We start from the raw sequence: 229884 nt of genomic DNA on the forward strand, positions 1-229884 counted from the left end.
CACGGGGCCCGGGGTGATCGAGCGCTTCCCGCCCTGCACGGGGATGAGGGCGCCCGAGGCGTCCACCATCGAGACCATGACGCCCTGCTCGTGGCGGGAGTCCTCGTCCTTGTCGGGCTGGATGGAGGAGACGTAGGAGTCGGCCGAGACGATGATGTCGGCCTCGTTCTCGATCCGCTCGCCGATGTTCGCGACCCGGCCGCGATTGCCCACGCCCGAGGGGTTCGCCGAGCTGGCGAAGGTGAGGGTGCGGTCGCGCTCCCACAGGGTGGCGACCAGCTGCTCGGCGGGGCGGCCGAAGCGGATCACGAAGCAGCTCGTGCCGCGTCCGTCGCGGACCAGCTCGCGGGCGTCCTCGTCGATCAGCTCGACCGCCTCGGCCTTCCACGGGAGGATGCAGCCGAGCAGGACGTCCTGGTCCCAGTGCTTCTGATAGAAGGCGAGGACCTCGTCGTTGAGCTCCGCGAGCTCGGCGAGCTGCTCGATGCTGGAGCAGAGCACGACGCCGGGCTTGTTTCGGTTGCGCTGCTTGGCCGAGAACTTGCGCTCGAGGCCCGCACCGTCGGTCGTCATCAGGATGTAGCCGACCTTGGTCGCGCAGACGACCAGTCCACCGGGAGCGGCGAGCGCGTCCACTGCCTCGGCAGGAGCCTGCTCACGCCATTCGATCACCGTCGTGCTGGTCATTCTTTCCCTTTCGTGGTGTCCAGAGACGCCATGGGCGGGGCCCCGGCCGAGCGGAAGCCTAGCGGATGGCCCCCCGGCGGCAGGTCCGGCGGACCCGCGTCCCGCGGCGGGACCGGCACGGCCCGAGGGCGTTCCGCCGGGTGCTCGCACGGGTCGTCAGGACCCCGCGGCGGGCTCCGCCCCCGGGCCCCAGGAGGTCACGCTCGCGAGGTCGGCGCCGAACTCGACGCGGAGGCGGACGGGCGGGCCGCCGCGCAGCACGTCCGGCAGCCACAGGCGCGCGTCATCCCACATCCGCTCGAACGGCACCTCGTCGACCGGGACGAACGCGGCCGCGAGCTCGCTGGACGCGGCGACGTCGCCCGACGTCCGGCGGCAGAGGAAGACGTGCGAGCGCTGGCTCCACGCCGGCCGGTGGGGGAAGGAGTAGTCGAGCACGCCGCGCGCCTCCAGGTCGGCGGGCAGGGCGACGAGCCCCGCCTCCTCCTGCAGCTCGCGGACGGCCGCGTCGACGGGCGACTCCCCGGGCTCGAGCTTGCCGCCGGGGGCGACCACGCGGCCCTCGCCGAGTCCCCGGCGCTTCCGGCCGAGGAGCACCTCCGCACCCCGCGGGCCGTCGCGGAGGACGTAGACGACGCAGACCTCGGGCAGCCCCACGGCGCACCTCCGATCCTGCGGGCCGGGGGCCCGGCACCGCCGTCGTAGGCTAGCCCGGTGACGACGACCGCGCTCGAGCGCTTCCAGGCCCTGCTGCGCGTCGACACCGTGTCCCACTCGGACGAGTCGGCGACGGACTGGAGCCGCTTCCACGCGTTCCGCGAGCTCGTCGCCGAGCTCTACCCGGCGCTGCACGCGGCGCTGGAGTTCGAGACCGTCGCCGGGCACTCCCTCCTCTGGCGCTGGCGCGGCGAGGAGCCGGGCGAGCCGGCCGTGCTGATGGCCCACTACGACGTGGTCAGCGTGACGGCGGCGGAGTGGTCGCACGACCCGTTCGCGGCCGAGACGGTCATCGCCGCGGACGGCCGCACCTCCGTCGTGGCGCGCGGCGCCCTCGACGACAAGGGCTCCCTCGTCGCCCTCCTCGAGGCGGTCGAGGCCGCCGTCCTGCGGGGCGAGCGGCCCCGGAACGACGTGTACCTCCTCTCCACGCACAACGAGGAGACGGCCGGCGACGGAGCCCCGTCGGTCGTCGCCCTGCTCGGCGCGCGCGGGGTCCGCCCCCGCCTCGTGCTCGACGAGGGCGGGAACGTGCGGCGCGGCATCCTGCCCGGCGTCACCACCCCGATCGCCGTGATCGGCGTCACCGAGCGCGGGATCATGAACCTCGAGCTGACCTGCCGCGACGTCGGCGGCCACGCCTCCGCTCCGCCGCCCCCGCCCGGGCTGCTCGCCACCCAGCGGCTCGCGAGGGCGATCCACCGCCTGACCGAGAACCCGTTCCCCTCGACCCTCCCGGAGCCGATCGCCCAGCTGGTGCGCGCGGCGGCCGACCACGCGGACGCGGCCCACGCCGTGTGGTACGCCCGCCCGCACGAGCACCCGGACTCCGTCATCGGCGCGCTCGCCGCCCACTCCAACCGCTCGGCGGCGATGCTGCGGACCACGGTCGCGATCACCGAGCTGCGCGGCAGCACCGGAGCGAACGTCCTCGCCTCCAGCGCCAGCGCCACCGCGAACGTACGGATCAATCCCGGCGGCACCGTCGCGGGCGTGGTCGAGCGCATCCGCGCCGTCATCGACGACCCCGAGGTCGAGGTCGAGGTGAAGGTCGCCCACGAGCCCTCCCCCGTCTCCCCCACCGGCGAGCCCGGGGACGGCGGGCCGTACGACCTGCTGCGCCGGGTCGTCCAGGAGTCGTTCCCGGACGCCGTCGTCGCCCCCTACGTGCAGACCGGCGGCAGCGACGCGCGGCACTTCCACGCCATCAGCGACCACGTCTACCGCTTCATCCCGTTCGAGATCAGCCCGCGGCAGCAGCTCGGGATCCACGGGGTCGACGAGTCGGTCGAGGCCGACCAGTTCGAGCGCGCGATCGGCTTCTACGCGCGACTGCTCGCCCGGCTCTGATCCGGGTCGGTCGTCCGGGATCCGGGAGGACCCGCGCACGGACCGGCAACCTGGGAGAACCGTTCGATGACGCGCCGACCGGTGTTGGCCGGGAGTTCACCCCGCGATGATGGACTGGTTCCAGCGGGGTCGCCTCCGCTGAGACAGACCGCAAGTGCCGACGCCGGGTCGCGTGATCCGGCTCCCGCCGATCGTGGAACCCGAGGATCATGTCCCTCCGCCAGGCCGAGTACCCCCGGCCCAACCACTTCATCCTTCACCTGAGCGACACCCACTTCATCGCCGGAGACGGCGGCCTGTACGGCTCCGACGTCGACAGCGAGGCCCAGCTGCGGCTCCTGTTCGACGAGCTGGAGGCGTCCGGCGGCCGCCCGGAGGCGATCGTCATCACCGGCGATCTCGCCGACAAGGGCGAGCCGCAGGCGTACGCGAAGCTGCGCACCGTCGTCGAGCCCGCGGCCGCACGCCTCGGCGCCGAGGTGATCTGGGTGATGGGCAACCACGACGACCGCGGTGCGTTCCGCTCGGAGCTCCTCGACCAGCTCCCGACAACGCAGCCGGTCGACCGCGTGCACGACGTGAACGGACTCCGGATCATCGCGCTGGACTCCACCGTCCCCGGCGCCCACTACGGCGAGATCTCGGACGCGCAGCTCGACTGGCTGGCGGAGGAGCTCTCCAGCCCGGCCCCGCACGGCACGATCCTCGCGCTGCACCACCCTCCGGTGCCGAGCGTGCTCGACCTCTCGGTCCTCGTGGAGCTGCGCGATCAGCCCGCCCTCGCGGAGGTGCTCGAGGGCTCCGACGTCCGCAGCATCATCGCGGGCCACCTGCACTACTCGTCGACGGCGATGTTCGCCGGCATCCCCGTCTCGGTCGCGTCGGCCACCTGCTACACGCAGGACCTCAACGTGCCGGTGGGTGCGACCCGCGCCCGCAACGGCGCCCAGGCGTTCAACCTGATCCACGTCTACGACGGCACGGTGCTGCACTCGGTGGTGCCGATAGGCGCCTCGACCGAGGTGTCCTACGTCTCGGCGGACGAGACGCAGCGGATCCTCGCGGACCACGGCGTCGAGATCGCCGCGGCGACGGCGGCACCGGTCGCCCGGGACGAGGAGCTGTACCCGCCGCTCGTGGAGCGGGTGGAGGTCAGCGCCTAGGGCCTGCCGGGCTCGAGCCTGGTCGGCCGTGCGATCTGCAGGGGGAGCGCGCGATCGGCGGGCCCGGCTTCTGCGGCGTGCGATCTGCAGGCGATCGCGTGATCTGCAGGCTGTCCGGCCCGGAGAAAATGTGCGGTCTGCAGGAGATCCGGCTCGGAGAGCGTGCGATCTGCAGGAGATCCGGCTCGGAGAGCGTGCGATCTGCAGGAGATCCTGTCCGGAGAACGTTCTCCTCCGCTTGCGGAAGCCGCGATGCTCGAGATCCCCTGCGAATCGCACGAACCCCTGCAGATCGCATCGGCTCCTGCAGATCGCGCGAGCTCCTGCAGATCGCACAAGCTCCTGCGCGGCGCACGTCTCCTGCCGGGAGCCGCGGACGGGTCAGCGCCCGCCGGCGCGGTCCCGCGAGAACAGCCATCCGGCGAACGCCAGCGCCGCGGCCAGCGCGATGCCTACGCCGACGCCCGCGCCGACTCCGATACCCGGGAACACGAGCGAGCTCGCCAGGCCGAGCAGCAGCCCGGCCACCGCTCCCCCGACAGCCCAGCCCACGGTCAGTCCTCGCGCTCCCACGGAGCCGGGATCGGGTAGTACTCCTCGAGGAACCCGATGACGGCCTTGGTGCGCGCCTCCGCCGAGATCTCGGGGAAGCTGCCGTCGTTGAGGCAGAAGAAGTCGACTCCGCGGTTCTTGAGGAGCTTGCGCATGTCCTTCAGGCCCTGGTGCATCGTCGTGTCGACGTACTTCACCGAGGCGTTCTCCTGCACGACGGCGCGGCCGGTCATCAGGGCGTAGTAGTGGTAGAGCGAGTTGGTGACGGAGACGTCGCTCGCGGAGCGGAAGCGGCTCGCTGCGGTCGCGGTGAACTCCGGCTCGAACTCCGCTTCGAGCTCGGACATCACGCTCTTGCGCAGCGGTGTGGCGGCGTGCTCGAGGTGACGGGTCGTCATCGCGCCGAAGCGCTCGCGGAGCAGGCGCCGGTTGACGCGAGCCGCGTTCTCGAAGCCGCTGCGGGAGGCGTTGGAGTCGCCCATGCCGATGCGCGTCGTCGCCTCGATGAACTTCGTGATGCCTCCGGGCGAGAAGAAGATCGACGGGTCGACGGGCCGCCCGAAGAACATGTCGTCGTTGGAGTAGAGGAAGTGCTCTGCCAGCCCCGGGATGCGGTGCAGCTGGCTCTCGACGGCGTGCGAGTTGTGGGTCGGCAGCACCGAGAGGTCGCGGAAGTGGTCCTCGCTGCGCACGAGCGTCACGTCCGGGTGCTCGTCCAGCCAGCGCGGGCGAGGGGAGTCGGTGACGATGTAGATGTGCCGGATCCACGGCGCGTACATGTAGACGCTGCGCAGGGCGTACTTGAGCTCGTCGATCTGGCGGAAGCGCGCCGGAGCGTCGTCGCCCTCGCCCACCACGTAGCTGGCCATGCGGGCCGCACGGGCGCGCTGGAACTCCAGGTCGGTGCCGTCGACCCACGAGAAGACGATGTCGACCTCGAAGCGGATGTCGCTGACGAGCGGCTCGAACATGCCCTCGAAGGTCGGCCAGGTGCGGCCGTACGCCTCGACGTGGGCGTCGATGGCCTCGGCGACGGGGAGGCTGTTGCGCATGAGCGCGTTCTCGGCGGGGGTGATGATCTCCTCCTCGCCCACCTTCCACAGCTCGAGGCGGACGCCGCTGCGGGCGCCGTAGCGCAGCGATCCCGTGGAGGAGACGCGCGGACGGAAGAGCTTGAAGACGGAGGCGCGCGGGTACGGCGCGAGCACGCCCTCGGCCAGGAGCTGCGGCGGGGTGCCCCGCTTGTCGACAGTCTTCGCGTAGAAGGGCTCGGTCGCGAAGGCGCGCGCCAGCAGCGTCGCCAGCTCGGCGCCGAGCACGCGGTCCACCGCGAGGAAGGGCGAGCCGTCGGTGCCGCGGATGAGGCGGTAGGGGAACTCGGCGGCGTCCAGGACCTCGCCGATCGCGATCAGATCCTCGGTCCAGGCTGCGCGCGGCGTCGTACTCGAGTTCACCAGCGAGAACAGGCCGGCATGGACCACGACGTCGTCGCGGTCGAAGTGGCGCGGGCGCAGGAGCGGTGACGGAAGAGCACGGACGGAAGGCATGATTCACATTATCCGCCGTGGATTTCGTCTGTGTGACCGGGCCGTCGGCTTGACAGCGACCGCGGGGCCGCACGGTCAGCGCGAGAGCGACCCCAGACGGTCCCTCACCTTCTCCGCGGCCTTCGCGGCCCGCTCGGCGCGGTGCCGCTCCTCGGCGGCGACGACCCCCAGCGCGAAGGCCCCCTCCCCGCTGCGGTCGGCCTCCCCCAGGATCAGCGCGCGGGCGGCGAGCGCGTCGCGCTCCTCCCCCAGGGCGTCGGCGAGGTCCTCGCCCGCCTCGGCGAGCGAGCGGCGACGGGCTCCGACGGCCTCGGGGACGACCGCCCGCCACGCCTCCACGGTGTAGCGGAGCCGCTTCGCCGCCTTCCGCAGGTCGTGCCGGGCCTCGAGCGAGCCGCCGGCCGCCGCGGAGCCCGCCGCGGAGATGCGCACGAGGTCCTTCGCGACGGAGCGGCGCACCAGCGCCTTCGCGCTCGAGCCCGCCCGCGCGGTGCGGGGCGGATCCGCGAGGAGGGCGTCGAGCGAGGCGAGGAGCGCGAGGTAGCGGCCTCCGCGCAGAGTGCGGTCGACGCGGCGCAGCGCTGCCGCGTGCCGGTGCTCGATCCCCTCCAGCAGGGCGGAGGGGATGCTCGGGGCGCCCTCGACGGCCGCCAGGGAGGCGCGGAACCGCTCGGCGAGAACCTCCTGATCGCGGGCCGCGCCGAGGACGCCGCCCAGCCAGCGCAGCTCGTCCCGCACCGGGTCGGTCGCCGCGCGGTCGAGGACGGAGCGGGCGGCGGCGAGGACGCAGCGGAGCCGGCGCGTCAGCACGCGCATCCGGTGCAGGGCGTCGTCGGCCTCGAGGCGCACCCGCGGATCGACGGCGCGCAGCTCGCGCAGGAGCGAGCGGACCGCGGCGAGCGCCGCCTCCCCGCCGTTCCGCGGATCCGGGACCGTCTCCACGACCGGGCCGCCGGTGGCCCGGGCGAGCTTGGACGCGCTGGCGGCCGGACGGGCGCCGGCGGCGAGGAGGCGCTGCTCGATCGCGTCGAGGACCCGCTCGCCCTCGTCCCCCGGGACGTCGACGAGCTCGACCTCCCACTCCCTCCAGCGCCGCTCTCGGCCGGTGCGCTGGTCGCGGGCGGTCACCAGGTCGTCGGCGATCTCGGCGAGCTCCCGCCCGCGGGAGTCGAGGGCGCGGGTGATCGAGCGGACAGTCTCCAGGAGCGCCAGCGGCTCCAGCGGCGCGCGCCCCACCTGGCCGAGCACGGGCTCGCGGACGGCGGACGGGACGGTGCGCGAGGCCGTGAGCTCCGCGTGGATCTCGGTGCGGCCGCTCGAGCCGGGCAGCTTGACGTGCCAGCCCTGGTCGGTTCCGCCCTCGCGGCGGCGCAGCGTGATCCGCGCCCGGGACAGAGCGCGCTCGGCGGTGTCGAAGTACTCGGCGCGGAGGGTCACCGGGTCCTCCGTGCGGACGCTCGCGACGCTCCCGGTGCCGGTCAGATCGGGCAGGCGGGTGCCGGCGTCGACGTCGTACTTGCGCTCGACCTCGGTCTGCACTCTCCGCGCACCGCCCGCCCGGGACGTCGCCGACTCGTTCTCCGCACCGCTGGCCATGCTCCATTGTGATCACGCCCGGCGCCGCTGCGGCACCCCGGGGCGGCACGGCGCGCCCTCGCCCTAGGCTGGAGCGATGACCGCGCCCGTTCCGCCCGTCGCCCGCCGCGTCCCCCTCGAGCGCCGCCACCACGGCGACGTGGTGGTCGACCACTACGAGTGGCTGCGCGAGAAGGAGAGCCCCGAGGTGATCGCGCACCTCGAGGCCGAGAATGCCTACACCGAGGCGGTGCTGGCTCCTCTCGCTCCGCTGCGCGAGCGCCTGTTCGAGGAGATCCGGTCGCGGACGAAGGAGACCGATCTCTCGGTCCCCGTCCGGGAGGGGTCCTGGTGGTACTTCTCGCGCTCCTACGAGGGCCGCCAGTACGCCGTGCACTGCCGGGCGCCGATCAGCGGGCCCGACGACTGGACGCCGCCGTCGATCGCCGAGGGCGGTCCGCTCGAGGGCGAGCAGGTCGTCCTCGACGGCAACGCGGAGGCGGAGGGGCACGACTTCTTCTCGCTCGGCAGCTTCGACGTGTCGGCCGACGGCCATCGGCTGCTCTTCGGCACCGACCTCGAGGGCGACGAGCGGTACACCCTCCGCATCCGCGACCTCGAGACCGGCGAGGACCTGCCGGATGTGATCGAGGGCACCGGCGGCGGAGCGACCTTCGGCGCCGACGCGCGCTTCGTCTTCTACCCGACCGTCGACGAGTCCTGGCGCCCCGACACGATCTGGCGGCACGAGGTCGGCGCCGGGACCCCCGACGAGGTCGTCTTCGCCGAGCCCGACGAGCGGTACTGGATCGGCGTGGGACTCACCCGCAGCCGCCGCTTCCTCGTCATCGAGATCGGCAGCAAGATCACGAGCGAGTGCCTGCTGCTGGACGCGTCCGACCCGACGGGCTCCTTCCGCTCGGTGTGGCCGCGCCGGGAGGGCGTGGAGTACGAGGTCGAGCACGCCGTCGTCGACGGGCGCGACCGCCTGCTGATCGTGCACAACGACGGCGCGCTCGACTTCGAGATCGTCGAGGAGCCGGCCGACCTGTCGCTCGACGCCGACGCCCGCGCCCGCGAGCGCCGCGTGGTGGTGCCGCACCGCGAGGGCCGCCGGATCGAGGGCGTCGACGCCTTCGCCGGGCACGTCGTCGTCTCCTACCGCGCCGACGGCGCCACCCGGCTCGGGCTGCTCCGCGAGGACGACGCCGGAGCGCGGCTCGAGGAGATCGTCTTCGACGAGCCGCTCTACGACGCGGGTCTGGCGGGGAATCCGGAGTGGGAGCAGCCCTCTCTCCGCCTCGCCTACACCTCGTTCGTCACCCCCTCGACCGTGCTCGCGCTCGACGTCGCGACGGGCGAGCGCACCGTGCTCAAGCAGCAGCCGGTGCTCGGCGACTACGACCCCGCGCTCTACGTGCAGCGGAGGGAGTGGGCCGTGGCGGAGGACGGCACGCGGGTGCCGCTCTCGCTCGTCTGGCGCCGGGACGCCGCCGATCCGGACTCGGCCCCCGCGCCGCTCCTCCTCTACGGCTACGGCTCGTACGAGGCGAGCATCGACCCTGGCTTCTCGATCGCGCGCCTCTCGCTGCTCGACCGCGGCGTCGTCTTCGCCGTCGCGCACGTCCGCGGCGGCGGGGAGATGGGCCGCTCCTGGTACGAGAACGGGAAGACGCTCGCGAAGCGGACGACCTTCACCGACTTCGTCTCCGCGGCGCGGCACCTGGTCGACGCGGGCTTCACCACTCCCGACCGCCTGGTCGCGCAGGGCGGGTCGGCCGGCGGCCTGCTGATGGGCGCGGTCGCGAACCTCGCCCCGGAGGCGTTCGCCGGCATCCTCGCGCAGGTGCCGTTCGTCGACGCGCTCACCTCGATCCTCGACCCGTCGCTCCCGCTCACGGTGATCGAGTGGGACGAGTGGGGCGACCCGCTGCACGACGCCGAGGTCTACGCCTACATGAAGTCGTACTCGCCCTACGAGAACGTCCGCGAGGGCGTGCAGTACCCCCGGATCCTCGCGACGACGAGCCTCAACGACACCCGGGTGCTCTACGTGGAGCCGGCGAAGTGGGTGGCCAGGCTCCGCGAGGTCGGCGCCCCCGCGCTGCTGCGCACCGAGATGACCGCGGGTCACGGCGGAGTCAGCGGGCGCTACGAGCGCTGGCGCGAGATCGCGTTCGAGTACGCCTGGACGCTGGACATGCTCGAGCTGTCCTGAGGGCCCCGCCGCAAGCCCCTCCGCCCGTCGTCCGCGGCCAGTAGGGTTCGGGGTGCCGACGGAGGGAAGAGCATGAGCGCAGGCCTGTCGATCGACCGGATCGCCGCATGGGTAGCGGACCAGAGGTGGTACGCGAGCAAGGGGCGGCGCCCCGAGCTGGAGGTCCGCGGCGCGTGGTCGCTGCACCCCGGCGAGGCGGAGGTGGTGGACCACCTCTTCATCGACCGGGCAGGGACGAGCCCGGTGCTGTACCAGGTGCCGGTGACCGTCCACGCAGCTCCGGTCGCCGGGCTCGAGGACGCCCTCGTCTACTCCGACGACGCGCACTGGGTGTACGACGCTCCGCGCGACCCGGTGTTCGCACGCGCCCTGCTCGGGATGATCGCCGACGGCGGCCGCTCCGACGAGGAGGGCGCCCAGGGCGGCGCCCGCGCCGAGGGCCACCGGCAGCCGGGGGCCCTGATCGGAGCGTTCGCGTCCTCGAAGGTGCTCAGCGGCGAGCAGTCGAACACCTCGGTGATCGTCCGCACCACCGCCGACGACGGATCCGACGCGACTCCGGTCATCGTCAAGGTCTTCCGCGCCCTCCACCACGGCGACAACCCGGACGTGACGGTGCAGTCGGCGCTCAACGCCGCGGGGAGCGCCCTCGTCCCGCCCGTGATCGGCAACGTGACCGGCGAGTGGGACGACGAGGGCGAGGAGACGGGCCGCGCCTTCGGGCACCTCGCCTTCGCGCAGGAGTTCCTCCCCGGCGTCCAGGACGCGTGGCGCGTCGCCCTCGAGGCGGTCGCCGCCGACTCCGACTTCACCGGCCCCGCCCGCGAGCTGGGCCGCGCCACCGCCGAGGTGCACGCGACGCTCGCCGAGGTCATGCCGACCGAGGACACCACGTCCGAGGTCGTCGAGCGGATGGTCGCGACCATGCGCCGGCGCCTGCGCATCGCGTCGGCCGAGGTCCCCGTGATCGCGGAGGACTCCGAGGCGATCGAGGCCGTGTTCCGCGCCGCCGAGACCGCGCCCTGGCCGAGGCTGCAGCGCATCCACGGCGACTACCACCTCGGACAGGTCCTGTCCGTGCCCGATCGCGGCTGGGTGCTCCTCGACTTCGAGGGCGAGCCGCTGCGGCCCATGCACGAGCGCCGGCTCCCCGACGTGGCCCTGCGCGACGTGGCCGGGATGCTGCGCTCCTTCGACTACGCGGCGGGAGCGCACGAGCAGGCCGAGCCGGGCGCCTCGAGGGCGGCGTGGGCGGCGGCGAGCCGGGCCGCTTTCCTCGAGGGCTACACCGAGCGGGCGGGCGACGCGGTCACCGCGCACCGGGTGGTGCTCGACGCGTTCGAGCTCGACAAGGCCGTCTACGAGGCGATCTACGAGGCGCGCAACCGGCCGGAGTGGCTGTCGATCCCGGTCGCCGCGGTGCAGCGCCTCGCTGGACGCTCGTAGGGTGTCAGGCATGAGCGACGACACCGATGACAAAAAGCCCCTGGACCCGCTGAGCGACTTCAGCATCCCGGGCGACACCGATCTGCACACGACCGGCGACGCCTCGGGCGCCGACGGCGACGAGGTCGCGGAGCCCGGAGCGGACGAGGACTGAGCCGCCGGCTCCGCGGGGTCGGCGGCGGTCATCGACTCCGCGGGGCCCGCGGCCGTCCTAGCCCAGCGGCGCGAGCGGCTCGACCGCCGGTCCCTCCAGCACCGTCCCGTCGGCGGCGAAGCGCGAGCCGTGCAGCGGGCAGTCCCAGCTGCGCTCCGAGTCGTTCCAGGTGACGATCCCGCCCAGGTGCGGGCACACCGCCGACACGGCGCAGCGCCTCCCCTCGACGGTCGAGACCGCGACCGGCTGCAGGCCGTCGCGCGCGAGCGAGCCCCGGCCCTCCGTCGGCACCACCCCGGCCGAGCGGGGTGCGCGCAGCGCGGAGGACCAGCCGCGGGCGTACCAGGCGCCCACCGCGAGCCCGGCGCCCAGCCCCTCCGCCATCACCCGCGGCAGCGTGGGCCGACGATGCAGCGTCCTCGCCCACGCCGGCGTCTCGCCCTCGAGGTCGGCGACGAGCGTCAGCGCGGCCTGGACCGCGTTGGTCATCCCCCACTTGTCGTAGCCGGTCGCCAGGAAGATCCGTCCGCGGCCCCGCGGCAGCCAGCCCACGAACGGCACGCGGTGGAACGGCTCGTAGTCCTGCGCGCTCCACTGCGCGACCGGCTCGGCCCCCGGGAAGGACCGCCGCGTCCAGGCGACCAGGTCGTCCACGGCCTCCGAGGTGGCGGGTCTGCGCCCCACGGGGTGGCCGTTGCCGCCGATCAGGAGGAGCCGCTCGCCGTCGCGCTCGGCGTCGCGCACGGAGCGGGACGGCTCGTCGACCGAGAGGTACATGCCGTCGGGGATCGGCGCGTCGGTGCGGAACGCGACCGCGTACGAGCGCAGCGCGGCGAGCTTGGCGAAGTACAGGCCTCGGTCGAGGATCGGCGCCCCCGTGAGCAGGTAGGCCCGGTCCCCGGTCACCTGACCCGCGCTGGTGCGGATCCGGACGGGATCGGTCGCGCGCATCCCGAGGGCCCGGACGCCCTGCACCAGGGTGCCCCCGGCGGCGCGGAAGTCGGCGGCGAGCGCCGTGAGGACGTCCATCGGGTCGAACTGGGCCTGGTCGTCGAGGGCGACGGCCGCCGTGCTGGGGAACGGGACGTCGAGCTCACCGACGAGGCGGGTCGCGAGGCCGAAGCGGCGCGCGGTCGCGTGCTCCTTCAGGACGGCGTCCACGCCCGCGGGTGTCTGCGCGTAGCTGTAGGCGGTGCGCCTCTGGACCGGCACGCCCACGCCCTCGCAGTAGTCGAGCAGCCAGCGGAAGCCCGCCAGGTTCGCCGCGACGTAGGCCTCGGTCACCGCGGGGGTGTTGCGCTCCGCGATCCGGGAGAGGTGCGCTCCCTGCAGGAGGCTGAGCTTCGCCGTCGTGTTCCCGGTCGTGACGGCGCCGACCTCCCGCGCCTCCAGCACCAGCACGCGCCGGCCCGTCCGCTGCAGCAGGAGCGCGGTGACCAGCCCGGTGAGCCCGGCGCCGACCACGACGTCGTCGTAGTGCGCGCCCGGGACGAGCTGGTCGGAGGGGATCGGAGCCGCGCCCCCCCGCCAGAGGGAGCGGGGCGGCGGGGCGGTCGTGGTCGTGGCCTCTGGAGTCATCGGGAGTCCCTCCGCTCAGGGGCCGGACGGCCCGCGAGCGACGCTACGCGGAGCCTCCGGGACCGTCACGGTGTTGACACGCCGGGGGCCGCGGGCTCAGAGCCAGCCCCACCGCTTGAAGAGCCGGTGCAGCACCACGCTCGAGGCGAGCATCGCCGCGAGCGCCGCCGGGTAACCCCACGCGACGTGCAGCTCGGGCATCACGTCGAAGTTCATGCCGTAGATGCTCGAGATCATGGTCGGCGCGAAGAAGATGGCCGCCCACGCGGAGATCCGCTTGACCTCGTCGTTCTGCTGGTTGCCCACCTCCGCGAGCTTCTTCATGTCCTCGTTCTGACGCTGGGCGACGAGGGTCGCGTTCACCGCCAGGATCTCCCGCAGCGTGGTGCGGAAGCCGTCGACCCGCTCGGTGACGAGCGCGACGTGGTCGGCGACGTCGCGGATGTAGCGGCGCAGCTCCACATCCGACTGGAACACCTCGAAGTCGGTGACCAGCCGCCCGAGCATGCCGGTCAGCGGAGCGACCGCGCGCTGGAAGTCCAGCACCTCCTGGCTCAGCTCGTAGATGCGGCGGGACACGGCCGGGTCGCCCTCGAAGACCTGCGCCTCGATCTCGTCGATGTCGTTCTCGAGTCCGGCGACGACGGGCGAGTACTGGTCCACGACGGCGTCGAGGATCGCGTACAGCACGGCGACCGGGCCGACGCGCAGCAGTTCCGGATCGGCCTCCATCCGCCGCCGGACCAGCGAGAGGTCGGGCTTCTCGGAGTGGCGGACCGTGACGACGAAGTTCGACCCCACGAACAGGTGGAGCTCGCCGAAGTCGACCTCCTCGCGCTGGTCCGAGTAGCTGGCGGCGCGCAGCACCACGAACATGTCGCTGCCGTACCGCTCGAGCTTGGGCCTCTGGTGCGCGCTGATCGCGTCCTCGAGGGCGAGCGGGTGCATCGAGAACTCGTCCTCGAGCGCGGCGAGCTCGGCCGCGTTCGGCCGGTACAGCCCGATCCAGGCCATCGCGTCCGGCAGCTTCTGCAGGGCGGCGAGCGCCTCCGGGATGCTGCCCGGCGAGACGACCCGGCGGCCGTCCTGGTAGATCGCGTTGTCGACCGTGCTGGTGCGGGCCGGCTCGTCGTCCGGGCGCAGACGCTGGATGGGCGCGGTGTCCTCGGCGGCGGCGCGGGTGCGCGAGCCCAGACCCAGGATCGTCGCGGGGACGCGGGGCAGCTTCACGATCAACTCCTCTGCTCGACCGACGCCCTATTGTGCACCTCCCGGTGAACGGGAGGTGTCCGCTGCGCCGCCGGTGTCGGAGGGCCTCACTAGCCTGGAGTCGCTCCCCCGGACGACGCAGAGGAAGGACGACCGTGAAGCTGCTGCACACCTCGGACTGGCACATCGGCCGCACCTTCCACGGGCACTCCACGACGGCGGCGCTCGCGACCGTGCTCGAGGCCCTGGTCGAGACGGTGCGGGCCGAGCGCGTGGACGCGGTACTGATCGCCGGCGACGTCTTCGACTCCGCCGTGCCCGCTGCAGAGCACTACACCCTCCTCACCCGCACCCTCGAGGCGATCCGCGCGGCCGGTGCCGAGGTCGTCCTCACCAGCGGCAATCACGACTCCCCCGCCCGGCTCGGCTTCCAGGCCGGGCTCCTGCGCGGGGCGGGCGTCCACGTCCTCACCGATCCCGAGGCGTACACCGAGCCGGTCGTGCTGCGCGACGCGTCCGGCCTCGAGGTCGGAGTCCACGGCATCCCCTTCCTCGAGCCCGCCCTCTACCGCCACCGGCACCCGGAGGAGCAGCTGCGCCGCCATGAGGACGTGCTCGCCTTCGCGATGAAGCGCGTGCGCGCCGCCGCCGAGGCGGCGGGCCGTCCCTGGGTCGTGCTCGCGCACTGCTTCGCGGTCGGAGCCCCGGCCGCGGTCCTCGAGCGCGACATCACGGCGGGCGGGCTCGACTACGTCTCGGTCGAGCACTTCGCCGCGGCCGACTACGCGGCGCTCGGGCACATCCACGGGCGCGCCGAGCTGCTGCCGGGCGTGCGCTACTCCGGAGCGCCGCTGCACTACTCCTTCGGCGAGGCGTCGAAGCCGCGCGGCGCCTGGCTGGTGACGATCGGGCCCGAGGGGCTCGAGGGCGTCGAGTGGTCGCCGCTCCCCGTGCCGAGGAGGCTCAGCGTGATCGAGGGCGGGCTCGAGCAGCTGCTGCGCGATCCGTCCCTGGCTGAGGTGGAGGGCGACTGGGTCTCGGCGGTGCTCACCGATCCGGTGCGCCCGCTCGACGCGATGGCGCGCCTGCAGTCGCGCTTCCCCGGCTGCGCGACGCTCGAGCACCGGCCACCGCACGCCGCGGCCGAGCCGCGCGCGTACGCCGAGCGGATCCGCGGGCGGAGCGACGTGGAGGTCGTCGACGACTTCCTCGCCCACGTCCGCGGCGGCCACGGCGCCACGGAGACCGAGCGGGCCCTCACCCTCGACGCGCTCGCGGCCGTCGAGGCCGAGGCTCTGCGGTGAGGATCCGCCGACTCGCCTTCGCCGGACTCGGACCGTTCCGAGCCGAGCAGTGCGTCGACTTCGACCGGCTCGAGGACGTGGGCGTGTACCTCATCGCCGGCCGCACCGGAGCGGGCAAGTCGACGATCCTCGACGCGATCGCGTTCGCGCTCTACGGCTCGGTCCCCCGCTTCGACGGCACCGCCTCGCGCCTCCGGAGCGACCACAGCGGCCCCGAGGACGAGACCTTCGCCGAGCTCGAGTTCGAGGCGGCGGGGCGCGTCTACCGCGTCCGGCGCTCACCCGAGTACGAGCGGCCGAAGCGTCGCGGCACCGGCACGACGACCCAGCCGGCGAAGGTCGAGCTGCTGGAGCAGGTCGACGGCTCCTGGGTCGGGCTCTCGTCGAGCGCGAAGGAGGTGGGCGCCGACCTCGGCCGGATCGTCGGGCTGACGAAGGACCAGTTCCTCCAGGTGATCCTGCTGGCGCAGAACCGCTTCCACGAGTTCCTGCTCGCGAAGAACGACGACCGGCAGCGGCTCCTGCGCACGCTCTTCGCGACCGAGCGCTTCGATCTGCTCCGCCGCCGTCTGCTCGAGCAGCGCGATGCGAGTGCCGTCGGGCTCGAGGAGGAGCGCTCGGCCGTGACGGCGCTCGCGGACGAGGCCGTCCGGCTCCTGGACGACGGAGCCGAGCCACCCCTGCCGGACGCCGCCTGGTTCGCCGGGCTGCCGGCGCGGCTCGCCGCTCCGCTCGAGGCCGCCCGGGCCGGTTCCGCCGCGGCCGACGCGGCGCACGAGGCCGCGGGCACCGCTCTCGACGAGGCCCGGCGCATCGCCCGGGGCCAGGAGCGGCGCCGGCGCGCCCTCATCGAGGCGGAGGAGCTCGCGGTCGCCGAGGCGCACGTCGAGCAGCAGCGGGCGGGGATCGAGCGCGCGCGCCGGGCCGACGGAGTGCTGCCGCTGCTCCGCTCGGCCCGCGCCGCCGCCGAGAAGGAGCGGGCCGCCCTGCAGCAGCGCCACCTCGCCGCCGAGGCGTTCGGTGGCGCGTCCGCAGGTCCGGCCGCCGAGACGGCCGAACGGCTCGCCGCCGTCCTCGGCGCCCTCGCCGAGGCGCTGGCCGAGGAGCGCCGGCTCCCCGACGCGGAGCGCGCCGCCGAGCGGTCCGTGCGCGCCGAGCGGGCGGCGGCGACCGCGCTCGCCGGGATCGAGGCGGAGCTGCGCGAGCTGCCCGCCCGGGTCGACGAGCTGGCCGCCGAGGAGGAGTCCCTGGGCGGGGAGGCCGCCGCCGTCCCCGCGCGCGTCGACGCGCTCGCCGCGCTCGAGCGGAGGATCGCCGCGGCCCTCGAGCGCGATCTCACCGCGGCGAGCCTGCAGCGGCTCCGCACGGAGTACGCCGACGCGGCGCGCGTCCACGGCGAGCGCGCCGCGGAGCAGTCCGCCCTGATCGCGCGCCGCTTCGCCGGGTTCGCCGGGGAGCTCGCCGAGCGGCTGGAGCCGGGCGAGCCCTGCCCGGTCTGCGGCTCGTGCGAGCACCCCCGTCCGGCCGAGCACGACGGCCCGACGACGGTCGGCACCGACGACCTCGACCGGGCCCGCGTCGCCGTGGAGCGCGCCGCCGCCGCCCTCGACGGCGCCCGCGAGCGCGAAGGAGCCACGGCCCGGGCCCTGGCGGCCCTCGAGGAGCGGGTGGGCGGGGACGCGGACCCGGAGTCGCTCCGCCCGGCGCACGAGGAGCGGCTCGCCTCGGCCCGCGCCGCTGCCGCCCGCACGGAGGAGCTGCGGCGCGATCGCACCCGGCTGCGCACCCGGATCGACGCTCTCACGACCGGACGGGACGCCGCTCGCGAGGAGCACCGGGCCCGCGCCGACGAGTCCGGCCTCGCCGCCGAAGCGCTGCGGGTGCTGCGGGAGCGCGTCGAGGCCTCCCGCGACGGCGCGACGAGCGTCGCCTCGCGGGTCAAGCAGCTGAGCGCTCAGCGCCGCCGGGCCGTCGCCCTGGTCGAGGCCGAGGAGGCGGCCGTCTCGCGGTCCGAGGCCGCCGCCGCCACCCGGGAGGAGCTCGCCGAGGTGCTCGCCGAGCGCGGCTTCGCGACCGCCGAGGAGGCCGAGTCGGCCGCGCTGGCGAGCGGGGACCGGGCGCGGGCCGAGGCCGTCGTCGCCGAGCACGAGCGGCGGCGGAGCGCGACGGAGGCGGTGCTCGCCGACCCGGAGCTCCGCGAGCTGCCCGCTGTGGCCGTCGACGTCGCCGGCGCAGAGGAGCGCTCGCGCGAGGCCTCCGCCCGTCGCGACGAGGCGCGGGCCGGCCTCTCCGTGCTCGAGCACCGCTCCGAGCGCCTGGCCGAGCTCGCCGCGACGGCCGCCGGTCGCCTCGCCGTGCTCGACGAGCGCCTCCGCCGCCACGAGGAGCTGCGCGCGCTGGCCGAGACCGTCTCCGGCCGCGGGCAGAACACGCGGCGGATGGACCTCGAGGCCTTCGCCCTCGCCGGTCGCCTGGAGGAGATCGTGACCGCGGCGAACCTCCGCCTCGACGCGATGACCAGCGGCCGCTACGCGCTCGCCCACGACGACTCGCTCGCCTACCGCGGCGCCGCCTCCGGCCTCGGGATCGACGTGCTCGACGCCTTCACCGGCGTCCGTCGCCAGCCCGCCTCGCTCTCCGGCGGCGAGACGTTCCTCGCCTCGCTCGCCCTCGCCCTCGGCCTCGCCGACGTGGTGACGGCGCAGTCCGGCGGCATCTCGCTCGAGACCATGTTCATCGACGAGGGCTTCGGCTCGCTCGACGCCGAGACGCTCGAGACGGCGCTCAGCACGCTCGACGAGCTGCGGTCGGGCGGCCGGACGATCGGCCTGATCAGCCACGTCGACGCGATGCGCGAGCGGCTGCCGATCGGCCTCCGCGTGGCGGTGGGGCCGCGCGGGGACTCGACGATCCTCACCGGCTGAACGATCACGACGGGGCTCCGGGGAGACGAGGCCCCGCGCCCGCTCCCTCCACTCGAACGCGCGGGCGAGTGCGCCCGCGCCCGCTGCTAGGGTCGTGCGCAGTGACACGGGGTGCCCGCCAGGGCTGAGAGAAGACCCGTTGAACCTGATCTAGTTCGTACTAGCGAAGGGATGTCGCGAATGAGCATTCGCACGCCTGTCCACCCGACCCTCCCCTCCGACACGGCGCCCGACCCGGCGTCCGTGGGCCGCGATCTCGCCGAGCTCCGCGCTGCCGGGCCCCTGGTGCAGTGCATCACGAACGCGGTCGTCACCGGCTTCACCGCGAACAGCCTGCTGGCCCTCGGCGCCAGCCCGGCGATGTGCGACCTGCCCGGCGAGGCGGGCGTCTTCGCGGGCCTCGCCTCCGCCGTGCTCGTCAACCTCGGCACCCCCGGAGCGGAGCAGCGCGAGGGTGCTCGCGAGGCGGTCGCCGCGGCCGGACGCGCCGGCACTCCGTGGGTGCTCGATCCGGTCGCCGTCGGCCCGCTGCCCGTGCGCACAGCTCTCGCGGTGGAGCTGCTCGAGGCGCGGCCCGCGATCATCCGCGGCAACGCCTCCGAGATCCTCGCCCTGGCGGGTGCCGGTGCGGGCGGCCGCGGCGTGGACGCCGTCGACACCGCCGAGCAGGCGCTCGACTCCGCCCGCGTCCTCGCCCGCCGCACGGGCGGCGTGGTCGCCGTCTCGGGAGCGGTCGACCTCGTCACCGACGGCGAGCGGGTCGTCCGGGTCACGGGTGGCCACGCGCTGCTGACCCGCGTGACCGGCGGCGGATGCGCACTCGGCGCCGTGATGGCGGCGTTCCTCGGCGCGGGCGCCCGCCCGCTGGACGCGGCCGTCAGCGCCTCCGCGGTCTGGGGACTCGCCGCCGAGCGGGCCGCAGTCGCGAGCAGCGGTCCCGGATCCTTCGCGGTCGGCCTCCTCGACGCCCTCGCTGCCCTCCAGCCGGCCGACGCCGAGTCCGGAGCGCGGATCGCATGAGCCTCGACCTCTCCCTCTACCTCGTCACCGACACCGCCCAGTGCGGCCCGCGCGGCGTGCCCGCCGTGGTCGCCGCAGCTGTCCGAGGCGGAGTCACGACCGTGCAGATCCGCGATCACGACGCCTCGGCCGCCGAGCTCGTCGCTCTGACCCGGGCCGTCGCCGCCGTCCTCGACGAACGCACGACCCTGCTGGTCGACGACCGCGTCGACGTCGCCCTCGCCGCCCGCCTCTCGGGCGCCCGCGTCCACGGCGTCCACCTCGGGCAGTCCGACCTGCCCGTCACCGCCGCCCGCTCGCTGCTCGGGCCCGACGCGGTGATCGGGCTCACCGCGAACACCCCCGAGCACCTCGCCGCCGTCCGGGCCCTGCCCGCGGGGACTGTCGACTACCTCGGCGTCGGCGTCATCCGGCCCACCGCGACCAAGCCCGACCACCCCGCTCCCCTCGGTGTGGACGGGTTCGCCGCCCTCGCCGCGGCCACGGCGCTGCCCTGCGTCGCCATCGGCGGAGTCGGAGCCGCGGACGCCGGCCCGCTCCGCCTGGCCGGCGCGGCCGGACTCGCGGTCGTGTCGGCGATCTGCACGGCCGCCGACCCCGCGGCGGCCGCCCGCCTGATGCGAGCGGAGTGGGACCGGTGACCGCCGGCGCCCGCATCCCCCGGGTCCTCAGCATCGCCGGCACCGATCCGACCGGCGGTGCCGGCGTCCAGGCCGACCTCAAGTCGATCGGCGCGCTCGGCGGCTACGGCATGGCGGTCGTCACCGCGCTCGTCGCGCAGAACACCCGCGGCGTCCGCTCCGTGCACCTGCCGCCTGCCTCGTTCCTCCGCGAGCAGCTCGACGCGGTGAGCGACGACGTCACGATCGACGCGGTGAAGATCGGGATGCTCGCCACGGCCGAGTACGCCGGAGTCGTCGCCGAGTGGCTCGACGAGGCCCGGCCGCCGGTCGTGGTCGTGGATCCGGTGATGGTCGCGACCAGCGGGCACCGGCTGCTCGCTCCCGAGGCCGAGGACGCCGTGCGCGACCTGCTCCGCCGAGCCGACCTGGTGACGCCGAACCTCCCCGAGCTGGGCGTGCTCGCCGGAGAGCCGACCGCCTCCGACTGGCCGGCCGCGCTCGCGCAGGGAGCGGCGCTCGCCCGGGCCCTCGACGCCGCCGTGCTGGTGAAGGGCGGCCACCTCGCCGGCCCCGCCACCCCGGACGCGATCGTCACCCCCGACGGCCTCGTGCGCGAGGTCCCGGGCGAGCGCGTCGCCACCTCGAACACGCACGGCACCGGCTGCTCGCTCTCGTCCGCGATGGCGACGCTCCTGGCCGGCCAAGACGCCTCCTCCGACGCCCTGGTCGAGGCGCTGACAGAGGCCAAGGAGTGGCTGACCGGCGCCCTGCGCGCCGCCGACGCTCTCGAGGTCGGTACCGGCAACGGCCCGATCGACCACTTCCACCGGCTCCGTCCCCCGGCGTTCTGCGCGGACGTGTGGGAGCGGACGCGGACGCTCCGCGACGAGATCGACGCGCTCCCGTTCGTGCGCGCGCTCGGCGACGGCTCCCTCGGGCGCGAGGACTTCGAGTGGTACCTCGAGCAGGACGCTCTCTACCTGACCGAGTACGCCCGCGTCCTGGCCGTGGCGGCGCAGCGTGCGCCGACCACCGCCGAGCAGGTCTTCTGGGCCGAGGGCTCGGCGTCCGCCCTCGCCGCGGAGGCGCAGCTGCACCGCGACCGGCTCGGGACCCGTGAGTCGGCACCCGCACCCGCGACCCGCGGCTACACCGATCATCTGCTCGCGGTCGCGTCGCACGGCGGCTACGGCGAGATCGTCGCCGCCCTGCTGCCCTGCTTCTGGCTCTACGCCGACGTCGGATCGCGCCTCGCCGCCTCGGGGCACCCCGAGCACCCCTACGCGGACTGGCTGCTCACCTACGGCGACCCGGTCTTCGCGACCGCCACCGAGCGGGCGATCGCGATCACGGAGCAGGCCGCGCAGGACGCCTCGCCGAGGGAGCGCGTCGCGATGAGGGACGCGTTCCTGCGGTCCAGCCTGTTCGAGAGGGACTTCTTCGCCGCACCCCTCGCGCGGACCGGCTGAGCGCACTCAGCCGGTCCGGGCGGACGTGCTCAGCCGATCGCCTCGCGCAGGACGTGCATGAGGGCGTCCAGCTGCACCGTGTCGGCCGAGGCCGTCTCGGCGTCCGCGCCGTCGAGCGCGCGGGCGGCGAGGCCGGCCTTGGCGTCGATGAGCTCCGCGATCTTCGCGTCGATCGTGTGCGCCGCGATGATCCGCCACGCCGTCACCGGCTCCTCCTGGCCGATGCGGTGCACGCGGTCGATCGCCTGCGTCTGCTCGGCGGAGGTCCACGACAGCTCCGCGAGCACCACGTTGGAGGAGGCCTGCAGGTTCACGCCGACGCCCGCGGCGGTGAGCGAGCAGACGGCGACCGAGACGTCGGGGTCCTCGTTGAAGGCGTCGATCTGCGTCTGGCGGAACGCCGCGGTCTGGTCGCCGCGGATGGAGACGGACGTCAGCTCCCGCTTCTCGAAGGTGTCCTCCGCCTGGTCCATCACGTCGATGTGCTTGGCGAAGAAGACGACCTTGCCCACCGAGCGGGCCAGCTGCGAGGCGTAGTCGGCGGCCAGCGCCGCCTTGGCCTGGCCGATCCGGCGCACCATGGTGAAGACGTTCTCGCCGGTCTTGGCCGACTTCGACTCCTCGAGCTCGCTCTGCGCCACGATGCGGATGAACCGCTCGCGCTCGTCGTCGGCGAGCTCGTGCGTGATCGAGGCGGTGACCGCCGTGAAGCGCTGCAGCATCCGGGCGCCGAGCTCGCGCTCCGCCTTCTGGATGGAGCGGCCCAGGTCGTCGTCCAGCTCGACGGGCAGGTCGACGATCCGCTTCGAGGGCAGGTCGGCGGCGACGTCGATCTTCTTGCGCCGGACGATGCCGAGGTCGATCACGGCCTCGCGCGCCTCCGGGTAGAAGCCCGTGTCGGCGGGAGTGAGGCCCGTCTCCTCGAGGCGGCCCATCAGCTCCGGCCCCGGCTTGGACTCGTCGATCCAGCCGAGGAAACGCCAGATGGCGCGGAAGTCGTCGACGTCGTTGATCAGCGGGGTACCGGTCAGCGCGATCATCAGCGGATCGTGCCCCGGCGTGGTCTCGCGGATCCTCGACGCGAGCGCGAGCACGCTCTGCGAGCGCTGCGAGCGGAGGTTCTTGATGAAGTGCGCCTCGTCGACGACCATGCCGCGGAAGCCCAGGCTCCCGAGCCAGCCGATGTGCCGGTCGAGGATGTCGTAGTTGACGATGACCACGTCGGCGAACGCGTCGAGCGTGCCGCCGTCTCCGTGGATGACCGTGGCGCGCCGCTGCGGCGTCCAGTGCTCGACCTCGCGCGCCCAGTTCATCTTGACGACGTTCGGCACCACCGCGAGCAGCGGGTACGCCCCGACCACCGAGGCGGCGAGGAGGCTCTGCGCGGTCTTGCCCAGACCCGGCTCGTCGGCGAGCAGGAAGCTGCGGTGGCCCTCGCGGGCGCTCTCGATGAAGCGCGCCTGGTGCGGCATCAGCTCACGGCCGCGCGGCGAGACCCGGTCGAGCTTCGGCGGCTCCGGGAGCTCCATGCTCGCGGCCCGTCCGCCCGCTCCGTACTCGAACGCCTTGAAGAGCGGCCCGAGCAGCTCCCAGTCGTCGAGTCTGCGGCGCGGCGCCGGAGCCGAGGCCTCGGCGATCGAGAAGTCCGGCGGGAGGAAGGGGTTCGCCAGCTGGCGGGCGCGCACCGACTGCGGCACGACCTGGTTGACCGGCACCTCGGGCTTGGGCTCCGGCTCGGTCACGATCAGGAGCTCGTCGGGGCTGAGCTCAGCGCCCGCCTCGAGCAGCCAGTCCCGGCGCAGCTTCTGCGCGGCCGCCGTGACGCCCGCCTCGGACTCGAGCAGCGCGATCAGGCTGGTGTCGCGGGCGGCCGTCTTGGCCAGGATCGTGGCGATGCCGTCGAGGCGCTTCATCTCCTCGGCGCGCTGCGCGTCGCTGAGCGAGGGATCGACCTTGACCCGCTTGCGCTCCTCGCGCATCAGGAGGGCGATCACCAGGAACTTCGTCCGGTTGGTCGGCCCGACCTTGCCGGTCTGGGCCTTCGCCTCCACCTCGCGGACGCGGCGGGCGAGGATCGGGATGATCCCCGCGTTGTCCACGCCGCGCGAGCGCGATCGGGGTCGGCTCCCGGCGGCGTTCGACGCTCGTCGCGTCTGACCGGACTGACGCTGGCCGCTGCGAGCCATGCTCCTCCTCGATGTGTGACGGGGGGCGGAGGAGGGGTTCCCGCGCGCTGCCGTCGCCGTGCATCCGCCGGATCGCCTCCGGGGAGGCGTCGGGCGTCGGTGCATCCGGTGGCCGTCGGGAGCTCCGAGCAACGGGTCTGGGACCCGGTCGCAGCATCCCCGGCGTGCGGATGCACAGCGAGTCTACTCCTCGGCGCGGTCCCGACAGCGCTCCGCCGCGCGGTCGGTCGCGCTCGTCCTCACTCCGGGGTCGGCACGCGGATGACGAGGCCCGCCGCCACGAAGACGCCGACCGCGGCGAGGCTCAGTGAGGACCAGATCGCGTCCGGGAACGCGAACGGCAGAACCGGGTTCCACAGGACGAGCACCGGCACGAGCCCGATGAGCCAGAGGAGCGCGCGCGCCTGGATCGCGAACCAGCCGATGACCGCCGCGAGGATCGCGACCGGGTAGCGGATGAAGTCGTAGGCATCGGAGCCGACGAGGGCGAGCCCGGCCAGCAGCACGATCGCGCCGAGGATCCCGGGCGCGAGCGCCATGCGGGCCCGGTCCCGAGAGGGGTAGCGGGCGGCGGTCGCGCGGGACGGCTTGCGGGTGCTCACCCCTCGATCGTACGGGCGCCGATACCCCGCCCGGGTACCGCCACCGGCGCGTAGGCTGGAGGAGTGATCGAGGACCTCAAGAAGCGCTCGCTGCACCGTGCCCGGATCCTGGGCGGCCAGATGCGCGGCCTCGAGCGGATGATCGAGAACGAGGACTACTGCGTCGACATCGTCACGCAGTCCCTCGCGATCCAGAAGTCGCTCGGCTCGCTCAACAAGCTCATCGTCGAGAACCACCTCCGCACGCACATCACTGCGATGTTCGAGGAGGGCGGAGACGCCCGGGAGGCGGCGATCGCCGAGCTCGTGAAGATCTTCGAGCTCTCCAACAACCGCTCGTGACCGCCGGCCTCGTCGCCGCGGCACAGGAGCGCCCGCTGCTGCTCGACGGGGGCCTGGGCACCGAGCTGGAAGCGCAGGGCGCCGCGGTCGACTCCTCGCTCTGGAGCGCCCGGGTCCTGCTCGAGGAGCCCGGCCGCGTCGTCGCCGCGCACCGCGCCTTCGCCGCGGCGGGCGCCCGGGTCGCGGTGACCGCGAGCTACCAGGTCTCCGCGAGCGGATTCGCGGCCGCGGGCCTGGCTCCGGGCCTCGCCGAGCGCGCCCTCCGGGAGAGCGTCGCCCTGGCCCGGCGCGCGCAGAGCGGCTGGGTCGCCGCCACCGTCGGCCCCTACGGCGCGAGCCTCGGCGACGGCTCCGAGTACCGCGGCGACGACGGCCTCACCGTCGGCGAGCTCGCCGCCTGGCACCGCCCGCGCCTGGAGGCTCTGGCCGCGGCCGGGCCCGATCTGCTCGCCGTCGAGACGATCCCGTCCGTGCGGGAGGTGCAGGGCGTGGTGGAGGCCCTCGCCGGCTCCTCGGTCCCCGCCTGGATCTGCGTGAGCGGCCGTTCGGGCCGCACCGCGGCCGGCGAGCCCCTGGCCGAGGCGTTCACCGTCGCCTCCGCCTGCGAGGAGGTGGTCGGCGTGGGAGTGAACTGCTGCCCGCCCGGCGACGTCGCGGAGGCGGTCCGCATCGCCCGCTCCGTCACCGGCAAGCTGGTCGTCGTGTACCCGAACAGCGGCGAGGAGTGGGACGCCGTCGAGCGCCGCTGGACGGGCGACGCCGCCTTCGATCCCGCACTGGTCGCCTCCTGGCGCGCGGCGGGGGCGGACCTGATCGGCGGGTGCTGCCGCGTGGGCCCGTCGGCGATCGCCGCTCTCGGCCGCAGCCTGGAGGAGGAGGCGTGACCGTTCTGAGAGCCGTGCGCGGCGACCTCACCCTCGAGCACGTCGACGCGATCGTGAACGCCGCGAACTCGTCCCTCCTCGGCGGAGGCGGCGTCGACGGCGCGATCCACCGCGCGGGCGGCCCCGGGATCCTCGCCGCGTGCCGTCGGCTCCGCGAGACCGAGCTGCCCGACGGCCTGCCCGCCGGCTCCGCCGTCGCCACGAGCGCCGGCCGACTCCCCGCCCGCTGGGTCGTGCACACCGTCGGGCCCGTCCACTCGCGCTCGGAGGACCGCAGCGCCGTCCTCGCCTCGGCGTACCGCGAGTCGGTGCGCACGGCCGTCGGTCTCGGCGCGCGGACGCTCGCCTTCCCGGCCGTCTCGGCGGGCGTGTACGGCTGGCCGATCGACGACGCGGCGCGCATCGCCGTGGAGTCGGTCCGCGAGGCGACCGCCGACGGCGCCCTCGACGAGGTCCGCTTCGTCCTCTTCTCCGCCGATGCCCTCGCCGCCTTCGAGGCCGCCCTGGCCGTGGAATGACGGGAGGGGGAGCCGACCCTTCGGTCGACTCCCCCTCCTCCGTTCCGCGCTAGGCCGTCTTCGGCCGCGCGAACTCGTCGTAGGGCAGCGTGATCGGGCGGGTCCGCGGAGGCATCCGCACGACCGCCTCGAGGGCCGGGCCCAGAGCCTCCCGCCACGCGCGGTAGCCGTCCTCGTTGAGGTGCAGGCCGTCGGGCGAGTACTGCTCGAGCAGCCCGCCGTCCTCGCCCGCGAGCACCGGCCACAAGTCGAGGTAGCCCGCGTGCGCCGTGGGCGCGAACTGCCACAGGTGGCGGTTGATCTCGCGGATCTGCGGGGCGAACTCGTGTCCGCGCGGCAGGACCGAGGTCACCAGGATGCGCACGTCCGGCAGATCGCGCCGGAACGTCGCGACGATCGTCTCGATGTTGCGCACGACGTGCTCCGTGGTGCGGTGCCAGGCGAGATCGTTGGTGCCGACCAGCAGCACCACCGTGTCCGGCTCCTGCGCGACCAGCTCCGAGAGCCGCGCGACGACGTCCGCCGTGGTGGCCCCTCCGACTCCCTCGTCGACGACCGTCGACTCCGTCAGCCAGTCGCTCCAGGCTCCCGCCTGGATGATGCTGTCCCCGATGAAGAGGACCTTCCCCAGCTGGAGTTCCCGCCCCGCGTCCGTACTCGACCGTTCGCTCATCGTGCTCCTCTCGTCGGCGTCCCGGGCGGTCTCGCCGCCGTCGGACCCCTCCATTGTCACCGCTGCACCCGGCGCCCGCCAGGGGAGCGCTCGTCGCCGGAGTCCGGCAGGTCGGCCGCGGTGGCCGTGATGCGGTTGGCCATGCCGTTGAAGATGACCCCATGGAAGGGCAGGATCGCGAACCAGTAGAGCCGGCCCGCGAGGCCCTGCGGGAAGAACACCGCGCGCTGCGTGTAGACCGAGCCGCCGTCTCCGGAGGGCTCGGCGCGCATCTCGAGCCAGGCCCCGCCGGGCACCTTCATCTCGGCGCGCAGGCGCAGGAGCTTCGGCCGCTCGATCTCCTCGACGCGCCAGAAGTCGAGGGCGTCGCCGGCGTGCAGGCGGGCGGAGTCGCGGCGCCCGCGCTGCAGGCCCACTCCCCCGACGAGGCGGTCCATCCAGCCGCGGATCACCCACGCGAGCGGGAAGGAGTACCAGCCGTTGGTGCCGCCGATGCCCTCGATGACGCGCCAGAGCTTGGCCGGATCGGCGTGGGTGCGGCGCTCCTTGAGGTCCACGTAGACCGTGTGGCCGGCCCACTCCGGGTCGCTCGGCAGCGGGTCGCTGGGGGCGCCGACGACCTCCGCGTTCTGCCAGCTCGTCTCGATCTCGCCCGCCTGCATCTTGCCCAGCGCGAGCCGCACCGCGCGGCGGTAGGAGGTCAGTCCGCCCTCGGGATCGGGGATGAGCGCGCGGATGTCCTGCTCGTGCACGACGCAGTCGTACTGGAGCGAGGCGATGATGGGCACCGCGAGCGAGCGCGGGATCGGCGTGACCAGGTTGACCCACTGCGAGGCCAGCCACGGGGTGAACACCGGCAGGGACGCGATCGGCCGCTGCGGGAGCCCGGCCTCGACCGCGTAGCCGTTCATCATCTGGCCGTAGCGGAGCACGTCGGGCCCGCCGATGTCGAAGGTGCGGTTGAGCGTGGCGTCCTCGAGCGACGCGGAGCCGATCAGGTAGTGCAGCACGTCGCGTACGGCGATCGGCTGGATGAAGTTGCGCACCCACTGCGGCGCGGGCATGTAGGGCAGCACGTCGGTGAGGTGGCGCACCATCTCGAAGGAGGTCGACCCGGAGCCGATGATCACGCCCGCCTGCAGGGCGATCGTCGGCACTCCCGACTCCATCAGGATCCGGCCCACCTCCGCGCGCGAGCGGAGGTGCTTCGACAGCTCCTGGCCCTCCGGGTGCAGGCCGCCGAGGTAGACGATGCGGCCGACGCCGGCCGACTTCGCGGCCGTGGCGACGTTCTGCGCTGCGCGGCTCTCGACCTCCTCGAAGTGGGCGTGGTCGTTGCCCGAGCCCATCGAGTGGACGAGGTAGTAGAGGACGTCCACGCCCTCGACCGCGGCCTCCAGCGACTCCGGATCGCCGAGATCGCCCTGGGCGACCTCGACCTCCTCCGCCCACGGCACGTCGACCAGCTTGCGCGGGTCGCGCACCAGGACGCGCACCCGGAAGCCCGCCTCGAGGAGGCGCGGCGTCAGCCGGCCGCCGATGTAGCCGGTCGCGCCGGTGACGAGCGCGAGGGGGCGCGCCGAGTCGGAGGGGGTTTCGCTCATGCGGCCACGGTACGCCGATGGCCCCGCGTCCTCTCCCGCTGGTGCGGGCCCGCGGCCCCTGCTAGGCGCCGCCCGGCGACCCGCTCAGGCGATGCCGAGGACCTCGCGGACCCGCACCACGTCGTGGTTCATCTGGCGGATGAGGGGCTCGACGCCCTCGTAGGCGACCTGGCCGCGGATCCGGCCGACGAACGCCACGTCGACCACGCGGTCGTAGAGGTCGAGGGTGTCGAGCGTCTGGTCGAGCACGTACGCCTCGACCTGCTTGGGCGGCACCCCGACGAAGGTGGGGTTGCTGCCGACCGAGATCGCGGCGGGGTGCGTGACACCGTCGGTCGTGAGCCGTCCCGCGTAGACGCCGTCGGCCGGGATCAGGCCCTGCGACTCCGGAGAGAGGTTCGCGGTCGGGAAGCCCAGCTCGCGGCCGCGCTTCGCCCCGTGCACGACCACGCCGCGGACCACGGGCTCGTGACCGAGCAGGCGCGTCGCGTGCTCCACGTCGCCCGCGGCCAGCAGCTCGCGGATCCAGGTGGAGGAGACGCGGCGGCCGTCCTCGGGCCGCACGTCGTCGATCAGCTCCACCTCGAAGCCGTGCCGCCCGCCGAGCACGCGCAGCAGGTCGACGTCGCCCGCTCCCCGGGCGCCGAAGCGGAAGTCGGAGCCGACGAGGACCACGCGGGCCTCGAGCGCCTCCACCAGCACCTGCTCGACGAACTGCTCGGGCGAGAGCGCCCGGAACTCCTCGTCGAAGGTGAGCAGCAGCGTCGCGTCCACGCCGGTCCCCGCCAGCAGCTCGAGCTTCTGCTCGTTGCCGACCAGGACGGGCGGGCACTTCTCCGGCGCGATCACGCTGAGCGGATTGCGGTCGAAGGTGACGACGACGGCGGCGAGCCCCTGCTCGCGGGCCCGCTCGTGCAGCCGGCCGATGACCGCCCGGTGCCCGGAGTGGACGCCGTCGAACTTGCCGATCGTGACGGCGGAGGGTCCGATCCCGGCCAGGTCCCCGGGGCGGGTCTCGACGCGCATCAGGCGGCCGCCCGGGCCGTGCGCCGCCCCTGCACGCGGAGCCACCAGAGGCCGAGCACGGGCAGGACGAGCGGGATGAGCAGGTAGCCGGCGCCGAAGGCCGCCCACACCGTCGACTGGCGCCCGAACGGATCAGCGCTCGCGAGCCCGAGGAGCTGCGGAGCGAGGAGGCTGAGCGCGCCGACCACGAGCACGCCCACCAGCTCGAAGGTGATCGTCACCCACGCGACGCGCTGCCAGCCGCGGCCGGGGACGACCAGGGCGACCGTCGCGACGATGTACACGACGGCAGAGAGCGCGGAGAGCGAGAACGCCAGCGGCGCCTCGTCGAACCGGTCGATGATCTGGAAGACGGAGCGCCCCGTCGCGGCGAGCGCGAGGATCCCGTAGACCACGACGAGGAGGCTGCCGATCCCGCGCGACCGGGCGGAACGGGTTGGCTCTCCGCTCCCGGGGGCCGTGGGGACTGAGGGGTCGTGAGCGGCCCGTCCGGACGCATCGCTGGCTGGTTTCGACATCGCACGTCCATGCTAGGCGCTCGCCGGGCCGCGCCCGGTGGCGGGCGGGATCAGGCGCTCTGGAAGAACCAGATCTGGTGCATCCGGTAGACCATGACCGCGATCGAGAGGCAGGCGACGCCCAGGATCACGGTGCTCCAGCGGCTCCGCTCGATCAGCGCCCAGAAGCCGGCCGCGAGCGGCAGGAGCAGCGCCGAGATCAGGTAGATGTAGTACTCCGGCAGGCTCCCCGACGGGCGGTTGCCGACCAGCGGCGACACGATCGCGACCGCCAGCTGGACGATCAGCAGCAGCTCCACGATCGCCGTCGCGCCGACCGAGACGTCGGAGGGGCGGCGGGCGAGGAGCCCGAGGACGAGGCAGAGCAGGCCGGCCGCGACGGCGATCCCCACCTGGAGGATCGTGAACCACTCGATCACGAGGCGGCCGTCCGCAGGTCCTCGGTCGGGAAGTTGACGACGCTCTTGAGCTGGGTGCCGCGCCGCTCGGCGAGGCCGATCAGCCGCTCCCCCGGGCCGACCGCGGCGAGGAGGCCCTTCGCGCCGGCCACCGCCTCCGGGGCCGGGATGCGCTTGCCGTTCGCGAGATCGCCCGCCTCCTGGGCGTCGAGGCGCAGCAGGGGGAACAGCTCGCCCGCCACGAGCGTCGGCGGCAGAAGGGCGGCGGGGACGTCGAGCTCGTCGATCTCGCCGGCCTGCGCCACGGAGAAGGGGCCGACGGCGGTGCGCCGCAGCGCGGTCAGGTGGCCGCCGACTCCGAGGGCCGCGCCCAGGTCGCGGGCGAGCGCGCGGATGTAGGTGCCGGAGGAGCAGGTGACGCGCACGTCCAGGTCGAGGAACCCCTCGACCGTGCGGCTCGCCAGCACGGTGAACTCCGAGACGGTCACGGGGCGGGAGGCGAGCACGACCTCCTCGCCGTCGCGGGCGCGGGCGTAGGCGCGGCGGCCGTCGACCTTGATCGCGCTGACCGTGCTCGGGACCTGCTCGATCGCTCCGGTGAGGGCCGCGATCGCGTCGGCCACCGGCTCCGGGGCGAGGGCTGCGACGAGGGCGGGATCCGCCGAGGCGAGCAGCTCGCCCTCCTGGTCGTCGGTCTTGGTGGAGGCGCCCAGCCGGATCGTCGCCTCGTACTGCTTGTCGAGGCCGACCAGGTAGGTGAGCAGCCGCGTCGAGGGGCCGAGGCCGAGGATCATCAGCCCGGTCGCCATCGGATCGAGCGTCCCCGCGTGGCCGACCTTCCGGGTCCCGGCGCAGCGGCGGGTCCGCGAGACGAGGTCGTGGCTGGTGATGCCGCCGGGCTTGTCCAGCAGGAGGATCCCGTTCGGAGCCGGGGCGGGGGTCTCGAGCACGGGTGCGAGGATACACGGACGGATCGGGAGTCCCCCCGGGGCGGCACCGGAGCCCGCTCCCGCCCGTCCTAGGCTGTCCGGATGAGGATCGCAGTACTCGGAGCAGGCGCCGTCGGCGGCACCATCGCCGCCCTTCTCGACCGCGCCGGGCACGACGTCGAGGTCACCGCCCGCGGCGACCACCTCACCGCGATCCGCCGCTCGGGGATCCGGCTGGACGGGGCGTGGGGCGAGCACACCGCCTGGGTCCGCTGCGGCGAGTCCCTCGACCTGGTGCCCGATCTCGCCTTCGTCTGCACGAAGGCGCAGGACGCCGAGGACGCGCTGCGCACCAACCGCCGCACGGTCGACGGCACCCTCGTCGTCGTCGTGCAGAACGGACTGGACGGACTCGCCGCGGCGGCCCGGCAGGTGCGCGACGCCCGGCTCGTGGGCGCTCTCGCCCTCTTCGCCGCGAGCCACCTCGAACCCGGCCGCGTCACCGTCACGGCCCCCGCCACGACCACGCTCGGCGTCCCCGGCCGCCCGGCCGACGACGACGTGCGCCGGGCCGCCGCCGTGCTCGGCGAGGCGGTCCCCACCGCCGTCACCGACGACTTCACCGGAGCGCAGTGGACGAAGCTGCTGATCAACGAGGTCAACGCCCTGCCCGCGATCACCGGGCTCTCGGTCCAGGAGACGATCGCCGATGCGGGGCTGCGGCGCGTCCTCGCCCGGGCGATGCGCGAGGCCGCCCGGACGGGCCTCGCGTCGGGCGTCCGCTTCGGCTCGCTGCAGGGACTCTCGAACGCCTCCGTCCGCGCCCTCGCCGCCGCTCCCCTGCCCGTGGTCGAGCTGCTCCCCCGCCGGATGTCCGCGCGGATGGGCGAGGTGCCGAACCCCGGATCGACGCTGCAGAGCGTCCGCCGCGGGGTGCCGAGCGAGATCGACCACCTGGCCGGGGCGGTGGTCCGCACCGCTCACCGCGGCGGGCGCGAGGCGCCGGTCAACCAGCTGCTGGTCGACCTGGTGCACGAGGTCGAGCGGGCGGGCGCCTTCGTGCCGCCAGCCGAGGTCGTGCGCCGCGCCGCCCTGGTCTGAGCCCGCGGTCCGGCCCCATCGGGCGGACACCCGCCCGGCGGTGACGGCCTCCGTGCCGCGGCTCAGCAGGAGTCGGCGAAGAGGCGCCGCGGCTGCTCCGGATCGCGGATGTCGACGAGGATCCCCGCCAGCCGGCGCGGGTCCGTCGTCGCCCGGTACGCCGCGTCCACCGGTGGCTCCTGCGTGTCGAGGCGGATGCTGGTGCTCCACGCACCGCGCAGCTCCGGCCGGAGGGCGAACTCGCCGTCGACGAGCAGCACCGCGTCGCGGCCGGCGGTCCGCCAGCGCGCCTGCCGCGCTTCGTCGCGCACTGCGTCGAAGCCCGCGAGCACGAAACCGGTGCTGCCGCCGAGGGTGAACGGATCGAGCAGCACGCGGCGCAGGAGCTCGTAGTCGTAGCCGGCCGCGTAGGAGCGCTGCTCCTCGGGCACGGCGGGGTCGTCCCGATCGGCGCGGGGACGTCGGAAGTCGGCGAGGTGCGCGACGATCGCGTCCTTGCCGGCCCGGCGGAGCGCCTCCGCGAGGTCGAGCGCGAACGCCGCGCTCACCGCGGGGTCGTCGCCGTCGATCCCGACCTTGACCCGTCCGCGCCCGTAGTTGTGCAGCACCTCCGCCGCGAGAGCGTCGAGCACATCGGCCTTCTGCGGAGCCCACCTGGTCATCCGCCCACGATACGCGCCGCCGCCTAGTGTGGGCTGATGCCCACCGCCCCTCTCGCCGACGCGATCACCGCCTGGTTCCGCACGAGCGCCCGCGACCTGCCGTGGCGCCGCGAGGGCTTCCCCGCCTGGGGCACGCTCGTCAGCGAGTTCATGCTGCAGCAGACCCCGGTGGTCCGCGTCGTCCCGCGTCTGGCGGAGTGGCTGGAGCGCTGGCCGACCCCCTCCGCACTCGCCGCCGTCCCGCCCGGCGAGGCGGTGCGCGCCTGGCAGTCCCTGGGCTATCCGCGGCGCGCCCTGCGCCTGCACGCCTGTGCCGTGGCGATCGCCGAGGAGCACGGCGACGTGGTCCCCGACGACGTCGACACCCTCCTCGCGCTGCCCGGCATCGGCGACTACACCGCGCGCGCCATCGCCGTGTTCGCCTACGGGCGACGGCACCCCGTCGTCGACACCAACGTCCGCCGGGTCCTCGCGCGCGCGGTCGACGGAGCGGCGGAGCCCGGCCCGCCCCGCGCGAAGGCCGACCTCGCTGCGATGTCCGCCCTGCTGCCCGAGGCGCTCCCCGAGGCGGCGGCCTTCAACGCCGGCGCGATGGAGCTCGGGGCGATCGTCTGCACCGCCCGTGCTCCGCGCTGCGACGAGTGCCCGATCCGCGACCTGTGCCGCTGGCGGGCGGAGGGGTACCCCGAGCACACCGGGCCCGTGAAGGCGAAGCAGAAGCGGTTCGAGGGCTCCGACCGTCAGGTCCGCGGTCTCATCCTCGCCGAGCTGCGCGCCGCCCACGGACCGGTCACAGCGGCAGAGGTGGAGTCGCTCTGGCCGGACCCCGACCAGCGCGGTCGCGCTCTCGCCGGGCTTCTCGCCGACGGCCTGGCGACGGGCGGCCCGGAGGACGGCTACCTCCTCCCCGGCTCCTAGACGCCGGTCGACCGCCGTCCGCGTCGGAGGAGGCGGGTAGGGTCGGCGCCGTGACCGGTCGCCGCCTCCGCCTCCCCCGCCCCGACGCCGCCGTCGAGCGCACCCTCGACGCCGACCTCGCCCAGGACGTCCGACGCGCTCTCGCCGCGGTCCGCGTCGAGAACGACCTGCCGGGCCCGTTCCCGCAGGCCGCGCTGGCCGAGGCCGAGCACGCGGACGCCGGAGCGGACGACGAGGACCGCGTCGACCGGACGGACCTCCCCTTCGTGACGATCGACCCGCCCGGCTCGCTCGACCTGGACCAGGCCCTCCACCTGGAGCGCACCTCGGAGGGCGTCGTCCTCCGCTACGCCATCGCGGACGTGCCCGCGGTCGTCCGCACCGGCGGAGCGCTCGACGCCGAGACGCGCCTCCGCGGCCAGACCTACTACCTCCCGGACGGCCGCGTCCCGCTGCACCCCGCGGTCCTCTCCGAGGGGACCGCGTCGCTCCTGCCGGACGAGACCCGTCGCGCGCTGGTCTGGACGCTGACCCTCGACGAGCGGGCGGAGCCGCGCTCGGTGCACCTCGAGCGGGCGCTCGTGCGCAGCGTGGCCCGGCTCGACTACGAGGGGGTGCAGCGCAGCGTCGATGCGGGCGACCCGCACCCCTCCCTCGCCCTGCTCCCCTGGTTCGGGCGCGAGCGCCTGGCGCGCGAGGCCGAGCGCGGAGGAGCGAGCCTGACGCTCCCCGAGGAGGAGATCGTCGCCGTCGACGGCGGCTACCGGGTCGAGCGCCGTGCTCCCCTGGCCGTCGAGGGCTGGAACGCCCAGGTCTCGCTGCTGACAGGGATGGCGGCCGCGACGATGATGCTCGACGCGGGCGTCGGCATCCTCCGGACCATGCCCGAGGCCGACCCGGCGACCGTCGCGGCCTTCCGCTCCCGGGCCGAGGCGCTCGGCGTCCCGTGGCCCGAGGAGGAGTCCTACGGCGCCTACCTGCGCCGCCTCGACACCGAGGACCCCGCACAGCTCGCGATCATGTACGCCGCGGCGAGCCTGTTCCGAGGCGCCGGCTACACCGCGTTCGACGGCGCCCCGCCCGAGCATCCCGAGCAGGCGGCCCTCGCCGCGCCGTACGCTCACGTCACCGCGCCGCTGCGGCGCCTGGTCGACCGGTTCGGTCTCGCCGTCTGCCTCGCGGTGTCCCGCGGAGGAACGATCCCTCCGCAGCTGCGCGCGGCGCTGCCCCTGCTCCCGCCGCTGCTCGCCGCGAGCGACCGCCGGGCCGGAGCCGCCTCCCGCGCGGCGACGGCGATCGTCGAGGCCGCCGTCCTGCACGGCCGCGAAGGAGCCTCCTTCAGCGGGATCGTCGTCTCCTCGGCGCGCACCCGCTCCTCGGTCCAGCTGCTCGACCCCGAGATCACCGTCGACCTCCCGACCCCGCTCACGCCGGGAGCCCGTGTCGTCGTCGTCCTGCAATCGGTCGACGTCGCCACGGGCTCCGCGGTGTTCGGGCTCAGCGCCTAGTCCTCGTCGTCCTCGCGCGGCTTCACGTAGGGGTCGGCCTCTCCTGCGTAGTCCGCCTGGGCGGCGAGCGACTGCACCTGCGAGTCCTGGCTGCGCGCGGCGGCGAGCAGGTCCTCGATGTGCTTCGCGTTCTCGGGCACCGCGTCGAGGATGAACTCGAGCGACGGCGTGAGCCGCGACGTGATGTTCCTGCCCACCTCGGTGCGGAGCATGCCGGTGGCGGCCTTGAGGGCCGCGGCCGAATCGGCGCGCTCCTCATCGGTGCCGTAGACCGTGTAGAACACCGAGGCGTGCTGCAGGTCGCCGGTCACCTGGACATCGGTGATGGTGACGAAGCCGAGGCGCGGGTCGCGGAGACCGCGCTCGAGCCGCTTCGCGACGATCACCTGGATACGTTCGGCGAGCTTCCTCGCCCGGGCCGGATCTGCCATGGCTGGTCCTCACATCTCTCTCGGCGAACCGTTCAGCTCGCCATTCAACCACTCTCCGCCCGGACGACCGGTCGCGTCCGAGGGGGGCCTTGCTTCGTGGGCATGGACTGGGGCACTGCGCGTCTGCGACGGCGCGGGTGGGGTGCCTCCTCGCGGCTCCCTCCCGCGGCCCTGCGGCCCGCCCGGCAGGCCCGGCCAGGAGCCGCGAGGAGGCACCCCACCCGTGCCTGCGATCGGAGGGAGTGGGGGTCCGCCCCCGGATCCTCGGCGACCGAGGTGGGAAGGCTCAGGTGCTGGATCGGGAGTCGGCCGTCGACTCGCCGACTCGCTGCTCGCGAGCCGCTCGCTCAAGGGGCGCACCCACCGGGACGGACTCCTCTCGCCCGACACGGGCACGCCCGTCCCCGGTCGGTTCACCGCACCCGGAGGTGCGGAAGCGCCCGTTGGAGGGTCGCACCTCCGGCACGGAGGAAGCTCCCCGTGTCCTCCCGCAGGGAGGGAGGGGACTCTCGTCCTCTCGCGCCTGGCTCGGGTCTGGCGGGCCGGCCGCAGGCCGGCGGGAGGGCGCGAGAGGACGAGAGTCCCCTCCCGATCCCTCCAGAACCGTGCGGTGAGACGCCGGAAGGCCCGGGCGGACCCGGGCCTTCCAGTCGAGCGGATCAGCCTCGCGGCTTCTCCTTCATCTCGATCGTCTCGATCTCGTCGCCGATCTGGATGTCGTTGTACTTTCCGAGACCGATACCGGCCTCGTAGTCCGTACGGACCTCCGTGACGTCGTCCTTGAAGCGACGCAGCGACTCGATGGCCAGGTTGTCCCCGACCACGACGCCGTCTCGGATGACGCGCGCCTTCGAGTTGCGGGTGATCGTGCCGGAGCGGACGATGACACCCGCGATGTTGCCGAACTTGGAGGAGCGGAACACCTCGCGGATCTCGGCGACACCGGACTGGACCTCCTCGAACTCGGGCTTGAGCATGCCCGTGAGCGAGTTCTCGACCTCTTCGATCGCGTTGTAGATGACCGAGTAGAAGCGGATGTCCACTCCTTCTCGAGCAGCGCGCTCGCGGGCCTTCGGGTCGGGGCGGACGTTGAAGCCCACGATGATCGCGTTGTCGATCGTCGCAAGGTTGACGTCCGACTCCGTGATCGCACCGACACCGCGGTGGATGATGCGCAGCTGCACCGAGTCGTCGACCTCGATCTTGACGAGCGACTCCTCCAGCGCCTCGACGGCACCGGACACGTCGCCCTTGATGATGAGGTTGAGCGACTCGACCTTGCCCTCCTCGAGAGCACGGGTGAAGTCCTCGAGCGAGATGCGCTTGCGGGCCTTGGCCAGCAGGGCGTTGCGCTGAGCGGCTTCGCGCTTCTCGGCGATCTGGCGGGCCGTGCGGTCCTCCTCGGTGACGAGGAAGGTGTCGCCGGCGCGGGGCACGGACGAGAGTCCCTGCACCTGCACCGGACGAGACGGCACGGCTTCGAGGACGGCGTTGCCGTTCTCGTCCGCCATCGCACGGACGCGGCCGTAGGCCGTTCCGGCGACGATCGCGTCTCCGACGCGCAGCGTTCCCGACTGGATGAGCACGGTCGCGACAGCACCGCGTCCCTTGTCGAGCTTCGCCTCGATCGCGACTCCGCGTGCCTCCTTGTTCGGGTTGGCGCGCAGGTCGAGACCGGCGTCCGCGGTGAGCAGCACGGCGTCCAGGAGGTCCTGGATGCCGGTGCCCGCGCGAGCCGACACGTCGACGAACATGACGTCTCCGCCGTACTCCTCGGCGACGAGTCCGAACTCGGTGAGCTGCTGGCGCACCTTCGCCGGGTTGGCGTCGGGCTTGTCCACCTTGTTGACCGCGACCACGATCGGCACGTTGGCCGCCTGGGCGTGGTTCAGCGCCTCGATGGTCTGCGGCATGATGCCGTCGTCCGCCGCGACCACGAGGATCGCGATGTCCGTGACCTGGGCACCGCGGGCTCGCATGGCGGTGAACGCCTCGTGACCCGGGGTGTCGATGAAGGTGATCGGGCGCTCGATGCCCTCGTGCTCCGCGACGACCTGGTACGCACCGATGTGCTGCGTGATCCCGCCCGCCTCGCCAGCGACGACGTTGGCGTTGCGGATCGCGTCGAGCAGGCGCGTCTTTCCGTGGTCGACGTGACCCATGACGGTGACGACGGGGGGACGGATCTCGAGGTCCTCGTCCGTCTCGTCGTCGAGCTCCTGCTCGAGGTCGAGACCGAAGCCCTCGAGGAGCTCCTTGTCCTCGTCCTCGGGCGAGACGACCTGGATCTTGAAGCCGAGCTCGGAGCCGAGCACCTCGAAGGTGGCCTCGTCGAGCGACTCGGTCGCCGTCGCCATCTCGCCGAGGGCGAAGAGGACGGTGACCAGGTTGCCGGGGGGCACCGGCACGCCGGTCATGGCCTCGATCTTGTCGGCGAAGTCCGAGATCGACGCGCCGCGGCGCAGACGGATGACCGTCCTGCCGTCGCCGCGGGGGACGCTGACGCCGCCGAGCGACGGGGCCTCCCTGAGCTCGAACTCCTGACGCTTCGTGCGCTTGGACTTCCGGGCCTTGCTCTTGCCGCCACCGCGACCGAAGGCTCCTGCGGTTCCACCGCCGGGGCCGCGACCGCGACCGCCGCCGCCACCGGGACGCGGGGCGAAGCCGCCACCGGCACCGGGAGCGCCGCCGGGGCGCTGGAAGCCGCCGCCGGCCGGACGACCGGCACCGCCGGGACGTCCTGCTCCGCCGCCGGGTCCGCCGGGACGCTGGCCGAAGCCGGCGGGGCGCTGGCCCATGCCGGGTCCGCCGGGTCGAGGCGCGCCGGGGCGCGGAGCAGCGGGGCGGGGGATGTTGCCCGGGGTCGGACGCGATCCCATGCCCTGCGAGCTGGCGAAGGGGTTGTTGCCGGGGCGCGGGGCGGCGGGACGCTGTCCCATGCCCTGGTTGCTGGCGAACGGGTTGTTGCCCGGGCGCGGGGTGCCGCCGGGGCGGTTGGAGCCGCCCGAGGCGCCGCCGGGGCGCGGGGTGTTGGCGGCGGGCGCCGGACGCGGGGTCACGGGCTTGGGTCCGCCGGGGGTGGGGCCGGACGCCGGCTTCTCGGCGGCGGCGGCCGGGGCCGCGGGGACCTCGGTCGGAGCCGGAGCGGCGACTTCGGCGGGCGCGTCCTTGGCAGCCTGGGCGCGCTGAGCGGCCGCGGCCTCCTGAGCGGCCTGAGCCTGGGCCTGGCGCTCGGCGACCGACATCGGCGGTGCCGGCGCCGGAGCGGGCGGCTTGGCCGGGCCGGGCGTGGGCGCGGACGGACGGGCGCCGGAGGGGCGCGGGGCCCCGGGACGCGCGCCGGCGGCAGGGGCGGCCGGCGTCGCCGACGCTCCCGCGGAGGATCCACCCTGGCCCTGGAGGGCCTGGCGGAGCTTGCGCGCCACCGGGGGTTCGATGCTCGAGGACGGGCCCTTGACGAACTCGCCGAGCTCCTTCAACTTCGCAAGTGCGACCTTGCTATCGACACCGAGTTCGGATGCGATCTCGTGTACGCGTGGTTTTGCCACTTCTCTCCTGTCTTGGGCCTGCACCCAAGACGGGGGCAGGCGTCACGAACGGACGGGTCTCATTTCGAGCCGCTCATCAGTCTTCGCTCATGATCAGTTCACGGGCCGTTCTGCCTGTTCTCTATGGTGTGATCGTGCGCTGCTCCGGGCCCTCCGGTTGAGGGGCCGAGCCGGTCGGATCGTGCGACGTACTGCTCCAGCTCGCTCGCGTCCACGCTCTCGCGCGTCCGGAACGCTCTTCCGAACGCGCGGCGCTTGACCGCGAGCTCGTAGCAGTCGGCTGTGTCGTGGAGCCACGCTCCCCGACCAGGACGGACGGCACGCGGGTCTACCGCGAGGACGTTCGAATGGAGGACCAGCCTCAGAAGAGAGGCCCGGGGGGCGCGCAGACGGCAGCCGACGCACGTTCTGACGGGATCCACTCTACTCCCTCCCCTCCGGGACCGCTCCCCTGCACGGCCGATGCTCGGGGATCACTCCCCGTCCATCACCGAATCGGGCTGGATGTCGATCTTCGCGCCGGTCAGCTTGGCGGCGAGGCGGGCGTTCTGGCCCTCCTTGCCGATGGCGAGCGAGAGCTGGTAGTCGGGGACGAGGGCCCGAACGGCCTTGAGGCTCTGGTCGATCACGAACGCGCTGGTCACCTTGGCGGGCGAGAGCGCGCTGGCGACGAAGGTCGGCAGGTCGGAGGAGTAGTCGACGATGTCGATCTTCTCGTTGTTGAGCTCGGCGGTCACCGCGCGCACGCGCTGGCCGAGCTCGCCGATGCAGGCGCCCTTGGCGTTCACGCCGGGCTCGGTCGCGCGCACCGCGATCTTGGTGCGGTGGCCGGCCTCGCGGGCGAGGGAGACGATCTCCACCACGCCGGACGCGATCTCGGGGACCTCGAGCGCGAACAGCTTGCGCACCAGCGACGGGTGGGTGCGGGACACCTGGACCGACGGGCCCTTGGGTCCGCGGCCGACGCTCGTGACGTAGACGCGGATACGGCGCCCGTGGCTGTAGTCCTCGCCGGGCACCTGCTCCTCGGGCGAGAGGATCGCCTCGATGGAGCCGAGGTCGACGTGGATCATCCGCGGGTTGGGGCCCTGCTGGATGACGCCGGCGACGATGTCGCCCTCGCGGCCCTTGAACTCGCCGAGGACGCGCTCGTCGCCGATGTCGCGCAGGCGCTGGTTGATGACCTGCTTCGCGGCGAAGGCGGCGATGCGGCCGAAGTCGCGCGGGGAGTCCTCGGCCTCGCCCACGACGGCGCCCTCCTCGTCGAGCTCGGGCACGAAGACCGAGACGTGACCGGTCTTGCGGTCGAGGTGCACGCGGGCATCGACGGCGGTGGCCTTGTCGGCGTCGTCGGCCTGGCCGATGTGCTTGAGGTAGGCGGTCAGGATCGCCTGCTCGATGATCTGCACGAGTTCCTCGAAGGGGATCTCGCGCTCGCGCTCCATGAGTCGCAGAACGCTCAGGTCGATGTCCACGGGCGGGCCTTTCTCTCTATTCACTTGGATGCCGCGGTGGTGACCGCGGTCGTTCGCCGGCCGGGCTCTCACCCGGATCAGCCCTCAAGGGTACCCGACGCGGCCCGGGGTTCCACCCGCAGATCCTGCCGACGTGCTGAGGGCCCCGCCCGCCGCGGGAAGCGGTGGCGGGGCCCTCAGCACGTCGGGGCTAGGCGCCCAGCCGGGCGAGCGCCTCGGAGACCGGGAGCTGCTCGCGCTCCCCGGATCGGCGGTCCCACAGCTCGACGACGCCGTCGGCCGCTCCGCGCCCGGCGATGACGATCACGGGCACGCCGATCAGCTCGGCGTCGCCGAACTTCACGCCGGGCGAGACCTTCGGGCGGTCGTCGATGAGCACGTCGCGGCCGGCGGCCTCGAGGGAGGCGCCGACCGACTCGGCCAGCTCGAGAGCCGCCGCGTCCTTGCCGGTCGCGATGACGTGCACGTCGAACGGCGCGACGTTCGCGGGCCAGAGCAGTCCGCGGTCGTCGTGGGTGGCCTCGGCGATGATCGCGAGGATGCGGGTCACGCCGATGCCGTAGGAGCCCATCGTGACGGTGACGAGCTTGCCGTTCTCGTCGAGCACCTTCAGCCCGAGCACGTCGGCGTACTTGCGGCCGAGCTGGAAGACGTGCCCGATCTCCATGCCCCTGGCGGTCTCGATCGGGCCCGATCCGTCGGGCGCCTCGTCGCCGGTGCGGACGTCCGCGACCTCAGCGGTGCCGTCGCCGTGGAAGTCGCGGCCGGCGACCAGGTCGAGGACGTGCTGCCCGGAGACGTTGGCCCCGGTGATCCAGGCCGTGCCGACGACCACGCGCGGGTCGAGCAGGTAGCGGACGCCGGTCGCCGACTCCTCGCCCAGAACGGCGCCCTCCGCCGACCAGGGGCCGATGTAGCCCTTGACCAGTCCGGGGTGCTTCGCGAAGTCCTCCGCCGTGGCGGCCTCGACCTCGGCCGGGGCGAAGGCCACCTCGGCGCGCTTGAGGTCGACGTCGCGGTCGCCGGGCAGGCCGACGATCACGAGCTCGCGGGTGCCGTCGAGCGCGGTGAGCGCGAGGACGACGTTCTTCAGCGTGTCGGCGGCGGTCCAGGCGCGGCCGTCGGGCCGGGGCTGCGTCGCGTTCGCCAGGTCGACCAGGGTCTGGATGGTCGGGGTGTCGGGCGAGTCGAAGACGCGCGCCTCCGGCAGGCCCTCGACGGGCAGTGCCGCGGGGACCGGCGTGCGGTACGCCTCGACGTTCGCCGCGTATCCGCCCGCCGACCGGACGAACGTGTCCTCGCCGACGGGGGTGGGGTGCAGGAACTCCTCGCTGCGGGAGCCGCCCATCGCTCCGGCGTCGGCCTGCACGATCACGTACTCCAGGCCCAGCCGCGCGAAGATCCGCTCGTAGGCGTCGCGCTGGCGCTGGTAGCTCGCGTCGAGGCCGGCGTCGGTGTAGTCGAAGGAGTACGCGTCCTTCATCGTGAACTCGCGCCCGCGCAGGAGGCCCGCGCGGGGCCGCGCCTCGTCCCGGTACTTGTCCTGGATCTGGTAGATCGACAGGGGAAGGTCCTTGTAGGAGGAGTAGAGGTCCTTCACGAGGAGCGTGAAGAACTCCTCGTGCGTGGGAGCCAGCATGTAGTCGGCGTCCTTGCGGTCCTTCAGGCGGAAGACGCCGTCGCCGTACTCGGTCCAGCGTCCCGAGAGCTCGTAGGGCTCGCGGGGCAGGAGCGCGGGGAAGTGCACCTCCTGGGCGCCCGCCGCCTCCATCTCCTCGTGGATGATCCGCTCGATGCGGCGCTTGACCCGCAGGCCCAGCGGTAGCCAGGCGAAGACGCCGGGTGCCTGACGGCGGATGTAGCCCGCGCGGACGAGGAGACGGTGGCCCGCGACCTCGGCGTCGGCGGGATCCTCCCGGAGCGTGCGGACGAACAGATGCGAGAGACGGGTGACCACGAGGGACGATCCTATCCGCTGCGCTCCCCCGGCTCGCGAGGACGCCGAGAGCCTCAGTCGGGGATCCGCGAGAAGACGACGGCTCCGCCTGTGCCGTCCAGCAGCACGTCGTCGGGGGTGCCGCCGATCGTCATCGGGCCGGAGAGGAGCGCCCTGAGCCGGATGGCCTCGGGGCTCGGCGCGTCGGAGCAGGTGTCGGATCCGGTCACCTCGTCGCCGGGAACCAGCACGCCCCCGTCGATCCGGTAGGCCGCGCTGACCACCAGGCAGCCGGTGCCCACGACCAGGGTCGCCGCCCCGCCGACGCTCTCGGAGCGGAGACGGACGCGGGCGTCCTCGACCCAGGCCGTGTACGGGGTCTCCCCCTCGGCCGCGGTCAGCACCCAGCGGTCGCAGCCGAAGGGGTCCTGCGGGGTGCGGCTGTCGATGCACTCGCCGGCCTCGGAGGACGGGCCGCTGCGGAGCGCGGCGGCTCCGGAGGCGAGCAGCGCCGCGGCGACGACCACGAGCGCGAGACGCAGAGCGGGGCGGACCACGTCGATCCGCCCCGCGCCGTCTCAGTTCGAACCGACGGTGACGACCGGGGCCCCGGTCGAGGTGTCGTCGGCCGGCATCTCGGCGGCCAGGCGGTTGGCCTCCTCGATGAGGGTCTGGACGATCTCGGCCTCGGGCACGGTCTTGATGACCTCGCCCTTGACGAAGATCTGGCCCTTGCCGTTGCCGGAGGCGACGCCCAGGTCGGCCTCGCGGGCCTCGCCGGGTCCGTTGACGACGCAGCCCATGACGGCGACGCGCAGCGGGACGCTCATGCCCTCGAGGCCGGCGGTGACGTCGTTGGCGAGCGTATAGACGTCGACCTGCGCGCGGCCGCAGCTGGGGCAGGAGACGATCTCGAGCTTGCGCTCGCGGAGGTTCAGCGACTGCAGGATCTGCAGGCCGACCTTGACCTCCTGCGCGGGCGGGGCCGAGAGGGACACGCGGATGGTGTCGCCGATGCCCTCGCCGAGGAGGATGCCGAAGGCGGTGGCGGACTTGATGGTCCCCTGGAACTCGGGGCCGGCCTCGGTGACGCCGAGGTGGAGGGGCCAGTCGCCGCGCTCGGCGAGCTGACGGTACGCCTTCACCATGACGACGGGGTCGTTGTGCTTGACCGAGATCTTGAAGTCGTGGAAGTCGTGCTCCTCGAAGAGGCTGGCCTCCCACACGGCGCTCTCGACGAGCGCCTCCGCGGTCGCCTTGCCGTACTTCTGCATGAGGCTCGGCTCGAGCGAGCCGGCGTTGACGCCGATGCGGATCGAGACGCCGGCGGCCTTCGCGGCGGCGGCGATCTTGCCGACCTGGTCGTCGAACTTGCGGATGTTGCCCGGGTTCACGCGGACCGCAGCGCAGCCGGCGTCGATCGCGGCGTAGACGTAGTTCGGCTGGAAATGGATGTCGGCGATGACCGGGATCTGGCTCTTCTTGGCGATGATCGGCAGCGCCTCCGCGTCGTCGCGGCTCGGCACCGCGACGCGGACGATGTCGCAGCCGGACGCGGTGAGCTCGGCGATCTGCTGGAGGGTCGCGTTGATGTTCGTCGTCGGCGTGGTGCACATCGACTGGACGCTGACCTGCGCGTCACCGCCCACGAGCACCTTGCCCACCTTGATCTGGCGGGACTTGCGGCGGGGGGCGAGGGTCATGGGGACCTTGGGAAGACCCAGATTCACTGCTGGCACGCGCCCCATCGTACGCGCGCCGCGCGACCCCTCGTCCGCTCGCCGCACCTTCCCAGCCGCCGCCCCTCCACGCCGCTCGCCCACCGGCGCCCGCCCGCCGACCGCAGCAGCCCCCCGGACCCGCCCCCTCTGCGCACGGCTCGGCGTGCTCCGTCGGCGCTCGTCCTCCGCGAGGCGTCACGAGCGGCGGTCATCCCTCCCGGATGACGACCGTTCGTGACGCCTCGTCCGTGACCTCTGCGCAGGACCGCTGGGAGAGCGCTGCGCGTGCACCTGTCCGGAGGCGGCCGGATCGCGTGCCGGCGATCCGCCTGACCGTTGACTCCGCCAAGCCCGCACCTCGACGAGCCGACCGCGCCACGCCGGGCAGGGACCGGCTGCCCCCGAGGCGAACGGGCGAATCGCGTCCCAGCGATTCGCCCCAGCCGACCGCAACACGCTCCACCCGCGCACCACCTCGAAAAGCCGACCGCGCCACGCCGGGCACAGACCGTCCGACCAGCCCCGAGGCGAACGGGCGAATCGCGTCCCAGCGATTCGCCCCAGCCGACCGCAACACGCTCCACCCGCGCACCACCTCGACGAGCCGACCGCGCCACGCCGGGCAGGGACCGGCATGCCACCCCCGAGGCGAACGGGCGAACGGGCGAATCGCGTCCCAGCGATTCGCCCCGCCGACGCCGCCACGCGGGCGAATCGCGTCCCAGCACCACCTCGACGAGCCGACCGCGCCACGCCGGGCAGGGACCGGCATGCCACCCCCGAGGCGAACGGGCGAATCGCGTCCCAGCGATTCGCCCTAACCGACCGCAACACGCCCCACCCGCGCACCACCTCGACGAGCCGACCGCGCCACGCCGGGCAGGGACCGGCATGCCACCCCCGAGGCGAACGGGCGAATCGCGTCCCAGCGATTCGCCCTAACCGACCGCAACACGCCCCACCCGCGCACCACCTCGACGAGCCGACCGCGCCACGCCGGGCAGGGACCGGCGTGGAATCGAACTCAGAACAGCGTGATCGGCTTGACGATGTCGGCGTAGATCAGCAGGGCGCTCATGCCGCCGAGGACGAGTACGACGACGTAGGTGAGCGGGAGCAGGCGGGCGATGTCGACGGGGCCGGGGTCGCGGCGGCCGAAGAGCTTGGCGATCCGGCGGCGCAGGCCCTCCCAGAGGGCGCCGGCGATGTGGCCGCCGTCCATGGGGAGCAGCGGCACCAGGTTGAAGACGAGGAGCGCGATGTTGAGCGAGGCGAGGACGCCGACCATCGTCTGCACCTTCGACACGACGGGGAGCTGGTCGGAGGCGGCGATCTCCCCCGCGATCCGGCCGACTCCGACGACGCTGATCGGGCCGTTGGCGTCTCGCGCCTCCGAGCCGAACGCCGCCTGGGCGACGTCGATGAGGCGCTGCGGCAGGTTGAGGATGACGTGCGCGACGCTCGTGATGTTCGACCAGACCGTCTCGGGCACCGCGGTGATCGGCTGCTGAGCGAGGGCCGACGTGGGCGAGATGCCGATGAAGCCGACCGTCTGCGTCTCGATCGCACCGGAGGCGTCGGTGACGGCGGCACCGTTCGCGTCGGTCACCGCGACTTCGTTCTCGGCGGGGGTGATCGTGAGGGTCAGCGGGGCGCCGTCGCGCTGGACGGACACGGTGAGCGGGACGCCTGCGGAGCGCTGGATGATCGGGGTGAGGTCGTTCCAGGTGCTCACGGGAGTGCCGTCGATCGCCGTGATCGTGTCACCGGGCAGCAGGCCCGCGGCGGCTCCGGGCGCCAGCGGGTCGTCGGCGGTGCAGGTCGCGGTCGCGCGCTGCGACTCCGGGACCACGCACTGCGAGACTGCGGCGAGGGTGCTGGTGCTCTGCGGGATCCCGATGCCGCAGAGGAGGACGGTGAAGAGGACCGTGGCGATCACGAGGTTCATGAAGGGGCCGCCGGCCATGACGATCACGCGCTTCCACACGGGGAGCCGGTAGAACGCGCGGTGGTCCTCGCCCTCGCCGATCGTCTCCGCGCTTGCGGCGCGGGCCTCGTCGATCATCGTGGCGTAGCGGCCGCGCTGGGGCTCCTCGAGCTGGGCCTCGGAGGACGCCAGGCCGTTGAAGAACCCGGTGCTGGACTCCGTGGGCCGATCCCCCGGGTGCTTCGGCGGGTACATGCCGATCATGGCGATGTAGCCGCCCAGCGGGATCGCCTTGACGCCGTACTCGGTCTCGCCGCGGCGCCGGGAGAAGAGCGTCGGTCCGAAGCCGATCATGTACTGCGTGACCTTGACCCCGAACAGCTTGGCGGGGAGCAGGTGCCCGACCTCGTGCAGGGCGATGGAGAGGGCGACGCCGACGGCGATGATGACGACGCCGAGAACGAAGAGCAGCACGGATTCCACCGACACACTGTAGGCCGGGGCCGCCCGTCCACGCTGGGGTGCGCCTGCACGGATCCGATGAACTCCGCGGCCGAGCGGATAGGAGGCGCGACATCGGCCGGGACGGCTACCCGATCGCGACGGAGGAGGAGAAGGAGCCGTCCGGATGACCCGTGGTCAGACTGCGGCGATCCGCTCGTCCGCCGTGCGGCGCGCCCACTCCTCGGCCGCGGCCAGGGACTCGCGGGTCAGCGCGCCGTCGACGCTGTGCGCGTCGACCACCGCCTCCACCGTCTCGAGGATGTCGAGGTAGCCGATCCGCCCGGCGTGGAACGCCTGCACGGCCTGCTCGTTCGCCGCGTTGAACACGGCCGGGTAGGAGGCGCCCGCCTCCCCGACGCGCTTCGCGAGCCGGACCGAGGGGAACGCCTCCTCGTCCAGCGGCTCGAACGTCCAGGAGTGGGAGCGGGTCCAGTCGAGCGGGACGCCGACCCCGGCGACGCGGTGCGGCCAGTCGAGGCCGAGCGAGATCGGGAGCCGCATGTCCGGCGGCGAGGCCTGGGCGATCGTCGAGCCGTCGACGTACTCGACCATCGAGTGGATCACCGACTGCGGGTGCACGGTGACGTCGATCCGGTCGTAGGGGACGTCGAAGAGCAGGTGCGCCTCGATCACCTCGAGCCCCTTGTTGACCAGGGTGGAGGAGTTGGTCGTGACGACCAGGCCCATGTCCCAGGTCGGGTGCGCGAGAGCCTGCGCCGGGGTGACGTCGCGGAGGGAGGCGCGGTCGCGTCCCCGGAACGGGCCGCCGGACGCGGTCAGCACGAGGCGGCGGACCTCCCGGTGCTCGCCCGCGAGGAGGGCCTGGGCGATCGCGGAGTGCTCGGAGTCGACCGGCACGATCTGGCCGGGAGCGGCGAGCGAAGTGACGAGCTCGCCGCCGACGATCAGCGACTCCTTGTTGGCCAGGGCGAGCGTCCGCCCCTCCTCGAGCGCCGCGAGGGTCGGACCGAGTCCCACCGAGCCGGTGATCCCGTTCAGCACGACGTCCGCGTCGACCGAGCGGATCAGCTGCTCGGCCTCCTCCGCGCCGAACGCCGTGTGCTCGACGCCGAACGCGGACGCCTGCTCGGCGACCGCCGCCCGGTTCGAGCCGGCGGCGAGTCCGACGACCTCGAACCGCTCGCGGTTCGCGCCGATGACGTCGAGAGCCTGCGTGCCGATGGACCCGGTCGAGCCGAGGATGATGACCCTGCGCATCCGCCCATCCTGGCACGGAGCGCCGAGCGCCTCCCGGTCAGCTGACGGCGAGGATGTCGACCACGAAGACGAGGGTGTCGGTCCCGCTGATCCCCGCGTTCTGGTTGCCCTGATCGCCGTAGCCCTTCGACGGCGGGATGGTGACGAGCACCTGCGAGCCGACGGTCTGCCCGACCACGGCCTCCTTGAAGCCCTCGATCACGTCGCCGGTGCCGAAGGCGGCGGGAGCGGGCTTGCCCCAGCTCTGGTCGAACACCTCGCCGGTGCCCCAGACCACGCCCTGGTACTGCACGATCAGCTGGTCGCCGTCGGCCACGGTCGCGCCGCTCCCCTTCTTGAGGACGGCGAGCTGCAGGTCGGCGGGCGGGTCCGTCGAGGGGATCGTGACGGTGGGCGCCCCGTCCTCGGCGAGCGCCACCGTCGGCAGGCCGTCGACCGGGGGCTGCGGCTCGCCGTCGGCGGCGGTCGGCACGATCTGCTCGACGTCGATCACCATGACGATCGAGTCGGTCGCGGCGATGCCGAACTGGCTCTGCCCGGCGTCGCCGAACGCGTCGGCCGGGGGAACGACGGCGACGACGCGCGAGCCGACGGTCGCGCAGTTGACGGCCTTCACGAGGCCCGCGAGGTACTGGTCGGTGTCGACCTCGAAGGCCGCGCGACCGCCGGACGCGTAGCTGCTCGCCGAGAACTCGGCACCGCTCGTCCCGTTGTAGAGCGTGTAGTCGACCAGCACGGTGTCGCCCTCGGCGACCTCCTCGCCGGTGCCCTCGATCGCGACGGAGCGCTCGGTGGCGTCCACGCTGACCGGGCTGGGGAACACGGTGACCGGCTTGGTGGCGAAGTCGCCGCTGGTCTGCACCGCGGCGGTCGCATCGCCCTCGGTCGCGCAGCCGAGCGGAGTGGCCGAGGCGGACGGGGCCGCATCCGGCTCCCCGGGGGTGCAGGCCGCCAGGCTCAGGGAGGCGCCGAGGACGGCGAGGATCGCGAGGGTTCTGCGCACAGGGGCACCTTTCGTGACCGGCGGGGCCGGTGGACGTTCGGGGATCGCTCCATCCTGCACGGCGCGCCTCGCAGCGCGCTGGGTGCGGGTCCTCGAACGGTCCAGGCCTACCATCGGGGCATGCGTGAATTCTCGGTCCCCCAGTCCCGAGAGCTCGTCACCGAGCTCCCCGGCCCGCGCTCCGTCGCCCTCCAGGAGCGCCGCGTCGCCAGCGTCTCCCGCGGCGCCGGGACGCTCGCGAACATCTACATGGACCACGCCTCGGGCGCGGTCCTGGTCGACGTCGACGGCAACCGCCTGATCGACCTGGGCTGCGGAATCGGAGTGACCACCATCGGCCACGCGCACCCCGCGGTCGCCGCCGCCGCCGCCGCACAAGCCGAGAAGCTGACGCACACCCTCTTCACCGTGACTCCGTACGAGAACTACGTCCGGGTCGCCGAGAAGCTCGCCGAGATCACCCCCGGCGACTTCGAGAAGCACTCGATCCTGGTCAACTCCGGTGCGGAGGCGGTCGAGAACGCGGTCAAGATCGCGCGGAAGTTCACCGGCAGGCGCGCCATCGCGACGCTCGACCACGCCTTCCACGGCCGCACCAACCTCACCATGGCCATGACCTACCGCCCCTGGCCGGAGCGCGCGGGCATGGGGCCCTTCCCCGGCGAGATCTACAGCCTCCCGATCAGCTACCCGTTCCGCGACCCCGAGGGCATGACGGGCGAGGAGGCGGCCGAGCGCACCATCGACTACATCACCACCCACATCGGCGCGCAGGAGCTGGCCGCGCTCTTCGTCGAGCCGATCCAGGGCGACGGCGGCATCATCATCCCGGCCCCGGGGTACTTCCGCCGTCTGTCCGAGTTCTGCACCGAGAACGGCATCGTGTTCGTCGCGGACGAGATCCAGGCCGGCATCGCCCGCACCGGCACGTGGTACTCGATCGAGCACCACGGCGTGGTCCCCGACCTGATCACGACGGCCAAGGGCATCGCCGGCGGCTTCCCGCTCGCCGCCGTCACGGGCCGCGCCGAGATCATGGACGCCGTGCAGCCCGGCGGCATCGGCGGCACGTTCGGCGGCAACCCCGTCTCCACCGCCGCGGCGCTCGCGACGTTCGAGGCCATCGAGTCCGAGGGCCTGCTGGAGGAGGCGCAGCGCGTCGAGCGCCTGCTGCAGGCGCGGATCGGCGACTGGGCCGAGCGCTTCGCGGTCGTCGGCGAGGTCCGCGGCAAGGGCGCCATGTGGGGCGTCGAGCTGGTCCACCCGGGCACGAAGAAGCAGTACCCGGAGGCGCTCACCGCGATCCTGGAGCACGCCACCACGAACGGCGTGATCGTCCTGGACGCGGGCAGCTGGGACAGCGTGCTGCGGATCATGCCGAGCGTGGTCATCAGCGAGGAGCTCATCGACGACGCCGCGACCGTGATCGAGGAGGCGCTCGCCCAGTTCGGCTGAGCCGCCGCATGACCGGAGCGGCATGGACGCCCCGGTAGCTTCGTCGGAATGCGGATCGACGACGACCTAGAGAGGCCGACTCCCCCGGGGATCGGCCTCTCCGCGCGTCTGGCGCGCCTGTCCATCGGCGGCATCGGCCGACTGGTCTACCGGCCGATCGTGGAGGGGCGCGACAACGTCCCGGCCGAGGGACGCGTGATCCTGGCCGCCAACCACCTCTCGTTCATCGACTCTCCGGTGCTGACGCTGCTCGCCCCGCGGCCGGTGCAGTTCCTGGCCAAGTCGGACTACTTCACGGGGACGGGCGTGCGGGGCGCCCTCTCGCGCGCCTTCTTCACGAGCGTCGGAGCCGTGGCGGTCGAGCGCGGCGCCGGCCAGGCCGCTCAGGAGGCGCTGGACCTCGGCCGGGCGATCCTCGAGCGCGACGAGGCGTTCGCCGTCTACCCCGAGGGCACGCGCTCCCGGGACGGGCGCCTCTACAAGGGCCGCACCGGAGTGGCGTGGCTCGCCCTCACCACCGGCGCACCAGTGGTCCCCGTCGGCATGATCGGCACGCAGGAGCTCCAGCCGGTGGGCACGCGGGTGCCGCGCCTGCACCGGATCACGGTCCGCTTCGGGGCTCCGCTGGACCTCTCGCGGCACGGCTCCGCCGACTCCGGCCGCGCCCGACGCCACGCCACCGACGAGGTGATGGCGGCCATCCACGCGCTCTCGGGGCAGGAGCTCGCCGGTGCGTACAACGAGTCGCCGCCGACGACGACGGTCGAGCGCATCCGCCGCGCGCTCCCGCACGAGCGCCGCTGAGTCTCAGCCCGCGGACGCCTCCGGCTCGTGGGCGACGGGGAAGTTCACGGAGTTCGCGATGAAGCAGAGCCGGGAGGCCTCGGCGTGCAGTGTCTGGGCGACCGCCACCATCGACTCCTCGGCGACCGTCACGCGGGGCCGGAGGGTCACCGAGGTGAAGCGGCCGCTCTCCCCCTCCTGCAGCATCGAGCCCACCGCGTCGTCCGTGTAGCCGGTGACGACGACTCCGTTCTTGACCGCCACGTGCAGGTAGGAGAGGAGGTGGCACTGCGCGAGCGCCGCGAGGAGCAGCTGCTCCGGGTTCCAGCGGTCGGCGTCGCCCCGGAAGGGCGTGTCGGCCGAGGCACGGATGGGCGCCGGGCCCTCCGCTGTGACGGTCAGCTGGCGCCCGTACTCGCGGTAGCCGCTCGTGCCGGTGCCCCGGTCGCCCTCCCAGACGACGGACACCGCGTACTCGTGCTGGGACTTCATCGGACTCCTCCTGGACGGCGGTGGATCAGGCCGGTCGCGCCGGTCTGGACCTCTGGACGCGGGACCCCCGCGGGTAGACTCGGAGGACCATGACAGACACGCTCGCCCCCCAGGTTCCCACGTCCGCAGTCCCCCAGGAGCGGCGCGTCGCGACCGAGATCCCCGGGCCGCGATCCCGGGCCCTGCACGAGCGCCGCCTCGCCGTCGTGCCCACCGGCGTCGGCACCGCGCTCCCCGTCTACATCGACCGCGCGCACGGCGCGATCCTGGTCGACGTCGACGGCAACAGCTTCATCGACCTCGGCGCCGGCATCGGCGTGACGACGATCGGGCACACCGACGACTCCGTCGTCGCGGCCGCCGCAGAGCAGCTCGCGCGCCTCACGCACACCCTCTTCACCGTCACTCCGTACGAGCCCTACATCCGCGTGGCGGAGCTGCTCGCCGAGCACACCCCCGGCGACTTCGCCAAGAAGACCGTCCTCGTCAACTCCGGTGCCGAGGCGGTCGAGAACGCCGTCAAGATCGCGCGCAAGCACACCGGCCGCCCCGGCGTCGCGGTGCTCGACCACGCCTACCACGGCCGCACGAACCTCACGATGGCCATGAACTTCAAGGCTCTGCCGTACGGCCTGGGCTTCGGGCCCTTCGCCAGCGACGTCCACCGCGCGCCGAGCTCGTACCCGTACCACGACGGCCTGTCGGGAGCCGAGGCCGCCCAGCGCGCGATCTCGTACCTCGAGAAGACGGTCGGCGCCTCCGCCCTGGCCTGCCTCGTCGCCGAGCCCATCCAGGGCGAGGGCGGCTTCATGGTCCCCGCCGAGGGCTTCCTCCCGGCGCTGCAGGAGTGGTGCACGGCCAACGGCATCGTCTTCGTCGCCGACGAGATCCAGTCGGGCATGGCTCGCACCGGCGCCTGGTTCGCCAGCGAGCACCTGGGCCTCGTCCCCGACCTCGTCCTGTCGGCCAAGGGCATCGCCGGCGGCCTGCCGCTCGCCGGCGTGACGGGCCGTGCCGAGATCATGGACTCGGCGCAGGCCGGCGGCCTGGGCGGCACCTTCGGCGGGAACCCCGTCGCCGCCGCCGCCGCGGTCGCGGTCTTCGAGCGCATCGAGCGCGAGGGCCTCCTCGCCGAGGCCGACCGGATCGGCGCCCGCCTGGGCGCTGCGCTGCGCGGCCTGCAGGAGCGCTACGACATCATCGGCGACGTCCGCGGCATCGGCGCGATGATGGCGATGGAGCTCGTGCAGCCCGGCACCGCCGGCACCACGAAGGAGCCGAACACTGCCGCGGTCCAGGCGATCATCGACTACGCCGCCCAGCACGGGGTCCTCGTGCTGAGCGCCGGCACCTACGGCAACGTGGTCCGCTTCCTGCCGAGCCTCGCCCTCACCGACGAGCTGCTCGACGACGCCGTGTCGGTCATCGCCGACGCGTTCGCCGCCCTCTAGGCGCGATTCCCCGAAGGCCACCGCGGGCGCCGAGGCGCTCTCCGGTGGCCTTCGGCGTCTGCGGGAGCGCGGGACCGGTCGGCGCATCGGGCAGGATGGGGGGATGCCAGCAGGAATCTTCACCGTCGCCGAGTCCGTCGAGCTGGCCGTCGTCGAACGCTCAGGATTCGTCGAGTCGCGCCACGCCGGCTCCGCCGTGCTCCTCGACTCCGAGGGCCGCGTCGCCCGCAGCCTCGGCACCCCGACGGCCCCCGTCTTCCCCCGCTCCTGCCTCAAGCCCTTCCAGGCCCTCGCGGTGATGACCGCCGGAGTCGAGCTGAACGGCGCGGAGGCGGTCATCGCCACCGCGAGCCACGCGGGCATCCCCCAGCACGTGGCGCTGGTGCAGAACCTGCTCTTCCGCGCCGGCCTCGACCACACCGCCCTGCAGTGCCCGGCCGACTGGCCCGGCGACTCCGGGACCCGCGCTCAGCTGCTGCGGGCGGGCGCGACTCCGGACCCGCTCTACATGAACTGCTCGGGCAAGCACGCGGCGATGCTGCTGGCCTGCGTGCAGAACGGCTGGAGCACCGAGGACTACCTCGAGCGGACGCACCCGCTGCAGCAGCACATCGTCGACACGATCGAGCGCCTCACCGGCGAGCGCGTCGTGGCCACCGGGATCGACGGCTGCGGGGCTCCCGTGCACGCCCTGCCGCTGACCGCGCTGGCGAAGGGCATCTCGCGGATCGTGTCCTCCTCCCCCGCCTCCCCGTTCGGCCTCTACCGCCAGGCCGGCGTCCTCACGGCCGCGATCCTCGAGAACGCCTGGGCGATCGACGGCCCGGGCAGGGACAACACCGTCGTGATCGAGCGCCTGGGCCTCGTCGCCAAGCTCGGCGCCGAGGGCGTGCTCGTGATGGCCTCGCCCGACGGCACCACGGTCGCTCTGAAGATCCTCGACGGGAGCCTGCGCGCGGCGACCGTGGTCGCGCTGAAGCTCCTCGTCGAGGCGGAGGCGGTGGACCGGACCGCGGCGAACGAGGTGCTGGTGCGGCTGAACCCGGTCGTCTCGGGCGGCGGGCGGCCGGTCGGCGCGATCCGCGCCTCCTACGTCTGACCGCTCCTCCCGGCACGCTCCGCGCTACTGCTCGCGCGCGAGGCGCTTCGCCCGGGCGGCCGCGGAGACCTGCGTGATCACCACCACGAGGATCGCCAGGACGAACACCGCCGACGCGATGACGTTCGCCTCCGCCGGGATGCCGCGCGCCGCCGCGATGTAGATGTACTTCGGGAACGTGGTGACCGATCCCGAGTTGAAGTTCGTGATGATGAAGTCGTCGAAGCTCAGCGCGAACGAGAGCAGCGCTGCGGCGAGGATGCCGGGCAGCAGCAGCGGGAAGGTGATCCGCCAGAAGACCTGGCTCGGCGACGCGTAGAGGTCGCGTCCCGCCTCCTCCAGCTTCGGGTCCAGGCTCGCCACCCGCGCCTTCACGGTGACCACGACGAAGCTGATGCAGAACATCGTGTGCGCCAGCACGATCGTGACCAGCCCCTTCTCGGCGCCCACGCTGAGGAACTGGGCGGCGAGGCCGGCTCCGAGCACCACCTCCGGCGTCGCCATGGGGAGGAACAGCAGCAGGCTGATCGCCGAGCGGAACCGGAAGCGGAACCGCACCAGGGCGATGGCGATCATCGTGCCGAGCGCGGTGGCCAGGACGGTCGCGATCACCCCGACCAGCAGGCTGTTCCCGAAGGCGGTCATCACCTCCTCGCTGGTCCAGGCCGACACCCACTTGTCGAGGGTGAAGCCGCGCCAGGCGAGGTTGCTCTTCCCGGAGTCGTTGAAGGAGAAGACGAAGGTGTACCCGATCGGGATGAGCAGGAAGAGCAGCGCCAGCGCCGTGTAGACGCCGAGGCCCAGGCCCCGGAAGCGACGACGGCCCCGGACCGGGGCGGGGGGCGGCGCGCCGAGCGCCTCCTGGGCGCTCGCGAGCGGACGGTCGGCCGTCGCGGTCACAGGAGGTCCTCCGTTCCACTGCGCTTCACGTAGAAGCCGACGATGACCAGGATGACGGCCATCAGCACGATCGAGAGCGCGGCGGCCGCCGGGTAGTTCTCGAGCGTGAGGAAGTTCGCCTCGATCGCGTTGCCCACCATCGAGGTCTGCGACGAGCCGAGGAAGTCCCGGCTCGCGTTGATGTAGTCGCCCGCGGCGGGGATGAACGTCAGCAGCGTGCCCGAGACGATGCCCGGCATCGACAGGGGGACGGTCACGGTCCAGAACACGGAGGCGGGGTGCGCGTAGAGGTCCGACCCCGCCTCCAGGAAGCGCACATCGAGGCGCTCGAGCGTCGTGTACAGCGGCAGCGTCATGAACGGGATGAAGTTGTAGGTGATGCCGAAGATCACGGCGATCGGCGTCCCCGTGAGGTGGCCGTCGCTCGGCAGCACCGCCACGGCCTTGAGCGCCTGCACGAGCGGGCTCTCGTCGGCGAGGATCTGCTTCCACGCGAGCGTCCGGAGCAGGAAGCTGATGAAGAAGGGCGCGATCACCAGTGTGAGGAGCAGGTTCTGCAGCAGCGGCCGGGGTCGCGCCTTCACTCCGATGAAGTAGGCCAGCGGATAGCTGATCACCAGCGCGAGCACCGTCGCGATCAGCGCGTAGCCGAAGGAGCGGAGCACGTGCGGCCAGTAGTCGCCCATCACCACGAGGTAGTTCTGCCAGGCGAGACCGGGCGCGTACTCGCCGATGTCCCCGTCCGGCACCTCTGCCTGGAAGGACGTCAGCACGAGCGAGATCAGCGGCGCGAGGAAGAACAGCAGCATGTAGGCGATGCCCGGCAGCAGCAGGACCAGCGCGATCGTCGACCGCCGGCGGACCGGAGCGTCCTGCGGGTCCGCCTGCCCCGTGGCGAAGGCGGCGAAGGCCATCCCTACGCTCCCCCGCTGCGGCCGGCGAGGAGCCCCCGGCGCTGCACGGCGGTGGCGCTGGTGGAGTCGTCCGCCTCGAAGCGCGGGACCGAGCCCGGCTCGTCCGCGAGTCCGAAGCCGTGCTCGGTGCTGAAGCCGACCCACACCTCCGCTCCCTCGCCGACGACCGGTCCGAAGACCATGTTCTGCGCGAAGACGACCACCGGGCCCAGGCCCGGCATCCGGATCGTGTACTGGGTGCTGACCCCGCTGAAGGAGACGTCGACCACGCGGCCGGGCCCGAGCACGTTCCGGTCGGAGTCCGCCGGAGGCTCCTGCGTCAGCAGCAGGAGCTTCTCGGGGCGGACGCCGACGGTGATCTCCCCGCTCGTGCGGGCGCAGCGGGCGACGGGCACGACGATCCGGTGCCCGCCCGCGTCGACAGTGAGCGCCCGGTCGGTGCTGCCGGCGACCTCGCCGGTGAAGAGGTTGGACTGGCCGAGGAAGTTCGCGACGAACGCGGTGCGCGGGAGCTCGTAGAGCTCCTCCGGCGCACCCATCTGCTCGATCCTGCCCTTGTTCATCACTGCGACGGTGTCGGCCATCGTCATGGCCTCCTCCTGGTCGTGCGTGACGTGGAGGAAGGTGAGGCCCACCTCCTCCTGGATGGACTTGAGCTCGAGCTGCATCTGCCGGCGGAGCTTGAGGTCGAGGGCGCCGAGCGGCTCGTCGAGCAGGAGGAGCGCGGGCCGGTTGACGAGGGCGCGCGCGAGGGCGACCCGCTGCTGCTGGCCACCGGAGAGCTGCGCGGGGCGGCGCTGGGCGAGGTGGTCGAGCTCGACCAGGCGGAGCGCCTCGTGCGCCTTGCCGACAGGGTCGGCGATCCTCCGCCGCTTCAGGCCGAAGGCGACGTTCTCGAGGATCGACATGTGCGGGAACAGCGCGTACGACTGGAACACGGTGTTGACGGGCCGCTGATAGGTCTTCGTCTCGGTGACGTCCCGTCCGCCGATGAGGATCCGGCCGGCGGAGGGCTCCTCGAGTCCGGCGACGAGACGGAGGGTCGTCGTCTTGCCGCAGCCGGAGGGGCCGAGCAGAGCGAAGAACGCGCCCGCCGGAATGGTGAGGTCGAGCGAGTCGATGGCCGTGAAGCCGGGGTACTGCTTGCTGATCCCGACCAGCTCGAGGTCGGCGCCGCTCTCGGCGAAGGTCCCGATCGCCATCAGATGCCCAGGAGCACCTTCTGGAACTCGGCCTGGTACTCCTTCTCCTCCGCGGCGGTCAGGGTCCGGAACACGTGCGCCTGCGCGAGCGTGTCCTCATCGGGGAAGATCAGCTGGTTCTCGGCCAGCTCCGGATCGATGCTCTCCATGACGTCCTTCGCTCCATCCACGGGGGTGATGTAGTTGACCCAGGCGGCCACCTCGGCGGCGACCTCGGGCTCGTAGTAGTAGTTCATCAGGGCCTCGGCGTTGGCCTTGCGCTCGGAGCCCATCGGGACGACGAAGGTGTCGTTCCAGAGCGCGCCGCCCGAGTCGGGGAAGGCGAACTCCCACTTGTCGCCGGCCTCGGCGTTGATCAGGGTGATGTCGCCGGACCAGCAGATCGCCGCGAGGGTGTCCTCGTTCTGCAGGTCGTTGAGGTACGCGTTCCCCTTGATGTTGCGGATCTGCCCGGCGTCGACCTGCTCGCGGAAGACGTCGATCGCGTTCATGTACTCGTCGTCGCCCCAGGAGCCTGCGATGTCCGTCCCCTGCGCGAGCATGATCAGCCCGATCGTGTCGCGCATCTCGCTCAGCACGCCGACGCGGCCTCGGAGCGACGGGTCCCACAGCTCCTCGATGCTCGAGAGGCCGTTCGGCAGCTTCTCCTTGTTCCAGCAGATGCCCGAGAACCCCGCCTGATACGGGAGGGAGAGCCGGCGGCCCGGATCGAAGTCGGGGTTCGCCAGCGAGGGGGTGAGGTTGGCGATGTTCGGGATGTTCGCGTGATCGAGCTCCTGCACGTAGCCGCGGCGGACCAGGCGCGAGACCATCCACTCCGTCAGGCAGACCGTGTCGGCGCCGATGTACTGCCCGAGTGCGAGCTGGTCCTTCACCTTGCCGTAGTAGGAGTTGTTGTCGTCGACGGCGACGTTGTAGGTCACCGCGATGCCCGTCTGCTCCTCGAAGCCCTGGAGCGTGGGGTAGTTCCCGTCGTCGTCCTCGTCCATGTAGGCGGGCCAGTTGTCCCAGACCAGGCGCGGGTCGCCCGCCGATCCGTCTGCGGCGGCGGTCGGAGCGGCGCGGGTCTGCGGGGCGCAGGCGGCCAGGGCGAGGGCACCCGCTCCGAGGCCGATGCCGCCGAGGACCGCCCGACGCGAGAGGACCGCCCGGCGCTCGCGCTCGTGCGAGCGTGCCGCGGCGACGGCCCGGCGGAGGACGGGATCCCTCGGGAGGGGACGGGTCATAGCGGGGGCTCCTGACTGCGTCGGGGCTCGTGCCTCGGGGCCGAACGTGGGGAAATACTGGCACAGCGCTCGTCCGCCTGTCACGGCGAACGGAGGAGAACGCTCATCCGGAAACATGATCGTCACGAAATCCGCACCCGGAGGCCGTGTCGACCGCTGATTCGGTCCCCGGAGGCCGTGCCGTCAGCGGGTGAGAGGCGGCCGTCCCGAGCCGCCGGCGGACCCGTCGACGCGCTCGACCGCCATCTCGACGGAGGAGAGCAGGATCCGGCTGCCGAGCTTCGCGCGGTAGCGGCGGCCGGCCTCGAGCGGGAGCGGCGCCTGGGTCGGCGCGACCAGCACGGACCCGTTGGCCGACCAGCGGTCGCGCACCCAGAGCCCGCCCTCGTCGAAGCCGAACTCGAGGTGGGTCTTCGAGAGGGAGCGCGACGGATCGGGGATCGCGAGGATGTGCCGGAAGGTCTCGTTGGGGTCGGGGAGCGGCTGGCGTCCGATCAGGCCGTTGCCGGTCACGATGGCGTGCTGCCCGGTCGCGAAGCTGAGGCGCACGAGTCCTTGAGAGGGCGGCGCCATCGGAGCGCCGGGGGCGGGGCGCCGGTGCCGGCCGGGGGCCAGGCCCGGCAGCCAGGCGCGACGGGAGGGATCGAGGACCGTCGTGTCGCCGGAGGATGCGGGGCGGGACGCCCCCGTCGTGGCGTGCGCGGCCACCGACGAACCGCACTCGCCGCAGAGGATCGCCCCGGGAGCGAGGTTGGAGCCACACGTGCTGCAGATCACCGAGAACGCCCTTCCTCTCCCCATCGTACCCAGCGCCGGCGCGGGGAGCCTCGAGCCGGCCGAACCCGACGCGAACCGGCAGGCGCCGGAACGGCGTGCGGGCTGTCCGGCGTGGGGGTGAGTCCGGCGTGAGGGCGGGCAGGCGTGCGAGCGGGCGGGTGTGCGGGCGGGTCCGGCGTGATCGCGACCGCAGGACCGCCTCGTGCCCGAGCGCCGCTCGTCAGACCGGGGCGCCGGCCTCCTCGTCGCCGGTGACGGCGAGGACGTCGACGATGATCACGGTGACGTTGTCGCGCCCGCCGTTGTCCAGCGCGGCGTCCACCAGTGCGTCGGCCGCCTCCTGCGCGGAGCCGGTGCCGCTGAGCAGATGGCCGACACCGGCGTCGGTCAGCTCCTTCGTGAGGCCGTCCGAGCAGATCAGCAGACGCGATCCGGCGAGGACGGGTACCAGCCGGTAGTCGGGGACGGGCGCCTCGTGGAAGCCGACCGCGCGGGTGATCACGTTGCTGTGCGGATGCACGTCGGCCTCGTCGCGGGTGATCAGGCCCGCGTCGACCAGCTCCTGGACGATGGAGTGGTCCACGGTCAGCTGCACGAGGGTCCCGGCGACGCTGAGGTACACGCGGGAGTCTCCGATGTTGAAGACGGACCAGTAGGGCTCTCCCCCGACCGCCGTCAGCGCGATGCCGGTGACCGTGGTCCCGGTGCCGACGTCGGCCGTGTGCGACTGCCGGGCGATGTCGCCGACCGCCTCCCGCAGAGCCCGGTCGATCTCCTCCGCTCCGACGGTCGCGCCGAGCGCCGCGGTGGACAGGCGCGAGACGACGGCGTCGCTGGCGACCTCTCCTGCGGCATGCCCGCCCATCCCGTCGGCGACCGCGAAGAGCGGGCTCTTGGCGAGGTAGCTGTCCTCGTTCGCGCTGCGCACGTGGCCGGTCTCGGTGCGTGCGGCCCAGCCGAGGGTCACCTCGGCCGAGGGGGCGTCGGAGGTCCAGGCCGAGACGGGGACGGTGACGGACGCGCGGCTGCGGCCGATCTGCGTCATCGCTGCTCCTCGCATCCCCGTGGCCCGCGCACCGTCCGGTCCGACGACCCGCGGCCGCCGGCTCCAGGGGTGCCCGGCCGCTCCCGATGGTAGTCGCTGACGGCCCTCCGCCGAGCCGCCCTCCCTCCCCGCACCGCCGTGCCCGTCGCACCGAGGGATCGACGCTCCGACCACCGGATCCGGCGCCGGATCGCGCTCCGACGTGCGGATCCACTTGCCCGGGTACCCGCGGACTGCCAGAATCGCCGCATGACCCCTTCCCGACCTCCCTCTCAGCGCCCTGTCCAGCTCGACGAGGTCTCGAAGGCGATCATCGAGCAGCTGCAGGCCGACGGGCGGCGCTCGTACGCCGAGATCGGCAAGGCCGTGGGCCTGAGCGAGGCGGCCGTCCGGCAGCGGGTGCAGAAGCTCACCGAGTCGGGCGTGATGCAGATCGTCGCGGTGACGGATCCGATGCAGCTCGGCTTCTACCGCCAGGCGATGATCGGGGTGCGCGTCACCGGCGACACCCGCGACGTCGCGGACCGGCTCGCCTCCATCCCCGCCGTCGACTACGTCGTGCTGACGGCCGGCTCCTTCGACATTCTCGCCGAGGTCGTGTGCGAGAACGACGACGACCTGATCGCCCTGCTCAATCAGGAGATCCGGTCGCTGCAGGGCGTGCTCTCGACCGAGACCTTCGTCTATCTGAAGCTCCACAAGCAGTTCTACAACTGGGGAACGCGGTAAAAGATGACCACCGAGACAGCCTTCTCGACCTCCGGCCTCGAGTCGGGCGACCCCGTCCGCGGGACCGATGCGCCCGGGGGGATCGACGACGCCTCTCTGCAGAAGAAGGCGAAGGACCACCTCTGGATGCACTTCACCCGCCAGTCGACGATGGACTCCGGCGCGGGCGTGCCGATCATCACGCGCGGAGAGGGCCACCACATCTGGGACAGCACCGGGCGCAAGTACTTCGACGGCCTGTCCGGCCTCTTCGTCGTGAACGCGGGACACGGGCGGCGCCGGCTGGCCGAGGCCGCGGCGAAGCAGGCGTCGGAGCTCTCCTTCTTCCCGCTCTGGTCCTACGCGACGCCCTCGGCGATCGAGCTGGCCGACCGGCTCGCCGACCACGCGCCGGGCGACCTGAACCGGGTCTTCTTCTCGACCGGCGGCGGCGAGGCGGTGGAGACGGCGTTCAAGCTCGCGAAGCACTACTGGAAGCTGCAGGGCAAGCCGGGCAAGCACAAGGTCGTCTCGCGCTCGGTCGCGTACCACGGCACCCCTCAGGGAGCGCTCGCGATCACGGGCATCCCCGGGATGAAGTCGATGTTCGAGCCGCTGGTGCCGGGCGGCTTCCGCGTTCCCAACACCAACTTCTACCGGGCTCCCGAGCACGGCGACGACCTGGAGGCGTTCGGCCTGTGGGCGGCGAACCGCATCGAGGAGATGATCGAGTTCGAGGGTCCGGACACGGTCGCCGCTGTGTTCCTGGAGCCCGTGCAGAACTCGGGCGGCTGCTTCCCGCCCCCGCCCGGGTACTTCCAGAGGGTCCGCGAGATCTGCGACAAGCACGACGTGCTGCTGGTGTCGGACGAGGTCATCTGCGCGTTCGGCCGCATCGGCCACATGTTCGCGTGCGACGAGTACGGCTACGTGCCGGACATGATCACCTGCGCGAAGGGGATGACCAGCGGCTACTCCCCCATCGGCGCGACGATCATCAGCGATCGGATCTACGAGCCGTTCCGCCACGGTCAGGTCGTCTTCCCGCACGGCTACACCTTCGGCGGCCACCCCGTCTCGGCCGCGGTCGCGCTCGAGAACCTCGACATCTTCGAGGAGGAGGGCCTGAACGAGCGCGTGCGCGAGAACTCCCCCGTCTTCCGGTCCACCCTCGAGAAGCTGCTCGACCTGCCGATCGTCGGCGACGTCCGGGGCGACGGCTACTTCTTCGGCATCGAGCTGGTGAAGGACAAGGCGACGAAGGAGACCTTCGACGAGGACGAGTCGGAGCGGCTGCTGCGCGGATTCCTCTCGAAGGGGCTCTTCGACGCGGGGCTGTACTGCCGGGCGGACGACCGCGGCGATCCCGTCGTGCAGCTGGCGCCGCCGCTCACCATCGGCCCGCGCGAGTTCGACGAGATCGAGCAGATCCTCCGGAGCGTGCTCACCGAGGCCTGGTCGCGGCTCTAGCACCCTCACGCGGCGCGCTCCCGCTGATCGGCGGCGAGCGCGGCGGCGACTCGGCGCGCACCGGCGTGGTGCGGATCGCGAGCGACGGCCTCGTCGGCGAGCCGTCCGGCCTCGTCGGCACAGCCCTGGCCGACCAGGAGCCGCGCGTGGAGGACGAGCACTCCGGCTCGCTCGCTCGCGGGTGCGACGGCGGCGGCACGGCGGAGCAGCGGGGCAAGCGCTCCCGCCGCACCGGGGTCACCGCTCCGCGCCGACCTCAGCACGTGGTCCGCACCGCGGCTGCGCTGCACGGCCACGATGAGCGCGGCCAGGCCCGCGGGCCGGACGTCGGGATCGGGACCGGTGAGAGCTCGCCGGACGAGGTCGTCGACGCCGCTCAGGAGCACGTCGGGCAGTTCGGCCCGCGGGTGGCGGTCGAGGAGGCGGTCGACCGCGGCGGCCACCGCTCGCTGGTCGTCACGATCGTCGGACTCGGACCCGTCGTCTCGGCCGGACGACGGGAGCACGGCGACGCGGAGGGCGAGGCCGGGGAGCCGGCGTGCACGCTCCTCGAGGGCGGTGACGAGTCCCTCGCACGACTCCGGACCCTCCTCACCGGGATGCACCAGTGCGAGTGCTTGCTGCACCCGCCCGAACCGGCCGAGCGCGCCGAGGCAGGCCCGCGCGACGAGGGACGGATCAGCTCCCGACAGCTCGAAGCGGAGCGAGCCGCTCGGCGCTCCGGCTCGGAACGGCACGAGCACGAGGCTCGCCTCCGCCGCACCCCGTCGGGACCCGGGAGCGGCATGGAACAGTGCGGCGTCGTCGGGCGACGCCGCGAGACGGGGGGCGGGAGCGAGGTGGAGGAGGAGCGCTGAGGAGGTCATTCCGCGATCCTGCCGACCACCGCACTCGCCGGGATCGCCGCTGCCCCGTGATCATCGGAAGGATCCCGAGATCGGCGCCTGTGGAGGGAGAGGTTCCGCCGACTCCGGATCACCGATGCGCTGCCGACGCCTTTCGACCAGTAGTCCCTGCACAGGGCCCGATCCGCCGAGTTCTGCACCGGTGTCCGATTCCCGCCGGTCGGTCGGGGGTGCCGCGGATACTCTCGACGCATGAGAACGACTCCCCTCCACGTCCGACGGACGACGAGCCCCCTGGGCCGCATCGAGGTGGGCAGTGACGGCGACGCGATCGTCTCGCTGTCCATCGAGCAGGCCGGTCTGCTGCCGCACGAGCACCTCCCGGAATCGGACCTCCCGGTCCTCCTCCGGGCCGTCGAGCAGCTGGACGAGTACTTCGACGGGACCCGCCGCTCCTTCGATCTCCCGGTCGCCCTGCGCGGCACGCCCTTCCAGCTCGAGATCTGGGAGCGGCTCCAGGCTCTGGGCTTCGGGGAGATCACCTCCTACGGCGCGCTGGGCGCGGCCGCGGGTCGCCCCCGTGCGGGCCGGCCGATCGGCGGGGCGGTCGGTGCGAATCCCGTCCCGATCATCGTCGGCTGCCATCGCGTCCTCGCGAGCGACGGACGGATCACCGGCTTCAGCGCGGGCGAGGGCGTCGCCACGAAGGCCTGGCTGCTCGACCACGAGGGGATCCCCCACCGATGAGCACCGCCGACGGACTGGTCGAGGGAGAGGACGGCGTGGTCCGCTGCGCCTGGAGCGGCGCGGATCCGGAGTACCGCCGCTACCACGACGAGGAGTGGGGCACACCGCTACGCGGAGACCGCCCGTTGTTCGAGAAGATCTCCCTCGAGGCGTTTCAGTCCGGCCTGTCCTGGATCACGATCCTCCGGAAGCGGCCGCGGTTCCGCGAGGTCTTCGACGGTTTCGATCCGGCCCTGGTCGCCCGGTACGACGACGCCGATGTCGAGCGGCTGATGGAGGACAGCGGCATCATCCGGAACCGGGCGAAGATCATCGCCACCCGGGACAACGCCCGGGCCGTGCTTGCGCTCCTCGAGCAGGGAGGCGAGGGCGCGCTCGACCGGCTCGTGTGGTCCTTCCACGATTCGGACGGCGAGAGCCGGGTGGTCCGAGCCGCCGACGTCCCGGCGACGACGCCCGGGTCGACGGCGCTCGCGCGAGCACTGAAGTCCGCCGGGCTCCGCTTCGTCGGACCGACCACCGCGTACGCGCTGATGCAGTCGGCCGGAGTCGTCGACGACCACCTCACCGGCTGCTGGCGCCGCAGCTGACTCCTACGCCTCCGGCACGACGAGGTCGAGCTCTCCCGCGTCCCGGTTCTCGGCGAGCAGGAACCCGCGCTCAGCTGCCCACGCCGAGAGCTCGCCGAGCGACTCCGTCGCCACCCGGTCCTCCGCCAGTGCCCTGACGAAGCGGCCCTTGCCCTGCTTGTTGAAGTGGTTCAGCGACCGGAGGACACCGTCGGCCCCGCGCGAGCGGACGCGGACGAAGAACCGTCCCTCGCCCGCGGGAACCGGTCCGAGCGCCGCGTACGCCTCGCTCCGCAGATCCAGGACGAGCCCGTCGAGCGCGGTCAGCACCCGCCCGGCCTCCGCCGCCCACCAGCGTTTGAGCGGCATTCCCGGGACGCGGGAGTCGTGCGAGAGCCGGTACGCGGGGATCGCGTCCAGTGCGCGGATCGGCCCCCAGAGCGCGGACTGCACGATCGCCGTTCGGCCGAGCGCCTCCCGTGCACCGGAGTCGAGGCTGCTCGCGTCGAGAGCATCGAAGAGCACCCCGTCGAAGCGGTCGACCGCAGGGAGGCCGGCCGCCGTCGCGAGAGCCGCATTGCGATCGATCTCGCCGAGCTGGCGCGGACCGAGCTTCAGCGCCCGGGCCGAGAGCTCGCGGTCCTCGGCCAGAGCGATCAGCGCCTCCGCCAGCTCGCGCCGCTTCGCGTGGAGCTCGGCGAAGGCGAGCGACTCGAGTACGAACGGCTGGTCGCCGCCGTCGCGCTTCGTCTCGGACGGTGGCAGCAGGACGTGCACAGGACTCCTTCGGAGAAGAGGGGCGGGCGGCACGACGGAGGGGCCGGACGATCGCGATGATCGTCCGGCCCCTCCGTGCCGCGGTGAGCGGCGGTGTACTAGACCAGCGATGCCTGACGGGCGACCACGGTCACCACGTCGTTCTCGACGGACAGGAAGCCGTCGTCGGCCTGCGCGGTGAGGCGCGTGCCGTCCAGTGCCGTCACCCGCACCTCGCCGGTGGCGAGGATCGCGAGCATCGGCTCGTGGCCGGCGAGGATGCCGATCTCGCCCTCGACGGTGCGAGCGGTGAGCTGCTTCGCCTCACCGGACCACACCTCGGCGTTCGCGGACACGACGCTGACCTTCAGAGTCCCGGCCATGATCAGCCGTTCTCCTTCTGGATCTGGGTCCACTTCTCCTCGACGTCCGAGATCGAGCCGACGTTGAAGAACGCCTGCTCGGCCACGTGGTCGAACTCGCCCTTGGTGATCGCGTCGAACGACTCGATCGTGTCCTTCAGCGGGACGGTCGAGCCCTCGACGCCGGTGAACTTCTTCGCCATGTAGGTGTTCTGCGAGAGGAACTGCTGGATCCGGCGCGCACGCGACACCGTGATCTTGTCCTCCTCCGACAGCTCGTCGACACCGAGGATCGCGATGATCTCCTGCAGCTCCTTGTTCTTCTGCAGGATCTGCTTCACGTTCGTCGCCACGCGGTAGTGGTCGGCGCCCAGGTAGCGGGGGTCGAGGATGCGCGAGGTGGACGTGAGCGGGTCGACGGCCGGGTAGAGGCCCTTCGAGGCGATCTCGCGGGAGAGCTCGGTGGTCGCGTCGAGGTGGGCGAAGGTGGTCGCCGGCGCCGGGTCGGTGTAGTCGTCGGCGGGGACGTAGATCGCCTGCAGCGAGGTGATCGAGTGTCCGCGCGTCGAGGTGATGCGCTCCTGGAGCACACCCATCTCGTCGGCGAGGTTCGGCTGGTAGCCCACCGCGGAGGGCATGCGGCCCAGGAGGGTCGACACCTCCGAGCCGGCCTGCGTGAAGCGGAAGATGTTGTCGATGAAGAGCAGCACGTCCTGCTTCTGCACATCGCGGAAGTACTCCGCCATGGTCAGGGCCGACAGGGCGACGCGCAGACGCGTTCCCGGCGGCTCGTCCATCTGGCCGAAGACGAGCGCGGTCTTGTCGAAGACGCCCGCCTCCTCCATCTCGGCGATGAGGTCGTTGCCCTCACGGGTGCGCTCGCCGACGCCGGCGAACACGGACACTCCACCGTGGTCCTGCGCGACGCGCTGGATCATCTCCTGGATGAGGACGGTCTTGCCGACGCCCGCACCGCCGAACAGGCCGATCTTGCCGCCCTGCACGTACGGGGTCAGCAGGTCGATGACCTTGATGCCGGTCTCGAACAGCTCGGTCTTGGACTCGAGCTGGTCGAACTGCGGGGGCTTGCGGTGGATGGGCCAGCGCTCGGTGATCTCGAACGGCTCGCCGTTGATCTTCCCGTCGGCGTCGGCGTTGAGCACCTCGCCGATCACGTTGAAGACCTTGCCCTTGGTCACGTCGCCGACCGGGACCGAGATCGGCAGGCCGGTGTCGTGGACCTCCTGGCCGCGGACGAGTCCGTCGGTGGGGTTCAGGGAGATGGCGCGGACGAGGTCGTCGCCCAGGTGCTGCGCGACCTCGAAGGTCAGCTTGCTCGAGACGCCCTCGACCTCGACGTGCGTGTAGAGCGCGTTGTAGACCTCGGGGATCGCGTCGTGGGGGAACTCGATGTCAACGACGGGGCCGGTGACGCGGGCGATGCGGCCGATGGCCCCGCCCGACGTCCCGGTCGCCGCCTCAGGTGCGGTCAGTGTCATTGCTACTTCCTTCTGTGGTCTCACCGCTCCCGGAGGGCGGAGTCGAAACTGTGTGGAGCGGAGCCCTCTTACTTGGAGGAGGACAGGGCGTCGGCGCCGCCGACGATCTCGGCGATCTGCTGCGTGATCTCGGTCTGGCGGGCGTTGTTGGCGAGACGCGTGTAGGTCTTGATCAGCGTGTCCGCGTTGTCGCTCGCCGACTTCATGGCCTTCTGGCGCGCCGCGTGCTCCGAGGCCGCCGACTGCAGCATCGCGTTGAAGATGCGGCTCTCGACGTACACGGGCAGGAGGCGGTCGAGGACCGTCTCGGGGTCGGGCTCGAACTCGTAGAGCGGGTACAGCTCGCTGTTCTGCTCCTCGGCGCCCTCGACGACCTCGAGCGGCAGCAGCCGGACGACGGTCGGCTGCTGGGTGACCATGCTGACGAAGCGGTTGTAGACGAGGTGGATCTCGTCCACGCCGCCCTCCTCGTCATCGAGGTTGTACGACTCGACGACCGCGTCCGCGATCTCCTTCGCCGTCTCGAACACGGGCTGGTCGGTGCCGCCCGTCCAGACGCGGACGCTCGCCCGCTTCCGGAACGAGAAGTACGCGTTCGCCTTGCGGCCGACCAGGTAGAAGACGACCTCCTTGCCCTCGCTGCGCAGCAGCGCGGCCAGCTCCTCGGCCTCCTTGAGCACGCTCGAGGAGAATGCGCCGGCGAGGCCGCGGTCGGAGGTGAAGATCACGATCGCGGCCGTGTCCAGCTTCTCTCGCTCGGTCGTGAGCGGGTGCTCCACGTTCGAGTAGGTCGCGACAGCGGACACGGCGCGCGTGATCGCGTTTGAGTACGGCGCCGCGGCAGCGACGCGGTTCTGCGCCTTCTGGATGCGCGAGGCCGAGATCAGCTCCATGGCCCGAGTGATCTTCTTGGTCGTCTGGGCCGAGCGGATCTTCGACCGGTAGACCCGGAGTTGCGCTCCCATGTGTCTCCTGTTGTCCTAAAAGTGGCGAATCGTCGGGGTGCCGCTGGTCAGCGACGGCCCTTGACGATCTTCTCCTGGCCGACCTCGTCGGCCGCGATGGCCTGGTGCTCCTCGCGCCCGACCGAGGCGAGCGGCTTGCCCTCGCCGGTCTGGAACTCGAGCTTGAAGCCGTCGACGGCACGGTTGAGCTCGGCGACGGTGTCGTCGGAGAGCACGTTCGTGTCGCGGAGGGTGTTCAGCACCTGGGTGTTGCGGCCCAGGTAGTCCAGGAGCTCGCGCTCGAAGCGGAGCACATCGGGGACCGGGACCTCGTCGAGCTTGCCGTTCGTTCCGGCCCAGATCGAGACGACCTGCTCCTCGACGGGGTACGGCGAGTACTGCGGCTGCTTGAGCAGCTCGGTGAGGCGGGCACCGCGGGCGAGCTGACGGCGCGAGGCGGCGTCGAGGTCGGAGGCGAACATCGCGAAGGCCTCGAGCGAGCGGTACTGCGCCAGCTCGAGCTTCAGCGTGCCGGAGACCTTCTTGATCGACTTGACCTGCGCGTCGCCGCCGACCCGAGAGACCGAGATCCCCACGTCGACCGCGGGACGCTGGTTGGCGTTGAAGAGGTCGGACTGGAGGAAGATCTGGCCGTCGGTGATCGAGATCACGTTGGTCGGGATGTAGGCCGAGACGTCGTTCGCCTTGGTCTCGATGATCGGGAGACCGGTCATCGAGCCGGCGCCGAGCTCGTCGGACAGCTTCGCGCAGCGCTCCAGCAGACGGGAGTGCAGGTAGAAGACGTCACCCGGGTACGCCTCGCGTCCCGGCGGGCGGCGCAGGAGGAGCGACACGGCGCGGTAGGCCTCGGCCTGCTTCGACAGGTCGTCGAAGATGATCAGGACGTGCTTGCCGCCGTACATCCAGTGCTGGCCGATGGCCGAGCCGGTGTAGGGGGCGAGGTACTTGAAGCCGGCGGGGTCGGAGGCTGGGGACGCGACGATGGTCGTGTACTCCATCGCTCCGGCGTCCTCGAGCGCGCCCTTCACCGAGGCGATGGTCGAGCCCTTCTGGCCGATGGCGACGTAGATGCAGCGGACCTGCTTGTTCGTGTCGCCCGACTCCCAGTTGGCCTTCTGGTTGATGATCGTGTCGATCGCGATGGCCGTCTTGCCGGTCTGGCGGTCGCCGATGATGAGCTGGCGCTGGCCGCGGCCGACCGGGATCATCGCGTCGATGGCCTTGATGCCGGTCTGCAGCGGCTCGTGGACCGACTTGCGCGACATGACGCCGGGGGCCTGGAGCTCGAGGGCGCGGCGGCCCTCGGAGGCGATCTCGCCGAGCCCGTCGATCGGGTTGCCGAGCGGGTCGACGACGCGGCCGAGGTAGCCGTCGCCGACGGGGACCGAGAGGACCTCACCGGTGCGGGTGACCTCCATGCCCTCCTCGATGCCGGAGAACTCGCCGAGGACGACGACGCCGATCTCGTTCTCGTCGAGGTTCTGGGCCAGGCCCAGGACGCCGTTGGAGAAGCGGATCAGCTCGTTGGCCATGACGCCGGGGAGGCCCTCGACGTGGGCGATGCCGTCGGCGGCGTCGATGACGTAGCCGACCTCGGTGGTGGAGGCCTTGCCCGGCTCGTACGACGAGACGAAGTCCTTCAGCGCGTCGCGGATCTCATCCGGGCTGATGGTGATATCTGCCATGGGAATTCCTATTCGTTGGGTCCGTGCGAGCCGAAGAGGTCGTCGGGGCCTGACCTGGATGGTGCGGGGGTCGAGGGCGGTGCCCTCTGAGGATACGTGCGCCCGTCAGGACGCGAGCTGGAGCTTCAGGTCGGACAGCCGCGCGGAGACGGTGCCGTCGACGACCTCGTCGCCGACCTGCAGGCGCATCCCGCCCAGGAGGGAGGGGTCGACCAGCATGTTGACGGAGACGGGACGGTCGTACTGCCGCGACAGCGCCGACCGGAGCCGGTCGAGCTGGTGCGGCGCGAGCGGCGACGCGACGGAGACCGTGGCGATCGTGAAACCGCCCTGATCCGCGACCACGCCGGCGGCGAAGCGGACGAGCTCGGGGATGCGGCGACCGCGCGGGTGCGCGACGAGCTGCCGCAGGATCGCGAGCGTCTCGGCCGATGCCTTGCCCTCGAGGAGGCGCTGCACGAGCGACACCTTCGAGTCGGCTGCTGCCAGCTTGCTGCCGAGGGCCAGCTCCAGGCCGGCGTCGGACGAGACGACCGCTCCGAACATCTGGAGCTCGCGCTCGATCGACACGCCCCCGGGAGCGGAGGACGCGATCGCGCGGACCCCGACCTCCTCGATCCCGGCGACGAGATCGCTCGGGCTCGACCAGCGGTGCTCGGCGACGACGGTCAGCAGTCGCTTCGCGCTGACGTCGAACGGAGCGAACACGCGCGCCACGAGGGCGCGCTTGCTCGCCGCCTCGACGCTCGGATCCGAGAGGGCCGAGCGCAGCTGAGCCTGCGAGTCGATGACACGAGCCGCTTCGAAGAGCTGCTGAGCCGCCTCGAGCGGCACATGGCCGCCGAAGGCGCTCAGCTCGGCCTTCGCGGCGGCGAGTGCCTGCCTGGACGCGCTACCCATCAGTTGTTCGCCTTCTCCGAGGCCTCGAGGTCGGCGAGGAAGCGGTCCACGATCGCGGACGCCTTCGCGTCGTCGTTGAGGCTCTCGCCGATCACGCCGGAGGCGAGATCGATGGCGAGGGTTCCGACTTCGGAGCGGAGCGAGACCACAGCGGCCTGACGGTCCGCCTCGATCTGCGCGTGCGCGTTGTGGAGGATGCGCTCGGCCTCGACCTGCGCCTGCTCCTTCTTCGCGGCCACGATCGCGTTGCCGTCGGCGTTCGCCTTCTCGCGGATCACTCCGGCCTCGGCGCGCGCCTCGGCCAGCTGGGCGGTGTACTTCTCGAGGGCCGCCTCGGCCTGTCGCTGGGCCTCGTCGGCCTTCGCGATGTTCCCCTCGATCGCGGCGGAGCGCGCATCGAGCATCTTCTGCAGGCGCGGCAGGACCAGCCTCCAGAAGAAGAACAGCAGGATGAGGAAGATCACCCCCGACCAGAAGAAGTCGTAGAACTCCGGGATCAGAATGACCGCGGGGACGTCACCTTCTTCCGCAGCGATGTTCACAGCGGTGCTGAACACGACTACGCCGCGAAGATGAAGTAGGTGGCGAGACCGATGAGCGCGAGCACCTCGGTGAACGCGATGCCGAGGAACATCGTGGTCTGGAGGCGGCCGGCCATCTCGGGCTGGCGCGCCATGGCCTCGACGGTCTTGCCCGCGACGATGCCGACACCGATGCCGGGGCCGATCGCTGCGAGGCCGTAACCGACCGTCGCGATGTTGCCGGTGAGTTCGGCGAGAACGGTGACTGAGTCCACGAGTGGGTCCTTTCAGTGGGGTGATCGTGAGAACGGGCGGGAGCCCGTGAGTAGTGGGGTCAGTGCTCCTCGGCGACGGCCAACTGGATGTAGACCGCAGCGAGGAGGGTGAAGATGTAGGCCTGCAGCACGGCGACGAGGAGCTCGAAGAGCGTGAACGCACCGCCGAAGGCGAAGGTCACGACGCCGAAGAGCTTGAAGCCCGGGTCGATCTGGGAGCTGAAGAGGAAGAACTGCGTGGCCGAGAAGCACAGCACCAGCAGGAGGTGGCCGACGATCATGTTCATCACGAGCCGCAGCGCGAGCGAGAGCGGACGGATGATGAACGTCTGCAGCAGCTCGATCGGCGTGAGGATGAAGTAGATCAGGAACGGCGCTCCGGGCGGGAACAGGGCGTTCTTGAAGAAGCCCATCCCCCGGTCCTTGATGCCCGCGTAGATGAACGTCACGTAGGCGACCAGGCCGAGGAAGAGCGGCATGCCGACCACGGAGGTTCCCGCGATGTTCAGGAACGGGACGATGCCGGTCAGGTTCATCGAGATGATCGCGAAGAAGATCGTGACGAGGATCGGGAGGAACCGGCGCGCGTCCTTCTCGCCGAGGATGTCCTTGGCGATGGTGACGCGGACGAAGTCGAACGCGAGCTCGACGACGTTCTGGAAGCGGCCGGGGACGAGGCGCAGCTTGCGCGTCCCGAGCCAGAAGAACAGCATCAGTGCGATGACCGCGATGAAGCGGACCAGCATGACGCGGTTGATCTCGAAAGGGGTTCCCTCGAAGAGGAAACCGGGCGGGAAGAACTCGGAGATCGACGGGGTGTGGAAGTCACTCTCACCGGTCGAGGACGAGACCAACAGGGTCACAGCGTTAGCAAACAGCGCTAGCTCCTGGAATTCGGGGCGTGGCACGTTGCAGCCGACCGAATCGAATCATTCGGACGCAACGCTCTCGCGACGACGAAAGGTGGGGTTTTCCGCTCGGACGGCGCTCGTGCTCGACGACCGCCATCAACGATGAGACGATCTGAGGACACGTTCGCCTGCGGGATTCGTCCCTACTGTAGCAACAGAACGGCCTGAGAGCCGAATCGTGGTCCTCTCAGGAACCGTTCGGCTCGTCCTCATCGAGCGATGTCGCTGACGTTCGGCATGCGCGAGCGCGAGACGACGAGGACGTCGATCACCAGGGACCCCAGGACGGCGACGATGATCGTGACGAACATCGCCGTGCTGTTCAGCCACGGCTGATCGCGCAGCACCAGGGCGGCGATCACGAACAGCACGAACTTGGCGAGCCACGTGCCGAGGACGACGGCGAAGAACCCGCCGATGTCGAGGCGGTTGGCGACGAGAATGCTCGCGGCGGTGAGGAGCACCATCACGCCGCCGACGATCGCGCCGAGGAGGGCGCCGATCGCGCCCTCTCCCCCGGCGGCGATCCCGCCGACGACGGTGCCCAGCACGGCGAGGGCGAGCACGAAGAGGCCGCCCACGACCAGCGCGCGGCGCAGGACGGGGACGGAGGCGGGCTGCGGACGGGGGGTGGCCGGGGAGGCTCCGGTCATGATGCTTCCTTCCGCGCCGTGGTCGGCGCTGTCGTGTCCCGGTCGATCGGGAGTCCGGCCGGCGGACGGAGCAGCTCCGTCGAGGACGCGCGGTCGAGGGGGTCGAGGACGGGTGAGGCCTCCGCGGACTGCGCCGCCGCCTCGAGCCGCTTGCGGCGGCTGAGCGGGGCGAGCGTGACGACGGTGCAGACCAGCAGTCCGACTCCGAGGAAGACGAGCGGGACCCACAGCACGTCGACCACGAACATCAGCAGGCAGCTGACGGCGACGACGGCGGTCCACGCGTAGAAGATCAGCACGGCGTGCAGGTGGGAGTGACCCATGTCGAGCAGGCGGTGGTGCAGGTGCTTCCGGTCGGCGCTGAACGGCGACTTGCCCGCGCGCAGGCGGCGGATCACGGCGAGGCCGAAGTCCATCAGCGGCACCACGAGGATCGCGAACGGCAGGATGATCGGGATGAACGCGGGCAGGAGCTCCTTCGCCGCGAGCTGGGCCGGGTCGATCTGGCCGGTGACCGCGATCGCGGAGGTGGCCATCAGCATCCCGATCAGCAGCGCGCCGCTGTCGCCCATGAACATCCGCGCCGGACGCCAGTTGATGGGGAGGAAGCCGGCGCAGGCGCCGACCAGCAGGACCGCGATGAGCGAGGCCAGGTTGAAGTAGTCGGTGGGCGAGGTCTGCTGCACCAGCAGGTAGCTGTAGAGGAAGAAGACCCCGTTGGCGATCAGGGCGACGCCCGCCACGAGGCCGTCGAGGCCGTCGATGAAGTTCAGGGCGTTGGTGACCAGGACGATCGCGAGCACGGTGATGATCAGCGACATCCACGGCGAGCCGACGGTCAGGCCGCCGATCGGCAGGGAGACGATCTGCACGCCCTTCCAGGCGATCAGGCCCGCGGCGATCAGCTGGCCGGCCAGCTTCGTCGTCCAGTCCAGGTCCCAGATGTCGTCGGCCACGCCGATGAGGACGATGAGCAGGCTCGCGCCGAGGATCGCGAGGATCGGCTCGGGATTGGCGAACACCAGCCGGAAGTAGGGCAGCTGGGAGGCGATGCCGAAGCCGACGAGGATCCCGAGGAACATCGCGATTCCGCCCAGGCGGGGCGTCGGCCGCGTGTGCATGTCCCTGACGCGGATCTTCGGGTAGAGCCGGTACTTCAGGCTCAGCTTCCAGATGACCCACGACAGCGCTCCGGTCACGAGCGCCACCGCGAGCGAGACGAGGGCGAAGGTGATCACCGGTTACTCACCCGGAGCGGAGTCGGTGCGGGAGGCGCCGGTGCCGGGCGTGCCGGGAGCCGACCCGTTCGTGGTCGTGCTCGTGCTCGTGCTCGACGGGTCGGCGTCCAGCGGATCGGCGGGGTTTATGGGCGCGGGATCGGCGGGCGCGGAGTCGTCCTGGAGGCGCGCTCCGGAGGCCCAGTCGGGACGCGCGGACGGGGTCCGCTCGAAGGCGTAGGGGTCGCTGCCGGTCGCAGCCTCGTCCGGCTCCTGCGAGTCACCGGACAGCACCGCTCCGGCCCGACCGGCGTCGGGCTCCGGCGTCTCTTCACGGGGCGCGTCCGGATCCGGGAGCAGGTCGCCGACGACCTCGCGGATCCGCTCGGCCGACACGACTCCCTGACGCAGGATGCGCAGGGTGCCGCCCTCGAAGCTCAGCGCCGTGGCGTCGACGATCGTGGAGGACTCGCTGGCACCCACGGGGCGGTCGGTGTAGCGCGACCCGGCGGCACCGGCGTCGAGGTAGACGTCGACGGAGTCGCCGAGCTGGTCGAACGCCTCCTGCGCGGTCGTGGCCGAGGGCGCTCCGGTGCGGTTGGCGGAGGAGACCGCCAGAGGGCCGGTCTCGGCCAGGAGCTCGATCGTGACCGGGTTGTCGGGCATGCGCAGCGCTACGGTGCCGCGCGTCTCGCCCAGGTCCCAGACCAGGGAGGGCTGGGCGTGCAGGACAATGGTGAGCCCGCCGGGCCAGAACTCGCGCGCGAGGTCGCGCACCGCCTCCGGCACGTTCTCGGCGAGGGCGTCGAGGGCGGCCACGTCCCCGATAAGGACGGGCGGCGGCGACTGCCTCGTCCGACCCTTCGCGTCGAGCAGGCGCTGGACCGCGGCGGCGTCGAACGCGTTGGCCGCGACGCCGTAGACGGTGTCGGTAGGGATCACCACGAGCTCGCCGCGGCCGATGGCCGTCCGCGCGAGACGGGTGCCGGTCAGGAGGTCCGTGTCGACGGAGCAGTCGTAGATGCGTGCCATAACGGGTCGATGATACCGGCGCGGTCCGTGTCCGGACCGGCTGCGGCGCGGCGGTCGCGTCAGCGCCGCCCGGGGCCGGGGCTCGGCGGCCGTCGCAGCGGCGCCCGACCCGCACCGCCCGAGGCCGCCCGAGCGTGTTCGGGAGGGACTCGGTCCGGCGCGGCGGGCGCGTCCGCCGACAGGACGCCCACGAGCGCCACGGAGACGGCGAGGGTCGCGAGCGAGTGCTGATCGCCGAACCAGGTGGTGTTGTCGGCCATCCCGTGCAAGAACGTCCAGAGGATCGCGACGGCGAGCGCCCCGGCGGCGACGGCCTCGCTCCGGGCGACCCGGAGGAGCAGGCGCACGACCGCGATCGTTGCCAGGAGGAGGAACGCGAGGACGGGGAGCGCGATCAGGAGTCCGCCGTTGGTCCACGCGGTGACGAGGAGGTTGTGCGGCGGGCGGGGCTCGCTGTGCTGGGTGAACTGCGACGAGCGCGCCAGCCACAGCTCCTGCCATCCGCCGTACCCCAGCCCCAGCAGCCAGTCGTCGGGGAACGCGCTCGCCGCCAGCCGCAGGAAGTCGCCGCGAGCCCCGAGCGTGAGCAGGCCCGCCTCCGCCAGCTGCGGAAAGGAGACGGCGACGGCGTACACGGCCGTGATCCCGGAGGGGATGGTGATCATCCAGGCGACCGGACCGAGGCTGCGTCCCTTGAGCCCGCGGATCGCGGCGACCAGGAGCGGCAGGACGATCGCGAGGAGGATCGCGGTCTTGGACAGGGTGAAGAGGGCGCCGACCAGCCCGGCGACGGCGACGAGCAGGAGGAGCCTCCCCCGCTGCCGCCTCCAGACGGCGAAGGCCAGCGCTCCGGTCGTGGCCATGTACATCGAGGCGATGTTGCCGTTGAGGAAGAAGCCTCCCGACTTCTCCTGCAGGACGTTGTTGAAGGACGTCGTGAAGATGTCCCGCACGTAGATGTCCGAGAACAGCACCGCGTCCGGCCACCGGAGGTAGGCGGTCTCCTGAACGGGATCGAGCTGGAAGAGGATCGTCAGTGCCACCTGGAGGAGGAACACGGGCGCCGCCCAGCTGAGGGCGCGGCCGACGACGCGCCAGGCGGCGTCTCCGAGCCCGCGGACGGCCAGGTACGGAGTGAGGAAGGACACGATGGAGACCACGTCGCGCAGTGCCGCCGCGCGTGCTCCGGAGTAGGTGAGCGCGAAGAGGGTGCCGCCGATCACGAGGAGCACCAGGACCACGAACCGGTCGATCCGCCCGCCGCGCAGCCGCGCCACGGCGTACGGGAGGAAGAGCAGACTCCAGGCGACCGGAGCGGTGACGGGCCCGAGGGTGTAGAGCTGCACGACGCTCAGCGCGAGGAGCACCGCGAGGAAGACGAGGACGATCCGCTCGTGCCGCCGCTGCGCGGGACCCGCCGGCGCGCGCGACGGCCCCCCGCGGGTCCCCGGGCCGTCGGTGCGGCGGGTCGCGGCGGGGACGGAGGGACGGAGCGCGGGCGGGCGGCGGAGGAGGGCGTCGTCGGCATGGCGGCCCATGTCAGAGCCGTTCCGAGGAGGCGCCGGCGGCTGCCTCCGTGCGGCGGTGGGGCGGAGCGTCGCGCCGATCCCGGGAGGACGGGCCGACGTCTCCTGCCGGGAGGGTCGCCCGCGGACGCCGGTCCCGGGCGGGAGGCGGATCGAGCAGCACGAGAGAGGCGGGGGCGTCGGCGGACGCGGGCGGGAGAAGGGATGCAGGTGGCATGTCGCGCCGACACTAATCGCGCGGCGCGAGCCTCGACGGGCTTGGCGCGGAACGTCGATCCGGATGCGCACCGAGGCCCGGCACCTCAGCCGCGGGGGTGTGTCAGCAGCTCGTCCGCGCGGCGGGCGATGCCCGGCCAGCCGAAGTCCGCCGCTCGGCGCCGCGACGCCGCCGCGACCTCCGCGCGCCGCCGGGGATCGCGCAGCGAGGCGACGAGGGCGGGGAGCTCCGCGAGTACGGCCTCCGCGACCTCCTCCTCCGTGCCCGGCCGGACGAGGACGGACCCGTCGACCACTCCGTCGGAGGTGCGCAGGATCTCGGGGAGGCCTCCGCGCTCGACCGTCACGACGGGGATCCCGCGCGAGAGCGCCTCCACCACGACCATCCCGAACGGCTCGTCCCAGCGGCAGGGGTAGAGCAGGAGCGCCGAGGCGCCGAACAGCTCCAGCAGTTCCTCGTGCCGGAGGAACGGGAGCCGGCGCACCGCGTCGGGCAGGGCGGCGACCGCCTCGTCGAGCGCTCGGACGTACGGGGTGGGCGTCGCGTCGTCCCCGAGGCCCGATGCGCCGGCGATGACCAGGCGCAGATCGGCGCCGTGCTCGGTCCGAAACCGCCTCACGATCTCGACGGCCTCGCGGGCGCCCTTCTCGGCCACCAGCCTCCCGGCGAAGACCGCCTCCGGAGTCCCGCCGAGCGGCGCGGGCGGCGCCTCAGGCGGAGGGACGACCCCGTTGTAGAGGACGGCCGTGGCGATCAGGCCGTACTGGTCGACCGCTCGTTTGCGCAGGAACTCGCTGCAGAAGAACCACTCGTCGACCGCGCCCAGGTAGCGCCGGGCCGCGGCGGGATCGGGCGGCAGGTGATCGAGCAGGTCGTTGTGCAGATGGGCGACGATCCGTCCCCGGTAGCCCAGACGGCGCAGGCGCACGGCGTAGCGGGGGCGGTTGTGGACCCAGACCGTCGGGACACGGCGGAGCGACGGAGCGAGCATCAGCAGCCAGAAGCGTCCGCCGAAGGACAGCCGGCGCAGCTCGGCGCCCGGGTCGCTGTCGCGCCGACGCGCCAGGAGGAGTGCCGTCCGCCGCTGAACCGAGTAGATCCGCCGGTACAGACGATGCGGCCGGACGTCGACGCCCGGCGAGGGGGCCGACCACGGCGCGTGGACGGCGATCCGGAGCGACGACCGGGACACCGTCTCGCGGACCCAGGTCGCCACGGCTCCCCCGCTGCCGTCGAAGCGCTCCTCGGCGGCCAGCACCACGGCGACGTCGACCGGGGCGGCGGAGCCGGGCCGGAACCGGGCGGGCAGTCGCGACAGGACGAGCGATCGCGCCTCGGCGATGTCGCGCCCCGGCGCCAGGAGCACGGTCGCGCCCAGCACGAGGCCCGCGAGTGCCAGCTCCACCGGGAGCAGCCGCAGGGGCGCGCCCTCGGGGAGCAGGCGGAGCAGGAGCAGCACGATCGCCATCGGTGCGGCGAGCAGCGGCCCCGCGGCGCACGCGCGCAGGAACGCGACGAGGCGCACTCCGAGCACCACCCGCAGCACGGCGCAGGTGACGGCGAAGCCGAGAGCGCTCGAGAGCAGCAGCCCGCCGATCAACCCGTCGAGTCCGAACAGCACTCCCCCGCCGACGATCATCGGGATCGTGATCGCCGTCTTCACGATGTTCACGACCAGCCCGAACCGCACCCGGTCCATCGCCATCAGGATGAAGCCGACCGGGTTGCCGATCGCCCGCACCGCGCCCACCACCGTCAGAGCGCTCGTCATGCCCGCGATCCAGCCCCAGCCGGGTCCGTAGAACAGGCGCACGATCTCCTCGGAGCGCAGTGCGACCAGCATCAGCGGCGGGATGCTCGCCATGCTGAGCACCGCGGTGACGCGGAGGTGGTTCCGCGCGACGCGCTCGCGATCGTGCTGGATGGAGGAGAACACCGGGAACATCACCCGCGTCACGATCGGGTTGACCCTCGCGGGGAGGTTCACGGCGAGGTTGTAGCCCAGGGTGTACCCGCCCAGCTGGGCAGGTCCGAGCAGGCGGCCGATCGCGAGCGAGCCGGCGTTCGAGCCGAGGTAGTTCACGATGCCGTCGAGGGTCTGGAAGACGCCGAAGGAGAGGAAGCGGGCGGTCTCGCGGATCCGGAACCGGACCCGCAGCCGGAACCAGCGCCGGGCCTGCACGAGGGCGAGCACGGAGCGCAGAGCCGCGGTCGCGACGAGGCCCCACGCGTAGGAGAGCGCCCCCGCACCCGAGACCGCGAGGCAGACCGTCACGGCGAAGCCGCCGACGAGAGCGGACGTCTCGGACACCGCGACCGCCCGGAACCGGATCCCCTTCTCGAGCACCGCCCTCGGCACCTGACCGGCTGCGCTGCCCACGAACACGAGCGAGGCGACGGTGAGGACCGGTGCCGCGGCGGCGGACCCGAGCAGGGAGGCGATCGGTCCGGCTCCCAGGAGGACGGCGACGGTGACCAGGAGCCCGACGGAGAGGTTCAGCCAGAAGACCGACGAGAGCTCGAAGCTGGTCGCGCGGCGGCGCTGGATGATCGCCTGGGCGACCCCCATGCCGAGGAAGATGTCGACGAACGCGTTGAGCAGGGCGACGATCGCGATGATCCCCATCTCGGAGGGGTCCAGCAGTCTCGCCAGCAACGCGAACTGCCCGAGCTGCACGACGAGCGCGACGGCGAACGAGACCGCCGTCCAGGCGGTCGCGTCGACGGTGCTCCGGCGCAGGCTCACCGCTTCCGCCCGGCGGAGGCCGGATGGAGGCCCGGTCGCGGGTCGTCGGCGCCGTGCTCGGCGCGGCTCATCCGCGACTCCCGTCCGTCGTCGATGACGATCGCCCGGCCGCCCGGTCGTAGAGGTCCTCGAGATCGCGGATCCGCTCGGCGAGGTCGAACGAGGCGAGCACGCGCTCCCGCCCCGCCGCGCCCATCCGCGTCGCGCGCTCCGGATCCCGGAGCAGGGCGGCGAGCGCCCCGGTCAGGCCGGGCACGTCCCCCTCCGGGACGAGCAGCCCGGTGACGCCGTCCTCGACCGCCTCCGGGACGCCGCCGTGGCGGTACGAGACGACGGGGACGCCGGCGAGCGCGGCCTCGAGGAAGACCATGCCGAAGCCCTCGGAGTCGCCCGTCGCCGCGGTCCTCGACGGCGCGCAGAAGACCGCGGCGCCGGCGAGGATGCGGGCGACCTGGGCGGGGGCCCGGGAACCGGCGAAGGTCACCCGCAGGCCCAGGCGCGCCGCCTGCTCGACGAGCGGCTCCCGCAGGTGGCCGTCGCCGACGACGGTCAGTCGGACGTCGCGGAGCGGTCCGGGGAGGGCCGCGACCGCCTCGAGCAGATCCGGGACGCCCTTCTTGTCGGTGAGGCGGCCGACGAAGACGATTCCCGCGCGCTCCTCGACAGGTGCGGCCTCGGGCCGGCACGTCGGGACGCCGATGTAGCCCACTCCGGTGCGCCGCGGGTCCGCGCCCAGGCGCAGGAGCCCGTCGGTGATGAAGCGGGAGACGCCGATCACCGCGTGCGCGGCGCGGAAGACGGCGCGGGCCTCGAGGGCGCGGTGGGCGCGGGCGACGGGTCGGAGCAGGCGCGGCGCTCCGGTCGCGAGCGGCCAGCTGGTGACGTCGTAGCCGTGCCCCGTCACGACGAGAGGGAGGCGCCTCCTCCGTGCGTACCGGGCGATGGAGACGGCATCGATGAGGAAGTGCGCGTGGATGAGGGCGGGCCGGTGCTCGTCGACGATCGCGTCGAGCCGCCGCGAGACTCCGAACCAGCGCAGGAGGAGGGATCGCCTCCCGCGAGGGGTGATCGGATCGTGCAGGACGATGTCGGTGCGGTCGTGGAGGACGCCCGAGCCGGTGCGCTCGAGGCCCACGCCGAGGGCGCGCCAGCGCTCGAGTCCGTGCATCTGGTTGCGGACGAACGTCTCGGAGTCCTGCAGCCACGCGCGCTTCCAGACCAGGACGAGCGGCCTCTCGCCGTCGGCGACTCCCGCGTGCTCAGCGGACGGCACGGCGCACCCGGTGGCGGAGGGCCGCGACCACGCTCGGCAGCACCCTCACGGCGTCGCCCAGATAGCGCCGCCAGAGCCTGCCGGGCTCCCGGCTGAGCCGGTGCGCCCACTCCAGGCCGAGGCGCTGCACCACGAGCGGCGCTCGTGGGATCTCGCCGGCGAGGAAGTCCACGGCGGCGCCGACGCCGAGGCACACCGCTCCCGTGCCGCCGACCGCGAGCAGGCGCTCGCGGACCTCCTCCTGCTTCGGCGAGCCGAGGCAGAGCGCGACGATGCGGACGTCCGCCGCGCGCAGGGTCGAGGAGAGGCGGGCGAGGTAGCCGTCGTCCGCGAGCTCGGCCGGATCCGGCGAGACGATGACCGGCACCTCCAGCCCGGCGAAGCGCTGCTGCAGCTCGGCGGCTGCGCGATCGCCGACTCCGGGGCGTCCGCCGATGAGAGCGACCGGCGCGCCCTCGAGCGCCGCGCGGCGGCAGACCTCGGTGAAGAGGTCGATGCCCGTCACGCGGCTCGCCGTGCGGTGGCCGTACGAGCGGGCCAGCCAGACCAGAGGGGCCCCGTCGAGCACCACGAGGGACGCCCGGCCGTAGTACCGGCGGAACTCGCCGGAGTGCTTCCAGCGCACGAAGTGGTCGGTGTTCGGCGTGACGACCAGCTCGTCGCGGCCGCTCCGGGACAGCTCGAGCACGGCCTCCGCCGCCTCGTCGAGCGTGGTGATGCTGGCCGGCATCCGCTCGATGCGGCCGGTGATGTAGGAGGTCATGCCGGTGCTCCTCGGGGGTCGGTGCGGGAGGGAGGGAAGGGAGCGGAAGGAGTGCGGAGAGGTCCGGACGGTTTGTTCGCGGCGGCTCGAACGGGGACGGTCACGTCGTCCATCGGGTGCTCCTCCGGTCGGAGAGCCGACGGTGCGCGTCGTGCACGGCGTAGAGGATCCGGCTGAGCGCCGTGAAGGCGGCGGGGACGTGCTTGAGCACCAGCCCGAGGACGAGCAGCCGCGGCGTGCGCGCGGACCGGAGCACGCGGACGTCGCGCAGCGCCTCCGATCCGAGCCGGACGCCGCTCTCGACGAGCGCCGGGTCGGAGTTCTGGCGGATCGGGGTGAGCGCCACGGGGACCGCGTAGAACCAGGTCGTGAACCAGTCCGACAGCGGACGCGGCACCTCCTCGAACGTGCGGGCGAGCGCCGCCCGCATCTCCTCGGCGCAGACCAGGAGGTTTCGGAGGTCGGGGTCGCGTCGACGGGTGATCGAGGAGGCCGTGTGCACGTAGGAGTAGAGGACCTCCGGAACGAAGAGCACCCGCTCCGACGCCTGCACCGCCCGCAGCACTCCGACGAAGTCGGACTGGGAGCTCAGCCGCGGGAAGAGCTCCTCCTGCAGGACGGTGCGACGGAAGAGCTTGTTCCAGAGGAAGCCGTGCAGGCGCCCGGAGGCCATCCGCTCGAGAGCGAGCTCGGACGAGACGAGCTCGCGCCGGTCGAGGCCGTCGATCACCCGTCCGGAGGTCGTCTGCCGGGTGCGGTAGAGCGCCCGGCAGACGACGACGTCGGCCGCCGTCCGCTCGGCCTCGGCGGCGAGGGTCCGGAGGATCCCGGTGTCCCACTCGTCGTCGACGTCCACGAACCAGACGAACTCGGAGTCGATGCGGGCGAGGGCGCGATTCCGGGCGGCTGCGACTCCGCCGTTCTCCTCGAGGAGGAGGACCTGCGCGTCCTCGCGTCCCTCGGCCCACCTCTCGAGCATCTCCGCCGAGCCGTCCGAGGACGCGTCGTCGACGAGGACGACCCGCATCCCCGGTCCGAGAGTGAGGGCGAGCCGCGCGAGGAAGCCGTCGAGACGGGCGATCGCGTTGTAGCAGGGAGCGACGACGGTCACCGAGTGCGCGGACCCGCTCATCGTCGACCCCCGAGCTCCCGGTAGGCGGCGACGACGGGGCCGAAGACGGCGTCGGGCGAGGCGGCCTCGTCGACCCAGGCCTTCGCACGGTCGGCCTGCCGCAGGAGTCCGTCAGGTCTCTCCAACGCAGCGGCGAGGAGCTCGGCGATCCGCTCTCCATCGGCGTCGGCGGGGAGCAGGAGCCCCCGGCCGTCGGCGAGCAGCTCGCCCACGCCGCCGACGTCGGTCGCCACGACCGGGCGACGGCGGGCCATAGCCTCCAGCATCACGAGCGGAGTCCCCTCCCACCGCGAGGTCGACAGGAGGAGGTGCGCCGCGTCCAGCGCTCCGGTCACGTCCGCCGACGGACCGGCGAAGTCGACCACTCCGGCTCCCCGGGCGCGCTCGCGCAGCACCGGCAGCATCGGACCGTCGCCCAGCCAGGTGCCGGTGACGGAGCGGATCCGCGCGAGGGCCTCGACGGCCGCGAGGAAGCGGGCCGGGTCCTTCTGCTCCGCGAGCCGCCCGATGCCGAGGACGCGGACGACCGGCTCGGCGATCTCCGGCGCGAGCGCGGGTTCCGCCGTGACGTTCGCCGGGGTGTTGCCGGTGACGACGACGCGCTCCTGCGGGCGACCGTAGCCCTCGACGACCATCCGCCCCACCGAGGCGGAGACGGCGAACACGCGCCGGGAGCGGAAGGAGAGTGCTCGACGGTCGATCCCGGGCAGCTCGGTGTGCGCGTGCTCGACGACGGGCACACCGAGCGCGGCGCCGACGAGGAGGGCCAGCAGAGCCTCGCGGCGCTGGTGGGCGTGCAGGACGTGCGGGCGGAACCGGCGGACGGCGAGAGCGAGGTCGCGCAGATCGGCCGCGAAGCCCCGTCCGGGTCTCGGCACCACGAAGACGGGCGACTCCTGCGCGGCGCGGGTGCTGAGAGGCCCCGGACGCCCCCAGTAGGCGGTCTCGCAGCGGTGGTCGCGGCTCCAGGCGCCCAGGGAGAGGGCCACACGCTGCGCTCCGCCGTCCTCGAAGGAGTCGAGGACGTGCAGGATGCGCAGGGATCGGGAACGGCCGGCCCTCATGAGCGGGCTCCGTCGAGGACCGCGCCCGGGAAGCGGGCGTCGAGTTCAGCGAGGACGGCGTCGACGTCCCGGCGCATCGCCGCCGGGTCGATCCCGTAGTGGTCGGCGAGGAGGCCGACGACCTCGTCCCGCGGCCGGCGCTGCCGGATCACGGCCTCGAAGACCGAGGCGGCACTCAGCGAGAGCACGACCGGGGGCACCGACGGGCGGGACAGGTCGAGCACGTAGACCTGCTGGTCGGTGCGCTCGACGGCGAAGCGCTGGGCCGGCGGAGTGCTGCCACCCGGCGCCTCGGCGGAGGCCTCCACCGGAGGGACGGCCCTCGCCGCGGGGGCGGACGGGGCCGGGGAGGCGCTCCCCGGTGACGTGGCCTCCGCGATCACCACGAACGAGGACACCGGGCCCGGCTCCTCGCTGCGGCCGCTCAGCGCCACCCGGGTGAAACCGGTCAGGGCGGAGGGCAGGCCGCGGAGCGCCCGCAGGGTCCGCTCCCCCCGCAGCCGGAGTCGCGACCGGGCCGTCGTCGCCTCGGGATGGCTCGCCTCGAGATCTGCGCGGGTGGGGAAGGCGGCTCGCAGCAGCAGGCCGCCCTTCAGGCGCCAGGGCGCGGACGCCACGGCGTGCAGCCAGTTGAAGGTGTGCCGGTCGGAGCGGCGGCGCACGTCCCAGAGGGCCCGCGCCTGCCGGTAGCGCTCCTCAGGTGCGGCGGGGACTCCCCAGGAGGCGAGCAGCTCCGTCATCGGCATCTGCGCCCCGAGCTCGGCGGCCGCCTCGCGGATCGCCTCGAGCTCCTCGTGCGGGAGGCCGGCGCCGTGCGCCTCCAGAGCCGCGAGCGCCGCGATCGCCGAGACGGAGCGCGCGCTGCGGAGCTGATGCAGGGCGTGCAGCACGAGGTGGTGCGCGGGCCCGGGGATCCGCACGGTCTCGTCGCTCAGAGGCAGCTCCTCGGCGGCCGCCCAGAGGCGGTCGAAGACGATCCGCTCCTCCTCGAAGGCTCCCGGGAAGGAGCGGTGGACGTCGACGTCGCACGGCCACGAGGGGTGGACGAGCGTGATCGAGTGGTCGACGAAGAGGGTCCAGCTGAGAGCCTCGGCGCGGCGGCGCCAGCCCATCGAGGCGAGCAGCCCGAGAGCCTCGTCGAAGCGCTCGGGGTCGACCCAGAGGTCGACGTCGGCCGATGTCATCGGCGCGCGGATCCCCTGGCGGTGCAGGCCCTCGCCCTTCACCACGAGGCTGCGGACGCCGTGCCTCTGCAGCGTGTACTGCACCAGCACGGCGGCCAGGCGCAGGGCGACGGCGTTCGGCAGCATCGCATCGGCGGAGGCGCCGGGAGCCGAGCGATGTTCAGGCGACACGGGCGCGTCCCTCCGCGAGGGCGAGGATCTCCTTGGCCGCGACGGACCACGGGCGCTCCCGGGCGAACTCGGCGGCGCCCCGCGAGAGGACCGTCCACTCGAGACGGAGCCGGTGGAGGGCGTCCTCGTACTCCTCGCGCGTCGCGTCGTCGGGGAGGACCACGCCCGCCCCCGCCGCGCAGAGGTCGGCCAGGACGCTCGACTCGATCGCGAGGACCGGCAGCCCGCTCGCCAGCGCGTCGAGTCCGGCGGCCGCGCCGGTCGTCGACGGCGTCAGGTGGGCGTACGCGTGGGAGTGGCGGAGCACCTCGACGATGCCGTCGCGATCCTGCTCGCCGACGGAGCGGAGCCCCGACGCGAGATGGTCGGCGATGCCGCCGCCGTCGTCGATCACGGTGACGTACTCGGTGCCGTCCAGCCGGGCGAGGAGATCGAGCCGCTCGGCGCCCCGGTCGAGACCGGAGGCCCCCACGGCGGCGAAGCGGAGCGGCCCGTCCGGGGCGGACGGCGTCGGGAACGACGCGTCCGGCAGGCCCAGGGGCACGACCGTGCCCGCGAGGGCGGACGCGATCCGCTCCGTCGGGGTGACGACGACCGCGCCGCGCCGCTCCTCCTCGAACCGATGGCGCGGGAGGGCGGGGAGGTCGTCGGCGAGGAGGACGGTCGTCGGAGCGAGCCCGGCGAGCTCCACGGCCGTCCCCGCGAGAGCGACCACGAGGTCGGGCCGCTCCGGGGCGAGCAGTCGGCGGGCCCGGCGCGTCACGACAGCGAGCCCGACGGACCCCGCACCCCTCCGACCGGCGGGCTCGAGGAGGCGGGCGAGCACGCTGGGGCGGAGCTCGGCGCCGCTGAACGCCTCCGTGTCACCGGTCACGACGATCACGCGGTGCCCCCGGCGGCGCCAGGCGCGCTCGAGCGGAGCCGCGTGCCAGGCGTCGAGGGCGACGATCCCGATGGTCAGCACGGGCGGACTCCCCCCGTCAGGGGGGATCGGCGGCAGGGACCGGGAGACGGGAGGAGCGCGGCGTCCCGGTGGTCGATGACCTCGTGCACAGGGCGGTACCTCTCTCCGTCGCGGCAGGCGGAGCCGCGGACGTCGGAGAAGTTATCCCCGTGTCCGGCGTCCTCCGAGCGGAAGGCGCGATACGGAGGCGGAGGCGGCGTGCGCGCCGCTCGAGGAGTCGGATCGCGTCGGGCGCGGTCCCTCGACCGTCAGTCCCCGCCACGGGTTCCGCGCGCGCTGCACCGGCGTGCGGAGGCACCGCGGCGCCGCCGATAGAGTCGGCTCCGTGACCCTCTCCTCGCAGATCTTCACGCTCCCCTCGGCGGTGCAGCGGACCCCCGCCGGCGCTCCTCGCCCGGGCCGGCTCCGATGAGGGGCATCGTCCTCGCGGGAGGCTCCGGGTCGAGGTTGTGGCCGATCACCAAGGGCATCTCGAAGCAGCTGATGCCGATCTACGACAAGCCGATGATCTACTACCCGCTGTCGACGCTGATGATGGCCGGGATCGACGAGGTCCTCGTGATCACGACGCCCGAGTACAACGACCAGTTCCGTGCTCTGCTGGGCGACGGGTCGAGCCTGGGCATGCGGATCGAGTACGCGGTGCAGCCCTCCCCCGACGGGCTCGCGCAGGCGTTCCTGATCGGCGAGGAGTTCATCGGAGACGAGTCCGTCGCCCTGGTCCTGGGCGACAACATCTTCCACGGCACCGCCCTGGGCACCGCCCTCGCGGCGAACACCACGATCGAGGGCGCCGTGATCTTCGCCTACCAGGTCGCCGACCCCCGCGCCTACGGAGTCGTCGAGTTCGACGATCACTTCCGAGCCGTCTCCATCGAGGAGAAGCCCGAGCAGCCGCGCAGCAACTACGCCGTGCCCGGCCTCTACTTCTACGACAACTCCGTCGTGGCGATCGCGAAGACGATCACGCCCTCGGCCCGCGGGGAGCTCGAGATCTCGACGATCAACGAGCGCTACCTCGAGGCGGGGCGGCTGAACGTCCAGGTGCTCGACCGGGGAACGGCGTGGCTCGACACCGGGACCTTCGACTCGATGATCGAGGCGACGGAGTTCGTACGGGTGATCGAGCAGCGGCAGGGGTTCAAGATCGGCTGCATCGAGGAGATCGCCTGGCGCAACTCCTGGATCGACGACACCCGCCTCGCCGAGCTCGCCGCACCGCTGGTCAAGAGCGGCTACGGCGCCTACCTCCACCGCCTGCTCCGCCTCGAAGGCGTGAGCGCGGGCCGCTGAGCCCGGCCTCCCCCGACCTTCCCGACCTCCAGGAGAACCCGTGCGGATCCTCGTCACCGGCGGTGCCGGCTTCATCGGCAGCAACTTCGTCCACCTCACCCTGCGCGAGCGCCCCGACGCGCGGATCACCGTGCTCGACAAGCTCACCTACGCGGGCAGCCGCGACTCCCTCGCCCCCGTCGCCGACCGCGTGCGGCTGGTCGAGGGCGACGTCGCCGACGCCGAGCTGGTGGACCGGCTGGTCGCCGACTCGGACCTCGTGGTGCACTTCGCCGCAGAGTCGCACAACGACAACTCGCTGCACGACCCGACGCCCTTCCTCGCGACGAACGTCATCGGCACCTTCGCGCTCCTGCAGGCGGTGCGGGCGCACGACGTGCGGTACCACCACATCTCGACCGACGAGGTCTACGGCGACCTCGAGCTCGACGACCCTGCGCGCTTCACCGAGCGCACCCCCTACAACCCCTCCAGCCCCTACTCCTCGACCAAGGCCGCCAGCGACCTGCTCGTGCGCGCCTGGGTGCGCTCCTTCGGAGTGCGGGCCACGATCTCCAACTGCTCCAACAACTACGGCCCCTACCAGCACGTCGAGAAGTTCATCCCCCGCCAGATCACCAACGCCATCGACGGCATCCGCCCCAAGCTCTACGGCACCGGCGCCAACGTCCGCGACTGGATCCACGTCGACGACCACAACACCGGCGTCTGGGCCATCATCGACCGCGGCGAGATCGGCGAGACCTACCTCATCGGCGCCGACGGCGAGAAGAGCAACCTCGATGTCGTCACCCGCATCCTCACCGCCTTCGGACAGCCCGAGGACGCCTTCGACCACGTCACCGACCGCGCCGGACACGACCTCCGCTACGCCATCGACTCCACCCGCCTGCGCACCGAACTCGACTGGCGCCCCCGCTACACCGACTTCGACGCCGGACTCGCCGCCACCATCGACTGGTACCGCGCCAACGAGGACTGGTGGCGCCCCGCGAAGGCCGCCACCGAGGAGAAGTACTCCGCTCAGGCCTGACGCGGCCCGCCGGCGCGGATCAGTGCGGACCGACTCCGGTCGACACCCGGCCCGAGGGCCGCGGAGAGTCGCACGGGCCGGGGGTCCGCTTCGCGCGGGAACGACCGGACAGGACGATGCGGAGCAGCTGCAGCGGCTCGAGGAGGTAGCGGGCCGCGAGGCGGCGCGGATCGCGCGCCAGACGGAACAGCCACTCCACGCCCAGGGCGCCCATCCACCGCGGGGCGAGCGCCTGGGTGCCGGCGATGTAGTCGAGGCAGCCGCCGACGTTCGCGAACGCCGCTCGCGGGGCGAGCTCCCGGTTCTCCAGGATCCAGCGCTCCTGACGGGGCATGCCCATCCCGACGAGGACGAGGTCGGCGCGGGCGAGCGACTCGGCGAGCGGCCACTCCTCGCCGGTGCCGTGCCACTGCTGGTCGAATCCGTCGTATGCGAGCCAGGTCATCCGGGAGGTGCGCGCGGCGACCGCCTCCGCCGCTGCGGCCGACGACTCGGGGGTGCCGCCCACGGCGACGACCACCAGCGGCTCGTCGTTCTCGATCAGCGGGAACAGCCAGTCGGTGCTGCCGATGCGGTGCTGCGGAGTCAGCGGCGAGTCGACCGCCGTCCCGCGGGCGAGCGCGAGGATCGGCCAGCCGTCGATCAGCACCGTGTCCGCCTGGTCGCAGAACCGGCGGAAGTGCTCGTCGGTCTGCGCCATGTAGAGCCCGTGCAGGTTCAGGTTCCCGATGATGCGGCCCCGGTGCTCGCCGGCGAGGATCTCGGCGATCATCTCCGGAGCGGTCCGGGCGTCCACATGACCGAGGTCGAAGGGGAGCGCGGTGCGCGCAGCGGCTGTCATGCGGTCTCCTTCACGGAGGTGACGATGGTCTCGACGCGGCGGGCCCACGAGTGCTCGGCCCAGACGTCGCGCTGGCGGTCGGCGGCGACCCGGGAGAGCTCCGGCAGCGAGCGGACGCTCTCGGTGAGGACGCTGCGCAGGTCCTCCTCTCCCGCCGAGTCGTAGCAGACGACGGGGTAGCCCTCGCGCTGGAGGCCCGCCGTCACGTCGTGCCGGCTCGCGACCACGGGCTTGCCCGCGGCGAGGTACTCCCAGAGCTTCAGCGGGGAGAAGTAGCTGCCGTTGGCGCTGGAATGGCCGGCGAAGCAGAGGTCGACGCCGGCGAGGAAGGCGGGGACGTCGTCGGGGTGCACCCGTCCGCGGAAGGCGACGCGATCCGCGAGGCCGAGCTCGCGGACCTGCCTCTCCAGGTCGGCGCGGACCGGTCCGTCGCCGGCGATGTCGAGGTGGACCTCGCCCAGGTCCTCCGAGGCGAGCAGCTCGATCAGCGAGGAGACGTTCTGCCACGGGTAGAGCGTGCCGAGGAACCCGATCCGCGGGGTGCGAGTCCCGTCCACCATCTCTGCGGGGCGGTGCACGGTGTGGTCCACGCCGTTGGCGACGACGAGGATGCGCTGCCGGGGGATGCCGTACCGGGCGGTGAGCTGGTCGGCGAGAGCGTCCGTGACGGCGACGATCAGATCGGCGCGGCGGAGCGTGCGCCCCTCCATCCACTCGGCGAGAGCGCGGCTGGTGGTCGCCCGCCGCTCGCTGGTCGCCTCGACGGCGAGGAGGGCGTTGACCTCCAGGACCCAGACGGCCCCGGTGAGGCGACGGGCGAGGGAGCCGAGCTCCTGGAAGAGCGCGTACCGCTCGTAAACGAAGTCGGCGGTCGACCCGGAGACCCGGCGCTTCAGCTGGAAGCGCGAGCGCACCCGGGAGACCAGCCGGAAGACGTCGGTCGCCACGATGGACAGGCGCGAGCCGGACATGCGGCTCTCGGACCCCTGACCGTGCACCGCCTCCGGCATGGTGTCCCCCACGATGAAGCGCTCGACCTCGACGCCGCTCTGCTCCAGGCCGTTGATCACGCCGAGGATGTGCGAGCGCGGGCCCAGACTCTCGGTGGAGGGCTTGGTCGACAGGCGCGGAGCGCCGGATAGATACAGTGCTTTCACGGGGCGATGCTCTCCAGACGGATCACTTGACGGTAACACCGGGCAATTCGGGTCCGAGACCGGTTCGGCTACCCGTTGGGGGGTCATGACGGCGAGAATCGTTCACCTCGCTCGTGAGTCCGATCGATTAGCCTTCACCTCGGTTCGTCGAGTATTACAGACAGTGCGGGACGAGAGCATGACACCCGTTCGTCCGACCGACAATCGTCGGATTCCCGAAGGGGACTTCATATCCTGAACACATCGAAAGGGAATCACGCGTGACCGATCCGGCCCCGAAGAGGAATACCGTCCGAGTCCTCCTCTCCGTCGCTCCGCCGGACGGAACCACACGATTCGTCGACCAGGTGACGCGCTTCGCTCCCGAAGAGATCGACTTCTCCTTCTTCTCCTGGAGAAAAGCGTTGATCGGCAGATGGGACGTGTTCCACGTCCACTGGCCGGAATTCCTGATGAGAGGGAGATCGAAGCCGATAGCCGCGGCGCGGACGGCATTGTTCGCGCTCTTTCTCGCTCGCTTATCGCTTTCCCGGGGAAAGATCGTCCGCACTCTGCACAACCTCGAGCCGCACGCCCCCGGCGGTCGCATCGAGACGGCGCTCCTGTCCGCTCTCGAGCGCCGCACGGACCTCTTCGTGACCCTGACGGGGGTGACGCCGGTGCCGCGCGGTGCACGCTCCGTCCTCATCCCCCACGGCCACTACCGGGATGTGCTCCCGCTCGAGCACAGCGCTCCGGTGCAGCCGGGACGACTGCTGTACTTCGGCCGCATCGAGCCCTACAAGAACGTCGAGCGCTTGGTCGAGGTCTTCCGGGAGCTGGACGATCCGGAGCTCGTCCTCGGCGTCGTCGGCAGGGCGCCCGCGGCCCTCGCCGAGCGGATCGCGCGGGCCGCCGCTCTCGACGCCCGGGTCGCGACGCGCTTCGGCTTCGTGCCGGACGAGGAGATGGTCGCCGAGATGACCTCGTCGCAGCTGGTGATCCTCCCGTACACCGAGATGCACAACTCGGGCATCCTGCTGGTCGCGCTGTCGCTCGGCCGCCCCGTCCTCGTGCCGCGCACCCCGGCGAACGTCCTGCTCGCCGACGAGGTCGGGCAGGAGTGGGTGCGCATGTTCGACGGCGGGATCGACCGCGACGACCTGCTCGCCGCCGTCCGCGCGACCGCCGATCTCCCCGCGTCGGGACCCGTCCTCGCGGGACGCGACTGGAGCGCCGTCGGCGCGTCCTACGCCCGCGCCTACCACCTCGCGGTCGACGCCCCCGTCGCTCGTGCCCGCCGAACAAGAGGGACCTCATGAGCACCCGCATCTTCGTCAATCCGAGCGGCCAGAAGGAGAACCTGGGCGACTCGGTGCTCCGCCGGGCGTACCTCGATGCACTGCGCGACCAGGGACAGCTGCACGTCTACGCCGGCACCCACTCCGCGTACATCTCGGGACTGGGCCTGTCCGCGGAGGACGTCGTCTACCACTCCCGCTCGAGCTGGCTCCGCGCCGCCCTCGCCGTCGGCCCGCGCGGCTCCCGCATGGGCTTCGCGCTGAACGCGGGCGAATGGGTCCTCGATCGCCGCTTCCTCGTCAACTCCGCCTGGCAGACGGCGCTGCTGACCCGCTCGCGCCTCGGCGGCGGCCGCCCCGTCGCCCTCGGCATCGCGCTGCGGCGGGACCAGGGAGCCCTCCCTCGCCGGTGGTTCCGACGCATGCTCTCCCTGACCGGGACGACCAGCTGGCGCGACCCCGACAGCCGCGCCGACCTGGGCATCGGGACCGTCGCTCCGGACTGGGCCTTCGCGCTGGGCAGCGCGCCCGAGCGGTTCCGCCCTGCGGATCAGCGCCGTGCGATCGCCGTCGCGCTGAGGGGAGATCGCCCGGCCCCCACCGGAGTCTGGCTCGGGACGGTGCGCGCACTCGCCCGCTCGCTCGACGCCCGCATCGTCGTCGTCGATCAGATGCAGGAGGACGAGCAGCGCTGCGCCGAGCTCGCCCGCGACCTGGACGGCACCGTCCTGGGCTGGGACGCCTCCGTCTCGCACGCCGACCACGAGCAGCGGGTGCGCGAGCTCTACCGCGACTGCGCCGCGGTCGTCAGCGATCGGATCCACGCCCTCATCCTCGGAATGACCGAGGGCGCCGTCCCGATCGGCTTCACCACGAGCGACCCGGAGAAGGTGCGCCGCACGTTCGCCGCCGTCACGACCCTGCCGGTGGCCTTCGCCGAGAAGGACGTCACCGGTGAGGCGGACGCCGTGGAGCGGGCCCACGCCCTGCTCGGTCAGAGGGACCGGCTCCTGGCCGACCTCGCCGTCGGGCGGGAGCGCCTCGCCGAGCTCCGCGGCTCGCTGATCCTCTGACCGCCGGGGCGCCTCGCCGGCTGTTCTCCGCGACGTCGGCGCCGAGGGCGCCCTCCGCGCCCTCAGCGCCGGCGGATCGCCAGAACGGTCCGCTGGAGGAGCCGCGCGTCCTCCCGGTAGGCGCGGAGCAGGAGGACGGCGAGCCCGGCGATCGCCAGGTCGATCGCGCCCACGATCAGCAGCTGCCCCAGGGCGCCGAGTCCAGCGGTCAGTGCCAGCGCGGGCAGTGAGACGACGACGATCGCGACACCGAGCGCGAGCGGACGGCAGGCCTGCAGGAGGAGCGCCCTCACGTCGATGCCGGCGCGCGGCACGGCGAAGAACGAGAGCACCACCCAGTTCAGGACGAGGCCGGCGGTGCTGCCGATCGCGACGCCGAGAGGCCCCCACACCACTCCGATCGCCATGAAGACGACCATGAGCGAGCGCGAGACGATGCTGAACCGCAGCTGGAGCCCGGTCAGCGCCTTCGCCAGGAACACCCAGTAGTAGACGAACCCGAGCGCCTGGAAGACGCCGCCGATCGCGAGGATCCGGAAGATCGTCTTCGACTCGTCCCACCCGGGGCCGAGCGCGATCTCGATGATCGGGTCGGCGAGCGCGGCTGCCGCGAAGAAGACTCCGCCCATGACGTAGGCGAGCACGAGCTGGGCCCGCTGCACGTACCGCTCGAACTCGGGCCTGTCCTTCATCCGCGAGAGCACGGGGAAGGCGACCCTGGTCATCGGCGCGGCGATCTGCTGGAGCGGCATCCGGAAGATCTGGTACGCACGGTCGTAGACGCCCAGCGCCCCGGCGCCCCAGACCCGTCCGATCAGCACGCTGTCGGCGTTGCCGCTGATGTAGTTCACCAGCTGCACCCCGACCGTGTTCGCGCCGAAGCCGAGGAACGCGCGCATGCCCTGCGTGCGCGAGGGCAGGCCGGGCAGCCAGCCGGCACCGATCACCAGGACGACCAGAGTCGTGACCGCGACCAGCAGCTGCTGAGCGACGAGGGCCCAGTAGCCGGCTCCCGACAGCGCGAGCAGGACCGCGCCCGTGGAGGCGACGAGCTGGGCCAGCACGTCGGAGGCGGCGAGCCAGCGGAACCGGAAGCGGCGGGAGACCTCGGCCTTGAACTGAGCCGTGACGGAGTTGACGACGAACACCGCGGACAGCGCCTGGCAGACCGGGACGAGCTCGTCGCGCCCGTAGAACGCCGCGATCGGCACCGCGAGCAGGAAGACGATCCCGCCCAGCACCAGCCCGAGGAGGACATTGATCCAGAGCAGGTTGTTGCGCTGGGCGTCGGTCACGTCGCTGGACTGGATCGACGCCATGGAGAGCCCGAAGTCGCCCAGCAGCGTCGCGACTCCGGCGATGGCCAGCACCATCGAGACCACTCCGTAGTCGTCCGGGCTCAGGAGGCGCGCGAGGACCGCGAGCGCGCCCAGCTGCAGGACGAAGCGGATCCACTGCCCGCCGAGCGTGGCAGCGGCGCCGCGGGCGGCGTCACCGGCGATCGTCACCGTGCGGCCTCGACGACACTCCCCCAGAGATCGCGCGGGAAGGCCTCGAGCAGCGCGTCCGGACGCCAGTCCAGGGGCGGCTCGCCACCCGCCTGGATCGCCTCGGCGACGGTCGCGGCCGGGGTGAAGCCCGAGCGTCCGGAGCCCTCGTAGTAGTCGCGGTACTTGAAGTCGGGCTCGCTCGCCGAGGCCACCAGCCGGGCCGGGATCCCCAGCGACTCCGCCACGACGATCGCGTGCAGAGACGAGCCGACGACGAGGTCGCTCGCCGCGATCGCGCCCAGCACCTCGAGCACGGGGCGCGTCGGCTCGACGAGGCCGTCCTCCGCCCGCGGGGCGGTCCCGTCGGCGCGCATCCGGCGGAGATCGTTGAGGTTGGGGAGGACGGTCACCCGGCGGTCGGGCATGCTGCGGCGCAGCTCGTCACGACCCCAGAGGGTGCCGACGAGCAGGCCCGGGTCGCCGTAGACCTCGGGCACGGCGATTCCCCGGGCGCGGAGGAAGCCGCGGGTCAGAGGACCGCGGACGGCCCGGACGTCGAGGTCGGTGAAGTCGAACCGTGCGTCCAGCGATTTGCCGTTCGCGCCGATGCCCCAGAGGGTGTCCCCGTCGCGGGCGAGCTTGAGGATCGACCCCACGGCGAGCAGTCGGCGGCGCTCGGGAGCGGAGCCGGGCGAGATCCCCTCGCGCTGCAGGATCCGCTCCACGATCATCGGGCCGAGCAGATCGCCGAAGTTGTCGACTCTCCTGCGGATCGGCACGAACCGGGCCCAGGGGGCGCGACTGATCGGCTGTGCGGGATTCCAGTGGACCACGTCGATCTTCGGCACGGAAGTATGCTCTCCTCGTCCTGCGGCATGCGAGAATCACGACGCCGACCTAGACTAACGGCACTCGGCACATCTGCCTCACCGCGTGATATCCCCGCTAGCGAGCGGCGCCCGCGCTCTCGACGGAAGACGATCCCATCTCGAACAATCGATCAGCTCTTGTCCCCCCCAACGGGCGGCAGACAGTCGCGCGACGCGGAATTCCCTCGAGCGATCCTCGACGGGCGAGACGGCCGCTTCTGGTGGGCCTGCTCCTGGGCTCCGCGGCAGGACTGGTCGGAGTCCAGATCAACGCACTCGGCCCTTTTCAGGGAGTGAGCATGCTGCTCGTGGGGCTGTCCTTCCTCACGGCACTGCTCTGGAAGGACAGGGCTCCTCTCGCCCGAGTGAGACTGACTTCTCTCGACTACTCCTTCCTTCTTCTCCTCATCGTCTGGGGAATGCTCGAACTCGTGAATTCGGGCGAGTTGATGCATTCGCCTTTCATCGGCGTTCTGCTCACTGTCGGTGTCGCTTATGCGGCCACTTTCCCGGTCCGGATGGTCGTCCGCGCTCCGTCGGACCTGGCGCCGTTCCTCCGCGGGTTCAGCGCACCGGGCGTGCTCGTCGCGCTGATCGCCATCTCCCAGCTGCTGCGCGTGCCCGGCGTCAACGACGTGCTGGTGCAGATCACGAGCTCCGGCGGTCTCGCCGAGCGGCTCTCGAGCGGCTGGGACATCCGGGGCACGTCGACGATCGGCCACTGGACCGCTCTCGGCGGGTACCTCGCCTGCGTGATCGCGGCGTCCTGCGTCGACCTGATCATCAGCTCTGCGGGCACGAAGCTCGCCCCCTGGCCGGTCGTCGCCCTCACCGTGCTCTTCGCGGGCGCCGTCACCACGCTGACCTTCGCGACGATCGGCGCCGCAGCGGTCATCCTGGCTCTCACCGCCCTGCGGCTGAAGGCCCGCCCCGTCCTGGTGCTCTCGGGGGTGGCCGTGCTGGCGGCCGGCTGGCTCGTGCTCGGGCAGAGCATCGCGGCGCGGCTGGAGCAGCAGTCCGGGCAGTCGCAGTACGCGATCGCCCAGTACTCCTGGCTGCCGCAGACCATCGGCTACCGGGTCAACATCTGGGTGACCGAGACCCTCCCCGCCATCGCGGAGCGCCCGCTCACCGGCTGGGGCAGCCAGGTCTACTCGGCCGTCGACAAGGGCTGGCCCGTGCGGCCGTCCTCGCTGGTGTGGGTGTCGCCCGAGTCCGAGTGGATGCGCACGCTGATCGCGAGCGGAGTCCTCGGCCTCCTCGCCGAGGTCCTGCTGCTGCTGGTCGCGTTCGCCGTCGTGCTCCGCTCCCGTCGGATGCTCGGAGCCGCGGCCGTGTTCCCGGTGACGATCCTGATGGTCGTGCTCGTGGTGATCTCCACCATCCACAGTCACTTCTCGAACCCCGGCGTGCCCCTCGCGCTCTGGCCGCTGGTCTTCGCCGTGGCCGTCGCGGCTCGTCGAGCGAAGACGCCTCCGGTACCGCCGTCGAAGGCCGCATCGCCGAAGCGTCGCCGGCAGTACCTCCCCCGCTGACGCGGTGCACGGTCGGACGTCGGCCGGCCGTGCAGCCCTGCGGCTAGACCGACTGGCGCCAGGCCCCGCCGTCCCAGAACAGCAGCAGCTGCCCGCCCGGATCGACGGCGACGTCCTGGCCGCCGGTGAGCGCAGTGCCGCCCGCCGCCCCGTGACGCACGGTGACCGGACGCGCCCCGGCGTGCAGCAGGTGCAGCCGCTGACCGAAGACGCTGCCCGAAGGCAGGGCCGCCATCGTGAGCGTGTTCGTGGACACCAGGCGCACCATGATCACCGGGTCGGGTGAGAGCGGCAGGCGCTTCTGGGTCGCTGTGACCTCGTTGTTGCCCCAGACGAAGACGCCGGAGGTGGCGACCTCGGTCGCTCCGTCGGCGGGCACGTCGCAGCGCCACTCGATGGACGACTGCGGCGACAGGTTCTCCCCCGGCATGTAGCGGAACGGGTAGCTGAACCGCACGTTGCGGGCGCGCACCAGGTGGTCCGTCCCGCTGAAGACGCCCCAGGTGCGGGCGACCACGTCGGGCGTGCTGCGCACCTCCAGTCCGTCGATCTCCGTGCGCTGCTGACCCGGGACCGCGCCCGCAGTGCTGCCCGAGCCGATGGGCCGGGGCGTACCGGAGGTGTTGGCCTCGAAGTCGAGGATGGTGTCGCGGATCCGCAGCAGGCTGTTCTCGGAGTAGATGCCGTGGTAGTCGCCGGTGCCGGGGTTGCTCGCGCCCGCGCGGAACACGCCTCCGGCCAGCACGACCGAGGCGTTGTAGCTGACCAGCAGGGCTCCGGTGCGCTCGGCGTAGATGTCCGAGGCCGTGACCGTCGGCGAGGGGTCGAAGACGCCGGCGCTCGGGTGCCCGGTGGGTCGTCGGACGACGCGCACCGCCGCTCCCCGGGCGTCGAACGCGCGGAAGCCGTTGATCTGGTGCGAGCGCGAGTCCCCGCCCTTGGCCTCGTCCTGCACGATCACGCCGTTCTCGACGAAGCGGGCCGTGCAGTCCACGACCCTGTGCCCGATCCCCCGCAGCTGGTAGCCGGACTGCCCCTGGCTGCCCTGGCCGATGCCGGAGGTGGCCGTGCAGCCGATGAAGGTCACTCCCTCCGAGCAGTGGTGGGTGTCGAAGGCGCTCGAGGTGGTCATCAGCGCGTTCACTCCCGAGACGACCGTGCCGTAGGTGCGGCCGTATCCGGAGAGATCGCTGTTGGCCGCGACGCGGTTCGTGTCGTCGGAGTAGGAGTGGCGCACATGCGAGTACACGCCGCGGTCGACCTGGCCGAAGCTGCTCCCGACGTCGGAGACGCCGTATCCGAGGATCGACGAGCCCGCGTCGTCGGTCGCGAAGCGCACGATCGCGTCCTCGACGAGGTATCCGTAGCAGGAGGTGAAGCGGAAGGCCGGCCCGGAGGCGCGGGTGACCGTCACGGAGCGCAGCTGCGGATAGCGCAGGCGGGAGAAGTAGACGAGGGGCTCGTTCGACGCGGTCGCGCGCGCGGCCGCGACCATCAGGGTGCCTCCCTCGATCGAGAAGGTCTGGTCCGAGATCTGCGCGACGCGGATGTTGGTGCTGTAGGTCTCGCGCAGCACTCCGCCGAGCACCACCGTCGATCCGGAGGAGGAGCGCACGACCGCGAACTCGCCCAGGCGCGACTCGACGACGCCGTCTCCCGGCCTGCGCTCGGGGATCGGGTCGTCCGAGACGATCTTCACGATCGTGCCGGGAGCCCAGTCCGGTGTGCCGCCGACGCTCAGCTGCGACACGGCGGAGGCTCCGGCGGGCGCGGCGATCGTCACCGCGGTGACGGGGAGGACGGTGCCGTACGCCCCGGAGACCGAGAAGATCGGCTTCGACGAGGTGGCGACGAGGGTCGCCCCGTGCGCGCTCACCCGCAGGGACTTGGCGAGCCGAGGGTAGAGCGAGGTCCCGACGAGGTAGGTGCCGGTCGGGATCACCAGCAGGCCGCCCTCGGGGACGGCGTTCATCGCCTTCTGCAGGCCGGCGCTCGAGTCCGTCGCGCCGGTCGCGTCGATGCCCGAGAAGCGGGCGGCGGAGGCGACCACGGCGATCCGGTCGAGCTCGCCCTGCGAGATCGTGACCGCGGCCTCGGCGGCGGGGGCTGCGGCGGTGCTCCAGGCGCCGACCGCGCCGATCGCACCGGCGGCGAGGACACCGCGACGCAGGAGGGAGGCGGGACGCCCCGGGTTCTCGTGAATGGTTCGGTCGCCGATCAAGGGGGGCCTCCCGGACGTGCGGTCGTGGGCGCGGGGAGAGCCCCGCGCCCCCATTGTCGGAAGGGGCCGCCGACGGGTGGCGCGAGTGAGCCTTATTCGACGAGACCCCCTCCCACGAGGGGGACATCCGCGCTCAGCGCGCGAGGTGCGCCTCGATCACGGAGCTCTGGGAGCGTGCATCGTCGATCTCGTGATCGTCGCCGCAGTAGGCCATCAGCCAGCCGCAGTCCGACTTCCTGGTGGAGCCGAAGTAGGTGACGTCCAGGCCGTAGGTGTCGGCAGCCGTGTAGAAGGCTTCGCCGACGTCCGTCCAGGAGCCCGCGCCGCCCGCGGCGAGAGAGAGGCTCTGATCGCTCGGCCAGCCGACCTCGCCGACCGAGCAGTGCACCGAGTACTGCCGGCACCACTGTCCGAAGGTCGTGACAGCCGCCACGAAGACCTCCTCGTCGCTGCCGCCCTGCTTGTCCGAGCGCAGGGTCGTGCCCGTGCCGCCGGGGTAGAAGTGCTGGGAGTACACGATCCGGTCCAGCGGATCCTGGATCCACGGCCCGTCCGGCGCGATCGCGGCGACCGTGCCGGTCGTCGCCTCCCGCATCCCCTCGACCCAGATCGTGTGCCGATCGCCGGTTCCCCGGACGGCCGACACCACGGCCTGCGTGTAGGCCTTGTAGGTCTCGACGGGGACCAGCGCCCGCTTCACCTCGTTGAAGAGGTCGTACGCGGCGATGCGTCCGTCGTCCTGGAACTCCGTCGCGAGCAGGGTCCAGATCCGCTGCGCCTGCGCTACGGAGAGCCCCGACCCGAACCAGACGGTCCCCTCGGGCAGATCGCCCTGACTCGCCGGGTAGGTGCCGTTGTTGTGCAGGTCGAGCACGACCCGCATGCCGGCGGCGCCGATGGCGGCGATCTCGGTCCGGAGCAGCGAGACCGCCGCCGGATCGAGCCCCTTCGCCAGCGCGTCGTCGGTGCTCTCCCCCTCGGACTGCGGCTGCAGGAGCGACCAGGGCACCGCGAGCCGGACCACGGTCAGCCCGCGGCCCGCCAGGAACTCGTAGCTCTCGGCCGGATTGCCGGCGGTGCAGTCGACTCCGACGTCGACGCGCGACTGCAGGTCGAACACGTTCACGCCGCGGAGGTAGGACCGGCCGCCCAGGTAGTCGTCGACCGAGCCGATGGCAGTCGTACCCGTGGGCGACGCGGAGGCGGACGACGGCGGGCAGGCGACGGGAGCAGTGCCGTCGCTCCGCTCGAGGAGCCGCACGGCGACCACGACCAGAGCCGCGACCACCACGACGGCCAGGACGATCAGCGGTGTGCGGCGGAGCCGACGGCGCGGCCGGTCGCGTGCAGGGACGATGCGAGCCTCCCGAGCCTGCCTGCCCGGCGCGGCCACCGGATCGCCGCTGAGGTTAGCAGAGCCCCGCGACGCGTCAGCGCACCGCCACCGTCGCACGGTCGCGGCCGGTGAGGTCGCGCTGCGTGGTCGCTCCGCGCCAGCCGTCGGCGGTGAGCAGGACGCGGATCTCGGCGCCCTGCAGCTCGCCGTGCTCCATCACCAGCACTCCCCCGGGGCGGAGCAGGCGGAGGGCGGTCGCCGAGAGCGAGCGGACCACGTCCAGGCCGTCCTCGCCGCCGTAGAGCGCCGAGGGCGGGTCGAACAGGCGCACCTCCGGGTCGCGCGGGACGGCGGCGGCCGGGATGTAGGGCGGGTTCGAGACGACCACGGAGACGGTGCCGTCCAGCTCGGGAAGCGCCCGGGCGAGGTCGTCGAAGACGATGCGGGCGTTCTCGAGCCCGAGCCGCTCGCGGTTGCCGCGGGCCCAGATGAACGCCTCGGGAGCGTTCTCCACGCCGATCACGCGTGCGTGCGGCACCTCGTGCGCGAGCGCGAGCGCCAGGGCTCCGCTGCCCGTGCCGAGGTCGACGGCGATCGGCTCCGGGTCGACGACCGCTCGGAGGGCGTCGATCGCGATCTGCGCGACGCCCTCGGTCTCGGGGCGCGGCACGAACACGCCGGGTCCGACCGCGAGCTCGAGCGAGCGGAACGGCGCGATCCCGGTGATGTGCTGCAGGGGCTCGCGGGCCGAGCGGCGCTCGATCGCGCTCGCGAACGCGGCGACGTGCTCCTCCTCGACGGTCAGCCCCGTGATGAGGCGCGCCTGCAGCCGGCCGCGGCCGAGCCCGAGCAGGTGCCCGAGGAGCAGCTCCGCGTCGACGTCCGGCGTGGGGACGCGGGCGGCGGCGAGGCGGGCGACCGCCTCCGCGAGGAGGGTGCGCGCGTCGACGCCGGTCGTCACGAGGGTCACGCCTCCTCGGAGCCGATGTCGGCCAGGCGGGCCTCCTCGTCGGCCTGGATGGCGCTCTCGACCACCGGGTCGAGCGCGCCGTTCATCACGCCGTCGAGGTTGTACGCCTTGTAGCCGGTGCGGTGGTCGGCGATGCGGTTCTCGGGGAAGTTGTAGGTCCGGATGCGCTCGGAGCGGTCCATCGTGCGGATCTGCGTCTTGCGCGCGTCCGAGGCCGCCGCGGCGATCTCCTCCTGCTGGCGCGCCAGGATGCGGGCCCGCAGCACGCGCATGCCCGCCTCGCGGTTCTGCAGCTGGCTCTTCTCGTTCTGCATCGAGACCACGATGCCGGTCGGGAGGTGGGTGATCCGCACCGCGGAGTCGGTCGTGTTGACGGACTGCCCGCCGGGGCCCGAGGAGCGGTAGACGTCGATCTTGAGGTCGTTCTGGTTGATCGCGACCTCCTCGGGCGCGTCCACCTCGGGGAACACGAGCACACCCGTGGTCGAGGTGTGGATCCGCCCCTGCGACTCCGTCACGGGGACGCGCTGCACCCGGTGCACGCCGCCCTCGTACTTGAGGTGCGCCCACACGCCCTGCGACGGGTCGGTGGCGTTGCTCTTGATGGCGACCTGCACGTTCTTGTAGCCGCCCAGGTCGGACTCGTCGCGGTCGAGGATCTCCGTCTTCCAGCCCTTCGCCTCGGCGTAGTGCAGGTACATCCGGAGGAGGTCGGCCGCGAAGAGCGCGCTCTCGGCTCCGCCCTCGCCGCCCTTGATCTCCATGATGACGTCGCGGCCGTCGTCCGGGTCGCGCGGGATGAGGAGGCGCCGCAGCTTCTCCTGCGCCACCCGCAGCGACTCCTCCAGCTCGGGGACCTCCTCCGCGAAGGCCTCGTCCTCGCGGGCGAGCTCGCGCGCGGCCTCGAGGTCCTCGCCGGCCTGGATCCAGGCGGAGTGCGCCGCCTTGATCTGGCTCAGCTCCGCGTAGCGCCGGTTGACCTTCTTGGCGCGGGCGGCATCGGCGTGGAGGGCCGGGTCGGAGAGCTGCGTCTGCAGGTCCTCGTGCTCGGCGAGGAGGACGCTGACGGATTCGAACATGGGGTCCTGGCTTCCGGAGGTGGTCGGGGTCGGGCTCATCGCCCGGGGACGCGAAAACGTCCGCGGCCGCCCCCGGTGACAGGGGCGACCGCGGACGTCGGGGCGCTAGTGGTGGCCGTTGCCGTGGCCGGCGGTGGCCGGGCCGACGGCCGACTTCGAGACCTGCATGAGGAACTCGACGTTGGACGAGGTCTCCTTCAGGCGCGACAGGATGATCTCGAGCGCCTGCTGCTGGTCGAGCCCGGCGAGGGCGCGGCGCAGCTTCCAGGTGATCTTGACCTCGTCGGCGCTCAGGAGCATCTCCTCGCGGCGCGTGCCGGAGGCGTTCACGTCGACGGCGGGGAAGATCCGCTTGTCGGCGAGGTGGCGGGAGAGGCGGAGCTCCATGTTGCCGGTGCCCTTGAACTCCTCGAAGATCACCTCGTCCATCTTCGAGCCGGTCTCGATGAGCGCGGTCGCGAGGATGGTGAGCGAGCCGCCGTTCTCGATGTTGCGCGCCGCTCCGAAGAACTTCTTCGGCGGGTACAGCGCCGAGGCGTCGACGCCGCCCGAGAGCACGCGGCCCGAGGCGGGCGCGGTCACGTTGTAGGCGCGGCCGAGGCGGGTGATGGAGTCGAGCAGCACGACGACGTCGTGGCCCAGCTCGACCAGGCGCTTGGCGCGCTCGATCGCGAGCTCGGCGACGGTCGTGTGGTCCTCCGCCGGGCGGTCGAACGTGGAGGCGACGACCTCGCCGCGCACGGTGCGCTGCATGTCGGTGACCTCCTCCGGACGCTCGTCGACCAGGACGACCATCAGGTGGACCTCGGGGTTGTTCTGCACGATCGCGTTGGCGATCTGCTGCAGGACGATGGTCTTGCCGGCCTTGGGCGGCGCGACGATCAGGCCGCGCTGTCCCTTGCCGATCGGGGCGACCAGGTCGATGATCCGCTGGGTCAGCTTGCCGGGCTCGGTCTCGAGGCGCAGGCGCTCGGTCGGGTAGAGCGGCGTGAGCTTCTGGAACTCGACACGCGCCGCGGCCTCCTCGACGGTCTGGCCGTTGATCGAGTCGACGCGGACGATCGCGTTGTACTTCTGGCGGCCGCCGCCCTCGCCCTCGCGGGGCTGGCGGATGGCGCCGACGACCGCGTCGCCCTTGCGCAGGTTGTACTTCTTGACCTGGCCGAGGGAGACGTAGACGTCGCTGACGCCGGGCAGGTAGCCGGTGGTGCGCACGAAGGCGTAGTTGTCGAGGACGTCGAGGATGCCGGCGACCGGGATGAGGACGTCGTCCTCGCCGATCTCGGGCTCGAAGTCGTCGCCGATAGCTCCGCCGCGGCGCTTGCGGTCGCGGTAGCGGCTGCGGCGGCCGTCCTCGCCCTCGGCCTGCTGGCCGTTCTGTGGCTGTCCGGAGCCGTTCTGCTGAGGAGCCTGCTGGCCCTCGGACTGCGCTGCGCGCGCGACCTGGCCGTTCTGCGGCTGGGACGGGGCGGCGGGGCTCTGCTGGGCGTCGTTCTGGCGGTCGTCCCCGCGGTTGCGGTTCCGGTTGCGGCGGTTGCGGCCGCGTCCGGTGCCCTGCTGGTCGCCGTTCTGCTGCTGGTCGCCGCCCTGCTGCTCCTGCTGGTCGCCGGAGTCGGAGGAGTCGGCGTCGTTCTCGGCGGGCGCCTGCTCGGCCTGCTCGCTCTGCTCGGAGCCGCCGCCTCGGCTGCGACGGCGTCCACGGCGCTCGCGCTGGCCGCCCTCGCGGGAGGAGTCGTCCGACTCCGGCCCGTTCGGCAGCTCGATGTCGATGACGGGCTTCGCGGCCTGGTCGGCGTCGCGGTCCTGCTCGATCACGGGGAGGTCGGGGATCAGCGACTCGACGCCCGTCCCGCCGGGGATGTTGAGGTGCTCGCCGGCGGCGACGGTGCCGCTGGAGGCGCGGCGCGAGCTGCGACGGCGGGGCGTGCGCTCGGCGGGCTCGGCGACCGGCTCGGCCGCCGCGGGGAGCTCGAGCTCGACGGGGGCCGACTCGGCGGCCGTCGCGGCGGGCTCGTCGACGGTGGGCGCGGCCTGCTCGAGGACGTCGGCCGTGTCGGCCTCGGTGCTCTCGACGGGCGTCGGCAGCTCCGCCGGCGCCTCGGGCTGGGGAGCGGACTGCTCGGCCACATCGGCCGGCTCGGCCTCGACGCCGGTGGCGTCGACGTCCGGGGCGACCGCTGCGTCGTCCGGAGCGACCGCGTCGGCGACCACGGCGGGCGCGTCCTCGGCGGAGGCGGCGCGCAGGTCCGAGATGGCCTGGACCAGCTCGCCCTTGCGGAGCTTGGAGGCGCCGCCGAGGCCGAGCCGCGTCGCGAGAGCCTGGAGCTCGGCGACGCGCAGACCCGAGAGGTCGGCGGTGAGATCCACGGTCGAGCCGTGGGTGTTGACGTCTGTCACTGGAGAGGGTTCCTTCCCCCCGGGAACGAGTGCTCACCGGGAGAGCTCATCGACCGTGCGGTGCCATCGCGTGTTCTGATCCACGCGATGCTCTCGGCCGCCGGGACCGACTGCCGCAGAGAGCGAGGAGAGGGCCCGGAGACCAGGCGCCGGTCTGCAAGAGGAGCAGGGGCGCCCTTCACACGATGTGATGGCCGTGGTTGTCGGGACGATCCGTCGGACAGATTCCGCTCGTTACGCGGTTCCTCGGGATGCGGTCCCCACTGTAGCACCCTTGAAGTCGACAGCCAGCATGTGCGCGCGCCACGGCGTGGGGGCTTCCCGCTCCACGAGATCCGCGGCGGCGAGGCGCTGCGCGGGGTCGCTGCAGAGCACCAGGACGCTCGGTCCGGCACCCGAGACGACGGCCGCGTAGCCGTGCGAGCGCAGCAGCGCGATCAGCGCGGAGGTCTCGGGCATGGCGGCCGCGCGGTAGTTCTGGTGCAGCTTGTCCTCGGTCGCCGCGAACAGCAGCTCGGGGCTCTGGATGAGGGCGGCGATCAGGAGTGAGGAGCGCGAGACGTTGAACACCGCGTCCTCGTGCGGCACGCTCTGCGGCTGCAGCGAGCGGGCCAGCCGCGTCGACATGGTGTGCTCGGGCACGAAGACGACCGGGGACACGCCGCGGTGGACCATGAGCTTCTTCGAGCGCGGGCGCAGCGGCGAGTCGTCCGCGCCGGAGGCGTGCGGCTCGACCCAGGCGATGGTGAGGCCGCCGAACAGCGCGGGCGCCACGTTGTCGGGGTGCCCCTCCATCTCGGTGGCGATGCGGAGGAGGTCGTCCGAGTCGAGCACGACGACGCCCTCGAGCAGGCCCTTCGCGGCCATGATCCCGGAGACGATCGCGGCGCCGGACGAGCCCATCCCGCGGCCGTGCGGGATGATGTTGCGGGCGATCACCTCGATGCCGGGCATCTCCTGCCGCTGGTCGGCGAACGTGTACGCGATGGCCTGGACGACGAGGTTCGTCTCGTCGGTCGCCACCTCGCCCTCGCCGACTCCGTGCACGGTGACCCGCGCACCCGTGGCCGCGACGGCCGTCACGTCGAGCTCGTCGTAGAACGAGAGCGCCAGGCCGAGGGTGTCGAAGCCGGGCCCCAGGTTCGCCGAGGTGGCGGGGACCTTGACGTGGACGGTGCGGCCGACGGGAACCGCCGAGGTCATGCGCCGGCCAGCCCCAGCACGTCCGCGATCGCGGCGGTGTCGACCGGCACGACGGTCGGCGTGATGTCCGCGCCGTCGGCGGTGCGGAGCGCCCACTGCGGGTCCTTGAGCCCGTGGCCGGTGACCGTCAGGACGACGGTGGCGTCCTTCGGGATCGCTCCGGCCTCGGCGCGCTCGAGGAGCCCCGCGACGCTGATCGCCGACGCCGGCTCGACGAAGACGCCGACCTCGCCCGCGAGGATGCGGTACGCCTCGAGGATCTTCTCATCGCTGATCGCGCCGAAGTAGCCGTCGCTGACAGTCCGCGCGTTCAGGGCGAGCTCCCACGAGGCCGGGTTGCCGATCCGGATCGCGCTGGCGATCGTCTCGGGGTGGCGGACCGGGGCGCCGTGCACGATCGGAGCGGAGCCCTCGGCCTGGAAGCCGAACATGCGCGGGAGGCGGGTCGACTCGCCGCGCTCCAGCTCCTCCGAGTAGCCGCGGAAGTAGGCGGTGTAGTTGCCCGCGTTGCCGACCGGGACGATGTGGAAGTCCGGCGCGTCGCCCAGGACCTCGACGACCTCGAAGGCCGCGGTCTTCTGGCCGGCGATGCGGTCCGGATTCACCGAGTTGACCAGGTGGACCGGGTAGTTCTTGGCGAGGTCGCGCGCGATGTCGAGGCAGTCGTCGAAGTTGCCCTGCACCTGCAGCAGCTGCGCGTTGTGCGCGATCGCCTGGCTGAGCTTGCCCAGGGCGATCTTTCCCTCGGGCACCAGGACGGCCGCGGTGATGCCGGCGTGCGTGGCGTAGGCGGCGGCCGAGGCGGAGGTGTTGCCGGTCGAGGCGCAGATGACGGCCTTCGCGCCGTGCTCGACGGCCTTCGAGATCGCCATGGTCATGCCGCGGTCCTTGAAGGAGCCGGTCGGGTTCATGCCCTCGTACTTGACCCACACCTTCGCGCCGGTGCGCGCCGAGAGGGCCGCCGCGGGGATGAGCGGCGTGCCGCCCTCGCCGAGAGTGATGACCGGGGTCGCCTCGGTGACATCGAGGCGGTCCGCGTACTCGTGCAGGACTCCGCGCCACTGCTTGGCCATCTCAGGCTCCTTCAACTCGTAGAACGGACGTCACGGCGCCGACGAAACCATGCGAATGGAGGGCGGTGACGGTGGCCGCCAGATCGGATTCCGCCGCGGCGTGCGTGCCGATGACCAGGGTAGCGGTCGGCTCGCGCCGCTCCGCACCGCCCTGCTCCTCCAGCGGGTCGGCGCCGGGCGGGGTCTGCACCAGGGTCTCGACCGAGACGCCGTGGTCGGCGAAGACGCCCGCGATCTGCGCGAGCACGCCGGGGCGGTCGAGCACCTCGAGGGTGACCTGGTACCGGGTCGTGACGTGGCCGATCGGGAGGACCGCGAGCCCGGAGCTCGCGCTGGTCACCAGGCCGGGGCCGCCGACGACGTGGCGGCGGGCTGCCGAGACGACGTCGCCGAGGACCGCGGAGGCCGTCTCGATCCCGCCGGCGCCTGCGCCGTAGAACATCAGGTCGCCGGCCGCCTCCGCCTCGACGAAGACCGCGTTGTTGGCGCCGTGGACGGCCGCGAGCGGGTGGGAGCGGTGCACGAGCGCGGGATAGACCCGTGCGGAGACGCCCTCCACACCGGTCTTGGCGTCGGTCAGCCGCTCGCAGATCGCGAGCAGCTTGATCACGTAGCCGGAGTCGCGGGCCTGGTCGACCTGCGCCTTCGTGATGCCGGTGATGCCCTCGCGGTGCACCAGGGTGACCGGGACGTCGGTGTGGAACGCGAGGCGGGCGAGGATCGCCGCCTTCTGCGCCGCGTCGTATCCCTCGATGTCGGCGGTCGGGTCGGACTCGGCGTAGCCGAGCTCGGTGGCACGGGCGAGCGCGTCCTCGAGGCTCGCGTGCTCGGTGTCCATCCGGTCGAGGATGTAGTTGGTCGTGCCGTTGACGATGCCGAGGATCCGGTGGACCCGGTCGCCGGCGAGGCTGTCGCGCAGCGGCCGGATGATCGGGATCGCGCCGGCGACGGCCGCCTCGTAGTTGAGCTGGGCGCCCACCTGGTCGGCCGCCTCGAAGAGCTCGTTGCCGTGGGCGGCGAGCAGCGCCTTGTTGGCCGTGATCACGTCCGCGCCCGACGAGATCGCCGTGAGGATGTGGCTGCGGGCGGGCTCGAGCCCGCCGATCAGCTCGACCACGATGTCGGCGCCCAGGATCAGCGACTCCGCGTCGGTGGTGAGCAGGTGCTTCGGGATGTCGGCGGTGCGGGGCGCGTCCACGTCCCTGACGGCCACGCCCACGAGCTCCAGCGGCGCCCCCACGCGCTGGGCGAGCTCGTCGCCGTGGTCGAGCAGGAGGCGCGCCACCTGGGCACCGACGGACCCGGCGCCCAGCAGGGCGACGCGGAGGCTGCGGTACTCGATCATCGGGAGGTGGCCTTTCGTTCGATGCCGGCGTCGCGGCGGAGGAGGTCCTCCTCGGTCTCGCCGCGCACGAGGACGCGCGAGCGCCCGTCGCGGACGGCGACCACCGGGGGGCGCCCGAGGTAGTTGTAGTTGCTGGCGAGAGACCAGCAGTAGGCGCCGGTCGCGGCGACGGCGAGCAGGTCGCCCGGTCGGACGTCGGCGGGCAGGAAGTCGTCGTGGACGACGATGTCGCCCGACTCGCAGTGCTTCCCGGCCACCCGCACGAGAGCGGGCCCGGCCGAGGAGGAGCGGTCGGCGATCCGCGCCGTGTAGTCGGCGCCGTAGAGCGCCGGGCGGGCGTTGTCGCTCATGCCGCCGTCGACGCTGACGTAGCGCCGGACCGCGGTCGACCCCTCGGAGCCGACCGTCACGTCCTTCACGGTGCCCACTTCGTAGAGGGTGACGCCGGCGGGCCCGATCAGCGAGCGGCCGGGCTCGATCGCGATGTGCGGGACCGGGACGCCGCGGGCGGCGCACTGCTCGGCCACCGCGTCGGCGACGGCGGCCGCGATCTCGGCGATCGGGGTCGGGTCGTCGGCGCTGGTGTAGGCGATGCCGAAGCCGCCCCCGAGGTTGAGCTCCGGCACGGGGCCGTCCGCGAGCAGTGCCGCGTGGACGTCGAGCAGGCGCGACGCCGACTCCGCGAACCCGGCGGAGCCGAAGATCTGGGATCCGATGTGGCAGTGCAGCCCGAGGAACCGCAGGGAGGAGGAGGAGCGGATGCGGGCGACCGCGGCCGGGCAGTCGGCGAGCGCGAGGCCGAACTTCTGGTCCTCGTGCGCCGTGGCCAGGAACTCGTGGGTGTGCGCGTGCACTCCGCTGTTGACCCGGAGGCGCACCGCCTGCACGCGGCCGTGCCGCTCGGCCGCGGCCGCGACGCGCTCGATCTCGACGAGGCTGTCGAGCACGATCGTGCCCGCGCCCACCTCGACGGCCCGGTCGATCTCGCGGAGCGACTTGTTGTTGCCGTGGAGCCCGAAGCGCTCGGGCTCGATCCCGGCTGCGAGGGCCACCGCCATCTCCCCGCCGCTGGAGAGGTCGAGGTTCAGCCCCTCGTCGCGCATCCAGCGGGCGACCTCGGTCGAGAGGAACGCCTTGCCCGCGTAGTAGACGGTGACGCCGGTGCCGATGCGGCCGAGCTCGCGGGCGAAGACCTCGCGCATCTCGACGGCCCGGCGGCGGGCGTCGGCTTCGTCCACCACGTAGAGAGGAGTGCCGTGCTCGCGCACCAGCTCGGCGACGGGCACTCCGGCGATCCGGATCGCGCCGTCCTCACCGCGCTCGGCGCTGTCCGGCCACACTCCGTCGGCCAGGGCGTTCGGGTCGGCGGGCGTGAGCAGCCACTCAGGCGCGAGCGGATGCCGGGGGGCGCGGGCGCGGGCGTCGACGGTGTCCACGGGTGAGACCTCACAGGAGAGAGTGGGAGCGTCACTGCGGGGCGAGCGGGTCCGGATTGACCCCTGAAGCCAGCGATGTCAGTGTTCGGCCCGCGGAAGACGCCGGCACAGGGCTCCGATCCTACCGGTCCGGGGCGGCGGCGCCGCGCGGGCTCAGGCGCAGGTACCCGGTTCCTGCTCCGCGGGGTCGCTGAGGAACGTCGGAGAGAGCGCGAAGCTCGTGTTCAGGGACTCCTCGGCGACCTCGACTCCGGTCAGCGTCAGTCCGCGCGGCACCGAGTCCGCGATGCACACGGTGGACGGAGCGAGCAGGTCGCCGGAGACGGCGCCGAAGCGGTCGCGGAAGTCGGTCGCCGAGAAGGTCGCGCCGGCGGCGGAGACCTCGGCCGGGGTCAGCCGGATGGCTCCGTCCACAGCAGCCAGCTCCATGCCGACGCTCGCGCCGAGCCGGAGGCCGAGCACCTCGACGGAGGCGGTCACCCGCACGAGCGGAGCGTCCAGCGTCACCTGGTCGACCGGCACGGCGCTGCGCTCGGTGACGAGCCGCGAGACCGAGGCCGCGTCGATCGCGACCGTCGTGCTGCCGGACTCGACCGCTCCGACGCCGCTCACCGGCACGCCGATCAGGGTCGCGGAGACGTCGCCGTCGAGCTCGCCGAACGTCACGTCCGAGCTGCGCAGGTCGAGCCGGTCCAGACGCCCCGAGACGAGCTGAGGGAGCACGGCCCAGCCGGCGACGTCGACGTCCACCGCCCGGTCCGCGGGCAGCGCGAGCGCCTCCCGGAGACTCGCGGCGGCGCGGTCCGCGACGGCGCGGCGGGCGAGCGAGTCGCCCACCACCGCCGCGACCACGAGCAGCACCAGCACCACGACGACCACCACGGCCGCGCGTCCCCCGCGTCGGCGCCGCGGCGCCGCCCCCGACTCGCTCACATCCGGTCCGGAGCCGTGACGCCCAGGAGCGAGAGCCCGTTGCGGAGCACCTGCCCGGTCGCCTCGTTCAGGCGCAGCCGGGTCGAGTGCACGGCCTCGACCGGGTCCTCGCCCTGCGGCACGACCCGGCAGTTGTCGTACCAGCGGTGGTAGAGGCCGGCGACCTCCTCGAGGTACCGCGCGACGCGATGCGGCTCGCGCAGCTCCGCGGCGTGCGCCACGATGCGCGGGAACTCCTGGAGGCCGCCGAGCAGCGCCGACTCGGTCGGGTGCACCAGCGTCTCGGGCGCGAACGGCTCGACGGGGACACCCGACGCCGCGGCCTTCGCCGCGACCTGGCGGGTGCGCGCGTGGGCGTACTGCACGTAGTACACGGGGTTGTCGTTGCTCCGCTTGGTCAGCAGGTCGAGGTCGATGTCGAGGGTCGAGTCGGCGGAGGACCGCACCAGCGAGTAGCGCGCCGCGTCCACGCCGACGGCCTCCGTGAGGTCCTCCATCGTGACGACGGTCCCCGCCCGCTTGGACATGCGGACGGCCTCGCCGTCGCGGAGCAGGTTGACCAGCTGGCCGATCAGGATCTCGAGGTTCACGCCCGGGGTGTCGCCGAACGCCGCGCACATCGCCATCATCCGGCCGATGTAGCCGTGGTGGTCGGCGCCGAGCATGATGATCGCCCTGTCGAAGCCGCGCTCGCGCTTGTCGAGGTAGTAGGCGAGGTCGCCCGCGATGTAGGCCGCTTCCCCGTCGCTCTTGATGATGACGCGGTCGCGGTCGTCCCCGAAGGCGGTGGTGCGCAGCCAGGTGGCGCCGTCCGCCTCGAAGATGTGCCCGAGCTCGCGGAGCCGCTCGATCGCGCGGTCGACGGCGCGGGACTCGTGCAGGGAGTTCTCGTGGAAGTACACGTCGAAGTCGACGCCGAACTCGTGCAGGCTCTGCTTGATCTCGCCGAACATCAGCTCGACGCCGATCGAGCGGAAGGTCTCGGCGAGCTCCTCCTCGGGCAGGACGGCGAGGTCGCCCGGGTAGGCGGCCGAGACGCGCTCGGCGATGTCGGCGATGTAGGCGCCGCCGTAGCCGTCCTCCGGGGTGGGCTCGCCACGGTGGGCGGCGAGGAGGCTCCGCGTGAAGCGGTCGATCTGCGCGCCGTGGTCGTTGAAGTAGTACTCGCGGGTCACCTCGGCGCCCTGCGAGAGGAGCATCCGGGCCAGGCTGTCGCCGACCGCCGCCCAGCGCGTCCCGCCGATGTGGATGGGCCCGGTGGGGTTGGCGGAGACGAACTCGAGGTTCATCCGCACGCCGGCGTAGGCGGACCCGGTGCCGTAGGCCTCGCCGGCCTCGACGATCGCGCCGGCCAGGGCGCCCGCGGCCGCGGCCTCGAGCCGCACGTTCAGGAAGCCGGGACCGGCGACCTCGACCGAGGCGACGCCCTCGACCGCGCCCAGCCCCTCCGCCAGCTCGGCGGCGAGCTCGCGCGGGTTCGCGCCGACCCGCTTCGCGAGCTTCATCGCGATGTTCGAGGCCCAGTCGCCGTGGTCGCGGTTCTTCGGGCGCTCCAGCACGACGTCCGAGAGCTCGACGCCCGCGTCGCTCCCTCGTCGCTGCACGGCGTCGAGGACGAGGGCGTGCAGGGAGGCGGCGAGCTGTTCGGGAGTCACGGGGAGCGATTCTACCGGCCGCCGCGCCCGCGCCCTCCGTCTCACCTGCACCCCGGGGCCGCTCGGCAGGGCGGCGTTGCTAGGGTGCGACGCATGCGCCGTCCCGCCGCCCTCCTCCTCGTCGCCCTCGCCGCGGCGGCCCTCTCCGGTTGCTCGCCCGCGGCCGACCCGGAGCCGAGCGCGAGCGGCGCCGTCAGCGGCACGCCGATCCCCCTCGCCTGCGAGCAGCTGGTCCCGGCCTCGGCGCTCGCGGGCCTGTGGGGCGGATTCTCCCCGGACGACGGCATCGAGACCACCGCGGTCTCCGACGAGATCACCCAGTACGACGGCCTGGTCTGCGGATGGTCCGACGACTCGGGCGCCGAGCTGCAGCTGGCCGTGGCCCACCTCGATCCCGCGGTGATCGAGGCGCTCAAGAACGAGTTCTTCACCACCAGCAAGGCCGTCCCCACCTACGGCAAGCCGCCGGAGATCGAGGGCTACTACCAGGTGGCCGAGGGGCGGGGCGTCGCGGACGCCTTCGTCGGCGAGTACTGGATCGAGGCGTCCAGCGCCTCCTTCGTCGAGCCCGGGGACCCCGAGCCGCTCGTGCGGTCGGCGATCGGCGTCCTCGCCGGCTGAGCCCCGGCGTCAGCCCAGACGCACCGGCGAGACGTGGTCGTCGACGAGCGCCGCGTCGCAGTCGGCCTCCACGCTCATCCCGGTCAGGCGCAGGTCCGTCAGGTAGCTGCTGAGGAACGCTGTGTCGGCCGTGTCCCGACCGGACGAGATGCGCAGCATCGACCCGCGCGGAGCCAGCCGGGTCGCGTCCACGACGTGCCAGGCGCCGCCGACCCACGCCTCCGTGACCGCGTGGAAGTCCCGCGGCTCGAGGCCCGGCGCGTAGACCGCCGTCACCCGGGCGGGGATGTCGAGAGCGCGGAGGAGCCCGGCGACCGTGTGCGCGAAGTCCCGGCACACGCCCTGGCCGCTCTCGATCACCTGCGCCGCTCCCCCGGTGCCGACCGTCGACCCGTAGACGTACGACAGGTGGCCGTGCACCCACTCCTCGACGGCCGTCAGCGCCTCGAAGCCGCGGGCCCGCCCGAACTCCCGCCGGGCGATCCCGCCGAGCACGTCCGCCTCGGCGTACCGGCTCGGCCGCAGGTACTCGACGAGCTCGAGCTCGCTCGGCTCGTCCGGAACGCCGTGGCCGACGACCCGCGCCCGGTACTCGACCCGCATGTCGCCCTCGTTCCCCGCGACCCGGTGCACGCGAGCGCCGTGGCGCGCCGGGAACTCCCGCACCGGCACGTCCTGCCCGTCGAGCAGGACGGTGAAGGAGTCCTCGAACGAGTCGCCGGTGGACGTCGCCGCCACCAGGAAGATCAGGTCGGTCGGACCGTTCAGACGCAGATCCAGCGAGGCGGAGACAGTGCGCAGCATGCCTCCATCGTGGCACGTGCGAGGACCGCTCCCCGCGTCGGAGCCCGCCCCGCCCGGGTGCTAATGTGGTCAGGCACTCCTGGCCCCCATAGCTCAGGGGATAGAGCACTGCCCTCCGGAGGCAGGGGCGTAGGTTCGAATCCTACTGGGGGCACATCCGCGGCACTCCGCTTCCCTCCCCCGCACTCGGGCGCTCAGCGCCGGAGCTCGACACCCCTCGAGACGCACCCGCTCTCAGCAGGCCGAGCACTCTCTCGCGGTACGCGGCGGAGTCCGATCGTTGCGCAGCTCACAGACGCTCCTTCTGTTCCCGGACAGTACGAAGGCCCGCGATCGACGATCACGGGCCTTCGGGACGTTCACCACCGGCGCTCGGCCGGTCGGGCTCACTCGTAGAGGTGGAAGGTGCCGGCGCAGTCGGCCGAGCAGAAGCCGTCGCGACGACGAGCAGAAGCTCCTCCGCATGCTTCGCAGCGGCGGCGTCCGAGCATCCGCGAGATCAGGCTCTGGGGCGCCGACGCGATCACCGAGACCGGGGTGTCGGGGCGCACGGGGGCTCCCGTGGTCGAATCGAGCTGGATCCCAGCGGTGTCGAGCGTGGCGCGAAGCATCCGTGTTCCTTCCGATCGGTGAACCGTGTGCGAGCACTGTATTGCCAGTCCCTGAGAACTTGCGAAGGGCTTGACGAGGCTCGCGATCGAGAGTAGCCGAGAACGACATCTGTCGGTCAGTCGGGATCGACCCGTGAACGAGGAACAGCCGCGCGCCCTCCTGGCGGAGAGCAGCACGGCTGTTCGAGGTGTCGGGTTCGGCGGGCGGACGATGCCCGCGCTCGTGGGAGCGGGGCGACGGGCCCGGAACGACCGGGAAGTGGGGCTAGTACGCGCCGCTGGTGCTCCGGGTGTCGATCGCCACCGTCGGTGCGGGCACCTGCACCGGTCGCAGGGCGGGGAGCGAGGCGCTCCTGCCCGTGCGGAACGGCAGCAGGACGAGCATGACGGGGAGAAGGACGATCCACAGGAGGACCGACAGCGCGAGACGCGCCCAGATGGAAAGAATATTGAGCATTTTTGTGCCGCCTTCGGGTGACGGTAGAAGTGAACTCCGCGAACAGTATCATCGGGCCGACGGGGGGAGAAGAGTGGAATTGCGCCAGTGATCGCGCCTCTCCCGCCACGCCCCCGAGCGGTCTGCCACCCCTCTCTTCGTCGCCCAGCGCCGATCGGATGGGTCGATCCCGCATCCGATCGACACACGGCCCGCGCAGTGCGTCCTCCTGAGAGCCGGGCCGTAGGGTGAGCGCGTGAAGATCCTTGTCGTCGAAGACGATCCAGCCATGGGTGAGGCCCTCGTCGGCGGCCTCGAAGACGCCGGCTACGAGCCCGTGCTCACCACGAACGGCATCGACGCGCTCGTCGCGTTCAGCAACGCCGAGTTCTCGGCCGCCATCGTGGACGTCATGCTCCCGGCGATGTCGGGCTTCGAGATCTGCCGCCGGATCCGCGAGCTCGGCCGGCCCACGCCGATCATGCTGCTGACCGCGCGCGACGCGATCGAGGACCGCGTCTTCGGGCTCGACGCCGGAGCGGACGACTACCTCACCAAGCCGTTCGCGTTCACCGAGCTCAATGCGCGCCTGCGCGCCCTCCTGCGCCGCAGCCCGTCGCTCATGTCCACCTCGATCGACGTCGGCCGCATCACCGTGGACGGATCGAGCATCCGGCGCACCGCCGACGGCTCGCGCATCCACGTCAGCCCGAAGGAGCTCGAGCTCCTCAAGCTCCTCATCACTCCCGTCGGCTCCGTCGTGACCCGGCAGCGGATCCTCTCGGAGATCTGGGGCGGCGGCGAGATCGTCGACAACAACATCGTCGACCAGTACGTCAGCTACCTGCGCAAGAAGCTCCCGACCGAGGACACGGGCGTCAGCATCGTGACCGTGCGCGGCAAGGGCTACTTCCTCCGTCCGGTCGAGTAGCCCGTGTCGCGGGTGAGCACGGCACGCCGCCGGGTCGGCGCGCTCTCGATCCGCGCGAGGATCACCGTGGGCACGGTCGCGGTGGCGACCGCCCTCTTCGCGCTCGCCGCGCTGCTCTTCTACCAGGTGGTCACCGGCATCGTCGATCGCAGCGAGCGGACGATCCTGATGTCGATCGAGGACGAGGTGCGCCGCGACATCTCGGCGGGCAACGTCCCGCGCACGCAGGGCTCGTCGACGGGCCAGCTGTTCCTGGCCCTCGCGCCCGACGGGAGCGTCAGCACCTCGACCATGCCCTCGCGCCTGAGCGGCGAGGTGCTGAGCGCCCTGGCGGAGGAGCCCGCCGACACCTCGCCCCGGTACGCCGATGTGACGACGGCGAACGGGAGCTACCTGGTCCGCTTCACGGCCATCGAGAGCGACCGCGGCGTCTGGCAGGTCGCCTCCGCCCGCGACCAGGCCGCCTCGCAGCTCGTCCTCGACGACTTCGCCCACGTGCTGGTATACGCCGCGATCTTCCTCGTCGTCACGTTCGGGCTCGCCTCGTGGATCCTCACGGGCGCGGCCCTCGCCCCGGTGCGCCGGATGCGGGCGCGCGCGGATCAGATCGCCGCCGAGCCCGGGCAGGGCGACCAGCTCCCGGTGGTGGGCACGCGGGACGAGATCGACGAGCTCGCCGTGACGCTGAACGCGTTCCTGACCAAGCAGACCGCGTCGCTCGCCCGCGAGAAGCAGATGGTGTCGGATGCGAGCCACGAGCTCCGCACGCCGCTCGCCGCGCTCTCGGCGCAGCTCGAGATCGCCCACCACCGCGTCGACGACCCGGTCGCGGTCGACCGGGTCATCCTCGACGCGCAGAAGAGCGTCGACCGCCTCGTGCGCCTCGCCTCCGCCCTGCTCGACATCTCGCGCATCGAGAGCCGCACCGTCCGCCCGACCGCTCCCTTCGCCGAGCTCGTCGACGAGCTGGTGGGCGCCGTCGACCGCACCCGCCTGCTCGCCTCGGAGTCGGGGGTGGAGATCGACTACGAGATCGACGAGCGCGAGCCCGCGCGGCTCTACGCGGTCGCGTCCCAGGACTTCGGCCGGGTGATCGACAACCTCGTCAGGAACGCGATCCAGGCGATGAACGGCGGCGGCATGATCGTCGTCTCCCTCTCGCAGACGGACGGGCGCCTCCTGCTCAGCGTCTCGGACGACGGACCGGGCATGCCCGACGCCTTCATCCCGGTCGCCTTCGACCGCTTCTCCCGTCCGGACGACTCTCGGACCCTCGCCTCCGGTGGCAGCGGGCTGGGACTCGCCCTGGTCCACACGACCGTTCTCTCGGCCGGCGGGACGGTCGCCCTCGTCAACCGCTCCCCCCGGGGTCTCGCAGTCGACATCGTCCTCCCGCCCGTCGGCTCCGCCTGAGCGGCCCCGCCGGAGAACGACGAAGGCCCCCGGCGGACCGGGGGCCTTCGTGGAGGATCGTCAGCGCGGGTCGTCCTCGGGGCGGACCGGCTGCGGCTGCGGGTCGCCGACCGCGGCGGGCGGCGGAGCCCAGGACGTCTGCGGCGCCTCTGCCGGGGCGGTGCCGCCGTCGAGCAGGTTGCGCGCGCGATTGACCACCTCGGGGTCCACGAGCACGGAGTAGCTGGTCGCGATCACCTGCATGGTCGAGGTGAAGTCGCGACGGCGGCGGTTCACGGCGTAGGAGGCGAGCCCGAAGAGCATTCCGAAGCCGGCGCCCAGCAGCACCGCCGCGATGAGGAAGGAGAACTCCGTCGTCGGCGAGAAGATGATGAGCAGGAGACCCAGGAACACGCCGAGCCAGGCACCGGAGGCCGCTCCCGCCAGGGCGACGCGGCCCCAGGTCAGCTTGCCGGTCACCCGCTCGACGCTCTTGAGCTCGTTGCCGATGATGGCGAGCTGGCGCACCGGGAAGTCGGCGCGAGCGAGCACGTCCACGGCGGCCTGCGCCTCCTGGTACGTGTCGAAGGTGGCGAGGATCTCCCCGCGCGGGATCGTGGGGGAGGCCGGCCCTCGGCCGTTGAACGGCGTCTGCTGAGTCACCCGGGCAGAATCGCACAGGCCACTTGAAGGTCTCTGAACGGATTCGGAGAACGGGCCGAGGGCGGGCCGGGAACCCTCGGCGTCCGCCCGGCCGCACGGGACTAGGTTTGTAGCCGTGAGTTCCGCCAGAGTCTTCGTCGCGCGCTTGGCCGGATGCAGTGTCTTCGACCCGGCCGGCGATCGCGTCGGCAAGGTCCGCGACGTGCTCCTGGTCTACCGGCAGAACGACGCCCCGCGGGTGGTCGGCCTGGTGGTGGAGATCCCCGGGCGCCGACGCGTCTTCGTGTCGATCGGCCGGGTCACCAGCATCGGCAGCGGCCAGATCATCACCACCGGGCTCATCAACGTGCGCCGCTTCGAGCAGCGCGGCGGGGAGGTCCGCGTCATCGCCGAGCTCCTCGGCCGCCGGGTGAGCTTCGTGGACGGATCCGGCGACGCGGTCGTCGAGGACGTCGCGATCGAGGAGGCCGCTCCCGGCGAGTGGGAGCTCGCGCAGCTCTTCGTCCGGCGGCCCAAGACCAGCCCCTCCCCCTTCGCCAAGGGAGCGACCGCGTTCGCCGGCTGGCGCGAGGTCCGCGAGAGCGTCTCGACCGAGGCGCAGTCCGCTGAGCAGTACGTGGCCAGCCTCTCCGAGCTCAAGCCCGCCGACCTCGCCAGCACGCTCCTCGATCTGCCGCAGCAGCGGATGCTCGAGGTCGCCGGCGAGCTCTCGGACGACCGCCTCGCAGACGTGCTCGAGGAGATGCCCGAGAGCGAGCAGGTCGAGATCCTCGGCCGGCTCGACGACGACCGCGCCGCCGACGTGCTCGACCAGATGCAGCCGGACGACGCGGCCGACCTGATCGCGCAGCTCTCGGAGGAGCGCGGCGAGGCGCTCCTGGAGCTGATGGAGCCCGAGGAGGCGGACGACGTCCGCATGCTCCTCACCTACGCTCCGGAGTCCGCCGGCGGTCTGATGACCACGGAGCCGATCATCGTCTCCTCCGAGGCGACCGTCGCCGAGGGTCTCGCCCTCATCCGCCGCCACGAGCTCGCCCCGGCGCTCGGCGCCGCCGTCTGCGTCACGCTGCCGCCCTACGAGCCGCCGACCGGCCGCTTCCTCGGCATGGTGCACTTCCAGCGGATGCTCCGCTACCCGCCGCACGAGCGCCTCGGCACCCTGCTCGACCAGAGCATGGATCCGATCACGCCCGAGACCTCGGCGGCCGAGGTCGCCCGGATCCTGGCCAGCTACAACCTCGTCTCGGTGCCCGTCGTCGATGCGTCCCATCGCCTCGTCGGCGTCGTGACCATCGACGACGTCCTCGACTACCTCCTCCCCGACGACTGGCGCAGCCACGGCGACGACGACGAACCGAGGACGCCGGTGACGACGGCGACGCAGGGCGTCCCGCTCGTGCCGCCGGCACCCGCGGCGACAGGCAGGACACGACGGGGACGGAGGGGCACGCGTGGCTAGGGACAGCAAGCAGGATCGGCGCCTGGACGCCCCCAAGGGGCTGCGCACCCGCGTCCTCTCGCGGAGGAACCGCCCGAGCAGCGACCGCTTCGGCCGCCTGACCGAGTCGTTCGCCCGCGGCATGGGCACGCCGTGGTTCCTGGTCGGGATGACGATCTTCTGCGTCTTCTGGCTGATGTTCAACACCTACGGACCCGCGGACGCGCGCTTCGACTCGCAGGCCCTCGGCTTCACGGTGCTGACGCTGATCCTCTCGCTGCAGGCCTCCTACGCCGCGCCGCTGCTGCTGCTCGCGCAGAACCGCCAGGACGACCGCGACCGCGTGCAGATCGAGCAGGACCGGCAGCGGGCCGAGCGCAACCTCGCGGACACCGAGTACCTCGCGCGCGAGGTCGTGGCGCTGCGCCTGGCCATCCGCGACATGGCGAGCAAGGACTTCATCCGCTCGGAGCTGCGCGGCCTGCTCGAGGAGCTCGAGAAGGATCGGGCACAGGCACCCGAGCGGCGCGATGCCTGACGTCGCCGCGATCGAGACCGCCGTGAGGGCGGCGCTGGCCCGCGTCGTCGATCCGGAGATCCGGAAGCCCATCACCGAGCTCGACATGCTCGAGTCGGTCGAGGCGGCCGTCGACGGAGCGGTCCGCGTCGCGATCCGACTGACCATCGTCGGCTGCCCCGCCGCCTCCGCGATCGAGCGCGACGTCCGCGAGGCCGCGGCCTCGGCTCCCGGAGTCACGGCCGTCGACGTCCTGGTCGGAGTCATGACGCCGGCGCAGCGCACCGCCCTCACCGAGCGCCTCCAGGGCGGCCGTCGGAGCATGCCCTTCGGCCCGGACTCGCTCACCCGCGTCTACGCGGTCACCAGCGGCAAGGGCGGTGTCGGCAAGTCGACCGTCACCGCCAACCTCGCGGTCGCCCTCGCTCAGCGGGGGCTCGCGGTCGGCCTGGTCGACGCCGACGTGCACGGCTTCTCCATCCCCGGCCTGCTCGGGCTGATGCACGACGGGCGCGTCGCGGGGCCCACCCGCGTCGGCGAGCTGATGCTGCCGCCGGTGGCGCACGGCGTGAAGGTCATCTCGATCGGGATGTTCCTCGAGGGCGACACCCGAGGGGCCGCCGTCTCGTGGCGGGGGCCCATGCTGCACCGCACGATCTCCCAGTTCCTCACCGACGTGTACTTCGGCGACCTCGACGTGCTCCTGCTCGACCTGCCTCCCGGCACGGGTGACGTGGCGATCTCCATCGGGCAGCTGCTCCCGCACGCGGAGGTGCTGATCGTCACCACGCCGCAGCCGGCCGCCGCCGACGTGGCCGAGCGCAGTGGAGCGCTCGCCCGCCAGTCGGGTCAGCGCATCGTCGGAGTGGTCGAGAACATGTCCGGACTCCCCCAGCCCGACGGCTCGGTGCTGGAGCTCTTCGGCAGCGGAGGCGGAGCCGAGGTCGCGCGTCGGCTCACCGCGGCGGGCGACGAGGTGCCGCTGCTCGCGTCGCTGCCGATCTCCGTGGCGCTGCGAGCGGGGGGCGACGAGGGCGTGCCCGTCGTCGTCGGCGATCCGGAGGATCCTGCTGCCCGGGCGATCGACGCCCTGGCGGCGACGCTCGCCGCGCGGCCGCGAGGACTGACCGGCCGTCGGCTTCCACTCGCCGTCGGCTGACGCCTCCGAGCGCCTGCGCACTCCTGCGTCCGGGAGGCGTCCGTCGAGACGCCGCAGCCGCGCTCCTCGCGGAGCAGGGCTCAGGTGGCCTCGGAGTCGATCGGCGGCGGCGCGACGCTCGAGAGCGTTCCGGACGAGACGGAGCGCTGCATCGTCGTGTAGTAGCTGTCCTGCGCCGAGCCGGTGCCGCCCGGCACGACCGGAGCGGCGACAGCGGTGGGCGGCTTCACCGTGGGGGCCGGATCGTCCTCGAGCAGGGCGTCGCGGATGATGCGGCGGGGATCGTACTGGCGCGGGTCGAGCTTCTTCCAGTCGACGTCGTTGAACTCGTCGCCCATCTCGTCCTTGACGCGCTCCCTGGCCTGCGTGGCGAATCCGCGCACCTTGCGCACGAGCTGCCCGAGCTGGGCGGCGTAGTGCGGGAGGCGGTCGGGACCCAGCACGAAGACGGCGATGACCCCGATGATGAGGAGCTTGTCGAACGTCAGACCGAACACGAGGACAACACTAACCCGCCGCGCCTCCCCCGCGGAGCCCGCGCGCCACCGTACCCTGACGATGCCCGGGCGCGATCCGCCCGGTGCACCGATCAGAGGAGCGCCCCCGTGTCCGACAAGGATGCCAACTGGAAGTACGCCGAGGACGCGGTCGTCGAGTCGGAGGCCATCGCCTCGGCCCGCCGGCTCTCGGTCGAGCTGGGCATCGACGCCGTCTCCCCCTCCATCGGGGCGCAGGCCGCGCTGGTCGCCGCGGCGGCGCGCGCGACCTCCATCATCGAGATCGGCACCGGCACCGGGGTGAGCGGCCTGTGGCTGCTCGACGGCGCCCCCGAGGCCATGCTCACCTCGATCGACTCCGAGGCGGTGCATCAGCAGCACGCGCGCGCCCAGTTCCACGAGGCGGGCATCTCGCCCAACCGGCTCCGGCTCATCCCGGGCCGCGCCCTCGAGGTGCTGCCGCGGATGAACGAGAACTCCTACGACATCGTCTTCGTCGACGGCGATCCGCTGCAGGTCATCGAGAACGTCGAGCACGCGCTGCGGCTCGTCCGCCCGGGAGGGACGGTCCTCGTCCCCCACGCGCTGTGGCGCGGACGCGTGGCCAACCCCGCTCAACGCGACGAGATCGCGACCGCGTTCCGCACGCTGGTGGCCGAGGTCTGCGCCTCCCCCGCCGTGGTCAGCGTGCTCTCGCCGATCGGCGACGGCCTGCTGCAGGCCAACAAGCGCCGCGCCTGACGAGCGCTGCTCCGCCGGGACAGACGGAACGCCCGCCGCACGGTGTGCGACGGGCGTTCACGACGGTGCGGATCAGGCGGGAGACACCACCGACGCGAGCGCGTCGTGCAGCTCTTTCGCCTCTGCATCGTTGACCGAGACGACGAGGCGTCCGCCTCCTTCGAGCGGAACGCGCACGACGATGAGTCGGCCCTCCTTAACAGCCTCCATCGGTCCGTCTCCGGTCCTCGGCTTCATGGCCGCCATAGAGTTCCCCTTTCGTGACGTATCCCTCTATTATCGTGCATCCGCGGGGGTGATCCGAACCGCGCCCGGAAGTCGGGGGTCAGCCGATCACGGCGGGGACCAGTCGCCCGGGGTGAACACCCAGCACAGGAGCACCCAGACGATCTGCCCGACGATCGATGCGGCCACCACGAACACCCTCAGGAGGGTCGACCGCGGCACCGCGAGCGCCCCGGCCAGCGGGAACATCGGCATCAGGATGCGGAACGTGCTCGACTGCGGGTAGAAGAACGCGAAGAGGTAGATCGCGTAGCCGCCGACCCAGAGCCGCGAGAAGACGTCGAGGCTGCGCGTGGCCCGCGAGAACAGGATCGCCAGGAATCCGAGCACCACCACGACGGTGATGCCCATCCCCGTGATCGGCGAGCCGAACCAGAGGCCTCCCCACCAGCCTCCGCCGGCGAACCAGGAGGTGAACGGGATGAGCTCGCCCTCGCCGATGAAGACGCTGCGCCAGGCGAGCTCGGTGTCGGTGTACGCGGTGAAGGAGCCGGTGACAGCCCAGGCGATGAGCAGCCAGGCGAAGCCGACCGCGAGGGACCAGACCGTGAGGGACACCGTGAAGGCGAACTCCCGGCGGGTGAACGGCTCGGTGCCGCGCACGTGGCGCCAGACGCGGTAGAGGAAGTAGAGGCCCGTCATCGCCGCGATCGCGAGACCGCTCGGGCGCAGGAGCCCCACGACCAGCACGACGGGGAACGTCCAGACCCACTTGCGGCGCACCAGCAGGAGGAGCAGCACGGCCGTCAGGAGGATGCCGCCGGACTCCGCGTAGCCGATCTGCAGGATCGGCGACGTCGGAGCGACGCAGAAGAAGACGATCCCCATCAGCGCCTGGCCCTCGCTGAGCGAGACGCGGAACAGCCGGTAGATCACCAGGCACGCGGCTGCACTGCAGACCAGGGCGACGAGCACGGCCGCGTTCGCCCAGTCGAGCCCGGTGATGTTCATCAGGCCGCGGACGGTGAACGGGTAGACGGGCATGAACGCCCAGGGGTTCTGCTCGACTGCTCCGGACGGCGAGAGCGGCAGGACCGACGGGTACCCCGTCATCCCGATCCGCTCGTACCAGCCGCCGTCCCACGTCGTCGCGAACCGGACGTAGGTGTCGCGGAGTCCCGTCCACTCGACACCCTGACGCACGGCGCCGACCCGGAGCATGATCACGGTCGTGACGACCCGGGACACGGCGAAGACCAGGAGCACCTGGATCCACCACGGGATCCTCCGGAGAAGAGCCCACCGGGAGCGGGACGGGGAGGCGTCCTCCGTCTCCGGCGCGATCGCGGTGGCGCTCACGCGAGCGGCCCGCGGTCCGCCGGGGAGTCGGAGGGGGGAGGAGTCGTCAGCGGGGGGCGGGCGGGAGTCGCCGCGGCTCGCCGGCGTGTCGGCCGGAGGAGGGGCGACGCGTGTCGCGGCTCACCGGCTGGCGTGAGGGGAGACATTCCGACGAGCATACCCGCGCGGGAGTCGGAAGTCCCCGGAGGAGCACCGCGTCGGCCGCACGCGCGGAGCGATCACGGCGGAGTCCAGTCCGATCCGGCGACGGCCCAGCACAGCGAGATCCAGGCGATCTGGCCGCCGATCCCGAGCAGGACCAGCGCGACGCGGAAGACCGGCGAGCGCGGGACCGCCAGCGCTCCGACGAGCGGGAACATCGGGCCCAGCAGACGGAAGGTGCTGGACTGCGGGAAGAAGAAGGCGAGCAGGTAGACGCCGTACCCGGCGACCCAGGCCCGGCTGAAGAGGTCCAGCCTCCGGGTCCACGGTGCGGCGAGGATCCCGACGAGCGCCGCCAGCAGGAGCACCACCAGCACGACGCCGACGGCCGGAGCCCCGAACCACCACGAGCCCCACCAGGCTCCGCCCTGGAACCACGGGGTCAGCGGGAGCAGCTCCTGGTACCCGATGTAGACCGCGCGCCAGGCCAGCTCGGTGTCGGTGTACGCGGTCATCGACCCGGTGACGGCCCACGCCACGGCGGGCCAGAGGAAGCCGACCACGAGCCCCCACGCCGTCAGCCCCAGGGCCGGCAACCACTCCGACCGTGGGAACGGCTCCGTGCGGCGCCGGACGAACCGGTAGACGACGTAGAGGCCGAGCGCGGCGGCGAAGGCGAGCCCGCTCGGCCGCGTCAGACTCAGCAGCAGCACCACGGGCACGACCGCGAGCCAGCGGCGCCGCACCAGGAGGAGGAGCGTGATCGCGGTCAGGAGCATCGCCATCGACTCCGCGTAGGCGAGCTGCATCAGCGGCGAGGTCGGCGCCACGCAGAACAGCAGCACCGCCGTCAGCGACTGCGACTCGCCGAGGGAGTGCCGGAAGAGGCGGTACAGGACGAGGCAGGCTCCGGCTCCGCACAGGACGGAGACGGTGACGGCGGCCGGAGCCCAGGTGAGGCCGGTGACCGCCATCAGCGCCTTCACGACGCCCGGGTAGAGCGGCATGAAGGCCCAGGCGTTCTCTCCCACGTGGCCGTCCTGCGTGATCGGCAGGAAGCCGGGGTACCCGGTGGCCGCGATGATCTCGTACCAGCGGCCGTCCCACATCGACGCGAACGCCGAGTAGGACGGGGAGGGCCCGGTCCACGGGTTCGCGAGCTGGTGCGCAGCGAACTGCAGCAGGATCACGGTCGTGATCACACGGGTCGCGACGTACACCAGGAGGACCCGCGCCCACCACGGGACCAGGCGCAGGCGGAGGCGGACGGGGACGGCCGTGGCGATCGCGCTCACGAGGACGCGGTCAGCCAGCGGCGGAGGCCCTCGGCGCACTCGGTGATCTCGTGCACCGCCACGCGCTCGTCGTCGGCGTGGGCCCGGAGCGGGTCGCCCGGTCCGTAGTTGACGGCGGGGATGCCCAGGGCGGAGAACCGCGCCACGTCGGTCCAGCCGTACTTGGGCTTCGCCTCGGCCCCGACGGCCGCGAGGAAGGCCTGCGCCAGAGGTGCGTCCAGACCCGGGCGGGCCCCCTCGGCCAGATCGTCCACCGTCATCTCGAACCCCTCGAAGAGCTCCTCGAGATGGGCGAGCGCCTCCTCCCCGGACCGGTCGGGGGCGAAGCGGTAGTTCACCTGCACCGTGCAGAGGTCGGGGATCACGTTGCCCGCGACCCCGCCGGTGACGCGCACGGCGTTGACGCCCTCGCGGTACACGAGGCCCTCGACCTCGACCTCGCGCGGAACGTAGGCGGCGAGGCGGTCGAGGATCGGCGCGGCGGCGTGGATCGCGTTCTCGCCGACCCAGCTGCGGGCGGAGTGGGCGCGGACGCCGCGGGCGACCACGTCGACCCGGAGCGTCCCGTTGCAGCCGCCCTCCACAGCTCCGCTCGTCGGCTCGCCGAGCACGGCGAAGTCGGCCGAGAAGAGGTCGGGGCGGTGCCGGGAGAGACGCCCCAGTCCGTTGAGGTCCGCTGCGACCTCCTCGTTGTCGTACCACATCCAGGTGATGTCGACGGCCGGGTCGGAGAGCTCGGCGGCGAGGACGAGCTGCACCGCCACACCCGCCTTCATGTCGACGGTCCCGCGGCCGACCAGGTGCTCGACCCTGTCGATCGTCTCGGTGACGACGGGCAGATTGCCGTTGACCGGCACCGTGTCGAGGTGCCCGGCGATCACGACGCGCTGGGCGAGACCGAGGTTCGTCCGCGCCACGACGGTGTGGCCGTCGCGGATGACCTCGAGGTGGTCGTACTGCTCGAGCGCCCACTGCACCGCGTCCGCGATCTCGAGCTCGTCGCCCGAGACGGACGGGATGTCGCAGAGGATCCGCGTCAGGGCGACCGGATCGGTGCGCAGATCGAGCGGAGGGGCGGTGGTCGCATCGGCCATGCGCCCCAGGGTAGCGGCCGCACGCTCCGCGCTACCCTGATCGGCATGACCCTCGAGCACTCCGCAGACTCCTCCGCGCCCGCCTCCGCCTGGGGATACGGGCTCGCCACCGTGGCCGCCGACGGCACCGTCCTCGACACCTGGTTCCCGGAGCCGCGCCTCGGCACCATCCCGGCGGGCCGCGACCCCTGGATCGTCCCGGCGGAGTTCGAGGAGCAGGCCGGCGAGGATCCGCGCCGCGAGGTCCGGATCGACGTGGTCACGCTGCAGATCGACGTGCAGGCGCCGCCCGCCTCCACGTCCGACGCCTACCTGCGGCTGCACCTGCTCTCGCACCTCCTGGTCCGCCCGAACGAGGTGAACCTGGACGGCGTCTTCGCGCACCTCCCGAACGTGGTCTGGACGAACGCCGGCCCGGTGTCGCCGGAGTCGTTCACCCGTCTGCGCCCCTCGCTCCGGCGCCACGGCATCCAGGCCACCGGGATCGACAAGTTCCCGCGGCTGACCGACTACGTCACCCCGGCGAAGGTGCGCATCGCGGACACCTCCCGCGTCCGCCTCGGCGCGCACCTCGCACCCGGCACGACGGTGATGCACGAGGGCTTCGTCAACTTCAACGCCGGGACCCTCGGCAGCTCGATGGTCGAGGGGCGCATCTCCCAGGGCGTCGTGGTCGGCGACGGCTCGGACATCGGCGGCGGCGCCTCGATCATGGGCACCCTCTCCGGCGGAGGAGTGCAGCGCGTGTCGATCGGCGCGCGGGCTCTGCTGGGTGCGAACTCGGGCATCGGCATCTCCCTCGGCGACGACACCGTCGTCGAAGCCGGCCTCTACGTGACCGCCGGCACCAAGGTCGTCGTGGTCGGCGGAGCGCCGCGCGCGGACGGCGGCCCGCAGACCGTGAAGGCCGTGCAGCTCTCGGGCGTGCCGAACCTGCTCTTCCGCCGCAACTCCCTCACCGGTGCCGTCGAGGTCCTCCCCCGCACCGGCGCCGGCATCGAGCTGAACGCCGCCCTGCACGCCTGACCCGCGGGCGGGCGGCCGGCGCCGCCGACCCTGCACGCGGCGCCCCGGGGCGACCCGTGCTGACCGAGTCACGCCGCCTCCCGACCGGAGCGTGGAGGCGGGCGCGCCGAGAGCCCGCCCCCGACGGGGACGGGCTCTCGGGGACCGGTCAGCGGTCGGTCGGCCAGTGGCGCTCGGGCGAGCCCATGTAGAGCTGCTGCGGGCGGCCGATCTTGGTCTGCTTGTCGGTGTTCATCTCGCGCCAGTGCGCGATCCAGCCGGGCAGGCGGCCGATCGCGAAGAGCACGGTGAACATCCGGGTCGGGAAGCCCATCGCCTTGTAGATGACGCCCGTGTAGAAGTCGACGTTCGGGTAGAGGCGCCGCTCCTTGAAGTAGTCGTCCTCGAGCGCGAGGGCCTCGAGCTCCATCGCGATGTCGAGCAGCGGGTCCTTCACGCCGAGAGCCTGCAGGACCTCGGAGGCGCTCTCCTTGACCAGCTTCGCGCGCGGGTCGTAGTTCTTGTACACCCGGTGGCCGAAGCCCATCAGGCGCACGCCCTCCTCCTTGTTCTTCACCCGCTCGACGAAGGTCGACACGCTCTCGCCCGACTCGCGGATCCGGCCGAGCATGGTGAGCACCGCCTCGTTCGCTCCTCCGTGCAGCGGGCCGAACAGGGCGTTGATGCCGGCCGACACGGAGGCGTAGAGGTTCGCCTCGGTGGAGCCGACGAGGCGGACGGTCGACGTCGACGCGTTCTGCTCGTGGTCCTCGTGGAGGATCAGGAGGCGGTCGAGCGCCTTCGAGAGCACCGGGTCGACCTGGTACTGCTCGGCCATCGTGCCGAAGTTGAGGCGGAGGAAGTTGTCGACGAAGCTCAGCGAGTTGTCCGGGTAGAGGAACGCCTGGCCGATCGCCTTCTTGTGGGCGTACGCCGCCATCACGGGCAGCTTCGCCAGGAGGCGGATGGTGGTGAGCTCCACCGCCTCCGGGTCCTTGGGGTTGGAGCTGTCCTCGTAGTACGTCGACAGGGCCGACACTCCGGCCGAGAGCACCGACATGGGGTGCGCGCTGTGCGGGAGCGCGTCGAAGAAGCGCTTGAGGTCCTCGTGGAGGAGCGTGTGGCGGCGGATCCGCTCGTCGAAGCCCGCGAGCTCGTCGGCGGTCGGCAGCTCGCCGTAGATGAGGAGCCAGGCCACCTCGAGGTAGGTCGCGTTGGTGGCCACCTCCTCGATCGGGTAGCCGCGGTAGCGGAGGATCCCCTGGTCGCCGTCGATGTAGGTGATCTGCGACTTGGTGGCCGCCGTGTTCACGAAGCCGTAGTCGAGCGACATGAAGCCGGTCTGCTTGGACAGGGTCGAGAAGTCGATGCTCGAGGAGCCGTCGACGCTGCGCAGGACCGGGAAGTCCGCGGTGCGGTCGCCGAATGTGAGCGTGACCTTCTCGGGGAGCTCCTGCTCCGCCGGCGCGGGAGGCGGCGTCGTGGCGCTCCCGGTCGCGGACTCCGTGGAGCCCACCGTCGCGGTTCCGTCGCTCTGCGTGCCGGATTCGGTCACAACGCCTCCCAGGTCGTCGCGGTCGCACCCCGGAAGCGCTCGCGCGGAGCGGGCGGCGCCGGGTCTGGATCGTGGTGCAGCCGGGGCCTCGCGAGGCGCCGTCGACCGAACCACATACAGCCTATGGGCAAAGCGGGGGCACTGTGACATCGCCCAGCGCTGGGCCCGGGGCCTTGTCGGAACCCACCAGGATCGGGTGGGTCGAGCGCCTCAGAGGCCGCCGGACAGGCGCTCGACGGCGGCGTCGATCCGCTCGTCGGAGGCCGTCAGCGAGAGGCGCACGTGCTCGGGGAAGCCCTCCCCGTAGAACACGCCGGGCCCCGCGAGCACGCCGAGGCGGGCGAGCCGGTCGATGGACTCCCAGGCAGGGCGCCCCTCGGTCGCCCACAGGTAGAGGCCGGCCTCGCTGCGGTCGATCCGGAAGCCCGCGGACTCGAGGGCGGGCCGGAGGAGGTCGCGGCGGGAGCGGTAGCGCTTCTTCTGCGCGGCGACGTGCTCGTCGTCGGCGAGAGCGACGATCATCGCCTCCTGCAGCGGCCCGGGCACGATCATGCCCGCGTGCTTGCGGACGGTCACCAGACGCGCGATCAGGGTCGCGTCCCCGGCGACGAAGGCGGCGCGGTAGCCGGCGAGGTTCGACTGCTTGCTCAGCGAGTAGACGCCGAGGACCCCGGTGCGATCCTCCCCCACCACCCGCGGGTCGAGGATGCTCGGGATCGGCTCGTCGGCCCAGCGCCCTTCCCAGCCGAGCTCGGCGTAGCACTCGTCCCCCGCGATCACGGCGCCCAGCTCGCGGGCACGGGCGACGGCGCGCCGCAGGGCGGGAACGTCGAGCACGGCCCCGTCGGGGTTGCCGGGCGAGTTGAGCCAGACCAGGCGGGTCGTCACGGGCCACTCGGCGGGGTCATCGGAGGCGAGCGCCACGGCCCCGGCGATCGCCGCGCCCATCGCGTACGTCGGGTAGGCGGCCCGCGGATGCACGACCACGTCCCCCTCCCCGAGTCCGAGGAGGAACGGCAGCCAGGCGACGAGCTCCTTGGAGCCGATCGTGGGCAGGACCTCGTCGACCCCGAGGCCCTCGACTCCGCGGCGCCGCGCGTACCAGGCGGCGATCGCCTCGCGCAGGGCGGGGGTGCCGACGGTCGTGGGGTAGGCGTGCGAGTCCGTCGCGCGGGCGAGCGCGTCACGGATGGGAGCGGGCGTCGGGTCCACCGGCGAGCCGATCGACAGGTCGACGATCCCGCCGGGGTGCTCCGCCGCCGTGCGGGCGAAGGGCGCCATCAGATCCCAGGGGTAGTCGGGCAGCGCGCCGAGGGCCACGGGAGCGGCCTCAGTGGCTCTGCGGAGGCAGCGCCGCGATGACCGGGTGGTCCTTCGCGATCACGCCGACCTTGGCGGCTCCGCCCGGGGAGCCGATCTCGTCGAAGAACTCGACGTTGGCCTTGTAGTAGTCGGACCACTCCTCGGGGAGGTCGTCCTCGTAGTAGATCGCCTCGACGGGGCAGACCGGCTCGCAGGCACCGCAGTCGACGCACTCGTCCGGGTGGATGTAGAGCGAGCGCTCGCCTTCGTAGATGCAGTCGACCGGGCACTCGTCGATGCAGGCGCGGTCTTTGACATCGACGCACGGAAGTGCGATCACGTAGGTCACGGTGCTCCAGGCTCCTTCGAACAGTGTCTCTATCGTACGGGGGCCGACGGGGCGTCGGCGTCCGCGGGCCGCGGGGCAGCGGCGGGAGCGGCCGCCCGCAGCCGCGGCCAGGCGATCACGACCAGGGCGATGAGGGCGGGAAGGAAGGTCCAGGCCACGCCGAGGCCGTTCGCCGGGACGAGGACGGATCCGCCGGTGCTGCGCAGGGCGAGCAGCCCGATCATCCCGAGCAGGCCCATCGCGGTGCAGAACGCGACGAACCGGTCGATCAGGACGAGCCGCAGGCCGAGCAGGAGCAGCAGCACGCCGGCGAGGGAGGCGGCGAGGCCGACCGGGAGGACGACTCCGCCGACCGGCACGGTGCTCTGGTGGGCGACCGTCGTGATCGCTCCGACCACTGCGCCGACCAGGACTCCGGCGACGCCCGACAGTACGCGCGACCCCGGCGTCGGACGCTCCTCCGGCAGCGGCACCGGAAGGCCCGCCTGCGCGACGGGGCGGAAGCGCTCGATCCGGCCGATGGGGAACGGCGGACCGCTCGAGAGGCGGGCCTCGTCGCCCTCGACGACCAGCTGCGTCGCATGCGCCTCGAGGGCGGCGCGCTTGCGGGCGTGGTCCTCAGCGGACAGCTCGATGACGACGTCGCCGGGGAGGGGCGGGGCCGCGTCGGGGAGGACGGCGAGGAAGCGCAGGCCCAGCAGCTCGGCGGCGCGCTCGGCCACCCGTGCGGTGCGGACGTGGTCCGGATGGCCGTAGCCGCCGCCCGCGTCGTAGGACAGCACGACGCCCGCGTCGACCTGCCGGAGGACGGCGACGAGGTCGGCCACCTCCTCGTCCTCGGACGCGGCGGTGAAGGAGGCGGGGTGCACCGGCTCGAGCGGCACCGGGACGCGGCCGGGACCCCACTGCATGCCGGAGTCCCGGTAGACGCGCGGACCGAGCCCGGGTGCGCGGGCGCCCGCCTCGCCGAGGAAGCGGTGGTCGGCGACGCCGAGGGCCGTCAGGGCGACGACGAGCTCGGTCGTCCGGTGCGCGGCCAGCTCTGCCGAGCCCTCGAGCGGAGCGAGGTCCTCGGGGATGACCTCGCCGCACTCGCCCCGCGTGGCGGTGACGACGGTGACGGAGGCGCCCTGCGCCACCAGTCGCGCCAGGGTCCCGCCCATGGTGATCGTCTCGTCGTCGGGGTGGGCGTGCACCGCCACCACCCGCTCCGCTGCTGCGTCCCGGCCCGCGTCCACTCTCCGCCTCTCGTCCTGCGCGGCCTCCGCTGCGGGCGCTTCTGGACAGCGACCGGGCAGCGGACTACAGTCGACCCGGGTTAGGCAAGGCTTACCGAACAACGGGGCCTCGCCGACCGGATCGACTCGGGGCGGGAGTCGCCCCCTCCTCGTCCACCATCGACCAAGAGAACACGCGTGCTCGCAAACTACCTCATCGGCCTCCGCGAAGGCCTCGAAGCCGGCCTCGTCGTCGGCATCCTCGTGGCCTACCTGACCAAGCTCGGCCGGCGCGACGTGCTGCCGCGGCTGTGGACCGGCATCGCCGCGGCGATCGCGATCTCGCTCGTGACCGGTGCGATCCTCACCTGGGGCCCCTCGACCCTGTCGTTCCAGGCCCAGGAGCTCATCGGCGGCGGCCTCTCGATCCTCGCCGTCGGCCTGGTCACGTGGATGATCTTCTGGATGGGCGCGAACGCCCGCAGCCTCAAGGGCGACCTCGAGTCCCGGCTCGACGGCGCCGTCGCAGGGTCGGCTCTGGGCATCGTGGTCCTCGGCTTCATCAGCGTCGGCCGCGAGGGCATCGAGACGGCGCTCTTCGTCTGGGCGAGCGTGTCCTCGAGCAGTGCGGGGTCGGGATCCAGCGCCTGGGTCGGCACGATCGGCGCACTGCTGGGCATCCTCAGCTCGGTGGTCATCGCGTACCTGATCTTCCGGGGCTTCGTCCGGATCGACCTCGGCCGCTTCTTCACCTGGACGGGCGGCTTCCTCATCCTCGTCGCGGCCGGCGTCCTCTCCTACGGCGTCGGCGACCTGCAGGAGGCGTCGCTCCTGCCCGGCTGGGGAACCCCGCTGTTCTCGCTCGGCCCGATCCTCCCGCCGCCCGTGACCGCCGTGATCGGCGGCCTCTTCAACTACACGCCCGAGCCGACCGCTCTGCAGTTCGCCGCCTGGCTGCTCTACCTCGTCGTCGTCGGCGCCCTGTTCGTCCGCCAGGTCCGCCTGCGCGGCCCGAGACGGGGCAGCGCGGCCCCGGTCGCCGCTCCCGCTCCCACCTCCGTCTGACCCGCTCCGGCACCGCCGGCGCACTCGCCCCCGATCCAGGAGAAGCATGTCCTCGCGCGCTCGCCCCACCCTCCCCCGCGTCACCCTCGGCCTCGCCGGAGCCGGCGCCCTGGCGCTGATCCTCACGGGCTGCGTCCCGAACACCCCCGCGTCCTCCTCCTCCGCCGCGCTCGACGTCGCGATCAGCGACGACGCCTGCGACGTGTCGACCGCGACCGCCGAGGCGGGAGCGGTGACCTTCTCGCTGACCAACGGCGGCTCGGACGTCAACGAGTTCGAGATCCTGGCCGAGGACAAGCTGCGGATCGTGGGCGAGAAGGAGAACGTGACCCCGGGCCAGAGCGTCTCCTACGTCGCTCAGCTCGAGCCGGGCACCTACTACACCGCCTGCAAGTTCCAGCAGGTCGGCGCCCCGGTCGGGCTGAGCGAGTTCGTCGTTACCGGTGAGGCGACCGCGCAGTCGGCGGACGAGAAGGCGGCGACGGAGGCGGCGGTCACCAACTACGTGGCGTACGTGAAGTCGCAGGTGGGCGAGCTGCTGCCCGCGGTCGCCGAGTTCGCGCAGGCCTACGAGGCCGGCGACGACGAGTCGGCGCGCTCCCTCTTCGCGTCGACCCGCGTCTTCTACGAGCGCATCGAGCCGACCGCGGAGGCGTTCGGCGACCTCGACCCGCGCATCGACTACCGCGAGGTCGACGCGGTCGCCGAGGGCCTTGACTGGACCGGCTTCCACCGCATCGAGAAGGACCTGTGGGCCCCCGCGGACGGGGCGCTCAACTCCGACGGCACGAGCGCCCTGCTCGACTGGGCGCCCTCCACCCCCGAGCAGCGCGCGCAGTTCGGCCAGGGCCTCGTCGACGACGTACAGAGCCTCGCCGACCTCGTGAACGCACCCGGCTTCACCGTCTCGGTGGGCGACATCTCCAACGGCGCCATCGGCCTGCTCGACGAGGTCGCGGCCGGCAAGATCACGGGCGAGGAGGACTGGTGGTCGAGCACCGACCTCACCGACTTCGCCGCCAACGTCCAGGGCGCGGAGGTGGCGTTCGGCAACGTCGAGCCGATCGCGACCGCCAGCGGCGACGAGGGTGCCGACCTCACCGGGCGGATCACGCAGCGCTTCTCGGCGCTCGACGCCCTGCTGGCCCAGTACGGCTCGATCGACTCCGGCTTCGCCGCGTACTCCACCCTCACCGCCGAGCAGAAGAAGGAGCTCTCGGACGCGGTCAACGCCCTCTCCGAGCCGCTCTCGCAGCTGACCCACACGGTCCTCGGCGTCGAGGAGCCGGCCGCGTAGTGGACGCCGCGCAGCACGAGGGAGCCCTGCCGGCGGACACCGGGCAGTCGGCCGACGAGCCCCGCCGCCTCTCGCGGCGCGGGCTGCTCGGCCTCGTCTCGGCGGGGACCGCCGGACTGGCCGCCGGAGTGGGCGGCACCGTGGCCGTCACCTCGTCCGCGAGCGCGACGGCCTCCTCCACCACGCGCACCGTACCGTTCTTCGGCGCGAACCAGGCGGGGATCACCACCGCCGCGCAGGACCGGCTGCACTTCGCCGCGTTCGACCTCGCCGCGGGCGCTACGCGCGAGGACCTCATCGAGCTCCTGAAGGACTGGACGCTCGCCGCCTCGCGGATGACCCAGGGCCTGGAGGTCGGCGAGACCGGCGCGGTGGACGGACCGGACACGGCTCCCCCGGAGGACACCGGGGAGGCGCTCGGGCTCGACCCCGCGTCCCTCACCGTCACGGTCGGCTTCGGGCCCACCCTCTTCACGGACGAGTCCGGCGCCGACCGCTTCGGCCTCGCCGACCGCCGCCCCCCCGAGCTGCAGTCCCTGCCCCGCTTCCGCGGCGACGCGCTCGTCCCCTCGACCGGCGGCGGGGACCTCTGCATCCAGGCCTGCGCCGACGACCCGCAGGTCGCCGTGCACGCCATCCGCAACCTGAGCCGGATCGCGTTCGGCCGCGCCTCGCTCCGCTGGTCGCAGCTCGGGTTCGGCCGCACCTCCTCCACGTCCACCGCCCAGGCGACTCCGCGGAACCTCTTCGGCTTCAAGGACGGCACAGCGAACGTGAAGTCCGAGGAGGCCGACGCCGTCCAGGAGCACGTCTGGGTCCCGTCCTCCGACGGCCCCGCGTGGATGGTCGGCGGCAGCTACCTGGTCGCGCGGAAGATCCGGATGATCATCGAGACGTGGGATCGCAGCCAGCTGGGTGAGCAGGAGCGGGTCATCGGACGCAGCAAGGGGTCCGGCGCGCCGCTCTCGGGCGGAACGGAGTCCACCGAGCCCGACTTCGCGGCGGCCGGTGCCACCGGTGCCCCGCTGATCGATCAGGAGTCGCACGTGCGCCTCGCGCACCCGAGCGTGAACAACGGGGTGCGGCTCCTGCGCCGCGGCTACAACTTCGTCGACGGCAACGACGAGCTCGGACGCCTGAACGCGGGGCTGTTCTTTCTCTCGTTCCAGCGATCGCCGCAGCAGTTCGTCACGGTGCAGCAGAAGCTCGCGAACGACGCGCTCAACGAGTACATCAAGCACGTGGGATCCGCGATCTTCGCGGTGCCTCCCGGCGCTCGGGACGAGAGCGACTACGTCGGCTCAGGCCTCTTCGCCTGATCCACCTGAGCGGACGCGCATCCGATCCCAGCCGGTGTGCCGCTCGCTCCTATCCCCCGCAGAGACCGGCTGCCTAGCCTCGGTCCGATGTCTGGACACGGAGCGAAGAGCGGGCTGACCAAGCGCGAGCGGCAGGAGCTCGCCCGCGAGGAGGCGAGGGAGCGGCGCGAGGCCGAGCGGAGGCGTCGGCGGCGCAACAGGATCCTCGGCCAGAGCGGAGCGGCCGTCGGCGTGCTCGCGGTCGTCGCTCTCGTGGCGTGGAACGTGTGGTCGCAGCAGGCCGTCGCGAGCATCGGCCCCGCGAACATGCTCAGCGACGGCATCGTGCTCTCCGGCTCCGACTCGGCCGTCACCGCGGTCACCACGGCGCCGATCGAACCCGACGCACACCCGGTCCCCACCGACGAGGCGACGGTGCGTGCCGGCGGCGTGGTGACCGTCGACCTCTACGTCGACTACCTCTGCCCCTACTGCGGGCAGTTCGAGTCGACGAACATGGCGAATCTGGAGTCCTGGCTGACGCAGGGGGCGATCACTCTCGAGATCCATCCGATCGCGATCCTCGATTCGTCTTCGGCAGGCTCGCAGTACTCGAGCAGAGCAGCCAACGTCGCGGCCTGCGTCGCCGACGAGGACCCCGACCGGTTCCTCGCGGTGCACAAGGCACTGTTCGCGAAACAGCCCGCAGAGGAGACCACGGGTCTCGACGACGACGCGCTCCGGACGCTCGTGACCGACGCGGGCGTGACCGACGACGACGTGCTCGCGTGCATCACGAGCGGCGAGTTCAGGCCGTGGGTCGCAGCAGCGACGCAGCGGGCGACCACGCAGCCGCTCGCGAACTCCTCGCTCGACAAGCTGGAGTCGACTCCGACGGTGATCGTCAACGGTCAGCAGTACACGGGAGCACCGGACGACGCCGATGCGTTCGTGTCGTTCATCACGTCGACCCTCGACGCGGAGTCGTCCTCCGCGACGGACACCCCGACGCCGACACCGGCGGGGTGAACGGGGACCCGCTGCGCCGGCAGGGAGCGGGTCTCGTGGGAGAAGTCACTCCGCGGGTGCGGCTGCGTCCTGCTCGTCTGCGCCGCCGACGAACCGAACGGGAACCGAGAACCAGACGAGCATCGGCAGTCAGGCAGAAAAGGCATCTGCGTCTCGGCGACCGTCGTTCGGCCTCCGCCTGCGACCAGGCCGACGCCGTCCTGGTCCGCTCTCAGACAGTCGTGCCGCCGGTCCTCCGCGAGTCACTTCGCGAGGGCCCAGCGGAATGTGTTGACCAGCGCGAACACCGCGGGGACCAGGACGAACACGGCGATGGCGAGAGCGAGGTACCCAGCGCCGGACCTCACGCCGTACTGGTAGCCGAGAAGCATGCCCAGTAGCACGGTGAGGATACCGAGGGCGAACACGATCCAGCCGATCACCCGGGACTCACCGAGAGCAGAGAGGAGCGTGGGCAGGAAGGCGATGCCGAGGGCGATGGTCCATACCCACATCGCGGAGTCTTCGACGCCTGCGAACCCGGCAGGAACGCCTTTGAGAACTGTGGCGAGGACGTGGAGGACGATGTAGAGCAGCAGGCCGATGCCCGTGGTGGTCCATAGCTGCGTGGCGCGACGCGCGGCGGCGGCGGAGGGAGCGGTGGTGTCCGTCATTGGTGTTCCTTACGAGGAGAGCCGGCGATCGGGAGTGATGCGCCAGCCTCGGGCGCGGTCGCGTTCCCGCCAGAACGCTGCATAGCGGGCGCCGTGGGCGAGGAGTTCGCGGTGGGTGCCTCGTTCGGCGATTCGGCCGTCGTCGAGAACGAGGATCTGGTCGGCGGATGCGATGGTCTGCAGCCGGTGGGCGACGACGATCAGGGTGCGGTCAGCCGTCAATGCGGTCAGGGCCTCTTGGATGAGGGCTTCGTTCTCCGGATCGAGGGCTGCGGTGGCTTCGTCGAGCAGCACTATCGGTGCGTCCTTGAGAAGAGCGCGGGCGATGGAGACGCGTTGACGTTCACCGCCGGAGAGGGCGAATCCGCCTTCTCCGACCTGCGTGTAGAGACCTCCCGGAAGACGCCCGGTCATCTCGTCGACGCGCGCGAGCCGCACGACCCGCTCGAGCTCCTCCTCGCTTGCCGACGGCTTGGCCAGGAGGATGTTGTCTCGGATCGTGCCCGAGAACAGGTACACGTCTTGGAAGACGAACGACAGCTGCCCCATCAGATCGTCGGGCGCGAGCGCGGAGGTGTCTGCGCCGCCGATCCGGATCGTTCCCCGATCGACGTCCCAGAATCGGGCGATCAGGCGGGTGATGGTGGTCTTTCCTGCCCCCGATGACCCGACCAGGGCGGTCATGGATCGGGCGGGGACGGTGAAGCTCACGCCCTTCAGGACTGGGCGCGCTCGGTCGTACCCGAAGGTGACCCCAGCGAACTCGACGGAGGGTTCTGTCGGGGCTGCGGCGCTCCCGTGGACGGGAAGCGTCCGGGTGCTCAGGATGGCTTCCATGCGATCGAGGGTGTTGCGCACAGAGCGCAGGCCGGCGGAGATGTCACCGCCGTCCAGGAGCGGTTGGACATAGCGGGTCGTGAGGATCAGCAGGGTGATGAGCTCGGTCGGGCCGAGGGCGACCCCGAGGGCGAGTGCGACGCCGGCGAGTACCACGATCGTGAACGCGGCCTGCACGACGAGACCGAATCCGAACTGAGCGACCGTGACGCGAGTGAGCATCCTCCGGTCGGCAGCGCGCTGGGCGACGAGCGCATCGTCGAGGAGGCGCCCGCTCTCGGCTCGGCGGCCGAATGCCCGCAGCACCGGCTGGGCCTGCGCGAACTCCACGAGACGGTTGGCGGTGTCGACCGCGGCGTCGTGGGTGTGCTGGTCGGTCGACATCATCAGCCGTCCCGCATATCGATAGGCGAGCGCGAGGAAGGGCGCTGTCGCCGCCGTGATGAGTGCGAGCTGCCAGTTGAAGAAGAACATCGACACCACCACGACCGCGGGCGTGACGAAGGTGTCGATGAACGGACGTAGAAGGTTCGTGGGCAGACCCATCACGTCCAGAACCCCGGCGGAAACCGTCTTGGACGCCTGGCCGGTCCGGGCGGGCACGAACCACCCCAGCGGCAATCGCGCGATGTGGTCTCCCAAGCGCTGCCACAGATTGGTCGCCACAGCCCTCGAGGTGTCGGCGGAGGCGAGCTTGGACCGGTACACCACGACCGCGTACACGGCCAGCAGCACCACCTCGATTCCGACCCACGTCCACGCGGCGGTCCAGTCCGCCGCGAGGATCGCCGTGATCAGCGGGACCATGAGCGCGAACGCGACGCCCTGGAGGACTGCGCTTGCCAGCAGCGCGCCGAGGAGACGCCGGAACGTGCCGGCGTCAGGTCCGAGGATGCGCATCATCTGACGGATCACCCGTCTGCCTCTTTCGTCGAAGAACTGATGCCGGTCGCCGCGGCGCGTCGTGGGGCCCAGGAGGCGGATCGCTCGTGGTCGGCCCAGAGCTGTGCGTAGATGCCGCCCGCGGCCAGGAGGTCAGGATGCGTGCCTCGTTCGGCGATACGGCCGGAGTCGAGGACGACTATCTGGTCGGCGTGCTCGATCGTGGAGAGCCGATGCGCGATGACCAGCAGCGTTCTGCCCGCTGTCAGCTCGGAAAGGGCGTCCTGGATGAGCGCTTCGGACTCTGGGTCGGCGAACGCGGTAGCCTCATCCAGCACCAGGACCGGGGTGTCGGCGAGGATCGCCCTCGCGATCGATACCCGCTGCGCTTCGCCGCCCGACAGCAGGGCGTCTTCCCCGATGACGGAGTCGTAGCCGCGAGGCAATTCCAGGATCCGGGCGTGGATCTGCGCCGATCGTGCCGCGGCGTGCACCTGCTCCAGGGTGGCGTCGGCCCGCGCCATGCGGATGTTGTCGAGCACGCTGGTGCGCAGCAACTGCACGTCCTGGAACACGAAGCTGACGTGCCGGAACAGCTCCTCGGTGCTGAGCATCCGCAGGTCCTTGCCGCCGAGGAGGATCTGTCCGGAAGACAGGTCCCAGAAGCGGGGGATCAGACGGGAGATGGTCGTCTTGCCCGACCCGGAGCGGCCCACCAGCGCTGTCGTGGTGCCGGGAGTCAGGGTGAGATCGATACCGCGCAGCGCGTCATGCTCGCCGTCATAGCTGAACGTCACCCCGCGCAGCTCTACTCTCTCTCCGTCCGGGATCGCGCTCACGTCGGGTTCGTCGAGTACGGGCGTGTCCAGCAGTTCCTGCACCCGCACCGCTGCGGACTGAGCCTGCTGCATCGATGTCAGCGCGTACCACATCGCGAACAGGGGGCCCGTGAGCCCGAGACCGAGGAGCGCGAAGGGGATGATGTCGACCGGATCGATCCAGCCCACCTGTGCAGACATCGCGCCACCTGCGATGACGACCACGAGCGAGGCGAGCGGGGCCAGGACGACATCGGCGGCAGCGGTGGTCTTCCGAGTGCCCATGACCATCCCCCAGAAGAAGTCGATGAACGCGGTCGTGGCATCCAGGAACCGCCGATGGGCGCGGCCGGTCTGTCCGAAGGTCTTCACCACTGAGATGCCCTGCATGAACTCGATGCCCGCAGAGGTCACCCGCTCCATCGATACCGAGTACTCCTCCATCTTCCCGGCACCGGCTTTCAGCTGCCGCCCGTAGAGCCAGAACCCGACGACCATCGGAACCAGCACCAGCAGTGCGAGACCCCAGCTCACACTGAACAGATAGATCAAGGTGACGACCGGCACCACGATCGCGTTCGTCAGCTCCAGTTCGGCGTGCGAGACCAGGTGGTGCATCGCCGCGACGTCATCAGCGACGCCCTTCTTCACCGCGCCAGCGCTGCGCTGCGTGAACCAGCCCAGCGGCGCCCGTTCCAGTCGCGCCGCGATCCGTCGACGAAGGATCAACTGCAGATCGTTGTCTGCGTAGTGCGTGATCGCCCCGGCCACCAGGGTCGCCAGAGCACGGACCACGAGCGCGCCGGCCGCGGCCCACCCCCATCGCCACAACTCACCGGGGCGGGAGATGCCGTTCTCGAGCACCTCGATCGCGAGCGAGGCCACTGCGATGAAGGGGACCACCGACGCCACCGCAGCGACCACCTGAACGAGCACGGCGATCAGCAACTGCCCATGCACGGGAGTGAGCAGCCGCCACAGCGCCGCTCCCTGCTCTCGCATCGACGGGCCCGACGCGGAACCGACGGCCGCACCACTCATAGAACAACCTCACCTCTTCGACGCCACGAACATCCTGAACGACCAGGATGTTTCTGGTCGAAACTATACTGAGCAGACGGCAGGTGAACAAGCAAAAAGTTAGGGTTGGCTCACCTAAATACCATGGAGCGGGGCGGTGCGGGACAGGAGCGGGGCGATGGCGACGAAGCGTGAACAGGCCGAGCGCACGAAACAAGCGGTGCTGGAGGCTGCCGCGGAAGAGTTCGACGTCAACGGATACATCGGCGGGAGTATCGGCAGCATCGCTGCTCGCCTCGGTCTGACCAAGGGCTCCGTGGCGTACCACTTCACATCCAAAGCGAATCTCGCCGCCGCGATCGTGGAGGAGGAGATCGCGCAGATCGATCAGATCGTCGAATCGATACGCGCGCGTGGTCTCGCCGGGATCGACGCGCTCGTGGTCGCGCTCCACGACATCATCCTTCGCGCCGATACCAACACGACCTTCCGCGCCGCGTTCCGCCTCAACCGAGAACACTCGGTCATCGACATCGAGCTCCCGCGCCCACACCTGCTGTGGATGGCCCACACTGAGCGGTTCCTGCACGAGGCACAGCAGCGCGGTGAGGTTTCCGCCACCCTCGACACCACCACCGCGAACAGGGCAGTCGCCGCGATGTTCCTCGGCGAGTACCAGCTCACCCATGAACTCGACACCGAAGGCGACCGAAACGCCGGCTTCATCGCGATGTGGGAATACCTCTTGTCCAGCTTCGGCGCTGATCCCCGCGAAGTCCTTTCACGGAACTTCGACGTCTGAGCCCGGATCACCAGCCCACCCATCGCCTCCGTCGCGCCTCTCCGCCGATACAGGTGGCCCGCTGGACCGATGTCGATCCGCGAGGGAGTCAGCACGATCGCCGGAGTCCCGCGGACACCGGGTGGGCGCCCAGACCGGTCGCCTCATCGTGACATCTTCGGGCTTGCCGACGGGCCAGGCTGCTCGGAGGTACGCGTCTCCTGACTGCGGCGAGTCGAGTGAGCCGCTGCGCCATCGGCTTCACCGCTGCGTCTGCGGGTCTTCAGTTCCGCTGCGACGACGGGGTCAGACATGGTCGTCGGCACGCGAGACGCCCCACACGGCTGCGGGCTCGATGCGCAGTCTGCGAGGTGGGGCCGCCGGACATGCCGAAGGCCGGCCGGAGCGTGCTCCGACCGGCCTTCGGCATGGATCAGCCCTGCTTCTTGAGGCGGCTCGTCATGCGCGCGCGGGCGTTCGCGTCGAGCTCCACCTTGCGGATGCGGACGACCTCGGGGGTGACCTCGACGCACTCGTCCTCGCGGGCGAACTCGAGGCACTCCTCGAGCGTCAGCTGACGCGACGGCGTCATCGACTCGAAGGTGTCGGAGGTGGACTGACGCATGTTGGTCAGCTTCTTCTCCTTGGTGATGTTGACGTCCATGTCGTCGTTGCGCGAGTTCTCGCCGATCACCATGCCCTCGTAGACCTCCTCGGTGGGGTTCACGAAGAAGGTCATCCGCTCCTGGAGCGCGATGATGGCGAACGGGGTCACGACGCCGTTGCGGTCCGCGACGATCGACCCGTTGTTGCGGGTGACGATCGCGCCGGCCCACGGCTCGTAGCCGTGCAGGATCGCGTTCGCGATGCCGGTGCCGCGCGTGGTGGTGAGGAACTCGGTGCGGAAGCCGATCAGGCCGCGCGACGGGACGATGAACTCCATGCGGACCCAGCCGGTGCCGTGGTTCGACATGCCGTCCATGCGGCCCTTGCGGGCGGCGAGGAGCTGCGTGATCGCGCCGAGGTACTCCTCCGGAGCGTCGATCGTGAGGTGCTCGAAGGGCTCGTGCGTCTTGCCGTCGACCTGGCGGGTGACCACCTGGGGCTTGCCGACGGTGAGCTCGTAGCCCTCGCGGCGCATCTGCTCGACGAGGATGGCCAGCGCGAGCTCGCCGCGGCCCTGGACCTCCCACGAGTCGGGGCGTCCGATGTCGACGATCTTGAGCGACACGTTTCCGATGAGCTCGCGGTCGAGGCGGTCCTTGACCATGCGCGCCGTGAGCTTGTGGCCCTTGACCTTGCCGACGAGCGGCGAGGTGTTGGTGCCGATGGTCATCGAGATCGCCGGGTCGTCGACCGTGATGGCCGGCAGCGGGCGGATGTCCTCGGGGTCGGCGATGGTCTCGCCGATGGTGATCTCGGGGAAGCCCGCGATCGCGACGATGTCGCCGGGGCCCGCGGACTCGGCCGGGTAGCGGTCGAGCGCCTTGGTGATCAGCAGCTCGGTGATGCGCGCGTTGGTGTGGGTGCCGTCGTGGTGGACCCAGGCGACCGTCTGCCCCTTCTTGATCGTGCCGTTGAAGACGCGGAGGAGGGCGAGGCGGCCGAGGAACGGCGACGCGTCGAGGTTGGTGACGTGGGCCTGGAGGGGCGCGTCGTCGTCGTAGGTCGGCGCCGGGATGTGCTTGAGGATCGCCTCGAACAGCGGCTCCAGGTCCTCGGCGTCGGGCAGAGTGCCGTCCTCGGGCTTGTTCGCCGAGGCGCGGCCGGCCTTGCCGGAGGCGTAGACCACGGGGACGTCGAGGATCGCGTCGAGGTCGAGGTCCGGCACGTCGTCGGCCATGTCGGAGGCGAGGCCGAGGAGCAGGTCCTGGCTCTCGGCGACGACCTCGTCGATGCGCGCGTCGGGGCGGTCGGTCTTGTTGACCAGGAGGATGACGGGGAGCTTCGCCTCGAGCGCCTTGCGCAGCACGAAGCGGGTCTGGGGCAGCGGGCCCTCGGACGCGTCGACGAGGAGGCAGACGCCGTCGACCATCGACAGGCCGCGCTCGACCTCGCCGCCGAAGTCGGCGTGGCCCGGGGTGTCGATGACGTTGATGGTGATGGGACCGTCGCTCGCGTGCTTGCCGCTGTACGAGACGGCGGTGTTCTTCGCGAGGATCGTGATGCCCTTCTCGCGCTCGAGCTCATTGGAGTCCATCGCGCGCTCGTCCACGTGGGCGTGCGCGTCGAAGGAGTTCGTCTGCTTGAGCATGGCGTCGACCAGCGTGGTCTTGCCATGGTCGACGTGGGCGACGATCGCGACGTTGCGCAGGTCGGAGCGGGTGGCACTTGCCATGGATACGGACTCGTCTCGTGTTCTCGTGCAAAAGGGGGACCATCCATCGTACCGCAGCGAGGCGTCCGCACGGCGAAGGGCCCCGGATCCCCGCTGCGGACCGCTCCGAGGAGCGCTCCAGGCGGGGCCGGGGCCCGGGGATCCGTCGGTCAGACCGCGAACTCGATGCCGGCGCCGGGGATGGCGTCGAGCAGCTCGCGGGTGTACTCCTGCTGCGGCGAGTCGAACACGGTGTCCGTCGGGGCGTGCTCGACGATCCGGCCCTTCTGCATCACGCAGACGTCGTCGGCGATCACGCGGACCACCGCCAGGTCGTGCGTGATGAACAGGTAGGTCAGCCCGAGCTCCGCCTGCAGGTCGGCGAGGAGGCGGAGGATCTGCGCCTGGACGAGGACGTCCAGGGCCGACACGGCCTCGTCGAGCACGACGATCTCGGGCTTGAGCGCGAGCGCGCGGGCGATCGCCACGCGCTGGCGCTGGCCGCCGGAGAGCTCGTTCGGGTACCGGCTCGCGATCACGCGCGGGAGGGACACCTGGTCGAGCAGCTCGAGGACGCGCTCGCGCTGCGACGTCCGGTCGCCGACCTTGTGCACCCGCAGCGGCTCCGAGATGGTGTTGCCGATGTTGTGGAGCGGGTCGAGCGAGCCGTACGGGTCCTGGAACACCGGCTGCATGGAGCGCCGGAGCGCCAGCATGTCGCGGCCCTTGAGCTTCTCGGTCCGGCGGCCGGCGATCGAGATCGCTCCGGAGGTCGCCGTCTCGAGGCCCAGCACCAGGCGGGCGATCGTCGACTTGCCCGAGCCGGACTCGCCCACGAGCGCCGTGGTGGTGCCCTTCGGGATCGAGAACGAAACGTTGTCGACGGCCGTGAAGTCCTCGGCCTTCAGGCCGCCGCGGCGGATCTTGAAGACCTTGGTGAGGCCGTCGACCTCGATCATCGGGGCGCCCGAGGCGACCGCGCCGGCGTGGTGCGCGGCACCCGCGCCGACCAGGTCGACCTCGCGGACGGCCTCCGACTCGCCGGGGACCGACTCCACGGCCCGGCCGGCCGTCGACTGGATGCGGCGCGACGCGAGGCTCGGCGCCGCCGCGATCAGGCGCTGCGTGTAGGGGTGCTGCGGGTTCTGCAGCACCTCCACCGAGGCGCCGGACTCGACGATGCGGCCCTTGTACATGACGATGAGCTTCTCGGCGCGCTCGGCGGCGAGGCCCAGGTCGTGCGTGATGAAGAGCAGCGCGGTGCCGTCGGTCTTCGTCAGCGTCTCGAGGTGGTCGAGGATCCGGCGCTGGACCGTGACGTCGAGCGCCGAGGTGGGCTCGTCGGCGATCAGCAGCTGGGGTGCCGCGGCCAGGCCGATACCGATCAGCACGCGCTGGCGCATGCCGCCCGAGAACTGGTGCGGGAACTGCTTGAGGCGCTTCTCCGCGTCGGCGAGGCCCGCGTTCTGCAGGACCTCGATCGCCTTGGCGCGCACCTCCTTGCGACCGGTCGCGAGGCCGTTGGCCTTGATGGTCTCCTCGACCTGGAAGCCGACCGACCACACGGGGTTCAGGTTCGACATCGGGTCCTGCGGGACGTAGCCGATGCGGCGGCCGCGGATGTCCTCGAGCTCGGTCCTCGTCGCCTTCGCGAGGTCCTTGCCGTCGAACAGCACGGAGCCGGCGGTGACCTGTCCGGTGCCGGGGAGCAGGCCGATGATCGCGGCGGCGGTCGTCGACTTGCCGGAGCCCGACTCCCCCACGATCGCGACGGTCTGGCCGTGCTCGATCGTGAGACTCACGCCGCGGAGGGCGGGGACCAGTCCGCTGCCGGTCTGGAAGCCGACCTCGAGGTCGGTGACCTCGAGCAGCGGCCCCTGCGGTGCGTTCGGTGTCGTGGCGGTCATCGGAGGGCCCTCGCCTTCGGGTCGAGCGCGTCGCGGAGCGACTCGCCGAGGAGGATGAAGCTCAGCACCGTGACCGTCAGGGCGATCGACGGGTAGATCAGCGTCTGCGGGTTGGTGCGCAGGTCGCGCTGGGCCTGGCTGATGTCGTTGCCCCACGACATGACCGAGCCGGGCAGGCCGACGCCGAGGAACGACAGCGTCGCCTCCGCCGTGATGGCCGCGCCGAGCGAGATCGTCGTGACGACGATGACGGGCGCGATCGAGTTCGGCAGCACGTGCCGGAACAGGATCGCCATGCGCGAGAGGCCGGTCGCGGTGGCGGCGCCGACGAAGTCGGCCTGCTTCACGCGGAGGACCTCGGAGCGCAGGACGCGCGCCGTCGTGGGCCACGCGAACGCGCCGATCGCCAGGGCGATGACGAACACGTTCCGGTAGGCGGAGAAGACGGACATGATGACGACCGCGGCGAGGATGTAGGGGATCGAGAAGAAGATGTCGCCGAGGCGCATGATCACGGTGTCGACCCAGCCGCCGAAGAAGCCGGCCAGCGCGCCGCCGATGACGCCGGAGACCGTCGTGATCACGATCACGATGAGGCCGACGGTCAGCGACGTGGACGTGCCGTGGATGATGCGCGAGAAGACGTCGCAGCCCTGCTTGGTGTAGCCGAGCAGGCTGCCGTCGCCGGGGCCCTGGTTGCTGAACGAGAGCGCGCACTGGCGGGGGTCCACCGAGGTGAACAGGCCCGGGAACAGCGCGACGGCGATGATGACGAGGATCAGGACGCCCGAGATCCAGAACATGGGCCGCTTGCGCAGGTCGCGCCACGCGTCGGTCCAGAGGTTGCTGGGCTTCTCGTCGAGGCTGACGGCGTCGACCGACGCGATCGGCGTCTCCTCGAGCGGGGCCACGAAGTGGTCGATGCGGCGGGCCTTCTGCGCGCCGCCGGTGGACTCATTTGGCATAGCGGATCCTCGGGTCGAGTACGGCGTAGAGCAGGTCGACGAGGATGTTCACCACGAGGTAGAACAGCACCATGACCGTGACGAAGGAGACGACGGTCGGCCGCTCACCTCGGATGATCGCCTGATAGAGCGTGTTCCCGACTCCGGGAACGTTGAAGATGCCCTCGGTCACGGTCGCGCCGACGATCAGGAGGCCGAAGTCGGCTCCGAACTGCGTCGTGACAGGAATGAGCGAGTTGCGCAGGACGTGCACGGGGATGACGCGGCGTCGCGAGAGTCCCTTGCTGTACGCGGTGCGCACGAAGTCCGAGCCGGCCGTCTCGATGACCGAGCCGCGCGTGAGCCGGATGGCCGAGGCGACCACGAACAGGGCGAGCACGATCGCGGGCAGGAGCAGCCTCTGGAACGACGCGTCGGCTCCGACGGTCGGAGGGAACCATCCCAGCTGGATCGCGAAGAAGGACTGCGCGATGAAGCAGAGCACGAAGATCGGCACCGACACGAGCAGGAGGCTGACGACCAGCGCGCTCGCGTCGAAGAAGCTGCCCTTGCGCAGACCGCTGATGAGGCCGATGGTCAGCGCGACGACGATCTCGATGACGATCGCCATCATGGCCAGCGTCAGGGTGACCGGGAAGGTGCGGGCGAGGATCTCGTTGACGGACTGGCCGGAGAACGAGATGCCGAAGTCGCCGCGGACGACGCCTCCCAGGTAGTACAGGTACTGGACGAAGAACGGCTCGTTCAGGTGGTACTGCTCCTCGAGGCGGGCGAGGAGCGCGGGACTCGGCGTCTTGTCGCCGAAGAGCGACAGGAGCGGGTTCCCCGGCATGGAGAAGACCATGAAGTAGATGAGGAACGTGGTGCCGATGAGCACGGGGACGGCTTGCAGGATGCGTCGGACGATGTAGGCGAGCATGTCAGCCCAGCCGGTTCCGGAGTCGCATGGATGGGGACCTCATTCGATTGTGACCGAAACAGGGCGCTCCGCCCGTGCCGTGACCTGGCGGCCGACGGCACGGGCGAAGCGCCCCAGTGGTTCGAGCTTAGTTCTTGGTGATCTCGTAGTAGAGCGGCACCGAGTTCCAGCCGAACTCGACGTTCGACACGCCCTCGCCGTAGCCGCCGGTCACGTTCGCGTACCACAGGGGCAGCGACGGGAGGTCCTGCAGGAGGATCTCCTGGGCCTGCTGGAACGTCTTGTTCGCAGCGTCGGCGTCGGCGTCCGACAGGCCCTGCTGGAGCAGGGAGTCGAACTCGGGGTTCGAGTAGTCGCCGTCGTTGGACGAGGCGCCGGTCACGTAGAGCGGTCCGAGGAAGTTGTAGAGGCTCGGGTAGTCGGCCTGCCATCCGGTGCGGAACGCGGTCTCGATCGAGCGGTCGACGATCTTGGTGCGCGCCTCGGCGAAGGTCGGGTACGCGTCGCCCTCGGCGTCGATGCCCAGCGTGTTCTTGATCGAGTTGGTCACCGCGTCGACCCAGCCCTGGTGGCCGCCGTCGGCGTTGTAGGCGATCTTGAAGGTGCCGTCCCAGGGGCTGATCGCGTCGGCCTGAGCCCACAGCGCCTTGGCCTCGTCGGGCTTGTACTCGAGCACGTCGGCGCCGGTGAGGGCGTCGCTGTAGCCGTCGATCACCGGGGAGGTGAAGTCGGAGGCCGGGGTGCGGGTGCCCTCGAAGATCACGTCGGTGATCTCCTTGCGGTCGAAGGACATCGAGATCGCCTGGCGGCGGAGCTTGCCCTCCTCGCCGTCGAAGTGCGGGAGACGGCCCGGGATGGTGAAGGACTGGAACACGGCCGAGGGCTGGTTCACGGCGCGGTCGCCGAGGTCGCTCTCGAAGGTGCCGAACGCGGAGTCCGGGATCTGGTCGATCACGTCGACGTTGCCGCCGAGGAGGTCGGCGTAGGAGGCGTCCTGCGTGGCGTAGAAGACGATCTTCAGGCCGCCGTTCTGGGCCTCGCGGGGGCCGGTGTACTCGTCGTTCTTGACGAGCTCGATCTGGACGTCGTGCTGCCACGCGTCGTCGCCGTCGAGCTTGTACGGGCCGTTGCCGATCGGGTTCTCACCGAAGGCGGCCATGTCGTCGAACGCGGCGGCGGGCAGCGGGTAGTACGCCGAGTAGCCGAGGCTGATCGGGAAGTCCGACTGCGGGGACTTGAGCGCGACGGTGAAGGTCGTGTCGTCCACGGCCTTGAGGCCGGTCAGCTCGCTGTCCTCGGTGTCGCTGAAGCCCTCGAAGTTCGAGAAGAACGACGCGCTGAGCTGGTTGTTCGACAGCTTGGCGCCGTAGTTCCAGGCGTCGATGAACGAGCTGGAGGTGACCGGATCGCCGTTCGTGAAGGTCAGGCCCGACTTGATCTTGATGGTGTAGTTCTGCGCGTCGTCCGACTCGATGGACTCGGCGACGTCGTTCTCGGGGGCGCCCTTGGCGTCGTAGTAGACCAGGCCCGCGAAGATCTCGTCGAGGATCTTGCCGCCGCCCACCTCGTTGGTGTTCGTCGGGATCAGCGGGTTCTGCGGCTCGGACCCGTTCGTGGAGATGATCGCGGCGGCGTCGCCTCCCGATGCACCTCCACCCGAGTCGTTCGAGCTGCTGCAGCCGGCCAGGACCAGCGTGCTCGCGGCGACGAGCGCCAGAGCCCCGAATCCGTAACGTCTGATGTTCACTATTCCTCCAGTGATGTGGGGGCGCGCGAGAAGTGGTTTCCCTGACGCGTGGAGTGCCGTGCGCGTGGCGACGGCGGCGGCGCACGAGACTGGTGGCCGTCGCGCGGATGCCTTCAACGAGACTATGTATTGGCCCGCTATCTGCACAAAAGCATGTGGCAACCGTTACACAGCGGTAACCGAGAGGTGGAATCCTTGCGCTGTTCTGCACGAAACGTGCGTGCCGGGCGGCCGTCGCGCAACACATCGACTTCAGAGGAGACGCACGGAGTGTCCACCGACCTGTCAGGATCCGTCCCCGGGCGGCGCCGGATCCGCGTCGAGATCCTGCTGGTCCTCGGGCTCTCGCTGGGCGCCTCCGCGGTCTACTCGGTGGTCTCCATCGCCAACCGGCTCACCCGCTCGACCGCCCTGGCCGACCAGACGGCGACGATCAACGGAGCTCTCAGCGACCGTCCGGGCTTCGACCTCGTCTACCAGCTGCTGGCGCTCTTCTTCGATCTGGTTCCGGTCGCCCTCTGCGCGTTCCTGCTCTGGCAGAGCTCGGGCCGTCCGCTCGGGCGCCTGGGGCTCGATCTTCGCCGACCGTTCGCAGACCTGGGGACCGGGACGGTCCTCGCGGTGGCGATCGGGGCGCCGGGCATCGCGCTGTACGCCGTCGGACGTGCGCTGGGGATCACCGTGGCGGTGGTGGCCTCGCCGCTGGACGCGTACTGGTGGACGGTGCCGGTGCTCGTGCTCTCCGCGATCCGGGCGGGAGTGCAGGAGGAGGTCGTCGTGATCGGCTACCTCTACGCCCGCCTCGGCGATCTGGGCTGGGGGCGGTGGCGGATCCTGGTGACCAGCGCGCTGCTGCGGGGCAGCTACCACTTGTACCAGGGCATCGGGCCCTTCATCGGGAACGTGGTCATGGGCCTGGTGTTCGGTCTGTTCTACCAGCGCTTCGGCCGCACGCTGCCGCTGGTGATCGCCCACTCGATCATCGACATCGTCTCGTTCGTCGGCTACCCGCTGGCCGTCGCCCTCTGGCCCGACCTGTTCGCCCCGCCGGCCCCGCAGAACAACGGCTGAGAACGAGGAGCAGGTCGCTCCCGGGCTCATCCGCGCTCCTGGCCTTCGCTGCGCAGGAGTGGGCGAGTCCTCGTGCCCCAGCGGTGCACTCCCTGCCGGACCATCGAAGCGAGGACCGCCTCCGCGGTCTGTGGACAGCGGACCTCCTCGGCCGACTGCGGAGGGATTCTCGGCGCCCGCTCCTCGACGGAGGCCTCGACGCAGCCCCTTCACGACGAAGGCTGAGACCTCGTGAGCCGCCTGCGGACGGCGGATCGGAGCTCTCAGCCTTCGTCGTGCAGGCGGATCAGGCGAAGGCCTCGATGGGCGGGCAGGCGCAGACGAGGTTGCGGTCGCCGTAGGCCTGGTCGATCCGGCGGACCGGCGGCCAGTACTTGCCGCGCACCAGCGAGCGGACCGGGTAGACGGCCTCCTCGCGGCTGTACGGGTGCGTCCACTCCTCGGCCGTCAGGCACTCGGCGGTGTGGGGGGCGCCGCGCAGCGGATTGTCGTCCACCGGCCACTCCCCCGCGCCGACGCGGTCGGCCTCGGCCCTGATCCCGATCATCGCGTCGATGAAGCGGTCGATCTCGGCGAGGTCCTCGCTCTCCGTCGGCTCGACCATCAGGGTCCCGGCGACGGGGAAGCTCATGGTCGGCGCGTGGAAGCCGTAGTCGACGAGGCGCTTGGCGACGTCGTCCACGGTCACTCCGGTCGCCGCGGTCAGCGGGCGGATGTCGAGGATGCACTCGTGGGCGACGAGACCGTTGTCGCCCGTGTACAGCACCGGGTAGTGCTCGCGGAGGCGCGCGGCGACGTAGTTGGCCGAGAGGACGGCCGCCCCGGTCGCGGCCCGCAGGCCCTCCTCGCCCATCATCCGGGCGTACGCCCACGAGATCGGCAGGATGCCGGGGCTGCCGTACGGCGCGGCCGACACCGGTGCGCCGCCGTGGACGATCCGCTCGCCCTGCGTGCCCACGCCGTGCTCGAGCCGCTGCGCGAGCGGGTGGCCGGGCAGGAACGGCGCGAGGTGCGCCTTCGCGGCAACGGGCCCGACGCCGGGTCCGCCTCCGCCGTGCGGGATGCAGAACGTCTTGTGCAAGTTGAGGTGCGAGACGTCGCCGCCGAAGTCGCCGAAGCGGGCGAAGCCGAGGAGAGCGTTGAGGTTCGCGCCGTCCACGTACACCTGGCCGCCGGCCTCGTGCACGAGACGGCAGATCTCGGCGACCTCGTGCTCGTAGACGCCGTGGGTCGACGGGTAGGTGATCATCAGCGCGGCGAGGGAGCCCGCGTGCTCGGCGATCTTCGCCCGGAGGTCGTCCAGGTCGACGTTCCCGAGCTCGTCGCAGGCCACGACGACGACGCGCATGCCGGCGAGGACCGCGCTCGCGGCGTTGGTGCCGTGGGCGCTCGAGGGGATCAGGCAGACCGTGCGGTCCTCGTCGCCGTTCGAGCGGTGCCAGCCGCGGATCGCCAGCAGGCCCGCGAGCTCGCCCTGCGAGCCGGCGTTGGGCTGGAGCGACACGGAGTCGTAGCCGGTGAGGTGGGCGAGCCACCCCTCCAGCTGGTCGATCAGCGCCAGCGAGCCCTGCACGTCCGCCTCGGGGGCGAACGGGTGGAGGTCCGCGAACTCGGGCCAGCTGACCGCCTCCATCTCGGTGGCGGCGTTGAGCTTCATGGTGCAGGAGCCGAGCGGGATCATGCCGCGGTCGAGCGCGTAGTCCGAGTCGGCGAGGCGCTTGAGGTAGCGCATCATCGAGGTCTCGCTGTGGTGGCTGCTGAAGACCGGGTGCACGAGGAAGGGCGTGCGGCGGTCGAGCTCGGCGGGGATGCTCCGCGCGGAGCCGCCGAGGAAGCCGAACGACGAGTCCAGCTGCCCGACGGCGGTCGCGACGGCGATCACCTCGAGGTCGGTGACCGTCTCGTCGATCGACACCGAGACCGTGTCGGCGTCGACCAGGCGCACGTCGAAGCCGGCGTCGCGGGCGCGGGCGACCGCCGCCTCCGCACCGCCGGGCACGACGACCGAGACGGTGTCGAAGAAGTCGGCGTGCCGGAGGGAATGGCCCCGGTCGAGGAGGAGGCGTGCGAGCAGCGCGGCCCGGCCGTGCACGCGCTCGGCGATCGCGGCGAGCCCGTCCGGCCCGTGGTAGACCGCGTACATCGCGGCCATGACGGCCAGCAGGACCTGCGCGGTGCAGATGTTCGAGGTCGCCTTCTCGCGGCGGATGTGCTGCTCGCGGGCCTGGAGGGACAGGCGGTAGGCGGGGTGGCCGTCCGCGTCCTGGCTCACGCCGACGAGGCGGCCGGGCAGCTGTCGCTCGAGTCCCTTGCGGACGGCGAGGTAGCCGGCGTGCGGTCCTCCGAAGCCCAGCGGGACGCCGAAGCGCTGCGTGGTGCCGACCGCGACGTCCGCGCCGAGCTCGCCCGGCGAGCGCACGAGGGTCAGCGCGAGCAGGTCGGCGGCGACGACCGCCAGGCCGCCGTGCGCCTTCGCCGCGGCGAGCACGGCCGACGGGTCCCAGAGGTGCCCGGACGCGCCGGGGTACTGCACGAGGGCGCCGAAGCACTCCGGCACCTCCTCCGCGGCGGTGCGCGAGAGCGGGAGCTCGACGATGCGGATGCCGACGGCCTCCGCGCGGCCGCGCAGCAGCGCGAGGGTCTGCGGGAGAGCGTCGGAGTCGACGACGAAGACATCGGTGCGCGCCTTCGAGGCGCGGCGCGCGAGCAGCATCGCCTCGACGACGGCGGTGCCCTCGTCGAGCATCGACGCGCCGGCCGTGTCGAGGCCGGTGAGGTCGGAGACCATCGTCTGGAAGTTGATCAGCGCCTCCAGGCGCCCCTGCGAGATCTCGGGCTGGTACGGCGTGTAGGCCGTGTACCAGCTGGGGTTCTCGAGCACGTTGCGCTTGATCACGGCGGGGGTGCGGGTGCCGTAGTAGCCGAGGCCGATCATCGGCCGTCGCACCGTGTTCCGCGCGGCGAGGGCGCGCAGCTCGGCGAGCGCCTCGGTCTCGGTAGCCGGAGCGGGCAGCACCCGCGGAAGATCGCGGACCTGGATCGACTCGGGGACGGCGGCGGTGACGAGGTCCTCGACGGAGTCGTAGCCGAGAGCCGCGAGCATGGTGCGCTGCGCGTCGGCGTCGGTCCCGATGTGGCGGGACTCGAAGGCGCCGGGGGTCCTGATGGCCGCCATCTACTCGCCGACCAGCTCGGTGTAGGCGGCGGCGTCGAGGAGACCGTCGGGCAGGGCGTCGAAGCGGACCCGGATCAGCCACCCCTCGCCGAACGGGTCGGAGTTGACGAGCTCGGGGCTGTCGACGACGGCGGTGTTGGCCTCGAGGACCTCGCCGTCGACGGGGGCGAACAGCTCGCCCACCGACTTGGTCGACTCGATCTCGCCGACGACGCTGCCGCCCTCGACGCGGGATCCCGCCTCGGGGAGCTCGACGAAGACGACGTCGCCCAGCTTGTCGGCGGCGTAGGCGGTGATGCCGACGGTCGCGACCTCTCCGTCGACCCGGATCCACTCGTGGTCGGAGGTGTACTGCAGCTCGGTGGGCACGGCCATGTCAGTTCTTCTTTCTCGAGTAGAAGGGGAGCTCGGTGACGGTCATCGGAAGTCGCGTGCCGCGGATGTCGACGGCGAGCGCCGTCCCGGGCTGCGCGGAGGCGGGGGCGACGTACGCCATCGCGATCGGGACGCCCAGGGTCGGCGAGAGGACGCCGCTGGTGACCACTCCGACCTCGTCGTCGCCGGAGAGGACGGTGTAGTCGGCGCGGGCGGCGCGGCGGCCCTCGCCGACGAGCCCGACGAGCACGGGGGCGTCGCCGGAGGGGCCCTCCTCGCTCGCGGCGCGGCCGACGAAGTCGATCGGCTTCCCGAAGCCGACGACGCGGCCGAGGCCGGCCTGCGCGGGGAAGACGTCGCGGGAGAGCTCGTGGCCGTAGAGCGGCATGCCCGCCTCGAGGCGGAGGGTGTCGCGGGCGGCGAGGCCGGCGGGGACGAGGCCCGCTCCGGCGCCGGTCTCGGCCAGCGCCTGCCAGAGCGCGGGAGCGGAGTCGGGCGAGACGTAGATCTCGAAGCCGTCCTCGCCGGTGTACCCGGTGCGCGCGATCAGGATCGGGTGCGCCTCGAAGGTCGCGGGCACGGCGCGGTAGTAGCGCAGCTCCGCGAGCAGCCGCGCGGCGTCGTCCGTGTCGAGAACGGACTCCGCTCCCCGCTCGGTCTCGACGGCGAGACCCTGGACGTTCTGCAGGATCTCGAGCGAGCGCGGACCCTGGAGCGCGATCAGTGCGACGTCGTCGCTCTCGTCGAACAGCTCGCACTCGAACATCGCGGTGCGGTCGCGGAGCGTCTCGACGACGATGTGCCGGTTGGCCGCGTTCGCGACGACCATGAAGCGGTCCTCGCCCGTGCGGTAGACGACGAGGTCGTCGATCACCCCACCCGTGCGCTCCAGGAGGAGGGTGTACTTCGCGCGCCCGGCGGCGACGGCCGAGATGTCGCTCGCCAGGGCGTAGTCGAGGGCGTCGACCGCCTCGGGGCCGACGACCAGGATCTCGGCCATGTGCGAGAGGTCGAACAGGCCGGCGGCGGTGCGCACGGCGTGGTGCTCGGCGAGATCGCCGGAGTAGCGGACCGGCATCTGCCACCCCGCGAAGTCGGTGAAGGACGCGCCGGCGGCGACGTGCACCTCGTGCAGGGGCGAGTAGCGGGCTTCGGGGCTGGTCGTCGGGGTCTCGGACATGAGTTCTCCATTTCATCGCAGTGCTGGACTCGCGCCGCGTTCGCGGCAGAGCACAGCAGTGCCGTGGGAACTCCCCCTCTGTCGTGGAGCCTGAGAGATTCGCGCCGCCCCGAGGGGTCGTGCGCTTTCACCATGGGCGGATCCGAGCGGATCGCTTTCCAGAGTGGCCAGTTCGACGCGGTACAAGACCTGAGAGATTGGCGGGGAGGCTTGCTCCTTCGGTGCCGACCGAAGTCGGCTCTCCCGCGTCGCGTATTGCGGCCCGGTATTCGGTTGTGCGGTCAGCCTAGCGGGCGGGGCGGATCGCGCGCGGCGTGTCGCCCCTCCCGCTAGGTGTTCGGGTGGCGATGACACTAAGGTAGTCGCAGCACTTACAGTCAGTGCGACTCTTAGTAGGGGGCATCGGATGCCGGACGTGCAGCTCGCCGTGTCGACGGTGATCTTCGCCCTGCGGCCGCACCCGGAGACCGGCGCGAGCACCGTGTGGATCCCCGTCGTCCGCCGCATCCGCGAGCCGTTCGAGGGGCTCTGGGCCCTGCCCGGCGGGCCGCTGCATCCGGACGAGGACCTCGCCGAGTCGGCCCGCCGCACCCTCCGCGAGACCACCGGCCTGGCTCCGCGCTACCTCGAGCAGCTCTACGCCGTCGGCGGCACCGACCGCTCCCCCGGCGAGGACCGCGTCGTGTCGATCGTCTACTGGGCGCTCGTGCGCTCCGCCGAGGCCGACGAGGCCATCGTGGGAGATAACGTCGCCTGGCTCTGCACCGATCTGCCGCTCGAGCTCGCCTTCGACCACGGCCTGATCGTCGACTACGCCCTCTGGCGCCTGCGCAACAAGATGGAGTACTCCCGCATCGCGCAGGCCTTCCTCGGCGGCGCCTTCACCCTCTCCCAGTTGCGCGAGGTCCACGAGGCCGTCCTGCAGAAGCCCCTCGACCCGGCCAACTTCCGCCGGACCATCGAGAGCTCCGGCACCGTGGTGCCCACCGGGGAGCGTCTGACGGGCACCCGCCACCGTCCCCCGCGCCTCTACCGCTACGACGAGTCGGCGGCGCTCGTCGACAACGGCCCGCTGCCCGTCTGAGCGCGCCGCCCGCCTCCCCCACCCGCCTCACGAGGAGAACACCGTGACATCCGTCGACAGCACCATCCGGCTCATCGAGGGCGGCTCCGCGCCCGGCGCCACCTGCGCGCCCGAGCTCGCGGAGGCCCCCTGGTCGTTCGACCTCGGCCTGCCCGCGTACGGGCCCGGCGCCTCCCAGGCCGACCCGATCCCGGCCGACGCCCCGGTCCAGGGCCGCTTGCCGGAGGAGTACACCACGGCGAGCGCCGACGAGCTGCATCACCGCATCCTGGCGGCGAAGGAGACCCTCGGCGAGCGGGTCGTCGTGCTCGGCCACTTCTACCAGCGGGACGAGGTGGTGCAGTACGCCGACTACGTGGGCGACTCGTTCCAGCTGGCGAAGGCGGCGACGAGCCGGCCCGACGCCGAGGCCATCGTCTTCTGCGGCGTGCACTTCATGGCGGAGACGGCCGACGTCCTCTCCGGACCGGACCAGGCCGTGATCCTGCCGAACCTGGCGGCCGGCTGCTCGATGGCGGACATGGCCGACATCGACTCCGTCGAGGACGCCTGGGCCGAGCTCACCGAGCTCTACGGCACCGAGCCGGACGCCGACGGCCGCGTGCCGCTCGTCCCGGTGACCTACATGAACTCCTCCGCCGCGCTGAAGGCGTTCTGCGGGCGCAACGGCGGCGTGGTCTGCACCTCCTCGAACGCGGCGACCGTGCTCGAGGACGCGTTCGCCCGCGGGCAGCGGGTGCTGTTCTTCCCCGACCAGCACCTCGGCCGCAACACCGCGAAGGCGATGGGCGTGCCGCTGGAGCGCATGCCGATGTGGAACCCGCGGAAGCCGCAGGGCGGCTCGGACACCGCGACGCTCCTGGACGCGCAGGTGATCCTCTGGCACGGCTTCTGCTCGGTGCACAAGCGCTTCACGACGGCCCAGATCGCGAAGGCGCGCGCCGAGCACCCGGGAGTGCGCGTGATCGTGCACCCGGAGTGCCCGATGGCGGTCGTCGACGCGGCCGACGAGTACGGCTCGACCGACTACATCGTGAAGGCGATCCAGGCGGCGCCCGCGGGATCGACCTTCGCGATCGGCACCGAGATCAATCTGGTGCAGCGCCTCGCCGTCCAGTACCCGCAGCACACGATCTTCTGCCTCGACGACGTCGTCTGCCCGTGCTCGACCATGTACCGCATCCACCCCGGCTACCTCGCCTGGGTGCTCGAGGGCCTGGTCGCCGGGACGGTGCTCAACCGCATCGAGGTCGCCGAGTCGGTGCAGGCCGAGGCGCGCATCGCTCTCGAGCGGATGCTCGCGGCCGTTCCGCCCGCCGGGCCGGCGGCGGTCTGACATGGCGCGGGTCGTCGTCGTCGGCAGCGGCATCGCCGGGCTGGTCGCCGCGCTGACAGCACAGCGCCGCCACGACGTGCTGCTCGTCACCAAGGGCGCGCTGGCGGAGTCGTCGACGCGCGCCGCGCAGGGCGGGATCGCCGCGGTCACGGCGCCGGGGGACTCCGTGGCGCTGCACGTGGAGGACACGCTGTCCGCCGGCGCGGGCCTCGCCCTGCGCTCGGCGGTCGAGGTGCTCTGCGCCGAGGGGCCGGAGGCGGTCGCGGCGCTGCAGGAGTGGGGCGTCGGCTTCGACCGCGAGGGCGGCGAACTGGCGCGGGGACTCGAGGGCGCTCACTCGCGTCCGCGGATCCTCCACTCCGGCGGCGACGCGACGGGCGCCGCGATCGAGGCCGCGCTCGTGGCGGCGGTGCGGGCCTCGTCGGTCGAGGTGCGCGAGCACACCGCCCTGGTCGACCTGGTGCGGGAGGGCGGCTCGGTCACGGGCGCCGACGTCCTGCACGACGGCGTGCTCGAGCGCCTGGCGGCCGACGCGGTCGTGCTGGCCACGGGAGGCGCCGGGCAGCTGTACCGGCACACCACCAACCCGTCCGTCGCGACCGGGGACGGCCTCGCCGCGGCCCTGCGGGCGGGAGCGGAGACGGCGGACCTGGAGTTCTACCAGTTCCACCCGACCACGCTCGCGCTGACGGGCGGCTTCCTCGTCTCGGAGGCGGTGCGCGGCGAGGGCGCGGTGCTGCGCGACGCCGCGGGCGAGCGGTTCCTGGCCGGAGTGCATCCCGAGGCCGAGCTGGCGCCGCGCGACGTCGTGGCGCGCGCGATCGCGGAGCGGATGCGGCTGCAGGGCGGGCTGCCCGTGCACCTGGACGCCCGGGCGATCGACTCCGACGTGCTGGCGCGGAGGTTCCCGACGATCTCGGCGGCCTGCCGCGAGAACGGGCTCTCCCTCGCCGACGACCTGCTGCCCGTCACTCCGGCCGCGCACTACTGGATGGGGGGGATCGCGACCGATCTGGACGGGCGCACGAGCCTGCCCGGGCTGCTCGCGGTCGGCGAGGTCGCCCGCACAGGCGTCCACGGCGCGAACCGCCTGGCCTCGAACAGCCTGCTCGAGGGCGTCGTGTTCGCACGCCGTGCTGCGCTCGCCCTCGATTCCCTCCTGTGGAGCGGCGGCCCCGTCGCCCCTCCCCGCGCCGTCGTGCCGATGACGCTCGACCGCACCGCTCTCCAGGACGCGATGTGGGAGGGAGCCGGCCTCTCCCGGGACGCGGCGGGGCTGACGGCGGCGCGCGACGCGCTCGTCGCCTCAGCCTCTCCCGCCCCGCTCGGACTGCGGACGCTCGAGGACGCGAACCTGCTGACCTGCGCCCTCGCTCTGATCGACGCCGCACTCGCGCGCACGCACTCCGTCGGCGCCCACCACCGCACCGACTCCCCCGACCCCGCGACGGCGAGCGCCGCCGCCCCCACCAGAGAGGCGGCCCTTCCGTGCTGACCCGCCAGAGCATCGACCGCGTCGTCACCCTCGCCCTCGAGGAGGACGCGCCCTGGGGGGATCTGACCTCCGACACCCTCCTCCCCGCGGACGCCACTGCGAGCGCCGCCCTCGTGGCGCGCGAACCGGGCGTCTTCAGCGGCGGCGCCGTCCTCGTCGGAACGATGCGGCAGGTCGACTCCCGGATCCGCTGCTCGGTGCTCGTGGAGGACGGCGCGGTGTTCGAGGCCGGGCAGACCCTCGCCCGCATCGAGGGCCCCGCGGGCGGCGTGCTCCGCGGCGAGCGGGTCGCGCTCAACCTGGTGCAGCGGATGAGCGGCATCGCCACCCTGACGGCGCAGTACGTCGCCGCCGTGGAGGGGACGCGCGCCCGCATCGCCGACACCCGCAAGACCACGCCGGGCCTGCGCGCGCTCGAGAGGCACGCCGTGCGCAGCGGCGGCGGCCGCAACCACCGCTTCTCGCTCTCGGACGCGGTGCTGGCGAAGGACAACCACCTCGCGGTGCTCGCCGCGCGCGGGATCGATCTGACGGCGGCGCTGCGGGCGGCGCGCGCCTCGATCCCGCACACGGCGCACCTCGAGGTCGAGGTCGACCGGCTCGACCAGATCGAGCCCGCGCTGGCGGGAGGCGCGGACACGATCATGCTCGACAACTTCAGCCCCGACCTGCTCCGCCAGGGCGTCGCTCTCATCGGCGGGCGGGCCGTGGTCGAGGCGAGCGGCGGCGTCCACCTCTCGACCGTGCGCGCGATCGCGGAGGCGGGGGTCGACGTGATCTCCGTCGGCGCACTGACCCACAGCGTCCGCTCGCTCGACCTCGGCCTGGACATCGCGGTCGAGTGATCTACCTCGACCACGCCGCGACCTCGCCCGTGCGGCGCGAGGTGCTGGAGGCGATGTGGCCCTTCCTCACCGCGGAGTACGGCAACCCGTCGAGCAGCCACGCCCTCGGCGACGCCGCGGCGCGCGCGCTGGAGGCGGCGCGCGGGCACGTGGCCCGCTTCCTCGGGGGCCGCGCCTCCGAGACGCTCTTCACCTCCGGCGGCACGGAGTCGATCAACACGGCGGTCAAGGGCCTCGCGCTGGGGGCACCGCGCGGACGGCACCTGGTGATCTCGGCGCTCGAGCACGAGGCGACGGTCGAGTCGGCCGACCACCTCCGGCGCCTGCACGGCTTCGAGGTGTCGACGGCCCCCGTCGACGGGACCGGCCTGCTCGATCTCGACGCGCTCGCCGCGCTGGTCCGGCCGGACACGGCGCTGGTCTCGGTGCTCGCAGCGAGCAACGAGATCGGGACGGTCCAGGACGTGCCGGCGATCGCGGCGCTCTGCCGGTCGCGTGGCGTGCCGCTGCACGTCGACGCCGTCCAGGCGGCCGGCTGGCTGGACGTCGCGGGCTGGGGCGCCGACGCCGTCTCGGTCTCGGGGCACAAGCTCGGGGCGCCGAAGGGCGTGGGGGCGCTGCTGCTGCGCAGCCGGCTCCCGTTCGAGCCGCTGCTGCACGGCGGCGGCCAGGAGCGGGAGCGGCGCTCGGGCACCGAGAACGTGGCCTTCGCGGTCGCGCTCGGCACCGCGGTGCGCCTGCTCGATCCGGAGCGCGCGGTGCGGGTCGGAGCAGTCCGGACCGCGTTCGCCGAGCGGGTCGCCGCGCTCGCGCCCCGAGCCGTGCCGCTGGGCTCCGCGGCGCACCGGCTCCCCTCGATCGCCGCGTACGCCGTCCCCGGGCGCAGCGGCGAGTCGACGCTCCTCGAGCTGGAGGAACGCGGCGTCGTCGTCTCGAGCGGCTCGGCCTGCGCAGCCGGGCGCGACGAGCCCTCGCCCGCGCTGCTGGCCCTCGGCCTCGCCCCCGAGGTCGCTCAGACCGCCGTGCGCTTCAGCTTCGGCGACGGCGCGACGCTCGAGGAGGCCGAGGCCGCGTCCTCCGCCTTCGCCGCGGTCCTCGCCTGAGACCTCTCGCAGCGGATCCCCGTCGATCGGGAATGTCCGGGGCGCCCGCCGCTGTTCTCCCCCTCCGTACCCCGCATCCGCGCCCACGAGCCGAGCCGTCGATGCGCCCCTCACACGATCCCCTCACGACCGGAGAACACCTGTGACCGAGCGCAGCACCCTTCCCGCCGCGCGGCCCGCCGCACTCGCCGCCGCCACCGCCCTGGAGCCGCGCAGCCGCCTGGTCATCAGCCTCCTGCTGGTGTCGGCGTTCGTCGTGATCCTCAACGAGACGATCATGAGCGTGGCGCTGCCCGACCTCATGCGCGACTTCGACGTCGAGGCGCACGTCGGCCAGTGGCTCTCCACCGCCTTCATGCTCACGATGGCCGTCGTCATCCCGATTACCGGCTACCTGATCCAGCGGCTGCACACCCGCACGCTCTTCGCCGCCGCGATGATCCTCTTCAGCCTCGGCACGCTCACCGCCGCGCTCGCCCCGACCTTCGCGGTCCTGCTGGCGGCCCGCGTCGTGCAGGCCGGCGGCACGGCCATCATGATGCCGCTGCTGATGACGACCGTGATGACGCTCGTCCCGCCGGCGATCCGCGGCCGGATGATGGGCAACATCTCGATCGTCATCTCGGTGGCGCCGGCCGTCGGACCGACGATCTCGGGCGTCATCCTCAACTTCCTCGGCTGGCGCTGGATGTTCTGGATCGTGCTGCCGATCGCGATCGGCGCGCTGCTCCTGGGCCTGCGCAAGGTCGAGAACGTCACCGAGCCGCGCTCCATCCCGATCGACACGCTCTCGGTGGTCCTCTCGGTCTTCGGATTCGGCGGCCTGGTCTACGGCCTGTCGAGCCTCGGCGAGGGCGGAGCCGCGATCGTCGCGCCGTGGATCCCGTTCGTCGTCGCAGGCCTCGGCCTCGCGGGCTTCATCGCGCGCCAGCTCCTGCTGCAGCGCACCGACCGGGCCCTGCTGGACCTCCGCACCTTCTCCTCCGCGAACTTCACCGTCGTCATCGCGATGATGGCGGTCAGCATGTCGGCGCTCTTCGGCACGCTGATCCTCCTGCCTCTGTACACGCAGAACGTGCTCGGCCTCACTCCGCTGGAGACCGGGCTGCTGCTGCTCCCCGGCGGCCTGCTGATGGGCCTGCTCGCGCCGTTCGTCGGCCGCGGCTACGACCGCTTCGGCCCCCGTGTGCTGCTCGTGCCCGGCTCGATCGTCGTGGCCGGCGCGCTGTGGGGGTACACCCTGCTCGCCGCGGACTCGTCGCCCTGGTTCGTCCTCTCGCTGCACGTGACCCTCAGCCTGGGCCTCGCCTTCGTCTTCACTCCGCTGTTCACCGCCGGCCTCGGCTCCGTGCGCCCCTCGCTCTACTCGCACGGCAGCGCCATCATCGGCACGGTCCAGCAGCTGGGCGGCGCGGCGGGCACGGCGCTGTTCGTCACCGTCCTCTCGATCCGGTCGGCGGAGCTCGCGCAGGGCGGCGCCGACCAGGTCGCCTCTTACGCGGGCGGCATCCACTCCGCGTTCCTGTGGGGCGCCTCCATCGCGACCGTCGCGATCGTGGCCGCGTTCTTCGTCCGCCGCCCGGCGGAGTCGGACGCGCCGCTGCCGATGGCGCACTGAGCCGAGCAGGCCGACCCCGCCCGTTCACCTCCGCGTCACCCCGCCGCCCTACGGTGTCGCCCCGGCCGCCGCGCTCCCGATCGCGCGGCCGGGACGGAGACGACACGTGACCGAGACGGCCGGCCCCCAGAACGTGCTCGATGCGGGAGCGGCCACCCCTCCGCCGCGCACGCTGGTCGACGTCCTCCGCGACACCGCGGAGCGCCACCCGGACGCCTCCGCCCTGGAGGACTCGGCCGGCGCGCTCAGCTACCGGGAGCTGCTGGCCCGCACGGTGCAGCTCGCGGGCGAGCTCACCGCCGCCGGTGTCCGCCGGGGCGACCGCGTCGGGATCCGCATGCCCAGCGGCTCCCGCGAGCTCTACCTCGCGATCCTGGCCGTCCTCGCCGCGGGAGCCGCCTACGTCCCGGTGGACGCGGACGATCCCGAGGAGCGGGCGCGCCTCGTCTTCGGCGAGGCCGCCGTCCGCGGCGTGATCACCGGCTCCGGCGCCTTCGAGCGCACCGGCGCCGACGAGCCGGCTGCGCGCCTGTTCACCGCGAGCGCGCCGCATCCGAGCACGGCGTCGATCCCGCTGCTCCAGCCGCCCTCGCTCGAGGACGACGCCTGGATCATCTTCACCTCCGGCTCCACCGGCACTCCGAAGGGCGTGGCGGTCAGCCACCGCTCCGCCGCCGCGTTCGTCGACGCCGAGGCCCGCCTCTTCCTCCAGGGGGAGCCGCTCGGGCCGGGCGACCGCGTGCTGGCCGGGCTCTCCGTCGCCTTCGACGCGTCCTGCGAGGAGATGTGGCTCGCCTGGCGGCACGGAGCCTGCCTCGTCCCCGCGCCCCGCTCGCTGGTGCGCAGCGGCATGGACCTCGGCCCGTGGCTGACCACGCACGGCATCACCGTAGTCTCGACGGTGCCGACTCTCGCGGCGCTCTGGCCCGCGGAGTCGCTCGAGAACGTCCGCCTGCTGATCTTCGGCGGCGAGGCGTGCCCGCCGGAGCTCGGCGAGCGCCTGGTGGTCGAGGGCCGCGAGGTCTGGAACACCTACGGGCCGACCGAGGCCACCGTCGTCGCCTGCGCCGCGCCTCTCGGCGGGCCTCCCCCGGTGCGCATCGGGCTGCCGCTGGACGGCTGGCGGCTCGCGGTCGTCGACGCGGAGGGGCGACGGGTCGGCGAGGGCGAGGTCGGCGAGCTGGTCATCGGCGGGGTCGGCCTGGCGCGCTACCTGGACCCGGTGAAGGACGCCGAGAAGTACGCGCCCGCTCCGCTGCTCGGCTGGGAGCGGGCCTACCGCTCCGGCGACCTCGTGCGCTTCGAGAGCGCCGGCCTGGTCTTCCAGGGGCGCGCGGACGACCAGGTGAAGCTCGGCGGCCGCCGGATCGAGCTCGGCGAGGTCGAGGCTGCGCTGCAGGCGCTTCCCGGAGTCTCGGGGGCGGCGGCCGCGGTCCGCACCACGGCGGCCGGCAACCAGGTCCTCGTCGGCTATCTGGCCCTCGCCGGCGGTCGGGAGCTCGACCGCGACGCGGCGCTCGCCCGCCTGCGCGAGGAGCTGCCCGCGTCCCTCGTGCCGCTGCTGGCGGTGGTCGAGGAGCTGCCGACCCGCGTCTCCGGCAAGGTGGACCGCGCGGCCCTCCCCTGGCCGCTCGCCGTGGGCACGACCGAGGACGCCTCCCTCGACCCCGAGGAGGCGTGGCTCGCCGCCCTCTGGCGCGACGTGCTCGGCGTGCCGGTCGACGAGCGCGCGAACTTCTTCGACCTCGGCGGCGGCTCCCTCGCCGCCGCCCAGCTGGTCGCGCGGATCCGCGAGCGCGACCCCGAGTTCACCGTCGCCGACGTCTACGCCCACCCGCGCCTGGCAGCGATGGCGGCCGAGATCCAGAGCCGCTCGACGGGCACCGCGGAGGTCTCCGCTCACCGCGTCGCGCCGGTCCCCCTCCGCATGCGCGTGCTGCAGACCCTCCTCGGCGCACCGCTGCTCGTGCTCGGCAGCGCCCGCTGGGTCACCGCGATCCTCACCGTCACCGCGGTGCTCGACCTGGTGCCGGGATTCGGCTGGCTGCCCACCGTCCCGCTCGCCGCGCTGATCCCCGCGTTCGCGCTCTTCCTCACGCCGTTCGGGCGGATGGGGCTCACCGTCCTCGCCGCGCGCACCCTGCTGCGCGGGATCCGCACCGGAGACCACCCGCGCGGCGGGAGCGTGCACCTCCGGCTCTGGCTGGCCGAGCAGATCGCGTTCCAGCTCAAGGCCGTGAGCCTGGCGGGCGCTCCCTGGGTCGCCTACTACGCCCGCGCGCTCGGCGCCCGCATCGCCGACGACGTCGACCTGCACTCCCTCCCTCCGCTGACCGGGATGCTCACGCTCGGGCGCGGCGCGGCGATCGAGCCCGAGGTCGACCTCTCCGGCTACTGGATCGACGGCGACGTCCTGCGCGTCGGCGCCGTCCGGGTCGGCGCCGGCAGCACGGTGGGGGCGCGCAGCACGCTCCTCCCCGGTGCCCGGATCGGCAAGCACGCACAGATCGAGCCGGGCTCGGCCGTCTTCGGGCGGGTGCCGGCCGGGCAACGCTGGGGCGGCTCCCCCGCCCAGCGGCTCGGCAGGGCGAACGCCGGGTTCCCCCCGGAGCGCCCCGCGCGCCGCCCGGGCTGGGTCTGGGCGTACGGAGCGTCCGCGGTCGGCCTCGCGGCGGTCCCGGTCCTCGCCCTCGCGGCCGGACTCGCCGTCGTGGCCGCCGCCGTGCGCGGCTCCGCCGGCCTCGGCGCCGCGCTCGGGCCCGCTCTCGCCGCCCTCGTGCCCGCCGTCGCCGTCTCCGGAGTCGTCCTCGCCGCCCTCGTCGTCGTCCTGGTGCGCCTGCTCGGTCGGGGCGTCGAGCCCGGTACCCACCCCGTGCGCGGCCGGATCGGCTGGCAGGTCTGGTCGACGGAGCGGCTGCTCGACTCGGCGCGGGTCCTGCTCTTCCCGCTCTACTCGGGCCTGTTCACCCCGGTCTGGCTGCGGCTCCTCGGCGCCAAGGTCGGGCGCGACGTCGAGGCCTCGACGGTGCTGCTCCTGCCCGCGATGACGACCATCCGCGACGGCGCGTTCCTCGCCGACGACACGCTCGTCGCCTCCTACGCGCTCGGCGGCGGCTGGATGCGGCTCGCCCGCGCCGAGATCGGCGAGCGCGCCTTCCTCGGCAACTCCGGCATGGCGGCGCCCGGCCACACCGTGCCCGCCGGCGGACTCGTCGCCGTCCTCTCCTCCGCGCCCCGGAAGTCGAAGGCGGGCTCGTCGTGGCTGGGCTCGCCTCCCGTGCGGCTGCGGCGCACCGTCGTCGAGGCGGAGTCGGCGCGCACCTTCCGCCCGGCCCGCCGGCTCCGCGCGGCCCGCATCGCGTGGGAGCTCGGCCGCTTCGCCCCGGTGGTCGTCTCGGTCGCGATCGGCCTCTGCGTGGTCGCGGGGCTGCTGGCGCTGATTCAGACGCTCGGGGCGGTGCTCGCCGCGCTCGTCGGAGGCGTCGTGCTGCTGGCCGCCGGGGCCGTCGCCGCGGCCGTGTCCACCGCCGCCAAGTGGATCCTGATCCAGCGCGTCGAGCCGAGCGAGCAGCCGCTGTGGTCCTCGTTCGTCTGGCGGAGCGAGCTGGCCGACGCCTTCACCGAGATGGTCGCCGCGCCCTGGTTCGCCCACGCCGCCGCGGGCACTCCGGCGCTGGTGTGGTGGCTGCGGAGCCTCGGTGCCCGGATCGGACGCGGCGTCTGGTGCGAGAGCTACTGGCTCCCCGAGGCCGATCTGATCTCGCTCGGCGACGGAGCGACCGTGAACCGGGGCTGCGTCGTGCAGACGCACCTGTTCCATGATCGAATCATGAGCATGGATCTCGTGAGCCTCGACGCCGGCGCCACCCTGGGCCCGCACAGCGTGATCCTCCCCGCCGCGCGGATCGCCGAGCACGGCACGGTCGGCCCGGCCTCGCTCGTGATGCGCGGGGAGCTCGTGCCCGCGGGCAGCCGCTGGAGCGGCAACCCGATCGGCCCGTGGCGCGAGGTGCGCGTCGCCGACTACCACGCGCCCGTCGCGTGAGCCCCGCGCTGACCGGGCTCGAGACCGCCGGCGACCCCTACGTCCCCGGCATCGGGAACACCGGCTACCGCGTCGAGTCCTACGACCTCGACCTCGACTACCGTGTCGCCTCGAACCGCCTGGCCGGCCGGGCCGTGCTGCGGATCGTCGCGCTGCAGCCGCTCCGGCGGTTCTCGCTCGACCTCTCCCGGCTCCGCGTGGCCCGCGTCCGGATCGACGGACGCCGCGCCCGCCACGAGCAGGCGCCGCACAAGCTGCGGGTGACTCCGGCCGAGCCGCTGGCCGCCGGCGAGAGCGTCGTGGTCGAGATCGAGTACAGCGGCCACCCCGCTCCCCGCGCCAGCCACTGGGGCGAGCTCGGCTGGGAGGAGCTGGAGGACGGGGTGCTCGTCGCCTCGCAGCCCTCCGGCTCCTCCACCTGGTTCCCCTGCAACGACGACGTCGCCGAGAAGGCCCCGTACCGCCTGCGCGTCACCGCCGAGGAGGGCTACGCCGTGCTCGCGAACGGGGTGCTCATCGACTCGAGCGCCCGCTCAGGCCGCCGCACCTGGCTCTACGAGCAGCGCGAGCCCAGCGCCGCGTACCTCGCCTCGGTGCAGATCGGCCGCTACGCGATCGAGGAGCGCGTGCTCGCCGGAGTCGCGGTGACCCTCGCCCGCCCCGCCGCGCTGGCCGCACGGGTCGCGCACGACTTCGCTCCGCTCGAGCGCATGCTCGCTCTGTTCACGCGGCTGTTCGGGCCCTACCCCTTCGCCCGCTACTGCGTCGTCGTCACGGCGGACGAGCTGGAGATCCCGCTCGAGGCGCAGGCGATGGCGGTGTTCGGCGCCAACCACGCCGACGGCCGCGGCGGATCGGAGCGCCTCATCGCGCACGAGCTCGCGCACCAGTGGTTCGGCAACAGCGTGGGCATCGCCCGCTGGCGCCACATCTGGCTCAACGAGGGGTTCGCCTGCTACGCGGAGTGGCTGTGGTCGGAGGAGTCGGGCCGCGCCACCGCCGACGCCTGCGCCCGCCGCCACCACGCCGTGCTGCGAGCCGCCGCGCAGGATCTCGTGCTCGCCGATCCGGGGCCGGTCGCGCTCTTCGACGACCGCGTCTACAAGCGCGGCGCGCTCACTCTGCACGCGCTGCGGCTCACCGTCGGCGACGAAGCCTTCCTCCGGCTGCTGCGAGCGTGGACCTCCCGCTACGCCTCCGCAGCCGTCACCGACGAGGAGTTCCGCGAGCTCTGCACCGAGATCCTCGGCGAGGGAGTGGACGACCTGCTCGACGCCTGGCTCCTCGACGAGGAGCTGCCGCCACTACCGCCCGGGCGCTGACACCAGCGAGTCCGCCAGCGCGTCGCCGTGCTCGCGCCGCCAGCCGATGATCGGTCCGGCACCCGAGTCCCCCGTCGGCCCGAGGGCGACGCTCACCCGCAGTGCCGGGTCCAGCTGCGGCTCGGCCAGTCGGAAGCGGACGCCGTCGATCCGCGCCTCCGCCGCATGGTGCGACTCGTGCACGTGCACTCGGCGCGGGTCGAGCTCGAGCCCGCGGCCGTCCGCCTTCAGCGCTGCCTCGATCCGGGTCCAGTGCAGGACGGGGTCGGCGGGCCGCATCCCTCCGGTGGCGAAGGGCGCGCCCGCGATGCGCGTGATCCGCTCCCCGCGCTCCGGCGTCCCCAGCGCCGGCTCCACGTCGACGCCGACCGCACCGGCGCTGCTCGCCGCGACGACCACAGCGCCCGCGCAGTGCGCGATGCTCACCGACAGCAGCTCCAGCCCGATCTCGCGGCCCTCCAGCCGCGGCCGGCCGTGCGCGCCTCCGCAGCGCGGGCAACAGGCGACGACCCGGACCTCCGACGCACGCGTCCCCGTGAGCTCGGCCGCGAGCATCCGGAGCAGCACCCGCCCGAAGACGAAGCGCTCGGCCGCCGACGCGGCGACCGTGCCGGAGTAGCGCTCGCGCTCCTCCTCACTGAGCAGCGGCAGCAGCCGCTCGGCGTCCAGCGTTTGCTCGTCCAGCGCCAGCCAGCGCAGATGCACCCCCGGCAGCTCCCCGCCGATCCCCGACCCCCCCATGTCCGTCCCCCCGGTCAGCTCGTCGCGGCGTGCTCGCCGCGCTCGTACACGTCGGCGGCCGATCCGACGATCAGCGGGTCCGGACCCAGGGGCCCGACCACGTCCTCGTCGCGTCCGTCGTAGTCGTAGAGGCTCAGCACGTAGCGCATGGCCTCGAGCCGGGCGCGCTTCTTGTCGTTGCTCTTCACGATGGTCCAGGGAGCGTCGGCGGTGTCGGTGGCCGCCATCATCGCCTCCTTGGCCGCGGTGTAGTCGCCCCACTTGTCGAGCGAGGCGAGGTCCATCGGCGAGAGCTTCCACTGGCGCACCGGGTCGATCATGCGGATCGTGAACCGGGTGCGCTGCTCCTCCGCCGAGACCGAGAACCACAGCTTCACCAGGTCGATGCCGTCCCCGACCAGCATCCGCTCGAACAGCGGCGTCTGGCGGATGAACTCGTCGTACTGCGCCGGCGTGCAGAAGCCCATCACGCGCTCCACGCCGGCCCGGTTGTACCAGGAGCGGTCGAAGAGGACGATCTCGCCCGCGGCCGGCAGGTGCGAGACGTAGCGCTGGAAGTACCACTGGCCGGCCTCGCGCTCGGTCGGCTTCTCGAGCGCGACGACGCGGGCACCGCGCGGGTTCAGGTGCTCGGTGAAGCGCTTGATGGTGCCGCCCTTGCCCGCGGCGTCCCGCCCCTCGAACACGACCACGAGCCGGCGCCCGTGCTTCTTGATCCAGTTCTGCAGTTTCAGGAGCTCGATCTGGAGGAGCCGCTTGCCCGCCTCGTACTCCTCCCGCGACATCCGCTCGTCGTAGGGGTAGCCCTCGCGCCAGGTGTCGATCCGCGTGCCGTCGCGGCGGACGAGCACCGGATCGTCGTCGTCCTCGTCCAGCACGACGAGTTCCCGCGCGTCGGCGGGCGTGAGCGTGCGGAGCAGCTCGGGGGTGGGACGGAAGGCGTCATCGGAGAGGGCGGGCACGCGGCGACGGTAGTGCCGCCGGGCGTCGCGCCGGTGAACGGCGGGTGTCCCCGCGTCTGCGGGGAGGACGGCGGACGAGCCGTCGCGCCGATCGCGGACCCGGCCGCCGGACGGGCAGTCGGTTGTCGACGGCTGCACGCGACCGAGGCTGCAGTGCTCGATCCGGGGCGTTCCCGCGAGGATCGGCCGACTCCGCCTCGTCCCGGGACGGCGTCAGCCGGTGAACGCCGCGGGAGGCAGGTCGGTCTCGCCGTCCTCGATCGCGGCGAGCATCCGGTCGACCACGTGCTGCGGATCGTGACCCGCGCCGAAGCGGGGCGCGTCGCCTGCGAGCGGGTGCCGGGACAGCTCGGTCTCGGTGTGACCGGGCCGAGCGTCGAGCAGGAGGACGCCCGCCCGCTTGTACTCGCGGGCCGAGGCCTTCACGAAGGCGTGCAGTGCCGCCTTCGAGGCGGAGTACGCGGCCAGGCCCGCGGTCGGCGCCTCCGCCACCACGCCGCTGATGGTCAGCGCGAACGGCTCCCTCCCCTCGCCCGCCGACGCGACGAGCGACGGCAGCGCGGCGGTCAGCACCCGGATCGGCGCCAGCGCGTTCACCTCGACCAGCTCCTCCAGAACGGCCGGGTCGAGCTCGGCGGAGGGCCCGAAGGCCACGACGCCCGCGGCCACGACGACGCCGTCGAGGCGCCCGTGCCGCTCGAGCACCTCGGCGACCACACGCCGGGGCTCGTCCTCCCCGCGCAGATCGGCGACCAGGGGGGCCTCACCGAGCGCCGCAGAGTCGCGTCCCGATCGCACCGCGATGGCGCCGCGCGCGTCCAGCGAGTCGGCGAGGAGGCGGCCGAGGCCGCCCGATGCTCCGAGGACGAGGACGACGGCACCGTCGAGACGAGTCATGTGGCGAGCCTAGACGGGTGCGCTGTCGCGGATCGGCACTACCGTCCGAGCGATCGGGCCCCTACCGTGAGGCCCATGACACGACTGCAGAGCCGTGCCGTGCTGCACCGCCTGCTCGAGGTCCTCGAGCATCCCGCCCCTATCAGCCCCGGCCACGCGCGTCACCTCCGGATGCTCGTCCATGAAGCCCTGGAGCGGATCGCCGGCTCTCGCGCGCACGAGTCCGGTGCGTGGAGCGGACCCGCCTCGGGCGTGCCCGCTGCCGCGCTCGCCCCCGAGGATCCCGCCTCCTCGGACCCGGGTCTCTGACGCTCCGCCCTCCTCGTAGACTCGTTCGCCGGAGGAACGGGGGGTCGATGGACGAGGGTGCGCCGGCGGGCTGGTACCGCGACGAGGCCGATGCGGTCGTGATGCGCTGGTGGGACGGCAGGCGGTTCACCGAGGCGCGCCGCTCCGCGCAGGACAGTGACGCGGAGGTCCGGGACGCGCCCGCCGCCCCCGTCGCCGAGCGGGTCGTCTACCGCCTCCCGAACGCCGACGGCACCCCGAGCGTCGACGCCCTCGCCGAGGCCGAGCGGATCGAGGAGATCGCCGATCTGATCGACCGCACGCTCAAGGCGGGCGAGATCGACGAGCGGACCCTCGAGGTCGATCTGATCCCCGAGCCCGACCACCCCACCGGCCTCGACGCCGTCTCGGTCCGGGCCGGCGGCCGCGTCCTCGGCTACCTGCCGAACGCCTCCGCCTACCGGACCGCTCTCGACCGGGTCGTGGCGAGCGGAGCCGTCCCGGTCACGACCGCGCGCCTCCGGGTCGAGCGCGGCGAGGAGGGGCTGCGGGCCGTCCTCCGCGTCGCCCTCGTCGCCCCGGAGCTGCTCGTGCCGCTCAACGAGCCGCCCGTCGAGCGCCACTCGATCCTCCCCTGGTCGCGGGGCCTGCCGGTCCTGCGCGAGGACGAGCACTTCGCCCGCCTGTCGACGGCGGTCCCGGCGAGCGGCCGCGGCCTGCTGCTGCTGACCCTGCACACCACGGGCGACCTCGTCGAGCTCCGACTGGACGGCGAACGGGTCGGCGAGCTCTCACCGACCCTGTCGGCAGACTTCGCCCCGACCCTCCGCCATCTCGCGAGCCTCGGCCTCGTCGCCGCCGCCTACGCCTCCCTCCGCGGATCGCCGCTGAAGGTCGAGCTCACGCTGCAGGCCGCGAAGGCCGCGGACCTGCCCGCCGAGTGGGTCGACGGCCGCCCGGTCACGCTCCCCCGACTCCTCCCGCCGGCTCGGACCTACTCCGTCCCGCCCGCGTACACCGCGCCGTTGCGTCCCACACCCCGCAGCTCCGAGGCGGTCTCCCGCTCGGTCCGCCGGACCGTCGCCTGGGTGGTCGTCGGCGTCTGCACCCTCGTGGGGCTCTCGAGCTGGCTGATCGGGGACGTGCTGAACTGAGCAGGACGGGGCAGACGCCCGGGGACGTGTCGGATTACCTGAGGTCGGTGGTCCCGCTCGTCCACGAGAAAGCGCCCGGCTCGCAGATCCGGAGATCCGAGCGAACCGGGCGCCTCGAGCCGAGCGCGGCCGTCCTACACGTTGAAGCGGAACTCCACGGCATTCCGACGCCGGAAAACGTCTTCAGCTTGCTGCGTGACCCTGAGCGTGCAACTTAGCGCTGGTCCGTTGACTTGCGATCGCGTGTAGCATTCGAGGGCGCTGATGGTCTAACAGGCTAAGACGGCAGCCTTCACTTGCCCTCGGGCTTCTCAGAGCTGCAGATGTTCGTTCGAATCGAACCAGTGCACGTGATCGAGATCGAACTTGGAATACGCCGCACACCTGCGCGAGTGGCTTTCAAACGGAACACCGGACAGAACAATCATTTCCTTATCACTGTCCTCGTAGGCCTCGATGCTGTACGAGACGGCGAGGCGAAACTCGCGCCTGAGTTCTCGACATCCTGGAGTCCGACAGACGTGAGACGGTCTGCAATCCGCAGTCGAGAATACGCTCTCGTCACCTCGATCGCGTGGATTACCGACCTGGTGGACGTCTACCGCAAGCGGCTCCAGGCCATGCGGTCGGTGATGAGCGATGCGGAGTCGAAGAGAATCGACAAAATCGATGGCAGAGCAGTCCGGCTGTCTGAATTGGCCTCTGTGCTTGGCATACCGAGGGACGACCGCAACCTTTTGATGATGCTGTTCGCGACAAAGTGGCGCAACACGATTGTTCATTCGGACGCGGACTCCCGCATCGGAAGCGACCTGCGAAACAGGCTTCTGAACTCGGCACAAGATATCGCACTCGAACATCGTGGGCTTGATGTCAGCAGATCGATCAAGTCATTTGAACGAGGTGACGCTCCGACCTTTAAGGAAGTCGCGTCGTTTGTCGCGGCTGGCCAGCAGCTTGTGGCAGCACTGGATGTGCGGGCCATCACCAAGATGAACGTTCAGCAATACGCCGAGTCAATACTCAGCACGCACCTCTCGGCGGCGTTCACTTTGAACGCGCAGGTGTACGCACAATATTGGTCAGGCAACCAGGCGAAGACTCATAAGCGACTGACAACTCTCCTCGCCCAGCTCGGCTTCACTCGGAGCGGTGCTCTCTCGCAACTCAGCGCCGAATATCTGGACTCGACATCAAGATTGACTGCTCACGCGGCTCGTGCACGATTTTCGCCACGAGAAGGGCACTAATTGGGCAACCGCGAGTCGTGCCGCAGGCGCGAGTTTCAAAGTTCGTGAGATTCACGCAGCAGCCGCACTTGTCGAAGTTGACGCTGGGCGAGCAATTCACCAGGTGTGGTACCCATCCCGCACCTGAAAGCTCTTGGGGAGCAGGATTGCTACACATTGAAACGGAACACGGACGCTCCCGACGGGAACGGCTGGAATCCGCGGAATAGCGAGAATCTCGGCCTTGTCGATGATGAGCCGTGTATGGCTGCCGACGGTGCTACTGAGGAGCGACAGAGGAATTGCGGCGGGCGCCGAAGCGCGCGGCCTTCGCGCCGATGAGGCGCTTGCGGAACCAGGCGAGCAGCTCGTCCTCGTCGATCTCGACGCGATGCGTCCCGTACCGCCGATACGGTATCCCCTCGGACATCCATCGCTGGATCGTCTTGCGGCAGCTGCGGACGCGACGCGCTGCGTCACCGGACTGAGTCGGACTGCCCCATGGAGGCCAGCTATCTACTGAGTAGAGCGAATCTCGTGCGCAGCGACCATCACAGAACTGCACGCAGATGCGATCTCGACGCGCCGACTTCGCGCTTCGGCGGAAGCGGCGCGACATCGAAGCGCGCACCAAACTCGGCCGGCGAGAGCGCGACGACCTGGGCGAGCTCTGCCATTGAGTACCCATGTTCACGGAGATGAACATCGACGAGTGCCGTGACGATGGAGGGCTCGTCGCGCGGGATCTCGACCGGCTCGACCTTCCGCCAACCCTTCTGTGAGATCGACACGTTGAGGCTGCGGTATCGCGTCTCATCGATGGCGCCAAGATCTCGAGCGCGACGGATGATCGCGCTCATCGCGACCTTCCACACCCGCTTGAGCTGTGCCGCGCGCTCGAGCGTTATGCCCTTCAGCTGCACACGAATCTCCGCCGCCGGCATCAGGAACTCGGACGCAAAGGAGTTGGCCTCATCCTCGGCTTCATCAGGCGCGGCGACGGCGCTGTGGAGTACGAGGTGCGCGAGCTCGTGAGCGAGCGTGAACCGCTCTCGGTCGGCAGACATCCCAGTGTTGAGAATAATCAGGGGCGGATAGGTGCCGATGGCGTCAATGCTGATCGCGGAGATCTTCGGAGACTCAAGGCTCGTACGGACAACGATGATCCCCGCCCGCTCGATCACGGCCATCATGTCTTCGATCGGGCCCATCGGGATTCTCCACTGGGCTCGGACTGCGCGGGCGGCTCCCGCCGGCCCTCCGAACTCGACGCCGTCGAGCACCGGCACTGGGTATTCGGCGTCGACGACGATCGAGCGGAGGAGGCGCTCGAGCCTGATTCGCGTCAGATTCACGTTGGCCTGAATCTTCCGAAGCGTCGTCTGAGGGAGCGCCTGCTGTTTCCGGTGATAGAACGCGGCATGACCGAACCCGTAGACGGGGTCTGTCCAGGCGAACGCGTCGATCGGGTAGTTGAGGGCTTCGGCGATCTGAGCGAGTCGCGCGGGATCAAGCGGAGCAAGTCCGTTCTCCATCTTGGAGAGCGTCGACTGAGGGATCTGAGAGAGCTCAGCCAGCTTGGCACCGCTGAGGCCTCGCGATTCGCGCAGAAGGGTGAGCATCTGCGGGTTCATCACTGACCTTCTGCCTCGTCCTCTCGGGCAGCGGGCCGCGTGCTGCGGACCGTCGGGCCGACGGGCTTCCTGGACTTCACAGGGACGACGGATCCGGTCTCTGCAGCATCGAGATCGATGCTCCAGAGCGGTCGACCGTTGAACGAGCATACGACTGCGGTCAAATCGAGTTCGACGCCGAGGTCATCGGGCAGGTACCCCACCGTGAGATGGGTGACAGCCATACCGTCGAGTTCAACCTGCTGCGCCTCGATCTCGAGACGCTGCGCAGTGGGGATGCCTGAGGTGCGCATGGATCGTCCCGTGAACTTCTTGAAACGAAGGATGAGACGCCCGTCCGCGAGCGTCACAGCGAGGAACTGCTTCGATCTCGTCGTCGTGATGCCCTCGCCATCGAAGTAGGCCTCGGCAAGCTCCGTTACACGGTCGTAGACGATGTTCGCGCGCGTCGTGTTGCGGACCGTGGCGAGGATCGGGTTCTGCTCGACGAGCTTGATCCAGTCCGCCCATCCCGTGAGGAGGAAGGACGCGAGGGCGGCTCTGTGGGGGGCGAGGAGCTCAGCGGCCTCGTCCTCGGTCATCAACTCGTCGATCATGTGTTCGAGTGTCGTCTATAAATTCGTAGGCGTCAACTATTCGTCATCTATTCGTGGATGATGCGCCCAGGGCTGGCGCTTGCTTGGCCGCTCGAACTTCGACATGTTCCGCTTCCGACGCGCCAGCCGACGTCGGCCGCTCGAGCTTCGCGGCCGCGCGAGCAGACCGGAGCTCCTGCTGCAGCCACACCGTCGGCGTCCCACCCACTGCGGCGAGCAAGCTCGACTGTAGCCGATGAGCCTGGGTCTCCTCGTAAGCGTCGCGGCGATGATCGGTGAGATCGACGATCTCGGCGAGCGAGGACGTTTTGCGGACTGCTGAGGAATCTGTGAGGAGCGGGGCGGCTACTTCCGCGTCATTTCGGGCCAGGAGAGAGCCTCACACGTTGAAGCGGAACTCCACGACGTCGCCGTCCTGCATGACGTAGTCCTTGCCCTCGATGCGGGCCCTGCCCTTCGCGCGGGCCTCGGCGATCGAGCCGGTCTCGACGAGGTCGTCGAACGAGATGATCTCGGCCTTGATGAAGCCCTTCTGGAAGTCGGTGTGGATGACGCCAGCGGCCTGAGGCGCGGTCCAGCCCTTCCCGATGGTCCAGGCGCGCGTCTCCTTCGGGCCGGCCGTGAGGTACGTCTGGAGGCCCAAGGTGTCGAACCCGATGGTCGCGAGCTGGTTGAGGCCCGACTCCGTCTGGCCGGTCGACTCGAGCATCTCGGCGGCGTCGGCCTCGTCGAGGTCGATCAGCTCGGACTCGATCTTGGCGTCGAGGAAGATCGCCTTGGCCGGCGCGACGAGCGCCGAGAGCTCGGCCTTGCGGCCGTCGTCGGTCAGCACGGCCTCGTCGACGTTGAAGACGTAGATGAAGGGCTTGGCGGTCAGGAGGCCCAGCTCGCGGATCGGCTCGAGGTCGATCGAGGAGGCCGACAGCGGCTTGCCCTGGTCGAGGAACTCGCGCGCCTTCTTCGCGGTCTCCACCACGATCGGCTCGATCTTCTTGCCCTTGAGCTCCTTCTCGTAGCGGGCCTCGGCCTTCTCGAGGGTCTGCAGGTCGGCCAGGACGAGCTCGGTGTTGATGGTCTCCATGTCGCTGGCGGCGTCGACCTTGCCGTCGACGTGGACGACGTCGGAGTCCTCGAAGCCGCGGATGACCTGCGCGATGGCGTCGGCCTCGCGGATGTTCGCGAGGAACTTGTTGCCCAGGCCCTCGCCCTCGGACGCACCGCGCACGATGCCGGCGATGTCGACGAAGGAGACGGGCGCGGGGAGGATGCGCTCGGAGCCGAAGATCCCGGCGAGCACCTCGAGGCGGGAGTCGGGCAGGTTCACCACGCCCACGTTCGGCTCGATCGTCGCGAACGGGTAGTTCGCCGCGAGCACCGTGTTCTTGGTCAGTGCGTTGAAGAGCGTCGACTTGCCGACGTTGGGGAGACCGACGATTGCGATAGTGAGAGCCACGGGCATCCATCCTACGGCGTGGCGGCGGACGGGCCGGGCGGCCACGGCGAGGCGGGGCGGGGCGGTGCTCGGCGGGCGAGCGGCGGGCGAGCGGCGGGCAGCACCGGCGGCCCGGAGGCGACGCGCGCGCGGTGCTCCCGGCGGCGTCGGAGGTGCGTGAGAGGCTGGAGCGTGCCCATCGACTTCACCGCCATCGACTTCGAGACCGCCAACTCGCACGGAGCCTCCGCCTGCTCCGTCGGGCTCGTGAAGGTCCGCGACGGCCGCGTCGTCGACCGCGCCGGCTGGCTCATCCGCCCGCCGCTGGGGTACGACGACTTCCTCGAGTGGAACACCCGGATCCACGGGATCCGCAAGCACGACGTGCACGCCGCGGCCTCCTGGGTCGAGCAGTTCGCCGACCTGGCGGCCTTCGCGGGCGACGACGTGTTCGTCGCGCACAACGCCGGCTTCGACATGGGCGTCATCCGCGCGGCCTGCGCCGCGACCTCCCTCGGGCACCCCGAGTACGACTACCTCTGCTCGCTCCAGCTCGCCCGCAAGACGTACGAGCTCGACTCCTACCGCCTCCCCGTCGTCGCGATGGCCGCGGGCTTCGAGGACTTCCGCCACCACGACGCGTCGGCCGACGCCGAGGCCTGCGCCGCGATCGTCGTGCACGCGGCCCGTCGGCACGGGGCCGCGAGCATGGCCGAGCTGGGCGAGCTGGCCGGCGTCTCTGTGAAGCGCCTGCGCCCGAAGGCTCCCGTCGCCGCCTGAGGCACCGCACGCCGGGCCGGCCGGAGACGATCGGCTCGGCGACTCGCGGCGCGGCTCGGCCTCTCCGACCACGACGGTGAGCGACGCGCTGGAGGACTTATGTCGGGCCCAGCCCTTGAGGTCGCGAGAGCGGCGGCCGACTTCCGGATCCGGTGGGAATCCGGCGGAGCGACGGCAGCGGCCGGGGCAGCGTGATCCCTGCTGAGGACGAGCGACGCGCGCGAGCTCGATCCGCCACGACAGGTGAGCGCGTGCGAGGCGTCACGAACGGTCCTCATCGGAGCCGGAAGGCGACCCTTCGCGACCCATCGTCTGAACCAGGCATCACGGACGGCCGTCGCTCGAAGCTGAAGGGGACCCCAAGGCTCAGCCGCGGGGGTCGCCGAACCAGGTGCTGAAGATGCGCCAGAAGTTCCGGTTCCCGTAGGCCGAGCAGGCGTCGCCCTCGCCGTAGAGGTTCTCGAGCGCCGCCGCGTTCGGCTGGTACGGCGTGTAGTAGTAGAGGCCCGCCGTGGCCGCGTTGGCGATCGTCACCGGAGCGGCGCCGCAGGACTCGTCCGGGGAGAAGCGGACGTCGCTGGTCGCGCCGACCGGGTACCAGTCGAAGCTGCTGTCCGGGTTCCGGTAGCGCTGGAACTGCCACGCCGCTCCGTACACCTGTGCGGCGAAGCCGTAGGAGTCCGTGTCGCAGTCGGCGGTGTCCGGGCAGCCGTAGCCCGTTGCGCTGCGGAACTGGCGCTCGCTCGGCTCCGGATCGGTCACGAGCGACTGCTCCTTCTGCAGCAGCACCAGGAGGACGGCCGGATTCACGTCGCACGCGCCGGCGACCGACGTGATGATCTCCGCGGCCGGGACGTCGCGTCCGGCCGGCAGCGCGTCGCACTGCTCGTCGGCCGTGATCGCCGCGGTGTCCTCGGCGTAGTCCCGCAGGCACGGCACCGGCCCGCCCTCGCAGTCGGGGACGCGGGCGTCGAGGAACGCCTGCACCGTGAGCGGTCCGAGCGCGTCGCCGTCGAAGAAGACCTCGTCGGAGATCAGGTCGCCCGGATCGAAGTCGGCCGCGACGGGGCCGGGCTGGAGGAACGTCCACAGCCGGACGGTCTGCGGCCCGGACGGCGCGGCGGCGAGGCGCGTGCCGTCGACGGCGCCTCCCAGCAGGAACACCACCAGCGCAACAACGACGACGACCGCACCGCCCCGCCGGCGTCGGGCGCCGGTCGTGGACGGTGCGGTCGGGGTCATCCCTCCACGCTAGTGGCGGGCCCGCAAGCGATCAGCCGCAGGGGGTGAGGCGTGCGACGTCCTCCGAGAGGGTGGTGGGACCGCCGAGGAGGACGACCCGCTTCGCTCCCGACTTCGCGATGTCGGTCAGGACCGCGCGGGGCACGCAGGTGGTCGGCACGGCGAACAGCGGGCTGTTCGAGTAGCCCGCCGCCGTGGCTCCGGCGAGGGCGTCGGGGAAGTTCTCGCCCGTCGCCAGGAATACCGTCTTGGCACTCGAGAAGGCGGCACGGTTCAGCTGCTCCGAGGTGTCGTAGCGGTCGACCCCGCCGATGCGCTTCACGCTCGGCACGCCGAGCGAGTCCACGATGCCGTCGCTCACCGAGAGAGCGCTGCCCGCGACGGTGAGGTCCTGCACCTTGAGCTTCGAGAGGATGCCCTTCGTCACGGCGTCGGCCGTGCCGCCGGTGCCGTTGACGAGGACGACGGGAGCGTTCACCGAGCCGGCTGCCGCGCTCGCGCCGAGCGCGTCCGGGAACTTCTCCCCGGTCGCCAGCCAGGCGCGCGAGGATCCGCCGGAGAAGGCGTACTGGATGATCTTCCTCGAGGTGTCATAGCGGTCGGTCCCGCCGAGTCGCTGGATCGCCGGGGTGTAGCCCTTGAGCTGGTCGTACACGCCCTTGCCGACGCTGAGCTCCGATCCGACGACGACGATCTTCGCGGGCTTCAGGCGGGCGAGCTCGTCGCGGACGGGCTGCGACATGCCGTCGCGGTCGACCAGGAGCAGCGGACCGCCCTGCTTGGCCGCGGCCGGGGCGGCGCTCAGCGCGTCGGGGAAGTTCGCACCGGTCGCGATGTAGACGACGGGGACGTTCGGGCCGAAGACGGCCTTCGAGATCTCGACGGCGGTGCCCTGGCGGTCGGTGCCGGCCAGTCTTGAGACATCGATCCCGGCCGACGTGCTCACGGTCGAGCAGCCGAGGTCCTTCCGGCCGGGGCCGCGGGAGTCGCCCGAGCCGACCCAGCGGTTCCACTCGACGGAGTCGGTGGAGACGCAGACCTGGTAGGCGCCGGGCGCCGAGACGGGCGTGGTGGCGCCGAAGCCGTGGGCGCGGCCGGCGACGGAGTACTCGCCCGGGATGTCGCCGCGGTCGCCGTTCGCGGTCTGCGTGCGGACCGTGCGGGTGCCGTCGGGGCCGGTCACCGTGACCGTCGTGCTCAGAGCGGCCTGCTGCGTCGTCGGGTCCACGGCCCAGCCGGACACGCTCAGCGTGCTGCCCGAGATGCGCGGCGCGTCGACGCGTCCAGCGGGGGCGATCCCGGCGTTGGCCAGGGTGCCGTTCGGATTCCAGTCGCTGAAGAGGTACCAGAAGTTGATGTTGCCGTAGGTCGCGCAGGCCGCGTTGCCGGAGCCGGTGAGCGCGTAGTCGTTGGGCTGGTACGGCGTGTAGTAGTAGAGGTCGGCCGTGGCCTGGTTGCGGATGGTGACCGGCGAGGAGCCGCACGCGGTGCTCGGGTAGTAGAGGACGTTCGGCGTCGTGCCCGGTGTGTAGGTGGTGAAGTTCGAGCCGGAGCCGGGCGGGTTCGCGTAGCGCTTGAACTGGCGGGCCGCGCTGTAGACCTGCGTGAAGAAGCCGGCCGACCCCGGGTCGCACGCGGCGGTGTCCGGGCAGTTGTAGCCGGTCGCCTTGGCGTAGTCCTCGGGGCTGGGCGTCGCGTCGGTGACGAGGCTCCGCTCCTTCTGCACGAGCACGACCAGGGCCAGCGGATTGATGCCGCAGGCCAGGCCGACGCGGGTGAAGATCGAGGCCGAGGACTCGCTGCTGGAGCCCTGGTAGGCGCTGCACATCGGGTCCGCCGCCTTCGACGGGGTCGCCTGCGAGAAGTTCTTGAGGCACGGGGCGGTGCCGGCGGTGGAGCACCGGCTGCCCTTCTCGTTCAGGAGCGACTGCACCTGATCCGTGTTCAGCGCGTCCCCGTCGAAGAACTGGGCGTCGCTGATGATGAAGCCGGCGCGGAAGCTCTTCGTCTCCTCGGCGCTGTACTGCGTCGACTGGTCCGGGACGCCGAGGTCGGCGCGGTCGAGGGACGCGTCGAGAGCGCCGGTCTCGACCGAGACGGTCGACGGAGCGTCCTCGGCGGCGGAGGCGGAGGTGATCGGGACGAGGGCGGTGCCGAGCCCGACGGCGAGAGCGAGCGCGGCCGTGAGCAGGCGCGATGAGCGGTGGTGATTCCCCATGATCGCGAAGTCTACGAGGCGGTCGCGGGGCGTCCTGGCCCTCGTTCGGTGGTCGTGGCGCGTCGACCGATCGATGTCGGAGGTGCGTGGTCTCATCGGCGGCATGGATCTCACCTTCGTCCTCGGCCTGGTGGTCGGCGCGCTCCTCGCGGGAGTCGCGGCCGTCCTCCTCGCCCGCTCCCGCACGCCCGACGCGGCCCTCGCCCTCGACCTCGCGACGGCCCGCGCCCGCGCGGAGGGCCTGGAGGAGCGGCACGAGGCCGTCGTCGAGCAGCACCGCGAGCACCTCGGCTCCGCCCGCGACCAGATCCGCGAGCTCCAGGAGCAGCTGCGCGTCGTCGCCGAGCGCGAGCGGCACGACGCGCGCATCCTGCAGACCCTCTCCCCCGTCGCCGAGAGCCTGCGCGGCATGCAGGAGGCGGTCGGCCGGCTCGAGCGCGAGCGCGCCGCCCAGTTCGGGGCGATCACCGAGCAGCTGGAGGGCCAGCGGGCGGCGGGCGAGCAGCTGCGCTCGACCACCGAGACCCTCGCCTCCGCGCTCCGCTCCAACACCAGCCGTGGCGCCTGGGGCGAGACGCAGCTGCGGAACGTCGTCGAGGCCGCGGGGCTCACCCAGCGGGTCGACTTCGACGTGCAGTTCGGCCTCGAGGGCGAGGCGGGCCGCGGCCGGGCCGACATGGTGGTCCGCCTGCCCGGCGGCAAGGCGATCGCCGTCGACGCCAAGGTGCCGTTCGACGCCTACCTCGAGGCGAGCGCGATCCCCGCCGGTGCCGTCGGCGAGGAGGAGGCGCGGCGCGCGGGGCTCCTGCGCGCGCACGTCCGCGCCCTCCGCGGCCACGTGGACGCGCTGGCCGCCCGCTCCTACTGGACCGGACTCCCGGCGAGCCCCGAGTTCGTCATCGCCTTCGTGCCGAGCGAGCCGCTGCTCGCGAGCGCGCTCGACGCCGACCCGAGCCTGCTCGAGTACGCGTTCCGCAAGCGCGTCGCCCTCGCCTCGCCGGTCACCCTGTGGTCGGTGCTCAAGACCGTCGCCTACACCTGGCAGCAGGACGTGCTCACCGACGACGCCAAGCGCCTCCTCGACCTCGGCAAGACCCTCTACTCCCGTCTCGGCACGCTCGCCGACCACGCCGAGGGCCTGCGCCGCTCGCTCGAGAAGACGGTCGACTCCTACAACGCCTTCGCCGGCTCGCTCGAGAGCCGTGTGCTCGTCACCGCGCGCCAGTTCGACTCCCTCGACGAGTCGCGCGTCATCGCCCCGGTCGGAGGAGTCACCTCCTCTCCGCGCCGCCTCACCGCGGTGGAGCTGCTCGCCGCGGAGGACGACTCCGAACGGAGCGCGTAGGGAGGCTCGGGCCGCCTCCGCGCCGAGACGCCGCCGCACTCGCCGAGGCGCCGTCAGCAGGACGGCGTCTCACCGGCGGGGCGGCGTCTCGGAGAGACGGTTCCGGCCTAGACCCACTTCTCCGCGAGGTGCTGGGCGGTCACGCGGCGGATGGTGCCCGAGCGGGAGCGCAGCACGATGGACTCCGTCGTGATGACGTGGCCCTCCTTGCGCACGCCCTTCACGAGCCCGCCGTTCGTCACTCCGGTCGCGACGAAGTAGGTGTTGTCGCTGCGGACGAGGTCGTTGGCGTGGAGCACGCGGTCGAGGTCGTGCCCGGCGTCGATGGCGCGCTGCCGCTCGTCGTCGTCCTTCGGGCGGAGGATGCCCTGGATCACTCCGCCGAGCGCGCGGATCGCGCAGGCCGTGATGATGCCCTCGGGCGTGCCTCCGGTGCCGACGCACATGTCGAGACGGGAGTCGTGGCGCGCCGCGTTGATGCCGCCCGCGACGTCGCCGTCCAGCAGGAGGCGCGTCCCGGCTCCGGCCGCGCGGATGTCCTCGATCAGCTGAGCGTGGCGCGGCCGGTCCAGCACCGCGATGCGCATCTCCTCGACGGGCTTGCGCTTGGCACGGGCCAGGGCGCGGATGTTCTCGCCGATCGGGCGCTGGATGTCGATGATCCCGACGCCCTCGGGCCCGGTGACGATCTTCTCCATGTAGAACACGGCGGAGGGGTCGAACATCGCGCCGCGGTCGGCCACCGCGATCATCGAGAGCGCGTTCTGGCGCCCCGCGGCGGTCAGCGAGGTGCCGTCGATCGGGTCGACGGCGATGTCGGCGGCGGGCCCCGAGCCGTTGCCGACGTGCTCGCCGTTGAAGAGCATGGGCGCGTTGTCCTTCTCTCCCTCGCCGATCACGACGACGCCGTCGAAGTTCACGGTCCCGAGGAAGGTGCGCATGGCGTCGACCGCGGCGCCGTCGGCGGCGTTCTTGTCGCCCTTGCCGATGAACGGCACGGCGCGGATCGCGGCGGCCTCGGTGGCACGGACGAGCTCCATGCCGAGGTTGCGGTCGGGGTGGAGGTAGAGCGAGTCGTTGTCGATCACAGAGCGGAGTCCTTCGTCGTCGAGTTCGTGCACGTCGTCGCAGGACCCGCGGAGCGGATCCCCATCCCTGCCCGAAGCCTAGTCCAGGGCCCTCCACGGGCGGAGGGACCGCGGAGGGGCGCCTCGCTAGACTCGTCCGCGACGCGGGCCTCGCCCGACCCCCCCTTCGTTCATCCGTCAAAGGAGATGCCATGCCCGTCGCTACCCCGGACCAGTACGCAGAGATGCTCGACAAGGCGAAGGCGGGCGGCTTCGCCTACCCGGCGTTCAACGTCTCGTCGTCGCAGACGATCAACGCGGTCCTCCAGGGCCTCACCGAGTCGGGCTCGGACGGCATTATCCAGGTCACCACGGGAGGCGCGGACTACTTCGCCGGTCACACCGTGAAGAACCGCGCCGCCGGCGCGATCGCCTTCGCGAAGTTCGCGACCGAGGTCGCCAAGAACTACCCGGTCACGGTCGCACTCCACACCGACCACTGCCCGCAGAACGCGCTCGAGGGCTTCGTCTACCCGCTGATCGCCGCCTCCGAGGAGGAGGTCAAGGCCGGTCGCGAGCCGCTGTTCCAGTCGCACATGTGGGACGGCTCCGCGATCCCGCTCGACGAGAACCTCGCCATCGCGAAGGAGATCCTCCCCCGCGTCAAGAGCATCAACGCCATCCTCGAGGTCGAGATCGGCGTCGTCGGCGGCGAGGAGGACGGCGTCTCGCACGACATCAACGAGCACCTCTACACCACCCTCGACGACGCGATCGCGACCGTCGAGGCCCTCGGCTTCGGCGAGCAGGGCCGCTACATGGCCGCCCTCACCTTCGGCAACGTCCACGGCGTCTACAAGCCGGGCAACGTCCGCCTGCGCCCGGAGCTGCTCCGCGAGATCCAGGACGGCCTGCAGGCGAAGTACGGCACCGGCGCGCTCCCCCTCGACCTCGTCTTCCACGGCGGGTCGGGCTCGACCGACGAGGAGATCGCCGAGGCGGTCCGCAACGGCGTCGTCAAGATGAACATCGACACCGACACGCAGTACGCGTTCAGCCGCTCCGTCGCGGACACCGTGCTGAAGAACTACGACGGCTTCCTCAAGGTCGACGGCGAGGTCGGCAACAAGAAGGTCTACGACCCGCGGTCGTGGGGCAAGATCGCCGAGACCGCGATGGCCGCGCGCGTCGCCGAGGCGACCCGTCAGCTCGGCTCGGCCGGGAACTCCGGGAAGTAGGGCACCTCTCCGTGACGAACGCACACGACCAGCCGGGCGCCGGACGTCCGGAGCCGCAGTACGGCGAGTACGCGCCGCCCGGCTGGTCGTGGCAGCCGCCGGAGGACGCCGTGGTCGTGCCCGACCCGCGGGGGTCGGAGACCGATCCTCGGCCCGCGACCGCTCCGGCAGCGAAGCCCGTCGCGCATCCCGTCGACCGCCTGCTCACGATCGTGCTGCTCGCGCTCGGCGTGTTCTTCGCCGTGCCGACGCTGCTCGATCCCTCGAGCTTCGCGACGACCCTGCAGGAGCTCTACCGCTCCCAGGGCATCGGCACCTACGCGTCGCCGGAGCTCGCACGGGTCCTCGGCGTCGTGGTGGCCCTCGCCCAGTCGCTGATCGTCGCCTTCGCGGTGTGGATCTCGATCCGGCGGCTCCGCGCCGGCAAGCGCGCCGTGCTCGTCCCGATCCTCGGGATCGCGGCGACCGTGCTGCTCTCCCTCATCGTCGCGGCGATCGCCATCCTGGGCGACCCGACGTTCGCGGACTACGTCACGCGCATGTCGGGCTCGCAGAACGGCGCGGGCACCGACGTCTAGCGTCGGTCTCCGTCCGACCGGACATGGAAGAGGCCGCCGCTCCCGAGGGAGGGCGGCCTCTTCCGTGTCCGGGCCGGAATTCTCTAGGCGCCGGCTCCCGCGCTGATGCGTCCGCCGACGCCGCGGGCGTCGCGCTTGCCGGCGACGTCCTTCCGCAGCTCCTTGGGGAGCGAGAACATCAGGTCCTCCTCCGCGGTCTTGACCTCCTCGACGTCGCCGTACCCGGCGGCGGCGAGGTCGTCGAGGACCTCCTGGACGAGCACCTCGGGCACCGAGGCGCCACTGGTGACGCCGACGGTGCGGATGCCCTCGAGCCACTCCTGCTTGATCTCGCTCGCGTAGTCGACCCGGTAGGCGGCCTTCGCGCCGTACTCGAGGGCGACCTCGACGAGGCGCACGGAGTTGGACGAGTTCGCGGAGCCCACGACGATGACCAGCTCGGCGCCCGCGGCGACCTTCTTGATCGCGACCTGGCGGTTCTGCGTGGCGTAGCAGATGTCGTCGCTCGGCGGGTCCTGAAGGTTGGGGAAGCGCTCGCGGAGGCGGCGGACCGTCTCCATCGTCTCGTCGACCGAGAGCGTCGTCTGCGAGAGCCAGACGACCTTGTCCGGGTCCTTCACGACGATGTTCGGCACGTCGTCGGGGCTGCCGACGAGGGTGACGTGATCGGGAGCCTCGCCCGCGGTGCCCTCGACCTCCTCGTGGCCCTCGTGGCCGATGAGGAGGATCTCGAAGTCGTCGCGCGCGAAGCGGACGGCCTCGCGGTGCACCTTCGTCACCAGCGGGCAGGTCGCGTCGATCGCCTGGAGGTTGCGGTCGGCCGCCCCCTGGACGACGGCAGGCGAGACGCCGTGCGCGCTGAAGACGATGTGCGATCCCTCGGGCACTTCGTCGACCTCGTCGACGAAGATCGCGCCCTGGCTCTCGAGCGTGGAGACGACGTGCACGTTGTGCACGATCTGCTTGCGCACGTAGACGGGGGCACCGTAGTGCTCGATGGCCTTCTCGACGGCGACGACCGCGCGGTCGACTCCGGCGCAGTAGCCGCGGGGCGCGGCGAGGAGGACGCGCTTGCGGCCCTCGACGGGGACGTCGCGCAGACGCCCTGTGGCGCGGGGCATGCGCGGCATGGGCAGGCTGATCGGGACTTGGCTCACCCCCCGATTCTACGTGGTGCATCCTGTGCCCGGGCCGTCCCGCTGTCGGACCCGTCCCGTAGCGTTGTCGTCGCGGGAGGGCACTCCCGCTCCCCCCGTCCCTCCGAGCAGAGGCAGCGATGACCGACGCCCCACCCACCGCCGACGCACCCTGGCCGGTCGGCCTGCTCGCCAGCAAGATCAAGGGCTGGATCGAGCGCCTCGGCACCGCGTGGGTCGAGGGCGAGATCACCCAGTGGGGCGCCTCCGGCGGCAACGTCTACGGGAAGCTGAAGGACCTGTCGGGCGACGCGACGGTCGGCTTCACGGTCTGGTCGTCCGTGCGGAGCCGCCTCCCGGCCGACCTCAAGCAGGGCGATCGGGTCATCGCGCTGGTGAAGCCCAACTACTGGGTCAAGGGCGGCACGCTCTCCATGCAGGTCTTCGAGATGCGCCACGTCGGCCTCGGCGATCTGCTCGAGAAGCTCGAGCGGCTCCGCCGGCAGCTCGCGTCGGAAGGGCTGTTCGACGCCTCCCGCAAGAAGCCGCTGCCGTTCCTCCCGCACGGCGTGGGGCTCATCACCGGCAAGGACTCGGACGCCGAGAAGGACGTGCTGCGGAACGCGCAGCTGCGCTGGCCCGCCGTGCGTTTCCGGGTCGTCCACTCGGCCGTGCAGGGCGACCGGACGGTGCCGGAGGTGCTCTCGGCGCTGCGGACCCTCGAGTCCGACGAAAGCATCGACGTGATCGTGATCGCCCGCGGAGGCGGGGACTTCCAGAACCTGCTCGGCTTCAGCGACGAGGCGCTCGTGCGCGCTGTCGCCGCCTGCTCCACTCCGGTCGTCAGCGCGATCGGCCACGAGGCCGACCGCCCGCTGCTCGACGACGTCGCCGACCTGCGCGCCTCCACTCCCACCGACGCCGCCAAGAGGGTCGTGCCCGACGTCTCCGACGAGCTGCTGCGCGTGCAGCAGGCGCGGCTGCGGATGACCGGCCGCGTGAGCGGGCTCGTCTCGCACGAGATCGACCGGCTCTCGCAACTCCGCTCGCGGCCGGTGCTCGCCCAGCCGCACGTGCTGGTCGACCGGCACGCCGAGGAGCTCACCCGCTGGGTGGCGCGCGGCGCCGAGCTGGTGGACCGCCGCCTCGAGCGCGCGCACCTCGAGGTCGAGCGCCTGCACGGCCACCTGCGCGCCCTCTCCCCTCAGCACACCCTCGACCGCGGCTACGCGATCGTCCAGAACGCGGCCGGGCACGTCGTCCGGGCGCCCGGCGACGCGCCGGCCGGCGGCGCGCTCGTCCTCACGCTCGCGGAGGGAGCCGTCGGCGCCCGCTCCGAGGGGCCCACCGGCGATCCCGCCGGCCGGTCCTGAGCACGCCGCGCCCCACGTCTCCCCCAGCCCCGATCGATAGGATCAGAGCCATGCCCGACTCCCCCGACATCCCGGCGACCGACTCCGACGTCTCGGGATTCTCCTACGAGCAGGCGCGCGACGAGCTCGTCCGCGTCGTGTCCGAGCTCGAGCAGGGCAGCTCCACGCTCGAGCGCTCACTCGCCCTGTGGGAGCGCGGCGAGGCCCTCGCCGCCCGCTGCGAGGAGTGGCTGATCGGAGCACGCGCCCGGCTGGACGCGGCCCGCTCCGGAGGGGCGGCCGCCGGATGAGCCGCGACAAGCCGGCGCGGGTCGTCGCCGAGCTCGGGCGCCCGGAGACGGCCGCCGAGACGGCCGCCCGCAAGGCCGAGAACTCCCGGCTCTACCGTCAGCGCAAGACTGTCAACAACCTCGTCTTCTCGCTGCTCGCGACCGTCGGCGCCGTCGCGCTCATCGTGCTGCTCGTCCCCCGCGGCGACACCGTGGAGCTCGCCTCGGTCGACGTGCCTCGCGTCGCCGCGCAGGTCCAGCTGGGCGAGGAGCAGACGCTCGCCGTGCCCGCCCTGCCCGAGGGCTGGAAGGCCAACGCGGCCGAGCTGCGCCGCGAGAACGGCACCGACTACTGGTACGTCGGCCTGATCACCCCGAAGGCGGGCTACATCGGCCTGAGCCAGGGGCTCGACGCGGACGCGGCCTGGGTCGCGACGCAGCTCGACCGCCGCGCGGCGACCGGCGTCGAGACGATCGACGGCCGCGACTGGACCGTCTACGACCACCGCGACTCCGGCGACGACACCGGCAACACTCCCTACGCCCTCGAGACGACGCAGGGCTCCAGCACCTACCTCGTCTACGGCACGGCCCCGACGGACGAGATCCGGCAGGTCGTGGACGCCATCACCCCGCAGATCGGCCAGGAGGAGTCCCGATGAGCCTCGGAACCAGCAGCACCGTCCCCCGCGAGTCCCGCCCGCCGGCGTGGGTCTGGAAGGAGATGCTCCGCGGCAACCAGCGCTTCGTCGCCGGCGAGCCCCGCCACCCCCGCCAGGACGTCGAGCGCCGCGCCGAGCTCGCCGCCGCGCAGGCCCCGCTCGCCGCGCTCTTCGGCTGCAGCGACTCCCGCCTCGCGGCGGAGATCATCTTCGACCTGGGTCTCGGCGACCTCTTCGTCGTCCGGAACGCCGGCCAGGTGATCGCCGACTCGATCATCGGCTCGCTGGAGTACGGCGTCGCCGTCCTCGGCGTCAAGGTGCTGCTCGTGCTCGGCCACGACGAATGCGGAGCGGTCCGCGCGGCGATCCAGTCGCAGGCGCCCGGCGCCGAGCGGCTCCCCCCGCACATCGAGCACCTGATCGAGCCGATCATCCCCGCGGTGCGCCGCCACGTGGGCGCGCAGCCGGACGGCCGCGTGCTCGTCGACCCGTCGGCGACCGACGCGCTGGCCGTGGGCCGCGAGCACCTCCGGGACACCGTCGCCGAGCTGCTCCAGCGATCCCCGCTGATCGCGGACGCGGTCGCGACCGGGCGGCTCGCCCTCGTCGGCGCCAACTACCGGCTCTCGGACGGCACCGTGATGTCCGATGTCGTGCTCGGCATCGAACCGCCCGAGCTCAGCCCCTACGTCTCCGAGCTGGAGCGCGACTCCGACTCGGCCTCCTCCGCCGCCGCTCCGAGCGCGGTGGGATCGGATCCCGCGTGAGCGGCTCCGGACAGCACAGCACCAACCGATCAGACAAGGACGAACACAGCGTGGTGGATCACTCCCCGACCGACGACTCCGGCGACTTCCGCATCGAGCACGACACGATGGGCGAGGTGCGGGTCCCGCGCGACGCCCTCTACGCCGCGCAGACCCAGCGGGCGGTCGAGAACTTCCCGATCTCGGGTGCGGGCCTCGAGCCGGCTCAGATCGCCGCCCTCGCCCGCATCAAGAAAGCGGCGGCGCTGGCCAACGCCGAGCTGGGCGTGCTCGACGCAGACATCGCCGCCGCGATCGCCGACGCGGCCGACCTCGTCGTCGGTGGCGGCTACGACGCGCACTTCCCGATCGACGTCTACCAGACCGGCTCGGGCACGTCCTCGAACATGAACATGAACGAGGTGCTGGGTTCGCTGGCGACGACGGCCCTCGGCCGAACCGTGCACCCGAACGACCACGTCAACGCCTCGCAGTCCTCCAACGACGTGTTCCCCACCTCGGTCCACGTCGCCGTCACCGGCGCGCTGATCGAGTCGCTGATCCCCTCGCTCGAGCAGCTCGCCGAGTCGCTCGAGGTCAAGGCGGAGCAGTGGGCCGAGGTCGTCAAGGCCGGCCGCACGCACCTGATGGACGCCACCCCGGTGACGCTCGGCCAGGAGTTCGGCGGCTACGCCGCGCAGATCCGCCTCGGGATCGAGCGCGTGCAGTCGGCGCTCCCCCGGGTCGCCGAGGTCCCTCTCGGCGGCACCGCGGTCGGCACCGGGATCAACACCCCCGCCGGCTTCCCGCAGAAGGTCATCGCGCGCCTCGCGGAGGAGACGGGACTGCCCGTCACGGAGGCCCGCAACCACTTCGAGGCCCAGGGTGCGCGGGACTCGCTCGTCGAGGCCTCCGGCGCCTTGCGCGTGCTCGCGGTGAGCCTGACCAAGATCAACAACGACCTGCGCTGGATGGGCTCCGGCCCCAACACCGGCCTGGGAGAGCTGCGGATCCCCGACCTGCAGCCCGGATCCTCGATCATGCCCGGCAAGGTGAACCCGGTGATCCCGGAGGCCGTCCTGATGGTCTGCGCACGCGTGATCGGCAACGACGCCACCATCGCCTGGGCCGGCGCCTCGGGCGCCTTCGAGCTGAACGTCGCGATCCCCGTCATGGGGACGGCGCTGCTGGAGTCGATCCGCCTGCTCGCGAACTCGGCGGTGCTGCTCGCCGACAAGACCGTCGACGGCCTCGAGGCCGACGTCGAGCACGCCCGCGCCCTCGCCGAGTCGTCCCCCTCGATCGTCACTCCGCTCAACAAGGTGATCGGCTACGAGGCCGCCGCCACGGTCGCGAAGAACTCGGTCGCCAAGGGCATCACCGTCCGCGAGTCCGTCGTGGACCTCGGCTTCGTCGAGCGCGGCGAGGTGACGGAGGCGCAGCTCGACAGCGCCCTCGACGTCATGTCGATGACCCGCCCCGGCTGAGCCCGCCCCTCCGACGGCCCGTCCCTGCGCTCGGCGCGGGGGCGGGCCGTCAGAGCACCAGCCAGAACCCCGCGAGCAGGAACGGTCCGAGCGCGACCCGCCCGCGGACGCGCAGCGCGAGCACCCACAGCCCGGCCGTCGCGAAGGCGAGAGCAGGGGCGACGACGACCTGCTCGGGTCCGAGAGCCGCGAGCGGCGGTGCGAGGGCCGCCTGGAGCTTCACGTCGCCGAGGCCCAGCCCGCCCGCCGCATGGAGCAGGCCCAGGCACAGCACCGTCGCCAGGACGGCGAGAAGCGTCCCCTCCGTGGGCGCGAGGGCGGCTCCGACCGCCAGCAGCGGGAGGGTGATCGCGTTCGGGAGCCGGTGCCCGCGCACGTCCGCCAGCACCAGCGGCACGCTCGCGAGCGCCACCGGAACGAGGCCGGGCGCCCGACCGAGGTGCGGGGCCGCGATCAGGAGGAGCACCAGGGCCCCCAGGAGCAGGGCGGTCCGGTCGAGCAGAGGTCCTCGGAGCATCCGCCGAGACTAGGGCGCACCGCCCCGCGCGCGTCGGAGTTCTCCACAGGGCGGCCCGCCGGAGCGTCGCGAGCGGCGGCAGGGGCCCGTCCGACGACCGGCTTCAGTCGCGCGGAGGCAGCGGTCCGAGCAGGAGCGACGCCCAGGCGCCGTGCGCCGACGCGTCGTCGGAGGGGTGGAACCGCCCCGCGAGCACGTCGCGGTAGAGGCGGCCGAGTTCCGACCTGCGCTGGTACGCCGAGCCGCCCGCGATCCGGACGGCGCTCTCGACGACGCGGAGCGCTCCCTCCGTGGTGCGGATCTTCACCCCGACCAGCGAGGGGAACCAGCGCGCACCGCGGTCGACGAGCGCGTCCACGTCGGCCGCCGCCGAGCGCAGCGGCGCCTCGAGCCCGTCGAGCAGCATCCCGGTCTCAGCCACCCGGTGCCGCACCTCGGGATCCTCGGCCAGCGGCCGCCCGCCCGCCCGGAGGGAGGTCCGGCGGCGGACGGAGGCGACGGCGAGCTCGAGCGCGCGCTGCGCGACGCCGAGGTAGACCGAGGAGATCAGCAGCTCGAAGGCCGCGAAGACGGCGAAGACGAAGGGGTCGGCGGTGGGTCCGACGGGGAGCGAGCGGATCATCCGCTCGGCCGGGACGACGACGCCGTCGAGCACCGTCGTGCGGCTCTGGGTCGCGCGCATGCCGAGCGTGTCCCAGTCGTCGCGGACCTCGAGTCCGGCGACGGACGACTCCGGATCCTCTCGGTGGACGAAGCCGTGCACGAGCCGCGGCTCCGTCCCGCTGTCGTCCCGGCCGAACACGCCGAGCCGGGTCCAGGCGGGCGCGAGGGAGGTGAAGACCTTCGTGCCGGTGAAGCGGTAGCCGCCGTCTCCGAGCGGCTCCGCGCGCGTCAGCGAATCCGAGAGCACCAGATCGTTGCCCGCCTCGCTGTTGCCGAAGGCGAAGACGTGGCCCGCCGCGGCGTCGACGAGCACCGGGCGGAGGGAGTCGTCGCCCCGCTCCAGCAGGAGGCGCGCGATCCCGGTCCAGACCAGGTGCATGTTGACGGCGAGCGCCGTCGCGGGCGCGGCGGTCGCGAGGCGGGTCTGCTCGGCGGCCGCCTGCTCCAGGCCGAGGCCGGCACCGCCGAGCTCCTCGGGGACGAGCAGCGCCAGGTACCCGATCCTGCGCAGCTCGTCGAGGTCTTCCGCGCAGAAGGCGTTGCGCTCGTCGTAGTCGGCCGCGCGGGTGCGGAAGCGCTCGAGGAGCGCGTCATCGAGGATGCTCACCAGCCCACGCTACGCCCCGGTGCCCCGCAGAGACGCGTCCGGCCCGGGGATCACCGGATCCCGCGGGCCGGACGCGCGGCGTGCCCGTCAGGCGAGCTCGTTAGACTCCAGCATCTCGGTGACCAGAGCGGCGATCGCCGAGCGCTCGGAGCGTGTCAGCGTGACGTGCGCGAACAGCGGGTGGCCCTTCAGCGTCTCGATCACGGAGGCGACCCCGTCGTGCCGGCCGACCCGGAGGTTGTCGCGCTGCGCCACGTCGTGGGTCAGCACCACCCGGGAGTTCTGGCCGACGCGCGAGAGCACCGTGAGCAGGACGTTCCGCTCCAGCGACTGCGCCTCGTCGACGATCACGAACGCGTCGTGCAGCGAGCGCCCGCGGATGTGCGTGAGCGGCAGCACCTCGAGCATCCCGCGCTCGATCACCTCGTCGAGCACGTTCTGCGACACCAGCGCCCCGAGCGTGTCGAAGACCGCCTGCGCCCAGGGGTTCATCTTCTCGGCCGCATCGCCGGGCAGGAAGCCGAGGTCCTGGCCGCCCACCGCGTAGAGCGGCCGGAAGACCATGATCTTCTTGTGCTGGCGCTTCTCCAGCACCGCCTCCAGGCCCGCGCAGAGCGCCAGCGCCGACTTGCCGGTGCCGGCCCGGCCTCCGAGCGAGACGATGCCGACCTCCGGGTCGAGCAGCAGGTCGATCGCGAGCCGCTGCTCCGCCGACCGCCCGTGCAGGCCGAAGACGTCCTTGTCGCCGCGGACGAGCGTGATCTGCCGCTTCCCGGTGACCCGCGCGAGAGCGGAGCCGCGGTCGGAGTGGACGACGAGTCCGGTGTTGACCGGGATGTCGGCCACGACGTCCGTGAAGAGGCGCTCGCGGTCGTAGAGCTCGCTCATCGCGTCGCCGCCGAGCGTCACGTCGTCCATCCCGGTCCAGCCGGACTCGGGGGCCTGCTCGGCCAGGTACTCCTCCGCCGCGAGACCGATGGAGGCGGCCTTCACCCGCATCGGCATGTCCTTGGACACGACGGTGACCGCCGCGCCCTCGCTCTGCAGGTTGAGCGCGACGGCGAGGATCCTCGCGTCGTTGTCGCCCATCTGGAGCCCGCTCGGCAGCACCGACATGTTCGAGTGGTTGAGCTCGACGCGCAGCGTGCCGCCGCGGCCGACGGCGATCGGGAAATCGAGGCGCTCGTGCTGCACCCGCAGCTCGTCGAGGCGGCGCAGGGCCTGCCGGGCGAAGTAGCCGATCTCGGGATCGTTGCGCTTGCCCTCGAGCTCGCTGATGACGACGATCGGCAGCACGACGGCGTGCTCCGCGAACCGGAACATCGAGGAGGGGTCCGACAGGAGCACCGAGGTGTCCAGGACGTAGGTGCGGAGGAGCTGATCGGCCGGATCCGACGAGCCGTGCTGGACACGGCGGTGGACGCCGCCCTGCGTCCCGGTCTGAGGATCCATGCCCTGGGGAACTGTCACGACGACTCTCCACACTCCGGGGGCCGGAGCCCCCGGCTCATGTCCTCGAGCCGGCCTCATCGGTGCGTGTCGTGCACCGCGCAGTGTCCCTTCGGCGTCTGCGCGATGTCGAGCCGTACATCTGTGGCCGTCTCGACCAGGCGCTGTACCTGATGACTCGAACCTAACCCGGCGAATGACATCCGTGTGCTTCTCACCGCTACGAATGTGTAACCAGTGTGTGAACGCGCGGAATCCGGCCTAGTAGTCGATGCTCGTGGCCGACGAGATCAGGGCGGCGCGGAGCAGCGCGAGGGTCTCGTCGGTGGTGCCGGCGTGCGCGCTGAAGCGGACGGTGCTCGGCCGCAGACGCGCGGTGACGCCGTGCGCGGCGAGGGAGGCGGCCAGCGGGGCCAGCTCCTCCGGCTCCGGCTCGACGACCACGATGCCGGCGCGCTCGTGCTCGCCGCGGGAGCCCACCACCGCCAGTCCGAACTCGTCCGCCAGATCCACGATCGCGCTGACCCGCTCCGCCACGAGCGCGGCGATCGTCGACTGCCCGACCGCCGCGACCTCCTCCAGCGCCGACGCGAGCCGGGCCTGGGCGATCGGGTCCGGGTTGCTGATGCTGAAGGCCCGGGCGTCGCCGCGCGGCGGAGCCACCTCGTCCCACGGCTCCGCCTGCTCCGATCCGGTCCAGCCGGAGAGCACCGGCGTCAGCCGCGACAGCGCCCGCTCGCTGAGCGCGAGGAAGCCGGTCCCCCACCCGGCGCGGAGCCACTTCTGGCCGCCGGTGACGACCACGTCCGCCAGCTCGTAGGGCGCGTCCACGACGCCGAAGCCCTGGATGGCGTCGAGGACGAGCATCCGGTCGCCGATCACGTCTCGGATCGCCGCGACGTCCGCGAGGTAGCCCGTGCGGGAGTCGACCAGGCTCACCGCGACGGTCGTCACATCGTCCGCGAGCTGCTCGCGGACCGCCTCCGGCGTCACCCGTCCCTGCTCGGTGCGCAGCCACCGGGGCTCCACCGACCCGAGGGCCTGCGCTGAGCGCACCGCCGCGAACGGCAGGCTCGGGAACTCCGCGGCCGACAGCAGCACCGCGCCCGAGGCGCCGAACAGCGCGTGCAGGAGGCCGGTCGAGGTGTTGGGCTGGAAGACGACGCGGTCGGCGGGGACGCGCACGAGCGCCGCCGCGGCCTCCCGGACGCGCTCGTCCTGCCGGAACAGCTCGTCGAGGGTGCCGCTGCGCGCGCGCACCAGCAGCTCGACCGCCGCCTCCTGCTCGGCGGCGACGGTCGCCGAGAGCGGGCCCACCCGGCCGAAGTCGAGGTACCCCGTCTCCTCGCCGAAGCCGGCGAGGTAGTCCTCGGTCGTGGTGGAGGTGGCCTCGTTCGAGCTCATGCCGGCCCTTCCGGTCGGTGATGCGGCAGGAGCCGCGAGGTCAGCTGCCGAAGCGGCGGTGCCGTCCGGCGTAGTCGCGGAGCGCCCGGAGGAAGTCGACCTCGCGGATGTCGGGGCCGAGCGCCTCCATGAAGTAGAACTCGCTGTGCGCGCTCTGCCAGAGCATGAAGTCGGAGAGGCGCTGCTCCCCCGAGGTCCGGATGACCAGATCGGGGTCGGGCTGCCCGCTGGTGTAGAGGTGCTCGCCGATGAGCTCCGGGGTCAGCAGGCCCGCGACGTCCTCGATGGAGGACCCGCGCTTGCCGTGCTCCTCCAGGATGCTCCGCACGGCCTGGGCGATCTCGTGCCGGCCGCCGTAGCCGACCGCGAGGTTGACGTGCAGGCCCGTGTGGGAGGCGGTGCGCGCCTCCGCCGTGTCGAGCGCGGCCACGAGCGACGGCGGGAGGCCCTCATCGGAGCCGACGTGCTGCACGCGCCAGTCGGGCTGCTGGGAGACCTCCTCGGCGAGGTCGGCGATGATCGCGATCAGCTCGGTCAGCTCGCTGCTGTCCCGGCCGACGAGGTTGTCCTGCGAGAGCAGGTAGAGGGTGACGTGGCGCACGCCGAGCTCGTCGCACCACTGCAGGAACTCGTGCACCTTGGCGGCGCCCGCCCGGTGGCCGTGCGCGGCGGTCTCGAGGGCCCGCTGCCGCGCCCAGCGCCGGTTGCCGTCGATGATCATCGCGACGTGGTTCGGCAGGGAGTCGGGGGGAAGGCTCGAGCGGAGGCGCTTCTTGTAGACGCCGTAGAGGAGGTCCCTTCCCACAGGCAGTCTCGGCTTCGGCACAGTGACACGGTAGTCGGTCCGGGGCGCTCCTCGGAGCGCGGCGACGCTCGGCGTCGGTCCGGGACGGCGTCGTAGTCTGTCCGGCATGAGCCAGCGGCCGACGCCTCCCCCGTCCGATCCCCGCGCCCGCACCGTCCGCGCCGGCGACGCCGACGGAGTGGACGGCCCCGACCTGCCCGTCCTCCCCCTCGTCGAGGACGCGATCGAGCACGACTCCTCGGCGGAGGTCCGGCCGACCTGGCGCGGCTGGATCCACGCAGGCCTCTTCCCGCTGGCGATCGTCGCCGGAGCGGTGCTGATCGTGGTCGCGGAGGGGACCGCTGCGAAGTGGGCGGCCGCGGTGTTCGCCACCACGTCGCTCCTGCTCTTCGGCAACTCCGCGCTGTACCACCGCTTCGACTGGAAGCCGCGGACGAAGATGATCCTGAAGCGGATCGACCACGCCAACATCTTCCTGCTGATCGCCGGCACGTACACGCCGCTGGCCGTGCTCGCCCTGCCGCCCGCGCAGGGCACGCTCCTGCTGGTCCTGGTCTGGGCGGGGGCGCTGCTCGGAATCGGCTTCCGCGTCTTCTGGATCGGCGCGCCGCGCTGGCTCTACGTGCCGCTCTACCTGCTGCTGGGCTGGGCGGCCGTGATGTACCTCGGCCCGCTCTTCGAGGCCAGCGCCACGATGATGGTGCTCGTCCTCGTCGGCGGGCTCTGCTACTCCGCGGGCGCCGTGATCTACGGGATCAAGAAGCCCAACCCGTTCCCGGGTGTCTTCGGCTTCCACGAGATCTTCCACGCCCTCACGGCCGTGGCGTTCCTCTGCCACTGGACGGCGGCACTGATCGTCTCGCTCCACCCCGCCTACAACGCGTAGCGGGGCCCGGGCGACCGCTGCGGGCCGGGCTCAGCTCCCGCTGCGCTCCGCCTCCTCGGCGTCGAGCCGCTCCTTCACCTGCGCCGTGTAGGTGGTGCGCCGCACGCGGCGGACCATGTCGAGCGCGAGGAGGACGGCGGCGAGGGCGATCACGAGCATCGTGACGAAGCCGAAGAGGCCCGGCGTGACCGTGTCCTCGTTGAACTCGGGACCCGGGGTCGGCACCGTCGTCGAGGCGAGGACGACGGCGCGCTGGGCGCCCTCGAGCAGCCCCGCGATCACGCGCGCACCTCGTCCGCGACGGCGACGCCGGAGCCGTCGGGCTCGGGTGACACCGGGGCCTCCCCCGAGGGCTCGGGATCCGGGGCGATCGGCGGGACGACCGCGGTCGGGCCCGGGGCGAGCTCGGCCAGGTCGAGACCGGCGAAGAGATCGGTCTCGGGCGTCGGCGCGTCGACCCGGCTCTCGACGAGCTGGAAGTCGTCGGTCGGCCAGGCGGCGTCGATCGCCTCGTGCGGGAGGAAGAAGAAGGCGTTGTCCGGAGCGACCTGGCTGGCGTGGGCGAGCAGAGCCGCGTCGCGCCGGTCGTGGAAGCCGGAGATCACGACGCGCGTGGTCGCGAGGTACGGGGTGTCCTCGTTCCAGCGCTTCATCTCCTCGAACACCGACAGGCGCGGGTCCTCCGGATCGATCGAGCGCAGGTGCTCGGCGATCGCCCGCAGCTTCTGGCCGCTGAAGACGCGGTCGTAGTAGAGCTTCGAGATCGACCACGGAGCGCCCGTGCCCCGGTACTCCTCGGCGAGGCCCGCCGCGCGGTACGCCTCGACGGCGACCTGGTGGGCGCGGATGTGGTCGGGGTGCGGATAGCCGCCGTTCTCGTCGTAGCTGATGATCACGTGCGGCCGGAACCGGCGGACCAGGCGCACGAGCGGCGCGGAGGCGGTGGCGAGCGGCAGTCCCGCGAACGAGGCGGCGTCGACCTTCCCGTCCTCGGGCATCCCGGAGTCCACGAAGCCGAGCCAGGCGTGCTCGACGCCGAGCGCCGCGCGGGCGGCCGCCATCTCGTACCGGCGGAGACCGCCGATGTCGCGCTCGGCGTGCGCGCGGGCCTCGAGGCCCTCGTTCAGCACGGAGCCGGCCTCGCCTCCGGTGCAGGAGACCACCATGACCTCGGCGCCTCGCGCGGCGTAGGCGGCCAGCGTCGCCGCGCCCTTGCTCGACTCGTCGTCCGGATGGGCGTGCACGGCGAGGAGGCGCGGAGTGTCCCGCACCTCCGAATCGACGGAGACCTCGACGGCCTGGGACACGATCGCTCGATTCCTCGGGGTTTAATGGGTTCGGCGCTCCCGTCCGCGAAGGACGCGCGCCACCCGTCCAGAGTAGACGCATCACCCAGGGAGTTCCGTGGCCGCCCGCACGTCCGAGAGCGTCGAGGGAGCCGCCGCGCCCGCGCTCGATCCGGACGCGGTCCGCGCCGCCGGACCCCTCGCCACCCGCTACGGCCGCACGGAGCGCACCCGCCGCGGCAACCGCTGGCTCTTCGGCGGCGTCGCGCTCGCCTTCGTCGCCGTCTTCGCCGCCTGGGTGATCTGGGCCGGACTCGACGGAGCGCGCGGCGGAGTGGACGTCCAGGACACCGCGCACCAGGTCGTCGACGACCGCTCCGTCACCGTCTCCTTCGACCTCGCCGCGCCCGCGGGCCGCGAGGTCGCCTGCGCGGTCCAGGCCCTCAACGAGCAGTCCGCCGTGGTCGGCTGGCGGGTCGTGGAGTACCCCGCCTCGACGGAGCGGTTCCGCTCCTACACCGAGACGGTCCGCACCACCGAGCTCGCGAACACAGGTTTGATCTCCTCCTGCTGGCTCCCGTAGGCTTGCCCGAAGCCCTGACGGACTCGTCGGGGCCTCGCCATTCCCACCGCCGCCTGACGCCGGCCGTCCCCACCGCCGGACGCGGACACCTCCGCACGGTGCTGCCGGGCGCCGCGAGCGCGGCCCGCAGAGCAGGAGCCCACCATGGCCGACCAGTCACAGGTGACCTGGATGACCCAGGAGTCGTACGACCGCCTCGAGGCGGAGCTCACCGAGCTGTCCACCAACGGACGCGAGGAGATCGCCAAGCGCATCGAGGTCGCCCGCGAGGAGGGCGATCTGAAGGAGAACGGCGGCTACCACGCCGCGAAGGACGAGCAGGGCAAGATCGAGGCCCGTATCCGCCAGCTGACCTCCCTCCTCCGCGAGGCCGAGATCGGCACGCCCCCCGAGAGCCACGGAGTCGTCGAGGCCGGCACCATCATCACCGCCGAGATCGCGGGCGACGAGTCCCGCTTCCTCCTCGGCAACCGCGAGATGGCGGGCGAGAGCGACCTCGACGTCTACAGCCCCCAGAGCCCCCTCGGCTCGGCCATCATGGGCCTGAACGTCGGCGACACCACCCGCTTCACAGCACCCAACGGGCGGGAGATCGAGGTCCGCGTCGCCAACGTCGAGACCTGGTCCGGCCACTGATCGCACGTCGCGGTGTTCTCCGCGGCGTTGTCGTCGGGCGCGATAACGCCGGTATCGCTTCCTCCTCCGCCTTGCGGAGAACACCGCGACGCACGATCAGCCCTCTCAGACGGGAGGCGCCGGCTTCGCGGCGTTGTCGACGGGCGCGATACCGCCGGTACCGCTTCCTCCTCCGCCTTGCGGAGAACGCCGCGACGCACGATCAGCCCTCTCAGACGGGAGGCGCCGGCTTCGCGACGTTGTCGTCGGGCGCGATACCGCCGGTACCGCTTCCTCCTCCGCCTTGCGGAGAACGCCGCGACGCACGATCAGCCCTCTCCAGACACGGGGGCGGGCGCCGGCTTCGCGGCGACGGGGGCGGGCGCGGTACCGCCGGTACCGGCTTCCTCCTCCGCCTTGCGGAGAACGCCGCGACGCACGATCAGCGCCCTCTAGACGGGAGGCTCCGGCTACGCGGCGACGGCGTGGGGCGCGAGATCGCTCGTACCGGCTTCCTCCTCCGGCTTGCGGGAACGCCGCGACGCACGATCAGCCCTCTCCAGACAAGAGGGCGCCGGCTTCGCGGCGACCACGCGGGGCGTGAACACCGTGCGCCCGAGGGCGGTCAGTTGCGGGAGATGCGGGGGGCGTAGCCGGCGTCGGTCAGGACCTGGATGACCCGGTCGGCGTGCTCGGGGCCGCGGGTCTCGACGCTGATCTCGATCTCGACCTCGCTGATCTGCAGGCCCCGGCCGTGCCGGGTGTGCAGCACCTCGACGACGTTCGCGTTCGCCTCCGAGATGAGCTCCGCGATGCGCGCCAGCTGCCCCGGCCGATCCGGCAGTCCGATGCTCATCTTGAGGTAGCGCTCCGACGCGGCCAGGCCCCGGCTGATCACCCGCTCCATCATCAGCGGATCGATGTTGCCGCCCGAGAGGATGACCGCGGTCGCTCCGGCGTCGCGGATCCTCCCGGTCAGGATGGCCGCGATGCCCACCGCGCCCGCCGGCTCCACCACGAGCTTCGCCCGCTCCAGCAGAACCAGCAGGGCCCGGGCGATGTCGTCGTCCTCGACGGTGACGACCTCGTCCACCATCTCGCGGATGATCGCGAAGTTCAGCTGCCCCGGCTTCGCCACGGCGATGCCGTCGGCGATCGTCGGGGTGATCGTGATCGCGGTCGGCTCCCCGCTCGCGAGCGAGAGCGGGTACGGCGCCGCATTGGCCGCCTGCACGCCGATGACGCGGAGGGTGCGCCCCTCCTCGGCCGCCTTCTGCTTGGCCGCCGACGCGACCCCGGCGATGAGGCCGCCTCCGCCGATGGGCACCACGATGGTCTCGACGGCGGGGGCCTGCTCGAGGATCTCGAGACCGACCGTGCCCTGGCCGGTGATCACGTCGGGGTGGTCGTAGGGCGGCACGAAGACCGCACCGGTGCGCTCGGCGAACTCCGCCGCCGCCGCGAGCGCCTCGTTGAAGATGTGGCCGCTCAGGACCACATCCGCGCCGTAGTCGCGGGTGGCCGCGAGCTTGGGCAGCGCGACGCCGATCGGCATGAAGATCGTGGCCTTGATCCCCAGCTCCCGCGCCGCGTAGGCGACTCCCTGCGCGTGGTTGCCGGCGGAGGCCGCCACGACTCCTCGTGCTCGCTCCTCCGGGGTGAGCCGCGACATCCGGAACACCGCTCCGCGGATCTTGTAGGAGCCGGTGCGCTGCAGGTTCTCGCACTTGAGGAACACGGGCGAGCCGAGGACCTGCGCGAGGAAGGTGCTCGTCTCCATGGGGGTGGCGGCGATGACGGGGGCGAGGACGGCGCGGGCCGCCTCGAACTCGTGGAGGGCGGGTCCGACGACGCGGCTAGTCTGCATGCTCTGCGGCAACTCTCTCGGGGGTTCGGGTCGGCGAGCGCCAGGCTCCGCTCGCGACGTACTTGACCATGACGTTGAGCGTGGCCACGACGGGCACCGCGAAGAAGGCGCCGGCGATGCCGCCGATGATCGAGCCTCCGGCCACCGCGAGCACGACGGCCAGCGGGTGGACCTTGACCGCCGACCCCATGATCAGCGGCTGCAGGATGTGGCCCTCGAGCTGCTGCACCGCGAGGACGACGATGAGGAGGAAGAGCGCGATCAGCGGCCCGTTGTAGACCAGCGCGATGAAGACGGCCAGCGCTCCCGTCACCACGGCGCCGATGACCGGCACGAAGGAGCCGAGGAAGACGAGCACGCCGATCGGGATGGCCAGCGGGACGCCGAGGAGGAAGGAGCCGAGTCCGATGCCGACCGCGTCGACGAAGGCGACCAGGATCTGCACCTTGACGAAGTTGGTCAGCGTCACCCACCCTGCGCGACCGGCACCGTCGACGGCTCCGCGGGCGCGGTGCGGGAAGAGGCGGACGACCCAGCTCCAGATGTTCGGCCCGTCGATCAGGATGAACAGCGTCGAGAAGAGGGTGAGCAGCACGCCCGTCAGGAGGTGGCCGACGGTCGAGCCCACGCTGAGCGCCCCGCTGACCAGCATCCCCGAGTCCTGCTGCAGGGCGACGAGCGCCTGCTGCGCGTACTGGTTGATGTCGGTCTCGGTGAGGTGCAGAGGCGACTCGAGGAGGAAGGCCTTGAAGTCGTCGTAGGACTGCACGGTCTGCCGGCTGAGATCGTCGAAGCCGGAGTAGACCTGGGTGACGACGAGGAAGAGGAGCCCGCCGATCACCACGACGATGCCCAGCTCCGCCAGGACGACGGCGGCCCACTTGGGCCAGCGGTGGCGCTGGAGGAAGCTCGAGAACGGCACGAGCAGGGCGGCGATCACGATCGCGAGCAGGAGCGGTATGACGATCAGCCGCAGCTCGACGACGAGCAGCACCAGCACCGCGAGCGCGGCGACCACGACGAGGACGCGCCAGGCCCAGGCGCCGGCGATCCGCATCCCGTCGCTCACGAAGGCCGAGTCGGCGACGGGAGCGGGCCGGGAGAGGGCGGCCGGGGCGGCGGGCGCGGCGGGCTGGACGGCGCGCGGGCCGGAGGTGCGGCGGGACCTGCCGAGTCTCATCTGACCAGACTAGGCCCCGGCGCATACCCCGCGCGGTATCCCCGCGGAGTGCTCATGCGGTGGCGCGGGCCGCCGCCTGCTCCGGTGCCGGGCCGACCGCGACCGGGCGTCGCGCGGGCAGCACGCCGACCCGCTCCCCCGGCTCGAGGCGGTGCCCCGACGCGTGCTGGACGGCGACCTCCTCGCCTGTCGACAGCCGGACGGTCGAGCGCCGCACCGGCCCCAGGAAGCTCGAGGCGAGGACGACTCCGGGCAGGGAGTCGGCAGCGCCGTCCGCGACGACGGCGAGGTCCTCGGGGCGGAGGAACACCGAGACGGGCCCGTCCGCCGCCGCCGCGTCGACGAGCGGCAGGCGCACGCCGAGCGCGAGGACCGATCCCGACGAGACCGTCCCCGCGACCACCGTCGAGAGGCCGACGAAGCGGGCCGTGAAGGCGGTCGCCGGGCGCGCGTAGAGGTCCTCCGGTGCGCCCAGCTGCTCGATCCGCCCGGCGTTCATCACCGCGACGCGGTCGGCGACGGCGAGCGCCTCCTCCTGGTCGTGCGTGACGAAGAACGTGGTGATGCCGATCTCGGACTGCAGGCGCTTGATCTCGTCGCGCAGCTGGACGCGGACCTTCGCGTCCAGGGCCGACAGGGGCTCGTCCAGCAGCAGCACCCGGGGCCGCGTGACGAGGGCGCGCGCGAGCGCCACCCGCTGCTGCTGGCCGCCGGAGAGCTCGTGCGCGTAGCGGTCGCCGAGGGCGCCGAGGCCCACGACCTCCAGCGCCTCCCCCGCGGCCGCCCGGCGCTCGCGCGCCCCGACTCCGCGGGTGCGCAGCCCGAACTCGACGTTCTCGCGCGCCCGCAGGTGCGGGAAGAGCGAGTACGACTGGAAGACCATGCCCATGTCGCGCTTCGCGACGGGGACGTGGGCGACGTCCTCCTCGTCGACGAGGATCCGCCCCGCGTCGATCCGCTCGAGACCGCTGAGGGCGCGCAGAGCGGTGGTCTTGCCGCAGCCGGAGGGGCCGAGCAGCGCGATGAACTCGCCCGGGGCGACGTCGAACGAGACGCCGTCGAGCGCCCGCGCGGAGCCGTAGTGCCGCTCCACGTCGACGAAGCGCACGCGGGCGCCGGGGAGGGTGGGAGCGGTCACGAGGAGCCTTTCGAGGAGCGCGCCCCGCCCGTCGGCAGGCCGATCCGCGCGAGGCGGCCGATCCCGAGCAGGAGGGCGAAGGCGAAGAGGAGGGAGAGCAGCGAGAAGATCACGGCGACGTAGGCGTCGGACTTCGACACCTGCACCAGTCCGGTCTGGAGGGTGGTGCGGCTGAGGAGCGAGGCGATCGTGTACTCGCCGAGCACGACCGCGACGGTGATCAGCGCGGCCGCGACCAGGCCCCGGCGCAGGTTCGGCAGGAGGACCCTCCCGAGCACCGCGAACGGTCCCGCGCCGAGCGAGCGGGCCGCCTCCGAGAGCGTCACGGCGTCCAGCCCGGCGAGGTCCGCCGCCACGGCGCGGTAGGCGTAGGGCAGGACCAGCACCCCGTAGGCGAGAGCGAGCGTCCACGGCGCGGAGCCGGCGATCCGGGTGACCACGGAGTAGACCGGCGCGAGGCCGACGACGAGGACGATGGCGGGCACGGTCAGCGGGAGCAGGCAGACCAGCTCCAGAGCACGGCGCAGGCGCGGGAGCCGGATCTCGACGAGCAGCATCGTCGGCACCAGCAGGACCAGGACGATGAGGGCGGTGACGACGGCGAGGACGAGCGAGTTGCCGATCCCCTGGAACAGCGAGCGGTAGGCGCGCTCGTTCTCCGGATCGAGGATCGCCGTCCAGTGCGAGAGGTCGTGGCCGCCGGCTCCGCGGAGCGTGAACTCGGCCATCGCGACGATCGGGACGGCGAACACCAGCCCGGTGATCACGAGCACCGCCCCGGACAGGAGCCGCGCGGGCCTCATCGCTGCCACCGCCGGGCCCGGCGCTGCAGCAGCGCGTACCCGGACATCAGGACGACCATCACCGCGAGCATCCCGAGTGCCAGGGCGCCCGCGAGGTTCTCGCGGCCCAGCACCGTCTCGCTGACCAGCGCGGCGCGGATCTGCAGCGGTACGATCTGCGCGCCCTGGCTGATCAGCGCCGCCGCGGTGGCGAAGGAGGAGAACGCGTTCGCGAACAGCAGCAGCACGCAGCCGAGGAACGACGGCGCCAGCACCGGGAGGGCCACGTGCAGCCAGTAGCCGAGCCGCCCCCCGCCGAGCACCGCGTTCGCCTCGGCCCACTCCGGACGCAGGCCCTCGAGCGCGGGCAGGAACGTGAGCACCATCAGGGGCACCTGGAAGTAGAGGTAGGGCAGCACGAGGCCGGGCAGCTGGTAGAGCCACACGCCGTCGGCGTAGAGGTCGACGCCCGCTCCGGCGAGGAGGGTGGTCACCAGTCCCTGCACGCCGATGGTCGCGATGAACGCGAACGCGAGCATCACACCGCCGAACTGCGCGAGGACGCTCGCCGCCGCGTCGACCACGGTCCGGAGAGGCCCACGCGGATCGGAGCCGAGCAGGGCCAGGCACACGACCGCGCCGAGCACCGCGCCGACGACGGCGGTGACGGCCGAGAGCCCGAGCGACGCGCCGAAGGCCGACAGCACGACGGGGTCCCCGAGCGCCAGCACGTTCGCGGTGGTGAAGCGGCCGTCTCCGTCCGTGAATCCGGTCGCCACCGCGAGGACCGTGGGGACGGCCAGGAACAGCAGGACGTAGAGCGCGAAGGGGGCGACGCCCAGCACGGCCGGGGCGCCGCGCCGTCCCCGGGGCGCGGACGCCCCGGAGACGGCCTCGGCGGGAGCGGTGGTCACTGGATCGCCGCGGCCCACTTCTCGGCGAGGAGCGACGAGGCCGCCTCGGTCTGCTCCTCCGTGAACTGGACGAGGTCGGAGGGAGCGGCGCCGACGGCGTCGAGCGCGTCCTGGTCGACGGTGCCGGCCTCGGTCATCGCGGCCAGGCGCACCGGGTAGGCGCCGGCGGCGAGGTAGAGGTTCTGCGCGGCGTCGGAGTAGAGGTACTCCTGCCAGAGCCGCGCGGCCGCGGGGTGCGGAGCGTCGGCGTTGACCGCCTGGTTGTAGTAGCTGCCGACGGCGGAGCCCGGGAGGACGGTCGTGGTCCACTCGCGGGTGCCCTCGTTCGCCTTGCCGGCGGCGAGGTTGTTGTAGCTCCAGTCGAAGACGACCGGGGTCTCGCCGGAGGCGATGGTGGCGTCGGTCGGGTCCAGCGGCAGGAAGTTGCCGGCGTCGTTCAGCTTCTCGAAGAAGTCGATCCCGGGCTGGACGTCGTCGGCGGAGCCGCCGGACTGGAGAGCCGCGAGCTGCACCGCGGCCGCGGCGGCCCCCGCCTGGGTCGGGTCGCCGTTGATCGCGACCGAGCCGCGGTAGTCGGCGCCGAGGAGGTCCTCGAGCGACGTGGGCGCAGGCACCGCGTCCGCGTCGAACCCGATCGACATCAGGCCGGTGTAGTCGTTGACCCAGAGGCCCGACTCCTCCTTGTTCCCCTCGGGGATGTCGTCCCACGACTCGACCTTGTACGGCGCGAACATGTCCGTGTTCGCCAGCGCGACGGCCGGCCCCAGGTCGAACACGTCGGGAGCGGTGTCCTGCCCGGCGAGGTTCTTCGCGGTGCTGATCTCCTCCGCGGAGGAGACGTCGGGGTCGGCGGAGTTCACGGTGATGCCGTACTCGTCCTCGAAGCCGCTGATCAGCGCGCCGTAGTTCGCCCAGGTGTCGGGCAGGGCGATGACGTTGAGCTCGCCCTCGGCCTTCGCGGCCTCGACCAGGGCGTCGAGCCCGCCGAGGTCCGCGGCGGAGGTGGCGGACGCGGCGTCCGCGCCGGCGCCGTCGGACGAGGCGGTGGCGCCGCCGGAGCAGGCCGAGAGCGTGAAGACGAGGGCGGTGCCGGCGGCGGCGACCGCGGCGGTGCGCGACAGGCGCTGAATGGTCAAGGGTCCTCCAGGAGTCGGGTGGGCCGCCCCGGTGGGACGGCCTCGGGCACGGTAGGAGCGGCGCGAGTCGGCGAGGGAGCGCGGCGGTGAATGCCGGGCGAACGCCGGGGGCCGAATCGGGGACGGCGATGTCGGAGGCGTTCGCTAGCGTGGGCGGACCATGACCGAGCAGCTCTCCCCCGCGCTGGCGCGCCGCATCGCCCTGGCGGCGCAGGGGTTCGGCGTCCCCCGGCCCACCCGGGTCGACGCGCGCCGGGTGCGCGCCGCTGTGGACCGGATCCGCCCGCTCCAGCTCGACTCGGTGAACGTCTTCGAGCGGAGCCACTACCTGCCGCTGCTCGCACGGCTGGGCCCTTACGACCGCTCCCTCCTCGACGCCGCGGCCTTCTCCCCCGACGGCCCCTACGTCGAGTACTGGGCCCACGAGGCCGCCCTCGTCCGCCGCGAGGACCTCCCGCTCTACCGGTGGCGGATGGAGCACTACCGCCGGGTCCGCCTGCCGGAGCACGAGGGCTGGGCCCACGAGAACCGCGCCACCCTCGACTGGCTCCGCGCCGCGCTCGCCGACGGTCCCCTCCGCGCCTCCGAGATCGAGCACGAGGCCAACGTCCGCACGGGCCCCTGGTGGGGCTGGTCCGACATCAAGCGCGGCCTCGAGGTCCTGTTCCGCTGGGGCGAGGTGGTGACGGCGGGGCGCACGCGCTTCGAGCGCTCCTACGGACTCGCCGAGCGGCTCCTCCCGCGCGAGGTGCTCGACGCCGAGACGCCCCTCCCCGACGCCGTCCGCGAGCTCGTGCGCCGGGCGGCGCGGGCCCACGGGATCGGCACCCTCGGCGACCTGGCCGACTACCACCGGCTGCTCCAGTCCCCCACGCGCGTCGCGATCGACGAGCTGGTCGAGGCGGGCGAGCTCGAGCGCGTCGAGGTGCGCGGCTGGGAGCGGGGCGGGCGGCCGGTTCCGCTCTGGCGGCACGTCGACGCCCGTCGCCCCCGCACGCTCCGGGCGGACGCGCTCCTCTCGCCGTTCGACCCCGTGGTCTGGCACCGCCCGAGAGCCGAGCTGTTCTTCGACTTCCACTACCGGATCGAGATCTACACCCCGGCCGAGCAGCGCGTGCACGGCTACTACGTCCTCCCCGTGCTCCTCGACGACGTGATCGCCGCACGGGTCGACCTCAAGAGCGAGCGCAAGCGCCGGGTCCTGCTCGTGCAGGCCGCCTGGCTCGAGCCGGGGGCCCCGTCCGGCACGGCCGAACGGCTCGCCGCGCTGCTCGTGGAGGCCGCCGCCTGGCAGGGACTCGACGCCGTCGAGGTCGTCGGACGCGGCGACCTCGCCGCCGCCCTCGCCGTCGCGCTGAGGAGGACCGCATGAGCGCGCCCGGCGGCGTCCTGGCGCTGGCGCTCTCGGAGCGCTGCGTCGCCCGTCTGCTGGAGCGCGGGACCGTCGTGGGCGTCGGCACGGGCGAGCTCGCCCACGCGGCCGGCGTCTCCCTTCGGACCTTCCACCGCTACCTCGGCGGGAAGGAGGACTGCGTGCGCCCGGTGCTCGCCGCCGCGATCGCCGCAATGGGACGCGCCCTCCTCGAGCGCCCGGCCGCCGAGCCGCTGAACGCGGCGCTCGGTCACGCCTTCGCCGCGGCCGCCTGCGGTCCCCAGCTCGACCGCACCCTCCGACTGATCCCCCTGCTCACCGAGACCTCGGCGATGCGCGCCGTCTGGGCGCAGTCGCTTCACGACAGCGAGGAGGCGCTGACGCCGTTCCTCGCCGAGCGGATGGGGCTCGGCCGCACCTCCCTGCACCGGGCGGCCGTGCTGGCCACCGTCGTCCTCGCCCTGGTCCGGCGAGCGCTGGTCGACGCGGCTGCGAGCGGGATCGACCCGGCACCGGTCTTCGCCGAGTACCTGACCACCCTCGACGGCGGTCCGCTCGCGGCTCCGACCGGGTGACGTCCCGTCCGGCGAGGTGACGAGTGCACCGCTGCCCGGGGCGGGGAATCGGGGCGGGGCCGCGATCGACGACGAGGCGGCGACCGGATCGGCCTGCTAGAAGCGCGAGCCCATCTCGGAGAGGCGGGCGACGCGGTCCGCAATCGGCGGGTGCGTCGCGAAGAGGCGCGCCACCACTCCCGGCTTCGACGGGTCGGCGATCCAGAGGTGCGCCATCGAGCTGTTCTGCCGCTGCATCGGCCGACCCGCGGACTCGAGCTTGAGGAGGGCGCGGGCGAGGGCGTCGGGGTGGCGGGTCGTCAGCGCGCTGGTGGCATCGGCGAGGTACTCGCGCTGACGGGAGATCGAGAGCTGCACGACCGAGGCGACGATCGGCGCGAGGACCATGGACACCAGCCCGACGATCAGGAGCGCCGGGTTCCCCCCGCCGTTGCTGGTGCCGCCCCGCCCGAAGAAGGCCAGGCGGAGGAAGGCGTCGGAGAGGAAGCCGACCGCGACGACGAGACCGAAGACGATCATCGAGACGCGGATGTCGTAGTTGCGGACGTGGCCCAGCTCGTGGGCCATCACGCCCTCCAGCTCGGCGTCGTCCATGATCGCGAGCAGGCCGGTCGTCGCGGCGACGACGGCGTGCTCGGGATCACGGCCGGTCGCGAACGCGTTCGGCGCCGGGTCGTCGATCAGGTAGACCTTCGGCATCGGGGTGCCCGTCGCGATCGAGAGGTTCTCGACGATGCGGTACAGCCTCGGCTCGTCCGCCTTCTCCACCGGCACGCCGCCGCTGAGTGCGACCGCCTGACGAGCGGCGAAGAAGTACTGGAAGAACGCGTACGCCGCGGCGACCACGAGCACCGCAACGACGATCGTCGTGCTGCGGTAGACCGCTGCCGCCAGGGCGCCCAGGCCGCCGATGACCGCCAGGAACAGGACGAGGATCAGGACCGTGTTGCGCTTGTTGCGGGCGATCGCGCTGTACACGGCGGCTGCCTAGAACTGCACGCGCGGGGGCTCCGAGATCGCGGCGAGATCGCCGACCTCGAAGAACTCGCGCTCCGAGAAGCCGAGCCGGCGCGAGAAGAGCGTGTTCGGGAAGACCTTCACCTTGGTGTTCATCTCGCGCACGCCGCCGTTGTAGAAGCGCCGGGCCGACTGGATCTTGTCCTCGGTGTCGACCAGCTCGCCCTGCAGCTGGAGGAAGTTCTGGCTCGCCTGCAGCTGGGGGTACGCCTCCGCGACCGCGAAGATCGACTTCAGCGCGCTCTGCATGTGGTCCTCGGCGACCGACGCCTCCGCCGGGCCCTGGGCCTGCAGCGTCTCGGCGCGCGCCTGCGTCACCGACTCGAAGACCTGCCGCTCGTGCGAGGCGTAGCCCTTCACGGAGTCGATCACGTTGGGGATCAGATCCGCACGGCGCTTCAGCTGGACGGTGATGTCGCTCCACGCCTCGTCCACGCGGACGTTGAGGGTGACCAGCGAGTTGTACGTCGCCCAGAGGTAGACCCCGAGGATGACGACGAGCGCGACGACGACGATGAGCGGGACGAGCCATTCCATGCCGTCCAGTGTAGGGACGGCGCGCTCCCCGGCAGCTGTCGATGAGGCGCATTCGCAGGGGCGGGTCGGCCCTACTTGAGAGTCTTCTGCAGCAGGACGGTGCTGAGCCAGCGCTCGAACTTGAAGCCGACGCGGCCCATGCGGCCGACCTCGACGAATCCGAACTGCGCGTGCATCGCCAGCGACGCCTCCGCGCCCTTGTCGGCGATGACCGCCATGATCTGCCGGATCCCCACCGCCTTCGCGCGCTCGAGGAGCTCGGTCATCAGAGCCCGGCCGAGGCCCTTCCCGGTGGAGGCCGCCCGCAGGTAGATCGAGTTCTCGACGGTGAAGCGGTACGCCCGCTTGGACGACCACGGCGACACCATCGCATAGCCGAGGATCTGACCCGACGGCGAGACGGCCACGATGAAGGGCAGCCCGAGCTTCTGGTTGCGGGAGAACTTCGTCCGCCACTCCTTCAGCGTCGAGTCGTCCTCGTCGAAGGTCACCACCGTGTTGCGCACGTAGTGGTTGTAGATCTCGCGGATGTCCGGCAGGTCGGCGTCGCGGGCGTCGCGGATCTCGAACGAGAATCCGGGCTCGGGAGGCGGCGCCTTCCGCAGGTGCGGCGGCAGGACGCGCCGGCTCTCGTACTCTTCCTCAAGCATCCGGCTCCCCTTCGGCTCCGCCCATCGATCCGGGCCAGCGTAGCCGCCCCGCGGGCGACCACCCGGTCACGCGAGAGCGCTCCAGTCGACCGGCTCCGCGCCGCGCTCCTCCAGGAGGGCGTTGGCGCGGCTGAACGGCCGGGAGCCGAAGAAGCCGCGCGAGGCCGACAGCGGACTGGGGTGCGCGCTCTCGATCACTCCGGCCTCCCCCAGCATCGGGCGGAGCGACGCGGCGTCGCGGCCCCAGAGGATCGCGACGAGCGGCGCGTCCCGTGCGGCCAGGGTGCGGATCGCGTGCTCGGTGACCGCCTCCCAGCCCTTGCCGCGGTGCGAGGCGGGTGAGCCGGGCGCCACGGTGAGCACGCGGTTGAGCAGCATCACGCCGCTCGAGGTCCAGCCGCTGAGGTCGCCGTGCTCGGGCGGCTCGACGCCGAGGTCGTCGCGGAGCTCGCGGTGGATGTTCTGCAGGCTCCTCGGCAGCGGGCGCACGTGGCGCTCGACCGCGAAGGACAGCCCGATCGGGTGCCCGGGCGTCGGGTACGGGTCCTGCCCGACGATGAGGACGCGCACGTCCGCGAGCGGGGCGGCGAAGGCGCGGAGCACGTCGCGGCCCGCGGGGAGGTAGGGCCGGCCGGCCGCGACCTCGCTGCGGAGGAAGTCGCCCATCGCGGCGATGTCCCCGGCGACGGGGGCGAGCGCCTCCGCCCAGCCCTGGTCGATCAGGCCCGAGGCCGCGAGCTCCGCGAGGTCCACCGGATCAGCTCGCCGCGAGCGTCGCGACGACGACTCCGGCGTCGCTGCCGCTCACGCGCCACACCGAGCCGGCACCGCCGACGCGGAGCGCGCCGGTGCCGACGATCAGCACGGTGGACTCGTCGAGCGCGACGCCGCCGTCGACCAGGCCCGCCTCGACGGCCGCGACCAGGCGGCCGAGGGTCCCCCACTGCGCGGCGTGCACGTCGACCGTCACGTCGATGAGGCCGATGCCCTCGAGCACCGTGACCTCGTCGAGCTCCTCCGCCGCGCCCTCCGGGACGACGGCGACGCCGCCGATCCGGTGGCCGCCGACGAGGGCGCGGTCGGCCGCGACGGCGGCTCCCGCCGAGTAGCCGGCGTACGGCACTCCGGAGGAGACGAGGTCGCGCAGGCGCGGGAAGCAGGCCTCGAGCGCGTCGCGGTAGGCCGGCGTCAGCCCTCCGCCGACGAAGATCCCGTCGACGTCGTCGAAGACCGCGGGATCGATCCGGCCGCCCTCCGGCTTCATCACGGCGAACGCGTCGAGCGGGCCGACCGTCGCGAGCAGTGCCGCGTAGCCGGAGTAGGCCTCGGGGCCGAGCCCGTCGTGGACGACGACGATCGCGATGCGCGGGCCCTCGATCCGGCCGGCGTCGACGGCGTGGGCGCGCGCCTCCGTGAGGAACGCCCCGTACAGCTGCTGGTCGTGGTCGACGCCGCCTCCGCCGCCGATCAGGTGGACGCTCACTCGTCGTCCTCGGCGAGGGCTCCGTCCACCGGGGGCAGAGCCGACCAGGGGAAGACGATCCAGCGCGGGGTGCGGCGCCAGAAGAAATCGGGCTCGAGGACCGTGCGCGGCTTCGTGTAGAGGGTCACGGTGCGCACCTCGGCGCCCATCGCGCGGATGAGCTTCACCGAGAGGGCGAGGGTGTGGCCGGAGTCGGAGACGTCGTCGACCAGGAGGATGCGCTTGCCGTGGACCGACGCCTCGTCCAGCAGCGGCGGCAGCACCACGGGCTCCGCCAGGCGCGCCTCGACGCCGGTGTAGAACTCGACGTTCAGCGCCCCGCAGCTCTTGATGCCGAGCGCGTAGGCCACGGCGCCCGCGAGCAGGAGACCGCCGCGCGCGATGGCGACGACCAGCTCCGGCCGGTAGCCCGACGCGACCACGTCGTCGGCCAGGTGCCGAGCGGCGTCGCCGAACTCGAGCCAGCCGAGAACCTCCTTCTCCGTGGCGGCGAGGAGGGCGGCGGAGTCGTCGGCGTCGGAAACCATGAGGGACAGGCTAGGCCGTCGCGGGCCTCTGCGTCACATCGGTCAGGCGCGCGGGATCAGGGGTCCCTTCGCGACCTTGTGCGGGGCCGCCTGCGCGACCGGCTTGATGGTCACCAGATCGAGGTTGACGTGGGCGGGGAGCTCCACCGAGGAGACGATCGCGGCGGCGACGTCCTCCGCGACCAGAGGGTCGGGGACCTCGGCGTAGACCGCGTCGGCGCGCTCCCGGTCGCCGCCGAAGCGGACCAGCGAGAACTCGTCCGTGTGCACCATCCCCGGCGCGATCTCGATCACGCGGATCGGCTCGCCGGCCAGCTCGAGCCGCAGCACGGCGACGAGCGCGTGCGCGGCGTGCTTGGCGGCGTTGTATCCGCCTCCGCCCTCGTAGGCGACGTGGCCGGCGATCGAGGTGACCGTCACGATGTCCGCGGAGGTCCCGCTCCCCCGGATCCCGGCGCGCAACAGCGGGAGCAGCGCGCTGGTCACGAGCTTCACCGAGAGCACGTTGATCTCGAACATGCGGCGCCAGTCCTCGGGGTCGGACTTCTCGACCGAGTCGAGTCCGAGCGCGCCGCCCGCGTTGTTCACGAGCGCGTGCACGGGCCCGGAGGAGGCGAGGTGGTCGCGCAGCGCGTCGACCTGGGGGGAGTCGGTGAGGTCGGCGGCGAAGTACTCGGCGCCGGTCTCGGCGGCGAGCGCCTCCAGCCGGTCGCGTCGGCGCGCGACGGCGACGACCTCCCAGCCGTGCTCGCGGAACAGCCGGACCGTGGCCGCCCCGATCCCTGAACTCGCTCCTGTCACGACAACGCGTCGATCCACGCCCGTCCCCTTCCGTCAAGCCTCGGACACCCTCGACGCCGTCGTCGCAGCCCAACGCTAGTCTGGCCGCGTGCCGCCCGCCGACCCGGTTCCCGCGACCGCCGGGACAGCCGTTGCCCCGAAGCGACGCGTGCCCCTCTGGGACAACGCGCGCTTCGTCTGCGTGACCCTCGTCGTGATCGGGCACGGCGTCCAGCGGCTGACGGCCAACTCCGACACCTCGCTCATCGTCTACCTGACGATCTACGCCTTCCACATGCCGGCGTTCGCGATCATCTCGGGCTACTTCTCCAAGAGCGGCGCACCGAGCGGGCGCGCGATGCGGCGGGTGCTGACGGACATCCTCCTGCCCTACCTGATCATGGAGACGATCTGGACCCTGGTGCAGTTCCTGGTCGAGGGCAAGCAGGAGTTCAACCCGACCAAGCCGAGCTGGACGCTGTGGTTCCTGCTCGCGCTGGGCATCTTCCGCCTCGTGCTCCCCTATCTGGCGCTGCTGCGCTGGCCGCTGCTGATCAGCGTGGTGCTCGCGGTCGGGGTCAGCTACTACGACAACATCGACTCGACCTTCTCGCTCGCGCGCGCGATCGGGATCCTGCCCTTCTTCGTGTTCGGCTGGCGGCTGCGCGGCTTCGCCCCCGGCGGCCGCTCCGCCGTCGACAGCTGGCTCGCCCAGCCGCCGTCGCGGGTGCTCCTCGCCCGGGTCCTCGCCGTCGTCCTCTTCGCGGTCACGGCGGTCGTCATGACCGTCAACATCGAGGCGTTCCGCGCGGCGGACCTGCGCTACTGGTTCTTCTACGATCGCCCCTACGACGCCCTCGGCGAGACGCAGTGGTGGGCCGGCCTGGTGCGGCTGGCCCTGATGGCCGGGGCGGTCGTGCTCTCGCTCGCGCTCTTCGCGCTGGTGCCGCGCCGCCGCACTCCGCTCACCGCCTGGGGACAGTCGACGATGTACGTCTACCTCCTCCACAGCTTCGTCCTCTATCCGCTGCGGGAGTCCGGGATCCTCTCGCAGACGGAGAGCACGCTCGCCCTCGTGCTGATGATCGCGTTCTGCGTCGCGGTCTCGGTCGTGCTCTCGCTGGGCTGGACCCGCACCGTCTTCCACCGGCTGGTCGAGCCCCGCGCGGCCTGGCTCTTCGCCCCGGTGGCCGACGAGAAGCCCCGGCGCCCCGACCGCGCCGACCCCACGGGCGCCAAACGCGACCGGCAGCCCGAGCGGCGCTGACGGCCGTTACCCCGTGTGTCGGCGGTTTCGGCCGCCCGGCGGACCCCCGCGTACGCTCGTCGCGACGGAGAACGGCCCCGTCCGAAGACCCCGACGATCCGATGGGAAGCACCATGACCGACTCCGAGAAGTGGCAGTTCGAGACCAAGCAGATCCACTCGGGCGCCGCGCCGGACCCGGTGACCAAGGCCCGCGCGACGCCGATCTACCAGACCACCTCCTACGTCTTCGACAACGCGGAGCACGCCCAGAACCTGTTCGCGCTGGCGGAGTTCGGCAACATCTACACCCGCATCCAGAACCCGACCCAGGCGGTCGTGGAGGAGCGGCTCACCGCCCTCGAGGGCGGCTCCGGCGCCCTGCTGCTCGCCTCGGGCCAGGCCGCCGAGACCGCGGCCGTGCTGAACATCGCCCAGGCCGGCGACCACATCGTCTCGTCGTCCTCGATCTACGGCGGCACTTACAACCTCTTCAAGTACACCCTCGCCAAGCTCGGCATCGAGACGACGTTCGTCGAGAACCAGGACGACCGCGAGGAGTGGCGCCGCGCCGTCCGCCCGAACACGAAGCTGTTCTTCGCCGAGACCGTCGGCAACCCCAAGATCAACATCCTCGACATCCGCACCGTGGCCGATGTCGCGCACGACGCTGGCGTGCCCCTGATCGTGGACAACACCATCGCGACGCCCTACCTGATCCGCCCCTTCGAGCACGGCGCGGACATCATCGTGCACTCGGCGACCAAGTTCCTCGGCGGCCACGGCACGGTCATCGGCGGAGCGATCGTCGACGGCGGCCGCTTCCCGTGGAGCGGGAACGCCGAGCGCTTCCCCGGCCTCACCACGCCGGACGAGTCCTACCACGGCGCCGTCTACACCGCCGCGGTCGGCGACTCCCTCGCCTACATCATCAAGGCCCGCGTGCAGCTTCTGCGCGACCTCGGCGCCTCGATCGCCCCGGCGAGCGCCTGGCAGCTCATCCAGGGCATCGAGACCCTCTCGCTCCGGATCGAGCGCCACGTGCAGAACGCGCAGGAGATCGCGGAGTACCTCGAGAACCATTCCGACATCGCCTCGGTGAACTACTCGGGCCTGCCCACCTCGCCCTGGTACGCCGCGGCCAACCGCTACGCGCCGAAGGGCGTGGGCGCGGTGCTCTCGTTCGAGCTGAAGGGCGGAGTGGACGCCGGCCGCGCCTTCGTCGACTCGCTGGAGCTGTTCTCGCACCTGGCGAACATCGGCGACGTCCGCTCGCTCGTCATCCACCCCGCGTCCACCACGCACTCGCAGCTCTCGCCCGAGCAGCAGCTGACCGCCGGGGTCACTCCCGGCCTGGTGCGCCTGTCGGTGGGACTCGAGAGCATCGACGACCTCCGCGCCGACCTCGACCAGGCCCTCCGCGCCGCGCGCGCCGTCGTCGAGGCCTCCCGCGCGAACGCCTGAGGCCCCTCGGCGCCCTGACGAGGTCCCCGTCCGCAGGGATCGCGTCAGGGCGCTCCGCGCGCGGGCGGAGGAGCGCGGGAGCAGGGCGTAACAAACGGCTCCGCCCGGCGGCGCTCTGACACGATGGACAGCGCTATGGACTGGCAGCAGACACTCGAGGACACGGTCCCGTCGGCGTTCGTCACCGAGCGCCAGCTCCTCTCGGTCATCGGGAAGCCGCCCGCCACCGGAGCCTGGCGCGACGGCGACCAGCCGGGCGGGCGCCGCTTCGTCGACCTCGGCCCGTTCGACTTCGAGGCGGGCGGCCACCTCCCCCACGCCCGCATCGCCTACGAGAGCTGGGGCGAGCTGAACGAGCGCCGCGACAACGCCGTCCTCGTCCTGCACGCGCTGACCGGCGACTCCCACCTGCTCGGCCGCGGCGATCCCGGCCACGCGACGGACGGCTGGTGGTCGGGACTCGTCGGCCCCGGCCTCGTGATCGACACCGACCGCTTCTTCGTGGTCGCCCCGAACATGCTCGGCGGCTGCCAGGGCTCCACCGGGCCCGCCTCCCTCGCCCCCGACGGCCACGAGTGGGGCGCGCGGTTCCCGTACACGAGCATCCGCGACCAGGTGCGGGCGCAGGTGCAGTTCAGCGACCTGCTCGGCGTCGACCGCTGGCACACCGTCATCGGCGGCTCGATGGGCGGGATGCAGGCGCTGGAGTGGGGGATCGACCACGCGGAGCGGGTCGCGCGCCTCGCCGTCCTGGCCGCTCCCCCGCGGGCCACCGCCGATCAGATCGCCCTCAACTTCGTGCAGCTCGAGGCGATCCGCAACGACGCGGCCTTCGCGGGCGGCTCCTACTACGACGCCGGCGACGGCCAGGGCCCGTACCACGGCCTCGCGCTCGCCCGGCGGATGGCACTGCTCAACTACCGCAGCCCCTCCGAGCTCAACGACCGCTTCGAGCGCAGCTGGCAGTCGGGGCTGAGCCCCCTCGGCGGCGGCGGCCGCTTCGCTGTGGAGTCGTACCTCGACTTCCACGGCAACAAGTTCACCCGCCGCTTCGACGCGAACAGCTACATCACGCTGGTCGAGGCGATGAACTCGCACGACGTCGGCCGCGGCCGGGGCGGCGAGGCGGCGGCGCTCTCCCGGATCACCAGCCCGACCCTCGTCCTCGGCATCGACAGCGACCGGCTCTTCCCGGTCGAGGGGCAGCGGATCATCGCGGCGCATGCTCCCGGCGCCCTCGACGGCGGGGAGGTCGCGGTGATCACCTCGACGTTCGGCCACGACGGGTTCCTCATCGAGGACGACGCGGTCGGCGCCCACCTGGCCCGGCTGCTGGCGCATCCCGCGACGGCCTGACCCGCCCGACTCCGGCGCGGTTCGACGTCCCGAACCGCTCCGACCGGCCCGGCCAGTGGCTATCGTGAGACGGGGGCCAGCCCCGCGCCACGACCGGAGGGGGCCAGAGCGTGCCGATGATCCGCAGCGCCCGCGAGCGCGACCGTCTGCTGCGCCACTCCGCCTGCGGGATCGGCCTGCTCACGGAGGCGGGCGCGCTCGGCATGGCCCTCATCCCCGGGACGCTCGAGCCCGCCGCCGTCCCGTTCGCCGTCGCGCTGCTCCTGGGCATGATGGCCGCCCACGTCGAGCTCGCCCGGACCGGTCGCCGCAGCCGCGTGATCGCGGTCGCCGTCGGCGGTCTGCTCCTGGGCTGGGGCCTCGCGCTGGGCCTGGCTCCGGACGCCGACTTCGCCGGGTTCGTCCTGGTCAACACCGCGAACGCCGTGACCGCGAGCATCGCCGTGGTCGTGACGACGTCCGCGCGCCGCCTGGCTCTGCTGCTGCCGGTCCTGATCCCCAGCGTGATCCCCTCGGTGCTCGTGTCGAGCGGGACCATGATCCCCGCCGTCGTGGTCCAGAGCCTGCTCCCCTGGGGCACGCTGACCGGCTTCGCCCTCTGGATCGGCACGGCGGTCCCCCGAGTCGTGCGGCGGATCGACAGCATCGGCAACGCGCACCGCGTGGAGCGGCTGGCCAGCGAGACGGAGGCTCAGCGCCGGCAGGGTGCGCGCCTCCTGCACGACACGGTGCTGGCCACCCTCACGCTCCTCGCGCACTCGGGCCGCGGAGTGTCGGTCGACGCCCTGCGGCAGCAGGCCGCTCAGGACGCGCAGCTCCTGCGCCAGCTCCGGCTCGGCGGGACTCCCACCCCGAGCGCGTCCGGCTCCTACCAGCTGACCAGCGTGACCACGGCCCCCGCGGCCAACACCCTCGAGACCGTCCGCGACCGCTTCGGCCGGATGGGACTCGACGTCATCTGGCACGGCTCCGGGCAGGTGGCTCTCACCGGCGCCGCCCTCGACTCCTTCGTGCTCGCCCTCGCCGAATGCCTCGAGAACGTGCGCCGCCACTCCGGAGTCGCCTCCGCCGACGTGACCATCACCGAGGACGAGACGACCGTCCGCGCGATGGTGACGGACGCGGGCGCGGGCTTCGACATCGCCACTGTGCCGGACTCGAAGCTCGGCTTCAAGGAGTCGGTGATCGCCCGGCTCGGCGACGTGGGCGGGCGCACGCGCCTGTTCAGCTCGCCGGGATCGGGGACGACCGTGGTGCTGGAGGTGCCCAAGTGAGCGCCGCCCCCGAGTCCCCGGCGCCGCTGCTCGGACGCGTGCCCGCGACGCCGGGCCGCTCCTCCCGGTCGACCCGCTCGATCCGCCGCCAGCAGGAAGGGCTCGGCACCAACTACCTCGGCAGCGGCCTGAACGGCATCGCCGCCGCGATCATGGCCTACGAGCTGCTGATCTTCCTCTCGACCTCGGCCCGCTACAGCGATCTCGCGCCTGCGGCGATCGCCTGGGTCCTCGTCGTCCTGGCCTTCGGGGCCGCCGTCCTCGCGATCCACCTCGGCGGACGCCGCCTGCCGCTCCCGGTCTACCTCTGCTTCCTCCTCGCCGTCGGAATCGCCGTCGTGCTCGACCTGGTGGCCGTGACCGAGTCCGGCTCGGCCCGCACCGTCCCCACCGCCGCGGTCGCGGGGGCCGTCGCGCACGCCGCGCTGATCGTCCACCGGCGCGGGATCGAGATCCTCGCGGTGAGCGCTCTCGTCTCGATCGCCGAGGTGATCGCGTTCCTCTCGATGGAGTCGGGCGGAGCGGGCGCGCTCTCGGTGCGCATCAGCGCCCTCGTGGTGACGATCGCGCCGGCCGTCGTCGTGGTCGTGATGATGCGCGGATTCCGCCGGATGGTCCAGCTCGAGATCGACCGCGCCCTCGTGCAGAGCACCACGCTCGGCCCGCGCTACGCGGTCGGGATGCTGGCTTCGGAGGAGCTCGCGCGGCTGGACCTCGCCGCGGAGCGCCTCCTCGCCGAGGTCGGCGACGGCTCCGTCCCTCTGCCCCTCGACGCCCAGCGCGCCGCCCTGGCGGCCTCGCTCGCCACGCAGCTCCGCCTCCACCTCATCGAGGGGCGGCGCGAGACCTGGCTGCACCACGCCGTGCTCGAGTCCGAGCTGCTCGCGCCGCTCGTCGACCTCGACGACCCGGACGGCACTGCCGGGCTCCTCGGGCACCAGCAGCGCGACGGGCTCCTGTCGGCGATCTGGCTGATCGCCGACAGCGCGACCGGGCTCGCGGTGGTGCTCCACGTCGAATCGGGCAGCCCCCGCGACCCCGGAGCCGAGACGGCCGCCCGCGGACTGCTCGTGCCGATCACCCTCCGCTCCTCAGGCGCGCCCTTGCACGGAGTCGATCCTGCGACGTGGGAGGCTATCGCTCAGGTCGGCGTCTTCTACGACACCTCGAGGGACGGGGAGCTCCGGATCGAGATCGACTGCCTCGTCGACAACCCCGCCGACCGGTGAGCAGCCTCCGAGACCGCCGACGACCGCCGACCGAAGGACACCGATGACCCCCACCGCTGACTCGAAGATCACGCTCGCGGTCGTGGACGACCACAAGATGCTCCTCGGAGCGCTCACGGAGTGGATCCGCGGGGCCGCCTCGGACATCCAGCTGGTGGCCGCGGTCGCCTCCTGGCCCGAGCTGCTCACGCACCCCGAGTTCCCCGTCGACGTCGTCCTCCTCGACCTCGACCTCAAGGACAACATCCCGATCTCGGTGAAGCTGTCAACCCTCAAGACCACCGGGGTGAAGACGGTGCTGATGAGCACCTACTCCGAGCCCGCGGTGGTCCGCGAGGCGCTCGCCTCCGGAGCCCTCGGCTACCTGGTGAAGACCGAGGACGCGGACATGATCGTCGAGGCGATCCGCGCGGCCAAGGACGGCCACTCCTACATCTCGCACGAGCTCGACATGGCGCTCTCCACCGGCGACTCCGACGGAGCCCCGAAGCTCAGCGCGCAGGAGCGCCGAGTGATGGCCCTCTACGGCGGCGGCGAACCGGTGAAGTCGGTGGCGTTCGAGCTGGGCATCTCGGAGGAGACGGCGAAGTCGTACCTCAAGCGGATCCGCGAGAAGTACCGCGTCGTCGGCATCGACGTCGGCACGAAGGTGGCGCTGCGCAAGCGCGCCATCCACGACGGGATCCTGATCGAGACGGACTGAGTCCTCTTCCGCGGCGGTCCCCGCCCGCCGCGGCGCGGTCGGCTTCACGACGTGGCGGGTTCCATAGAGCGGGGTGCGTCGCCCGGCATCGATCCGCTGGCACGCGGATCGCTGTCTGCGGGCTCTACGGGGGCGCGGCGGTCCCCGCCCGCCGCGGCGCGGTCGGCTTCACGACGTGGCGGGTTCCATAGAGCGGGGTGCGTCGCCCGGCATCGATCCGCTGGCACGCGGATCGCTGTCTGCGGGCTCTGCGGGGGCGCGGCGGTCCCCGCCCGCCGCGGCGCGGTCGGCTTCACGACGTGGCGGGTTCCATAGAGCGGGGTGCGTCGCCCGGCATCGATCCGCTGGCAAGCGGATCGCTGTCTGCGGGCTCCACGAGGGCACGGGCGATCGCCCGAACTGCGGTCGATTGAAGCGGGCGCGCCTCCTCCGTGCTGGTCGAGCAGCAGCGGGACGCGGCGCATCGAGACCCACCGACACGGACGGCGGATCCGGCAGCGCGCCCGGGTCAGCGGGCGAGGACGGCGACCGTCATACCGGGGGCGGCGGCGGGGGCGTCCATCGCGGCCAGGGCGGCGGGCAGGTCCTCGAAGGCGATGGTCCTGCCGACGGAGTCGCCGGGGCGCAGACGGCCGGCGACGATGTCCTCGAGGAGCGCGGTGTAGCCGCTCCGGGCGATGCCGTGGCTGCCCAGCAGCTCCAGCTCCTGGGCGATGACCCGGCCGAGCGGGATCGCCGGTGCCGCCTCGGGCCCGAGGAGCAGACCCACCTGCACGTGCCGGCCCCGCGGACGCAGCGCGGCGATCGACGCCTCGGCCGTGGCCCTGCTGCCGACGGCGTCGACCGACAGGTGCGCACCTCCTCCGGTCGCCGCCCGGATCGCATCGGCGGCACCCTCCCCTCCGGGGACGGTCACCGCCCCGAGCGCGGCGGCGGCCTCCCGCGCCGGAGCGGAGACGTCCGACGCCACCACCCGGGCTCCGGCCGCGAGCGCGACGATCACCGCGGAGAGGCCCACACCGCCGCAGCCCAGCACCGCGACCCACTCCCCCGGGGCGACCCGGCCGCGCACGTGCAGGGCGTGGTACGCGGTGCCGAAGCGGCAGCCCAGACCGGCCGCCTCGACGAAGCCGACGGAGTCGGGGAGGCGCACCAGGTTCAGATCCGCGCCCGGCACGACCACCGACTCGGCGAACGACCCGTCGAGCGTGAACCCCGGCTGCTGCTGGCGGAGGCACACCTGCGTCGCTCCCTCCCGGCACTGCTCGCAGTCGCCGCAGGCGAACACGAACGGCGCCGTGACCCGGTCGCCGACCGCGAAGAGCGACACCTCGCGTCCCGTCTCGGTCACCGTCCCGGCGAACTCGTGCCCGGGGATCTGCGGCAGGACGACCGAGTCGTCGTGCCCCTTCCACGCGTGCCAGTCGCTCCGGCAGACCCCGGTCGCCGCGACGCGGACGACGACGCCGTCGACGGGGCAGGCAGGCTCCGGGACCTCGACGATCTCGGGGAGGGCGGAGAAGGAGGAGTAGCTCACGGCGCGCATGCCGCGAGTCTTCCGGAGCCGCCGGTGATCGGCCGCCTACAGCGCGTCGACGGGGACGCCGCCGGTGCGGGGCTCCGTGGGCTCCCGGTGGACCGGGTAGACCGAGCCGCGAGCCCGGTCGATCGCGATGCTGCCCAGAGCGAGCACGATGCCCGCCGCGGTCAGGCCGACGCCGACCCAGATGGGCGACAGGTAGCCCAGCCCGGCGGCGATCGTCAGGCCGCCGAGCGCGGCGCCCACCGAGTTGCCGATGTTGAGGGCGGAGTGGTTGAGCGCGGCCGCGATCGTCTGGCTGTCGCGCGCCACGTCCATCAGCCGGGTCTGGATGGCGGGCGAGGCGGCCGCCGAGAAGCCGGCCGAGAGGAACGCGAACACCACCAGGCCGACGACCGACGAGGCCGACAGCGCGAGCCCGATCAGCGAGGCGCCGACACCGGCGAAGAACACCACCAGCGCCCGCCGCACGTCGCGGTCGGCGGCCCAGCCGCCGACGAGGTTGCCGACGGTCATCCCGAGTCCGATGACGACCAGGATCCACGGGACCGCGCCGAGCGGCAGGCCCGTCACCTCGGTCGCGAGCGGCGAGATGTAGCTGTACATCGCGAAGAGTCCGCCGAAGCCGATGGCGCCGACGAGGAGGGTCATCCAGACCTGCAGGCGCCCGAACGCCCGCAGCTCGTTGCGGACGGTCGCCGCCGGGTTCCCGGGCTGCGCGGGCACGAGCAGCTGGACGGCCACGACGGTCAGCGCGAAGAGCACCGCGACCACGAGGTAGGCGCTGCGCCAGCCGGCCACCTGCCCGACCCAGGTGATCGCGGGCACGCCGACGACGTTCGCGATCGTGAGCCCGGAGAGGACGAACGCGACTCCCTTGCCGCGCTTGCCGGGACCCATCAGGTCGGCGGCGACCAGGGAGGCGATGCCGAAGTAGGCGCCGTGCGGGAGCGCGGCGACGAAGCGCGCGGCGAGGACGAGCGGGAAGCTCGGCAGCAGCGCCGAGCCGATCGTCCCGACGGTGAAGGCAACGAGGAGGGTCAGGAGGAGCCTCTTGCGCGGCCAGCGCGCCGCGGCGGCGGCGATGGTGGGGGCGCCGACCACGACACCGAGCGCGTAGGCCGAGATCAGCATCCCGGCCTGCGAGACGGCCTGCTCCTGGCTCGCGGCCCAGACCCCGGGGAGGAGGTCGGCGGCGAGCTGCGGGAGGAGCCCCATCGCGACGAACTCGGTCGAGCCGATGCCGAAGCCCCCCATCGCGAGGGCGAGCAGGGCGAGGCGGGTCCGAGCGGGCGAGAGCGTCACCGGACAAGGCTACTCAGGATCGGTCGGATGTCGAATCGATTCGAACATCCCAGGCCGCGAGAGCTCGGAGCGCGACCCGCCTACTCCCCCAGTGCGTCTTTCAGGCGGGCGATCTTGCCATCGATCTCGCCCGAGTAGCCGGGGCGGATGTCGGCCTTCAGGACGAGCGACACGCGCGTCCCGAACGCTCCGACGGCCTCCGTGGCGCGCTTGACGACATCGAAGACCTCGTCCCACTCCCCCTCGATCTCGGTGAACATCGACGTCGTCCGCGACGGCAGGCCGCTCTCGCGGACGATGCGGACGGCAGCGGCGACGGCGTCGTGGACGGACGCGTCGGGCGCCTCGCCCCCGGAGGGTGCGACCGAGAATGCGACGAGCATGGGAGCCTCCTTGACTGCGCGCGCCGCGTGCCGGCGTCGCGCCCTCCGAGCCTACGAGCCCTGGGGCGCCAGGCGGGTCTCGCCGGTCAGCGACGACGCGGACGACGCGGCTCCGGGCACGACGACCCGTGCCGTCCCCATCCGCCACAGCTCGCGCAGCAGCCAGCCGAGCAGCACCACGAGGAGGACGTTCCGCACGGTCAGCACGAGCACCATCCACCAGTGCGACCAGAGGAGAAAGAGGTAAAGGTAGGGGTAGACCACCTGGGTCAGAGCCGCGGTGACGAGCGTCAGCTTCGCGGGCCGGTCGAACGCGCCGTCGCGGCACGCGATCAGGCCGGCGATCACCGGCGGCGCGAGCCAGACGATGTACTGCGGCGAGAGCACCTTGTTGGTGTCGATGAACACGACCACGAAGGTCAGCGCGAGCAACGGGAAGAGCCTGGCGGGGTCCGCCCGACGGGCGAGAGCACGGGCACCCAGCAGGGCCACGCCGAGCATGGCCAGAGCGAGCAGCGGGGTCATCAGGCTCGCGGCGAACTCGGTGCCGGGCCCGTGCATCTCGAAGGTGTTGATGTCGGCGGCGTAGTAGACGTAGCTCCCCGATCCCGGGAGGACTGACAACCACATCCAGGGGGTGCTCACGACGGCCTCGATCTGGAGGCCCCGATCGGTCTGATCGGTGACGAAGCTGAAGACCTGGTCCCCGCCGCCGACGAGGACGACCGCCAGCACGATGATCACGGAGGCGACCGCGGGGACGAGGATCATCCGGAGGCGACCGCGCAGGACCAGCACGGCAGCGGCGAGGATCGCGGCCGGCCACACCTTGATCCAGGTGGCCACGGTCAGCAGGAGCGCGGCGACGCCCGGACGGGTCGCGGCCCAGAGCATCCCGGCGATGGCCGGCGGCGCTGTGAAGGCGTCGATGCGGCCGATCGCGATCGGCCCGAGCAGGACGAGGAACAGCAGCCACCAGCGCGCTGCGGCGAGGCGCGGTGCCGACCGGCCGCGCAGCAGCAGAGCGAAGGCGGCGGCGTCGGCGATCGCGACGAGGACGAGCCACATCAGGTCGTAGCCGGCCGAGCCGAAGAGCCAGGAGGCGGCGATCGGGCCCCAGGCGAGGATCGGGTAGACCCAGCCCGTGTCGATCCCGGCGATGCCGCCGCCCTCGACGGCGGTCCTCATCCACTCCTTGTAGACGATGCTGACGTCGCCCATCGGCAGACCCGGAGCGAACAGCGCCAGGAGGGAGAGCACCACGTGCACCAGCGCGAAGGCGCCCCAGAGTACGGCGACGGAGTCGCGGTTCTCGCGCAGCCGGGCGAGGGGGCGGGAGGACGCTCGAGGAGGGGAGGACGGCACCGCGTCATTGTAGAGGGGCCGCTGAACGGGACCCTGGCAGCACCTGAGCCCGGCTGAGAGCGCCGCTCCCGGCGGACGTCAGTACCCGGCGAACGCGTCGGTGCGGATCCGCTTCGCCCCGGCACCGCGCAGGGCGCCGCGGACCGAGTCGACGAAGGACGGCGACCCGGAGACGTAGCCCACCCGTCGCCCGGCGTCCGGCACCACGTCCGCGAGCAGCTCGGCGGTCAGTCGCCCGGTCACATGCGACCACCCCGCGGGCAGCTCGGTCGGCGCCTCCTTCGAGCACAGGACGACCCGGGCCCCCGACTCCTGCAGCAGGTCGCGGTACGCGACGTCGGCGAGGCTCGGCGCGGCGACCACGACGACGACGTCGCGCTGCGGACCGTCGGCGAGCGAGCGCAGCTGGCTGGCGAACGGGGTGATCCCGATGCCGCCGGCCACCAGCAGCAGCGGCACGGAGGCGTCGGCCGGCAGGACGAAGTCGCCGCCGACGCTCGTCGCCCGGAGCGAGTCGCCGGGCTCCAGGGCGGCGAGGGCGCGCTTGAAGCTGCTCGCCTTCTCCGGCATCCGCAGGGCGATCGCGATCTCGCCGTCGGACGGAGCGGAGGAGACCGAGAAGGTGCGCCGGCTGCCCCGGCTGTCGGCGCGGTGCGGCAGATCGAGCTCGAGCCACTGGCCCGGCTCGAAGGTCAGCGGCGAGCGGGAGCGGAAGCGGTACTCCGCGATGCCCGGCGCCAGCACGCGGGTCGAGGCGAGCTCGAGCGTGTGCCGGCGGCGCTGGCGGAACGCGAAGGCGAACGCGAGGGCGTTGCCGACCACGAGGCCCAGCTCCGGAGTGGCGGAGATCACGCCGAAGTGGAAGGGGACGCTCGCCACGAGCGCTGCGACGACCGCGATGATCAGCTGCTGCGAGCGGCGCGGTGCGAGCGTGAGCGGCTCCGTCAGCATGAAGGCGCCGGCGAAGACGAAGGGGTAGGCCGTGAGGACCAGGGCCGCCGCGGCGCCGAGGTCCTGGCCGTTCTGCACCGCCTGCTGCACGGACACCGCGCCCGCCACGAGCACGAAGACGGCGAAGACGGCCCAGCGGCGGACCCGCGCGACGATCAGAAGGGAGCCCACGACGACGAACGGCCAGATCGCGCCACTGGCGATCCACCAGGCTCCGGCGTTGAGCCCGGTGAAGCCGATGATCAGCACGGCGACCGCGGCCGGGTTGAAGAGGTGGCGGCCCCGCCACGCGAGGACGTACTTGGACGCGGCGGCGATCGCGCCGACGAGCGCGATCACGGCGAGCCCGCGGGGATCCGCCGTCGGGAAGAGCAGGCAGGCGATCAGCAGACCGGTGACGAGCGAGGACTCCAGGTGCGCGCGGCTCCGGAAGAGCCTCGCGAGGACCGCGCTGACCAGGGCCGTCGAGGCGACGGCGACGAGCGTCGTGCCGACGATCTCGAGCGGCGTCGAGAAGATCAGGCCGGCTGCGGCGTAGCCGACGGCGACGAGCAGGAGCGCGGCGAGCGTCATCCAGACCAGCCGGTAGGTGGTGACGCGGCCGAGGGCGCGGTCGAAGGTGCCGATCATCGGAAGACCTCTCCGGGGAAGGAAGGCGAGTAGTGGAGGGTGCCGTCGCTGCGGACGCGGACGAACTCGAAGTCGAAGCGCTCGGCGAGGGTCTCGGCCGGGCAGACGAACAACGCGGTCGCGAGCCCGTCGGCGACGAGGGCCGTGTCGGCCACCGCCCAGGCGGCGACGACGGTCTCGACCGGAGCGCCGGTCCGCCCGTCGAGGACGTGGTGGAGGCCGCTGCCCCAAGCGCGGCGGTTGCTCGCCGAGCCGCAGAGCGCGCGCTCGCCGGGCACCGCCACTCCCAGTGCGCTGCTCGGGTCCCAGGGGTGCTCGAGGCCGACCCGGACGGGTCCGGCTCCGGCGCCCCGGAGGTCGCCGCTCGCGTCGACGAGGGCGGGTCCGGCTCCGGCGAGCTCCTCGAGGACGAGGTCGACGAGCTGGCCCTTGCCCGCAGCGCCGACGTCGACGACGGTGCCCGGTTCGACCCGGAGTCCCGCCGCCCCGCGGCGGGCCGCCGCCCAGGAGGGAGCGGGGACCGCGGGTCCGCGGGGGACGAGGGTGTACGCGGAGTCGTAGCCGAGCTGCTCGAGCGAGCCGCCGACGAAGGGGGTGACCGCCCCGCCGGTCAGCTCGTCGAGCACGTCGTACAGCGCGAAGAGGTCGTCCGCTTCGGCGGGGAAGACGTGCTCACCGCCGACCCGCAGCTGCGAGACGGCGGAGTCGTCACGGAAGCGCGACCAGGTGCGGTCGTACTCCGCGATGCGCGCCTCGACCCGGGCGCGATGGGAGGGTCCGAGCGGCTCGGCGCTGTCGATCTGCCAGCCGGTGCCGATCGCGTCGAACCGCCACGCGTGGCCGAGGACCGTCGGTGCGTCAGGCCGTGGCATCGGCCTTGATGGTCTCGACGGCGTCGTTGAAGCCGCCGGAGGTGAGGGAGGACCCCGACACCTTCGAGACCTTCAGCTCGTCGAGCTGCTTGCCGACGACCTCGCCCGCGATGCCGCCTGCGAAGCGCGACTGGTACTGCTGGCCGGTCGGGTTCTCCGACTCCGGGGTCACGGTCACGTCGGTGACGACGCCGTCGGCGAGGGTCAGCGAGACGCCCACCTTCTCGTTCCCTCCCGGCGAGGTGTAGGCGCCCTCTGCCTCGTAGGTGCCGTCGGCGTAGCTGCTGCCGCTCGCGGCGGAGGAGGCGGCGCCGGTGGCCTCGGGGGCGGAGCTGGTGGCGGTGCTCGGAGCGGTGGTGGTCGCCGCGTCGGCGGCGTCGCTCCCGGTCGTGGTGGTGCTGGAGCAGGCGGCGAGGGCGGCGAGGGTGCCGGCGCCGGCGAGGAGGGTCAGGGCGTAGCGGGCGGGAGTCGTGGTCTTCGCGGTCATGTCTGTTCTCCTGGTCAAGGCGGACGCGGCGGATCCGACGGTAGAGGTGCTCGCTTCGAGCAGCCGATGAGGCGGCGGTGCGGGGCCGGTGAGCCGGGCCGCGGTCGTCGCTTCCTCCAGGACAACGGCGGCGGTCCCGGTTCGGTTCAGCGCTCGTCCGGCGAGCGTGTCAGCGCAGGAGCGCGGCGACCACTCCGGGCAGGTGCTCCGCGATGTCGAGCGCCGCGATCGGGCCTCCGGCGGAGGCGCTCCGTCCGGCCTCCGCGTGCAGGACGGCGGCCGCCGCGGCCAGGGGGGCGAGGTCCTCCGCGGTGAGGGTCTCCCCGGCCGCCTCTGCGTCCGCGGCTCGACCGGCGAGGAGTGCGCCGAGCACGCCGCCGAGGACGTCGCCGCTGCCCGCGGTCGCCAGCCAGGGCGTGGATCCGGAGACCTCGAGCCCGACGCCGCCCGCGACGACGTGGGTGGTGCCGCCCTTGAGGAGCACGCAGACTCCGAGGCGGTCGGCCGCCCGGCGCGCCCACTCCCCCGGGGCCTCCGCGATCGTCGCGGCGTCCGCGTCCAGGCCCGCTCGGCCGAGCACTCCGGCGAGCTCGCGGTAGTGCGGCGTGATGACGACCGGGCCGGCGGCCTCGTCGATCAGGTCGAGCGCGCCGGCGTCGAGCACCACCGGGACTCCCGAGTGCACCTGCTCGATCAGGGTGCGCCGCTCCTCGTCGCTGCGGTCCTCGGCGCTGGTGCCGGAGCCGACGAGCCAGGCCTGCACGCGTCCTGATGCGGTCACGACCTCCGGTCGCCGGGCGAGCACCAGTCC

The 229884-nt window shown here is 72.2% G+C and carries 205 protein-coding genes, 1 tRNA gene, 1 pseudogene and 2 riboswitches (2 of these 209 cut by a window edge); of the genes and pseudogenes, 75 read left to right on the forward strand and 132 right to left on the reverse strand.

Translation table 11 applies throughout. From position 1 onward, the window contains the following. Both GSU45_RS09915 and GSU45_RS09920 read right to left on the reverse strand, forming a co-directional pair. Window positions 1–687, reverse strand: partial view of a Sua5/YciO/YrdC/YwlC family protein gene (locus GSU45_RS09915; protein WP_159914608.1) — the 5' portion only. The gene continues 93 nt to the left of window position 1, outside the view; only the first 687 of its 780 coding nucleotides appear in the window; its start codon is at window positions 685–687; its stop codon lies off the left edge, out of view. A gap of 156 nt (window positions 688–843) precedes the next feature. Further along, the gene (locus tag GSU45_RS09920) at window positions 844–1344 is read right to left on the reverse strand and encodes an 8-oxo-dGTP diphosphatase (RefSeq protein ID WP_159914610.1); all 501 of its coding nucleotides are present in this window, start codon (window positions 1342–1344) and stop codon (window positions 844–846) included. A 57-nt stretch (window positions 1345–1401) separates the two neighbouring features. On the opposite strand from GSU45_RS09920, the gene GSU45_RS09925 reads away from it, so the two are divergent. Both GSU45_RS09925 and GSU45_RS09930 read left to right on the forward strand, forming a co-directional pair. After that, window positions 1402–2754 (forward strand): M20/M25/M40 family metallo-hydrolase, encoded by a 1353-nt coding sequence (locus GSU45_RS09925; RefSeq protein ID WP_159914612.1) that lies wholly within the window; start codon window positions 1402–1404, stop codon window positions 2752–2754. Between the two features lie 209 nt (window positions 2755–2963). Further along, window positions 2964–3917 (forward strand): phosphodiesterase, encoded by a 954-nt coding sequence (locus tag GSU45_RS09930; RefSeq protein WP_159914614.1) that lies wholly within the window; start codon window positions 2964–2966, stop codon window positions 3915–3917. 381 nt (window positions 3918–4298) lie between these two features. Here the strand turns inward: GSU45_RS09930 and GSU45_RS09935 are convergent, their stop codons facing one another. The 3 genes from GSU45_RS09935 to GSU45_RS09945 all read right to left on the reverse strand — a co-directional run bounded on the left by GSU45_RS09935 (window position 4299) and on the right by GSU45_RS09945 (window position 7612). Continuing rightward, window positions 4299–4469: a hypothetical protein gene (locus GSU45_RS09935; RefSeq protein WP_159914616.1), complete on the reverse strand. Its 171-nt coding sequence runs from the start codon at window positions 4467–4469 to the stop codon at window positions 4299–4301. Window positions 4470–4471: 2 nt separating this feature from the next. Continuing rightward, the gene (locus tag GSU45_RS09940) at window positions 4472–6016 is read right to left on the reverse strand and encodes a stealth family protein (RefSeq protein WP_159914618.1); all 1545 of its coding nucleotides are present in this window, start codon (window positions 6014–6016) and stop codon (window positions 4472–4474) included. A 75-nt stretch (window positions 6017–6091) separates the two neighbouring features. Then, window positions 6092–7612 (reverse strand): CYTH and CHAD domain-containing protein, encoded by a 1521-nt coding sequence (locus tag GSU45_RS09945; RefSeq protein WP_159914620.1) that lies wholly within the window; start codon window positions 7610–7612, stop codon window positions 6092–6094. 76 nt (window positions 7613–7688) lie between these two features. Between GSU45_RS09945 and GSU45_RS09950 the strand changes: the two genes are divergently transcribed. From GSU45_RS09950 to GSU45_RS09960, 3 genes are all read left to right on the forward strand, one after another. Next, window positions 7689–9809 (forward strand): S9 family peptidase, encoded by a 2121-nt coding sequence (locus GSU45_RS09950; protein WP_159914622.1) that lies wholly within the window; start codon window positions 7689–7691, stop codon window positions 9807–9809. 72 nt (window positions 9810–9881) lie between these two features. Next, window positions 9882–11255 carry a phosphotransferase gene (locus tag GSU45_RS09955; protein ID WP_159914624.1) on the forward strand — a complete coding sequence of 458 codons (1374 nt, stop codon included), beginning with the start codon at window positions 9882–9884 and terminating at the stop codon, window positions 11253–11255. Between the two features lie 10 nt (window positions 11256–11265). After that, complete coding sequence (locus GSU45_RS09960; RefSeq protein WP_159914626.1) at window positions 11266–11409, forward strand: hypothetical protein; 144 nt, start codon at window positions 11266–11268, stop codon at window positions 11407–11409. A 57-nt stretch (window positions 11410–11466) separates the two neighbouring features. Here GSU45_RS09960 and GSU45_RS09965 read toward each other — a convergent pair whose 3' ends face one another. Together GSU45_RS09965 and GSU45_RS09970 are read right to left on the reverse strand one after the other, a co-directional pair. Further along, complete coding sequence (locus tag GSU45_RS09965; protein WP_208543423.1) at window positions 11467–12987, reverse strand: FAD-dependent oxidoreductase; 1521 nt, start codon at window positions 12985–12987, stop codon at window positions 11467–11469. 96 nt (window positions 12988–13083) lie between these two features. After that, a complete protein-coding gene (locus GSU45_RS09970) occupies window positions 13084–14139 on the reverse strand; it encodes a magnesium and cobalt transport protein CorA (RefSeq protein WP_244229666.1) in 1056 nt (351 codons plus the stop codon). 212 nt (window positions 14140–14351) lie between these two features. On the opposite strand from GSU45_RS09970, the gene GSU45_RS09975 reads away from it, so the two are divergent. From GSU45_RS09975 to thiD, 5 genes are all read left to right on the forward strand, one after another. Beyond that, window positions 14352–15500 carry an exonuclease SbcCD subunit D gene (locus tag GSU45_RS09975; protein ID WP_159914628.1) on the forward strand — a complete coding sequence of 383 codons (1149 nt, stop codon included), beginning with the start codon at window positions 14352–14354 and terminating at the stop codon, window positions 15498–15500. Beyond that, entirely contained in the window at window positions 15497–18424 is a 2928-nt protein-coding gene (locus tag GSU45_RS09980; RefSeq protein WP_159914630.1) for an AAA family ATPase, read from the forward strand. Before GSU45_RS09975 ends, GSU45_RS09980 begins: the two co-directional genes overlap by 4 nt. A 97-nt stretch (window positions 18425–18521) precedes the next feature. Beyond that, a riboswitch (TPP riboswitch) is annotated at window positions 18522–18613 on the forward strand. Then, window positions 18605–19444, forward strand: coding sequence for a hydroxyethylthiazole kinase (gene thiM, locus GSU45_RS09985; RefSeq protein ID WP_159914632.1), 840 nt, complete (start codon window positions 18605–18607; stop codon window positions 19442–19444). Its footprint overlaps the riboswitch before it by 9 nt. Next, window positions 19441–20085, forward strand: coding sequence for a thiamine phosphate synthase (gene thiE / locus GSU45_RS09990; RefSeq protein ID WP_159914634.1), 645 nt, complete (start codon window positions 19441–19443; stop codon window positions 20083–20085). Before thiM ends, thiE begins: the two co-directional genes overlap by 4 nt. Continuing rightward, the gene (gene thiD, locus GSU45_RS09995; RefSeq protein WP_244248087.1) at window positions 20082–21536 is read left to right on the forward strand and encodes a bifunctional hydroxymethylpyrimidine kinase/phosphomethylpyrimidine kinase; all 1455 of its coding nucleotides are present in this window, start codon (window positions 20082–20084) and stop codon (window positions 21534–21536) included. The genes thiE and thiD overlap by 4 nt, the downstream gene beginning before the upstream one ends. Window positions 21537–21565: 29 nt before the next feature. Here the strand turns inward: thiD and GSU45_RS10000 are convergent, their stop codons facing one another. Both GSU45_RS10000 and GSU45_RS10005 read right to left on the reverse strand, forming a co-directional pair. Continuing rightward, window positions 21566–23722 (reverse strand): DEAD/DEAH box helicase, encoded by a 2157-nt coding sequence (locus tag GSU45_RS10000; RefSeq protein WP_159914636.1) that lies wholly within the window; start codon window positions 23720–23722, stop codon window positions 21566–21568. 239 nt (window positions 23723–23961) lie between these two features. After that, window positions 23962–24324 (reverse strand): DUF6804 family protein, encoded by a 363-nt coding sequence (locus GSU45_RS10005; RefSeq protein ID WP_244229446.1) that lies wholly within the window; start codon window positions 24322–24324, stop codon window positions 23962–23964. A gap of 63 nt (window positions 24325–24387) precedes the next feature. Here GSU45_RS10005 and GSU45_RS10010 point away from each other — a divergent pair, with 63 nt between their 5' ends. The 3 genes from GSU45_RS10010 to GSU45_RS10020 are packed head-to-tail and all read left to right on the forward strand — an operon-like array spanning window position 24388 to window position 26068. After that, complete coding sequence (locus GSU45_RS10010; RefSeq protein ID WP_104223062.1) at window positions 24388–24666, forward strand: metal-sensitive transcriptional regulator; 279 nt, start codon at window positions 24388–24390, stop codon at window positions 24664–24666. Then, window positions 24663–25550, forward strand: coding sequence for a homocysteine S-methyltransferase (gene mmuM, locus GSU45_RS10015; protein ID WP_159914638.1), 888 nt, complete (start codon window positions 24663–24665; stop codon window positions 25548–25550). The genes GSU45_RS10010 and mmuM overlap by 4 nt, the downstream gene beginning before the upstream one ends. Then, window positions 25547–26068 carry an O-acetyl-ADP-ribose deacetylase gene (locus GSU45_RS10020; RefSeq protein ID WP_159914640.1) on the forward strand — a complete coding sequence of 174 codons (522 nt, stop codon included), beginning with the start codon at window positions 25547–25549 and terminating at the stop codon, window positions 26066–26068. The genes mmuM and GSU45_RS10020 overlap by 4 nt, the downstream gene beginning before the upstream one ends. A gap of 49 nt (window positions 26069–26117) precedes the next feature. Here GSU45_RS10020 and GSU45_RS10025 read toward each other — a convergent pair whose 3' ends face one another. The 6 genes from GSU45_RS10025 to truB all read right to left on the reverse strand — a co-directional run bounded on the left by GSU45_RS10025 (window position 26118) and on the right by truB (window position 31237). Then, window positions 26118–26741, reverse strand: coding sequence for a GDSL-type esterase/lipase family protein (locus tag GSU45_RS10025; RefSeq protein ID WP_159914642.1), 624 nt, complete (start codon window positions 26739–26741; stop codon window positions 26118–26120). A gap of 56 nt (window positions 26742–26797) precedes the next feature. After that, the gene (locus GSU45_RS10030) at window positions 26798–28345 is read right to left on the reverse strand and encodes an SDR family oxidoreductase (RefSeq protein ID WP_159914644.1); all 1548 of its coding nucleotides are present in this window, start codon (window positions 28343–28345) and stop codon (window positions 26798–26800) included. An 84-nt stretch (window positions 28346–28429) separates the two neighbouring features. After that, window positions 28430–29371 (reverse strand): bifunctional riboflavin kinase/FAD synthetase, encoded by a 942-nt coding sequence (locus GSU45_RS10035; RefSeq protein ID WP_159914646.1) that lies wholly within the window; start codon window positions 29369–29371, stop codon window positions 28430–28432. Then, entirely contained in the window at window positions 29371–29889 is a 519-nt protein-coding gene (locus GSU45_RS10040) for a hypothetical protein (protein WP_244248088.1), read from the reverse strand. The genes GSU45_RS10035 and GSU45_RS10040 overlap by 1 nt, the downstream gene beginning before the upstream one ends. A 50-nt stretch (window positions 29890–29939) precedes the next feature. Beyond that, on the reverse strand, window positions 29940–30308 hold the full coding sequence (locus GSU45_RS10045) for a hypothetical protein (protein ID WP_104223058.1): 369 nt from the start codon (window positions 30306–30308) through the stop codon (window positions 29940–29942). Beyond that, window positions 30305–31237, reverse strand: a complete 933-nt coding sequence (gene truB, locus GSU45_RS10050) for a tRNA pseudouridine(55) synthase TruB (protein WP_159914648.1) — start codon at window positions 31235–31237, stop codon at window positions 30305–30307. Before truB ends, GSU45_RS10045 begins: the two co-directional genes overlap by 4 nt. An 81-nt stretch (window positions 31238–31318) precedes the next feature. On the opposite strand from truB, the gene GSU45_RS10055 reads away from it, so the two are divergent. Further along, window positions 31319–32317 carry a 2-dehydropantoate 2-reductase gene (locus GSU45_RS10055; RefSeq protein WP_159914650.1) on the forward strand — a complete coding sequence of 333 codons (999 nt, stop codon included), beginning with the start codon at window positions 31319–31321 and terminating at the stop codon, window positions 32315–32317. A 62-nt stretch (window positions 32318–32379) separates the two neighbouring features. On the opposite strand, the gene GSU45_RS10060 is transcribed toward GSU45_RS10055, so the two are convergent. Continuing rightward, on the reverse strand, window positions 32380–32979 hold the full coding sequence (locus tag GSU45_RS10060; RefSeq protein WP_146082085.1) for a hypothetical protein: 600 nt from the start codon (window positions 32977–32979) through the stop codon (window positions 32380–32382). Between the two features lie 36 nt (window positions 32980–33015). Between GSU45_RS10060 and GSU45_RS10065 the strand changes: the two genes are divergently transcribed. Together GSU45_RS10065 and GSU45_RS10070 are read left to right on the forward strand one after the other, a co-directional pair. After that, entirely contained in the window at window positions 33016–33897 is an 882-nt protein-coding gene (locus GSU45_RS10065; protein WP_159914652.1) for an A/G-specific adenine glycosylase, read from the forward strand. Window positions 33898–33947: 50 nt separating this feature from the next. After that, window positions 33948–35405, forward strand: coding sequence for an RNB domain-containing ribonuclease (locus GSU45_RS10070; RefSeq protein WP_159914654.1), 1458 nt, complete (start codon window positions 33948–33950; stop codon window positions 35403–35405). Here GSU45_RS10070 and rbfA read toward each other — a convergent pair. The 10 genes from rbfA to GSU45_RS10120 form a co-directional block, all read right to left on the reverse strand. Then, the gene (gene rbfA / locus GSU45_RS10075; RefSeq protein ID WP_104223052.1) at window positions 35402–35836 is read right to left on the reverse strand and encodes a 30S ribosome-binding factor RbfA; all 435 of its coding nucleotides are present in this window, start codon (window positions 35834–35836) and stop codon (window positions 35402–35404) included. The genes GSU45_RS10070 and rbfA overlap by 4 nt on opposite strands. A 659-nt stretch (window positions 35837–36495) precedes the next feature. Further along, window positions 36496–39384, reverse strand: coding sequence for a translation initiation factor IF-2 (infB, locus tag GSU45_RS10080; protein ID WP_159914656.1), 2889 nt, complete (start codon window positions 39382–39384; stop codon window positions 36496–36498). A 98-nt stretch (window positions 39385–39482) separates the two neighbouring features. Beyond that, window positions 39483–39806 carry a YlxR family protein gene (locus tag GSU45_RS10085; RefSeq protein WP_159914658.1) on the reverse strand — a complete coding sequence of 108 codons (324 nt, stop codon included), beginning with the start codon at window positions 39804–39806 and terminating at the stop codon, window positions 39483–39485. 51 nt (window positions 39807–39857) lie between these two features. Continuing rightward, a complete protein-coding gene (gene nusA, locus GSU45_RS10090; protein ID WP_159914660.1) occupies window positions 39858–40859 on the reverse strand; it encodes a transcription termination factor NusA in 1002 nt (333 codons plus the stop codon). A 190-nt stretch (window positions 40860–41049) separates the two neighbouring features. Continuing rightward, on the reverse strand, window positions 41050–42816 hold the full coding sequence (locus tag GSU45_RS10095; protein ID WP_159914662.1) for a proline--tRNA ligase: 1767 nt from the start codon (window positions 42814–42816) through the stop codon (window positions 41050–41052). 53 nt (window positions 42817–42869) lie between these two features. After that, window positions 42870–43352 (reverse strand): hypothetical protein, encoded by a 483-nt coding sequence (locus GSU45_RS10100; RefSeq protein WP_159914664.1) that lies wholly within the window; start codon window positions 43350–43352, stop codon window positions 42870–42872. 21 nt (window positions 43353–43373) lie between these two features. Next, the gene (gene ispG, locus GSU45_RS10105; RefSeq protein WP_208543424.1) at window positions 43374–44534 is read right to left on the reverse strand and encodes a flavodoxin-dependent (E)-4-hydroxy-3-methylbut-2-enyl-diphosphate synthase; all 1161 of its coding nucleotides are present in this window, start codon (window positions 44532–44534) and stop codon (window positions 43374–43376) included. Between the two features lie 1006 nt (window positions 44535–45540). Further along, on the reverse strand, window positions 45541–46926 hold the full coding sequence (locus GSU45_RS10110; protein ID WP_244248089.1) for a site-2 protease family protein: 1386 nt from the start codon (window positions 46924–46926) through the stop codon (window positions 45541–45543). Window positions 46927–47082: 156 nt separating this feature from the next. Next, window positions 47083–48165, reverse strand: a complete 1083-nt coding sequence (gene dxr, locus GSU45_RS10115) for a 1-deoxy-D-xylulose-5-phosphate reductoisomerase (RefSeq protein WP_104304033.1) — start codon at window positions 48163–48165, stop codon at window positions 47083–47085. A 37-nt stretch (window positions 48166–48202) separates the two neighbouring features. Continuing rightward, entirely contained in the window at window positions 48203–49168 is a 966-nt protein-coding gene (locus GSU45_RS10120; protein ID WP_159914668.1) for an FKBP-type peptidyl-prolyl cis-trans isomerase, read from the reverse strand. Window positions 49169–49288: 120 nt separating this feature from the next. On the opposite strand from GSU45_RS10120, the gene GSU45_RS10125 reads away from it, so the two are divergent. Continuing rightward, window positions 49289–50623 (forward strand): aminotransferase class III-fold pyridoxal phosphate-dependent enzyme, encoded by a 1335-nt coding sequence (locus tag GSU45_RS10125; protein WP_159914670.1) that lies wholly within the window; start codon window positions 49289–49291, stop codon window positions 50621–50623. A gap of 48 nt (window positions 50624–50671) precedes the next feature. After that, window positions 50672–51427 (forward strand): lysophospholipid acyltransferase family protein, encoded by a 756-nt coding sequence (locus GSU45_RS10130; RefSeq protein ID WP_159914672.1) that lies wholly within the window; start codon window positions 50672–50674, stop codon window positions 51425–51427. Window positions 51428–51430: 3 nt separating this feature from the next. Here the strand turns inward: GSU45_RS10130 and GSU45_RS10135 are convergent, their stop codons facing one another. Beyond that, the gene (locus tag GSU45_RS10135; protein WP_159914690.1) at window positions 51431–51898 is read right to left on the reverse strand and encodes an OsmC family protein; all 468 of its coding nucleotides are present in this window, start codon (window positions 51896–51898) and stop codon (window positions 51431–51433) included. 89 nt (window positions 51899–51987) lie between these two features. Between GSU45_RS10135 and gabT the strand changes: the two genes are divergently transcribed. Both gabT and GSU45_RS10145 read left to right on the forward strand, forming a co-directional pair. Beyond that, window positions 51988–53349, forward strand: a complete 1362-nt coding sequence (gene gabT, locus GSU45_RS10140) for a 4-aminobutyrate--2-oxoglutarate transaminase (protein ID WP_159914692.1) — start codon at window positions 51988–51990, stop codon at window positions 53347–53349. A gap of 103 nt (window positions 53350–53452) precedes the next feature. Next, window positions 53453–54448, forward strand: a complete 996-nt coding sequence (locus tag GSU45_RS10145) for an asparaginase (RefSeq protein WP_159914694.1) — start codon at window positions 53453–53455, stop codon at window positions 54446–54448. Window positions 54449–54472: 24 nt separating this feature from the next. Here the strand turns inward: GSU45_RS10145 and GSU45_RS10150 are convergent, their stop codons facing one another. The 6 genes from GSU45_RS10150 to GSU45_RS10175 form a co-directional block, all read right to left on the reverse strand. Continuing rightward, window positions 54473–55252: an ABC transporter permease gene (locus GSU45_RS10150; protein ID WP_208543542.1), complete on the reverse strand. Its 780-nt coding sequence runs from the start codon at window positions 55250–55252 to the stop codon at window positions 54473–54475. A 92-nt stretch (window positions 55253–55344) separates the two neighbouring features. After that, window positions 55345–56262 carry an ABC transporter permease gene (locus tag GSU45_RS10155; protein WP_159914698.1) on the reverse strand — a complete coding sequence of 306 codons (918 nt, stop codon included), beginning with the start codon at window positions 56260–56262 and terminating at the stop codon, window positions 55345–55347. A gap of 2 nt (window positions 56263–56264) precedes the next feature. Continuing rightward, on the reverse strand, window positions 56265–57464 hold the full coding sequence (locus GSU45_RS10160) for an ABC transporter ATP-binding protein (protein WP_159914700.1): 1200 nt from the start codon (window positions 57462–57464) through the stop codon (window positions 56265–56267). Next, on the reverse strand, window positions 57464–58690 hold the full coding sequence (locus GSU45_RS10165) for a spermidine/putrescine ABC transporter substrate-binding protein (RefSeq protein ID WP_159914702.1): 1227 nt from the start codon (window positions 58688–58690) through the stop codon (window positions 57464–57466). The genes GSU45_RS10160 and GSU45_RS10165 overlap by 1 nt, the downstream gene beginning before the upstream one ends. Before the next feature lie 183 nt (window positions 58691–58873). Further along, entirely contained in the window at window positions 58874–59398 is a 525-nt protein-coding gene (locus GSU45_RS10170) for a hypothetical protein (RefSeq protein ID WP_159914704.1), read from the reverse strand. Between the two features lie 289 nt (window positions 59399–59687). Then, window positions 59688–60512 carry a protein phosphatase 2C domain-containing protein gene (locus GSU45_RS10175; protein WP_159914706.1) on the reverse strand — a complete coding sequence of 275 codons (825 nt, stop codon included), beginning with the start codon at window positions 60510–60512 and terminating at the stop codon, window positions 59688–59690. Window positions 60513–60761: 249 nt separating this feature from the next. Between GSU45_RS10175 and GSU45_RS10180 the strand changes: the two genes are divergently transcribed. Continuing rightward, on the forward strand, window positions 60762–61241 hold the full coding sequence (locus GSU45_RS10180) for an Lrp/AsnC family transcriptional regulator (RefSeq protein ID WP_159914708.1): 480 nt from the start codon (window positions 60762–60764) through the stop codon (window positions 61239–61241). A gap of 3 nt (window positions 61242–61244) precedes the next feature. Further along, complete coding sequence (locus GSU45_RS10185; RefSeq protein ID WP_159914711.1) at window positions 61245–62690, forward strand: aspartate aminotransferase family protein; 1446 nt, start codon at window positions 61245–61247, stop codon at window positions 62688–62690. 5 nt (window positions 62691–62695) lie between these two features. Here GSU45_RS10185 and GSU45_RS10190 read toward each other — a convergent pair whose 3' ends face one another. Next, window positions 62696–63556 carry a hypothetical protein gene (locus tag GSU45_RS10190; RefSeq protein WP_159914713.1) on the reverse strand — a complete coding sequence of 287 codons (861 nt, stop codon included), beginning with the start codon at window positions 63554–63556 and terminating at the stop codon, window positions 62696–62698. 231 nt (window positions 63557–63787) lie between these two features. Here GSU45_RS10190 and GSU45_RS10195 point away from each other — a divergent pair, with 231 nt between their 5' ends. Then, window positions 63788–64282, forward strand: a complete 495-nt coding sequence (locus tag GSU45_RS10195; protein WP_159914715.1) for a methylated-DNA--[protein]-cysteine S-methyltransferase — start codon at window positions 63788–63790, stop codon at window positions 64280–64282. Next, on the forward strand, window positions 64279–64872 hold the full coding sequence (locus GSU45_RS10200; RefSeq protein ID WP_159914717.1) for a DNA-3-methyladenine glycosylase I: 594 nt from the start codon (window positions 64279–64281) through the stop codon (window positions 64870–64872). Before GSU45_RS10195 ends, GSU45_RS10200 begins: the two co-directional genes overlap by 4 nt. 3 nt (window positions 64873–64875) lie before the next feature. On the opposite strand, the gene yaaA is transcribed toward GSU45_RS10200, so the two are convergent. The 20 genes and pseudogenes from yaaA to GSU45_RS10300 all read right to left on the reverse strand — a co-directional run bounded on the left by yaaA (window position 64876) and on the right by GSU45_RS10300 (window position 86667). After that, window positions 64876–65628, reverse strand: a complete 753-nt coding sequence (yaaA, locus tag GSU45_RS10205; RefSeq protein WP_159914719.1) for a peroxide stress protein YaaA — start codon at window positions 65626–65628, stop codon at window positions 64876–64878. Window positions 65629–65726: 98 nt separating this feature from the next. After that, on the reverse strand, window positions 65727–65990 hold the full coding sequence (locus GSU45_RS10210; protein WP_104223026.1) for a F0F1 ATP synthase subunit epsilon: 264 nt from the start codon (window positions 65988–65990) through the stop codon (window positions 65727–65729). A 2-nt stretch (window positions 65991–65992) separates the two neighbouring features. After that, on the reverse strand, window positions 65993–67468 hold the full coding sequence (gene atpD, locus GSU45_RS10215; RefSeq protein ID WP_159914721.1) for a F0F1 ATP synthase subunit beta: 1476 nt from the start codon (window positions 67466–67468) through the stop codon (window positions 65993–65995). Window positions 67469–67536: 68 nt separating this feature from the next. Then, on the reverse strand, window positions 67537–68433 hold the full coding sequence (locus GSU45_RS10220; RefSeq protein WP_104223024.1) for a F0F1 ATP synthase subunit gamma: 897 nt from the start codon (window positions 68431–68433) through the stop codon (window positions 67537–67539). A 47-nt stretch (window positions 68434–68480) separates the two neighbouring features. After that, entirely contained in the window at window positions 68481–70118 is a 1638-nt protein-coding gene (gene atpA / locus GSU45_RS10225; RefSeq protein ID WP_104223023.1) for a F0F1 ATP synthase subunit alpha, read from the reverse strand. A 105-nt stretch (window positions 70119–70223) separates the two neighbouring features. Continuing rightward, on the reverse strand, window positions 70224–71018 hold the full coding sequence (locus GSU45_RS10230; protein ID WP_159914723.1) for a F0F1 ATP synthase subunit delta: 795 nt from the start codon (window positions 71016–71018) through the stop codon (window positions 70224–70226). After that, window positions 71018–71575 carry a F0F1 ATP synthase subunit B gene (locus tag GSU45_RS10235; RefSeq protein ID WP_244229449.1) on the reverse strand — a complete coding sequence of 186 codons (558 nt, stop codon included), beginning with the start codon at window positions 71573–71575 and terminating at the stop codon, window positions 71018–71020. The genes GSU45_RS10230 and GSU45_RS10235 overlap by 1 nt, the downstream gene beginning before the upstream one ends. Window positions 71576–71577: 2 nt before the next feature. Next, window positions 71578–71814 (reverse strand): ATP synthase F0 subunit C, encoded by a 237-nt coding sequence (locus tag GSU45_RS10240; RefSeq protein WP_055794702.1) that lies wholly within the window; start codon window positions 71812–71814, stop codon window positions 71578–71580. A gap of 59 nt (window positions 71815–71873) precedes the next feature. Further along, window positions 71874–72677: a F0F1 ATP synthase subunit A gene (gene atpB / locus GSU45_RS10245; protein ID WP_068254016.1), complete on the reverse strand. Its 804-nt coding sequence runs from the start codon at window positions 72675–72677 to the stop codon at window positions 71874–71876. Between the two features lie 257 nt (window positions 72678–72934). Further along, window positions 72935–73378, reverse strand: a complete 444-nt coding sequence (locus GSU45_RS10250; protein ID WP_104223021.1) for a hypothetical protein — start codon at window positions 73376–73378, stop codon at window positions 72935–72937. Further along, window positions 73375–74616 (reverse strand): MraY family glycosyltransferase, encoded by a 1242-nt coding sequence (locus GSU45_RS10255; protein ID WP_181065442.1) that lies wholly within the window; start codon window positions 74614–74616, stop codon window positions 73375–73377. Before GSU45_RS10255 ends, GSU45_RS10250 begins: the two co-directional genes overlap by 4 nt. A 330-nt stretch (window positions 74617–74946) precedes the next feature. Continuing rightward, window positions 74947–75627, reverse strand: a pseudogene (locus GSU45_RS10260) (L-threonylcarbamoyladenylate synthase); the annotation flags it as partial. A 59-nt stretch (window positions 75628–75686) separates the two neighbouring features. Beyond that, window positions 75687–77165 (reverse strand): hypothetical protein, encoded by a 1479-nt coding sequence (locus tag GSU45_RS10265; protein ID WP_159914727.1) that lies wholly within the window; start codon window positions 77163–77165, stop codon window positions 75687–75689. A 290-nt stretch (window positions 77166–77455) separates the two neighbouring features. Next, window positions 77456–80116, reverse strand: a complete 2661-nt coding sequence (locus GSU45_RS10270) for an MOP flippase family protein (protein ID WP_159914729.1) — start codon at window positions 80114–80116, stop codon at window positions 77456–77458. Between the two features lie 67 nt (window positions 80117–80183). After that, entirely contained in the window at window positions 80184–81389 is a 1206-nt protein-coding gene (locus GSU45_RS10275) for a glycosyltransferase (RefSeq protein ID WP_159914731.1), read from the reverse strand. After that, window positions 81376–82152, reverse strand: coding sequence for a WecB/TagA/CpsF family glycosyltransferase (locus tag GSU45_RS10280; RefSeq protein ID WP_159914733.1), 777 nt, complete (start codon window positions 82150–82152; stop codon window positions 81376–81378). The genes GSU45_RS10275 and GSU45_RS10280 overlap by 14 nt, the downstream gene beginning before the upstream one ends. A 100-nt stretch (window positions 82153–82252) precedes the next feature. After that, the gene (locus tag GSU45_RS10285; RefSeq protein WP_159914735.1) at window positions 82253–83284 is read right to left on the reverse strand and encodes a glycosyltransferase; all 1032 of its coding nucleotides are present in this window, start codon (window positions 83282–83284) and stop codon (window positions 82253–82255) included. Further along, entirely contained in the window at window positions 83281–84348 is a 1068-nt protein-coding gene (locus tag GSU45_RS10290; RefSeq protein WP_159914737.1) for a glycosyltransferase family 4 protein, read from the reverse strand. Before GSU45_RS10290 ends, GSU45_RS10285 begins: the two co-directional genes overlap by 4 nt. Further along, a complete protein-coding gene (locus GSU45_RS10295) occupies window positions 84345–85703 on the reverse strand; it encodes a PqqD family peptide modification chaperone (RefSeq protein WP_159914739.1) in 1359 nt (452 codons plus the stop codon). The genes GSU45_RS10290 and GSU45_RS10295 overlap by 4 nt, the downstream gene beginning before the upstream one ends. Next, window positions 85693–86667 carry a hypothetical protein gene (locus GSU45_RS10300; protein WP_159914741.1) on the reverse strand — a complete coding sequence of 325 codons (975 nt, stop codon included), beginning with the start codon at window positions 86665–86667 and terminating at the stop codon, window positions 85693–85695. The genes GSU45_RS10295 and GSU45_RS10300 overlap by 11 nt, the downstream gene beginning before the upstream one ends. 408 nt (window positions 86668–87075) lie before the next feature. On the opposite strand from GSU45_RS10300, the gene rfbA reads away from it, so the two are divergent. Next, window positions 87076–87960, forward strand: a complete 885-nt coding sequence (rfbA, locus tag GSU45_RS10305; RefSeq protein WP_159914743.1) for a glucose-1-phosphate thymidylyltransferase RfbA — start codon at window positions 87076–87078, stop codon at window positions 87958–87960. 40 nt (window positions 87961–88000) lie between these two features. After that, window positions 88001–88993: a dTDP-glucose 4,6-dehydratase gene (gene rfbB, locus GSU45_RS10310; RefSeq protein WP_159914745.1), complete on the forward strand. Its 993-nt coding sequence runs from the start codon at window positions 88001–88003 to the stop codon at window positions 88991–88993. A 19-nt stretch (window positions 88994–89012) separates the two neighbouring features. Here the strand turns inward: rfbB and GSU45_RS10315 are convergent, their stop codons facing one another. Then, window positions 89013–89834 (reverse strand): WecB/TagA/CpsF family glycosyltransferase, encoded by an 822-nt coding sequence (locus GSU45_RS10315; protein WP_159914747.1) that lies wholly within the window; start codon window positions 89832–89834, stop codon window positions 89013–89015. Beyond that, a complete protein-coding gene (locus GSU45_RS10320) occupies window positions 89831–90991 on the reverse strand; it encodes a glycosyltransferase family 4 protein (protein ID WP_159914749.1) in 1161 nt (386 codons plus the stop codon). Before GSU45_RS10320 ends, GSU45_RS10315 begins: the two co-directional genes overlap by 4 nt. Before the next feature lie 260 nt (window positions 90992–91251). On the opposite strand from GSU45_RS10320, the gene GSU45_RS10325 reads away from it, so the two are divergent. After that, complete coding sequence (locus GSU45_RS10325) at window positions 91252–92292, forward strand: glycosyltransferase (RefSeq protein ID WP_159914751.1); 1041 nt, start codon at window positions 91252–91254, stop codon at window positions 92290–92292. Next, a complete protein-coding gene (locus tag GSU45_RS10330) occupies window positions 92289–93344 on the forward strand; it encodes a polysaccharide pyruvyl transferase family protein (protein WP_159914753.1) in 1056 nt (351 codons plus the stop codon). The genes GSU45_RS10325 and GSU45_RS10330 overlap by 4 nt, the downstream gene beginning before the upstream one ends. A gap of 62 nt (window positions 93345–93406) precedes the next feature. Here the strand turns inward: GSU45_RS10330 and GSU45_RS10335 are convergent, their stop codons facing one another. Both GSU45_RS10335 and GSU45_RS10340 read right to left on the reverse strand, forming a co-directional pair. Continuing rightward, complete coding sequence (locus GSU45_RS10335; RefSeq protein WP_159914755.1) at window positions 93407–94852, reverse strand: lipopolysaccharide biosynthesis protein; 1446 nt, start codon at window positions 94850–94852, stop codon at window positions 93407–93409. Then, complete coding sequence (locus tag GSU45_RS10340) at window positions 94849–95682, reverse strand: polysaccharide pyruvyl transferase family protein (RefSeq protein WP_159914757.1); 834 nt, start codon at window positions 95680–95682, stop codon at window positions 94849–94851. Before GSU45_RS10340 ends, GSU45_RS10335 begins: the two co-directional genes overlap by 4 nt. Window positions 95683–96221: 539 nt before the next feature. Between GSU45_RS10340 and GSU45_RS10345 the strand changes: the two genes are divergently transcribed. Continuing rightward, complete coding sequence (locus GSU45_RS10345) at window positions 96222–97238, forward strand: O-antigen ligase family protein (protein WP_159914759.1); 1017 nt, start codon at window positions 96222–96224, stop codon at window positions 97236–97238. Window positions 97239–97281: 43 nt separating this feature from the next. Here GSU45_RS10345 and GSU45_RS10350 read toward each other — a convergent pair whose 3' ends face one another. The 11 genes from GSU45_RS10350 to argS form a co-directional block, all read right to left on the reverse strand. Further along, window positions 97282–99459: a hypothetical protein gene (locus GSU45_RS10350; protein ID WP_159914761.1), complete on the reverse strand. Its 2178-nt coding sequence runs from the start codon at window positions 99457–99459 to the stop codon at window positions 97282–97284. 133 nt (window positions 99460–99592) lie between these two features. Beyond that, a complete protein-coding gene (locus GSU45_RS10355; RefSeq protein WP_159914763.1) occupies window positions 99593–100750 on the reverse strand; it encodes a cellulase family glycosylhydrolase in 1158 nt (385 codons plus the stop codon). Window positions 100751–100889: 139 nt separating this feature from the next. After that, on the reverse strand, window positions 100890–101765 hold the full coding sequence (prmC, locus tag GSU45_RS10360; protein WP_159914765.1) for a peptide chain release factor N(5)-glutamine methyltransferase: 876 nt from the start codon (window positions 101763–101765) through the stop codon (window positions 100890–100892). After that, complete coding sequence (gene prfA, locus GSU45_RS10365) at window positions 101762–102844, reverse strand: peptide chain release factor 1 (RefSeq protein ID WP_104232724.1); 1083 nt, start codon at window positions 102842–102844, stop codon at window positions 101762–101764. The genes prmC and prfA overlap by 4 nt, the downstream gene beginning before the upstream one ends. A gap of 105 nt (window positions 102845–102949) precedes the next feature. Then, window positions 102950–105241 carry a transcription termination factor Rho gene (gene rho / locus GSU45_RS10370; protein WP_159914767.1) on the reverse strand — a complete coding sequence of 764 codons (2292 nt, stop codon included), beginning with the start codon at window positions 105239–105241 and terminating at the stop codon, window positions 102950–102952. 234 nt (window positions 105242–105475) lie between these two features. Next, complete coding sequence (gene thrB, locus GSU45_RS10375) at window positions 105476–106444, reverse strand: homoserine kinase (protein WP_159914769.1); 969 nt, start codon at window positions 106442–106444, stop codon at window positions 105476–105478. Beyond that, on the reverse strand, window positions 106441–107517 hold the full coding sequence (gene thrC, locus GSU45_RS10380; protein WP_104223003.1) for a threonine synthase: 1077 nt from the start codon (window positions 107515–107517) through the stop codon (window positions 106441–106443). Before thrC ends, thrB begins: the two co-directional genes overlap by 4 nt. A gap of 1 nt (window position 107518) precedes the next feature. Continuing rightward, on the reverse strand, window positions 107519–108862 hold the full coding sequence (locus GSU45_RS10385; protein ID WP_104223002.1) for a homoserine dehydrogenase: 1344 nt from the start codon (window positions 108860–108862) through the stop codon (window positions 107519–107521). Further along, window positions 108859–110298, reverse strand: a complete 1440-nt coding sequence (lysA, locus tag GSU45_RS10390) for a diaminopimelate decarboxylase (RefSeq protein ID WP_159914771.1) — start codon at window positions 110296–110298, stop codon at window positions 108859–108861. Before lysA ends, GSU45_RS10385 begins: the two co-directional genes overlap by 4 nt. Before the next feature lie 153 nt (window positions 110299–110451). After that, complete coding sequence (locus GSU45_RS10395) at window positions 110452–111180, reverse strand: LmeA family phospholipid-binding protein (protein ID WP_159914773.1); 729 nt, start codon at window positions 111178–111180, stop codon at window positions 110452–110454. 47 nt (window positions 111181–111227) lie between these two features. Further along, on the reverse strand, window positions 111228–112886 hold the full coding sequence (gene argS / locus GSU45_RS10400) for an arginine--tRNA ligase (RefSeq protein WP_159914775.1): 1659 nt from the start codon (window positions 112884–112886) through the stop codon (window positions 111228–111230). 93 nt (window positions 112887–112979) lie between these two features. Between argS and GSU45_RS10405 the strand changes: the two genes are divergently transcribed. Next, window positions 112980–113507 carry a hypothetical protein gene (locus GSU45_RS10405; protein ID WP_159914777.1) on the forward strand — a complete coding sequence of 176 codons (528 nt, stop codon included), beginning with the start codon at window positions 112980–112982 and terminating at the stop codon, window positions 113505–113507. Between the two features lie 9 nt (window positions 113508–113516). On the opposite strand, the gene GSU45_RS10410 is transcribed toward GSU45_RS10405, so the two are convergent. Then, window positions 113517–114311 carry a transglutaminase family protein gene (locus GSU45_RS10410; protein ID WP_159914779.1) on the reverse strand — a complete coding sequence of 265 codons (795 nt, stop codon included), beginning with the start codon at window positions 114309–114311 and terminating at the stop codon, window positions 113517–113519. An 82-nt stretch (window positions 114312–114393) separates the two neighbouring features. Between GSU45_RS10410 and GSU45_RS10415 the strand changes: the two genes are divergently transcribed. After that, window positions 114394–114465: transfer RNA gene (locus GSU45_RS10415), tRNA-Arg, on the forward strand. Window positions 114466–114697: 232 nt separating this feature from the next. On the opposite strand, the gene GSU45_RS10420 is transcribed toward GSU45_RS10415, so the two are convergent. Then, window positions 114698–114922, reverse strand: coding sequence for a hypothetical protein (locus tag GSU45_RS10420; protein ID WP_159914781.1), 225 nt, complete (start codon window positions 114920–114922; stop codon window positions 114698–114700). Window positions 114923–115187: 265 nt separating this feature from the next. Beyond that, on the reverse strand, window positions 115188–115379 hold the full coding sequence (locus tag GSU45_RS10425; protein ID WP_159914783.1) for a hypothetical protein: 192 nt from the start codon (window positions 115377–115379) through the stop codon (window positions 115188–115190). 235 nt (window positions 115380–115614) lie between these two features. Between GSU45_RS10425 and GSU45_RS10430 the strand changes: the two genes are divergently transcribed. Together GSU45_RS10430 and GSU45_RS10435 are read left to right on the forward strand one after the other, a co-directional pair. Then, window positions 115615–116289 carry a response regulator transcription factor gene (locus tag GSU45_RS10430; RefSeq protein ID WP_279631093.1) on the forward strand — a complete coding sequence of 225 codons (675 nt, stop codon included), beginning with the start codon at window positions 115615–115617 and terminating at the stop codon, window positions 116287–116289. Window positions 116290–116301: 12 nt separating this feature from the next. After that, window positions 116302–117702 (forward strand): HAMP domain-containing sensor histidine kinase, encoded by a 1401-nt coding sequence (locus GSU45_RS10435; protein ID WP_159914787.1) that lies wholly within the window; start codon window positions 116302–116304, stop codon window positions 117700–117702. A 60-nt stretch (window positions 117703–117762) separates the two neighbouring features. Here the strand turns inward: GSU45_RS10435 and GSU45_RS10440 are convergent, their stop codons facing one another. After that, a complete protein-coding gene (locus tag GSU45_RS10440) occupies window positions 117763–118344 on the reverse strand; it encodes a general stress protein (RefSeq protein WP_244248090.1) in 582 nt (193 codons plus the stop codon). A 115-nt stretch (window positions 118345–118459) separates the two neighbouring features. Between GSU45_RS10440 and GSU45_RS10445 the strand changes: the two genes are divergently transcribed. From GSU45_RS10445 to GSU45_RS10455, 3 genes are read left to right on the forward strand one after another with little or no spacing between them, the layout of a single operon-like run. Then, on the forward strand, window positions 118460–119803 hold the full coding sequence (locus GSU45_RS10445) for a CBS domain-containing protein (protein ID WP_159914789.1): 1344 nt from the start codon (window positions 118460–118462) through the stop codon (window positions 119801–119803). Continuing rightward, the gene (locus GSU45_RS10450) at window positions 119796–120320 is read left to right on the forward strand and encodes a DUF1003 domain-containing protein (RefSeq protein ID WP_104277239.1); all 525 of its coding nucleotides are present in this window, start codon (window positions 119796–119798) and stop codon (window positions 120318–120320) included. The genes GSU45_RS10445 and GSU45_RS10450 overlap by 8 nt, the downstream gene beginning before the upstream one ends. After that, entirely contained in the window at window positions 120313–121458 is a 1146-nt protein-coding gene (locus tag GSU45_RS10455; RefSeq protein WP_159914791.1) for an Mrp/NBP35 family ATP-binding protein, read from the forward strand. The genes GSU45_RS10450 and GSU45_RS10455 overlap by 8 nt, the downstream gene beginning before the upstream one ends. 80 nt (window positions 121459–121538) lie before the next feature. On the opposite strand, the gene GSU45_RS10460 is transcribed toward GSU45_RS10455, so the two are convergent. Further along, window positions 121539–121955 carry a twin-arginine translocase TatA/TatE family subunit gene (locus tag GSU45_RS10460; protein WP_146076468.1) on the reverse strand — a complete coding sequence of 139 codons (417 nt, stop codon included), beginning with the start codon at window positions 121953–121955 and terminating at the stop codon, window positions 121539–121541. A 108-nt stretch (window positions 121956–122063) separates the two neighbouring features. Between GSU45_RS10460 and GSU45_RS10465 the strand changes: the two genes are divergently transcribed. After that, the gene (locus GSU45_RS10465) at window positions 122064–122696 is read left to right on the forward strand and encodes a class I SAM-dependent methyltransferase (RefSeq protein WP_104222989.1); all 633 of its coding nucleotides are present in this window, start codon (window positions 122064–122066) and stop codon (window positions 122694–122696) included. A gap of 72 nt (window positions 122697–122768) precedes the next feature. Here the strand turns inward: GSU45_RS10465 and GSU45_RS10470 are convergent, their stop codons facing one another. From GSU45_RS10470 to dapE, 4 genes are all read right to left on the reverse strand, one after another. Next, complete coding sequence (locus GSU45_RS10470; protein ID WP_068208299.1) at window positions 122769–122942, reverse strand: DUF3117 domain-containing protein; 174 nt, start codon at window positions 122940–122942, stop codon at window positions 122769–122771. 87 nt (window positions 122943–123029) lie between these two features. Then, window positions 123030–124280, reverse strand: a complete 1251-nt coding sequence (locus GSU45_RS10475) for a hypothetical protein (RefSeq protein WP_159914793.1) — start codon at window positions 124278–124280, stop codon at window positions 123030–123032. Window positions 124281–124498: 218 nt separating this feature from the next. Then, window positions 124499–125716, reverse strand: a complete 1218-nt coding sequence (locus GSU45_RS10480; RefSeq protein ID WP_244248091.1) for a hypothetical protein — start codon at window positions 125714–125716, stop codon at window positions 124499–124501. Next, window positions 125713–126810, reverse strand: a complete 1098-nt coding sequence (gene dapE / locus GSU45_RS10485; protein ID WP_159914795.1) for a succinyl-diaminopimelate desuccinylase — start codon at window positions 126808–126810, stop codon at window positions 125713–125715. The genes GSU45_RS10480 and dapE overlap by 4 nt, the downstream gene beginning before the upstream one ends. Window positions 126811–126855: 45 nt before the next feature. Between dapE and dapD the strand changes: the two genes are divergently transcribed. Continuing rightward, complete coding sequence (gene dapD / locus GSU45_RS10490; protein ID WP_159914797.1) at window positions 126856–127836, forward strand: 2,3,4,5-tetrahydropyridine-2,6-dicarboxylate N-succinyltransferase; 981 nt, start codon at window positions 126856–126858, stop codon at window positions 127834–127836. Window positions 127837–127984: 148 nt separating this feature from the next. Here the strand turns inward: dapD and GSU45_RS10495 are convergent, their stop codons facing one another. From GSU45_RS10495 to GSU45_RS10510, 4 genes are all read right to left on the reverse strand, one after another. Continuing rightward, the gene (locus GSU45_RS10495; protein ID WP_279631094.1) at window positions 127985–129370 is read right to left on the reverse strand and encodes a citrate synthase; all 1386 of its coding nucleotides are present in this window, start codon (window positions 129368–129370) and stop codon (window positions 127985–127987) included. Window positions 129371–129580: 210 nt separating this feature from the next. Then, the gene (gene dapC, locus GSU45_RS10500; RefSeq protein ID WP_159914799.1) at window positions 129581–130690 is read right to left on the reverse strand and encodes a succinyldiaminopimelate transaminase; all 1110 of its coding nucleotides are present in this window, start codon (window positions 130688–130690) and stop codon (window positions 129581–129583) included. Window positions 130691–130700: 10 nt separating this feature from the next. Then, window positions 130701–131021 (reverse strand): ferredoxin, encoded by a 321-nt coding sequence (fdxA, locus tag GSU45_RS10505; RefSeq protein WP_104222984.1) that lies wholly within the window; start codon window positions 131019–131021, stop codon window positions 130701–130703. A gap of 29 nt (window positions 131022–131050) precedes the next feature. Further along, on the reverse strand, window positions 131051–132259 hold the full coding sequence (locus tag GSU45_RS10510) for a PIG-L family deacetylase (protein WP_159914801.1): 1209 nt from the start codon (window positions 132257–132259) through the stop codon (window positions 131051–131053). Window positions 132260–132436: 177 nt separating this feature from the next. Here GSU45_RS10510 and efeU point away from each other — a divergent pair, with 177 nt between their 5' ends. From efeU to GSU45_RS10530, 4 genes are all read left to right on the forward strand, one after another. Then, window positions 132437–133303: an iron uptake transporter permease EfeU gene (efeU, locus tag GSU45_RS10515; protein WP_159914803.1), complete on the forward strand. Its 867-nt coding sequence runs from the start codon at window positions 132437–132439 to the stop codon at window positions 133301–133303. Window positions 133304–133349: 46 nt separating this feature from the next. Next, window positions 133350–134600 (forward strand): iron uptake system protein EfeO, encoded by a 1251-nt coding sequence (gene efeO, locus GSU45_RS10520; RefSeq protein WP_159914805.1) that lies wholly within the window; start codon window positions 133350–133352, stop codon window positions 134598–134600. 26 nt (window positions 134601–134626) lie between these two features. Beyond that, window positions 134627–135919 carry an iron uptake transporter deferrochelatase/peroxidase subunit gene (gene efeB, locus GSU45_RS10525; protein ID WP_159917055.1) on the forward strand — a complete coding sequence of 431 codons (1293 nt, stop codon included), beginning with the start codon at window positions 134627–134629 and terminating at the stop codon, window positions 135917–135919. 87 nt (window positions 135920–136006) lie between these two features. Then, on the forward strand, window positions 136007–136927 hold the full coding sequence (locus GSU45_RS10530) for a thioredoxin domain-containing protein (RefSeq protein WP_159914807.1): 921 nt from the start codon (window positions 136007–136009) through the stop codon (window positions 136925–136927). A gap of 242 nt (window positions 136928–137169) precedes the next feature. Here GSU45_RS10530 and GSU45_RS10535 read toward each other — a convergent pair whose 3' ends face one another. From GSU45_RS10535 to GSU45_RS10545, 3 genes are read right to left on the reverse strand one after another with little or no spacing between them, the layout of a single operon-like run. Beyond that, window positions 137170–137580 (reverse strand): hypothetical protein, encoded by a 411-nt coding sequence (locus tag GSU45_RS10535; protein WP_159914809.1) that lies wholly within the window; start codon window positions 137578–137580, stop codon window positions 137170–137172. Window positions 137581–137589: 9 nt separating this feature from the next. Further along, a complete protein-coding gene (locus GSU45_RS10540; protein ID WP_159914811.1) occupies window positions 137590–139332 on the reverse strand; it encodes an ABC transporter ATP-binding protein in 1743 nt (580 codons plus the stop codon). Further along, a complete protein-coding gene (locus GSU45_RS10545; RefSeq protein ID WP_159914813.1) occupies window positions 139329–141158 on the reverse strand; it encodes an ABC transporter ATP-binding protein in 1830 nt (609 codons plus the stop codon). The genes GSU45_RS10540 and GSU45_RS10545 overlap by 4 nt, the downstream gene beginning before the upstream one ends. A 157-nt stretch (window positions 141159–141315) precedes the next feature. Here GSU45_RS10545 and GSU45_RS10550 point away from each other — a divergent pair, with 157 nt between their 5' ends. Further along, window positions 141316–141939, forward strand: a complete 624-nt coding sequence (locus GSU45_RS10550; RefSeq protein ID WP_159914815.1) for a TetR/AcrR family transcriptional regulator — start codon at window positions 141316–141318, stop codon at window positions 141937–141939. Window positions 141940–142351: 412 nt separating this feature from the next. Here GSU45_RS10550 and typA read toward each other — a convergent pair whose 3' ends face one another. The 5 genes from typA to GSU45_RS10575 all read right to left on the reverse strand — a co-directional run bounded on the left by typA (window position 142352) and on the right by GSU45_RS10575 (window position 149773). Further along, window positions 142352–144256, reverse strand: a complete 1905-nt coding sequence (gene typA, locus GSU45_RS10555; RefSeq protein WP_104222978.1) for a translational GTPase TypA — start codon at window positions 144254–144256, stop codon at window positions 142352–142354. A 149-nt stretch (window positions 144257–144405) separates the two neighbouring features. Continuing rightward, on the reverse strand, window positions 144406–146142 hold the full coding sequence (locus GSU45_RS10560) for an ABC transporter ATP-binding protein (protein ID WP_104283409.1): 1737 nt from the start codon (window positions 146140–146142) through the stop codon (window positions 144406–144408). After that, a complete protein-coding gene (locus GSU45_RS10565) occupies window positions 146139–147107 on the reverse strand; it encodes an ABC transporter permease (RefSeq protein WP_104222976.1) in 969 nt (322 codons plus the stop codon). The genes GSU45_RS10560 and GSU45_RS10565 overlap by 4 nt, the downstream gene beginning before the upstream one ends. Next, window positions 147097–148026 (reverse strand): ABC transporter permease, encoded by a 930-nt coding sequence (locus GSU45_RS10570; RefSeq protein WP_104222975.1) that lies wholly within the window; start codon window positions 148024–148026, stop codon window positions 147097–147099. Before GSU45_RS10570 ends, GSU45_RS10565 begins: the two co-directional genes overlap by 11 nt. A gap of 127 nt (window positions 148027–148153) precedes the next feature. Continuing rightward, a complete protein-coding gene (locus GSU45_RS10575) occupies window positions 148154–149773 on the reverse strand; it encodes an ABC transporter substrate-binding protein (protein ID WP_159914817.1) in 1620 nt (539 codons plus the stop codon). A gap of 270 nt (window positions 149774–150043) precedes the next feature. Here GSU45_RS10575 and GSU45_RS10580 point away from each other — a divergent pair, with 270 nt between their 5' ends. After that, a complete protein-coding gene (locus tag GSU45_RS10580; RefSeq protein WP_244248092.1) occupies window positions 150044–150844 on the forward strand; it encodes a CPBP family intramembrane glutamic endopeptidase in 801 nt (266 codons plus the stop codon). Window positions 150845–151130: 286 nt separating this feature from the next. On the opposite strand, the gene gcvP is transcribed toward GSU45_RS10580, so the two are convergent. The 3 genes from gcvP to gcvT are packed head-to-tail and all read right to left on the reverse strand — an operon-like array spanning window position 151131 to window position 155574. Next, window positions 151131–154019, reverse strand: coding sequence for an aminomethyl-transferring glycine dehydrogenase (gene gcvP, locus GSU45_RS10585; RefSeq protein ID WP_159914819.1), 2889 nt, complete (start codon window positions 154017–154019; stop codon window positions 151131–151133). Continuing rightward, the gene (gene gcvH / locus GSU45_RS10590; RefSeq protein ID WP_159914821.1) at window positions 154020–154394 is read right to left on the reverse strand and encodes a glycine cleavage system protein GcvH; all 375 of its coding nucleotides are present in this window, start codon (window positions 154392–154394) and stop codon (window positions 154020–154022) included. It abuts the gene before it with no gap. A gap of 1 nt (window position 154395) precedes the next feature. Continuing rightward, window positions 154396–155574, reverse strand: coding sequence for a glycine cleavage system aminomethyltransferase GcvT (gene gcvT / locus GSU45_RS10595; RefSeq protein WP_159914823.1), 1179 nt, complete (start codon window positions 155572–155574; stop codon window positions 154396–154398). 168 nt (window positions 155575–155742) lie between these two features. Next, window positions 155743–155830, reverse strand: a riboswitch (glycine riboswitch). A 150-nt stretch (window positions 155831–155980) separates the two neighbouring features. On the opposite strand from gcvT, the gene GSU45_RS10600 reads away from it, so the two are divergent. The 8 genes from GSU45_RS10600 (at window position 155981) to GSU45_RS10635 (ending at window position 168422) form a co-directional block, all read left to right on the forward strand. Further along, entirely contained in the window at window positions 155981–156658 is a 678-nt protein-coding gene (locus GSU45_RS10600) for an NUDIX domain-containing protein (protein WP_159914825.1), read from the forward strand. Between the two features lie 43 nt (window positions 156659–156701). Beyond that, window positions 156702–157994, forward strand: a complete 1293-nt coding sequence (nadA, locus tag GSU45_RS10605) for a quinolinate synthase NadA (RefSeq protein ID WP_159914827.1) — start codon at window positions 156702–156704, stop codon at window positions 157992–157994. A 1-nt stretch (window position 157995) separates the two neighbouring features. Continuing rightward, window positions 157996–159489: an L-aspartate oxidase gene (gene nadB / locus GSU45_RS10610; protein ID WP_159914829.1), complete on the forward strand. Its 1494-nt coding sequence runs from the start codon at window positions 157996–157998 to the stop codon at window positions 159487–159489. Continuing rightward, a complete protein-coding gene (gene nadC / locus GSU45_RS10615) occupies window positions 159483–160334 on the forward strand; it encodes a carboxylating nicotinate-nucleotide diphosphorylase (RefSeq protein WP_159914831.1) in 852 nt (283 codons plus the stop codon). The genes nadB and nadC overlap by 7 nt, the downstream gene beginning before the upstream one ends. Then, window positions 160331–161437: a cysteine desulfurase family protein gene (locus GSU45_RS10620; RefSeq protein WP_159914833.1), complete on the forward strand. Its 1107-nt coding sequence runs from the start codon at window positions 160331–160333 to the stop codon at window positions 161435–161437. The genes nadC and GSU45_RS10620 overlap by 4 nt, the downstream gene beginning before the upstream one ends. A gap of 142 nt (window positions 161438–161579) precedes the next feature. Next, on the forward strand, window positions 161580–163055 hold the full coding sequence (locus tag GSU45_RS10625) for a DHA2 family efflux MFS transporter permease subunit (protein WP_159914835.1): 1476 nt from the start codon (window positions 161580–161582) through the stop codon (window positions 163053–163055). A 106-nt stretch (window positions 163056–163161) separates the two neighbouring features. Next, entirely contained in the window at window positions 163162–167100 is a 3939-nt protein-coding gene (locus tag GSU45_RS10630) for a Pls/PosA family non-ribosomal peptide synthetase (RefSeq protein WP_244248093.1), read from the forward strand. Continuing rightward, window positions 167097–168422 carry a M1 family metallopeptidase gene (locus GSU45_RS10635; RefSeq protein WP_244248094.1) on the forward strand — a complete coding sequence of 442 codons (1326 nt, stop codon included), beginning with the start codon at window positions 167097–167099 and terminating at the stop codon, window positions 168420–168422. Before GSU45_RS10630 ends, GSU45_RS10635 begins: the two co-directional genes overlap by 4 nt. Here GSU45_RS10635 and GSU45_RS10640 read toward each other — a convergent pair. The 3 genes from GSU45_RS10640 to GSU45_RS10650 all read right to left on the reverse strand — a co-directional run bounded on the left by GSU45_RS10640 (window position 168405) and on the right by GSU45_RS10650 (window position 171022). After that, the gene (locus GSU45_RS10640; RefSeq protein ID WP_208543425.1) at window positions 168405–169127 is read right to left on the reverse strand and encodes a hypothetical protein; all 723 of its coding nucleotides are present in this window, start codon (window positions 169125–169127) and stop codon (window positions 168405–168407) included. The genes GSU45_RS10635 and GSU45_RS10640 overlap by 18 nt on opposite strands. 50 nt (window positions 169128–169177) lie before the next feature. Continuing rightward, window positions 169178–170038 carry a polyphosphate kinase 2 gene (gene ppk2, locus GSU45_RS10645; protein ID WP_244248293.1) on the reverse strand — a complete coding sequence of 287 codons (861 nt, stop codon included), beginning with the start codon at window positions 170036–170038 and terminating at the stop codon, window positions 169178–169180. A 300-nt stretch (window positions 170039–170338) separates the two neighbouring features. Then, window positions 170339–171022 carry an SDR family NAD(P)-dependent oxidoreductase gene (locus GSU45_RS10650; RefSeq protein ID WP_159914839.1) on the reverse strand — a complete coding sequence of 228 codons (684 nt, stop codon included), beginning with the start codon at window positions 171020–171022 and terminating at the stop codon, window positions 170339–170341. Between the two features lie 75 nt (window positions 171023–171097). Between GSU45_RS10650 and GSU45_RS10655 the strand changes: the two genes are divergently transcribed. The 3 genes from GSU45_RS10655 to GSU45_RS10665 all read left to right on the forward strand — a co-directional run bounded on the left by GSU45_RS10655 (window position 171098) and on the right by GSU45_RS10665 (window position 173714). Further along, the gene (locus tag GSU45_RS10655; protein WP_159914841.1) at window positions 171098–171331 is read left to right on the forward strand and encodes a hypothetical protein; all 234 of its coding nucleotides are present in this window, start codon (window positions 171098–171100) and stop codon (window positions 171329–171331) included. A 47-nt stretch (window positions 171332–171378) separates the two neighbouring features. After that, a complete protein-coding gene (locus GSU45_RS10660; protein ID WP_159914843.1) occupies window positions 171379–172464 on the forward strand; it encodes a DUF2510 domain-containing protein in 1086 nt (361 codons plus the stop codon). Between the two features lie 350 nt (window positions 172465–172814). Continuing rightward, window positions 172815–173714 carry a hypothetical protein gene (locus GSU45_RS10665; protein ID WP_159914845.1) on the forward strand — a complete coding sequence of 300 codons (900 nt, stop codon included), beginning with the start codon at window positions 172815–172817 and terminating at the stop codon, window positions 173712–173714. A gap of 259 nt (window positions 173715–173973) precedes the next feature. Here GSU45_RS10665 and GSU45_RS10670 read toward each other — a convergent pair whose 3' ends face one another. The 4 genes from GSU45_RS10670 to ychF form a co-directional block, all read right to left on the reverse strand. After that, window positions 173974–174123: a hypothetical protein gene (locus GSU45_RS10670; protein ID WP_159914847.1), complete on the reverse strand. Its 150-nt coding sequence runs from the start codon at window positions 174121–174123 to the stop codon at window positions 173974–173976. A 121-nt stretch (window positions 174124–174244) separates the two neighbouring features. Beyond that, window positions 174245–175327: an XRE family transcriptional regulator gene (locus GSU45_RS10675; RefSeq protein ID WP_159914849.1), complete on the reverse strand. Its 1083-nt coding sequence runs from the start codon at window positions 175325–175327 to the stop codon at window positions 174245–174247. Then, window positions 175327–175923 (reverse strand): hypothetical protein, encoded by a 597-nt coding sequence (locus GSU45_RS10680; RefSeq protein ID WP_159914851.1) that lies wholly within the window; start codon window positions 175921–175923, stop codon window positions 175327–175329. The genes GSU45_RS10675 and GSU45_RS10680 overlap by 1 nt, the downstream gene beginning before the upstream one ends. Before the next feature lie 379 nt (window positions 175924–176302). Further along, a complete protein-coding gene (ychF, locus tag GSU45_RS10685) occupies window positions 176303–177376 on the reverse strand; it encodes a redox-regulated ATPase YchF (RefSeq protein ID WP_159914853.1) in 1074 nt (357 codons plus the stop codon). Window positions 177377–177547: 171 nt separating this feature from the next. On the opposite strand from ychF, the gene GSU45_RS10690 reads away from it, so the two are divergent. Next, on the forward strand, window positions 177548–178135 hold the full coding sequence (locus tag GSU45_RS10690; RefSeq protein ID WP_159914855.1) for an exonuclease domain-containing protein: 588 nt from the start codon (window positions 177548–177550) through the stop codon (window positions 178133–178135). Window positions 178136–178501: 366 nt separating this feature from the next. On the opposite strand, the gene GSU45_RS10695 is transcribed toward GSU45_RS10690, so the two are convergent. Both GSU45_RS10695 and GSU45_RS10700 read right to left on the reverse strand, forming a co-directional pair. After that, entirely contained in the window at window positions 178502–179377 is an 876-nt protein-coding gene (locus GSU45_RS10695) for a hemagglutinin (RefSeq protein WP_159914857.1), read from the reverse strand. Between the two features lie 31 nt (window positions 179378–179408). Next, on the reverse strand, window positions 179409–181595 hold the full coding sequence (locus GSU45_RS10700) for a cell wall-binding repeat-containing protein (protein WP_159914859.1): 2187 nt from the start codon (window positions 181593–181595) through the stop codon (window positions 179409–179411). Window positions 181596–181698: 103 nt separating this feature from the next. Here GSU45_RS10700 and GSU45_RS10705 point away from each other — a divergent pair, with 103 nt between their 5' ends. Beyond that, entirely contained in the window at window positions 181699–182940 is a 1242-nt protein-coding gene (locus GSU45_RS10705) for a DNA recombination protein RmuC (protein WP_208543426.1), read from the forward strand. Window positions 182941–183047: 107 nt separating this feature from the next. Here the strand turns inward: GSU45_RS10705 and glpX are convergent, their stop codons facing one another. Further along, window positions 183048–183980 (reverse strand): class II fructose-bisphosphatase, encoded by a 933-nt coding sequence (glpX, locus tag GSU45_RS10710; protein ID WP_097165697.1) that lies wholly within the window; start codon window positions 183978–183980, stop codon window positions 183048–183050. Window positions 183981–184219: 239 nt separating this feature from the next. Here glpX and fbaA point away from each other — a divergent pair, with 239 nt between their 5' ends. Together fbaA and GSU45_RS10720 are read left to right on the forward strand one after the other, a co-directional pair. Then, window positions 184220–185245, forward strand: coding sequence for a class II fructose-bisphosphate aldolase (gene fbaA / locus GSU45_RS10715; protein ID WP_159914863.1), 1026 nt, complete (start codon window positions 184220–184222; stop codon window positions 185243–185245). Window positions 185246–185256: 11 nt separating this feature from the next. Continuing rightward, the gene (locus GSU45_RS10720) at window positions 185257–185823 is read left to right on the forward strand and encodes a DUF6264 family protein (RefSeq protein WP_159914865.1); all 567 of its coding nucleotides are present in this window, start codon (window positions 185257–185259) and stop codon (window positions 185821–185823) included. A gap of 83 nt (window positions 185824–185906) precedes the next feature. On the opposite strand, the gene GSU45_RS10725 is transcribed toward GSU45_RS10720, so the two are convergent. Further along, window positions 185907–186953: a 4-hydroxy-3-methylbut-2-enyl diphosphate reductase gene (locus GSU45_RS10725; protein WP_104224416.1), complete on the reverse strand. Its 1047-nt coding sequence runs from the start codon at window positions 186951–186953 to the stop codon at window positions 185907–185909. A 146-nt stretch (window positions 186954–187099) separates the two neighbouring features. On the opposite strand from GSU45_RS10725, the gene xseA reads away from it, so the two are divergent. The 5 genes from xseA to GSU45_RS10750 are packed head-to-tail and all read left to right on the forward strand — an operon-like array spanning window position 187100 to window position 191496. After that, entirely contained in the window at window positions 187100–188332 is a 1233-nt protein-coding gene (gene xseA / locus GSU45_RS10730) for an exodeoxyribonuclease VII large subunit (RefSeq protein ID WP_159914867.1), read from the forward strand. Between the two features lie 50 nt (window positions 188333–188382). Next, window positions 188383–188622, forward strand: a complete 240-nt coding sequence (locus tag GSU45_RS10735) for an exodeoxyribonuclease VII small subunit (protein ID WP_159914869.1) — start codon at window positions 188383–188385, stop codon at window positions 188620–188622. Beyond that, window positions 188619–189263 (forward strand): DUF4245 domain-containing protein, encoded by a 645-nt coding sequence (locus GSU45_RS10740; protein ID WP_159914871.1) that lies wholly within the window; start codon window positions 188619–188621, stop codon window positions 189261–189263. Before GSU45_RS10735 ends, GSU45_RS10740 begins: the two co-directional genes overlap by 4 nt. After that, window positions 189260–190030, forward strand: a complete 771-nt coding sequence (locus GSU45_RS10745; protein ID WP_208543427.1) for a carbonic anhydrase — start codon at window positions 189260–189262, stop codon at window positions 190028–190030. Before GSU45_RS10740 ends, GSU45_RS10745 begins: the two co-directional genes overlap by 4 nt. Window positions 190031–190080: 50 nt before the next feature. After that, window positions 190081–191496: a class II fumarate hydratase gene (locus GSU45_RS10750; RefSeq protein WP_159914873.1), complete on the forward strand. Its 1416-nt coding sequence runs from the start codon at window positions 190081–190083 to the stop codon at window positions 191494–191496. A gap of 49 nt (window positions 191497–191545) precedes the next feature. Here the strand turns inward: GSU45_RS10750 and GSU45_RS10755 are convergent, their stop codons facing one another. The 5 genes from GSU45_RS10755 to GSU45_RS10775 all read right to left on the reverse strand — a co-directional run bounded on the left by GSU45_RS10755 (window position 191546) and on the right by GSU45_RS10775 (window position 196941). Then, complete coding sequence (locus tag GSU45_RS10755; protein WP_159914875.1) at window positions 191546–192013, reverse strand: prepilin peptidase; 468 nt, start codon at window positions 192011–192013, stop codon at window positions 191546–191548. A gap of 103 nt (window positions 192014–192116) precedes the next feature. Next, on the reverse strand, window positions 192117–193283 hold the full coding sequence (locus GSU45_RS10760; RefSeq protein WP_244248095.1) for an acyl-CoA dehydrogenase family protein: 1167 nt from the start codon (window positions 193281–193283) through the stop codon (window positions 192117–192119). Between the two features lie 87 nt (window positions 193284–193370). Next, window positions 193371–194735, reverse strand: coding sequence for a PhoH family protein (locus tag GSU45_RS10765; protein ID WP_104224423.1), 1365 nt, complete (start codon window positions 194733–194735; stop codon window positions 193371–193373). A gap of 258 nt (window positions 194736–194993) precedes the next feature. After that, on the reverse strand, window positions 194994–196136 hold the full coding sequence (locus GSU45_RS10770) for an aminotransferase class V-fold PLP-dependent enzyme (protein ID WP_159914877.1): 1143 nt from the start codon (window positions 196134–196136) through the stop codon (window positions 194994–194996). A gap of 40 nt (window positions 196137–196176) precedes the next feature. Continuing rightward, window positions 196177–196941, reverse strand: coding sequence for an isoprenyl transferase (locus GSU45_RS10775; RefSeq protein ID WP_279630826.1), 765 nt, complete (start codon window positions 196939–196941; stop codon window positions 196177–196179). A 193-nt stretch (window positions 196942–197134) separates the two neighbouring features. Here GSU45_RS10775 and GSU45_RS10780 point away from each other — a divergent pair, with 193 nt between their 5' ends. Next, window positions 197135–197827: a hemolysin III family protein gene (locus tag GSU45_RS10780; RefSeq protein ID WP_244248295.1), complete on the forward strand. Its 693-nt coding sequence runs from the start codon at window positions 197135–197137 to the stop codon at window positions 197825–197827. Between the two features lie 30 nt (window positions 197828–197857). On the opposite strand, the gene GSU45_RS10785 is transcribed toward GSU45_RS10780, so the two are convergent. Further along, the gene (locus tag GSU45_RS10785; protein WP_244248096.1) at window positions 197858–198109 is read right to left on the reverse strand and encodes a hypothetical protein; all 252 of its coding nucleotides are present in this window, start codon (window positions 198107–198109) and stop codon (window positions 197858–197860) included. Beyond that, complete coding sequence (mca, locus tag GSU45_RS10790; protein WP_244248097.1) at window positions 198106–199134, reverse strand: mycothiol conjugate amidase Mca; 1029 nt, start codon at window positions 199132–199134, stop codon at window positions 198106–198108. The genes GSU45_RS10785 and mca overlap by 4 nt, the downstream gene beginning before the upstream one ends. A 97-nt stretch (window positions 199135–199231) precedes the next feature. Between mca and GSU45_RS10795 the strand changes: the two genes are divergently transcribed. Together GSU45_RS10795 and greA are read left to right on the forward strand one after the other, a co-directional pair. Next, the gene (locus tag GSU45_RS10795; RefSeq protein ID WP_159914883.1) at window positions 199232–199696 is read left to right on the forward strand and encodes a DUF4307 domain-containing protein; all 465 of its coding nucleotides are present in this window, start codon (window positions 199232–199234) and stop codon (window positions 199694–199696) included. Between the two features lie 144 nt (window positions 199697–199840). After that, entirely contained in the window at window positions 199841–200332 is a 492-nt protein-coding gene (greA, locus tag GSU45_RS10800; RefSeq protein ID WP_159914885.1) for a transcription elongation factor GreA, read from the forward strand. A 604-nt stretch (window positions 200333–200936) separates the two neighbouring features. On the opposite strand, the gene ilvA is transcribed toward greA, so the two are convergent. Genes ilvA through GSU45_RS10830 form a run of 6 tightly spaced genes read right to left on the reverse strand, consistent with a single transcriptional unit; the run spans window position 200937 to window position 207322 of the window. Continuing rightward, window positions 200937–202178 (reverse strand): threonine ammonia-lyase, encoded by a 1242-nt coding sequence (gene ilvA / locus GSU45_RS10805; protein ID WP_159914887.1) that lies wholly within the window; start codon window positions 202176–202178, stop codon window positions 200937–200939. Further along, window positions 202168–203358: an AI-2E family transporter gene (locus tag GSU45_RS10810; protein WP_159914889.1), complete on the reverse strand. Its 1191-nt coding sequence runs from the start codon at window positions 203356–203358 to the stop codon at window positions 202168–202170. The genes ilvA and GSU45_RS10810 overlap by 11 nt, the downstream gene beginning before the upstream one ends. 52 nt (window positions 203359–203410) lie before the next feature. Next, complete coding sequence (locus GSU45_RS10815) at window positions 203411–204496, reverse strand: ABC transporter ATP-binding protein (RefSeq protein ID WP_159914891.1); 1086 nt, start codon at window positions 204494–204496, stop codon at window positions 203411–203413. Continuing rightward, the gene (locus tag GSU45_RS10820; protein ID WP_159914893.1) at window positions 204493–205299 is read right to left on the reverse strand and encodes an ABC transporter permease subunit; all 807 of its coding nucleotides are present in this window, start codon (window positions 205297–205299) and stop codon (window positions 204493–204495) included. The genes GSU45_RS10815 and GSU45_RS10820 overlap by 4 nt, the downstream gene beginning before the upstream one ends. After that, complete coding sequence (locus GSU45_RS10825) at window positions 205296–206192, reverse strand: ABC transporter permease (protein WP_159914895.1); 897 nt, start codon at window positions 206190–206192, stop codon at window positions 205296–205298. The genes GSU45_RS10820 and GSU45_RS10825 overlap by 4 nt, the downstream gene beginning before the upstream one ends. Beyond that, entirely contained in the window at window positions 206189–207322 is a 1134-nt protein-coding gene (locus GSU45_RS10830; RefSeq protein WP_208543543.1) for an ABC transporter substrate-binding protein, read from the reverse strand. The genes GSU45_RS10825 and GSU45_RS10830 overlap by 4 nt, the downstream gene beginning before the upstream one ends. 166 nt (window positions 207323–207488) lie before the next feature. On the opposite strand from GSU45_RS10830, the gene GSU45_RS10835 reads away from it, so the two are divergent. Together GSU45_RS10835 and GSU45_RS10840 are read left to right on the forward strand one after the other, a co-directional pair. Beyond that, entirely contained in the window at window positions 207489–208700 is a 1212-nt protein-coding gene (locus GSU45_RS10835; protein ID WP_159914899.1) for a crosslink repair DNA glycosylase YcaQ family protein, read from the forward strand. Then, entirely contained in the window at window positions 208697–209275 is a 579-nt protein-coding gene (locus GSU45_RS10840; RefSeq protein WP_159914901.1) for a TetR/AcrR family transcriptional regulator, read from the forward strand. The genes GSU45_RS10835 and GSU45_RS10840 overlap by 4 nt, the downstream gene beginning before the upstream one ends. Window positions 209276–209371: 96 nt before the next feature. Here the strand turns inward: GSU45_RS10840 and GSU45_RS10845 are convergent, their stop codons facing one another. The 7 genes from GSU45_RS10845 to GSU45_RS10875 form a co-directional block, all read right to left on the reverse strand. Further along, window positions 209372–210253, reverse strand: coding sequence for a M48 family metallopeptidase (locus GSU45_RS10845; RefSeq protein WP_159914903.1), 882 nt, complete (start codon window positions 210251–210253; stop codon window positions 209372–209374). Window positions 210254–210262: 9 nt separating this feature from the next. Continuing rightward, the gene (locus GSU45_RS10850) at window positions 210263–210829 is read right to left on the reverse strand and encodes a LemA family protein (protein ID WP_104225511.1); all 567 of its coding nucleotides are present in this window, start codon (window positions 210827–210829) and stop codon (window positions 210263–210265) included. Window positions 210830–210900: 71 nt separating this feature from the next. Then, the gene (locus tag GSU45_RS10855; RefSeq protein ID WP_104275272.1) at window positions 210901–211479 is read right to left on the reverse strand and encodes a GNAT family N-acetyltransferase; all 579 of its coding nucleotides are present in this window, start codon (window positions 211477–211479) and stop codon (window positions 210901–210903) included. 66 nt (window positions 211480–211545) lie between these two features. After that, a complete protein-coding gene (locus GSU45_RS10860) occupies window positions 211546–212232 on the reverse strand; it encodes a uracil-DNA glycosylase (RefSeq protein ID WP_159914905.1) in 687 nt (228 codons plus the stop codon). A gap of 4 nt (window positions 212233–212236) precedes the next feature. Further along, complete coding sequence (locus GSU45_RS10865) at window positions 212237–212962, reverse strand: peptidase S51 (protein WP_159914907.1); 726 nt, start codon at window positions 212960–212962, stop codon at window positions 212237–212239. After that, window positions 212959–213489 (reverse strand): phosphoribosyltransferase, encoded by a 531-nt coding sequence (locus GSU45_RS10870; RefSeq protein WP_159914909.1) that lies wholly within the window; start codon window positions 213487–213489, stop codon window positions 212959–212961. Before GSU45_RS10870 ends, GSU45_RS10865 begins: the two co-directional genes overlap by 4 nt. A 42-nt stretch (window positions 213490–213531) precedes the next feature. Then, window positions 213532–214308, reverse strand: coding sequence for an SDR family NAD(P)-dependent oxidoreductase (locus GSU45_RS10875; protein WP_244248098.1), 777 nt, complete (start codon window positions 214306–214308; stop codon window positions 213532–213534). 130 nt (window positions 214309–214438) lie between these two features. On the opposite strand from GSU45_RS10875, the gene GSU45_RS10880 reads away from it, so the two are divergent. The 6 genes from GSU45_RS10880 to GSU45_RS10905 all read left to right on the forward strand — a co-directional run bounded on the left by GSU45_RS10880 (window position 214439) and on the right by GSU45_RS10905 (window position 221540). Continuing rightward, window positions 214439–215536: an acyltransferase family protein gene (locus GSU45_RS10880; RefSeq protein WP_244229460.1), complete on the forward strand. Its 1098-nt coding sequence runs from the start codon at window positions 214439–214441 to the stop codon at window positions 215534–215536. Between the two features lie 113 nt (window positions 215537–215649). Beyond that, a complete protein-coding gene (locus GSU45_RS10885) occupies window positions 215650–216978 on the forward strand; it encodes a bifunctional o-acetylhomoserine/o-acetylserine sulfhydrylase (RefSeq protein ID WP_159914913.1) in 1329 nt (442 codons plus the stop codon). A gap of 135 nt (window positions 216979–217113) precedes the next feature. Next, the gene (locus tag GSU45_RS10890) at window positions 217114–218334 is read left to right on the forward strand and encodes a homoserine O-acetyltransferase (protein WP_159914915.1); all 1221 of its coding nucleotides are present in this window, start codon (window positions 217114–217116) and stop codon (window positions 218332–218334) included. Between the two features lie 116 nt (window positions 218335–218450). Then, window positions 218451–219608, forward strand: coding sequence for a histidine kinase (locus tag GSU45_RS10895; RefSeq protein ID WP_159914917.1), 1158 nt, complete (start codon window positions 218451–218453; stop codon window positions 219606–219608). Further along, complete coding sequence (locus GSU45_RS10900; protein WP_159914919.1) at window positions 219605–220837, forward strand: hypothetical protein; 1233 nt, start codon at window positions 219605–219607, stop codon at window positions 220835–220837. Before GSU45_RS10895 ends, GSU45_RS10900 begins: the two co-directional genes overlap by 4 nt. Before the next feature lie 43 nt (window positions 220838–220880). After that, window positions 220881–221540: a response regulator gene (locus GSU45_RS10905; RefSeq protein ID WP_159914921.1), complete on the forward strand. Its 660-nt coding sequence runs from the start codon at window positions 220881–220883 to the stop codon at window positions 221538–221540. 508 nt (window positions 221541–222048) lie between these two features. Here GSU45_RS10905 and GSU45_RS10910 read toward each other — a convergent pair. From GSU45_RS10910 to GSU45_RS10945, 8 genes are all read right to left on the reverse strand, one after another. After that, window positions 222049–223086 (reverse strand): alcohol dehydrogenase catalytic domain-containing protein, encoded by a 1038-nt coding sequence (locus GSU45_RS10910; RefSeq protein ID WP_159914923.1) that lies wholly within the window; start codon window positions 223084–223086, stop codon window positions 222049–222051. A gap of 36 nt (window positions 223087–223122) precedes the next feature. After that, on the reverse strand, window positions 223123–224337 hold the full coding sequence (locus GSU45_RS10915; RefSeq protein WP_159917073.1) for an MFS transporter: 1215 nt from the start codon (window positions 224335–224337) through the stop codon (window positions 223123–223125). A 128-nt stretch (window positions 224338–224465) separates the two neighbouring features. After that, a complete protein-coding gene (locus tag GSU45_RS10920; protein ID WP_159914925.1) occupies window positions 224466–224768 on the reverse strand; it encodes a thiamine-binding protein in 303 nt (100 codons plus the stop codon). A gap of 51 nt (window positions 224769–224819) precedes the next feature. Further along, window positions 224820–226133, reverse strand: coding sequence for a glycosyltransferase 87 family protein (locus GSU45_RS10925; RefSeq protein WP_159914927.1), 1314 nt, complete (start codon window positions 226131–226133; stop codon window positions 224820–224822). 78 nt (window positions 226134–226211) lie between these two features. Further along, a complete protein-coding gene (locus tag GSU45_RS10930) occupies window positions 226212–227714 on the reverse strand; it encodes an oxidoreductase (RefSeq protein ID WP_159914929.1) in 1503 nt (500 codons plus the stop codon). Next, window positions 227711–228586, reverse strand: a complete 876-nt coding sequence (locus GSU45_RS10935) for an FAD:protein FMN transferase (RefSeq protein WP_159914931.1) — start codon at window positions 228584–228586, stop codon at window positions 227711–227713. Before GSU45_RS10935 ends, GSU45_RS10930 begins: the two co-directional genes overlap by 4 nt. Continuing rightward, window positions 228573–229073: an FMN-binding protein gene (locus GSU45_RS10940; protein ID WP_104224453.1), complete on the reverse strand. Its 501-nt coding sequence runs from the start codon at window positions 229071–229073 to the stop codon at window positions 228573–228575. Before GSU45_RS10940 ends, GSU45_RS10935 begins: the two co-directional genes overlap by 14 nt. Window positions 229074–229242: 169 nt before the next feature. Then, window positions 229243–229884: the 3' portion of an ADP/ATP-dependent (S)-NAD(P)H-hydrate dehydratase gene (locus GSU45_RS10945; RefSeq protein ID WP_159914933.1), read on the reverse strand. 198 nt of this gene lie beyond the right edge of the window; 642 of the gene's 840 nt are visible here — the last part of the coding sequence; its start codon lies off the right edge, out of view; it ends in the stop codon at window positions 229243–229245.

The sequence above is a fragment of the Rathayibacter sp. VKM Ac-2801 genome, assembly GCF_009834245.1.
In the GTDB taxonomy this organism is placed as follows: Bacteria; Actinomycetota; Actinomycetes; order Actinomycetales; family Microbacteriaceae; genus Rathayibacter.

What these genes read in the sequence shown, in the direction of transcription:
- GSU45_RS09930 (WP_159914614.1), top strand. Translation starts at nt 2,964, where the DNA reads ATGTCCCTCCGCCAGGCCGAGTACCCCCGGCCCAACCACTTCATCCTT.
- GSU45_RS09940 (WP_159914618.1), bottom strand. Translation starts at nt 6,016, where the DNA reads ATGCCTTCCGTCCGTGCTCTTCCGTCACCGCTCCTGCGCCCGCGCCAC.
- GSU45_RS09945 (WP_159914620.1), bottom strand. Translation starts at nt 7,612, where the DNA reads ATGGCCAGCGGTGCGGAGAACGAGTCGGCGACGTCCCGGGCGGGCGGT.
- GSU45_RS09950 (WP_159914622.1), top strand. Translation starts at nt 7,689, where the DNA reads ATGACCGCGCCCGTTCCGCCCGTCGCCCGCCGCGTCCCCCTCGAGCGC.
- GSU45_RS09955 (WP_159914624.1), top strand. Translation starts at nt 9,882, where the DNA reads ATGAGCGCAGGCCTGTCGATCGACCGGATCGCCGCATGGGTAGCGGAC.
- GSU45_RS09960 (WP_159914626.1), top strand. Translation starts at nt 11,266, where the DNA reads ATGAGCGACGACACCGATGACAAAAAGCCCCTGGACCCGCTGAGCGAC.
- GSU45_RS09965 (WP_208543423.1), bottom strand. Translation starts at nt 12,987, where the DNA reads ATGACTCCAGAGGCCACGACCACGACCGCCCCGCCGCCCCGCTCCCTC.
- thiM (WP_159914632.1), top strand. Translation starts at nt 18,605, where the DNA reads ATGAGCATTCGCACGCCTGTCCACCCGACCCTCCCCTCCGACACGGCG.
- thiE (WP_159914634.1), top strand. Translation starts at nt 19,441, where the DNA reads ATGAGCCTCGACCTCTCCCTCTACCTCGTCACCGACACCGCCCAGTGC.
- GSU45_RS10000 (WP_159914636.1), bottom strand. Translation starts at nt 23,722, where the DNA reads ATGGCTCGCAGCGGCCAGCGTCAGTCCGGTCAGACGCGACGAGCGTCG.
- GSU45_RS10025 (WP_159914642.1), bottom strand. Translation starts at nt 26,741, where the DNA reads ATGAGCGAACGGTCGAGTACGGACGCGGGGCGGGAACTCCAGCTGGGG.
- GSU45_RS10030 (WP_159914644.1), bottom strand. Translation starts at nt 28,345, where the DNA reads ATGAGCGAAACCCCCTCCGACTCGGCGCGCCCCCTCGCGCTCGTCACC.
- GSU45_RS10035 (WP_159914646.1), bottom strand. Translation starts at nt 29,371, where the DNA reads ATGCGCGTCGAGACCCGCCCCGGGGACCTGGCCGGGATCGGACCCTCC.
- GSU45_RS10040 (WP_244248088.1), bottom strand. Translation starts at nt 29,889, where the DNA reads ATGTCGAAACCAGCCAGCGATGCGTCCGGACGGGCCGCTCACGACCCC.
- GSU45_RS10055 (WP_159914650.1), top strand. Translation starts at nt 31,319, where the DNA reads ATGAGGATCGCAGTACTCGGAGCAGGCGCCGTCGGCGGCACCATCGCC.
- GSU45_RS10060 (WP_146082085.1), bottom strand. Translation starts at nt 32,979, where the DNA reads ATGACCAGGTGGGCTCCGCAGAAGGCCGATGTGCTCGACGCTCTCGCG.
- GSU45_RS10065 (WP_159914652.1), top strand. Translation starts at nt 33,016, where the DNA reads ATGCCCACCGCCCCTCTCGCCGACGCGATCACCGCCTGGTTCCGCACG.
- rbfA (WP_104223052.1), bottom strand. Translation starts at nt 35,836, where the DNA reads ATGGCAGATCCGGCCCGGGCGAGGAAGCTCGCCGAACGTATCCAGGTG.
- dxr (WP_104304033.1), bottom strand. Translation starts at nt 48,165, where the DNA reads ATGCGCAGGGTCATCATCCTCGGCTCGACCGGGTCCATCGGCACGCAG.
- GSU45_RS10125 (WP_159914670.1), top strand. Translation starts at nt 49,289, where the DNA reads ATGCGTGAATTCTCGGTCCCCCAGTCCCGAGAGCTCGTCACCGAGCTC.
- GSU45_RS10130 (WP_159914672.1), top strand. Translation starts at nt 50,672, where the DNA reads ATGCGGATCGACGACGACCTAGAGAGGCCGACTCCCCCGGGGATCGGC.
- GSU45_RS10135 (WP_159914690.1), bottom strand. Translation starts at nt 51,898, where the DNA reads ATGAAGTCCCAGCACGAGTACGCGGTGTCCGTCGTCTGGGAGGGCGAC.
- gabT (WP_159914692.1), top strand. Translation starts at nt 51,988, where the DNA reads ATGACAGACACGCTCGCCCCCCAGGTTCCCACGTCCGCAGTCCCCCAG.
- GSU45_RS10145 (WP_159914694.1), top strand. Translation starts at nt 53,453, where the DNA reads ATGCCAGCAGGAATCTTCACCGTCGCCGAGTCCGTCGAGCTGGCCGTC.
- GSU45_RS10155 (WP_159914698.1), bottom strand. Translation starts at nt 56,262, where the DNA reads ATGGCCTTCGCCGCCTTCGCCACGGGGCAGGCGGACCCGCAGGACGCT.
- GSU45_RS10160 (WP_159914700.1), bottom strand. Translation starts at nt 57,464, where the DNA reads ATGGCGATCGGGACCTTCGCCGAGAGCGGCGCCGACCTCGAGCTGGTC.
- GSU45_RS10165 (WP_159914702.1), bottom strand. Translation starts at nt 58,690, where the DNA reads ATGACCCGTCCCCTCCCGAGGGATCCCGTCCTCCGCCGGGCCGTCGCC.
- GSU45_RS10175 (WP_159914706.1), bottom strand. Translation starts at nt 60,512, where the DNA reads ATGACGCAGATCGGCCGCAGCCGCGCGTCCGTCACCGTCCCCGTCTCG.
- GSU45_RS10180 (WP_159914708.1), top strand. Translation starts at nt 60,762, where the DNA reads ATGACCCCTTCCCGACCTCCCTCTCAGCGCCCTGTCCAGCTCGACGAG.
- GSU45_RS10185 (WP_159914711.1), top strand. Translation starts at nt 61,245, where the DNA reads ATGACCACCGAGACAGCCTTCTCGACCTCCGGCCTCGAGTCGGGCGAC.
- GSU45_RS10190 (WP_159914713.1), bottom strand. Translation starts at nt 63,556, where the DNA reads ATGACCTCCTCAGCGCTCCTCCTCCACCTCGCTCCCGCCCCCCGTCTC.
- GSU45_RS10195 (WP_159914715.1), top strand. Translation starts at nt 63,788, where the DNA reads ATGAGAACGACTCCCCTCCACGTCCGACGGACGACGAGCCCCCTGGGC.
- GSU45_RS10200 (WP_159914717.1), top strand. Translation starts at nt 64,279, where the DNA reads ATGAGCACCGCCGACGGACTGGTCGAGGGAGAGGACGGCGTGGTCCGC.
- GSU45_RS10210 (WP_104223026.1), bottom strand. Translation starts at nt 65,990, where the DNA reads ATGGCCGGGACTCTGAAGGTCAGCGTCGTGTCCGCGAACGCCGAGGTG.
- atpD (WP_159914721.1), bottom strand. Translation starts at nt 67,468, where the DNA reads ATGACACTGACCGCACCTGAGGCGGCGACCGGGACGTCGGGCGGGGCC.
- GSU45_RS10220 (WP_104223024.1), bottom strand. Translation starts at nt 68,433, where the DNA reads ATGGGAGCGCAACTCCGGGTCTACCGGTCGAAGATCCGCTCGGCCCAG.
- atpA (WP_104223023.1), bottom strand. Translation starts at nt 70,118, where the DNA reads ATGGCAGATATCACCATCAGCCCGGATGAGATCCGCGACGCGCTGAAG.
- GSU45_RS10230 (WP_159914723.1), bottom strand. Translation starts at nt 71,018, where the DNA reads ATGGGTAGCGCGTCCAGGCAGGCACTCGCCGCCGCGAAGGCCGAGCTG.
- GSU45_RS10250 (WP_104223021.1), bottom strand. Translation starts at nt 73,378, where the DNA reads ATGACCGGAGCCTCCCCGGCCACCCCCCGTCCGCAGCCCGCCTCCGTC.
- GSU45_RS10265 (WP_159914727.1), bottom strand. Translation starts at nt 77,165, where the DNA reads ATGGGCCGCCATGCCGACGACGCCCTCCTCCGCCGCCCGCCCGCGCTC.
- GSU45_RS10280 (WP_159914733.1), bottom strand. Translation starts at nt 82,152, where the DNA reads ATGACCTCCTACATCACCGGCCGCATCGAGCGGATGCCGGCCAGCATC.
- GSU45_RS10285 (WP_159914735.1), bottom strand. Translation starts at nt 83,284, where the DNA reads ATGAGCGGGTCCGCGCACTCGGTGACCGTCGTCGCTCCCTGCTACAAC.
- GSU45_RS10290 (WP_159914737.1), bottom strand. Translation starts at nt 84,348, where the DNA reads ATGAGGGCCGGCCGTTCCCGATCCCTGCGCATCCTGCACGTCCTCGAC.
- rfbA (WP_159914743.1), top strand. Translation starts at nt 87,076, where the DNA reads ATGAGGGGCATCGTCCTCGCGGGAGGCTCCGGGTCGAGGTTGTGGCCG.
- GSU45_RS10315 (WP_159914747.1), bottom strand. Translation starts at nt 89,834, where the DNA reads ATGACAGCCGCTGCGCGCACCGCGCTCCCCTTCGACCTCGGTCATGTG.
- GSU45_RS10330 (WP_159914753.1), top strand. Translation starts at nt 92,289, where the DNA reads ATGAGCACCCGCATCTTCGTCAATCCGAGCGGCCAGAAGGAGAACCTG.
- GSU45_RS10345 (WP_159914759.1), top strand. Translation starts at nt 96,222, where the DNA reads ATGGTCGTCCGCGCTCCGTCGGACCTGGCGCCGTTCCTCCGCGGGTTC.
- prfA (WP_104232724.1), bottom strand. Translation starts at nt 102,844, where the DNA reads ATGTTCGAATCCGTCAGCGTCCTCCTCGCCGAGCACGAGGACCTGCAG.
- thrB (WP_159914769.1), bottom strand. Translation starts at nt 106,444, where the DNA reads ATGACCTCGGCGGTTCCCGTCGGCCGCACCGTCCACGTCAAGGTCCCC.
- thrC (WP_104223003.1), bottom strand. Translation starts at nt 107,517, where the DNA reads ATGGCCAAGCAGTGGCGCGGAGTCCTGCACGAGTACGCGGACCGCCTC.
- GSU45_RS10385 (WP_104223002.1), bottom strand. Translation starts at nt 108,862, where the DNA reads ATGATCGAGTACCGCAGCCTCCGCGTCGCCCTGCTGGGCGCCGGGTCC.
- GSU45_RS10405 (WP_159914777.1), top strand. Translation starts at nt 112,980, where the DNA reads ATGCGCCGTCCCGCCGCCCTCCTCCTCGTCGCCCTCGCCGCGGCGGCC.
- GSU45_RS10410 (WP_159914779.1), bottom strand. Translation starts at nt 114,311, where the DNA reads ATGCTGCGCACTGTCTCCGCCTCGCTGGATCTGCGTCTGAACGGTCCG.
- GSU45_RS10420 (WP_159914781.1), bottom strand. Translation starts at nt 114,922, where the DNA reads ATGCTTCGCGCCACGCTCGACACCGCTGGGATCCAGCTCGATTCGACC.
- GSU45_RS10425 (WP_159914783.1), bottom strand. Translation starts at nt 115,379, where the DNA reads ATGCTCAATATTCTTTCCATCTGGGCGCGTCTCGCGCTGTCGGTCCTC.
- GSU45_RS10455 (WP_159914791.1), top strand. Translation starts at nt 120,313, where the DNA reads ATGCCTGACGTCGCCGCGATCGAGACCGCCGTGAGGGCGGCGCTGGCC.
- GSU45_RS10470 (WP_068208299.1), bottom strand. Translation starts at nt 122,942, where the DNA reads ATGGCGGCCATGAAGCCGAGGACCGGAGACGGACCGATGGAGGCTGTT.
- dapE (WP_159914795.1), bottom strand. Translation starts at nt 126,810, where the DNA reads ATGGCCGATGCGACCACCGCCCCTCCGCTCGATCTGCGCACCGATCCG.
- dapD (WP_159914797.1), top strand. Translation starts at nt 126,856, where the DNA reads ATGACCCTCGAGCACTCCGCAGACTCCTCCGCGCCCGCCTCCGCCTGG.
- efeO (WP_159914805.1), top strand. Translation starts at nt 133,350, where the DNA reads ATGTCCTCGCGCGCTCGCCCCACCCTCCCCCGCGTCACCCTCGGCCTC.
- GSU45_RS10530 (WP_159914807.1), top strand. Translation starts at nt 136,007, where the DNA reads ATGTCTGGACACGGAGCGAAGAGCGGGCTGACCAAGCGCGAGCGGCAG.
- GSU45_RS10535 (WP_159914809.1), bottom strand. Translation starts at nt 137,580, where the DNA reads ATGACGGACACCACCGCTCCCTCCGCCGCCGCCGCGCGTCGCGCCACG.
- GSU45_RS10545 (WP_159914813.1), bottom strand. Translation starts at nt 141,158, where the DNA reads ATGAGTGGTGCGGCCGTCGGTTCCGCGTCGGGCCCGTCGATGCGAGAG.
- GSU45_RS10550 (WP_159914815.1), top strand. Translation starts at nt 141,316, where the DNA reads ATGGCGACGAAGCGTGAACAGGCCGAGCGCACGAAACAAGCGGTGCTG.
- typA (WP_104222978.1), bottom strand. Translation starts at nt 144,256, where the DNA reads ATGGCAAGTGCCACCCGCTCCGACCTGCGCAACGTCGCGATCGTCGCC.
- GSU45_RS10560 (WP_104283409.1), bottom strand. Translation starts at nt 146,142, where the DNA reads ATGACCGCCACGACACCGAACGCACCGCAGGGGCCGCTGCTCGAGGTC.
- GSU45_RS10565 (WP_104222976.1), bottom strand. Translation starts at nt 147,107, where the DNA reads ATGCCAAATGAGTCCACCGGCGGCGCGCAGAAGGCCCGCCGCATCGAC.
- GSU45_RS10570 (WP_104222975.1), bottom strand. Translation starts at nt 148,026, where the DNA reads ATGCTCGCCTACATCGTCCGACGCATCCTGCAAGCCGTCCCCGTGCTC.
- gcvP (WP_159914819.1), bottom strand. Translation starts at nt 154,019, where the DNA reads ATGGCGGCCATCAGGACCCCCGGCGCCTTCGAGTCCCGCCACATCGGG.
- gcvH (WP_159914821.1), bottom strand. Translation starts at nt 154,394, where the DNA reads ATGGCCGTGCCCACCGAGCTGCAGTACACCTCCGACCACGAGTGGATC.
- gcvT (WP_159914823.1), bottom strand. Translation starts at nt 155,574, where the DNA reads ATGTCCGAGACCCCGACGACCAGCCCCGAAGCCCGCTACTCGCCCCTG.
- GSU45_RS10600 (WP_159914825.1), top strand. Translation starts at nt 155,981, where the DNA reads ATGCCGGACGTGCAGCTCGCCGTGTCGACGGTGATCTTCGCCCTGCGG.
- nadB (WP_159914829.1), top strand. Translation starts at nt 157,996, where the DNA reads ATGGCGCGGGTCGTCGTCGTCGGCAGCGGCATCGCCGGGCTGGTCGCC.
- GSU45_RS10650 (WP_159914839.1), bottom strand. Translation starts at nt 171,022, where the DNA reads ATGACTCGTCTCGACGGTGCCGTCGTCCTCGTCCTCGGAGCATCGGGC.
- GSU45_RS10655 (WP_159914841.1), top strand. Translation starts at nt 171,098, where the DNA reads ATGACACGACTGCAGAGCCGTGCCGTGCTGCACCGCCTGCTCGAGGTC.
- GSU45_RS10660 (WP_159914843.1), top strand. Translation starts at nt 171,379, where the DNA reads ATGGACGAGGGTGCGCCGGCGGGCTGGTACCGCGACGAGGCCGATGCG.
- GSU45_RS10670 (WP_159914847.1), bottom strand. Translation starts at nt 174,123, where the DNA reads ATGTCCGAGGGGATACCGTATCGGCGGTACGGGACGCATCGCGTCGAG.
- GSU45_RS10675 (WP_159914849.1), bottom strand. Translation starts at nt 175,327, where the DNA reads ATGAACCCGCAGATGCTCACCCTTCTGCGCGAATCGCGAGGCCTCAGC.
- GSU45_RS10680 (WP_159914851.1), bottom strand. Translation starts at nt 175,923, where the DNA reads ATGATCGACGAGTTGATGACCGAGGACGAGGCCGCTGAGCTCCTCGCC.
- GSU45_RS10695 (WP_159914857.1), bottom strand. Translation starts at nt 179,377, where the DNA reads ATGACCCCGACCGCACCGTCCACGACCGGCGCCCGACGCCGGCGGGGC.
- GSU45_RS10700 (WP_159914859.1), bottom strand. Translation starts at nt 181,595, where the DNA reads ATGGGGAATCACCACCGCTCATCGCGCCTGCTCACGGCCGCGCTCGCT.
- GSU45_RS10705 (WP_208543426.1), top strand. Translation starts at nt 181,699, where the DNA reads ATGGATCTCACCTTCGTCCTCGGCCTGGTGGTCGGCGCGCTCCTCGCG.
- glpX (WP_097165697.1), bottom strand. Translation starts at nt 183,980, where the DNA reads ATGGAGCTCGTCCGTGCCACCGAGGCCGCCGCGATCCGCGCCGTGCCG.
- fbaA (WP_159914863.1), top strand. Translation starts at nt 184,220, where the DNA reads ATGCCCGTCGCTACCCCGGACCAGTACGCAGAGATGCTCGACAAGGCG.
- GSU45_RS10725 (WP_104224416.1), bottom strand. Translation starts at nt 186,953, where the DNA reads ATGCCGCGCATGCCCCGCGCCACAGGGCGTCTGCGCGACGTCCCCGTC.
- xseA (WP_159914867.1), top strand. Translation starts at nt 187,100, where the DNA reads ATGACCGACGCCCCACCCACCGCCGACGCACCCTGGCCGGTCGGCCTG.
- GSU45_RS10735 (WP_159914869.1), top strand. Translation starts at nt 188,383, where the DNA reads ATGCCCGACTCCCCCGACATCCCGGCGACCGACTCCGACGTCTCGGGA.
- GSU45_RS10740 (WP_159914871.1), top strand. Translation starts at nt 188,619, where the DNA reads ATGAGCCGCGACAAGCCGGCGCGGGTCGTCGCCGAGCTCGGGCGCCCG.
- GSU45_RS10745 (WP_208543427.1), top strand. Translation starts at nt 189,260, where the DNA reads ATGAGCCTCGGAACCAGCAGCACCGTCCCCCGCGAGTCCCGCCCGCCG.
- GSU45_RS10755 (WP_159914875.1), bottom strand. Translation starts at nt 192,013, where the DNA reads ATGCTCCGAGGACCTCTGCTCGACCGGACCGCCCTGCTCCTGGGGGCC.
- GSU45_RS10765 (WP_104224423.1), bottom strand. Translation starts at nt 194,735, where the DNA reads ATGGATCCTCAGACCGGGACGCAGGGCGGCGTCCACCGCCGTGTCCAG.
- GSU45_RS10770 (WP_159914877.1), bottom strand. Translation starts at nt 196,136, where the DNA reads ATGAGCTCGAACGAGGCCACCTCCACCACGACCGAGGACTACCTCGCC.
- greA (WP_159914885.1), top strand. Translation starts at nt 199,841, where the DNA reads ATGGCCGACCAGTCACAGGTGACCTGGATGACCCAGGAGTCGTACGAC.
- ilvA (WP_159914887.1), bottom strand. Translation starts at nt 202,178, where the DNA reads ATGCAGACTAGCCGCGTCGTCGGACCCGCCCTCCACGAGTTCGAGGCG.
- GSU45_RS10810 (WP_159914889.1), bottom strand. Translation starts at nt 203,358, where the DNA reads ATGAGACTCGGCAGGTCCCGCCGCACCTCCGGCCCGCGCGCCGTCCAG.
- GSU45_RS10820 (WP_159914893.1), bottom strand. Translation starts at nt 205,299, where the DNA reads ATGAGGCCCGCGCGGCTCCTGTCCGGGGCGGTGCTCGTGATCACCGGG.
- GSU45_RS10835 (WP_159914899.1), top strand. Translation starts at nt 207,489, where the DNA reads ATGACCGAGCAGCTCTCCCCCGCGCTGGCGCGCCGCATCGCCCTGGCG.
- GSU45_RS10840 (WP_159914901.1), top strand. Translation starts at nt 208,697, where the DNA reads ATGAGCGCGCCCGGCGGCGTCCTGGCGCTGGCGCTCTCGGAGCGCTGC.
- GSU45_RS10850 (WP_104225511.1), bottom strand. Translation starts at nt 210,829, where the DNA reads ATGGAATGGCTCGTCCCGCTCATCGTCGTCGTCGCGCTCGTCGTCATC.
- GSU45_RS10855 (WP_104275272.1), bottom strand. Translation starts at nt 211,479, where the DNA reads ATGCTTGAGGAAGAGTACGAGAGCCGGCGCGTCCTGCCGCCGCACCTG.
- GSU45_RS10870 (WP_159914909.1), bottom strand. Translation starts at nt 213,489, where the DNA reads ATGGTTTCCGACGCCGACGACTCCGCCGCCCTCCTCGCCGCCACGGAG.
- GSU45_RS10885 (WP_159914913.1), top strand. Translation starts at nt 215,650, where the DNA reads ATGACCGACTCCGAGAAGTGGCAGTTCGAGACCAAGCAGATCCACTCG.
- GSU45_RS10890 (WP_159914915.1), top strand. Translation starts at nt 217,114, where the DNA reads ATGGACTGGCAGCAGACACTCGAGGACACGGTCCCGTCGGCGTTCGTC.
- GSU45_RS10895 (WP_159914917.1), top strand. Translation starts at nt 218,451, where the DNA reads ATGATCCGCAGCGCCCGCGAGCGCGACCGTCTGCTGCGCCACTCCGCC.
- GSU45_RS10905 (WP_159914921.1), top strand. Translation starts at nt 220,881, where the DNA reads ATGACCCCCACCGCTGACTCGAAGATCACGCTCGCGGTCGTGGACGAC.
- GSU45_RS10910 (WP_159914923.1), bottom strand. Translation starts at nt 223,086, where the DNA reads ATGCGCGCCGTGAGCTACTCCTCCTTCTCCGCCCTCCCCGAGATCGTC.
- GSU45_RS10915 (WP_159917073.1), bottom strand. Translation starts at nt 224,337, where the DNA reads ATGGGGGGCTTCGGCATCGGCTCGACCGAGTTCGTCGCGATGGGGCTC.
- GSU45_RS10920 (WP_159914925.1), bottom strand. Translation starts at nt 224,768, where the DNA reads ATGCTCGTCGCATTCTCGGTCGCACCCTCCGGGGGCGAGGCGCCCGAC.
- GSU45_RS10930 (WP_159914929.1), bottom strand. Translation starts at nt 227,714, where the DNA reads ATGATCGGCACCTTCGACCGCGCCCTCGGCCGCGTCACCACCTACCGG.
- GSU45_RS10935 (WP_159914931.1), bottom strand. Translation starts at nt 228,586, where the DNA reads ATGCCACGGCCTGACGCACCGACGGTCCTCGGCCACGCGTGGCGGTTC.
- GSU45_RS10940 (WP_104224453.1), bottom strand. Translation starts at nt 229,073, where the DNA reads ATGACCGCGAAGACCACGACTCCCGCCCGCTACGCCCTGACCCTCCTC.